This is a genomic window from Vibrio sp. 1249-1 (genome assembly GCF_033340495.1).
Genome location: NZ_JAWOWJ010000003.1, coordinates 169,742 through 400,427, shown reverse-complemented (window position 1 = coordinate 400,427; position 230,686 = coordinate 169,742). Strand labels below are relative to the sequence as shown.

The 230,686-nt window shown below is 45.7% G+C and carries 199 protein-coding genes, 1 pseudogene and 1 riboswitch (1 of these 201 only partly in view); of the genes and pseudogenes, 101 read left to right on the top strand and 99 right to left on the bottom strand.

What is annotated here, in order from left to right; all coding sequences use genetic code 11:
- Positions 1-264 carry the beginning of a ferredoxin-type protein NapG gene (gene napG / locus R7Z50_RS08550; protein ID WP_318149012.1) on the bottom strand. 507 nt of this gene lie to the left of the window's left edge, so 264 of the gene's 771 nt are visible here — the first part of the coding sequence; its start codon is at positions 262-264; its stop codon lies beyond the left edge, outside the window.
- Between the two features lie 395 nt (positions 265-659).
- Between napG and R7Z50_RS08545 the strand changes: the two genes are divergently transcribed.
- On the top strand, positions 660-1,160 hold the full coding sequence (locus R7Z50_RS08545; protein ID WP_017820512.1) for a GNAT family N-acetyltransferase: 501 nt from the start codon (positions 660-662) through the stop codon (positions 1,158-1,160).
- A gap of 46 nt (positions 1,161-1,206) precedes the next feature.
- On the opposite strand, the gene R7Z50_RS08540 is transcribed toward R7Z50_RS08545, so the two are convergent.
- Positions 1,207-2,184: a phosphotransferase gene (locus R7Z50_RS08540; RefSeq protein ID WP_141135686.1), complete on the bottom strand. Its 978-nt coding sequence runs from the start codon at positions 2,182-2,184 to the stop codon at positions 1,207-1,209.
- Positions 2,181-2,456: a GNAT family N-acetyltransferase gene (locus R7Z50_RS08535; protein WP_115386799.1), complete on the bottom strand. Its 276-nt coding sequence runs from the start codon at positions 2,454-2,456 to the stop codon at positions 2,181-2,183. Before R7Z50_RS08535 ends, R7Z50_RS08540 begins: the two co-directional genes overlap by 4 nt.
- 127 nt (positions 2,457-2,583) lie before the next feature.
- Here R7Z50_RS08535 and R7Z50_RS08530 point away from each other — a divergent pair, with 127 nt between their 5' ends.
- The gene (locus tag R7Z50_RS08530) at positions 2,584-3,330 is read left to right on the top strand and encodes a flagellar brake protein (RefSeq protein WP_042521645.1); all 747 of its coding nucleotides are present in this window, start codon (positions 2,584-2,586) and stop codon (positions 3,328-3,330) included.
- Positions 3,331-3,454: 124 nt separating this feature from the next.
- On the opposite strand, the gene R7Z50_RS08525 is transcribed toward R7Z50_RS08530, so the two are convergent.
- The 3 genes from R7Z50_RS08525 to R7Z50_RS08515 form a co-directional block, all read right to left on the bottom strand.
- On the bottom strand, positions 3,455-4,414 hold the full coding sequence (locus R7Z50_RS08525; RefSeq protein WP_171344177.1) for a porin: 960 nt from the start codon (positions 4,412-4,414) through the stop codon (positions 3,455-3,457).
- A gap of 397 nt (positions 4,415-4,811) precedes the next feature.
- A complete protein-coding gene (locus R7Z50_RS08520; protein ID WP_206949142.1) occupies positions 4,812-6,440 on the bottom strand; it encodes a methyl-accepting chemotaxis protein in 1,629 nt (542 codons plus the stop codon).
- A 293-nt stretch (positions 6,441-6,733) separates the two neighbouring features.
- Positions 6,734-9,094 (bottom strand): Lon protease family protein, encoded by a 2,361-nt coding sequence (locus tag R7Z50_RS08515; protein ID WP_005375118.1) that lies wholly within the window; start codon positions 9,092-9,094, stop codon positions 6,734-6,736.
- Between the two features lie 187 nt (positions 9,095-9,281).
- On the opposite strand from R7Z50_RS08515, the gene R7Z50_RS08510 reads away from it, so the two are divergent.
- Together R7Z50_RS08510 and R7Z50_RS08505 are read left to right on the top strand one after the other, a co-directional pair.
- On the top strand, positions 9,282-9,779 hold the full coding sequence (locus tag R7Z50_RS08510) for a hypothetical protein (protein WP_005375116.1): 498 nt from the start codon (positions 9,282-9,284) through the stop codon (positions 9,777-9,779).
- 85 nt (positions 9,780-9,864) lie between these two features.
- Positions 9,865-11,496 carry an ABC transporter ATP-binding protein gene (locus tag R7Z50_RS08505; protein ID WP_206949143.1) on the top strand — a complete coding sequence of 544 codons (1,632 nt, stop codon included), beginning with the start codon at positions 9,865-9,867 and terminating at the stop codon, positions 11,494-11,496.
- A 242-nt stretch (positions 11,497-11,738) separates the two neighbouring features.
- Here the strand turns inward: R7Z50_RS08505 and R7Z50_RS08500 are convergent, their stop codons facing one another.
- Positions 11,739-13,772: a prolyl oligopeptidase family serine peptidase gene (locus R7Z50_RS08500; protein ID WP_213905469.1), complete on the bottom strand. Its 2,034-nt coding sequence runs from the start codon at positions 13,770-13,772 to the stop codon at positions 11,739-11,741.
- Between the two features lie 120 nt (positions 13,773-13,892).
- Positions 13,893-14,792: a LysR family transcriptional regulator gene (locus R7Z50_RS08495; RefSeq protein ID WP_005375112.1), complete on the bottom strand. Its 900-nt coding sequence runs from the start codon at positions 14,790-14,792 to the stop codon at positions 13,893-13,895.
- 162 nt (positions 14,793-14,954) lie between these two features.
- Between R7Z50_RS08495 and R7Z50_RS08490 the strand changes: the two genes are divergently transcribed.
- Together R7Z50_RS08490 and lldD are read left to right on the top strand one after the other, a co-directional pair.
- The gene (locus R7Z50_RS08490) at positions 14,955-16,646 is read left to right on the top strand and encodes an L-lactate permease (RefSeq protein ID WP_005375111.1); all 1,692 of its coding nucleotides are present in this window, start codon (positions 14,955-14,957) and stop codon (positions 16,644-16,646) included.
- A gap of 315 nt (positions 16,647-16,961) precedes the next feature.
- The gene (lldD, locus tag R7Z50_RS08485; RefSeq protein WP_005383962.1) at positions 16,962-18,101 is read left to right on the top strand and encodes an FMN-dependent L-lactate dehydrogenase LldD; all 1,140 of its coding nucleotides are present in this window, start codon (positions 16,962-16,964) and stop codon (positions 18,099-18,101) included.
- A 90-nt stretch (positions 18,102-18,191) separates the two neighbouring features.
- Here lldD and R7Z50_RS08480 read toward each other — a convergent pair whose 3' ends face one another.
- Positions 18,192-18,539 carry a helix-turn-helix domain-containing protein gene (locus R7Z50_RS08480; RefSeq protein WP_005375109.1) on the bottom strand — a complete coding sequence of 116 codons (348 nt, stop codon included), beginning with the start codon at positions 18,537-18,539 and terminating at the stop codon, positions 18,192-18,194.
- A 301-nt stretch (positions 18,540-18,840) separates the two neighbouring features.
- On the opposite strand from R7Z50_RS08480, the gene R7Z50_RS08475 reads away from it, so the two are divergent.
- Positions 18,841-19,944: a mechanosensitive ion channel family protein gene (locus tag R7Z50_RS08475; protein ID WP_005375107.1), complete on the top strand. Its 1,104-nt coding sequence runs from the start codon at positions 18,841-18,843 to the stop codon at positions 19,942-19,944.
- Between the two features lie 72 nt (positions 19,945-20,016).
- On the opposite strand, the gene R7Z50_RS08470 is transcribed toward R7Z50_RS08475, so the two are convergent.
- The 11 genes from R7Z50_RS08470 to R7Z50_RS08420 all read right to left on the bottom strand — a co-directional run bounded on the left by R7Z50_RS08470 (position 20,017) and on the right by R7Z50_RS08420 (position 33,730).
- Positions 20,017-20,736, bottom strand: coding sequence for a carbonic anhydrase (locus R7Z50_RS08470; RefSeq protein ID WP_017820518.1), 720 nt, complete (start codon positions 20,734-20,736; stop codon positions 20,017-20,019).
- 141 nt (positions 20,737-20,877) lie between these two features.
- Positions 20,878-21,846, bottom strand: coding sequence for a spore coat protein U domain-containing protein (locus R7Z50_RS08465; protein WP_318149011.1), 969 nt, complete (start codon positions 21,844-21,846; stop codon positions 20,878-20,880).
- Positions 21,843-24,269 carry a fimbria/pilus outer membrane usher protein gene (locus R7Z50_RS08460; protein WP_394628226.1) on the bottom strand — a complete coding sequence of 809 codons (2,427 nt, stop codon included), beginning with the start codon at positions 24,267-24,269 and terminating at the stop codon, positions 21,843-21,845. Before R7Z50_RS08460 ends, R7Z50_RS08465 begins: the two co-directional genes overlap by 4 nt.
- Positions 24,269-25,024 carry a molecular chaperone gene (locus R7Z50_RS08455; RefSeq protein WP_170889972.1) on the bottom strand — a complete coding sequence of 252 codons (756 nt, stop codon included), beginning with the start codon at positions 25,022-25,024 and terminating at the stop codon, positions 24,269-24,271. The genes R7Z50_RS08460 and R7Z50_RS08455 overlap by 1 nt, the downstream gene beginning before the upstream one ends.
- A 20-nt stretch (positions 25,025-25,044) precedes the next feature.
- On the bottom strand, positions 25,045-25,542 hold the full coding sequence (locus tag R7Z50_RS08450; RefSeq protein ID WP_318149028.1) for a spore coat U domain-containing protein: 498 nt from the start codon (positions 25,540-25,542) through the stop codon (positions 25,045-25,047).
- A gap of 39 nt (positions 25,543-25,581) precedes the next feature.
- Positions 25,582-26,127 carry a spore coat U domain-containing protein gene (locus R7Z50_RS08445; RefSeq protein ID WP_005375099.1) on the bottom strand — a complete coding sequence of 182 codons (546 nt, stop codon included), beginning with the start codon at positions 26,125-26,127 and terminating at the stop codon, positions 25,582-25,584.
- A 389-nt stretch (positions 26,128-26,516) separates the two neighbouring features.
- The gene (gene tdh / locus R7Z50_RS08440) at positions 26,517-27,548 is read right to left on the bottom strand and encodes an L-threonine 3-dehydrogenase (protein ID WP_005383983.1); all 1,032 of its coding nucleotides are present in this window, start codon (positions 27,546-27,548) and stop codon (positions 26,517-26,519) included.
- Between the two features lie 44 nt (positions 27,549-27,592).
- The gene (locus tag R7Z50_RS08435; RefSeq protein WP_171345512.1) at positions 27,593-28,786 is read right to left on the bottom strand and encodes a glycine C-acetyltransferase; all 1,194 of its coding nucleotides are present in this window, start codon (positions 28,784-28,786) and stop codon (positions 27,593-27,595) included.
- A 212-nt stretch (positions 28,787-28,998) separates the two neighbouring features.
- Entirely contained in the window at positions 28,999-31,329 is a 2,331-nt protein-coding gene (locus R7Z50_RS08430) for a putative bifunctional diguanylate cyclase/phosphodiesterase (protein ID WP_138939440.1), read from the bottom strand.
- Complete coding sequence (locus R7Z50_RS08425) at positions 31,326-32,258, bottom strand: transporter substrate-binding domain-containing protein (RefSeq protein ID WP_042521667.1); 933 nt, start codon at positions 32,256-32,258, stop codon at positions 31,326-31,328. Before R7Z50_RS08425 ends, R7Z50_RS08430 begins: the two co-directional genes overlap by 4 nt.
- Positions 32,259-32,320: 62 nt before the next feature.
- Entirely contained in the window at positions 32,321-33,730 is a 1,410-nt protein-coding gene (locus R7Z50_RS08420; protein ID WP_005375092.1) for an aminotransferase class V-fold PLP-dependent enzyme, read from the bottom strand.
- A gap of 541 nt (positions 33,731-34,271) precedes the next feature.
- Here R7Z50_RS08420 and R7Z50_RS08415 point away from each other — a divergent pair.
- Complete coding sequence (locus R7Z50_RS08415; protein WP_017635497.1) at positions 34,272-34,787, top strand: superoxide dismutase family protein; 516 nt, start codon at positions 34,272-34,274, stop codon at positions 34,785-34,787.
- Between the two features lie 27 nt (positions 34,788-34,814).
- Here the strand turns inward: R7Z50_RS08415 and R7Z50_RS08410 are convergent, their stop codons facing one another.
- The 4 genes from R7Z50_RS08410 to R7Z50_RS08395 all read right to left on the bottom strand — a co-directional run bounded on the left by R7Z50_RS08410 (position 34,815) and on the right by R7Z50_RS08395 (position 38,571).
- Entirely contained in the window at positions 34,815-36,188 is a 1,374-nt protein-coding gene (locus tag R7Z50_RS08410) for a HAMP domain-containing sensor histidine kinase (RefSeq protein WP_318149010.1), read from the bottom strand.
- Between the two features lie 116 nt (positions 36,189-36,304).
- On the bottom strand, positions 36,305-37,036 hold the full coding sequence (locus R7Z50_RS08405; RefSeq protein WP_206959466.1) for a response regulator transcription factor: 732 nt from the start codon (positions 37,034-37,036) through the stop codon (positions 36,305-36,307).
- A 146-nt stretch (positions 37,037-37,182) separates the two neighbouring features.
- Complete coding sequence (locus tag R7Z50_RS08400; protein ID WP_053350032.1) at positions 37,183-37,878, bottom strand: spondin domain-containing protein; 696 nt, start codon at positions 37,876-37,878, stop codon at positions 37,183-37,185.
- 9 nt (positions 37,879-37,887) lie between these two features.
- A complete protein-coding gene (locus R7Z50_RS08395; RefSeq protein ID WP_005384002.1) occupies positions 37,888-38,571 on the bottom strand; it encodes a spondin domain-containing protein in 684 nt (227 codons plus the stop codon).
- A gap of 288 nt (positions 38,572-38,859) precedes the next feature.
- Between R7Z50_RS08395 and R7Z50_RS08390 the strand changes: the two genes are divergently transcribed.
- The 3 genes from R7Z50_RS08390 (at position 38,860) to R7Z50_RS08380 (ending at position 40,754) form a co-directional block, all read left to right on the top strand.
- Positions 38,860-39,333 carry a hypothetical protein gene (locus R7Z50_RS08390; protein WP_318149009.1) on the top strand — a complete coding sequence of 158 codons (474 nt, stop codon included), beginning with the start codon at positions 38,860-38,862 and terminating at the stop codon, positions 39,331-39,333.
- A gap of 77 nt (positions 39,334-39,410) precedes the next feature.
- Positions 39,411-40,340 carry a LysR family transcriptional regulator gene (locus tag R7Z50_RS08385; protein WP_169629143.1) on the top strand — a complete coding sequence of 310 codons (930 nt, stop codon included), beginning with the start codon at positions 39,411-39,413 and terminating at the stop codon, positions 40,338-40,340.
- A gap of 30 nt (positions 40,341-40,370) precedes the next feature.
- The gene (locus R7Z50_RS08380; protein WP_009704980.1) at positions 40,371-40,754 is read left to right on the top strand and encodes a VOC family protein; all 384 of its coding nucleotides are present in this window, start codon (positions 40,371-40,373) and stop codon (positions 40,752-40,754) included.
- Positions 40,755-40,804: 50 nt separating this feature from the next.
- Here the strand turns inward: R7Z50_RS08380 and R7Z50_RS08375 are convergent, their stop codons facing one another.
- The 6 genes from R7Z50_RS08375 to R7Z50_RS08350 all read right to left on the bottom strand — a co-directional run bounded on the left by R7Z50_RS08375 (position 40,805) and on the right by R7Z50_RS08350 (position 46,089).
- Positions 40,805-42,244 carry a PepSY-associated TM helix domain-containing protein gene (locus tag R7Z50_RS08375; protein WP_169629142.1) on the bottom strand — a complete coding sequence of 480 codons (1,440 nt, stop codon included), beginning with the start codon at positions 42,242-42,244 and terminating at the stop codon, positions 40,805-40,807.
- A 415-nt stretch (positions 42,245-42,659) separates the two neighbouring features.
- Positions 42,660-43,019, bottom strand: coding sequence for a hypothetical protein (locus R7Z50_RS08370; RefSeq protein ID WP_080276971.1), 360 nt, complete (start codon positions 43,017-43,019; stop codon positions 42,660-42,662).
- 218 nt (positions 43,020-43,237) lie between these two features.
- Positions 43,238-43,627 (bottom strand): cytochrome b562, encoded by a 390-nt coding sequence (locus R7Z50_RS08365; protein ID WP_318149008.1) that lies wholly within the window; start codon positions 43,625-43,627, stop codon positions 43,238-43,240.
- A 156-nt stretch (positions 43,628-43,783) separates the two neighbouring features.
- Complete coding sequence (locus tag R7Z50_RS08360; RefSeq protein WP_005375066.1) at positions 43,784-44,536, bottom strand: phosphatase; 753 nt, start codon at positions 44,534-44,536, stop codon at positions 43,784-43,786.
- A gap of 83 nt (positions 44,537-44,619) precedes the next feature.
- Complete coding sequence (locus R7Z50_RS08355) at positions 44,620-45,066, bottom strand: SRPBCC family protein (protein WP_054729972.1); 447 nt, start codon at positions 45,064-45,066, stop codon at positions 44,620-44,622.
- 99 nt (positions 45,067-45,165) lie between these two features.
- The gene (locus R7Z50_RS08350; protein WP_017634718.1) at positions 45,166-46,089 is read right to left on the bottom strand and encodes a DMT family transporter; all 924 of its coding nucleotides are present in this window, start codon (positions 46,087-46,089) and stop codon (positions 45,166-45,168) included.
- Positions 46,090-46,217: 128 nt separating this feature from the next.
- Here R7Z50_RS08350 and R7Z50_RS08345 point away from each other — a divergent pair, with 128 nt between their 5' ends.
- Positions 46,218-47,111 carry a LysR substrate-binding domain-containing protein gene (locus R7Z50_RS08345; RefSeq protein WP_033906699.1) on the top strand — a complete coding sequence of 298 codons (894 nt, stop codon included), beginning with the start codon at positions 46,218-46,220 and terminating at the stop codon, positions 47,109-47,111.
- A gap of 73 nt (positions 47,112-47,184) precedes the next feature.
- A complete protein-coding gene (locus R7Z50_RS08340) occupies positions 47,185-48,243 on the top strand; it encodes a S1 family peptidase (RefSeq protein WP_025768593.1) in 1,059 nt (352 codons plus the stop codon).
- A gap of 16 nt (positions 48,244-48,259) precedes the next feature.
- Here the strand turns inward: R7Z50_RS08340 and fliJ are convergent, their stop codons facing one another.
- The 8 genes from fliJ to R7Z50_RS08300 are packed head-to-tail and all read right to left on the bottom strand — an operon-like array spanning position 48,260 to position 56,283.
- Positions 48,260-48,700 (bottom strand): flagellar export protein FliJ, encoded by a 441-nt coding sequence (gene fliJ / locus R7Z50_RS08335; RefSeq protein ID WP_017820533.1) that lies wholly within the window; start codon positions 48,698-48,700, stop codon positions 48,260-48,262.
- A 24-nt stretch (positions 48,701-48,724) separates the two neighbouring features.
- On the bottom strand, positions 48,725-50,071 hold the full coding sequence (fliI, locus tag R7Z50_RS08330; RefSeq protein ID WP_053350026.1) for a flagellar protein export ATPase FliI: 1,347 nt from the start codon (positions 50,069-50,071) through the stop codon (positions 48,725-48,727).
- Complete coding sequence (gene fliH / locus R7Z50_RS08325; protein WP_064354936.1) at positions 50,064-50,819, bottom strand: flagellar assembly protein FliH; 756 nt, start codon at positions 50,817-50,819, stop codon at positions 50,064-50,066. The genes fliI and fliH overlap by 8 nt, the downstream gene beginning before the upstream one ends.
- A gap of 4 nt (positions 50,820-50,823) precedes the next feature.
- Positions 50,824-51,837, bottom strand: coding sequence for a flagellar motor switch protein FliG (locus R7Z50_RS08320; protein ID WP_005375048.1), 1,014 nt, complete (start codon positions 51,835-51,837; stop codon positions 50,824-50,826).
- Positions 51,806-53,557 carry a flagellar basal-body MS-ring/collar protein FliF gene (gene fliF / locus R7Z50_RS08315; RefSeq protein WP_005384024.1) on the bottom strand — a complete coding sequence of 584 codons (1,752 nt, stop codon included), beginning with the start codon at positions 53,555-53,557 and terminating at the stop codon, positions 51,806-51,808. Before fliF ends, R7Z50_RS08320 begins: the two co-directional genes overlap by 32 nt.
- Before the next feature lie 3 nt (positions 53,558-53,560).
- Positions 53,561-53,917, bottom strand: coding sequence for a flagellar hook-basal body complex protein FliE (gene fliE, locus R7Z50_RS08310; RefSeq protein WP_005375045.1), 357 nt, complete (start codon positions 53,915-53,917; stop codon positions 53,561-53,563).
- A gap of 15 nt (positions 53,918-53,932) precedes the next feature.
- Positions 53,933-55,264, bottom strand: a complete 1,332-nt coding sequence (locus tag R7Z50_RS08305) for a sigma-54 interaction domain-containing protein (RefSeq protein ID WP_031778880.1) — start codon at positions 55,262-55,264, stop codon at positions 53,933-53,935.
- Positions 55,264-56,283, bottom strand: a complete 1,020-nt coding sequence (locus R7Z50_RS08300; RefSeq protein WP_262667861.1) for an OmpA family protein — start codon at positions 56,281-56,283, stop codon at positions 55,264-55,266. Before R7Z50_RS08300 ends, R7Z50_RS08305 begins: the two co-directional genes overlap by 1 nt.
- 379 nt (positions 56,284-56,662) lie before the next feature.
- Between R7Z50_RS08300 and R7Z50_RS08295 the strand changes: the two genes are divergently transcribed.
- The 9 genes from R7Z50_RS08295 (at position 56,663) to lafA (ending at position 64,873) form a co-directional block, all read left to right on the top strand.
- Positions 56,663-57,481 carry a FliM/FliN family flagellar motor switch protein gene (locus R7Z50_RS08295; protein WP_318149007.1) on the top strand — a complete coding sequence of 273 codons (819 nt, stop codon included), beginning with the start codon at positions 56,663-56,665 and terminating at the stop codon, positions 57,479-57,481.
- Positions 57,478-57,849, top strand: a complete 372-nt coding sequence (gene fliN, locus R7Z50_RS08290) for a flagellar motor switch protein FliN (protein ID WP_005375038.1) — start codon at positions 57,478-57,480, stop codon at positions 57,847-57,849. Before R7Z50_RS08295 ends, fliN begins: the two co-directional genes overlap by 4 nt.
- A gap of 18 nt (positions 57,850-57,867) precedes the next feature.
- On the top strand, positions 57,868-58,626 hold the full coding sequence (gene fliP, locus R7Z50_RS08285) for a flagellar type III secretion system pore protein FliP (protein WP_318149006.1): 759 nt from the start codon (positions 57,868-57,870) through the stop codon (positions 58,624-58,626).
- A 12-nt stretch (positions 58,627-58,638) separates the two neighbouring features.
- Positions 58,639-58,908, top strand: a complete 270-nt coding sequence (fliQ, locus tag R7Z50_RS08280; protein WP_005375036.1) for a flagellar biosynthesis protein FliQ — start codon at positions 58,639-58,641, stop codon at positions 58,906-58,908.
- Entirely contained in the window at positions 58,908-59,684 is a 777-nt protein-coding gene (gene fliR / locus R7Z50_RS08275; RefSeq protein WP_318149005.1) for a flagellar biosynthetic protein FliR, read from the top strand. Before fliQ ends, fliR begins: the two co-directional genes overlap by 1 nt.
- Positions 59,681-60,808 (top strand): flagellar biosynthesis protein FlhB, encoded by a 1,128-nt coding sequence (gene flhB / locus R7Z50_RS08270; RefSeq protein ID WP_005375025.1) that lies wholly within the window; start codon positions 59,681-59,683, stop codon positions 60,806-60,808. Before fliR ends, flhB begins: the two co-directional genes overlap by 4 nt.
- Positions 60,809-60,839: 31 nt before the next feature.
- Positions 60,840-62,930, top strand: a complete 2,091-nt coding sequence (flhA, locus tag R7Z50_RS08265; protein WP_318149004.1) for a flagellar biosynthesis protein FlhA — start codon at positions 60,840-60,842, stop codon at positions 62,928-62,930.
- 19 nt (positions 62,931-62,949) lie between these two features.
- The gene (locus tag R7Z50_RS08260; protein ID WP_005375023.1) at positions 62,950-63,720 is read left to right on the top strand and encodes an EAL domain-containing protein; all 771 of its coding nucleotides are present in this window, start codon (positions 62,950-62,952) and stop codon (positions 63,718-63,720) included.
- A gap of 301 nt (positions 63,721-64,021) precedes the next feature.
- A complete protein-coding gene (lafA, locus tag R7Z50_RS08255; protein WP_005375019.1) occupies positions 64,022-64,873 on the top strand; it encodes a lateral flagellin LafA in 852 nt (283 codons plus the stop codon).
- 70 nt (positions 64,874-64,943) lie between these two features.
- Here lafA and R7Z50_RS08250 read toward each other — a convergent pair whose 3' ends face one another.
- On the bottom strand, positions 64,944-65,231 hold the full coding sequence (locus R7Z50_RS08250) for a hypothetical protein (protein WP_005375016.1): 288 nt from the start codon (positions 65,229-65,231) through the stop codon (positions 64,944-64,946).
- A gap of 416 nt (positions 65,232-65,647) precedes the next feature.
- On the opposite strand from R7Z50_RS08250, the gene fliD reads away from it, so the two are divergent.
- From fliD to R7Z50_RS08205, 9 genes are all read left to right on the top strand, one after another.
- Positions 65,648-66,994, top strand: coding sequence for a flagellar filament capping protein FliD (fliD, locus tag R7Z50_RS08245; protein ID WP_017634433.1), 1,347 nt, complete (start codon positions 65,648-65,650; stop codon positions 66,992-66,994).
- 32 nt (positions 66,995-67,026) lie between these two features.
- Entirely contained in the window at positions 67,027-67,413 is a 387-nt protein-coding gene (gene fliS, locus R7Z50_RS08240) for a flagellar export chaperone FliS (protein WP_005375014.1), read from the top strand.
- A complete protein-coding gene (locus R7Z50_RS08235; protein ID WP_005375013.1) occupies positions 67,397-67,717 on the top strand; it encodes a hypothetical protein in 321 nt (106 codons plus the stop codon). Before fliS ends, R7Z50_RS08235 begins: the two co-directional genes overlap by 17 nt.
- The gene (locus R7Z50_RS08230) at positions 67,714-68,787 is read left to right on the top strand and encodes a flagellar hook-length control protein FliK (RefSeq protein ID WP_206970606.1); all 1,074 of its coding nucleotides are present in this window, start codon (positions 67,714-67,716) and stop codon (positions 68,785-68,787) included. Before R7Z50_RS08235 ends, R7Z50_RS08230 begins: the two co-directional genes overlap by 4 nt.
- Before the next feature lie 22 nt (positions 68,788-68,809).
- The gene (gene fliL / locus R7Z50_RS08225) at positions 68,810-69,310 is read left to right on the top strand and encodes a flagellar basal body-associated protein FliL (RefSeq protein ID WP_005375011.1); all 501 of its coding nucleotides are present in this window, start codon (positions 68,810-68,812) and stop codon (positions 69,308-69,310) included.
- Positions 69,311-69,322: 12 nt separating this feature from the next.
- Positions 69,323-70,051: a FliA/WhiG family RNA polymerase sigma factor gene (locus R7Z50_RS08220; protein WP_005375008.1), complete on the top strand. Its 729-nt coding sequence runs from the start codon at positions 69,323-69,325 to the stop codon at positions 70,049-70,051.
- Between the two features lie 10 nt (positions 70,052-70,061).
- Positions 70,062-70,919, top strand: a complete 858-nt coding sequence (motA, locus tag R7Z50_RS08215; protein WP_005375006.1) for a flagellar motor stator protein MotA — start codon at positions 70,062-70,064, stop codon at positions 70,917-70,919.
- Positions 70,919-71,914 carry a flagellar motor protein MotB gene (locus tag R7Z50_RS08210; RefSeq protein ID WP_005375003.1) on the top strand — a complete coding sequence of 332 codons (996 nt, stop codon included), beginning with the start codon at positions 70,919-70,921 and terminating at the stop codon, positions 71,912-71,914. Before motA ends, R7Z50_RS08210 begins: the two co-directional genes overlap by 1 nt.
- A 77-nt stretch (positions 71,915-71,991) precedes the next feature.
- On the top strand, positions 71,992-72,279 hold the full coding sequence (locus R7Z50_RS08205; protein ID WP_005375002.1) for a hypothetical protein: 288 nt from the start codon (positions 71,992-71,994) through the stop codon (positions 72,277-72,279).
- Here the strand turns inward: R7Z50_RS08205 and R7Z50_RS08200 are convergent.
- The 4 genes from R7Z50_RS08200 to R7Z50_RS08185 form a co-directional block, all read right to left on the bottom strand.
- On the bottom strand, positions 72,276-72,494 hold the full coding sequence (locus R7Z50_RS08200) for a DUF6500 family protein (protein WP_017634431.1): 219 nt from the start codon (positions 72,492-72,494) through the stop codon (positions 72,276-72,278). The genes R7Z50_RS08205 and R7Z50_RS08200 overlap by 4 nt on opposite strands.
- 10 nt (positions 72,495-72,504) lie before the next feature.
- Positions 72,505-72,882, bottom strand: a complete 378-nt coding sequence (locus R7Z50_RS08195; protein WP_318149003.1) for a PH domain-containing protein — start codon at positions 72,880-72,882, stop codon at positions 72,505-72,507.
- 112 nt (positions 72,883-72,994) lie between these two features.
- Positions 72,995-73,210 (bottom strand): TIGR02450 family Trp-rich protein, encoded by a 216-nt coding sequence (locus tag R7Z50_RS08190; protein ID WP_054576599.1) that lies wholly within the window; start codon positions 73,208-73,210, stop codon positions 72,995-72,997.
- A gap of 138 nt (positions 73,211-73,348) precedes the next feature.
- Complete coding sequence (locus tag R7Z50_RS08185) at positions 73,349-73,822, bottom strand: HPP family protein (protein ID WP_064369614.1); 474 nt, start codon at positions 73,820-73,822, stop codon at positions 73,349-73,351.
- A gap of 99 nt (positions 73,823-73,921) precedes the next feature.
- On the opposite strand from R7Z50_RS08185, the gene R7Z50_RS08180 reads away from it, so the two are divergent.
- Positions 73,922-74,467 carry a TetR/AcrR family transcriptional regulator gene (locus tag R7Z50_RS08180; protein WP_064369613.1) on the top strand — a complete coding sequence of 182 codons (546 nt, stop codon included), beginning with the start codon at positions 73,922-73,924 and terminating at the stop codon, positions 74,465-74,467.
- Positions 74,468-74,551: 84 nt separating this feature from the next.
- Here the strand turns inward: R7Z50_RS08180 and R7Z50_RS08175 are convergent, their stop codons facing one another.
- Together R7Z50_RS08175 and R7Z50_RS08170 are read right to left on the bottom strand one after the other, a co-directional pair.
- The gene (locus R7Z50_RS08175; protein WP_318149002.1) at positions 74,552-76,990 is read right to left on the bottom strand and encodes a formate C-acetyltransferase/glycerol dehydratase family glycyl radical enzyme; all 2,439 of its coding nucleotides are present in this window, start codon (positions 76,988-76,990) and stop codon (positions 74,552-74,554) included.
- 2 nt (positions 76,991-76,992) lie between these two features.
- Positions 76,993-77,934, bottom strand: a complete 942-nt coding sequence (locus tag R7Z50_RS08170) for a glycyl-radical enzyme activating protein (RefSeq protein ID WP_064369611.1) — start codon at positions 77,932-77,934, stop codon at positions 76,993-76,995.
- A gap of 254 nt (positions 77,935-78,188) precedes the next feature.
- Here R7Z50_RS08170 and R7Z50_RS08165 point away from each other — a divergent pair, with 254 nt between their 5' ends.
- Complete coding sequence (locus R7Z50_RS08165; RefSeq protein ID WP_137283015.1) at positions 78,189-78,863, top strand: fructose-6-phosphate aldolase; 675 nt, start codon at positions 78,189-78,191, stop codon at positions 78,861-78,863.
- Between the two features lie 239 nt (positions 78,864-79,102).
- On the opposite strand, the gene R7Z50_RS08160 is transcribed toward R7Z50_RS08165, so the two are convergent.
- From R7Z50_RS08160 to R7Z50_RS08145, 4 genes are all read right to left on the bottom strand, one after another.
- Entirely contained in the window at positions 79,103-79,531 is a 429-nt protein-coding gene (locus tag R7Z50_RS08160; RefSeq protein WP_206970604.1) for a DUF2809 domain-containing protein, read from the bottom strand.
- Positions 79,518-80,858 carry a cell envelope integrity protein CreD gene (gene creD, locus R7Z50_RS08155; RefSeq protein ID WP_206970603.1) on the bottom strand — a complete coding sequence of 447 codons (1,341 nt, stop codon included), beginning with the start codon at positions 80,856-80,858 and terminating at the stop codon, positions 79,518-79,520. The genes R7Z50_RS08160 and creD overlap by 14 nt, the downstream gene beginning before the upstream one ends.
- Positions 80,859-80,933: 75 nt before the next feature.
- Positions 80,934-82,376, bottom strand: a complete 1,443-nt coding sequence (gene creC, locus R7Z50_RS08150) for a two-component system sensor histidine kinase CreC (RefSeq protein WP_104980176.1) — start codon at positions 82,374-82,376, stop codon at positions 80,934-80,936.
- Positions 82,376-83,086 (bottom strand): response regulator, encoded by a 711-nt coding sequence (locus R7Z50_RS08145; RefSeq protein ID WP_053307945.1) that lies wholly within the window; start codon positions 83,084-83,086, stop codon positions 82,376-82,378. Before R7Z50_RS08145 ends, creC begins: the two co-directional genes overlap by 1 nt.
- A 259-nt stretch (positions 83,087-83,345) precedes the next feature.
- Here R7Z50_RS08145 and R7Z50_RS08140 point away from each other — a divergent pair, with 259 nt between their 5' ends.
- Positions 83,346-83,858, top strand: a complete 513-nt coding sequence (locus tag R7Z50_RS08140) for a DUF2799 domain-containing protein (protein WP_005374970.1) — start codon at positions 83,346-83,348, stop codon at positions 83,856-83,858.
- Positions 83,859-83,892: 34 nt separating this feature from the next.
- Here the strand turns inward: R7Z50_RS08140 and R7Z50_RS08135 are convergent, their stop codons facing one another.
- Together R7Z50_RS08135 and R7Z50_RS08130 are read right to left on the bottom strand one after the other, a co-directional pair.
- The gene (locus R7Z50_RS08135; RefSeq protein ID WP_206957654.1) at positions 83,893-84,351 is read right to left on the bottom strand and encodes a GNAT family N-acetyltransferase; all 459 of its coding nucleotides are present in this window, start codon (positions 84,349-84,351) and stop codon (positions 83,893-83,895) included.
- Between the two features lie 24 nt (positions 84,352-84,375).
- Complete coding sequence (locus R7Z50_RS08130) at positions 84,376-84,846, bottom strand: GNAT family N-acetyltransferase (RefSeq protein ID WP_005386917.1); 471 nt, start codon at positions 84,844-84,846, stop codon at positions 84,376-84,378.
- Between the two features lie 132 nt (positions 84,847-84,978).
- Here R7Z50_RS08130 and R7Z50_RS08125 point away from each other — a divergent pair, with 132 nt between their 5' ends.
- From R7Z50_RS08125 to R7Z50_RS08080, 10 genes and pseudogenes are all read left to right on the top strand, one after another.
- Complete coding sequence (locus R7Z50_RS08125; protein WP_206970602.1) at positions 84,979-86,169, top strand: MFS transporter; 1,191 nt, start codon at positions 84,979-84,981, stop codon at positions 86,167-86,169.
- Positions 86,144-87,108, top strand: a pseudogene (yidZ, locus tag R7Z50_RS08120) (HTH-type transcriptional regulator YidZ). Before R7Z50_RS08125 ends, yidZ begins: the two are co-directional and overlap by 26 nt.
- Before the next feature lie 141 nt (positions 87,109-87,249).
- Positions 87,250-88,119 carry a DMT family transporter gene (locus R7Z50_RS08115; RefSeq protein ID WP_206970601.1) on the top strand — a complete coding sequence of 290 codons (870 nt, stop codon included), beginning with the start codon at positions 87,250-87,252 and terminating at the stop codon, positions 88,117-88,119.
- A 388-nt stretch (positions 88,120-88,507) separates the two neighbouring features.
- The gene (locus tag R7Z50_RS08110; protein WP_206970600.1) at positions 88,508-90,682 is read left to right on the top strand and encodes an FUSC family protein; all 2,175 of its coding nucleotides are present in this window, start codon (positions 88,508-88,510) and stop codon (positions 90,680-90,682) included.
- 10 nt (positions 90,683-90,692) lie between these two features.
- Positions 90,693-92,339 (top strand): TolC family protein, encoded by a 1,647-nt coding sequence (locus tag R7Z50_RS08105; protein ID WP_053350009.1) that lies wholly within the window; start codon positions 90,693-90,695, stop codon positions 92,337-92,339.
- Positions 92,339-92,542 carry a DUF1656 domain-containing protein gene (locus R7Z50_RS08100; RefSeq protein WP_005374946.1) on the top strand — a complete coding sequence of 68 codons (204 nt, stop codon included), beginning with the start codon at positions 92,339-92,341 and terminating at the stop codon, positions 92,540-92,542. Before R7Z50_RS08105 ends, R7Z50_RS08100 begins: the two co-directional genes overlap by 1 nt.
- A gap of 12 nt (positions 92,543-92,554) precedes the next feature.
- Positions 92,555-93,445: an HlyD family secretion protein gene (locus tag R7Z50_RS08095; RefSeq protein WP_053350008.1), complete on the top strand. Its 891-nt coding sequence runs from the start codon at positions 92,555-92,557 to the stop codon at positions 93,443-93,445.
- 16 nt (positions 93,446-93,461) lie between these two features.
- Positions 93,462-94,148: a potassium channel family protein gene (locus R7Z50_RS08090; RefSeq protein ID WP_017634413.1), complete on the top strand. Its 687-nt coding sequence runs from the start codon at positions 93,462-93,464 to the stop codon at positions 94,146-94,148.
- Positions 94,141-95,289, top strand: coding sequence for an AI-2E family transporter (locus tag R7Z50_RS08085; RefSeq protein ID WP_005386936.1), 1,149 nt, complete (start codon positions 94,141-94,143; stop codon positions 95,287-95,289). Before R7Z50_RS08090 ends, R7Z50_RS08085 begins: the two co-directional genes overlap by 8 nt.
- A gap of 216 nt (positions 95,290-95,505) precedes the next feature.
- Complete coding sequence (locus tag R7Z50_RS08080) at positions 95,506-96,177, top strand: DUF2057 domain-containing protein (RefSeq protein WP_206970599.1); 672 nt, start codon at positions 95,506-95,508, stop codon at positions 96,175-96,177.
- Between the two features lie 59 nt (positions 96,178-96,236).
- Here the strand turns inward: R7Z50_RS08080 and R7Z50_RS08075 are convergent, their stop codons facing one another.
- Both R7Z50_RS08075 and R7Z50_RS08070 read right to left on the bottom strand, forming a co-directional pair.
- Positions 96,237-96,683: an RDD family protein gene (locus tag R7Z50_RS08075; RefSeq protein WP_025768614.1), complete on the bottom strand. Its 447-nt coding sequence runs from the start codon at positions 96,681-96,683 to the stop codon at positions 96,237-96,239.
- Between the two features lie 180 nt (positions 96,684-96,863).
- On the bottom strand, positions 96,864-97,628 hold the full coding sequence (locus R7Z50_RS08070; RefSeq protein ID WP_053303891.1) for a ferredoxin--NADP reductase: 765 nt from the start codon (positions 97,626-97,628) through the stop codon (positions 96,864-96,866).
- 210 nt (positions 97,629-97,838) lie between these two features.
- Between R7Z50_RS08070 and R7Z50_RS08065 the strand changes: the two genes are divergently transcribed.
- Positions 97,839-98,291 carry a thioesterase family protein gene (locus R7Z50_RS08065; RefSeq protein ID WP_318149001.1) on the top strand — a complete coding sequence of 151 codons (453 nt, stop codon included), beginning with the start codon at positions 97,839-97,841 and terminating at the stop codon, positions 98,289-98,291.
- 421 nt (positions 98,292-98,712) lie between these two features.
- Here R7Z50_RS08065 and R7Z50_RS08060 read toward each other — a convergent pair whose 3' ends face one another.
- Positions 98,713-98,931 carry a VF530 family DNA-binding protein gene (locus R7Z50_RS08060; RefSeq protein WP_025768615.1) on the bottom strand — a complete coding sequence of 73 codons (219 nt, stop codon included), beginning with the start codon at positions 98,929-98,931 and terminating at the stop codon, positions 98,713-98,715.
- 132 nt (positions 98,932-99,063) lie between these two features.
- Between R7Z50_RS08060 and R7Z50_RS08055 the strand changes: the two genes are divergently transcribed.
- On the top strand, positions 99,064-99,987 hold the full coding sequence (locus R7Z50_RS08055; RefSeq protein WP_017447210.1) for a LysR family transcriptional regulator: 924 nt from the start codon (positions 99,064-99,066) through the stop codon (positions 99,985-99,987).
- On the opposite strand, the gene R7Z50_RS08050 is transcribed toward R7Z50_RS08055, so the two are convergent.
- Complete coding sequence (locus R7Z50_RS08050) at positions 99,984-100,274, bottom strand: putative quinol monooxygenase (protein WP_021822050.1); 291 nt, start codon at positions 100,272-100,274, stop codon at positions 99,984-99,986. The genes R7Z50_RS08055 and R7Z50_RS08050 overlap by 4 nt on opposite strands.
- 69 nt (positions 100,275-100,343) lie before the next feature.
- The gene (locus tag R7Z50_RS08045; RefSeq protein ID WP_005480118.1) at positions 100,344-100,997 is read right to left on the bottom strand and encodes an oxygen-insensitive NAD(P)H-dependent nitroreductase NfsB; all 654 of its coding nucleotides are present in this window, start codon (positions 100,995-100,997) and stop codon (positions 100,344-100,346) included.
- Between the two features lie 167 nt (positions 100,998-101,164).
- Here R7Z50_RS08045 and R7Z50_RS08040 point away from each other — a divergent pair, with 167 nt between their 5' ends.
- Entirely contained in the window at positions 101,165-102,622 is a 1,458-nt protein-coding gene (locus R7Z50_RS08040; RefSeq protein ID WP_318149000.1) for a helix-turn-helix transcriptional regulator, read from the top strand.
- A gap of 129 nt (positions 102,623-102,751) precedes the next feature.
- On the top strand, positions 102,752-105,409 hold the full coding sequence (locus R7Z50_RS08035; protein ID WP_318148999.1) for an alpha-amylase family glycosyl hydrolase: 2,658 nt from the start codon (positions 102,752-102,754) through the stop codon (positions 105,407-105,409).
- Positions 105,410-105,493: 84 nt separating this feature from the next.
- Here the strand turns inward: R7Z50_RS08035 and R7Z50_RS08030 are convergent, their stop codons facing one another.
- Positions 105,494-106,651 carry a D-alanyl-D-alanine carboxypeptidase family protein gene (locus tag R7Z50_RS08030; protein ID WP_318148998.1) on the bottom strand — a complete coding sequence of 386 codons (1,158 nt, stop codon included), beginning with the start codon at positions 106,649-106,651 and terminating at the stop codon, positions 105,494-105,496.
- Positions 106,652-106,861: 210 nt separating this feature from the next.
- On the opposite strand from R7Z50_RS08030, the gene R7Z50_RS08025 reads away from it, so the two are divergent.
- Positions 106,862-108,157 (top strand): alpha/beta fold hydrolase, encoded by a 1,296-nt coding sequence (locus R7Z50_RS08025; RefSeq protein ID WP_318148997.1) that lies wholly within the window; start codon positions 106,862-106,864, stop codon positions 108,155-108,157.
- A gap of 455 nt (positions 108,158-108,612) precedes the next feature.
- Positions 108,613-109,593: a rhodanese-related sulfurtransferase gene (locus tag R7Z50_RS08020; protein ID WP_005374899.1), complete on the top strand. Its 981-nt coding sequence runs from the start codon at positions 108,613-108,615 to the stop codon at positions 109,591-109,593.
- Positions 109,594-109,661: 68 nt separating this feature from the next.
- On the opposite strand, the gene R7Z50_RS08015 is transcribed toward R7Z50_RS08020, so the two are convergent.
- The gene (locus R7Z50_RS08015; RefSeq protein ID WP_005374898.1) at positions 109,662-109,967 is read right to left on the bottom strand and encodes a DUF6482 family protein; all 306 of its coding nucleotides are present in this window, start codon (positions 109,965-109,967) and stop codon (positions 109,662-109,664) included.
- 108 nt (positions 109,968-110,075) lie between these two features.
- On the opposite strand from R7Z50_RS08015, the gene R7Z50_RS08010 reads away from it, so the two are divergent.
- From R7Z50_RS08010 to gbpA, 3 genes are all read left to right on the top strand, one after another.
- On the top strand, positions 110,076-111,557 hold the full coding sequence (locus R7Z50_RS08010) for a cryptochrome/deoxyribodipyrimidine photo-lyase family protein (protein WP_005374897.1): 1,482 nt from the start codon (positions 110,076-110,078) through the stop codon (positions 111,555-111,557).
- 80 nt (positions 111,558-111,637) lie between these two features.
- A complete protein-coding gene (locus tag R7Z50_RS08005) occupies positions 111,638-112,138 on the top strand; it encodes a fasciclin domain-containing protein (RefSeq protein WP_005374896.1) in 501 nt (166 codons plus the stop codon).
- Between the two features lie 267 nt (positions 112,139-112,405).
- Positions 112,406-112,506, top strand: a riboswitch (cyclic di-GMP riboswitch).
- Positions 112,507-112,604: 98 nt separating this feature from the next.
- Positions 112,605-114,068, top strand: a complete 1,464-nt coding sequence (gbpA, locus tag R7Z50_RS08000) for an N-acetylglucosamine-binding protein GbpA (RefSeq protein ID WP_170889950.1) — start codon at positions 112,605-112,607, stop codon at positions 114,066-114,068.
- 53 nt (positions 114,069-114,121) lie between these two features.
- Here gbpA and R7Z50_RS07995 read toward each other — a convergent pair whose 3' ends face one another.
- Positions 114,122-114,994, bottom strand: a complete 873-nt coding sequence (locus tag R7Z50_RS07995; protein ID WP_258479937.1) for a patatin family protein — start codon at positions 114,992-114,994, stop codon at positions 114,122-114,124.
- A gap of 190 nt (positions 114,995-115,184) precedes the next feature.
- Positions 115,185-115,826, bottom strand: coding sequence for a MarC family protein (locus R7Z50_RS07990; protein WP_213871287.1), 642 nt, complete (start codon positions 115,824-115,826; stop codon positions 115,185-115,187).
- A 194-nt stretch (positions 115,827-116,020) separates the two neighbouring features.
- Here R7Z50_RS07990 and nfsA point away from each other — a divergent pair, with 194 nt between their 5' ends.
- Entirely contained in the window at positions 116,021-116,743 is a 723-nt protein-coding gene (nfsA, locus tag R7Z50_RS07985) for an oxygen-insensitive NADPH nitroreductase (RefSeq protein ID WP_005384597.1), read from the top strand.
- Between the two features lie 69 nt (positions 116,744-116,812).
- Here nfsA and R7Z50_RS07980 read toward each other — a convergent pair whose 3' ends face one another.
- On the bottom strand, positions 116,813-117,706 hold the full coding sequence (locus tag R7Z50_RS07980; RefSeq protein ID WP_031780904.1) for a hypothetical protein: 894 nt from the start codon (positions 117,704-117,706) through the stop codon (positions 116,813-116,815).
- A 458-nt stretch (positions 117,707-118,164) separates the two neighbouring features.
- On the opposite strand from R7Z50_RS07980, the gene R7Z50_RS07975 reads away from it, so the two are divergent.
- The 3 genes from R7Z50_RS07975 to R7Z50_RS07965 all read left to right on the top strand — a co-directional run bounded on the left by R7Z50_RS07975 (position 118,165) and on the right by R7Z50_RS07965 (position 122,073).
- Positions 118,165-119,283, top strand: a complete 1,119-nt coding sequence (locus R7Z50_RS07975) for a polysaccharide export protein (protein WP_031778875.1) — start codon at positions 118,165-118,167, stop codon at positions 119,281-119,283.
- 129 nt (positions 119,284-119,412) lie between these two features.
- Positions 119,413-119,853 carry a phosphotyrosine protein phosphatase gene (locus R7Z50_RS07970; RefSeq protein WP_017820138.1) on the top strand — a complete coding sequence of 147 codons (441 nt, stop codon included), beginning with the start codon at positions 119,413-119,415 and terminating at the stop codon, positions 119,851-119,853.
- Between the two features lie 51 nt (positions 119,854-119,904).
- Positions 119,905-122,073 (top strand): polysaccharide biosynthesis tyrosine autokinase, encoded by a 2,169-nt coding sequence (locus R7Z50_RS07965; protein WP_005374875.1) that lies wholly within the window; start codon positions 119,905-119,907, stop codon positions 122,071-122,073.
- Between the two features lie 65 nt (positions 122,074-122,138).
- Here the strand turns inward: R7Z50_RS07965 and R7Z50_RS07960 are convergent, their stop codons facing one another.
- Both R7Z50_RS07960 and R7Z50_RS07955 read right to left on the bottom strand, forming a co-directional pair.
- A complete protein-coding gene (locus tag R7Z50_RS07960; protein WP_258614468.1) occupies positions 122,139-122,510 on the bottom strand; it encodes a hypothetical protein in 372 nt (123 codons plus the stop codon).
- Between the two features lie 7 nt (positions 122,511-122,517).
- The gene (locus R7Z50_RS07955; protein ID WP_005374871.1) at positions 122,518-122,826 is read right to left on the bottom strand and encodes a monooxygenase; all 309 of its coding nucleotides are present in this window, start codon (positions 122,824-122,826) and stop codon (positions 122,518-122,520) included.
- A gap of 109 nt (positions 122,827-122,935) precedes the next feature.
- Here R7Z50_RS07955 and R7Z50_RS07950 point away from each other — a divergent pair, with 109 nt between their 5' ends.
- The 3 genes from R7Z50_RS07950 (at position 122,936) to R7Z50_RS07940 (ending at position 127,066) form a co-directional block, all read left to right on the top strand.
- Positions 122,936-123,826 carry a LysR family transcriptional regulator gene (locus R7Z50_RS07950; protein WP_033906667.1) on the top strand — a complete coding sequence of 297 codons (891 nt, stop codon included), beginning with the start codon at positions 122,936-122,938 and terminating at the stop codon, positions 123,824-123,826.
- A gap of 280 nt (positions 123,827-124,106) precedes the next feature.
- Entirely contained in the window at positions 124,107-125,372 is a 1,266-nt protein-coding gene (locus R7Z50_RS07945) for a DUF1835 domain-containing protein (RefSeq protein ID WP_005374868.1), read from the top strand.
- Between the two features lie 389 nt (positions 125,373-125,761).
- The gene (locus R7Z50_RS07940) at positions 125,762-127,066 is read left to right on the top strand and encodes a dicarboxylate/amino acid:cation symporter (protein WP_017634452.1); all 1,305 of its coding nucleotides are present in this window, start codon (positions 125,762-125,764) and stop codon (positions 127,064-127,066) included.
- 104 nt (positions 127,067-127,170) lie between these two features.
- Here the strand turns inward: R7Z50_RS07940 and R7Z50_RS07935 are convergent, their stop codons facing one another.
- The 4 genes from R7Z50_RS07935 to R7Z50_RS07920 all read right to left on the bottom strand — a co-directional run bounded on the left by R7Z50_RS07935 (position 127,171) and on the right by R7Z50_RS07920 (position 130,091).
- Complete coding sequence (locus R7Z50_RS07935) at positions 127,171-127,545, bottom strand: YkvA family protein (protein WP_047102406.1); 375 nt, start codon at positions 127,543-127,545, stop codon at positions 127,171-127,173.
- Positions 127,546-127,752: 207 nt separating this feature from the next.
- Positions 127,753-128,877: a M20 family metallopeptidase gene (locus tag R7Z50_RS07930; protein ID WP_132936255.1), complete on the bottom strand. Its 1,125-nt coding sequence runs from the start codon at positions 128,875-128,877 to the stop codon at positions 127,753-127,755.
- Between the two features lie 9 nt (positions 128,878-128,886).
- Positions 128,887-129,354, bottom strand: a complete 468-nt coding sequence (locus R7Z50_RS07925; RefSeq protein ID WP_158173260.1) for a YjiG family protein — start codon at positions 129,352-129,354, stop codon at positions 128,887-128,889.
- The gene (locus R7Z50_RS07920; protein WP_005374846.1) at positions 129,354-130,091 is read right to left on the bottom strand and encodes a nucleoside recognition domain-containing protein; all 738 of its coding nucleotides are present in this window, start codon (positions 130,089-130,091) and stop codon (positions 129,354-129,356) included. Before R7Z50_RS07920 ends, R7Z50_RS07925 begins: the two co-directional genes overlap by 1 nt.
- A gap of 448 nt (positions 130,092-130,539) precedes the next feature.
- Here R7Z50_RS07920 and R7Z50_RS07915 point away from each other — a divergent pair, with 448 nt between their 5' ends.
- Positions 130,540-130,827 (top strand): hypothetical protein, encoded by a 288-nt coding sequence (locus R7Z50_RS07915; RefSeq protein ID WP_049872671.1) that lies wholly within the window; start codon positions 130,540-130,542, stop codon positions 130,825-130,827.
- Between the two features lie 96 nt (positions 130,828-130,923).
- A complete protein-coding gene (locus R7Z50_RS07910; RefSeq protein WP_053349997.1) occupies positions 130,924-131,640 on the top strand; it encodes a DsbA family protein in 717 nt (238 codons plus the stop codon).
- A 69-nt stretch (positions 131,641-131,709) separates the two neighbouring features.
- Here R7Z50_RS07910 and R7Z50_RS07905 read toward each other — a convergent pair whose 3' ends face one another.
- The 5 genes from R7Z50_RS07905 to R7Z50_RS07885 form a co-directional block, all read right to left on the bottom strand.
- Entirely contained in the window at positions 131,710-133,770 is a 2,061-nt protein-coding gene (locus R7Z50_RS07905; protein ID WP_258614438.1) for an alpha-amylase, read from the bottom strand.
- 180 nt (positions 133,771-133,950) lie between these two features.
- Complete coding sequence (mtgA, locus tag R7Z50_RS07900; RefSeq protein ID WP_258614441.1) at positions 133,951-134,625, bottom strand: monofunctional biosynthetic peptidoglycan transglycosylase; 675 nt, start codon at positions 134,623-134,625, stop codon at positions 133,951-133,953.
- Positions 134,626-134,762: 137 nt separating this feature from the next.
- On the bottom strand, positions 134,763-136,955 hold the full coding sequence (gene glgB / locus R7Z50_RS07895) for a 1,4-alpha-glucan branching protein GlgB (RefSeq protein WP_224721283.1): 2,193 nt from the start codon (positions 136,953-136,955) through the stop codon (positions 134,763-134,765).
- A gap of 283 nt (positions 136,956-137,238) precedes the next feature.
- A complete protein-coding gene (gene malQ, locus R7Z50_RS07890) occupies positions 137,239-139,419 on the bottom strand; it encodes a 4-alpha-glucanotransferase (protein WP_225455605.1) in 2,181 nt (726 codons plus the stop codon).
- Positions 139,420-139,536: 117 nt separating this feature from the next.
- Positions 139,537-141,990 (bottom strand): glycogen/starch/alpha-glucan phosphorylase, encoded by a 2,454-nt coding sequence (locus R7Z50_RS07885; protein ID WP_053307964.1) that lies wholly within the window; start codon positions 141,988-141,990, stop codon positions 139,537-139,539.
- A 734-nt stretch (positions 141,991-142,724) separates the two neighbouring features.
- On the opposite strand from R7Z50_RS07885, the gene malT reads away from it, so the two are divergent.
- The 7 genes from malT to sstT all read left to right on the top strand — a co-directional run bounded on the left by malT (position 142,725) and on the right by sstT (position 151,446).
- Positions 142,725-145,433: an HTH-type transcriptional regulator MalT gene (gene malT, locus R7Z50_RS07880; RefSeq protein ID WP_005374834.1), complete on the top strand. Its 2,709-nt coding sequence runs from the start codon at positions 142,725-142,727 to the stop codon at positions 145,431-145,433.
- Between the two features lie 578 nt (positions 145,434-146,011).
- Entirely contained in the window at positions 146,012-146,929 is a 918-nt protein-coding gene (locus R7Z50_RS07875) for a DUF368 domain-containing protein (RefSeq protein WP_031778872.1), read from the top strand.
- Between the two features lie 243 nt (positions 146,930-147,172).
- Positions 147,173-147,598, top strand: a complete 426-nt coding sequence (locus R7Z50_RS07870) for a hypothetical protein (RefSeq protein ID WP_025768641.1) — start codon at positions 147,173-147,175, stop codon at positions 147,596-147,598.
- Between the two features lie 9 nt (positions 147,599-147,607).
- Complete coding sequence (locus R7Z50_RS07865; protein WP_005384635.1) at positions 147,608-148,222, top strand: SCO family protein; 615 nt, start codon at positions 147,608-147,610, stop codon at positions 148,220-148,222.
- Entirely contained in the window at positions 148,212-148,520 is a 309-nt protein-coding gene (locus tag R7Z50_RS07860) for a PTS transporter subunit EIIB (protein WP_005384641.1), read from the top strand. The genes R7Z50_RS07865 and R7Z50_RS07860 overlap by 11 nt, the downstream gene beginning before the upstream one ends.
- A gap of 275 nt (positions 148,521-148,795) precedes the next feature.
- On the top strand, positions 148,796-149,872 hold the full coding sequence (gene rsgA / locus R7Z50_RS07855; RefSeq protein ID WP_005384642.1) for a ribosome small subunit-dependent GTPase A: 1,077 nt from the start codon (positions 148,796-148,798) through the stop codon (positions 149,870-149,872).
- Positions 149,873-150,228: 356 nt separating this feature from the next.
- On the top strand, positions 150,229-151,446 hold the full coding sequence (gene sstT, locus R7Z50_RS07850; RefSeq protein ID WP_005374821.1) for a serine/threonine transporter SstT: 1,218 nt from the start codon (positions 150,229-150,231) through the stop codon (positions 151,444-151,446).
- A 65-nt stretch (positions 151,447-151,511) separates the two neighbouring features.
- Here sstT and pdxY read toward each other — a convergent pair whose 3' ends face one another.
- From pdxY to R7Z50_RS07835, 3 genes are all read right to left on the bottom strand, one after another.
- The gene (gene pdxY / locus R7Z50_RS07845) at positions 151,512-152,381 is read right to left on the bottom strand and encodes a pyridoxal kinase PdxY (protein WP_054574874.1); all 870 of its coding nucleotides are present in this window, start codon (positions 152,379-152,381) and stop codon (positions 151,512-151,514) included.
- Positions 152,382-152,482: 101 nt separating this feature from the next.
- Entirely contained in the window at positions 152,483-152,671 is a 189-nt protein-coding gene (locus R7Z50_RS07840) for an AbrB/MazE/SpoVT family DNA-binding domain-containing protein (protein WP_005374817.1), read from the bottom strand.
- Positions 152,672-152,811: 140 nt separating this feature from the next.
- Positions 152,812-154,008: a tetratricopeptide repeat protein gene (locus tag R7Z50_RS07835; RefSeq protein ID WP_206970586.1), complete on the bottom strand. Its 1,197-nt coding sequence runs from the start codon at positions 154,006-154,008 to the stop codon at positions 152,812-152,814.
- Between the two features lie 546 nt (positions 154,009-154,554).
- On the opposite strand from R7Z50_RS07835, the gene pulA reads away from it, so the two are divergent.
- A complete protein-coding gene (gene pulA / locus R7Z50_RS07830) occupies positions 154,555-158,544 on the top strand; it encodes a pullulanase-type alpha-1,6-glucosidase (protein ID WP_318148996.1) in 3,990 nt (1,329 codons plus the stop codon).
- Positions 158,545-158,643: 99 nt separating this feature from the next.
- On the opposite strand, the gene R7Z50_RS07825 is transcribed toward pulA, so the two are convergent.
- The 5 genes from R7Z50_RS07825 to R7Z50_RS07805 all read right to left on the bottom strand — a co-directional run bounded on the left by R7Z50_RS07825 (position 158,644) and on the right by R7Z50_RS07805 (position 165,331).
- Positions 158,644-160,260: an endonuclease gene (locus R7Z50_RS07825; RefSeq protein ID WP_104976395.1), complete on the bottom strand. Its 1,617-nt coding sequence runs from the start codon at positions 160,258-160,260 to the stop codon at positions 158,644-158,646.
- 331 nt (positions 160,261-160,591) lie between these two features.
- Positions 160,592-162,205, bottom strand: a complete 1,614-nt coding sequence (locus tag R7Z50_RS07820; protein WP_318148995.1) for an alpha-amylase family glycosyl hydrolase — start codon at positions 162,203-162,205, stop codon at positions 160,592-160,594.
- A 120-nt stretch (positions 162,206-162,325) separates the two neighbouring features.
- Positions 162,326-162,832 (bottom strand): hypothetical protein, encoded by a 507-nt coding sequence (locus R7Z50_RS07815; protein WP_005374788.1) that lies wholly within the window; start codon positions 162,830-162,832, stop codon positions 162,326-162,328.
- A 317-nt stretch (positions 162,833-163,149) separates the two neighbouring features.
- Positions 163,150-163,959, bottom strand: a complete 810-nt coding sequence (locus R7Z50_RS07810; RefSeq protein ID WP_005374786.1) for a MalM family protein — start codon at positions 163,957-163,959, stop codon at positions 163,150-163,152.
- A 100-nt stretch (positions 163,960-164,059) separates the two neighbouring features.
- The gene (locus R7Z50_RS07805) at positions 164,060-165,331 is read right to left on the bottom strand and encodes a maltoporin (protein ID WP_005374784.1); all 1,272 of its coding nucleotides are present in this window, start codon (positions 165,329-165,331) and stop codon (positions 164,060-164,062) included.
- A gap of 446 nt (positions 165,332-165,777) precedes the next feature.
- Here R7Z50_RS07805 and glgX point away from each other — a divergent pair, with 446 nt between their 5' ends.
- Positions 165,778-167,769, top strand: coding sequence for a glycogen debranching protein GlgX (glgX, locus tag R7Z50_RS07800; RefSeq protein ID WP_170897375.1), 1,992 nt, complete (start codon positions 165,778-165,780; stop codon positions 167,767-167,769).
- Positions 167,770-167,847: 78 nt separating this feature from the next.
- Here the strand turns inward: glgX and R7Z50_RS07795 are convergent, their stop codons facing one another.
- Together R7Z50_RS07795 and R7Z50_RS07790 are read right to left on the bottom strand one after the other, a co-directional pair.
- Positions 167,848-169,218 carry an L-serine ammonia-lyase gene (locus tag R7Z50_RS07795; RefSeq protein WP_213880204.1) on the bottom strand — a complete coding sequence of 457 codons (1,371 nt, stop codon included), beginning with the start codon at positions 169,216-169,218 and terminating at the stop codon, positions 167,848-167,850.
- Positions 169,219-169,229: 11 nt separating this feature from the next.
- Entirely contained in the window at positions 169,230-170,771 is a 1,542-nt protein-coding gene (locus R7Z50_RS07790; RefSeq protein ID WP_318148994.1) for a sodium:solute symporter, read from the bottom strand.
- A gap of 339 nt (positions 170,772-171,110) precedes the next feature.
- Between R7Z50_RS07790 and R7Z50_RS07785 the strand changes: the two genes are divergently transcribed.
- The 3 genes from R7Z50_RS07785 (at position 171,111) to R7Z50_RS07775 (ending at position 174,787) form a co-directional block, all read left to right on the top strand.
- On the top strand, positions 171,111-172,406 hold the full coding sequence (locus tag R7Z50_RS07785) for an MFS transporter (RefSeq protein ID WP_017634479.1): 1,296 nt from the start codon (positions 171,111-171,113) through the stop codon (positions 172,404-172,406).
- Positions 172,407-172,507: 101 nt separating this feature from the next.
- Positions 172,508-173,524, top strand: a complete 1,017-nt coding sequence (locus tag R7Z50_RS07780; protein ID WP_005374772.1) for a nuclear transport factor 2 family protein — start codon at positions 172,508-172,510, stop codon at positions 173,522-173,524.
- Positions 173,525-173,701: 177 nt separating this feature from the next.
- Entirely contained in the window at positions 173,702-174,787 is a 1,086-nt protein-coding gene (locus tag R7Z50_RS07775) for a porin (RefSeq protein WP_213889332.1), read from the top strand.
- A gap of 69 nt (positions 174,788-174,856) precedes the next feature.
- Here R7Z50_RS07775 and R7Z50_RS07770 read toward each other — a convergent pair whose 3' ends face one another.
- The 4 genes from R7Z50_RS07770 to hisD form a co-directional block, all read right to left on the bottom strand.
- A complete protein-coding gene (locus R7Z50_RS07770) occupies positions 174,857-175,570 on the bottom strand; it encodes an alpha/beta fold hydrolase (RefSeq protein ID WP_064376316.1) in 714 nt (237 codons plus the stop codon).
- Position 175,571: 1 nt separating this feature from the next.
- The gene (locus R7Z50_RS07765; protein WP_025768658.1) at positions 175,572-176,576 is read right to left on the bottom strand and encodes a cupin; all 1,005 of its coding nucleotides are present in this window, start codon (positions 176,574-176,576) and stop codon (positions 175,572-175,574) included.
- Positions 176,577-176,641: 65 nt separating this feature from the next.
- Positions 176,642-177,376, bottom strand: a complete 735-nt coding sequence (locus tag R7Z50_RS07760) for an SDR family NAD(P)-dependent oxidoreductase (RefSeq protein ID WP_025768659.1) — start codon at positions 177,374-177,376, stop codon at positions 176,642-176,644.
- Position 177,377: 1 nt separating this feature from the next.
- Positions 177,378-178,670 carry a histidinol dehydrogenase gene (gene hisD, locus R7Z50_RS07755; RefSeq protein ID WP_005374756.1) on the bottom strand — a complete coding sequence of 431 codons (1,293 nt, stop codon included), beginning with the start codon at positions 178,668-178,670 and terminating at the stop codon, positions 177,378-177,380.
- 289 nt (positions 178,671-178,959) lie between these two features.
- On the opposite strand from hisD, the gene R7Z50_RS07750 reads away from it, so the two are divergent.
- The 12 genes from R7Z50_RS07750 (at position 178,960) to R7Z50_RS07695 (ending at position 192,155) form a co-directional block, all read left to right on the top strand.
- Entirely contained in the window at positions 178,960-179,709 is a 750-nt protein-coding gene (locus tag R7Z50_RS07750) for an HpcH/HpaI aldolase family protein (RefSeq protein ID WP_318148993.1), read from the top strand.
- 150 nt (positions 179,710-179,859) lie between these two features.
- Complete coding sequence (locus R7Z50_RS07745) at positions 179,860-180,816, top strand: LacI family DNA-binding transcriptional regulator (RefSeq protein WP_025768661.1); 957 nt, start codon at positions 179,860-179,862, stop codon at positions 180,814-180,816.
- A 268-nt stretch (positions 180,817-181,084) separates the two neighbouring features.
- Positions 181,085-182,080: a TRAP transporter substrate-binding protein gene (locus R7Z50_RS07740; protein WP_025768662.1), complete on the top strand. Its 996-nt coding sequence runs from the start codon at positions 181,085-181,087 to the stop codon at positions 182,078-182,080.
- A gap of 58 nt (positions 182,081-182,138) precedes the next feature.
- Entirely contained in the window at positions 182,139-182,702 is a 564-nt protein-coding gene (locus R7Z50_RS07735; protein WP_258480139.1) for a TRAP transporter small permease, read from the top strand.
- Positions 182,699-183,979, top strand: a complete 1,281-nt coding sequence (locus tag R7Z50_RS07730; RefSeq protein ID WP_258480138.1) for a TRAP transporter large permease — start codon at positions 182,699-182,701, stop codon at positions 183,977-183,979. Before R7Z50_RS07735 ends, R7Z50_RS07730 begins: the two co-directional genes overlap by 4 nt.
- A 513-nt stretch (positions 183,980-184,492) precedes the next feature.
- Positions 184,493-185,467: an ester cyclase gene (locus R7Z50_RS07725; protein ID WP_318148992.1), complete on the top strand. Its 975-nt coding sequence runs from the start codon at positions 184,493-184,495 to the stop codon at positions 185,465-185,467.
- Positions 185,468-185,516: 49 nt separating this feature from the next.
- The gene (locus R7Z50_RS07720) at positions 185,517-186,512 is read left to right on the top strand and encodes an ester cyclase (protein ID WP_206970576.1); all 996 of its coding nucleotides are present in this window, start codon (positions 185,517-185,519) and stop codon (positions 186,510-186,512) included.
- On the top strand, positions 186,505-188,238 hold the full coding sequence (locus tag R7Z50_RS07715) for a sodium:solute symporter family transporter (protein WP_206970575.1): 1,734 nt from the start codon (positions 186,505-186,507) through the stop codon (positions 188,236-188,238). The genes R7Z50_RS07720 and R7Z50_RS07715 overlap by 8 nt, the downstream gene beginning before the upstream one ends.
- Before the next feature lie 217 nt (positions 188,239-188,455).
- Entirely contained in the window at positions 188,456-189,463 is a 1,008-nt protein-coding gene (locus R7Z50_RS07710; protein WP_005374731.1) for a LacI family DNA-binding transcriptional regulator, read from the top strand.
- 144 nt (positions 189,464-189,607) lie between these two features.
- The gene (locus tag R7Z50_RS07705) at positions 189,608-190,252 is read left to right on the top strand and encodes a recombinase family protein (RefSeq protein ID WP_138939488.1); all 645 of its coding nucleotides are present in this window, start codon (positions 189,608-189,610) and stop codon (positions 190,250-190,252) included.
- Entirely contained in the window at positions 190,249-191,433 is a 1,185-nt protein-coding gene (locus tag R7Z50_RS07700) for a multidrug effflux MFS transporter (protein ID WP_318148991.1), read from the top strand. Before R7Z50_RS07705 ends, R7Z50_RS07700 begins: the two co-directional genes overlap by 4 nt.
- 77 nt (positions 191,434-191,510) lie before the next feature.
- The gene (locus tag R7Z50_RS07695; RefSeq protein ID WP_213869922.1) at positions 191,511-192,155 is read left to right on the top strand and encodes an START domain-containing protein; all 645 of its coding nucleotides are present in this window, start codon (positions 191,511-191,513) and stop codon (positions 192,153-192,155) included.
- Between the two features lie 80 nt (positions 192,156-192,235).
- On the opposite strand, the gene R7Z50_RS07690 is transcribed toward R7Z50_RS07695, so the two are convergent.
- Positions 192,236-193,990 carry a hypothetical protein gene (locus R7Z50_RS07690; protein ID WP_206970572.1) on the bottom strand — a complete coding sequence of 585 codons (1,755 nt, stop codon included), beginning with the start codon at positions 193,988-193,990 and terminating at the stop codon, positions 192,236-192,238.
- Between the two features lie 427 nt (positions 193,991-194,417).
- On the opposite strand from R7Z50_RS07690, the gene R7Z50_RS07685 reads away from it, so the two are divergent.
- Together R7Z50_RS07685 and R7Z50_RS07680 are read left to right on the top strand one after the other, a co-directional pair.
- Complete coding sequence (locus R7Z50_RS07685) at positions 194,418-195,371, top strand: M23 family metallopeptidase (protein WP_005374721.1); 954 nt, start codon at positions 194,418-194,420, stop codon at positions 195,369-195,371.
- Positions 195,275-195,727, top strand: a complete 453-nt coding sequence (locus tag R7Z50_RS07680) for a bactofilin family protein (protein WP_080773744.1) — start codon at positions 195,275-195,277, stop codon at positions 195,725-195,727. Before R7Z50_RS07685 ends, R7Z50_RS07680 begins: the two co-directional genes overlap by 97 nt.
- 88 nt (positions 195,728-195,815) lie before the next feature.
- Here R7Z50_RS07680 and R7Z50_RS07675 read toward each other — a convergent pair whose 3' ends face one another.
- The gene (locus tag R7Z50_RS07675; protein ID WP_318148990.1) at positions 195,816-198,566 is read right to left on the bottom strand and encodes a M16 family metallopeptidase; all 2,751 of its coding nucleotides are present in this window, start codon (positions 198,564-198,566) and stop codon (positions 195,816-195,818) included.
- 364 nt (positions 198,567-198,930) lie between these two features.
- On the opposite strand from R7Z50_RS07675, the gene R7Z50_RS07670 reads away from it, so the two are divergent.
- Entirely contained in the window at positions 198,931-200,817 is a 1,887-nt protein-coding gene (locus R7Z50_RS07670; RefSeq protein ID WP_085569429.1) for a methyl-accepting chemotaxis protein, read from the top strand.
- A gap of 117 nt (positions 200,818-200,934) precedes the next feature.
- On the opposite strand, the gene fecE is transcribed toward R7Z50_RS07670, so the two are convergent.
- The 6 genes from fecE to R7Z50_RS07640 form a co-directional block, all read right to left on the bottom strand.
- A complete protein-coding gene (gene fecE / locus R7Z50_RS07665) occupies positions 200,935-201,699 on the bottom strand; it encodes a Fe(3+) dicitrate ABC transporter ATP-binding protein FecE (protein WP_005374717.1) in 765 nt (254 codons plus the stop codon).
- Positions 201,700-201,701: 2 nt separating this feature from the next.
- Positions 201,702-202,673, bottom strand: a complete 972-nt coding sequence (locus R7Z50_RS07660) for a FecCD family ABC transporter permease (RefSeq protein WP_318148989.1) — start codon at positions 202,671-202,673, stop codon at positions 201,702-201,704.
- Complete coding sequence (locus tag R7Z50_RS07655) at positions 202,670-203,629, bottom strand: FecCD family ABC transporter permease (RefSeq protein ID WP_375792656.1); 960 nt, start codon at positions 203,627-203,629, stop codon at positions 202,670-202,672. Before R7Z50_RS07655 ends, R7Z50_RS07660 begins: the two co-directional genes overlap by 4 nt.
- 74 nt (positions 203,630-203,703) lie before the next feature.
- On the bottom strand, positions 203,704-204,627 hold the full coding sequence (locus R7Z50_RS07650; protein ID WP_033906853.1) for a Fe(3+) dicitrate ABC transporter substrate-binding protein FecB: 924 nt from the start codon (positions 204,625-204,627) through the stop codon (positions 203,704-203,706).
- 101 nt (positions 204,628-204,728) lie between these two features.
- On the bottom strand, positions 204,729-206,867 hold the full coding sequence (gene pvuA / locus R7Z50_RS07645) for a TonB-dependent siderophore vibrioferrin receptor PvuA (RefSeq protein WP_074190320.1): 2,139 nt from the start codon (positions 206,865-206,867) through the stop codon (positions 204,729-204,731).
- Between the two features lie 120 nt (positions 206,868-206,987).
- Positions 206,988-209,024: a TonB-dependent siderophore receptor gene (locus R7Z50_RS07640; protein WP_318148988.1), complete on the bottom strand. Its 2,037-nt coding sequence runs from the start codon at positions 209,022-209,024 to the stop codon at positions 206,988-206,990.
- A gap of 250 nt (positions 209,025-209,274) precedes the next feature.
- On the opposite strand from R7Z50_RS07640, the gene R7Z50_RS07635 reads away from it, so the two are divergent.
- From R7Z50_RS07635 to R7Z50_RS07615, 5 genes are read left to right on the top strand one after another with little or no spacing between them, the layout of a single operon-like run.
- Positions 209,275-210,486, top strand: a complete 1,212-nt coding sequence (locus tag R7Z50_RS07635) for a hypothetical protein (RefSeq protein WP_318148987.1) — start codon at positions 209,275-209,277, stop codon at positions 210,484-210,486.
- A complete protein-coding gene (locus tag R7Z50_RS07630; protein WP_206970568.1) occupies positions 210,483-212,315 on the top strand; it encodes an IucA/IucC family protein in 1,833 nt (610 codons plus the stop codon). The genes R7Z50_RS07635 and R7Z50_RS07630 overlap by 4 nt, the downstream gene beginning before the upstream one ends.
- 6 nt (positions 212,316-212,321) lie before the next feature.
- Positions 212,322-213,527 (top strand): MFS transporter, encoded by a 1,206-nt coding sequence (locus tag R7Z50_RS07625; protein WP_005374702.1) that lies wholly within the window; start codon positions 212,322-212,324, stop codon positions 213,525-213,527.
- Positions 213,499-215,328: an IucA/IucC family protein gene (locus R7Z50_RS07620; RefSeq protein WP_318148986.1), complete on the top strand. Its 1,830-nt coding sequence runs from the start codon at positions 213,499-213,501 to the stop codon at positions 215,326-215,328. Before R7Z50_RS07625 ends, R7Z50_RS07620 begins: the two co-directional genes overlap by 29 nt.
- Positions 215,321-216,523 (top strand): type III PLP-dependent enzyme, encoded by a 1,203-nt coding sequence (locus tag R7Z50_RS07615; protein ID WP_256900205.1) that lies wholly within the window; start codon positions 215,321-215,323, stop codon positions 216,521-216,523. The genes R7Z50_RS07620 and R7Z50_RS07615 overlap by 8 nt, the downstream gene beginning before the upstream one ends.
- Before the next feature lie 73 nt (positions 216,524-216,596).
- On the opposite strand, the gene R7Z50_RS07610 is transcribed toward R7Z50_RS07615, so the two are convergent.
- From R7Z50_RS07610 to R7Z50_RS07600, 3 genes are read right to left on the bottom strand one after another with little or no spacing between them, the layout of a single operon-like run.
- Positions 216,597-217,841, bottom strand: a complete 1,245-nt coding sequence (locus R7Z50_RS07610; protein WP_176311369.1) for an ABC transporter substrate-binding protein — start codon at positions 217,839-217,841, stop codon at positions 216,597-216,599.
- A 2-nt stretch (positions 217,842-217,843) separates the two neighbouring features.
- Positions 217,844-219,274, bottom strand: coding sequence for an ATP-binding protein (locus tag R7Z50_RS07605; protein WP_176311370.1), 1,431 nt, complete (start codon positions 219,272-219,274; stop codon positions 217,844-217,846).
- Positions 219,264-219,971 (bottom strand): response regulator, encoded by a 708-nt coding sequence (locus tag R7Z50_RS07600; protein WP_170893918.1) that lies wholly within the window; start codon positions 219,969-219,971, stop codon positions 219,264-219,266. The genes R7Z50_RS07605 and R7Z50_RS07600 overlap by 11 nt, the downstream gene beginning before the upstream one ends.
- 265 nt (positions 219,972-220,236) lie before the next feature.
- Between R7Z50_RS07600 and ptsG the strand changes: the two genes are divergently transcribed.
- Positions 220,237-221,679, top strand: coding sequence for a glucose-specific PTS transporter subunit IIBC (ptsG, locus tag R7Z50_RS07595; protein WP_081886422.1), 1,443 nt, complete (start codon positions 220,237-220,239; stop codon positions 221,677-221,679).
- 95 nt (positions 221,680-221,774) lie between these two features.
- Here the strand turns inward: ptsG and R7Z50_RS07590 are convergent, their stop codons facing one another.
- Positions 221,775-222,221 carry a DUF302 domain-containing protein gene (locus R7Z50_RS07590; protein ID WP_033906624.1) on the bottom strand — a complete coding sequence of 149 codons (447 nt, stop codon included), beginning with the start codon at positions 222,219-222,221 and terminating at the stop codon, positions 221,775-221,777.
- Between the two features lie 227 nt (positions 222,222-222,448).
- On the opposite strand from R7Z50_RS07590, the gene R7Z50_RS07585 reads away from it, so the two are divergent.
- From R7Z50_RS07585 to R7Z50_RS07560, 6 genes are all read left to right on the top strand, one after another.
- Complete coding sequence (locus tag R7Z50_RS07585) at positions 222,449-224,440, top strand: U32 family peptidase (protein WP_318148985.1); 1,992 nt, start codon at positions 222,449-222,451, stop codon at positions 224,438-224,440.
- 105 nt (positions 224,441-224,545) lie between these two features.
- On the top strand, positions 224,546-224,791 hold the full coding sequence (locus R7Z50_RS07580; protein WP_025768686.1) for a DUF3297 family protein: 246 nt from the start codon (positions 224,546-224,548) through the stop codon (positions 224,789-224,791).
- 487 nt (positions 224,792-225,278) lie between these two features.
- Complete coding sequence (locus R7Z50_RS07575) at positions 225,279-225,989, top strand: ABC transporter ATP-binding protein (protein WP_250654535.1); 711 nt, start codon at positions 225,279-225,281, stop codon at positions 225,987-225,989.
- On the top strand, positions 225,976-228,507 hold the full coding sequence (locus R7Z50_RS07570) for an ABC transporter permease (protein WP_062730887.1): 2,532 nt from the start codon (positions 225,976-225,978) through the stop codon (positions 228,505-228,507). The genes R7Z50_RS07575 and R7Z50_RS07570 overlap by 14 nt, the downstream gene beginning before the upstream one ends.
- The gene (locus tag R7Z50_RS07565; RefSeq protein WP_047102443.1) at positions 228,507-229,616 is read left to right on the top strand and encodes a lipocalin-like domain-containing protein; all 1,110 of its coding nucleotides are present in this window, start codon (positions 228,507-228,509) and stop codon (positions 229,614-229,616) included. Before R7Z50_RS07570 ends, R7Z50_RS07565 begins: the two co-directional genes overlap by 1 nt.
- A 79-nt stretch (positions 229,617-229,695) precedes the next feature.
- Positions 229,696-229,962 (top strand): DUF2999 family protein, encoded by a 267-nt coding sequence (locus R7Z50_RS07560; protein ID WP_004746427.1) that lies wholly within the window; start codon positions 229,696-229,698, stop codon positions 229,960-229,962.
- A 111-nt stretch (positions 229,963-230,073) separates the two neighbouring features.
- Here the strand turns inward: R7Z50_RS07560 and R7Z50_RS07555 are convergent, their stop codons facing one another.
- The gene (locus R7Z50_RS07555) at positions 230,074-230,661 is read right to left on the bottom strand and encodes a GNAT family N-acetyltransferase (protein WP_017820080.1); all 588 of its coding nucleotides are present in this window, start codon (positions 230,659-230,661) and stop codon (positions 230,074-230,076) included.
- Positions 230,662-230,686: the final 25 nt, after the last annotated feature.

The following is a 230,686-nucleotide window of genomic DNA, read 5'->3' as shown; positions in this document are numbered from 1 at the left end:
GGGTGAAAGTAATGTCGCAAGTTTCAAGGTATCGTAAGGACATGCCTGAACACACAAGCCACATCGAATACAAGCTGATTCGAAATCGCCTTCCGGCAGTGCACCAGGCGGACGAATAGGCACACCTTTGGTTTCTCGAGCTTGGCTTTGTAGCGATTGTAAGCCCAATACACACGCAGCTGCGCCAACACCAGCCGCAGTTCGAGCTGTATCACGCAAAAATCGGCGCCGACTTTGCGATATTTTAGACTGAGAGGATTTCATGCTATTTCCTCAACAAAACTCCCTTATCAAGTTAAGCATAAATAGCCCTAAACGTGTCGTTTCCCTATACCTCATAGGAGGTAACCCCATCCTCTATTGATTCAAGTCAACTGACGCACAGTGCCGTCGTCACAGTTTGACTAAATGCGTTTATTTACTGCGACATGAAATTCACCACGATACTCTGCAGTACGCGCCATTCTCAGTACAATAATTCAACACCTTTGCAATCTACTCGCTCAATTCGATGATAAATCACTACTAAAAATTCAAAAAATGACATCATAACAAGCTAATTTAAAAGGCATTTATCCATTAAACATAAAAAAACACTATCCAAATAAGAAAACTGTGGTTAGATTAAAAATTAAAACTAAAAAGCGAAGGAGAGAGGCATGGAAATTATCGTACGTCCAACGACCGTCGAAGACGCAGCGGCACTCGTAGAAATCTATTCACAACCAAAAGCACAACGTGAAACCCTGCAACTCCCAAAGCCTTCGCTCGCGATGTGGGTGGAAAGGTTGTCAAACATACCTGATGGTGTTTATAGCTATGTCGCTGAAATTGATGGTAAAGTCGTCGGAAATATTGGCTTTCACCACTCTCTACGTCCAAGAACGATGCACACGGCATCGTTTGGCATCGGAGTACATGATAGTTTCCATGGACTCGGTATTGGTAGCAAATTGATAGAAACAGTCACTGAACTAGCAGATAACTGGTTAAATGTGAGAAGAATTCAGATAGAGGTCAATGCCGATAACGACGCCGCCATTGGGCTTTATAAAAAGCATGGATTTCAAATTGAAGGTGAAGCGATTGACGGTTCCTTCCGTGATGGTGAATTCATCAATACCTATTACATGGCGCGCATCAGACCAGGCCAAAGATAAAACAAAGCCTCCTACTAATTGGAGGCTTTTCTTTTTAAACTTCGACTCACTTTCGTAAGTAAGCCAACGCTCTGCGAGTCAATGCTTCTGTGTAGGGATTGATCTTCCAGTGGTCGGAACTCCAACCTTTCACAAAGCGCTGAAAGTCTGCCCAAGCCACAGCAAACAAAGGACGCCATTCACGCTCGACTTCATTAGGGTCAAGATTCGGTTGATAGACCATTAGCGCGTGTTGCAACTGAGCAAAATACGTATCCAAAACCCAAACTTCCATCTCTGCACAACGTTCTGGCTTAACGGCGCTACTCATAAACAATGCCACATCTTTCATTGCACCCCCACATCCAACGTATTGAAAGTCAACCGCAGCAACGCTTGATTCTTCTTCATCAAAACAGAAGTTCGCCAATTTGGCATCACCATGTACTAGTGTTTTAAACTTAGCTTGCGAAAGCGTTTGATCAATCAATTGAGCCGCATTTTGTAGCTCAGTGTCTTGCAATGCTTCAAGCTCGTCGGGTCTGGTTGCTAAGTGCCAGTATGTTCCGGTATGCCACAACTTATCCGAACGAACATCGATGTATCGCGCATGAAAGTTCGCCAACCAAGTGAGGCAGGCTTGTAGATGCTCTAGCTGTGCATCTGTGATGACTTTTGGAAAGCCCACCTCGGCGAGATCTTCCATCACAATGAGCCATTCATTCTCCGATTGGAACGTTTTTAGACCTTGTGGTACTCGGCAGCGAGTATCCACCCCTCCGGAAAAATGCTCATACCAATTCACTTCCACCTGATAAGAATGCAACTTTCTTTGATGAGAACGGTCCGTATTCCAGCCTCTAGGATGCTCTGAAGGCTTAGGGAGTTTTACATGCTTAATGATCACCGAACGAGTAGAATAAGTAACTCGGACTAACTCTCCATAGCCTCCCCATAGCGATTGTATGACTTCTACAGAGCGGTAATTACCTAGATTGAGTTCCTGGCCAATATTTTGGTAGCGTTGGTGGTTGTTACTCATCATGTGAGCAGATGTGACCACGTTTGGTTCTTCTCCATGTAGTGAATAACATATGGGCAAACTGGTTTGATTTGATAACCGAGTGACTCAATTTCTGGCAACACCGCTTCCATCATCACTTTTCCGTACCCCTTACCTCGCAGTGCTTCAGGAACAACCGTTGATGTAATGTGCATGACATTACCCTTAAGCTGATAAATTAACTTGGCTTTATAGCCCTGCTCTAAATCAACCCAGAATGTACTATTCGTGGCTTCATGAGTTACTTTATGCATATCTTGCTCTCTAATTTTTGTTACAGATTGATTGAATCAAACTATATCACTGAATAAAATCGATACCATGCGAGAGTGCTGCTTCGCCTCACGCGATTACGTTCTTACATCAGGTACGACAATTATAATGAGAAATATGAGCCCAATTGCCAGAGACGGCAAGCTACCTCTGCAAAGCAAGAAGGCACCAGAACGTCAGGCAAGTACATTAAATAGCACCGATGCAATGGCAATGGTCGAACATGGCAGTGAAGTGAGCTTAAACGTCACCACCCCCGTTGGTACAAAGTTTATTACAACCAGCACATTTGTTGGCTGTCACTCAAATAATACTGCATTGATAGAGGTTCCGAACATCTCCGATGAAGACTTGAAGTTCTATTTTCAAGAAGGCTTTTGGATCAATGTAAAAGCCTACTCTCATCGAGGTGAAGGGGCCGTTATCCCATTTCGGGCCCAATTACAGCATCGACTAGGCGATCCGTACCCAATTTTGGTGCTAGACCTACCCAACACTATGCAGGTCTTTCAGCTTCGCAAAGAAGTGCGTTACGAAGTAAATTTGAGAGCGCGTGTTTGTTTAGAAGCCTATCGAACTGAATGCGAAATAAGAGATTTATCTCGTAGTGGCTGTCGTTTTGTAACATCACCAATGAGCCGGCCACTTCAGGTTGGTGACCACGTTTCATTGGATCTAACGATGCCCGGAGAGAGTCGTATGCTAGCGCCATTGCGAGGTCGTATTTGTAATTTACAAAAATCAACGCACTATGCTCGCTACGGAATGGAGTTTGATGAGGTTGGTAAAAACAACGCTAAAAACCTCCTCAGTCACCTCAAATTTGATGGTACTAAGCTCACACTAAAAAGATAGATTTGATAACCCCTATCGCTTATCAAGAAGCTTTGAAGTGCTAGAAAACAAGAAACCCCTTACTTTTCAGTAAGGGGTTTTTATTTACTAAGAATAAGGCAGTATCTTAGATAAGAGTCATGACTTAGAAGTCGTAACGTAGACCTAGCGCTAGCTCATCTTTTTCATCAGCGCCTTCGTTATCCATTAGATCGAAGTTGTATGATGCGTAGCCACGGAAGTTAGGCTTGAAGTAGTAAGTTACATCAACAGCTAGGTTTTCTACAGTATCTGCGTCTTCTAGTTCACCTTTGTTGAACGTAGAAGTGAATACAGTTTGACCCATAGTGTAAGCAGCGGCTAGTTCGTAGCCTTTGTAATCAAAAGTCTTACCTGCAACATCCATATCCGCGCCAGTGTAGTTACCAGCGAAGTAGAAGTCACCTACAGAGTATGCAGCTACCAGCATGAACTCATCGCTGTCGTTTTGATCTGCGTAACCAGCACCTAGTTCAAAACCAGTGTTAGCAAACGCGTAAACACCAGATAGAGAGAAGCCATCTTCCTCGTTGTCTGTAAAGCCTTGTGCATCTGTTGTGCGATCAGCAAAACGGTAGCTAGCGCGTACAGCTAGTTGCTCGAATTGGCCTTTGTAAGACAGCATGTTATCTGTACGGTCAGAAACAGGCAGTTTAAGTGCTGCTGTGTTACCGTGGTAAGCCATAATGTCAGTAAAGTCAGTAAGAACCACTAGTGCACCGTCGTTTTTACCGTAAGTTACTTCACCGTATTTGCCACCCAGACCCGCATAAGCGTAACGAGTTTCAAGATCACTATTGTTATCTACGGCACCTTCTTCTTTTGTTTTGAACTCACCTTCCCAAAAACCAACGCCGTATAAGTTTTCATTGATTTCCTGTTTGCCTAGGAAGTTAAGACGGATGCGAGTACGGTCTTCTGCCTTACCATCCATCATAGAAAGACGCGCTTCAGCGCGGCCGCCCATCTCAAGAGAAGTGCCATCTTGGTTGTATAGTTCTGAAGCGACAACTTGAGATCCTGATGCCATTAGCGCCACTGCTACAGCTAAAGTTTTTAATTTCATTTTTATTTTCCATATCATTGTTTTATATGTATTTTCTCACCAGAAAAACAGGACTTTTCTGTACCAACGAGAAAACTGGCGGCATAGTAGCAGCTGTTATTTTTCACGCAACGTGTTGAATAAACAGCGCTTATAGAAGAAAACACCACTTAAAATGACGATATGAATACCTCTCAACCATCAAGTTATCGGTTGAGTTAAAAAAAATGTTCGCGTCAAAAAAAAATTGACGAAAAAAATGTAAAAACAATATCACAAAACGTGATATTGTCCGCAAAAAAATCTTGTTAACTGACTGTTTTAGATAGACTTATTGATAATAAATCCGATTGTTACAAACAAAAAAATCCCTGAGCATTCACTCAAGGATTTAGAGATTTGATAAGTAGATGATGAATTAAAGCTTAAAGAAACTTAATTGCTCTTTCTGCTTCTCTGCAAGTAATGAAAGCTCAGTACTCGCACTTGCACTCTGGCTGATGCCCGCTACGTTTTGGTTTACAAGCTCCGACATGTTAACCACGTTGCGATTGATATCTTGAGTAACTTGAGACTGTTCTTCGGCTGCGGTTGCTACTTGCGTGTTTGAATCGTTGATGTTGGCGACTGACTCGGTAATTCCAACCAACGCTTCATTCGCTTGTTGCGTCAGCTCGTTGTTGCGGCTAAGCATATCAAGGCTGACTTGCATACTGTCATTCGCAAGCCCAGACTGCGCTTGAAGCTCTTCAATGATCGTTTGGATCTCTTGTGTCGAGTCTTGAGTACGCGCTGCTAGCATCCGTACTTCATCAGCTACTACCGCAAAACCACGACCAGACTCACCAGCTCGCGCCGCTTCAATCGCAGCATTCAATGCTAGCAAGTTGGTCTGCTCAGATACGCCGCGAATCACTTCAATAACATCGTTGATCTGTACAGATTGCTCTTTTAGACGCAAAACAACTTGCGCTGCATCGTTCAATGCTTGAGACATTTGCGCACTTGCTTCCGCACTTTCTTGGAAGATAGCCAAACCTGATTGAGCAAGTCCATCAGCTTCACGCGCAGTTGCGTCAGCAGAGGTCGCGTTATCACTCACATTATTCGCAGTGCTTGCAAGCTCGTTAACCGCAGATGCAACTTGCTCGATCTCCGCCAACTCTTGTTGAGCGTTCGCTTCCGCTTGCGTCATTACCGCAGCCAATTCGGTCGATGCAGATGCAACTTCCTCACTAATACGGGTTAACTGGTCCACAGTGTTGTATAACTGCTCTGCGGTTTGGTTTACATCTTTGCTCAGCTTAGAGATCTCATTGTCCCCATCGACATCTGCACGTACTGATAGATTACCCATTGCTAACTGACGCATCACTTCTTGCAGCTTTTGGATTGGTGTAACAATCATGCCAGATAGGAACCAAGCGCCTATCAATGAGAAAGCAAATACCGCTAAAACTGTCAACATAGCGTTATTTTGCACACGTTCATTTTGCTGATGACTTCTGATAGTAGATTGTTCAGCTTGCTCGTTTACATGCTTTGATAGCGTGTTAATTTGTTGGACCATTTCTCGGCCAACATTGCGATACTCTTTGACAAATGCACGGTACTCTCTATCCGATTTTAAACCTTGATCGTATTGGTTGAAGAAAGCAACTGAGCGCTCTGAATATCGCACATAGGATTCAATTGCTTGGCGAACTTTAACGGCATCGTCACGGAATAGGTTTCGGGCTTCAATTGCGCTTAAATCGGCATCAACTTGCTTTAAGCCTTCTTTCAATTCGGTTAGAAAATTCTCACGACGAGAAGCATCGTAAATAGCGTAAACCGCGCTTATGCGCAGAGGGTAAATTTGGTCGTCAATACTCGCCAATGTGTCTTTGTGAAAAACCAAAGATTCTTGGTTGGAAGCAATAACATCTTGCTCTGCTTGAAGATTGTTTTTAGTAATCCAAAGAGCAATAAACAAAACAATCGCGGTAAATAATACCGGAACCAAAATTTGCGTTCGTACTGACAAATTTTTCAGTGATAACTGCATGACAGGGCCTCAGTTGTATGCGTGATGTCTATATCCAAACAAACTCGAGCTGTGCTTATAACAACGTTACTTTTCGGCAGTTTGAATATCTATGCTTCCTTGCGACGGGATAAATCCCAGACGAATAAACAAGTGGCGAATATTAGAGGTCGATCACACTTTTGTCTAGTACAAAAACTCTCCATTTTCAATCTGTTATTGACAATATCCCGACAGTGGTGTCGGGATATTGTCGTTATGATAAATTATGATCACTTATGATGAGATACATTCACATTTAGGACGGTTTCAGCCTATTTTCTCAACGAATTGAGCTTAGCTTGAGCAAGGCCAAAAATGGTATCGATTGGATAAGAGCCTTCATCGGTTGGCTCACCAGCAACTTTCCCCGTAAACAATTCGATAGCTTCAGTAACATGGTCAATCGCCCAAATATTAAACTCGCCTTTTTCGACTGCTTTCACGATGTCGGAACGAAGCATTAGATTGTGAACATTAGAGCGCGGAATAATGACCCCCTGCCCGTCATGACGACCTTTAATTACACACACATCATAAAAGCCTTCGATCTTTTCGTTTACGCCACCAATAGGCTGAGCTTGACCAAATTGATTCATCGACCCTGTTATCGCAATGTCTTGTCGGTTTGGTTGCTTTGAAAAAGCAGACACAACCGCACATAACTCAGCCATGCTGGCACTATCACCATCAACACCACCATAAGATTGCTCAAAGGTAATGGTGGTCGTTAATGGCACTCGTGCCGTTTTACCAAATACGGAAGATAAGTAGGCAGACAAAATCATCACGCCCTTAGAGTGAATACTGCCACCCAAATCCACGCTGCGCTCGATATCGATAACATCCCCATCACCGTAACACGTCGTCGCTGTGATGCGATTCGGTGCACCAAACATGTAGTCACTAGTGCTCAATACCGAAAGTGCGTTGACTTGGCCTACGGCTTCTCCTTCGGTGCGAATCAGCGTTGTGCCGTTAATAAAGGTTTCCATTACGTTATCGCGTAATCGGCTTACTCGCATTTCTTGGTTATTGAGCGCCTCTTCAACATGCCCAATACGAATCATGTTGGAGTTGGCTTGACGAGCTACGTAGTTCGACTCTCGAAGCAAGTTGGCGATATTAGCCGAATGTAGAGATAGCTTGGATTGGTCGCCAGACAAACGTGAGCTGTATTCGATGATTCGAGCAATGGCTTTGCGATCGCAATGCAGCATATTGTTGTCATGCACCACGCTAGAGATAAAGCGCGCGTAATGCAGCTCAGACTCCGGCGTACGTTTCATTTCGTCTTCGAAATCTGCCGTCACGCGGAACAACTCGCTGAACTCTGGATCGTAATGTTGGAGTAATTGGTAAGTTCGGTAATCACCAAATAAGATGATTTTGATATCAAGCGGAATCGGTTCAGGATCGAGTGATACCGCCCCCGTCAATGTGACTTCTTTTTCTAGAGACGTAAAACTCAATTGACGAGCACGCAATGCGCGCTTCAAACCATCCCAAACGTAAGGCTGTTCAAGTACTTTCTGAGCATCCATTAATAGAACGCCGCCATTCGCCTTATGCAAGCTCCCTGCGCGAATCAGCGAGAAGTCGGTAAACACCGTTCCCTTGAAAGTGGCAGTCTCAATCGACCCGAAGAGTGAATGATAGTTGGGGTTTTCTTCAACAACGATAGGAAATTCGCTGCTTTTACGGCTTACCAAGACGTTCACTTTATAACGACGTGGCAATTTTTTATCCAAGGATGCCGTCGCAATTTCGCCTTGCTCGCCACTTTGGTCAAGGAAGATATCTGCGTTTTCAACAATATCTTTTTGCAGCTCAGTTAAGTAGGTTTTGATTTCGGAATATTGCGCGTAATCCACTTTGAGTTTTTTGATGAAGTGAGTAATCACATCAAGTGTCACTTCATCATTGAGCTTTTTGATTTTATCGCTGTATGTCTCTTCCCACTCCGTAAGCTCACGAACCATCGAGCGCAATCTCACTTCGAGTTCATCAATAGCATCGCTGAATTGCTCTTGTTCTTTTTTGCTTAGTACATCAAAAGACTCTTCCGTATGAAGCTCATCACCGTTCATGGCGACAAACTGATAATCCCCCTGTGTAGTCAGTGTTAGGCTGATGCCTTTTTCTTTTGCCTCTCGACTAATACGATCCAGCTCGTTTTGTTGCTTAGCTGCCAATTGATTTTTTAATCGCTCAGCGCGGCTAAAGTACATTTCATTGTCGAATGCTAGGGGTAAAGCATTCAATAATTTGCCCATTAAAGCTTCAATATCAACACGTAGCTTATTTCCGATACCACAAGGCAGCTTTAATACCTTTGGTGTACGGGTATCCTCAAAGTTCGCAACGTAACACCAATCAAACAGGGCTGCTGCATCGTGTTGGTGACGATTCAGATAGCGCAAGATCATGGTGCGTTTACCTAGCCCATTCTGACCAATGGCGTAGATGTTATACCCTTTCTCTTTGATGGACATCGCAAACTCGACCGCTTTTTGCGCGCGCTCTTGGCCCACGATTTCATCAATTGGAGGTAACTCCTTGGTCGACTTACATGGCATATTCTCTAGATCTGCTACAGAATATAGCTGCTTAGCTTCCAATCTTAGTATTGCCATATCCACTTCCTTTTTTCTTATTTTCGTTATTTGAGTGTAGAGATTATTTGCTTAATTTTAAGTGATTTACCTTCCACCCTAGATTGATTGGACATTTTATGAACACACAAGTGATATTAACGCGCACTTGCAATTGATAATCAATTTCATTTAATATCTAAACAAATCAAATGTTGTGGAGATGGATATGAATATTGAGCAATGCTGGATGCGCTACTTAAAAGCGGAGCAACTGATGGAACAAGGCCATTGGCCAGAAGCTCATCGTTTATATGACGACGTGCTCAACAATCTACCCAACCACATTCATTTAGCGCTAGAAAATGCACAAACTAAACCTTGCCAATTTGTATGTCTCATTACGGGGCTTAGAGATGCCAGCGTGACGCAATCAGAGATTCTCAACAAACTCGGCTTACAGCATGATGCGTTCTCAATACTCAATCAAACTTACGCGCTATTTCAATTTTTGCAGCTAGAGAGCCATGAACTGATTGAGCGCGTAGGTCACCTACTTGGTCAACAGAGCGAAGACTTGTTAGCTCACATGGCGGCATTTTGCTCTGCCCAACGTAATGCTCAATGGATGATAGAACTCGAGCACGTAACGCGCGCGCATGAGCAGTTCTTACATTTGCAAGCAATGAGTTCGGCAAAATCTTCGCCTTCTCACCTGTATAATTAATCTAAAGCTCAAGCATTGAGGCCAGCTAGGTTTGTGCTATCCATTACTTGAGTATCATTTGCTTTATCAACCACAAGGATCTGTGATGTCTTCTAAAACCATTCTTTCGGTGAACAACCTATCAGTCAGCTTTACGACAAACGATGGGATCGTCGATGCAGTAAAGAATGTTAGCTTCGATTTAAAAGCAGGCGAGACGCTGTCCATCGTTGGCGAATCTGGCTCTGGCAAGTCAGTATCAACCAATGCACTGATGAAACTACTGCCAGACAACGCTATTTTGCATGAAAGCTCATCCATCATGTTTGAGGGTAGCTCCATCTTGGATAAAACAGAGCGTGAAATGCAAAATATTCGCGGTGATCGCATTGGCATGATTTTTCAAGAGCCGATGACCTCACTAAACCCGTACATGCGGGTGGGTATCCAAGTCGCTGAGGCCATAATGTGTCACCGCCCGGTCGACAGACGAACAGCAAAAGAAAAGGTGTTAGAGCTGTTTGAATTGGTTCATATGCCAAACCCAGAAAAAGCGTACAACAAGTACCCACACGAATTTTCTGGTGGTCAATTGCAACGCATCATGATTGCGATGGCACTGATTAACGAGCCCGATATTTTGATCGCCGACGAACCAACAACGGCGTTGGATGTCACGGTTCAAGCAGAAGTGTTGCACCTGATTAAAGAAATTCAGGCTCAGATGGGCATGGCAATCCTATTTATTACTCATGACTTAGGCGTCGTAAAACACTTTGCAGACCGTGTCATTGTGATGTGTAAAGGAGAAGTCGTCGAAGAAGGCGAAACGCAAATACTCTTCGAGGACCCAAAGCACGAATACACACGTATGCTAATCAACTCGATTCCTAAAGGCAGTAAGGAGCCTATTAGCGAAAGTGCTACACAGCTTTTAAAGGCCGACGATATACGAGTCAAATTCTTGGTAAAGTCGCATTTTATTGCGAGCAAGAATGAGTACTTCGAAGCGGTAAAAGGCATTTCTCTTGAGCTTAAACAAGGAGAGACCCTCGGGATCGTTGGGGAGTCCGGTTCAGGTAAGTCTACACTCGGCCGAGCTTTGATAGGTCTACTGCCCTCAACTGGCAAAATAGAATACAAAGGCCAAGATATGGCCTTGCTGACAAACAAAGAACGTTTTGAGCTGAAAAAAGACGTTCAGATGGTATTCCAAGACCCTTATGGTTCGCTTTCTCCTCGTATGACTATCGGCGAGATCATCACAGAAGGATTAACTGTCCACCAACCAATGTTGAGTAAAAAAGAACGTATGCAGAAAGCGCGCGACGTGCTCCGTGAGGTCCGCTTAGATCCCGCGTCCATCAACCGTTATCCGCACGAGTTTTCAGGAGGCCAGCGTCAGCGTATTGCTATCGCGCGAGCACTGATCCTTGAACCTTCGTTTATTCTGCTTGATGAGCCAACCTCTGCATTAGACCGCTCGGTGCAACTGACAGTGATTGACCTTCTGAAAGATTTGCAGAAAAAACACAATATTGGCTACTTGTTTATTAGCCACGATCTATCAGTAGTTAAAGCACTCTCTGATCGTGTTCTAGTCATGCAAAAGGGCGAGGTCATGGAACAAGGTACGGCCGAAAAGATTTTCCAAAACCCTAAAAATGACTACACGAAAAAACTGATAGATGCCTCATTTGATCTTGAAAACAGTGAAAATCAGCACAATGCGGCTTAGGTTCATCACAGTTTCATATTCATAAACTAGGATTAAGAAAAGGTGATAAATTCATCTTGTCTTAAGAATGGCGTAGCTGCCTTTCGGTTTGGCCGCCGAGACTGGTTGGTTCAAGAGTCAGACTTAGTCAACCTGGCTCAAATACTGGCAAACAGTATGAATTGAGTTCCCCCAACCATGAAAAATGCCGCGACACTGTCGCGGCATTTTTTTATTCTCAGAAGCTTCGAACAACTAGGGCATTAAATCGACTCAATACCCATATTATGTAACGTAAATGCATACACGTCTGTGGTGAGGTCAATTTGCTTACTCAGCGGCATTCCTGCACCATGACCGGCATTAACATCAATGCGTATCAATACTGGATTAGCGCCTTGCTGCTTGTCTTGCAGCTCCGCAATAAACTTGTACGAATGTGCTGGAACCACACGATCGTCGTGATCGGCGGTTGTCACCAATGTCGCAGGATATTGCACGTTTTCTTTTACATTGTGAACAGGAGAGTAGCCAAGCAAGTATTGGAACATCGCTTCGCTTTGCGAAGACGTGCCATAGTCATACTTCCAGCCTTCTCCAGACGTAAACGTGTGGTAACGCAGCATATCAAGCACGCCAACCGCAGGCAGCGCGACTTTGAATAGTTCAGGGCGTTGCGTCATACACGCTCCAACTAACAAACCACCATTAGAACCACCGCGAATCGCTAGGCGATCCGAGCTCGTGTAGTCGTTTTCAATCAGGTATTCCGCCGCCGCAATAAAGTCATCAAACACGTTTTGCTTTTGCTGCTGAGTGCCTGCGTTGTGCCAAGCTTTACCGTATTCACCGCCGCCTCGCATGTTGGCGACAGCGTAAATACCACCCAGTTCTAGCCAGTTGGACACATTGCCAGAAAACATTGGAGTGAGGCTGATGTTAAAACCGCCGTAACCATACAACATGGTTGGTGCTCTACCATCAAGTGCAATTCCCTTCTTGTATGAAATGATCATCGGAACTTGCGTGCCGTCTTTTGAGGTATAAAACACCTGTTTTGATTCATACTCATTACGATCGAACGGTGCCTTTGATTCCTGAAACAGTGTCGATTCACCAGATTCGACATCAAATGAGAAAATCGTCGGAGGCGTCACGTAGTTAGTGAATGTGTAATAAAGTGTGGTTTCTTCTTTTTTACCCGCCAGACCATAAGCCGTGCCTTCTCCCGGCAATTGTACATCTCGAATCCACTCACCTTGGTAGTTAAACTGCTGCACTTTAGAAAGCACATCTACCATATAAGTCGTAAACAGATAACCGCCACCTTTGCTGATTTCTAACGGCTGTTCTTGTTCAGCAATCACGTCAGCCCATTGTTCTGTCTGAGTGTTGTAGCTGACAACTTTGCCATTCGGCGCGTCTAGGTTGGTGTAAAGCAGCAAGGTTGCGTCTTGGCTATCAATTAAGTAGGTGTCTCCTTGCGTTGTCTCGCGCAGCGTCACAATTGCCTGTAACTCAGACTGTAAATCAATATAAAACAGACGATTACCCGATGTAGATTCTGCGCCAGAGATAATGAGGAAGCGATCATCTGTCGTCGTCGTACCAGACACATAACGATGAACTTGCGTATCCAACTCACCGAAAATCACTTTATCTTCAGATTGAGGTGTACCAAGTTCATGATAATAAAGCTTGTGATGCTCAGTTCGAGCAGACAACTCGCTGCCTTGCGGCTTATCGTAGCTTGAGTAATAGAAGCCTTTGCTGCCCAGCCAAGAAATCGACGTAAACTTCGCATCAACAATCTCAGGCTCTAGCTGTTCTTTGGTTTCCGTATCAATGACAAAGATCTTACGCCAATCACTGCCCCCTTCCGAGATGGAATACGCGACCAAACGGTAGTCTTTAGAGAAGCTGACTTCGCCAAGAGAGGTCGTGCCCTCTTCGGAGAAAGTATTTGGATCAAGGAAAACCTCGGCTTCTCCCTCGCCTTTACGTCGATACAATACGCTTTGGTTTTGCAAACCGTCGTTTTTGTAGAAGTAGGTGTAGTCACCACGAACAAATGGCTGGGAATATTTTTCGTAGTTTTGACTCTTCGCCACTAAGTCACGGATTTGTTGGCGGTACGGTATCTGACCAAGGAAATCGAAGGTGACCGAATTTTGACCCGAAACCCATTGAGCGGTTTCTTCACTGCGATCATCTTCTAACCAGCGATAAGGGTCGGCAATGTCGTGACCAAAATAAGTGTCCACGACAGAATCTTTACGTGTTTTTGGGTAATGCATAACGTCCGTGTTACTCCGTTGTTTTTATTAAGTTGTTTATCTTCAATCGTTTTATTGCGGTGATTACCTTAGAGCACCCTATTTTGATTTCAACGACATTGTTTTAAATCTATGAAGAACCTAGAAATAATGAGATATCGTTAAGTATCGGTCACGAATGTGCTCAATAAGCAGCTTCACTTTGTTCGGTGGTTGACGAGTAAACGGATACACCGCGTAGATACCCAACTTTTTACCTACTAATTCAGGAAAAATATCCACCAGTTGACCATTACGAATATCGTGATACACCAAACAGCGCGGGACGTAAGCAATACCATGGCCGCCCAGAGCGGCTTTACGTAATGCGGTCGCGTTATCAGTAGAAAAGCAGCCCGATACTTTGACGATGTAATTGCCATCTTCTCCTTTAAACTCCCAATCCGTTGCACCTGTGGTTTGGTAAGCGTATTGCAGACAATTGTGCGTGGTGAGATCAATCGGCTCGATCGGTTTCCCATTTTTCGCAATATAAGAAGGTGACGCGCATACCACCCATTGGGAATCGAGAATATGTCGTGCGATCAAACTAGAGTCGGCTAAGTAGCCAGTTCGAATGACTAAATCGTAACCATCAGCCACTAAATCGACAAAGCGATTATCCAATGACATGTCCACGGTCAGACCCGGATGAAGGTTACAAAATTCGGCAACAGCATCAGCAAGTATCAAATCTCCAGAGATACACGGCACGGACATTTTTATATGACCGCTCACATTCTCTCCAAAGCCTGCAACAGCATCCATAGCCTCCTGAGTGGCCTGCTTCACATTTTTAGCACTGTGGAGTAACACCTTACCTGCCTCGGTCAAGGTTAATTTGCGCGTTGTTCGATATAATAGCTGAGCCCCTATTTCTTCCTCCAACCTCGCCATTCTTTTGCTAACTACCGAATTTGTAAGGTTATTTGCCTCTGCAACCTTACTAAAGCTGCCAAGTTCGATTACTTGAGAAAATAGGATTAAGTCGTCTGCTCTCATACCATTATGTCACTTTTGGAATTAATTATTTTCATTATTTCCCTATATCAACAAAAAATAAAGGAGTAAATTCACGCCAAATTAACAAAACCATTACAACAAAAAGTCACCTCTACAGCGGATTGACACCGTTCGAGAAGTCAGCGTACGAAGGATGTACAAATGAGTGAAACCCTACTTGCCCTAGTGGCATTTTCGCCAATTGTTGTTGCCGCCATCTTATTGGTTGGTCTCAACTGGCCTGCTAAAAAAGCCATGCCTGTTGCGTTCGGTCTAACCGTCGCTATCGCACTTATGTTTTGGGATATGTCAGCCAATCGCGTACTGGCTTCCGTATTCCAAGGACTCGGCATTACTGTCTCTGTTCTATGGATCGTGTTTGGTGCCATCTTCTTGCTCAACACTTTAAAACACACTGGAGCGATCACCACAATCCGTAATGGATTTACCGATATTTCGGCTGACCGCCGTGTACAAGCCATCATCATTGCTTGGTGCTTTGGCTCGTTCATTGAAGGCGCATCTGGGTTCGGTACCCCGGCAGCAATCGCTGCACCACTGCTGGTTGCAATCGGCTTCCCTGCGCTAGCCGCTGTCCTAATGGGCATGATGATTCAGTCTACGCCTGTTTCATTCGGCGCGGTAGGCACGCCTATCATCGTAGGTGTAAACAAAGGTTTAGACACCCATAACATCAGTGAGTCGTTGGCCGCACAAGGTGCAACGTGGGAAATGTACCTGCAAGATATCACAGCGCACGTTGCTGTCATTCACGCAGTCGTAGGTACGATGATCCCGGTATTAATGGCGATGATGTTAACACGTTTCTTCGGCAAGAACAGAAGCTGGAGTGAAGGCCTGGATATTCTACCATTTGCGTTATTCGCTGGTGTCTCTTTCACCGTTCCATACGCGTTAACCGGCGTATTCTTGGGCGCAGAGTTCCCTTCACTTATCGGTGGTTTGGTTGGTCTGTCTATCGTTGTTACCGCAGCGAAAAAAGGCTTCTTAGTACCAAAGACTAAGTGGGATTTCGAAAGCGAAGACAAATGGCCTGCAGAGTGGTTAGGTTCGCTAAAAGTCGATCTAAACGACAATCCGGGCAAGCCAATGAGCATCGTAAAAGCTTGGGTTCCATATGTAATGCTGGCAGTTATTCTCGTCGCAAGCCGCGTAAGCCCAGAACTGAAAGGCTTTGTACAAAGCGTAAGTTTGTCGTTCAGCAACATTCTTGGTGAGACTGGCGTTAGCGCTGCGATTCAGCCGTTATACCTTCCTGGTGGCATTCTGGTGTTTGTCGCACTACTTGCTGCAATGTTACAAAGCGGCAGCGTAAAGCCATTGCGTGAAGCATTTGGCGAGTCAAGCAAAACACTGATTGGGGCGGGTTTTGTCTTGGTATTTACCATTCCGATGGTTCGTATCTTTATCAACTCAGGCATCAACGGTGCTGACCTAGCAAGTATGCCCGTCACAACCGCAAACTTCGCCTCTGACCTTGTTGGTTCTGCGTTCCCAGCGCTGAGTGCCACCGTTGGTGCACTGGGTGCGTTCATCGCTGGCTCAAACACGGTATCAAATATGATGTTCAGCCAGTTCCAATTCGAAGTGGCACAAACGTTGTCTATTTCGAGCGTGATTGTTGTATCACTCCAAGCCGTCGGTGCTGCCGCAGGTAACATGATTGCGATTCACAACGTTGTTGCCGCATCAGCCACGGTAGGTTTGCTTGGTCGAGAAGGCGCAACATTGCGTAAGACGATTATCCCTACGTTCTACTACATTGTAATGACAGGCATTATTGGATTGGTGCTGATTTATGGCTTCCAAATGACAGATGTCTTAATGAAGTAACGCGAAATGCAGGGTTTACAGCCCTGCCTAATTTGACACAGCTGTCTGCACTACTACCCCGACATGTTGATTTAGCTTGCTACATCAATTCCCCCGACAGCTGTGTCACCCTTTCCAGTTTGCATAACTGATTGAGTGATTTAATAAAATTTTTCAACCAATTATGTAAATGGGTTACCAACATCACCGATTCAAACGTAAGTGAACCATAGGTAACTATACTCATTTTGATGTCTTCACTGCTTTGCGATGAAGACTCAACGAAAGAGCAAATTGCTCCACAACTTTGCTTAGAATAACCGCTAGGACACCATTATGATTATCTCAGCTTCTACTGACTACCGCGCTGCCGCGAAAGCCAAGCTTCCCCCGTTTCTATTCCATTATATTGATGGCGGCTCATACGACGAACGCACGCTGAAGCGTAATACTGACGATTTAGGTGATGTCGCTCTTCGCCAACGCGTCCTACGCGATATGACAGATTTGAGCCTCGAAACCGAGATCTTCGGTGAGAAACTGGCAATGCCAATCGCGCTAGCTCCTGTTGGTCTAACTGGTATGTACGCGCGCCGAGGCGAGGTGCAAGCAGCAAAAGCAGCCGAGAAAAAAGGCATCCCATTTACTATGTCGACTGTTTCAGTTTGTCCGATTGAAGAAGTCGCACCTGCAATTGAACGTCCAATGTGGTTCCAGCTTTACGTGCTTAAAGACCGTGGCTTTATGAAAAACGTACTTGAGCGTGCAAAAGCAGCAGGCGTAACAACGCTGGTGTTTACCGTTGATATGCCAGTTCCTGGCGCACGTTACCGTGACATGCACTCAGGTATGAGTGGTCCTAACGCGGCCATGCGTCGTGTATTCCAGGCGATGCGCCACCCAAGCTGGGCGCTGGATGTGGGTCTACTTGGTAAACCGCACGACTTAGGTAACATCTCAACTTATCGTGGCGAACCAACAAAGCTAGAAGATTACATCGGCTGGTTAGGCGCAAACTTCGACCCTTCTATCTCCTGGAAAGATCTTGAGTGGATTCGTGATTTTTGGGATGGCCCAATGGTTATCAAAGGCATTCTAGATGAAGAAGACGCGAAAGATGCGGTACGTTTCGGCGCAGATGGCATTGTGGTATCTAACCATGGTGGCCGTCAGTTAGATGGCGTACTTTCAAGTGCTAAAGCACTACCAAGCATTGCGGATGCGGTAAAAGGTGATCTTAAGATCTTCGTAGACTCTGGTATTCGTACTGGTCTTGATGTCGTTCGTATGCTCGCACTTGGTGCAGACTGTACGCTTCTTGGCCGTTCATTTGTATACGCATTGGCAGCACAAGGCGGAGCAGGCGTTGAAAATCTACTGGATCTGTACGATAAAGAAATGCGTGTAGCAATGACGCTGACTGGCGCTAAGTCTATCGCGGATCTTTCACGCGATTCGCTAGTGAAAATCCCATAATCTTTGCAAGCGAGCAAAACAGAAACGAAAAAACGAGCCAACAGTGGCTCGTTTTTTATTGCTCTTCAACCCGATAATTTGACGAGCAAGCTAGCTAACTTGGTGAACGTACTCGATCACGACTTGGTTTCCGTCGATGAACACGTTACTGATATCGCCATCCACCGTCACACGATTTTGTAAATAAACGGTACCAGATGCAGATAGATCACGCTCCGTCAAAGACGGAATCACCTGACCAGGACGTACATGTAGCTGCTCGCATAGCTGTTTTACAAAACCTAGCGTCAGTGGAGAATTACCACGTAACAAGCCAGAAAACTCGTGTAGACTCAAACCAAGGCGCTTCGCCATTTCCATTTGAGTGATGTGCATTTTGGCTTTTTGTGACATCCAGATGTCGTAGAGCGCGTTTCGATCCAGCTCTGTAAATTCCATATCTGCCTCCGCTAATTCAAGAGCCAATACACTCTCACACTTACTTAAGATAAATGTTAGCGATAAGTCAGAGAAGTTATAATTGATCGTCCAAATATCAACCCTCAATCATTGGTAGCGTACCTCTGAACATGCATGAAGCGGTCGCTCAACAGAACATTGAGGTGACTCTCTTGTCATCGGAAGGAAAAGTCCATCTCGGACGGTTTAGACATAAGTAAATGATTTAAAGGAAATCACTGGGGTGAAGGAGTAATATCTGCTACCTTTCCTTCCATGGTTCACTAGAAATAAGTTACATATGCCACAGTGGTTTACCGAATTACAAAGCTACATTGAAACGTCTCATCAAAATTGGAGTGGGAGCGTCCTTTTCATTACGCTCGCTAGCTTTATAGCTTGGATAGCTTGGCGGCTGATCCGCTCTCGCCTCGCTGCGCTCGTAGAGAAAACACCCTTCCACTGGGATGACATGTTGCTTGATGCGCTAAAAGCGCCAGTCAGTACACTCATTTGGTGTTGGCCAGCAACCGTCTCTATCGGCATCATATTAGAGAGCGAGCTCAACGATAAAATAAACTGGTTAAGTACGCTGAAACTGATTTTAATCATCAGCATCTTCGTATGGACCGTTATGCGGCTCATTACCAATGTTGAAGAGCATGTTCTCGAACAAAAGAACCGAGATGAAACAACAGTACAAGCGATAGCTAAGGTCGCGCGCCTGTTCTTTATTACCGTCGGAATTCTAACCGTAATGCAGGCATTTGGTCTGTCACTATCGGGCCTACTTACCTTCGGTGGTGTTGGTGGTTTGATCGTCGGTTTAGCGGCGAAGGATTTGCTGTCTAACTTTTTTGGAGGTCTTATGATCTACTTCGATCGTCCATTTAAAGTTGGCGATTGGATCCGTTCTCCAGACCGACAAATAGAGGGGACGGTAGAACGCATTGGCTGGCGTATGACCATTATCCGAACTTTCGATAAGCGTCCACTGTATGTGCCAAACTCAGTGTTTAGCAGCATTGTCGTAGAAAACCCATCTCGCATGCTGAACCGACGCATCTACGAAAAAATTGGACTTCGTTACGACGATGCAGAAAAAATGCCGCAAATTATCACCGCGGTAAAAGAAATGCTGAAAAATCACAAAGACATTGATGCACGCCAAACACTTATCGTCAACTTCGATACATTCGGTCCATCATCGTTGCACTTCTTTATCTATACCTTTACTAAAACCGTGAATTGGGTGAGATACCATGAGGTTAAGCAGGACATACTGCTTAAGGTAATCAACATCATTAAAGAACACGATGCAGATATCGCGTTCCCTACTCAGACGCTTAAGCTTGATCCTATACAAATGGTAAAAGCGGAAGAGCAAGAAGATCACGGCTTCTAGTTCTCACCAATACCCAAATAATCAAGCCCGCTGTGTTTAAGCGGGCTTTTTATTTTTCTTCGCATGAAGTGGTTATTGTTGCGTTAACACCATACGTGCATTCAGCGGTTGGATTGGGCGATTGTTTTTCCCCATGACTTCCGAAAAAGATTTTATCTGCTCAGGAGAAATAGTTTGTGCTTCTTTCATCACCAACCAACGCACACCTTCAGAGCATGGTGGTGTCGTTAGTGAGCCGTTAAAGCGGTAGTAGTCTTTATCACTTGGGATAAGGGCATCCGCATCAAATGGAACCTTGATGGTAACATCTTGATCTTTAGTTGGAATGTTAGCTAGCATCTTAGCTAGATCTGGGTTCGCGCCACCCAGTTTAAAGAACACCGCGACAACAGCTAGATGACCTACTTTGTCGGCATGCACAAAGTGTACTTCTAGTGGGTATTCTTTACCATCCACATGGTTTTCAGATGGCGTATGGAAGTGGAACTGTTTCAACGTAAACTCTTTACCATCAATGGTGAGTGTGTTTTTGCCTTCTAAACCAATCTGTAAAGTGTGACCGTTGTTCAGCAGTGAAATTGCCTTACCTTCGTAGTCGAAATTCAATTTTTCTAGCTTCGCTTCGGTCGCCGATTCAATGTTGATTGGGCTCTGGTTTTGACCTTTCGCGCACTCAGATGCAAACTCACCCCAATGAGCTGGCCCATGGTTTCCCTCGTAGCCCCAGCTTGCTGCATAAGCTGTTCCTGTAAATACCAGTGCCAAACCTAATGTTGTTAGTGACTTCTTCATCATTTTCCTTATTTCTGAAAGTTAAATTCCGTGAGAATAAAGCCATACTAATCTCACAAAATTAAGCAGTGACAGAGTGAAAACTATGATTACAAAAGATTTTTGGAATAGAAGCCTCTAATGATGTAATTGACATGATGCTCAAAATTGAACGTCAACGATTATTGAGTCGGTGTAAGTACCAGCAGGAGGGGTCGTTTGGCTGGTTAGTATCTGCGCGCGATAATTATAATTCTGTGGCGTGATACCATCCGGAATGGAGCCGCCAGTATCGACGTCACTGTGTTCACGACGTTCAGAACTGGTGCCTCCCCAGCGCTCCATCGTTGATGACTTATAGATTTCATACTCCAAATAGTGACCACTAAAAATCATTCGCCGCTGACCGCCGGACGCATTTAGGCCGTCATTCAAGCCAATGGAGAAGGAACTATTCTTGGTACAAGTTAACGATATAACCTGACTGACTGGCTCAAAACCGGCCACTAATGGGGACGAACCAAAATCAATATCTGGCGCCGTGATCATACAATCAGGGGTCACTTCCAACTCAACCGTAATCACGCTTTGAGCGCTGCCATTGGTGCGGCCAATGCATACCCCTAGAACCCCGATCCCCTTACAGTAATCCCAAATCCAGGATACGGTGATTTGGTCTTTATAAGTCCCAGCGGAAAGATTACTACCCACTCCCGTCCGAGCATAAAGCGGAAACTCAGCTTGAGTGCCAAACAACCCGAGTAAATCGAGTAACCCGATTTCAAAAAAATTGTAAGTTTGGCCGAATACATACTCTTGTGAAAGACCTGGATCGCCAAAAATCTGATAGCTGAGCTCCGAACTCGGATCATCCTCATTTAATAGCAAACCATTATTTATGCTGTTAAACGTTGCTGATACGTAGTCGCCACTTAACAAAGACACAAGTGTAGAAAAGTCACACGTAATCCCCGCATGAGGCTGAGCTGAGCTTTGCTGCTGAGAGCTTGAAACAGTACACGAAGAAACATTGCCAAACAAGATTAAAGGTGTTGCCGCCGTGAGCTGACAAGCCATTGTCGAGAACGAGAAAAAGAGAAGTAGGCTAGCAAGCCAGCGGCGCAAAATCATAGTGCGCCCTCTTCTTCGGCTTTGATACAAACCTGCTCAGGCAATGTTTGTATTTTTTGACTCTCACGCTGATACAACCCCTCAATAAACACTTTACATGGCGGCTGTCCTTGAGGATAAAACTGAATGTAGCGGCCTGGGTCAACGCCTTCAAAGTAGGTAAAACCATCCCAACCAATTTGGCTTGTTAAGCCCGTTTCTGAGCGGCCATATGTACCAATCGGAAGGAACAAATGATTTTCGTCTACCACCGTCATGCTCAGTGCAATTTGTAGCTCTATTGGGAACTCTAACAGGTAGCCGTAGCCCGAATGTATCGAAGCAAACTGCTCTGTCGCAGAAAACGCAGCATTGGCTGGTAAATTAAGTGGATCGATTTCATATTTGGCGGTGTAATACGCCGTAGCCCAAGGAACAAGTAGGTAACCTTCATCGTCTGTCACTCCGACAATTTGATTCTCATATTTAACCGGAATACCTTCAAAACCACTGGTGCTCACTACCGCAAAGCTGTCATACACTTCATTCGCTGGGAATATTTCTCCATCCAACGTAGAGACTGAACCTGCCATTTCCGCAAAATAATCATAGTCGCCACTGGTGCCATTTAACCCCGCTCTGAACTGCGCCCATGACGCACGGTAGGTCAAATCGGCCTGTTTACGGTTTTCTGGGTGTTCGTTAATATCATGCGCTAAATTGACGCCCCATCCACCTCGTATTGGCGCAAGGCGGCTGTAACCCACTCGCCCTCGCACATCGCCATCGTCCTCTCTTTTCAGCGTTAGCCCCGAACTTCCCCCCAAAGAACTGAAAGGTAGAGAGAATTGCGCCAACGTAACACTCTGACCACCAATACTATGGTTGTAAGAAAGGGACATATTGATATTAAAAGGCAGAGCGTAGCTATAAGTAAGGTTTAGGGTACGTGAATCTGAGTCGGATTGTTGAATATCAAAGTACCCACCAGAAAGTGAGCCCCAATCTCCCAAACGGACTCCCATATTGATTTGTGATAGATGGCGCGACGCGAGTGAAGCGTCCTTGCCTTCATCGAGCATTTCATAATTTGGTAAATGAGATAAGGTATAAAAGTCGGCTTGTTCTACTTGAGTTCGAGCAGCGAAGCTAAACAGCCGAGACTGATAACTATAACCTAGCGCATATGAGGTAGATTGATCCTGAAAATTACTCACACGAAACGAGGCATCCACCGTACCCAAGTTGAAAGCATTGGTGACAAAGCCCAGCCCCGCAACGATCAGGTCATCTTTTGCTTCAGCTTGAGCTTCTAATGTTAACCAATCAGTCATGCCATGACGCAGAGCGGTAACCACGCCACCGTCTCCATAGTCGTTAGATGCATTACCGAAATTTTCTCTGATCGCACCAATACTCGCACTGTAAGATGTAAATCCGGTCTTGAGTAGATCGGAAGAGAGAAAAAATGGGCTGGTCATGACCGTTTGCTTACCCTGAGCATCCGTTGCAATTACCGTTGCTTCCCCAGCACCAGAGAGCATTGGAATATCGTTAATAATGAAAGGACCGGGACCAACATTCATTGAGTCAGTTTTAAAGCCATTGATAAACAAATCTAACGTAGTGGGCGCTGTGACTTCACCGTAAAATGCAGGTAACGGCGTCGTCACGACATCCGGACGCATAGAGAAATCATGCGACAACTGAATACCCGCCAGTCTTACTGGTTGGCTCCAAGATAAAGGGCGAACAATATAGTCCCCTACCTCCATACGAATTCGCTTCTCTTGATTGACGTACTCGTAACTCGTATCAAAACGAGTGTACTGGCTGCTTTGCTGGGACTGAACATCGCGATGAAAGTTAGATTTAAATATCCCGGTAGTAGAAAAAACGCCAAACTCAGAAAAGGCTCTGACTTCATGATTTATAGAAACCTCCTTTTGTCGGCTTTCGTTCTCGTACACACCAAATACGTTGTAGTTAAGCAGGCCACCACGCCCAAACTGAGCCGGGGAAAATCGCCCCATATCCTGCGCTGATAAGTTCTGCATCGGTAACCAATTAGGCGGTACGTCAATTGCAAGTTGCAATGACGATTGCAAGTAACGCACGTTAACACCTGGGATAGACGTAACCTCAAGTCTCTCTTCGGTTCCAGGCAACGACTTGGCGGTAACCCCAACTGAAATGAGGTCCTCCCGGAGCAAAAAGAACTGATCGCCAACTCGCTCAACTTTCGCAACAAGCCCTGTTGCTCTTTGATTGATCACCAACTCCAGATTGAGGCTGATATTCTCAAACTTTTCTAAAGAGAAATTTTCAGGACTCGGTAGCTCAGAGAAGTGGTTTGCTGAATTTGCACAAAGACCAATACTGCTCCACGTTACGCTAAGTAATATCAACCAAAAGAAAGCATTCATTGTATTAAATCTATTCATTATTGCTTCAATGGTATTTGGTAACGTTTACCTCCAATATTCGCGCTCAAACTCATAGGTCTAACATTACTATGGGGAATAGACCAAACCTTATACTGTTCAGGAAGAATATAGCCAGCTAGTCCATCGGAAATAACGACAGGATCTTTATTTGGTAGGTTCAATTGTAAATTCACTAAGCGAACATGGTGTTTTCCTGAATTTTTAATGTGAACAAAACGCTGATTATTTTTCTTAATAAACTGTGCCTGTAAATCATCCCATAATTCACTGTCACGGTTTGGTTTTTGAGTATCAGTCAGCCCTTTCCCGTAAATAAACAAAGGTATCGAGTAACGCATTCGGACTTTTACAGCGAGTTCATTTTCCGTCAATTCTGTTTGAGGGTTTTGAGTTGGCGGTAATTCATCTATGATCACTCGGTATGCATACTCCTTGCCCGCAGAGGCTTCATCTTGGTTGATGATGCGGATTAACTGCTTTTCACCTGGTTCAATTTTGACAAACGGAGGGGTTGCAATTAACTGGCTTTGACTTGAATAGCTATCTTCTCCTTCGTTTTGTTCCCACTTAAAAATTCTCACCTGTAAATAAGAATCAACACTGCCTTTATTTACCATCCAAAGTGATGTTGCATTACTCTCCTCTGATATTTTGGGGTAAATCGGCCAAATTAATAATGAGTTAGCGTTGGCATTTGAGAAAAAAACAAAAAGGAAGGTTATTAATAATAGTTTTTTGAGTATGAATTCCATTTCACCCCTCCAAAGTTCACTTACCACTCTAATGTCAGCGTAAGCGTATCCATATAAATTCCAGCCATTTCATTCCCATTTATTGTCGCCTTTGCCCAGATAGGAAACTGAATATTATCTGGGTCTTGGTCAGTATCGACGGAATATTGCGTGTCAATATCAAGCACCTGCGTGTAATTTAGATCCTGGAACAAAAAGTAACCTACCGTTGTCGCTTCTTCACTGTGCTTTAGCTTACGTACACCATCCGATGCATTCATCCCGCCATTTACGGAAACATTCATCGTAATACCCGGAGTACAGCTTAATGTGAGTGATGAACTGTAAGTGATGCTGCCTTGTACTTCCGTCGCGTAAACTGAAGAATGCTCACCAAAATCTAACGTGCCTATTTGCCCGGCTTGGGTTGCGCTTTCTTCTTGTACTGCGCCGTTAATCAAACAACCTGTATCTACGGTGGCAGACACCTGAAAAGTTTGTGTCGCATCAGCCAGCACAGTTAAAGAGCACAAACTCATCGCGACAAGTGAAAAGCCCCTAACAACCAGCGTCACGTTTTACCAGCTTAGCGTCACACTGATGGTATCGGAGTATGTACCGGCAATGCTGCTCGTACCGTAAGCTTTCGCAAAAAGCTCAATAGTTTGCGATGTTGCACTAGTAAATTCAGACAGAGCTACCGTCCCACCTTGTATAATTTGTGTGCTTCGGTCTGAGTCGGTAAACAACGTATAATCAATAAATTGCGCGCCATTTGACATCGCGTAGGTACCAACGGTCGCACTTGCATCATACAATCCGGTGCCCAATGTAAACGTCGGTGTCACACCATTACTACAAAGCACTTCAATACCCGTCGCACTACCACCATTTACCACACCATCTTGTTCACTGAAGATTGCAGGCACGTCTCCAAAGGCGAGTGAGCCAAAGCCAACGCCAGAAGCGGCATCTACCGCATTATTTCCATTAATCACACAACCTTGTACAAGGTTAATTGAAACATCAATCGTACCGCTCACTGACGCTCCACTCGCTTGCCAACTAAATGAGGTTAAGAGCAGAGGCATCATCAGATAAAATCTTTTCATATAAAGCTCCATTTTTACATTCCACTGTATATCGGTAACCTTTTTATTAGTTATAGCTCAATTATGAAAAACCAAATGCATATAAAATGTAAAACAATAAAAAGAAGCAGGATAAGGATAAAGACGAACAGCAAATAAAAACATTAAACTTAAAAATGACGATTTTTAAGCATGTAATTCTAAATAATAACCACTAAAAACAAATGGTTATTATCTTATTCCAAATACAGAATCGACAATGAGTTAGAAGGTAGGGCGAAGTTGAGTGGAAAGAATCTTAAAAAAGTAGCAGAACGATACGAGAAGTTTAGAAAAGATTGGCGACCATTTCTTCCCGAAACAAAAATCTTCATTAAACAAAAATGCGCCCCAAAAAGGAGCGCATTTCTTACTTGAATAAGTTATTCCCAATCAAGAATAACTTTGCCTGACATACCGCTGCGCATTACATCGAAGCCTTCTTGGAAGTCATCAATCTTGTAGTGGTGCGTGATGATTGGCGATAGATCCAGACCAGATTGGATCAGTGAAGCCATCTTGTACCAAGTTTCGAACATTTCGCGACCGTAGATACCTTTGATCACCAAGCCTTTGAAGATAACTTGGTTCCAGTCGATACCCATGTCTGACGGTGGAATACCGAGTAGTGCAATGCGACCACCGTGGTTCATTGTGGTTAGCATTGAGTTGAATGCTGCTGGGTTACCAGACATTTCTAGACCAACGTCGAAGCCTTCTGTCATGCCTAGCTCAGCCATTACATCTTCAAGCTTCTCTTCAGCAACGTTTACTGCGCGTGTTACACCCATCTTACGAGCAAGTTCTAGACGGTATTCGTTCACGTCTGTGATCACTACGTGACGAGCACCAACGTGCTTTGCTACTGCCGCTGCCATGATACCGATTGGGCCAGCACCTGTGATAAGCACGTCTTCGCCTACTAGGTCGAAAGAAAGTGCTGTGTGTACTGCGTTACCAAACGGATCAAAGATAGACGCTAGATCGTCAGAGATGCCTTCAGGGATCTTGAACGCATTGAACGCTGGGATCACTAGGTATTCAGCGAATGCACCTTCACGGTTAACACCCACACCAATTGTGTTACGACATAGGTGAGTACGGCCACCACGACAGTTACGACAATGACCACACGTGATGTGACCTTCGCCAGATACGCGGTCACCGATTTCAAAGCCACGAACTTCCTGACCAATCGCAACCACTTCACCCACGTATTCGTGACCGACAACCATAGGCACTGGAATGGTTTTTTGTGACCATTCGTCCCAGTTATAGATGTGTACGTCTGTACCACAGATAGCGGTTTTCTTAATTTTGATCAGAATGTCGTTATGGCCGACTTCAGGTTTATCAACCTCAGTCATCCAGATGCCTTCTTCAGGCTTTAGCTTTGATAATGCTTTAATTTTCATAATGTAACCTTAATTAAAGGCCCTATTGTCTAAGGCCTAGAATCTTAAATAAGACCCATGTCCTTACCAACTTGGATGAACGCGTCGATTGCACGGTCTAGTTGCTCGCGAGAGTGCGCCGCAGACATTTGAGTACGGATACGTGCTTGACCTTTTGGTACTACAGGGAATGAGAAGCCGATTACGTAGATGCCTTTCTCCAGCGCACGCTCTGCAAATTCTGCTGCTACTTTTGCGTCGCCAAGCATGATTGGGATGATTGCGTGGTCAGCACCACCCATTGTGAAACCAGCGTCTTCCATACGAGTACGGAAGTGTGCTGCGTTTTCCCATAGACGATCACGTAGGTCACCGCTCTCTTCTAGTAGATCTAGAACGCGGATAGAAGCGCTTACGATTGCTGGTGCAACAGAGTTAGAGAATAGGTATGGACGAGAACGCTGACGTAGCCAGTCAATCACTTCCGCTTTACCAGATGTGTAACCGCCTGAAGCGCCGCCCATTGCTTTGCCTAGCGTACCAGTGATGATGTCGATACGGTCAACTACGTTGTGGTGCTCGTGCGTACCTGCACCTGTTTTGCCCATGAAGCCAACAGCGTGAGAGTCATCAACCATAGTCAACGCGCCGTACTTCTCTGCTAGGTCACAGATAGCCGGAAGGTTTGCTACTACGCCGTCCATTGAGAACACACCGTCCGTTACGATAAGAATGTGGCGAGCACCTGCTTCTTTCGCAGCGATCAGTTGTTGCTCTAGCTCTTCCATGTTGTTGTTTGAGTAGCGGAAACGCATTGCTTTACATAGACGAACACCGTCGATGATTGACGCGTGGTTTAAAGCGTCAGAGATGATTGCGTCTTCTTTGCCTAGAATAGTTTCAAATAGGCCCGCGTTTGCGTCGAAACATGATGTGTAAAGAATCGTATCTTCTTTACCTAGGAACTTAGAAAGCTTCTGCTCAAGCTCTTTGTGGATGTCTTGCGTACCACAGATAAAACGTACTGAAGCCATACCAAAGCCGTGCTCGTCCATGCCTGCTTTACCCGCTTCGATAAGTGCCGGGTGGTTAGCAAGACCAAGGTAGTTGTTCGCACAGAAGTTTAGTACTTCTTCACCAGTAGAGATTTTAACAGCCGCTTGCTGTTGAGACATGATGACACGCTCTGATTTGTAAAGGCCTTCCGCCTTTACTTCTTCGATTTGCTGCTGAATCTGTTGGTAGAATGCAGAAGACATTTGAAATTCCTTCCTAGTTATTTTGGCGAGTATTTACTCGTTTAGAATTAGGCTTAGCCTTTATGTGACGGGCGTCACGGGCTATCACTCATCAATTAATTGTAGTGTAATTCAAGGAAGGAGGAAGGATTATACCTTAAGGTGGAAAAGCATTAATGAATCCTAGGCATAAATTCAATTAATGCTTTTCTATGAGGTTGTTATAAAAGGAATTATAGCCAGGTAGGCTTAGCCAAAAGTGCTTCAAAGTCCTTAGCAGGTAATGGTCGGCTATAGTGGAAACCTTGTCCGAACTCACAGTTTAGGTTTTTCAGGTAATCCACATGACGCTGTTCTTCGATGCCTTCTGCGACGATCTTAAGATCCAGCGCTTTCGCCATTGCTATGATTACGTTCACAAGCTCGCGGTCTGAGTCGTTCTCGAACATATTTTGCATAAAGCTACGATCAATCTTTAAGCGGTCGAACGGAAACTTCTGCAAGTAACTCAGCGCAGAATAACCAGTACCAAAATCATCAATAGTAAGTTTGGTGCCTAACGCTCGTAAGTTATTAAGCATGTCTAATAGCTCAGAATCGTGATTGAAGAGGAGACTTTCTGTCACTTCAATATCGAACTTATCTGACGGAAGACCAGACTCCTCAAGGCTGTGTTTAATAAACGTAAGTAAGCGCTCGCAATACCTAAATTGAACACTAGAAAAGTTTACAGAAACAAACAACGGAGTCAGACTTTGCCATTGTGCCGCTTGTCGACACGCTTGTTGAATAGCAAACTCACCAATTTGATGAATTAAACCATTTTTCTCTGCAATAGAGATAAACTCTTCAGGGTTTACGAATCCGTACTTGTCATCATTCCAACGCATTAGCGCTTCTGCCCCTACGATTTTACCACTACTCAGCTCAATAATTGGCTGATAATACAGTTCTAACAACTGATTGGAGATCGCACTTCTCAGACGATTTTCCAGATCCAAATAGCGTTGCAAATCTTGGTTCATATTATGGTTATAAAAACAAAAGCCATCACGCCCATCTTGTTTCGCCCGATACATTGCCATATCTGCACATGCAAGAAGCTGCTCAGCGTTGTCTCCGTCATCCGGGAACACAGACATTCCGACGCTACTACTCAAGAAGAATTCATGGTTGTTCCAAACAAACGGATCGTTAAACGCCGAAAGTACACTTGAAGCAACTCGCTTTGCAGTATCATTATCAGGCAAATCAGGGATGACGAGTAAAAACTCATCCCCACCAATTCTCGCCAATAAGTCTGTTTTTCTCGCGACTTGATACAGTCGCTGAGCACTTAGTTTAAGGATTTCATCCCCAACAAAGTGTCCCATTGAATCGTTAATCTGCTTGAAGTGGTCTAAGTCGATGAACATCACCAAAACTTTAGACCCACTACGCGATGCCCTAATTAACTCCAAAGCCAATCGCTCGGAACCATAACTACGATTAGGCAAATTAGTTAATGTGTCATATTTAGCTTGGAAGGCGAGTTCTTTTTCAGACGCTTTTCGACGTTCAATTTCGTTCGTTAATTTTTTATTCTGTTGAGAAAGAATATCTTTACGCTTTTTTTCTTCTTCAAGCTTAATTTTCAATTCAATCCTATTATTGTTCGTGATGAATGCATAACATAAAGCAATGACGATCATAACGGCCAGAATACTCAAACCAATAATAAAGAGCCGTGATGTAAATATATCTCGTTCACTCAAAGGCTCGAACCACGCCATCAATTTAAAGTGATGTTTATCCACAGGCACTTCAAAGTAAATTTTTCCGTCTACAGCCTCAGAAACGAAATAGTTCTCATCCTTATTGTGAGAAGGTATTTTATTTATGGTATCCCATACAACCATTTCCACGTCTTTTATTTTTAGCACCATTCGGCTATAACTATCTTCGTGTTCTTGGTTAGTAAGTTGGTCAATAACAATATTCTTATTAAGATCGGCAATTAAAAAAGCAACAGGCTTTCCGGAGAACTTAACTTGCTTAATGACTTGAATGCGAACGTCATCATTGTATCGCGTCGCACAAACCTCTTCGGGATGCCCGTGTTGAGTCATTAAGGTTTGTATGTCCATTTTGTGCTCGGCAAGGTTTTCAGATCCAGTGGTGACAATGGTGACTCCATCACTGCCTACCAGCGTGAGCTTTTTATAGATTTGGCTGCTATTAATTAGCTTACTGTCTATCTTCTCATCGAAGCGACGCTTTAAATTAATTAAACTGGCACCTAACCCATACTCCATTGACATTCCAGAAGCTAAATTACCAAAGAATGTTTGTATTGTTTTATCTGTAGCTAGATTATCAACATCTTCACTCGCTATGGTAAATAAATTATCGAGTGTGCTTGCATAACTTTTAACTTTTAAATCTAGTTCTCTGTATTGAGATTCTTTTAATTTATTTTGACCTACGCTAGTCACAGTAATAAGCATAGCTAGGTAAATTGAAACTAATATTGCGCTTATTGTAATAAATCTTTTACTGGAAAATTTTTTAACGGCCTTATTCATCGGACTTTCTTTTTATCTTCTATAAAGTAATCGTTATAAAAGTAGTAAATAGATGGATAGTATTTTTTTACTAATTTTTCGTATGAACCGTCTTTTTTTATCGAGTTTAAATAACGATCAAATGCTTTGCGTAATTCAGGGGAATTTTTACGGAATGCAACAGCCATTTTTTGATTTTCAGATATAGGGCCAATGACTTTTATTTCGCCCGGCCATTTTTCGAGGGCAATTAGCGTATCCGCAACATCTAATAATGTGCTTTCCGCATCATTTTTCATTATCGCTGGAACCATCTCATTAAGGAGACGCGCCCCATCAGGTAATATAACTTTTGCACCTGTGTCATATAAGTCATAAAGGTTAGGATCCAAGCAAGAATGTTCTAAAGCTAACACTTCGCGACCATCGATCAGCTGCTTGACGTTTTTAACATCTTCATTGACCGACCCACTTGGTTTAATCGGGCTCAGACTAGAGTCGGATCTGGAAACCAACCATACACCTGAAGGAAAATAATCTTGTGAAAAATCGACAACCTCAGAGCGCCAATCAAGAATAGTAACGCCATTTGCGATCAAGTCGCCTTCAATTGGAACACTTTCTCCGACAACAGCCTGCTTGTTGTGATATTGCACATTTTGCCCTGTCAACTTACCAACCACGTCGCTCCACTGTGCTGGAACATACTGGTACTGAACACCTAACGACTTGGCAAAACCTTTTATTATCTCTACATCCAAGCCAGTCAAAGTTTCCACTTCACCTTGTTCAATATAGGAGACAAAGTTAGCGTACGGGACACCAATGTGACGCAGTACACCGCGTTCACGGATTTGTTGTAAATCGTCTGACCAAGCGGCAGATGACGCAACAGAGGTAACCATGAGCGCCACCGTCGCTAAAGTTCTTTTGAATGTTATGACTGACATAATAATATCCTTACCTTTCACAAAGCGCCCAATAATGGGCGCTTGAGTGATAAACAACGATGTTAGAACGACGAGTAATACAAATTCGTCATCGCCACTACGAGCCCTTCCACATCTTGTTCGTCATGGAACAAATGCGTAGAGATACGCAGCGCGTAAGTATCAAAGTCATCATCCTTATGCAGCTTAAAGCTAGTCGTACGGATGATGTAACCATACTCTTCACGTAAACGATCTCGGAATTCCGTCAGTATCTCTTCATTAGTTACATCGGAGAACGGATTAACCGTCGTTAAGCCACTGGTTAAGCCCTCCACGTTTGGTGAATACATTTTGGCTTGTGGTAAGTACTCTTGAAGCAAGGTTTTACATAAACTACCAAGGCTTACAACTCGCTCTTCGATACGGTCTCGACCAATCTCATCCCACATTTTGCAACTATCAACTAGTGCTTGTTTCGCAGGATAGTTATCGTTACCAATGTATTGCATTTGCAGCTGTTTACCCAGGTAATCAGCATGAGAAAGTGAGGAGTTGATCAACCATAACGGGTTCTCTCGGTCACTCCAATACTCATTCAAACGGTTACCATTATCACGAACATACAGAATACCTGTCGCGCCCGGACCACACTGCCACTTATGACCAGATCCTGCATAGAAATCACAATCCATATCGTGGAAATCAAGGTCAAACATACCGACCGTATGCGCGCCATCAACAAGAGTAGGCACACCATACTCTTTTGCTAAAGCACAAATGGCTTTTGCTGGTAGCGCGGTTCCTGTTTTGTATGTGATATGAGAGAAAACAATTAGGCGAACGTTTTGATTCGCATCAAGCGCGTCTCGGAACGCTTGAATGTAATCTTGCTCAGAAACGTTTTCGGTACCAGTAAATACTGGTAGTTGAATTTCTACCACATCCACACCAAAACGATGTTTCGCTACGTTCATCGGTGATGTTGCAGCAATATGTTCATGGTGTGTCGTTAGAATCACATCACCTGGTTCAAAGTGTAAGCCATTAATGATCGAGCATAAGCCATCAGTAGTGTTGCGGCTGAGAATGATCTCTTCTGGGTTAGCACCAAAACCTGGTGCGACGTCTTTAACCATCTCAGAAACATACGGCCAAGAGCCAAATTTGCCTTTCATATCCCAAGGATATTTAGCCACCAGCTTGTTGTTATGCTCGTAATCTTCAAGAACATGTTTTGGCATTGAACCTGTTGTACCAATGTTCATGTAAGTGGTTCGTTTGTCCAAAACGAACTGTCTTCGCACTTTACGCCAGAAGCGCTTATCGTGTTTTCTACCTAGCCCGCGGCTGCTCCAATCAATTTTCTGTTCTCGTGCTTGAGCTACGCCTGAGAAAGCGGAAGCACTCACACCAGCAACAACAGCTCCTGTTGCGCCTTTCAGAAAATTACGGCGGCTGCTATTAGTCTGAATAGATTCCTTGTCTTTCATCTTTTTCAATCCTTGTCGGAAATTAGCCATATTATTAATTTTAAGTGCGTAACTATCTGTTACTAAAACATTATTACCCATTACAATCAGAGTTTAATTTTTTCCTCTGCCATTAAGTGACTTTAGTTCCAATTTTTTATCTTATTTGATGATATAAGCAACAGTTTGACCACAAATCTATAAACAACAATGTTCACATTAATATATTCGTTAATTTGACTATTCTTTATTGCGGACAATTCCACCAAATTCTTTATAAAACAATTATGAGCTTTGTTATAAAGTCATTAAAAATTTAACTTTGCGTTAATTTAAAAATATTCAGGCTATTTTAAGATTGGCGTCTATTCTTTTTATATCTTAACGATCTCAATATGTTAAGACTAAATAAAAGAAAGCTGATTTCGGATCGAGATATCAGTTTAAGACCATAAAGTGATACACATCACTCTATGACATAAACTCACCGCTCAACATACATAAGTAAAACAGGTTTTCACTAATATGTGCTTGAGCGTACACCCTAAAAGAAGGAGGTCCCATGTTAAAAGGATTGCTATGCATTTCAGTTGCATCCGCTCTTGTCGCCGCCCCTAACGCGCTAGCAAAAACGGTAGAAATGACTGCTCTCAACACCAATGAGAGTGCGGGTACCATTGAGATTTCACAAAGTGATTATGGCGTTGTTTTTACGCCTCAATTATCAGGTTTGTCAGCAGGTGTGCACGGTTTCCATGTTCACACTAATCCATCTTGCGATAGCATAGAAAAGGATGACAAAACCGTATTAGGCGGCGCAGCAGGTGGCCATTATGATCCTAACAACACAGGGAAGCATGGCTATCCTTGGACCGATGACAATCATTTAGGCGACTTGCCTCCACTCTATGTGGACATGGACGGCAATGCCAATCAGCCCGTTGTCGCGCCTCGCCTAAAATTATCGGATTTAAAAGGTCGAGCGTTAATGATCCATGCAGGTGGTGACAATCACTCCGATCACCCAAATAAGCTAGGTGGTGGTGGCGCTCGCGTCGTATGTGGTGTTATTGAATAAACATTAACTTATGTCGCACACTTCTCTTTAGATTGCGAGAAGTGTGAACTTCTGTTGATACTGAGAGGATGTTGCATTGGTCTCAAGGTAGCTGTGGTGAAGCATTAAAATCGATTGGACAATCTTCGTCCCGATCCCCAAAGAACCGCCCTCTGCTTCTTCCTCAATGTGATTGACGAACGTAAAGTGGATACGCGACTTATCTTCACTCAAATGCACTTGGCAATGCACTTCTGAGCCGATTGGGCTGTGGCGCAATGCATTTTCAAGCAGGTTCAATACCAACCGATCCAATAGCCCCTTGTCACCCACAGTTTGGATTTCGCTATCGATATCCACTTTCAACACCACTTCTTTACGAGAAAACTGGCTCTGCATCGTTTCGGCACATTCTGCCATCAACACGCCAAGATCTACGGGGCGGTACTCGTAATTTGGCATTGGAGCTTCTTTGCGCGCAGCGTCTAACAAAGAATGTAATTGAGTTGAGAGCTTCTCACAATTTCGGAAAGCGACATCAATCAAAGGATCAGATTCCGGATGTTGCAAACGCCACGTTTCCAAATAGCCAAGCACACTCGATAACGGCGTTTTTAAATCATGACTAAGCTGCAACAAGCTTTGACGACGATGAGACGATTGATACTCCAACTGTAAAAACTGCTGCTGAATGTGCTTCGCCATCATCTGATAAGAGTGCGCAATCGGCACAAGCTCTGGCACTTGGTGAGTAAAATCAGGTTGCAGGCGGAAATCATGTTCAGCTTGCTGTTGAAGTTGCTTGGTCACGCGCTCAATCGGATTCAATAGGCTACGTTTGACCAGCACATAAGCTCCAAGAGCAAAGCCTAAAATGGACACTAAGACCAATCCTGCCAGCGCGATGTAAGGGGTATCGACTTGAGCATTGGCAATGGCGTCATGTCGGGTACTGCCAATCACCACGTAGAGATAACCGATCGTAGAGCCTAATTCTTCTATCGCGGCGACAGAAAAGACTTTGTGCTCACCACGATTACGTGGGTCTTCACCCAAAATAGGAAAAGGTTGGTCATTTAAGAATTGCTTAATGGGATTGAGATCCACCTTCCCCATGATCTCCGCCCCTTCCGGTGCTGCATGGGTGGTGATGTTACCTTGGCTATCGAGGAAGTAGATTTCAAAATCAGGGCCGATCAGCATGAGCGTGTGAAAAATCGACTTGAGCGCTTTCGGATTGTAATCCGTCCCGATCATCAGCGGGTTATCATCACGCATGTGGCTAGCTAGCTCTTTATGCAGGCTTTGTTTAGTGCGTAACTCGATGGTTTCTTTTTGCCAATTGTAAGTCAGTGCAATCACCACCGCCGCGAGGCAGAACCACAAGCTAGTAAATACTACCAAGCGAGATTTGAAGCTCATCCTATCGCCTCCTTAAACAGCGGTGTTTCCGAAACACCCGTGATGATTGAAAAATGACGGTGAAAACAACTGCAGACTTACTGTCTTGGCTTGATGTTTTGACTTACTTTCTTGCATTAGTGTCTTGGTTGAAACTTATACCCAACACCCCAAACAGTTTGAATGAAGTGATGATCAGAGTCGGACAACGACAACTTGCTGCGTAAACGGTTAATGGTGCTACACACAGTGTGGTGATAACCAGAATGACTGGTGTTCCAAACGTGATCGAGCAATTCATCTTTACTGTAGACTCTGCCCGGACGAGTCGCGAGAAACTGCAGCAAAGTAAACTCTGTCGCGGTGAGAGTGACATCTTTATCGTTTAGGGATACTTGGTGCAACTCCGGAATGATTCTCAGCGGACCAAAATCCATCGCATCGTCGAGGACTTCATTTGCTACTTTGACTTCTACGGTTTGGCTGACTCTGCGTAGCACATTTCGCACTCGTGCTTGAAATTCTAATACGCTAAATGGTTTAGTGATGTAGTCATCAACGCCTGCTTCTAAACCGTCAACCTTATCCATTTCACCGTCTCTGGCTGTCAGCATGAGCACTGGGCTCCAATCTTGTTGCTGACGCAAATAATGGCAGATGTCTAGACCATCACCATCTGGCAAACCTCGGTCAAGGATCAATAAATCAAAGGGTTGTTGCTGATATTGCGCTTTAGCATCGGCGACATTTGTGGCTCGCGACACTTGGTGTCCTTGAAACTTGAGATGCATCTGAACCAGTTCTGCCAAATCATCGTCATCTTCCACCAACAAGATGTTCGCGACTAAATTGATTGCCTGTTGTTCCATGGTCCTTTCCTTGCCTTCGAGTATCCTCACTTTGCACATGACCGGAACAAATTAGAAATTCTTTCAAAAAAGGTTCCGATGACGCCATGAGGGATAAAGCGCTCGGCTACAAGCGCTTTGGAAAGGAGACGTCATCGGAGCCTGTGTTACTCGACTCGAGTGATGGTGACTTTCGCACCTGGGTTCAAGAAACGATGGTTCGCAGAAAGTGCTGAGTTTGCTAATCCGTCATCTTGGCTAACAACACCTGCATGGAAAGCAACAACGTCATTGCTATCATTACGGGCGGCATTGAAGCCCTCACCGCCGCCTGCTGGGCCCGGAATGGTTGCGGCAAGCTCATCGTTTAGCTCTGTACCGGAATCCCAAACGTTCATGCTCATTTCATAGCTTTCACCCACTGCGAGCGATTTGAGCGATAGCCCCGTTTCGCCAACAAAGGCATCGTTGGTATTCACGAACATAGACGCCACTGACAAGTAACCGTAACGATTAGGGTCAACCGTGATGGTGACTTCGTCCGATGCCCCCGGCAACACCAATCCATTACCCGAAATACCTTGGTAAACACTGTCATTGCTGTTCATCAACTCAATCAGCTCAGCGTTACTACCGCCTTCGGCAAGATGCTCAAGTTCAACAGATGCCGCTTGTCCAATTTCAAACAGTTGGTAGTCACCATTGTGAGTGAGTACCGCGAGCGGAGACATAGGTTGATTCGCAGTCAAGTTCGCCACGTTGACGGTGTAGCGGTACGATTTCACTACGTCATTATCATCATCGCTTGGACAACCGGCGAGCAAGCCGATTGAAGCTGCTACTAGTAAGATTCTGTATTTCATACATCCCCCTTACTTCACAACGATTGTGATGGTTGCAACTGGGTTTAACCAACGATGGCTGCTGCTGTCTAGGTCACTGATGCCGCCGGTTGGGTCGCTATCACCAAGGTTACCCGGATGCACGTGAACCTTGTCGTTAGTTACCGTTGCTTCAACGCCTGTGCCGCCAGTACCAAAGGTAATGAAAGGTGGGTTTGGCATGCTAGACGCAAGTTCATCGTTCGCTTCTGTACCGGCATCGTAACTTCTTAGCGTTGCTCGGTATGTACCCGCTTCCGTTGGAATCTTCCAACTATCTAGACCGACGAAACCATCATTGGTTGGCAGCAACATCGCGCTCAGAGAAAGATAACCGTGGTCGCCACTGTCCAAGGTGAAGGTGGTTGCAACACCCGGATTCAAAATGCCACCAGCAGGATTCTCAACCACCGCACCACCAGCGTTACCAATCACACTAGCAAGACCAGAGATATCACCGCCTTCTGCCATTGCTTCTAGTTCTGGCGTTGCTGCTTGACCCGTTCTGAACATCTGAAGATCAGAGCCATGTGCAGCAACAATAAGTGGCGTAAAGTAGATGCCTTTGGTTGCGTTTGTCACGGTGATTTCCAATTCCGCCGCATTCACTGATGCAGAGCCTAGTGCCATAGCGACTGAAGTCATGACGAGTCCGAGTTGGGTACGTTTTTTCATTGTGATTCCATCCTTTAATGAGGGTTGAACTACCCAAGCCCATGTGTACGGCTTTACTTCTTTGTTCGTGACCTGAGTAGGTTAAGCATTACGTTTCGAACGTTTTGCGTTCTTGTCTCTAAGAATGACGAGCAAATCTATCAGCAACTTCATCGAATTCTCATAAAATTCTCACAAGTTCTGTTCGAATTCTGTCAGCAGCACTTTTTTACTCTTAATCAGGTATTTACACGTCGCGCTTTCCCCTCCTACAATGCGGTATTCTCTGTTTAAATCACGATTCTCACCATGATTGATAACGTTCTGTCTGCCTACTATGGCGAAATCTACGGCATCGCTTTTTTCAACCACTACTTGAGCCATTACACCCAAAGTGAACAACAAACGCTGTGGCAAACCTTGATTGAAGTGGAAGAACTCACCGCAGAAAAGCTCAAACCTGTACTGCTGACAAATGGTATGGATATCGAAAGTCGACACCAAGAGATGTTGGATAAAGGCTTGGAAGATGCAACCAAATGGATTGGTTTACCATGGCAAGAGTTGGTGGCGACTCTTCTGAAATGGGTAGAACCTTATGAGGTCAAGTATCGAGAGTGGCATGAAGAAGTGAAAGCTTCACAGCAGTATTCAATCGCTGAACGAGAAGCTATCGAGTTGATTGCAGACCACGAAACGGCCATTTATCACTGTTGGCAACAATACCATACTGGTGAATCTGGCTTGCCTGCACTCAATGCATTTTTGGCAAAATATCGTTAAAGCGAGACGGTGACACTTGAACCTCGTGAAACCGTACCAGACAATATCGTTATTCCGCTGCGCAGAACTGAACAATTATGGTTAATCCAAAACTCATTGCCCTACTTCCTGATCTTGCTTCGTTTATCTTAGTGGTAAACGAAGGCAGTTTTACCGCAGCAGCCAAACAACTCGGCGTGACGCCATCGGCTTTAAGTAAGTTGATCACACGATTAGAGCAAGCGCTTTCGGTCAAATTGTTTGAGCGCACGACTCGTAAGTTGATCATCACTCAAGCAGGACAAAAGATTTACGACCAAAGCATCGCAATGGTGAATGCCGCGCAGCAAGCCGTTGAGCTATCTGCGGAAGATCATGCTGAGCCAACAGGCGCACTCACAGTAGCAGCCCCTGAAGCATTTCTTAATTCGGTGCTTCAACCGTTTGTGTTGCCATTCCTAGAACGTTATCCAAATATTCAGCTTAAGCTGCGTGCAGCAGATGGTGAGATCGATCTTTTCCGCCAAGGAATTGATGTCGCATTTAAGCTCACCGACAAACCCGATGAGAATCTGGTCCTCAAAGAGATCAGCAAGACCAATCTCGTTTTGTGCGCCTCTCCAGATTACCTAGCCAAACACGGTATGCCTGAGCACCCAACCGAGCTTGAGCAGCACGACTGTATTTACCTTGCCGAGAACGACAAAGACAACATCTGGTCGTTCTTTAAAGAGGAAGCCTTTCATTCGATTGCAGTAAGTGGACGCTACGCCGTCAACCACTCTCAAATGCGCTTGAACGGGGTTAAGTCTGGCTTGGGAATTGGGATCTTCCATGACTTCGTGATCAAAGACGCGTTAGAGCAAGGAGAAGTGGTGGAGGTATTACCGGATTGGATGATCAAGAGTAACTACCACGGCGCTATCGCGATGCAGTATGCACAAACCAAATACATGCCTGCTCGTCTGCGCGTGTTTATCGACTTCGTTAAGGAGCATTTAGTCTCCGAGGACACTAACCATGCTTGAGGATACGAGCCATGTTTGAAGAGGCTAACCATGTTTAATGCCATTCATCACGTCGCGATCATTTGCAGCGACTACCCAAGGTCAAAACGCTTTTACACTGAAGTGTTGGGATTAAAAGTCATTGCTGAAAACTATCGTGAAGCCAGAGACTCCTACAAGCTTGACCTCGCTTTACCTGACGGCAGCCAAGTGGAACTGTTTAGCTTTCCGGGCGCACCAGAGAGACCGAGCTTTCCTGAAGCACAAGGGCTACGACATCTCGCGTTTTTGGTAGATGATGTTGAACAGGTGAAAGCCTACCTAGAATCGAATGACGTTGAAGTTGAGCCAATTCGTATTGACGAATTCACAGGCAAAGCCTTTACCTTCTTCCAAGATCCAGATGGCTTGCCACTGGAGATTTACCAGAAATAAAAAGAGCCAGCACGTCGCTGGCTCTTTTACTATTCCATTCTTTGTCTTTACTAATTCAACGCCGTTTTCAGCTTCTCGACGCGGTTAAACAACAGCCAATCCAGTGCGAGAACCGTAACAATTGCCAAACCACCCATCGGGAACGCCAAGCACAATATCACCAACGTTACTAAGCCAAGCTTCCAAATACCGTCTTGCTGAAACTTAGGTGGCGCGCCCAATGCAGCACTGCGACTTGGTCTACGAATCCACCACATCACCACACCTGTAATTGAGATTAAGATGAACGCCAAACAGAACACCACGTTGAGCACTTTGTTAAGCACACTGACATCACCTTGATGCAATGACACACCTGCCGCCATGAACTTGGCAAATAGGCTGTAATCTTGCCACGTTACATCCACCAACAAGCGACCGGAATATTGGTCAAAGTGGCTGGTGCGATCTTGTCTTGGGTCGGAAATGTCACCGCCCATAGAGTTAGCTGCAACGGTGTAAACGCCCGTCTCAGAGCGCGGCAAAAACAACTTATAACCAGTGAAGCCCAACATTTCAGCCTTGAGGATGATATCATCAATGGAGAGCGCATCATGGCTGCCTGCGTATGCCATCTCTTCCTTCATGTTGGCATGATCATGAGCGGGCTTATCTTTCGATTCAGGCACAGCAGCAAGCTCTAAGTTCCATGGCATCTCTTCTGAAGCACCATGGTTAAGATCTTTGTGTGTCAGTGTGGATTCCGGTTTCTCACCCCATGTGTAATAGGTTGGGAAGGTATTCCAAGCTTGTACCATTTTCGCACCCCAGATCCCTGCCCACGACAATCCTGAAATCAAAAAGAACAACAGCACAATCGACAGCACACCACCTAAATTCGCATGCAGGTCACGAATCAAAATTCGAGGGCCATTGTTAAAGCGGATTTTCAAAAAGCCGGCGCGGCTGGCGTTGTCTCTAGGTAACCAAAGGTACAAACCAGACACCAACAGCAAAATCCCCAAACTTGCGGCGATTTCAATTAAGCGGTCACCTAGGTCGCCGATGAGCAAGGTGCCGTGAATGCTGTTCATCAGTTCATAGATGCTATCACCACGGTTAATGGTGCCTTGTACGTCTCCTGTGTAAGGATTTACTGCAACAATCAGAGAGCTGCCTTCTTGGTTTTGAATCGAGAATCGGTTGGCAATATCGGCCGTTTTGGCAGGTACAAATTGGGTGACATTAAAATCGGGATACGCCTGCTTTACGGTTTCTAATTGTGCAGAGACAGGAACCATTTGCTCTTGTGGTGAAACCTGTAATGTCGCTTCGTATCGAGCCAGTTCGATTTCATCATCAAACAACATCACCAACCCCGTTAGGGAAAGCATCAGCATAAATGGAATGACGAACAAACCTGCGTAAAAGTGCCATCGCCACGTCATAAAGTAGATGGATTTTGCGCGTGAGGCTTCCTTGAGTTGAGGCTTTGCCGAGTTTCTCAACATGTGTATTTTCCTTTTTTCATTGTTGAACACCCAAATGCAGCCAAACGCATCCTGCACATACACATTCGTATGCGGCGTTATTTGACTTAGATTTGGGAGTACCACTGCTCGAAGTGGCAGTGTTGCTGACTATATACCCAAGTGACTTCAAGATGCTGGATTCAGAGCGTTGTCATTGATTCGAGTGCAAAGAAAACAACGCTGTGTAATAGACCACTCTTTCCAAGTTGTTTGAAGCAGCAATCGGAGCAATGACACGCTCCCGAAGGGCGAGTTGCCTTGGCTTGTATACTTTGTTGTCGATATCTTGATCTAGACCCACTAGACCTTTAAATCGCCGCCGCGTCTACAAACCAAGTCATTCTCGCTGAACCAAGCATCTCGAGGTTACTTGGGTATCGTGTAATTGTTTTCGTTATGAGAAAAGGGAAACCGGCGGCGCTCTAGGAACTGGTGTTTCAAATCGCACACTTAGAGCCAAATAAGCGTAGCTGTCAGAAGTCACCAAGCTCTGTCTTGAAAGTATCGGTGTCGTTGGAAGTGTATCGTGATGAAAAGTCGAGAAGTGGCTAAACGGACAAGGCTTACCTTTGTGGCTAACCGAATTGTCGCCCTCTTCTATTTGAACCAATTCAAAACCGTTAAGCGTACATAGCGTCGCCCACACGCCCATGCTGTTACCATGAGCATTGATAACAGGCATCAGCGTCACTAGCACCCAACTGAGAGCACTAGCAAATAACATTGAGCGGTAAAAAGGAATTAATCTACGCATAACGGTGACTTAACAAATTTCACACAGCGTAACCAATTCTGAGTGGTAGCTCAAAAACAGGATCAATAAGTGCTTGCTACCTCACAGGTTTTCTTGAATGCATCGATTGACAGGCGCAAAAAAGCCCGCCGAAATGGCAGGCTGATAATGTGTTCATTCATTACTTAGAAATAACGCGTAACCCACTGCCACGAGCAAATGCTCCGCTCAGTAGATAATTAGCCGAACAACTTGCTCCAAATGCTTGGATTGCGTTTGTCGTGGTACTCTTCACGAAGGCTATCGATTTCACGCAGTTGGTCTTTCGCTTCTTGTAGCTTGCCCGCATCAAGATCCGCTTCAATCTTATCTAGCGTTACCGTCAGCTTGTTAAAGCCTTCTAAGTAAGTATCAAACTTCTCTGGTGGGTAATTACCACGCTTAGATTGTTCAACAATCGCTTGCAAGCTATCAATCGCAGATTTCATGGTTTCGACATCAGATGCTTCTGCCGCCTGTTTGAATTCCATCTTCATCTGTTTCATGTTTTGTTTTAAATCAACCGCTTCTGCCAATGCGTATGTTGAGCCAAACGCAATCGCACACCCTAGGACTAAAGGACGTAACATTTTTCACTTCTCCATTTATAGTGCCGAATTCTGTGTCGGCTTTATTCACCCAAATAACCTACGCCATAAGAGGCGAAAAACTAGCTTAGTTGAGTATTTCCGGGTCGCAGTGTAAAGCAATCTGGCGTCGGGTGCATACCTTAAATGTAATCAAGTTTATGCGTTGAGAATGCTGTCATATTCTGCAATTGGTTTACGGCCTCTCAAAGCTAAGAAAGACAAAAACTGCTGAGCGGTGTGAGTAATCACTTTCTTGCTATCAATACCCACTTTGTCCATTAACTCTCCAACCAAATCCAGATTACCAACATCGTGACAGAAATGCGCGTCACTGCCCGTGGTGAAGAAAACACCGAGATCTTTCCCGATTTGTGCAATCTCGTGGCAACGGTCTACGCTGCCTACTCGGCTGTTGCCTTTCAGCGTGGTGTTATTAATTTCAATCGCGACATTGTGCTCTTTCGCGCACGCTAAAACGGTCTGAAAATCAAAGTCGAAATTTGGATTACCAAGATGACCGAGCGCATCAATACGACCACTCTGAATGACATTAACAAGTGCTTCCGTGTGAGTTTGCTTGTTTGCAGGACGAAAAACGGGTTCATGAAAACTCGCGATCACCCAATCTAAGTTGCGGTCCACACTCAGTGGAATATCAATGTCGCCTTCGGTATTCATAATGTTAGATTCAACGCCACGAATAATCGCAACGCCTTCAAGAAAGCGAGGCAGAATTTTCTGGTTCGAGAAGAACCAGTAATGAGGCGCACCCGGCATTGATTCTGCGTGATCGGTCGTGCAGAACATATCCAGCCCGTTCTCTTTTGCCAACTTTGCATTTTCAATCAAGGTACTGTACGCGTGACCACTGGCGTACGTATGTGTATGGGTATCAACTTTAAATTCCATCATCCACTCTCTTAGGTGCGCTATCTTGCGTGCTATTGTATACCTTCAGGCAACGCATCGTCAGCCCAAGATAAGCAAGAACCCTAAGCTTGCTCTTCACAAATGGCTTTTATCAAGGGTAAGGCTTTTTCCCATCCGTGATTAAACATAGAAACAAAGTCGTTGTGAGTATGGATGGTAACATTGAGTAGTAAACGATTGTTGTTGGTATCGATCTGGTAGATCTCTCGCGATCCGATCCACCTAGATGCTAGGTCAGCATCGAGTTGTTGACGATTATCCGGATTAAAAATGGCAACATGATGAAATTCAAGTTTTTGAAGCGGTAGCACCGTATCTATGATCGCCCTTGTCCCGCCCATATCTGGATCAAAAAAAGTGATGCCACCTCCTTCTTCCCAAGCTCCTTCAAATTGAGACTGCGGTGAAAAGGCTTGCGCCCAACGTTTATACAACTCAACATCGGTTAGCACTTCCCACACTCGTTGCGGTGTCGCCGAAATTTCAACGTAATAATTTAGCGTAAGCATGATTTCTCTCCTTGAACCTTTCTTGACGCTAGCCCATACTCAGGAAAAATCAAACCACACGACCAATTTATCTACCTGCCCCCTTCATTTTCCGACAGACTAAGAAGTTCTCGCTTGTAAACCGCCACTGCGATGCGCCGTAAAGCGAACCCAACATGTGTTCAGTATGATTGCGAGCACTATTAAACTCATCCCAACAATTTGACTTTGACTCATTCGGTCTTCAAAAAACAGGCTCTGCCAAACCGCAGTGAACAATAAGTTAGTAAAAATGAGTGGTGCAAGTTGAGAGCCACTGCTTGCCAGTTTATATGCTTTGGAGCGAAAAACTTGGGTGTTAATGATCATCAGAGACATCATACCGATCCACAGCATATTTGAAGAAATCTCAGGCGCCATAACACTCATATTAAGTAACACGTCGAAGTCGTTAAACAAAGTTAGCGGCAACAGAAATACGGCAGCAAAACCAAACGCCCAAAAGTTGATTTCTAGCGGCGACATATTTGTTTTACTCACTTTATATAACGTAAGCTGAGAACCAGAATTGAAGAGTCCACCAGCCAAGCCGAGCAATAAATCCGCTCGCCATGTGATCTCACTTCCACCGCCCGCCAACATAACCACACCAGTGAACGCCATTGCTAAAGCCGCCAATGTTGAAACACGAATGCGCCCCCTCATGAACAGCTTTTCAACCAAGGGAATAAATAATGGGCCAGTAGCAAACAAAACGACCCCCTCAACGAGCGTTAACGTTTGTAATGACGCGATAAAGCAAAGTTGTGACAAACCGATACAAAGAGCACGCAATAAAATAGGCTTTAGCGTGCCCGCTTTAGGAAAGGTAAGGTTTTTCACACGAAGTAAGATAAGCAAGATAAGCGCAGGCACCAAAAAACGTAAGAAGCTAAATAGTGTGACGGAAAGTTCGCCTGACAACTGCTTTGCTAACAGTCCAGTAACAGATAAGCTTAACGTAGACATCAACATGAAAAGGATAGATTTATTTACAGCATTCATTCAATACTCCTTAATATATGGAGCATTTTAAAAGACATCACTTATCGTAAATAGCGAGTAATATTAACCATTGATGTAAGAAAAACTTACAGTTTAACTTATCTATCACCAGCTACGGTTTTTAAATTATGCGGAAACTAGTCCCCTTAAAGTCCATCTACGCATTTGTTGCAGTAGCTGAGTCTGGCAGCATGACAGAAGCAGCACAGATATTAAGTGTGAGCCACTCAGCCGTAAGTCAGGCAATTAAATCGCTGGAGAGTCAAGTCAACAAGCCTCTATTTGATCGCATAGGCAGACAAGTTCAACTCAACGCGGACGGTAAAAAGTATTACAGGAAGGTGGCACCGGCTTTAGAGCAAATTGTCGATGCAACGGAAGCACTCATCCAAGATCAGAACTTGCAGCGTGTTACGCTCAATATGGTGAATTCATTGGCTCTTCACTGGTGGATTCCTCGAATGTCAGATTTACAAGGATTTGCTCCTCAATTAGACGTTCGTTTATCAAACCTGTCTGGCAGATTCAATTTAGAACAAGAAGGTATCGACGCGGCCTTGGTGCATGGAAATCCCGAAGAATGGCAGGATTACTACTGCGAAAAGCTCAGTGAAGATGAACTGGTTTTGGTGTGCAGTCCTGAATTGATAGCGAAGACCAAGGACTCAAACATCACTCAACTCTTAAAGCAGTATCCCATCATTGAAGTTACTAACGAACGAAGAAAAAATGACTGGAACGTGTGGCTGGACGCGACGGGTATCCAGCGACCTAAAAATAAAAAACCAATCACTTTTAACATGTCGATACAAGCCGTCCAGGCCACAACTCGTCGTTTGGGGTTATTGGTCACTCATCGCTTGTTTGTGAAGGATGACATCAAATATGGTCAGCTAATCGAGCTGGGTGAACCCGTCATTAATCCTCATCAACAGCTTTACTTTGTATGCCCGCCACACAAGCTAAAGCTTGAATCGTTTCATCTGTTGCGATCTTGGCTACAACAATCATTCAACTATTAGAAACTTTTGTTAAGCACATTCACTGAAAAACTAGTATAAAGTTAGAAGAGCACTTTTCATCCAAGGATGGTTTATGAAGCAGTATCAAATATGGCTAAGCGCACTCTGTTTTGCAGTATCTTTGAGTACGACCGCTGAAGTAGAAAATGATAACCGCCTTTCAGAACAAGGGATCTCCACGGCAATTATTGGGGGTCAGCAGGCTACCCAAAACCAACTTCCTTTTTTTGCACGTCTTATTCTACATAAAACTGGCGCTAATCAGTTTGCCAATATTTGTGGGGGAACCATTGTAAACGACCGCTTCATTTTAACTGCGGCTCACTGCGTAGAACCAAGCGTTTTTACTGACGGCTGGACAATCAACGACCTACGAGTGTTAGTCAAAAACCCTACGATGAATGACGTGTTTGTTGAAGAATTCAAAGATGTTCGCTCTATCACGATTCATCCTGATTATGTGCCTAGCGATTTATGGATTAATGACATCGCTGTCCTTGAATTGACTAGACCTATCACCGATAACGTCCAATCCATCACTTTACCGCAAGACTTTGGAGACTACAGCAGCAAGTCAGTTTATCAGATATTCGGTTTAGGTCAGACCTCAACCAATGATGAAAGCCCCCCTAACTATTTACGCTGGGCAGAAGTAAAACCCCTTACCGACACCCAATGCGCTTCGTTGGTAACAGGGTTTAACGCTCAGGAAAGTTTATGTGCGAATGGATTTCCTGAACGAAGCTACACTGGTATCTGTCGTGGTGACTCAGGCGGTCCTCTCACCTATCAAGACAATAATGGCATGTATCAGCAAATTGGCATTGTGAGCTACGGTTCTTCAGTTTGCGAATCCGCTGCGATTCCAAGTGTGTTTACCGAGATTTTGAACTATGCAACATGGATTGAGACCCAAACCAGCTCAGGTGTAAAAACCAGTTATAACGCCCTCTTAGCAAGTTCGGAAGATTATCATAGCGAAGGGGACTCTGGCTTTGAGCCTGTCGATACCAACACATCTGGCTTTGGTAACAACGGCAGCAGTGGCGGCGGTGCTCTCGGATCAGGGTTGATCATGCTTGGAGGCTGGTTTGGTTGGCTGAGACACCGCAGAAATTATTCGCGCTCCTAGTAGCGTCAACAAGACATCATAATATCTTGCGCTTAACGCGAGAGTTAATGATGTCTTCAATCATCTTTTGCTCTTTTTTCGCTTTTTCATAGTTCTGCTTAGTACGCCAACGATCAAGCACTTTTTCTAACCCTTGAACGCGTGCGTGCTTGTGTTCTAGCGTTTTCTGTACAGATGCACATTCCGCTTGCATAACGGCTTGCTCTTGCTCGTGGTGACGAAGCATTCTTTGTAGCATTTGGTCAACACGATTAAAGTTCATCAAAGCCGCGCTCGTCAGCGTCGGGCCGGTTCGGGTTGATTGTCCAGCGTGGCCTTTCAACGCCGACAACTGTTCCAATTGCATTGAAAGATGGGAGTGACGCTGACGCATGGCATCAAGTTGTTGACCCACACGGTCACGCTGTTTTTCTTCCATTTGCTGTAACTTGCCTACGGCTTTTAACTTGGATTTCATTTCAGCCTTGTCACTCCCATTTGATTAAGCACTTTGAAAAAGCTGCGCGAGCTCGGTCAAACTGGTTGGGTAATCTACAGACTCGTTGGCAGCTTGTTGTAGATATGCACGCAAATTTGGATACATAGCAACAGATTGATCTAACTCAGGATCTTGTCCTGGTTGATAACCCCCTAATGGCAGTAACTCTTTAACCTGAAGGTAGTTGGAGTACATTTGACGGAAGTTATTCGCAATCGTGCTGTGTGCGTCCTGCGTACAAGTATTCATACAACGGCTAATAGACGCGTTGATATCTATCGCGGGATAATGCCCTTGCTCAGCCAGTTGACGCGATAAAACGACATGCCCATCTAAGATGGCGCGCGCGGAATCCACGACAGGATCTTGTTGGTCGTCCCCTTCTGCCAATACGGTATAAATTGCCGTTAAGCTACCATGTTGATTTTCACTGTTACCCGCTCGCTCTAGGAGTTGAGGTAACACGCTGAAGACTGAGGGCGGATAACCACGAGAAGCTGGAGGCTCTCCGAGCGAAAGAGCGATTTCGCGCTGTGCCATGGCGTATCGGGTTAGAGAGTCCATCAGAAGTAGAACGTCTTTGCCTTGGTCTCGGAAATACTCTGAAACGCGATGACAAAGTAGTGTCGCTCTTAACCTCATTAGCGGGGATTCATCAGCAGGAGCCGCGATAATGATCGCTTTCTTGCGTGCTTCTGGGGTTAAGTTTCTCTCGATAAACTCACGTACTTCTCTGCCTCGCTCACCGATAAGCCCGACCACAATTACATCGGCCTCCGTGTTTTTGGTGATCATCCCCATTAACACACTTTTACCGACGCCACTGCCAGCCATCAAACCAATACGTTGGCCTTTGCCTACCGTTAATAGTCCATTAATCGCACGCACGCCTACGTTGAGTGGTGTATCAACTGGGCGTCGCTTCAGTGGGTTAATCGGTTTTGGTTCAAGTGAAACTCGCTCTCCCCCCTTAAGCGGTGCCCCGTCATCTAACGGCTCACCTAAACCATTCAGTACGCGTCCTAACCACTGAGAGCTTAGCTGCACGGTACTGTCACCATCAAGAGGGATGACTTTTGCACCTGCAAACAGACCGCCTAAACGGCGGATAGGCATGAGGTAAGCAATAGTGTGTTCAAAGCCCACAACTTGCGCTTCGATCATATCGCCTTCCGCGGTTTCTACGAGACAACGCTGCTCAAGCTTAAACCGACACCCTACGGCTTGTAACATTAAACCGTTTACTTTTATCAATCGCCCTGTTACGCGAGCAACAGGGATTGAATCAAGCGAAGCCAAGGCTTCGCTCAAACGCTCACTTAATAGTTCATGGCTTAGGGTATTACTCATGCTCAGACTCTACCTGTGGAATACTGACTTCATCCAAAAGGTGTTGCTTTACATTGTCCATACAGGCTTCCAAACGAGAGTCGCAGCTCGCATCCGCTTCTGCGTCATCAGTCACTAACTGACAGCCACCAATAGGAAGCTCCGTATTAGGGACCAGTTTCCAAGATTGCGGCAAATCAGCATTGATGTGAGTAATACGCTCTAAATCTTGCGGATTTAAATGCACAGTTACTGTTTCCGCTTTACCAGGCATTGCAGACAATGTCTCGTCCACCAAAGCTAGGATCTGCTGAGGCATTAAAGTGAGCTCGGCACGAATCACTTGCTGAGCTACCTTTTGTACCAGTTCACAAATCATATGACGTTGTTGCTGCTCTTTTTCATCCTGCCAACGAGAAAGGGCGTGAAAAAGTTCATTGACAGGCTTCGCCGCCTCCAAAAAGCCTTGCTTTCCAGACTGCTCACCGGAAACAAAGCCTTTTTGGAAACCTTCTTTTTGGCCTTCCAACAGACCTTGTTGCTTGCCCTGTTCGATACCTTGGCGTAAGCCTTCCTCATGTCCTTGTTGCAAACCTTGTTGAAAACCTTCTTCAAGTTGCTGTTGGATATCAATTTGAGGTTCTTGCCAGCCTTGGTTATCTAGCCCGAATTCGTCTTCGATAGTCTTAGGTTGCGCTAAAGGCGGAAAACGGTGTAAACGATACCCGCTCGGAGGCAATCGCATAGTACTTGATTTTATCTCTAGCATGACCTTACTCCACCGTTGGCTCTTCATAGAGAAGCAGCTGAACTTCACCAGATTCATCCAGCTCACGTACCATTTGCATGATGTCTTGACGTGCTTTTTGAACTCGACTTAACGCAACAGCGCCGCGTGCGTCCATGTCATCTTCTAGCGCTTTCACCATACGTTGCGGCATTGAACGCTTAATAGCTTGTTGTAAGGTAATATCGGAACCTTTTAGCGCAACAGCCCACAACTCTAGCGGGATTTGCTGCACCAACATGTCCATAGTTTCTTCGCGTTGTCGGCCAAGAACCATAAAGTCGAACATGTTTTCTTCAATTGCATTAACAACATCTTCATCATGCAACTTCAGCATTTCCATCAATGAACCACGGTCACCTTCAAAGCGGTTAATGATATCTGCTGCTTGCTTAACACCTGATAACGGCGTGCTTTGACTTGCGGATACTTTTTCGATGCAACGCTCAACGAGTTCATGCAAATCAACGGCAACTTGATGATCGATATCTTGCAATTGAGCAATACGGAACAAGATTTCGTCATGGTAATCTTGTGGCAAGTGCTTCAATACCGCTGAAGAGCTGTCTGCTGGCAAATACGCTAGAAAAATTGCTTGCATTTGTGGGTGCTCGTTCACAATGAAACGAGCGAGAGTTTCTGCTTCCACCCACTGTAAGCGCTGCATATTGTTGCGAATTTCATCGCCATATAAGGTATTTAATAACCCTTTTGCCAAATCGTTACCCAATGCTTTACGCAATGTATTAGATAGGTATTCCTTAGAGGCTCCTCGAATACCGCTGTGCTCACGGAAATCTTCAAAGAAAGTTTGAATAACACCACGAGCAGAATCGCTCTTAATGCCATTTAACTTCGCCATTGCACGAGTCACACGCTGGGTTTCATCACGGCTAAAGTGTTGCAAAACCTTCGCTGCGGCATCCTCGCCCATGCCTAATAGCACGAGCGCGGTTTGTTCAACATAACTAAGCGTCTGCTTTGATAGAACTGTGTTCATTGATGTTTACCCATTGTTTCAGTATTTCGGCTACGCGCTCTGGCTCTTCATTAGCAATAAGCTGTAGGTGTTTCAATTGAATTTCTAATGGCGAACCTGCTGGTGGTAGCATGTCGCTGTTTACATCTAAACCTGAAGAGGCTGAGATGCCTTTTTCAGATAGGCGGCGATCAAGTACTTCTTCATGCTCGCGCTCTTCACGCGTTTGCAAGTTTTCGTAGTCAGGTTCTTCCTGAGGCTCAGCAAAATTTAGCTCAGGCACAGGTTTATCAACGCCAGTTAGGTGCATGATTAATGGACGCAGTACGAAGAAGATCATCGCCAAGCCTAACAAGCCACCAATAACGTAGCGTATTGGCTGCTGTACTGTAGGGTCTTGCCACCACGGCAGTGCAGGAGGAGCATCAATTTCGATTGGGGTGAAGTTGAAACTCATTAAACTTAAGCTGTCACCACGTGTGGCAGAGATACCAACAGCATCCATGATCATGTTTGAGATTTGCTCTTTATCGGCTTCACTCCACGCCACACCATCTGGCGAAGCTTTGGAGTTCAACAGAACCGATACACTAAGCTTTTCTATTTGGCCTTGTTGGTATTGAGTACGACGAACACTGCTCCCTACAGCATATTGACGATTCACTTCAGATCGCGCATTCGTGTTTTGGCTATCGTTCGTTTCCACTTCACCAGATCCTGTCACTGGCGGTTGGTTACTTAGAGAACCAGGAACACCCAACGCAATTTGATCAACCGAGTTGTTATGAATGGTGTGCTCATTACGCACAACCGGTGCGTTATCCAAAATTTCTTGTGTTTCTTCAACTTGGCTAAAGTCCAGATCGGCAGCGACTTGTACTCGGAAGTTACTCGGCCCCACAATCGGCGTAAGCATATCTGCTGCGCGTTGGATGATCTGTTTTTCAACACTCTTCTGGTATTCAAGATATTTCGCATTTACTTTACCAGCTTCCGCAGAAGCGACATCCGCACTAAGAAGACGGCCATACTGGTCAATGACAGAAACAAATTCTGGCTTCATTGCCGTGACACTGCCGACCACTAGGTTAATGATCGCTTCAACTTGTTCAGGCTTTAAGTCTTCACCAGGTTTGAGCTCAAGCATGACAGATGCTGAAGGATTCTCACTGTTTTGGCGGACGAATAGAGTTTGACGAGGTATTGCTAAATGAACACGCGCGTTCGCTACTGAGTTCAAAGACATGATAGTACGTACTAACTCACCTTCTAAACCATGACGATAACGCGCCGTTTCCATAAATTGGCTCGTACCAAGAGAGCTATCTTCCTTGAGCGAATCCAAACCTGTCGGCAGCTTAGCTTTGACACCTTTTGATGCAAGCAACATGCGTACCTTCGCAACCTCACCTTCTGGTACAAGAACTTGTCCATTTTGCTCTTGCATGCGGTAGCTTACGCCTTCGCTTTCTAATACCGACACAATTTCGCCGATATCAAAACGCTCTTGCTGGCTATATAGCGGACGAAAGCTCTGCGAGGAACTCCATAGTGCAACCACAATAATCGCTGCAACAATCGCAGCTAACACCGCAGATAGCACTAAGTTTCTCTGACTGCTAGACCAGATTTGCTTCAGCTTCGTTGTCACATCGTCCATGCCGTTGGCAGTAGAAAATGTCTGTGCTGTGCCGGTAGCCATAGCTGTGTTTCCGGCGACTTGGGGGGTTAGTTCTGACATGAATTACACCGGCATCTTCATAATATCTTCAAATGAGGTCACGACTTTGTTGCGCACTTGCATCAAAGCATTAAAGGACAAGCTGGCTTTTTGGCTCGCGACCATTGCACCAACTAGGTCATCACTTTTTCCTGTTTCTACGGCCGTCATTTTTTGACTAGCCACTGATTGATGTTGATTCACTGTATCCAACACATTTGTCATCGCTTGTGAGAACGATAAAGGTGCGTTTAGTGATTGTTGATCTAAAGGATTTGCACTCACGATAAACTCTGGCGGCTGCACTTGTGCCTGCATCGCCTGCATTTTTGACAACATAAGTTGCTCTGCCGAGACCGCATGAGTAGGTTGACTTGCCATCTATTTTTTCTCCTATTAGGCAGCCGAGCCTAGTGCCGACTGTAAATCAATACCATGTTCTCGCATTGCTGCGAGCTTGTAGCGTAGCGCTCGAGTAGAGACTCCAAGCGCGTTTGCGGTTTTCGTTCGGTTTCCACCAAACTGACGTAACTTTTCCAAAATAAACTGATATTCAGCTTGCTTCTTCGCTTCTACATGACCAAAACTTGAAGTTGGCTCTGCTGTAGGAACTGACGCGACAAGCTCAATAGGCAGCATCAGGTCATGGGCTGTAATGTAATCACCATGACGCATGACCAAAGCGCGTTGAATGACATTTTCCAACTCACGAATATTGCCCGGCCAGTGATACTGACTCAGCGCACTAATCGCATCTTGGGATAAGTGACAGCGGCTGCTATCTTGATACTTTTCAATAAAGAATTGGCTAATCGGTAGAATGTCCTCTTTTCTTTCACGCAAAGGCGGCCAGTGCAGAGGCAGCACATCTAATCGATAATAAAGATCTTCACGGAACGTGCCTTTTTGAACTTCCTCACGTAAGTCTTTGTTGGTTGCCGCAATAACACGAATATCGAGCTGAACGGCTTTATGGCTACCAACACGTTCTACTTCACGCTCTTGAAGGACGCGTAACAATTTAGCTTGAACCGCAGGTGACATTTCACCAATCTCGTCAAGCAGAATCGTCCCGCCATTTGCTTCTTCAAACTTACCGCTTTGAGAATTTGTCGCTCCGGTGAACGCGCCTTTTACATGACCGAATAGCACAGCCTCTAACATTGACTCTGGAATGGCGGCACAGTTAACCGCCACAAATGGACCATTGATACGCGGAGAGTGCTCATGCACATATCGCGCCAGCACTTCTTTACCCGTTCCCGATTCACCTGTAATAAGCACACTCGCGTTAGTACATGCTGCACGATGCGCCAATTGCAGAACTTGTTTGCTTCTCCAAGACTCCGCAACAATGTTGGCCATTGGCTTACCTAACGCTTCAACACGTTTAAGCAGATTAACCAACTGATTAGATTCAAATGGGCGTAATAGATAATCAGTAGCGCCCGCTTTCATCGTCTCAGCAGCCAAGATGCCTTGTTCTTGGTCGACAATCGCAATAACAACACCCGAATTTCGCTGCTTTTGGTGACACGCGACAAACTCACGAACACACATATCCGGCAGCGTAGAGCTCACTAAAGTGATTTCTGCTCGCTCTTCAAGCAAAGCGCCTCGACCAGTACGAGTGTGTTTCGCGGTGTAACCTGCATTTTGCAACACATCCAATACTGGTTGAGCAAGAGCTTCATTTGGCTCAACCAACAAAATTTTCGTTTTCGTCATCATTGAACCTTAACTTTCGTTTGTTGATTTTGTGATTGTAGATCTGGGTAGTGTTTCGCAGCCGTATACTCGTTGTCCCTCACTAAACGCAGGGTGACACGTCGGTTTTTTGCTTGGCCATTAACCGAGTTATTGCTGGCAATTGGGTAACGTGAACCATGAGCTCGTGTTTCGATCATCGACTCGTCGACCCCAAGCTCAATCAAAGCGTTGGTGACTTGCTCTGCTCGAGTACGTGACACAGAAAGGTTCGTTAAACTTGAACCAACGTTATCGGTGTGACCGTCGATGAGGATTTTGGTCACTCGATCATCCACAGATACATAGCTATACAGCGCTTCTAGTGTTGCTTTCTGTCCACGACTTAACGTCTTCTGACCAAACTCAAATGAGAGCGCCATATCCCTTGCCTCTGAAAAAGACAATTTAGGCAATCGCGCGCGACACGCATTAAATGATTTCAATGCGTTTTGAATTTGAAGAGTAGGAATCACAATCTCTGAAACAGAGGAAGCATTACTTCCTTTAAGTGACAGCGTCACCCAACTACCCGAAGCAATTGAATCCATGAATTCTTCAGCGCCTTTATTAAAGATGAAACGCTGAGACGGCTTAGTAAATTCAAGGGAGCCAAATTCTTTTCTATAAAGCTCATTACTCCAAGGAGCATTTTGAGTTGTTAAAGCAATCGTTTTCCATTTATTGTTTTCATATTCTATATCGGAAATAAAATAGAATTTATTATTAGGTTCCGCTAGGAAATAAAACTTCCCATAGTCATTATTTGATTGCAACAAGTTGCATTTGAATTTATTTCCCTCATATGTCCATTTAGAGAGGTCCATAGGGATTGTTAAGACTTCTTCTGAATATGACACTTTTGAAAAAATAAAACTGATAACAATAATTGTGTTACAAATTATCAAACGGACATGATTCATGTATATCTTACATTCCCATGACTTAAACCGTTTAATTAAATATGCCACCAAGCCGAGAGAACTGGCATAGCTAATCATTTTAATTACCTATTCTGAATATTAAAATTGGTTACAAAACGCTCAAGAGAGCACGCTTAGCCTCCAATGGAAGCTTTAAGCATAAAAAACAGTATCTTATAATTTATTTGTTTGAAGTTGTTGTTACGCCATAAAGGCAATTTAAAAAATCTATAACAACTAAAACGCTCAACATTGTTATTTTATTTATTAAGCGATTTATAAAGAAAACTAACTCTTTTTAAATTTCATTAAAAGATTATGACTATATGAACAAAGCAACATGTGAACTAAAGTCACAATCTTAGAGTTTGGAGCTAAAAGATCATTAAAATTTCTGTGTAGACTACACGCCATTAAGTTAAAACACTTTCGATTGTTAACGCACGGTAAAATATAAATGGAAAATAGAGTTAGCGAGCCTATTTCTGATAGTCAACTACTTGATGTAGAATTATTAGGCAAACCTATTCATATCATTCGTGAGAAGCTCGATAATTTAATTTCAGAATCTTGCTCAAACCTTACGACTGAATTACAAAATTGGCTCAGCACAGGAAAAGTGGAAGCTAGCTTAACCTCAGTAGACTTGCACCGCTTTACATCGGTTGAGATGGACAAAGAGCAAACGTCGACCTATCAACATCAGGAAGGCGGCATGGTATTCATCCATGGTAACCCTCACACGCTAATAAAGTTGGCTGATAGATTTTATGGTGCAAGTGCAGAGCGTTCAGCCGCTACTCTGACGGCCAGTGACTTACGTTTACAAGAGCGCATCAGTCGAATCATCATCGGTTGGCTTGCTCCTGGTGAAATGTGGGACACGGGTGAGTATGAGACCCCTAGAGGAATTGGCATTAACGTTCAATTAAACATTGCGTTTGACGATCATCAAGGCTCAATTCATCTCAAGCTAGATGGTCATCTTATTCAAACGCTAATCGAGCAGCTTGAACTGCAGCCTGATACCGATTTGTTTCAACCTTTCTGTCGTTCTTTAGAGACGATCCCCGTTCGACTGAACGTTGTTCTAAGTAAAAAGAAGATGCCTTTAAGTGATGTGGTTGGCTTACAACCCAACGATATTTTACCTATTGAGCTTCTTAACACGGTTCCAGTAAGCATTGGCAACCAATCTCTATTTACAGGTCGTATTGCCGAGCAAGACGGCCAACTTGTTTTGATCTTTAACCCTGATAAGGAACCGCAGCGATGAGCGAAGCGCTAGAAACTAATGCATTCGACGCAGAAGAACTGAACTTTGATGATTTTCAATTAGAAGACTTTGAAGCCGAAGATACGCTCCAACAAGAACCAGCCACTGCGGAACGTGACCTTAGCTTTTTCAAAAGCATTCCTGTCACAGTCACGCTGGAAGTTGCGAGTAAGGAGATCCCACTTGGGGACTTAATGAAAGCGGGTGAAGGCACGGTTATCGAGTTGGAAAAGCTCAATGGCGAGCCTTTAGACGTGAAAGTAAACGGTTCTCTTATGGGCCACGCTGAAGTTGTCGTTGTCAATGATAAGTATGGACTTCGTCTGATCGATGTACATGACTCTGCATTGAGTGGCGTTGGTCAATAATCTTAGGTAGGCATCACAATGAAAAATCTGAGCGCTTGGCACCGTTGGTTACCTCTTTTGGTATTGGTGTCACTTTTGTTTGCTTTCCCAACAATGGCGGCTGACAACGGCTTAACTATCTTGTCCGTTTCTGATGGCGACACACAACAAGAATACAGCGTTAAACTGCAAATTCTGTTGTTGATGACGGCGCTCAGTTTTCTTCCAGCATTTATTTTGATGGCGACGAGCTTTACTCGAATTGTCGTTGTCCTTGCGATTTTGCGCCAAGCTCTTGGTCTTCAACAAAGCCCACCTAACAGAGTGTTGGTCGGGATCGCTCTCGCATTGACGTTACTGATTATGCGCCCTGTCTGGAGCGATATTTATGAAAATGCGTTTCAGCCATACGACAACGGCGAAATCACGCTAATACAGGCTTTTTCTGTTGCAGAGAAACCAGTGAGAGAGTTCATGTTGGCACAGACGCACCAAAGCTCTCTTGAACAAATGTTACGTATTGCCAATGAGCCTATCGACCAAAACGTTGAAGATATTTCATTTGCCGTTGTCTTGCCTGCATTTGTCATTAGTGAACTAAAAACCGCCTTCCAAATTGGTTTTATGCTTTTCATCCCGTTTTTGGTCATCGACTTGGTTGTCGCCAGTGTCCTGATGGCAATGGGTATGATGATGCTATCACCTTTAATTGTCTCACTTCCCTTTAAGTTGGTGGTATTTGTACTCGTGGATGGTTGGGCAATGACAGTTGGCACCTTATCTGCCAGCTTCGGTTAACTAGGAGCAGTTATGACCCCAGAACTAACCGTAACGTTATTTTCCGATGCAGTATGGCTGATCATTTTGATGGTTGCCGTATTGGTTGTTCCAGGCTTAATTGTCGGTTTGTGTATCGCCGTATTTCAGGCTGCCACACAAATCAACGAGCAAACACTCAGCTTTTTGCCACGTTTGCTCGTTACCTTATTAATGGTGATTTTTGCAGGTCACTGGATGCTCCGTAAGATCATGGAACTGTTTGATTTCTTGTTCCACAACATACCAGGGATGATTGGCTAATGGCCATCACATTTGCAGAGCTCTCGGCGATACTCGGTCAACTCTGGTGGCCGTTTTTTCGTGTGGGAGCCGTATTTATTTCAATGCCTTTCTTTGGTGATGCGATTATTCCTGTTTGGGTTCGTACTTTACTGGCCCTCTCGATCGTTGTCATTACTGGACCGTTAATGCCACCCATGCCACAAGTCGAGTTATTCTCTATGACTTCCCTGTTCCTTGCTTTTGAGCAAGCTATTTGGGGGGTAATGTTTGGGTTAATTTTGCACATGCTCTTTAACGTTTTCACCATGCTTGGTCAGGTGATTTCTCTGCAAATGGGCTTAGGTATGGCGATGATGAATGATCCTATTAACGGGCTTTCTGTCGCCATTTTGGGACGCATATTTCTGATTTTCTCAACCTTGTTGTTTCTTGCGCTAGAAGGACACTTACTCGTCATAGATATCGTGATTCAAAGCTTTGTTGTTTGGCCAGTCGGATCTGGTATCACATCGCTTTCTCTGCAAGGTGTTGTCAATATTTTCGGTTGGATGTTTGCCTCTTCACTAGCTTTGGCTTTGCCCGCTATTGTTTCCATGCTTCTAGCCAACATCAGTTTTGGTGTAATGAACCGAGCCGCACCATCACTTAATGTCTATGCGTTAGGTTTTCCTATGACGATGCTGCTGGGTCTATTCAGCGTATTAATCTCAGTTTCTGGTGTTCCTGGTCGCTACACGGCGCTCGCTCACGACACCATTAGACACTTGAGTAACTTTATGTTGGGGGGAGCATGAGCGATCAATCTTCTCAAGACAAAACTGAAAAAGCCTCACCGCAGAAGGTAAAGAAAGCCCGCCAGGAAGGACAAATTCCTCGCGCGAAAGAGTTTACTACTGCGGTTATATTTCTAGCGGTGGCGCTCTACTTTTACTCTCAGCTTAATAGTATTTGGGAAAGCATGTCGGGTATCTTTCGCTACAACATGATGCTGACGCGAGCCGACCTAGAAAATCCTAAACAACTTGTCGAGCAATTGGGACAAAGTTTAGCGGTCATCATCGACATGCTATTACCATTGTTTACCGTCATTATTATCGTGACCTGTGGTAGTAGCCTTGTGCTAGGCGGTTGGATGTTCCGTCCAGCGAACGTGATGCCAAAGCTGAGCAAAATTAATCCTTTGAGCGGGATAAAGCGCATTTTTTCGACCCGCTCAGTGGTTGAGCTCTTAAAGTCGACGTTCAAAGTAGCCGTCATCTTCGGCATCTTATATGGCTATTTAGACAACCACTTACAGCCATTACTTGGCATGCAAAATCTCCCGCTCAGCCAAGGTTTTTCTCTAGTAATGTCAATTCTGTTTGAAGGCTTACTCTTGATGGGCTTCGCCTTGTTGTTATTTGGGGTTATCGACATTCCTTATCAGCGTTGGGAACACCTAAAAGAACTCCGCATGACGAAACAAGAATTGAAAGAGGAATTTAAAAATAATGAAGGTCGTCCGGAAGTAAAACAACGTATTCGTCAAATACAGCAACAGTTTGCGCGCCGTAAGATCGATAAAATGGTGCCGACGGCTGACGTGATCATCACAAACCCAACGCACTACGCAGTCGCACTGAAATACGAGCCTTCGCTTTCTGACGCGCCCTTTGTCGTCGCAAAAGGCGTAGACGAAACCGCTATGCACATTCAACGTATCGCCCGAGAAAACAAAGTGGAAATCATTAACTCCCCGCCACTTACCCGTTCGATTTATCACACGACGGCGATTGAACAAGCAATCCCAAGCCAACTGTACATCGCAGTGGCACATATTCTTACTTACGTTTTGCAATTGAAAGCCTTTCGTAAAGGTGAGGGAAAAGAGCCAATTCCTTTACCTCATTTTTCGATTCCAAAACATTTGCAGCACTGATTAACCCGCGTTTATCCAAGGACACGAAAGTATGCTTAACCGGTTAAAACAACTTCAAACATCAACCAAAGGCTACGTTGGCATTCCAATCGTCTTGCTAATGATATTAGCAATGGTGATTCTTCCTTTGCCTCCTCTGCTACTGGATGCGCTGTTTACCTTTAATATCGTCTTAGCAATCCTAGTATTGCTGGTCAGCACAACCGCAAAGCGACCATTAGATTTCTCTGTTTTTCCAACTATTTTGCTGGTCTCAACATTATTACGTCTCACATTGAACGTGGCTTCTACGCGAATTGTACTCCTAGAAGGACATAATGGTGGTGACGCAGCGGGTAAGGTCATTCAAGCATTCGGTGAAGTCGTCATTGGCGGTAACTACGTCGTTGGTATGGTGGTTTTTGTCATCTTGATGATCATCAACTTCGTCGTAATCACCAAAGGTGGTGAACGTATTTCTGAGGTTTCAGCCCGCTTTACGTTGGATGCTTTACCAGGCAAACAAATGGCAATTGATGCCGACTTAAACGCTGGCCTTATCGATCAGGAAACGGCTCGCTTACGCCGTAAAGAAGTCGCCAACGAAGCCGATTTTCATGGTTCGATGGATGGTGCATCAAAGTTTGTGCGTGGCGATGCCATCGCAGGTTTGTTGATTCTGTTTATCAATATCATTGGTGGTATCAGTATTGGTGTCTTCGAGCATGGACTCGCTGCGTCTGACGCCTTTAAAACTTATGCCCTACTCACAATCGGTGATGGTCTAGTTGCTCAAATTCCTTCACTACTGTTGGCAACGGCTGCCGCGATTATCGTTACGCGAATTAATGATAGCGATAATGGCATGTCGGAAACCATGCAAAAGCAATTACTGGCAACTCCTGCAACGCTATTTACTGTCGCAGGTATTATGGCGGTAATCGGTATGGTACCGGGTATGCCACACCTAGCCTTTTTTGCTTTTGCTGGCGCATTAGCGTTCGCAGGGTGGCGTCAAACCAAGAAGCCAGTGCAAGACTCCCAGATTGAAGAGGTCGAAGCACTTTCACAAGCAATGCAAGACGATGATACACCGCTGACATGGGATGATATTCCTCACGTCCAAACATTATCACTTGCGCTTGGTTATCGACTCGTCCATCTAGTCAACAAAGAACAAGGGGCTCCTTTATCACAACGTATCCGCGGTGTGCGTCGAAACCTTTCTGAACAAGTTGGCTTTTTATTACCTGAAGTTCGTATTCGTGACAACCTGAGCCTTAAGCCAAACCAATACACAATTTCTCTAAATGGCGAAGTCATTGAGCAAGGCTTTATTGAACCAGAGCGTTTAATGGCGATAGCGGTTGGCGAAACTTACGGTGAGGTAGATGGCATTTTGGGTAGCGATCCTGCTTATCAGTTGCCAGCTGTGTGGATTGAGCATCAAGATAAAGCAAAAGCACTTAATATGGGTTACCAAGTTGTCGATGATGGCACTGTTATTGCCACTCATATTAGTAAAATCATGAAGACAAACCTTGCAGAATTGTTTACGCACGACGATGTGGAAGCAATAACCCAGCGTTTGACACAACAAGCCCCGAAACTAGCAGAAGCATTAGCAGCAGCACTTAATCCAGCGCAGCAGCTGAAAGTATATCGTCAGCTTTTATTAGACCAAGTGCCACTAAAAGATATTCGCACGATTGCCAACACAATGTTGGAATCCGCGGAAAATACAAAGGACCCGATCCTACTTGCATCTGATGTGCGCTGTGCACTAAAGCGTACGCTTGTTAACTTAATTGCAGGGCAAAAGAACGAGTTAAATGTCTACGCACTGTCTGATGAGTTAGAACAAATGCTACTAACTTCACTGCAACAAGCACAATCTTCTGGTACGGTAACACTAGATAGCTTCCCAATTGAGCCAAACATTCTTGGTCAGTTCCAACAAAACTTGCCATTGATCAGACAACAGCTTAAGCAACAGGGGCTACCTCCGATCCTTCTCGTTATGCCACAGCTGCGCCCTCTTCTAGCGCGTTACGCTCGTACATTTACACAAGGGCTGGCAGTATTGTCTTACAACGAAATCCCAGAAAACAAACAAATCAATGTGGTAGGAAACCTTGGTTAATCTTATTTCAACACATGCGATGTACGAACATTTGGTTGGTCTCGCAGTACAACACATCGTCACGGATGACGATCAATTAGTCTTTGATGCTTTAAAACACAATGATGTCCAACACGCATGCCAAGCAATTAGGGAAGCTCAATCAGGAGAAGTAGAATTCCAACACCTGACGTTGAGATTTGGTATGCGTGGAGAACAAAGTGTCTATCAATTCAAACTCTCTGAACAAATGCAGTACTGCCTGGATTTGTTCAGTCTTTACCTTGCACTAAGACAAACACAATTTCAGTTAGAAGCCTTTCATCACGACTTGATTAGTAATGTTGTCGTGCCGATTCGCGTGGATGCATTACTGTGGGAGCCTGGGGTTTATTTTCTCGAACAGACGATTCAATTCCACTCTTCTGCTTTTCAACATGTGATTCCTTCTCTTCAAGCTGATGAAACGTTATGTGATCGTGATAAAGTCGCCACACTCACCAAAAAGTTAAAAGAGAATGCATATTCACTTTGGTTTGAAGTCGCGACATCGCAAGTGAACTTCGAGCGCGTCGCAGACTTTAGTCCCGATATGATCAAATTGTCAGTCACACTAGAAGATAAAGAAGAAAGACACGCTTTCCTACCTATTGCTAAGTTCTTAAGAAAGCATAAATATACTTGGGTTGCCGGACGTGTAGCGAGTCAAACGGAACTTAACCGCTATCGTTTATTGGGTGCCAGTTATTATTTTGGTTATTTCAGCGATATCCCAACCTCTCTCTCCTTTCAGTCTTTTGATGAGGAATAGTTGAAACTCAACCATTTATATTTAAAACAGCACGATTTATTCGTGCTGTTTTTTTATTTATAACGGATAACCATAAGATCATTGGGCAATAGTTTCTTTAACTTAACTAAAAAATTTAGGCTTATATGATGATTTTCCCGGTTTTCATGGAATACAAATCACTAAAAATCATCAATTTTTATCTTTTTTAGAAATTTTTTAATTTTCAAATTAATCATTAAAGCCGACCGACCGCCTCTAGTTAGTGACAAGGGAATATCCCGAGGCCTGAAAGATATAGTGACTAACTAAGGAGACTAAGATGGCTTTATCAATGCACACTAACTACGCTTCGCTTGTAACTCAAAACACAATGAACACAACAAGCGGACTTCTAAACACAGCAATGGAACGTCTAAGCACAGGCTACCGTGTGAACTCAGCTGCTGATGACGCTGCTGGTCTTCAAATTGCTAACCGTCTAGAAGCGCAAACACGCGGCATGTCAGTAGCAATGCGTAACGCACAAGACGGCATCTCTATGATGCAAACTGCTGAAGGTGCGATGGATGAAATGACAAACATCGTTTACCGTATGAACGACCTTGCTACACAATCGTTGAACGGTTCAAACAGTGCAACAGACCGTGCGTCTCTTAACAAAGAGTTCACACAGCTTACTGCAGAACTAAACAACATCGTAGACAACACTAAGTTCGGTGGTCAAAACCTTCTTAAAGGCGGCGGCTTCGGTGCAGGTGACGTAACATTCCAAATCGGTGCATCTTCTGCTGAAACATTGACTGTAAGCGCAAGCGCAGGTATCGGTGAAATCACTACTATTCTTGCTGATGCAGCAATTACAGATGGTATCGATGACGCGACTAAAGCAAAAGCAGCACTAGACAAAATCAGCGGCGCTGACGGTCTAGTAGAAAAAATTGGTAGCTCTCGTGCAGACTTCGGTGCGAACATCAACCGTCTTGAGCACACTATGGCTAACCTTGGTAACATGGTAGAAAACGTTACAGCATCTAAAGGTCGTATCATGGATACAGACTTTGCAGTAGAGTCTTCAAACATGACTAAGAACCAAATGTTGATGCAAGCAGGTACAACTGTTCTGTCTCAAACTAACCAGCTTCCAAGCATGGCAATGTCACTACTACGCTAATTACTTAGTTAATAGTGCGCTTAATTTAAATCGTCTTAATTATAAAGCCTTCCTATGGAAGGCTTTATTTTTATCTACGAATATAAATAGAGCTCGTATTATCTTTGTGAGATTCAGGCACTCTGAATCCGAACTTCAACATAATATTAAATAAAACCTTATTAAACAGTTCTAATTCTATCGTCTCTAATTTGCTTCCTATTTTACTATCTCTAAGTTCAGGAAAATTGAACTTAGCTTCCTTTAAGATACTAGCTATCTCATCAGAATTGATGCTCTGTTTACTTAATAGTTTTTTGTTAATGAACTCTTCATATGCACGAGCACACTTCATCAATCGTAACGCAAATTCATTCATAACTGACATTCTTTGAAACGTAAAAAATTTAATTTTTAGTGAGAACACTTGCACGTCACACTATCAAAAATAATATCAAAACGTAATTAATGTACTCTGTAAGAATTATCTGAATCAAGCTGAAGTAAAGGCTGAATATAACGTCTAATTAAAACATCTCTCCTAATTAGAACCGTCAATACAATTAAATATTTTCTTTGTTTAGGTCGCCTTTTCTTATAAGGAAATTACTTTTTCCATGGAGGAAGGCGGAACAAACAAGGTGGAAACACCACTTCCTCCCAAGAAAACAAAATAGCTTTAAACCTTTGTTTTAATTGAATTTAATATACGGCACGTATCTTGCCACTGATAATTAAACTAAGGCGTAGCATTCAAAGTATTCAAGCCAATAAGAGATGAGAGGAGCACACCTCATGAGTTCTTTAGACCCAGTAAAAATGGCAACCCAATTCGCACAATTGGACACAAACCCATTCAAAAACCGTTACCAAGCGCAAGCTAATGTGTACCAGTCACAACTGTCAGCTTTTAATAAAGTTGAAAGCGCACTACGTGATTTTCGTACTGCAATGAAAGAGATGAATAACAGCACAAACAGCATCATCAAAAACAGTGCGACACTCTCTCAAGAAGGTAACTTTACTGCAAACGCGGATGCTAAAGCGCTAACGGGTAACTATCAGATTTTTGTAGAAAAAGTGGCAACGGCGCATCAAGTATCTACAGGTATGCCTGCAGACCTTGAGGCAACGACAGAAGTACCAACAACTGGATCTTTAGAATTCACCATCAACGGTGAAACAATGACTCTAGACTTGTCCTCTGTTGATGTTAATGGTGACGGCACTGCAACGATCAGCGATTTAGCCAGTGCGATTAACAATCACACGGATAACCCTGGCGTTAACGCCACTCTAGTTCGCTCGAATGGTCAAACACACTTTATGCTATCGAGCACTGAGACTGGTGTCGAAAATAAGATCAACGTATCTGCATCGGGTACTGGCCAAGCGTGGTTTGAAGACGCCTTCACCAGCCTCAAGCAAATCAACGCTCCGCAAGATGCGGTTATGTGGCTAGGTGCAAAAGACTCAGGCCTGAAACTAACCAACGCAAGTAATACTTTTGAAGGTGTCATCGACGGTGTTGACATTACCGTATCTAAACCGCAAGCCGCGGGAGATTCGCCAATCGGTTTAAAAATTGGAGCTGATAGCGAAGGCACTAAAGAACAACTAGATAAGTTTGTGGAAACCTACAATGCCCTTGTTTCGACTATCGATCAGTACACCCAAATTGGCGGTGAAGATCAGAAACGCGGCGTGCTCGCTAGCGACTCGACATTGCGTTCTATTGAGAGTCAGTTAACGGGGTTAATCCGAGGTGAACACAATGGTATGCGCCTAAGCGAAATCGGCGTGAGCCTAGACCGCAACGGTAAAATGAAAGTTGATCAAGAAAAGTTCAAAGAAGCTCAACAAACAAACAGCGCAGGCTTAGAGGCGTTGTTTAATGGGGATGACGCTTTGCTAGATTCTCTTGACGCGATGGTAGAGCCTTTCTTGAAGTTCTCATCAGGTACCTTCAGCACGCGTAAAGACGCAATACAGTCAAGCTTAGACCGAATCAAAGATAAACAAACCAATTTAGAGCGTAAGTACGAAATGTCGTACAACCGCTATCTCAAACAATTCACTCAAATGAATTCAATTATGACCCAAATGAACCAAACCATGTCCATGTTTAATGCTCAAAAATAAGACATTTGGTTCCAAATTTAGGAGAAATATTCATGCTTATGGATTCTGGTTACGATTCGTACCAACAAGTCGATCTCGACGCTCAAGCGGCAGCAGCAAATCCACACCAATTAGTCATCATGTTAATCGATGGCCTACTCGATGAAGTTGAACGTATTCGCGGCCACCTAGCCGCAAATCGTTTGGCCGAGAAAGGGAATGGAATCAACAAATGCATGAACATCTTGATTGGACTAACAAGTGCTCTAGATGATGAAAACGGCGGTGAAATTGCGGAAAACCTACGCCAGCTTTATGACTTCTGCCAAGTCGAACTTTATTACGCTAGCGTGCAAAACGATGCAAATCGCTTGGTTAACGTTGAGCGTGTAATGGGTAACATTCGTGAAGGTTGGATGAATTTTGGACAACAAGCATAAAGTATCGCCAGAGCGATTCCGTCATTTATCTCAGCTCATCCAGTTCGCCGCAAAAACGGCCGATTGGCATGCGCTCAAGCGGTACGACTTGCAGTTGCGAGAGCTTTTGATCAGTCACAAGCCTTTTTTGAAAGATCCTAAGCTTGCACCTGAAATCCAGCGAGCGAAAACAGTGCACGCTAATGCCTTCGCAGTATTAGAGAAGTCGACCAACGAGTTGAAAAAAGAGATGAACATGGTCAATGACCATCAAGAACGCGCTATGGCCTATCAATTAGCAATGACCATGGAGCTAACTCAATGATCATACCTTCTTCAACTCAGCACTCGGGTAATTCGCCAGCTAACAATGAGGGTCACATCAAGCAAGCGAACTCGGTACACGGCTTTTCTCATGGTTTTAAATCAGGGAACAAGCAGAATGGTGAGCAAGACTTTAACTCTGCGTCAGCGGTACCGAGTTTTCACCTTACGGCCTCTACTTTGAACAGCGCAAACAAAGTACAAAGTCATGGTTTTGATACTGATGACCGCTCAGCTTCAGATCCGGATGCCAACTTGACCAGTACACTAGGGTTAACAGAATCGACTGATCTTGCAGCGCAAGCTCAAGCTTTAACCCAGGGTATGATTACCATGGCAGAGAAGCAGGCTGAGAAACTAGGAAAAGCGTCATCTTTAATGACTGCGAGCGAAGTTAAGTCTGTTACTCAAGATTCGTCTAACGCTATGTTAAACACATCATCAAAACAAGATGTGAAGCAAAGTCTGCCGACTTCATCGAGTTCGCGTTTGCCTATCTCCGGTGCTGAGTTTCAAACTCTTTTGAATCAACCTGTTCAAGGGCAACCAACCGCATCTCTACTTCAAGCACAAGCTCCTACAACACAATCTGCACATTCACCGGTTGCGACGAGTCATGTTCAAGCTCAAGGCTCTGAGTGGGCAGCGGTGCGTGTTGATACCACTGCCGGAAAGTGGGGGGAGCAAATGATGCAAGTTTTACATGATCGCGTGACGCTCCAAGCTCAACAAAATGTACAAGAAGCAAAAATCCGCCTAGACCCACCAGACTTAGGGAAATTGGATTTACTTGTACGTGTTGAAGGTGACCGATTGAGTGTCCACATCAACGCCAATGCCGCAGCAACACGAGAAGCTTTAATGCAAGTTTCGGAACGATTGCGTACTGAGTTACAAGAGCAAAACTTCGTTCATGTCGATGTCAATGTTGGCTCTGATCAAAACCAAGGTCGAAATGACCCACACGCAAACGAAGAAGACACCAATATTTTCGCCGCACGAGAATCTGGTGCATTCCAAACCACGACAACAACTAACTATTCAGAACACTGGCTAAGCACTCAAGCTTAGTGAATCTTCGAGGAAAAAGGTTATGACCAAACAACAAATGATCGCCCTGTTTATCGCCATGATCATCACCAGTGCCCTCGTTTCGGCCGTCACAATTATGGGCGGAATCTGGTACTTAAACAAACACGCTCAAGAGTCACCTGACTCTGGTTCACTGATCGAAGACTCTCCACTGTCTTTTTTGGTCACAGAACAACCGACAAGTAAAGGTCCTAGCTTCCATCCTTTGGACAAAGTCGTTTTGACCGTTAAAGGCAAGAAACAGACTCACTTTGTGATGCTAGAACTGGCAATTGAGACACGCCGCCCAGAGCGTATCAAAGAGATCGATGAATACATGCCTATGGTACAAAACTCTCTATTAAAACTGTTTAGCGACAAAACGTTTGATCAGTTACAGCAAGCGGGTGCCATCGATATTCTGCAAGACGAAGTGAAGCAAACGCTTCTACTCGCTTTTGCTAAAACAGACATCGTCCGAGAAATCGACGATGTTTTGTTGACTAAATATGTTGTGCAATAACGGAGCACAACCATGTTAGACATGAATGTACAAGACACTTACACCACAGAAGAGGAAGTGACAACACCGTCACGACCAATTGATGAAAACGCATTGCTACAACGTCATCAGGTCATGGTAAAACGCGTAGTTAACCAGCTGCGCGTTCATGCCACTTCTCACTGTAGTATTGAAGATATGCAGCAGATAGGCCTTATCGCTCTAGTCGAGGCTGGACGCCGATATGGCGATGTTGACGATCCTCACTTTCCTGCTTTCGCCGTTTGTCGAGTTCGGGGAGCTATTTTAGACGAATTACGCCGACTAGATTGGCGTTCACGTAAGACTCGTCAACAAGCCCACGAGCTCAACGACGTGACTCGAGATCTCACTCGAACGTTAGGTCGAATGCCAACGGATGCCGAAATCATCCAGGCTTTAGGGACGAATGAGCAAGATTATTACAACCGCCAAAATGCCGCTCTCGCAGGCGAGATGCAAAGCCTTGACCAACTGATGGAGAGCAGCGGTGATAGCTACATTGGCGGGCAATACGATGGCATGGAACATGAACATATTCGTCGTAGTTTAGACAGTGCTTTGGGTAAATTACCTAAGCGCGATCAACTGCTCCTGACTCTGTTCTATCAACATGAACTCAACTTACACGAAATAGCTCTGGTATTGGATCTGACACCACCTCGTATATGTCAGCTTCACAAACAAGCGCTGAAACAACTCAACCAATTAATGTCCTCTTAGGAGTCACAAGATGCAAAAGTTTTTTGGAGTGCTCACTATCCTGGTGTGCGTCTTCGGTGGATATATGTGGGCCGGTGGTAGCTTAGGTGCTATCTGGCAGCCAGCCGAATTCCTTATCATTATTGGCGCCGCTGCTGGTTCTTTGATCATCGGTAATCCGCCTCATGTACTGAAAGAAATGCGTCGCCAAGTGCCAGCGACCATTAAAGGTCCAACAGAAGAGCATGAGTACTACATGGAATTAATGGCACTACTCAACAACTTGCTAGAGACAGCGAGAAACCGCGGATACAAGTTTCTGGATTCTCATATTGAGGCTCCGGAGCAAAGCTCTATGTTCCTCGCTTACCCGACGATCGCAGAAGATCATCGCCTAATTTCTTTCATTACTGACAATTTACGTTTAATGGCAATGGGACAGATGTCGCCTCATGAATTAGAGGGACTGCTAGAGCAAGAAATCGAAGCAATACAGAACGAAATGCTTTTACCTTCACGCTCACTACAGCGTACAGCTGAAGCACTACCTGGCTTCGGTATTCTTGCAGCAGTTGGTGGCATCATTATCACCATGCAAGCTATTGATGGCTCAATCGCTATGATTGGTTATCACGTTGCGGCAGCTCTCGTTGGTACATTCATTGGTATTTTCGGTTGTTACTGTGGCTTAGATCCACTAAGTAACGCCATGGCTCAGCGAGTAAAACGTAATATGACTGCTTTTGAGTGCGTTCGTGCAACCTTGGTTGCCTACGTAGCGAAAAAGCCGACATTGCTCGCCATTGACGCTGGTCGTAAACATATTCAGCTAGACATCAAACCAACATTCAACCAAATGGAGAAGTGGTTAGCTGAACAGGAGGGATAATGCAAAAACAAGAGCATGTAGTGTTCAAACGTGCCAAAGTATACAGCCATGATGAGTCGTCTCATGGCGGCGCGTGGAAAGTCGCGTTTGCTGACTTCATGATCGCCCTAATGGCGCTGTTTCTTGTACTTTGGGTTATGCAGGTGGTAGACAAAGAAGAGCGTAAAGCGATTGTTGCCCACTTGCATAGTTCAAGCGTATTCGACAAGAGTTACGGCAACCCATTTGATACGTCACAAAGTATTTCTCCTATCGACTTGGCACAGGACTCTTCTGTGCCAAGTAAACACAACTCCAACCATGTAGTAAGCTCTTACTTTAAAGGTGATGGGGATGGACCAGAAATTGATTCTTTGATTCCTGGTAACTTCGATACTCAAGAGCAACTTGCCGCACTAGCAAAAGTAATTGAGCAAATGACTGCCCAAATTAATGCGCAGGGAAATGTAAACGTCACGGTGACACCACAAGGTTTGCGTATCGTCCTTCAAGATGATTACAAACAGCATATGTTCAGCCGTGGTGGTGCAGAACTTACTCCTTTTTTTGAAGATTTACTGCTCGCACTAGCACCTGTATTTCATCGTGTTAACAACCCTCTGATCATCAGCGGACACACAGATGCAATTCCATTTAAAAAGCGTTTTGGTCGTCAATCTAACTGGGCGTTATCAGCCTCTCGAGCAGACGTAGCAAGAAATACGTTAGTTGAAGGCGGTATGCCGGACGATAGAGTAATGCAGGTAACGGGTATGTCAGATAGAGCGCTGCTTAATCCTGATGAGCCAGATTCTAGCGAAAACCGTCGTATTGAGCTGTTTGTTTTAACGACTCCTGCCGCTAAAGTGCTTGAAACCCTTTTTGGCAACCACCAAGAAAGTGAACTGCAAAAAGCGAAAGATAAGGCTGAATTTAACCAACCAGTCATTCGTCAAGAAGTCATCAATTACTCCGGCGATACCGCCACCAGCGAAGTAAAAATTCAAGAATTATAATCTTAAAAGGTCACCACTCTGATGGTGACCTCTCTAACCAAAGCCTCTGTTACTGTGACTTTTTAGTTGAGTTCTATATGCACATAACATCATCCGAAAAAAGAAAAAGCGACTTACTGAAGAAAGCCTTTTTATGGCTCATTGTCTTCGATTACCTTTTATTGGCGTTTTTCTTAACTCAGCTATCAAGTATGACACTAAACAGCGGAACCATGATCAGCTTGTTACTTGTTGTTTATAACGTCTTACTTGTTTCGCTATGTTTTCAACGAACCAACAAGCAGGACTCTTACATTATCTACCCTGTTTTGTCCGCAACGTTATTAGCATTTGTCTGCTTTCTTTACTTCTTTTTTTTAATTTAGCTCCCCGACTCGACCATTGATTTTATTTTTACTGCTTTTTCGAAGTGGTCGAGCTGATGAGTCTGAATCCACCACGTAGCCGCTTCCATCAACAGCTCTGGGTCGTCATTTTTATTAGCGAAAAACGCATAAAATGAGAGACCAACCAATTCACCTTTACTCGCGATCTTTTTGTCACAGACCTCTATAATTTTGTCTCTCAGCGAAGCTCTCATTTCTAACCCCTTAACCTAGTACATACTCACTAACTATACGGTTGAAAGAAATCAAATCAAACGAGCCTTTAATTTCAAAACGCACTCTTCCCACCTCACTCATGAAGAACTCGATTTCACAATCCAAATCAAAAGTACCAGAGGTCTCGATAGAAAATGCATTGATCTTACTGTAAGGCAAAGAAGTGTAATCCACTTTTGAGCCGGTAATCCCTTGCACATTTGCCGCTATCACTCGCTTGTTCGTAAACACCACTTGGTCACGAACTGTTTTAAAAGCAGCGAAAATAGTCTCACCATCAATCAAGAACTTAAGGAAGTCTTCTCTGGCATTAGAAACGTCAATCGGCTTAAGCTTAAATACAGAGGAATTGTCGAAATCAATCATAATTAATCCTTTGAGTGGGCGTTAGAACGAATTATCAACGTATCAGATAGCACCACTTTTGCCTACTCGCAACGCACGTTTCTGCTTGATTCGCCCAACAACGAAGCGTCACTCACTTCCACCCTTGCATCCATTGCTCAGAGTCTTTTAGGTCTTGCCAGTTCATCTCTTGGTCGCGTTTACTCATGACTGCCTCGATGACACATCTCACAACGTTACCATCTTCATCTAGTTCCATTTCCGTCACGACAAAATGCTTCTCTTTGTTTTTAGGTGAAATTGCCGTCCATTTACTGTGCAATAGTTTCTTAGGGTGGATTCTGTTCATCGCATTGTACCAATTTAACTACCATGTTGATGTATACGACTGAATACCAAGAGAGAATCAGATTTTGTTTTTGCAAACCGACAAAAGATAAAACCGCAAAAGAGATCACTCCCTTTCGCGGCTCTAACTACAATCCGACTAGGTCTTCTGACCATTCAATCGAGGATTTAAGTACTGACTTTGTAGCAACTGTAACCCTTTACCGACCAGAACAATCACTATCGCGCCAATCAGGACAGGCGTGAAGAGAAAACTCCATCCCTGCCCAGACGCCATGATCAAAATTGGATTTGCACCCGCAGGTGGATGAGTGGTCTTCGTAATCAGCATCGCAGACACACCCAGCCCCGTCGCAATCGCGAGCGTGACCGGCGTGACGTCAACATACTGGCTAAACGCAATACCGATAGAGGCCGTGATGAAGTGACCAATGATCACGTTTTTGGGTTGAGCAAGAGGGCTGCCTGGCACCCCAAACACCAGTACTGCGGTAGCACCAAATGGTGCCATCAGGAGTACTACCTCAGTAAGAGATACCTCGGCGTAAGACAACACACCAATAGCCAGCGTAGCGCCAAGTCCGGCAACCAACGATAAAATTAAATTATTCATAAACACCTCAAAAGTAGACCAAATTGTCTACAAAATAAAATAGACAAACCTGTCTACCTTTGTCAATATGTGTTTATGGAACTTTTTGAGGACGTAGTTATGAACAAAAAGAAACAGTTATTGATCGACACAGCTTTGTCACTGTTTTACAAACAAGGCATCAACTCTATTGGCATCAATGAAGTTCTCAATGTTTCCGGCGTGGCTAAACGCACGCTATATAACCATTTTGAGAGCAAAGAAGCGCTTATCATCGCCGCATTAGAACAACGCCACCAAATATTTATGGAATGGTTGGAGGAAAAGCTTTCTTCAGCACAAACGTGCGCGGAGGTGATCGATCAGTTATTTACTGCACTCAACGGCTGGTTTCATGGCTCTGAAGAAAAATTGGGCGAGTTTCGCGGTTGCTTTTTCATCAATACGTCCGCGGAATTCAGTGACGACAGTGGCGAGATCGCAACGTATTGCCGCTACCATAAGCAGCAAGTCAGAGAGCTAATTCAACGCTATCTCAAATCAGACAACGCTGCATTACTCGATGCCATTTGCATCATGAAAGAGGGCGCGATCACTACCGCTTACATGACGAAAGAGTACGACAACGTCACGAAAAAATGCGTGACCATTTTGCACAAGCTGTAATGCGGTCAGGTATAGTCATTTGCGGATTAAGTATTCAAACGAAAGGCACCAATCGGTGCCTTTTGTTTTACTTAGTGAGTGTACTTACAGTTCGTGCTCAGTACGTGCGATGATGTCGTCTTGCGCATCTGGTGATAGTGCAGTGAAGAAGGCTGAGTAGCCTGCGACTCGCACAACAAGATCACGATATTGTTCAGGGTTCTTCTTCGCAGCTAGCAAGGTCTCACGAGAGACGATGTTGTACTGCACGTGCCAACCTTTGTGGTGGTTGAAGAAGGTGCGAATCAACATAGAAAGCTTGAGCTTATCCCCTTCAGACTCAACCGCTGCCGGGCTTAACTTCTGGTTAAGCAGCACGCCACCAAGGATCTTATTCGCTTGAATCTTACCAACCGAGTTGTACACAGCCGTTGGACCTAAACGGTCTGAGCCAGATGACGGGCTTGCACCTTCAGCTAACGGCGTTTTCGCTTTACGACCATCTGGCGTTGCCATGGTTGAAGCACCGAATGGGACGTTTGCCGAAATACTTGATGTACCTGCGTAGTAACCGCCGCCAATTGGACCACGCCCATGACGCGTATTAACGAACTGCTCTAGCTCATCAATGTACACTTGGTAAGCGTCTGCCAGTAGTTGGTCTACTGCGTCATCATCATTACCGTATTTTGGTGCAAAGTTGATAAGACGTTGGCGAAGCTGCTCGTTCTCCATGCCGTCGAAATCTTCTGCCAATGCTTTTGCTAGCTGTTGTTGTGAGATAAAGGGCTGAGTGATTTGCGCGTCATCGAAAACAAGGTGCTTGATGGCAGCTAGGCTGTTACCCAAGTTTGCGATACCGACTTGCAAACCAGATACCCAGTCGTATTTAGCGCCGCCTTCTTTCACGGTTTTACCGCGAGCCAAACAGTCATCCACCAGCGTTGAACAGAAGATGTCTTGTGCCTGCTGTTCAAGCACACAGTCAACTACCGTATCAACCTCAATCGATTTACGGGTGTAGTAGCGGATTTGCTCAGCCCAAGAAGCCGTCACTTGCTCAAAGTTCTCAAAGTTACCTTTTGCTAATGACTTATCGTGCGGCAAGAAGGCTTTACCCGTTGTTGCATCCACACCTTCGTTCAATGAAGCGAGCAGGATACGAGCGAAGTTAATGAAGCTCATGCCCGTACAACGGTAACCCCATTTGCCCGGAACCGCCGTCTCGATACAGCCGATAGAGGCGTAGTTGTAAGCATCTTCTTTCTCTACACCAAGCTTGATGAATTCAGGAATAACAATTTCATCGTTGTTGAACGCAGGCATACCGAAGCCGCATTTAATCACTTCGATACAACCCATTAAGAACTCTTGGTTCAAACCTTCGTGGTAGCGCACACTCAAGTTAGGTTGCGTCGAACGTAACTGGCCACAAGATTCCAGAATCGCCCAAGAAAGGGGATTCACTGCGTCTTCAGGCTCACCCTTTTCATTCAACTTCTGACCGCCGATACACACATTTTGGTACAGCGGAGAACCTGCGGAGGCTTTTGAGTGCGCGCCAGAGCGAATCTTGTTTACTTCAAGCAGCTTCAACCAGCAGCTTTGTAATAGCTCTAGTGCAAAGTCTTTTTCAATCGCGCCGTTTTCGATATCGCGAACATAAAATTCGTTTAGGAATTGGTCCATACGACCGAAAGAAACCGAGTGACCATTCGATTCGATTTGTAGCATCAACTGAACGAAATAGCTCAACTGCAGTGCTTGCCAGAAGTTTTCTGGTGCGTGGCTCGCGACATGACGACAGTTTGCCGCAATGCTTTCTAACTCAGCTTTGCGCAGCGGGCGTGTCTCTTCTAGCGCCATTTTTGACGCCAATTCAGCGTAGCTCACTATGTGATCTTGAATCGCAAGCAGTACGATTTCGACCGATTTGTAGAACTGCTCTTTCTTCAAGCCTTCAAAGGTCGAAACATCATTGTTAGCACGGTGCTGACGAACATCCTCTAACAAACCGTTCATGCCTAGCTTCAAGATTTTCTCGTTGTCCACCGCAAGGTGCGCGTCACCCGAAGTCATGTTGCCTTCGGCTTTAATGATGGTGCTGGCTAAGATTTCTTGCTGCTCATCAGTAAACAAGCCATAACAACGGTCTTGAACGGTTTTGCCACGCCAGTACGGTGTGATGCTGTGGATGCTTTGTTTATCTTCTTCAGTGACCGCAAAGCCTGCACCAGGACGGTCGGCTAGCTCATCAATTTCCGCTTCAATCCAACGTACAGTGTATTCCGGGAAAATAGGCGCAGCGCGTACTTTGCTCGCTTGGTTACCGACGATTAACTCATCATGCTTAATCCAAATCGTACGAGTGCGTAAGTGCTCTTGCAGTGCTAGCGCACGTTGGACAATTACAGGTTTGTCTTCGTTCGCTTGATAAGCACGAGTGTATGCCTCTGCACGCTCGGTACAGACAGGTGGCGTTACGATATTTACCAGTGCCGATTTGTGCGCTTTGATACGCTCAGGAAGGTAATTCAGGTCCATAGTTAACCTCTTACAATCACGTTAAGTTGGGTGTTTTCGCTTGCGTATTGCATGGCGCTTTCTAGCAGTTCTGGTTTGTTTAATGGCTTGTCAGAACACTCGTAAGGCATATCGAGCAAACGGTATTTATTGATGCCGAGCGTGTGGTACGGCAGCAAGTGAAGTTCTTGGCAGCTCTCTAGTGAAGCCGCAAAATCGATGATGTCTTTCAACTCTTCGATGGTGTCATTGAACCCCGGCACAACGGGAACGCGAATCACAATGCGTTTCGCGATAGGTGCCAGTTTTCGGAAATTGTCTTTGATGCGTTTTAGTGAACCTTTCGCCCAGCTAAGAAACTTTTCTTCGTCGGTATGTTTTAAATCCGCCAACCAGCAATCAATATGCGGCGCGGCTTTTTCGACGTACTTCCACGGCACATGCATGCACGATTCAATAGCGGTAGAGACTTGGTTGTCATGCAGACGCTGCGCGAGTTCTGCCACCAAATCCGCTTGCATGAGAGGCTCACCACCGGAGAAGGTCACGCCACCTTGGCTTTGGTCGTAGAAAGGTTTGTCCTTCATCAAGGTGTCGAACAGCATGTCTGATTTTGCTTCTTCACCGCAGACGGTCAGTGCTTGCGTAGGACAGACGTTTCGCAGCGCGATCAGTTGGTCTTCTTTGATGGCTTTGCGATTGATGATGATCTGGTTGTCGATGCGTTGAATACCATCGTTCACCGTTTCACTACCCGCAGTAGATTGAGTTGTAGCTTGATAAGCAGAAACGCACAGCTGGCAATCTTCCATGCAGCTTCGCTGATCAAACAACAGTGAATGCTTTTCGCTGCGGCTTTCTGGGTTTTGACACCAAGGGCAAGACAAGCTGCATCCTTTAAGAAAAAGAATGGAACGAATGCCATCGCCATCATGGGTAGAGAATCGTTGGATATTGAAATACATCTCTGCTTGCCTCTTGGTCTGTGCTACCGCTGTGTACTTAATCCGTTTCTTGCTGGTTAAGTTTTATCAGCGGCTTTTCTTTGTTCGAACTGAAAGCTTCATTTGAGCGTTTACAAGTTTCACTTAACTTTCATTTAATGAAATTATTATAGTTTCAAATGAAATTTCAATTGATCAAAATCAAGATCTCGTTCGATTGTCAGATCTATAGTGATCCCATCATCAAAACGAAGATTTTGTTTAAGGTAGAAACCATGATCGAACTTTATTTAGATACTGCTGATGTGGCAGAAGTAAAACGCTTTAACCAGTGCCTACCGCTAAAAGGCGTGACGACAAACCCAAGCATTTTGGCGAAGTCAAAGCAGGGACTGAATGAAACCCTAGCAGGTATGCAAGAAGCACTTGGCGGGACACCTCGCTTTCATGCTCAAGTCGTGAGTTCAACCGTCGAAGGCATGCTGGCAGAAGCGCGCCAACTGAATGAATTGCCTTACGATATGGTGGTAAAAGTGCCAGCAACAGAAACGGGCTTAGCAGCAATTAAGCTAATGAAAGAAGAGGGAATTCAGGTTCTTGCTACCGCTATCTATTCAGCTCAACAAGGCTTCCTTGCAGCACTGTGCGGTGCAGACTACCTAGCACCTTACGTAAACCGCATTGATGCGATGAACGGCAACGGTGTTGAAGTGGTCGCGGATCTTCAATTGTTGCTCGATCAAAACCAACTACCAGCGAAGATTTTGGCAGCCAGCTTCAAGAACACTCAACAAGCGATGGAGGTGATGAAACTGGGCATCGAAGCCATTACATTGCCAACCGATGTGGCGGCACAAATGTTCGCACATCCAGCAGTAAAACCGGCGGTTGAGCAGTTCGATAAAGACTGGAGAGAGACGTTCGGCGAGAAACTTTCATTTGAAAGTTAATTAAAAGTAAGAACTCAATATCTTAGTCAATAATAAGGGAATCTTAACTCACCCTGTGCGCCGGTGAGTTAAGATTCCCTTTTTGTATTTCATATAAAGAGGCGAGGTTTACAGCCGTTCTCTATTGGTCAGTGACCAAAGGTACACGCGTTTGAGTAAACTGATTTTGAGCCTCTTACGAATACCTCGTTTGGAATGGCGGAGTCGGTTTGGTAGCACAATGGCTCTCATCTCGGTTTTCATTTCTTTTCCATCCCCCAACACAGTAGACCTCCGATACAGTAAGCCAGCAGATCTTTCCAATCAAATGTGGCGCCCAAAATCACAGCCAGAGGCGATGAAGATTCGATACCAAGCCAAACCGCGACCTGTAACAATTGCCCTAACTCAACAGCGAACGCAATCAACACCACCAATGAAACCAGCCAGTTAACGGGCATAGAGAACATACTTGCAAGAAAGTAGTAGAGCCAAACCACAACGAGAACATCACCAAATGTCGGACGAATAAAGCTGTCTCGAACATAGAGTGCAATAACGACCAATGCGATAAAACACACCAAGCTTTTCAGTCCATTTTTTGCAGAAAATCGCAGGTGGATAGCGGATGTCTCTTCCACCATATCACTTGGCTGACCAGTGAGAATTGCTCGTTTAAACATCTTCATGATTCGCCTTTGCGCTTTCTTCTGCTTTCTTATTTCGTGCGTACCAGTCGATGTTGCGTGTAATAACCATAGTGAAGCTCAAAATCGCGAAACACAGCAATGCCCCCATAACCAATGCGTAGCTTTCTGCTTGTAGCAAGCCAAACAGTAATCCGTAGAGAGTGAGCAAACACGCTCCGAATATCGCGCCGTGCTTGGTGTTGCTCAACATACCGCTCACGTACACACTTAAAAGCCCCGTCGATGCGACTGCCGACACCACATACGCCCAGTTAAAGCCTAGGTGTTCACTCATCGAAATCAGCAACAGATAGAAAAGCGCTAAAGCCAGACCAATAAAGCCGTATTGCACTGGGTGAACCGGACGCGCTTGGAACAGCTCCAGTAAGAAGAAACTCGCAAATACTAATGTGATAACCAACAGTGAATAGTTCACAGCTCGGTGAGACTTCAAATAGTGGTCAACGGGGTCAATCAAATCTACGCCCATTTGTCGCTGTTCAAGCTCGTGACACGCATGATTCGATGACAAACAGCTTTGGAACAGCTGCGCGATATTGGTAGAGAAGTTATTGCTCGCCCACTGTGCATTAAATCCATCTTCAGATACCTCTGACGACACCGGTAAGTAATCACCGATAAAGCTTGGATGCGCCCATTTTGAAGAGAGCTCAACCGTTGTTTGACTGCCGATTGGTGTGACTTGAAGCTGCCCCATCCCTTGCAACAAGAAGTTAAGATCGAATGCCAAAGGTTGTTCTGCGTTTAGGTCTGCAAGTGTCAGAGTACTGTGGAAGCCTTGTGGTAACTGATTTAACCCCGTTCCCGGTGCGACTTCGATATCAGAGCTCGCCATGGTCATGTCATCCAAACGAATTAATCCGCGGCTGTCTTCAATGCCAACCACTAGGCTCATGTTGTCAATATCAAGCCCATGCAACGCCGCGAGATCGTCTGCATCGAAAGTGCCTTTCAGTGCCACTTGTGCTTTGTATAAACGCGCACGGTAAATGCCTCGGTACTTTTCAAAACTGTCCAGATTCGCGCTCATATCAAAAGTGCTAGGTAAAAGAAATTTACGACGCTCTTTAATCTGTACTTTGTCATCTCGGTAACTGGTTTCGGTGTAGTTAACCATGATGAATGGACCAATGATGCGCTGCTCGCCGCTGCTACTGCGTGCGATGTCGTTTCTGACTTCATCTTGGCGATATGAGCGTTCTGAGATCAGCCCTGTGACCATTGAAAGCGGGATTTGCAGTAAGACAAACAAAAACAGCACGAAGGCGAACTTCGTGCCGAGTTGGTTATTGAGGATCTTTTTCATGTTTCATTCTCCATTTGCTGATGGAAGTAATCTAAATCAGCAATTTGGAGAACGAATGGAGCTAATGTGGAGTTTCTATGGAGTTGGTAAAATCAGGGTCACTTTCACGCCAGAATCGACGTTTTCGACTTGTAACTGACCTTTGTGCAGCTTGATCACTTGCTCAACAAAATTCAGCCCGAGCCCAGTGCTCTTAACGCCATTTTCCCGAGCGAGGGAGTAGAAGCGTTCCGTCAAACGCGACATCGCGTAGTCGGGAATGTGAGGACCTGAATTGAAAATCGACAGGCACATTTTCTCTTTCGCGACCTCAGCTTTCCATTCAATGCATCCCTCCGAATCAACAAAATCCAGCGCATTGTCCATCAAGTTAAAAACGGCTTGTTTCAGTAAGAAGGCATCACCAAGCACGGCGAGATGGTCATCAATTTGGATGTTGGCAATCACCGACTTTGCACTCAAGCGCGCATCCGCCGATTCAACCACTTCATTGACCATTTGTTTTAGCGAGATAGCTTCGACTTGCTCTAGCTCGGGGCGCTTTTCAAGACGAGCCAGTTCGAGCAACTTATCAATCAATGACTGCATGCGGTCGCTTTCTCGCTCAATGTTGCCAGCAAAGCGCGTGACCTTTTCTGCAGGCAACGGCATTTGCAATATTTCACTCGCGCCTTTAATCGCTGATAACGGGCTTTTCAGCTCATGAGTCAGCGTCTGTACGTACTCTTCCACATATTGTTTACCATCGAGTTGATTGCGCATCTTCTCTAATGCGTCGCTTAGCGTGCCGTACTCATAAAAGATACGAAATGTCGGCTTAGAGACCTTTTCACCTTCACCCATTTTGGTCGCGTAGTCTTCTAGCTTGTTCAGTGCTGAGTGAATTCGCCAAGCAAACAATGCCCCTGCCAATAGCACTAAACCACTCATCCACACCATCCAAAACAGCACATTGCGTTTAGAAAGATCGATGAAGGGTTGTACTGAGCGATTGGATTTTGCCACCGTCACGCTGCCAATGATTTCACCTTTGTGGTAAATGGGCGCAGCCACGTGCATAACGGTTGAGAGCGGATCTTTAGGGTCTTCGATGGTACTGCGCGCGCCGTATTGACCACGCAACGTGAGATATACATCGTTCCATTGCGAGTAGTCTTTGCCTACGTCTTGCTGCCAAGAATCCGCAATCACAATGCCTTGTTTATCGGTAATGTAAATTCGATGGTTAATCGCTTTTTTGCCAATTTCCCAAATGCGCGCTTGAGGCTCTCGCTGCCCATAAGCCGCTAGTAGTTTGGAGAAGCGACTTTCAGACAACTTTCCGTTCGCAACATCTTCTTCTGCCAATACTGCAAGCAAGTTCGCCATATCCACCAGCGTCTCTTCGGTGGTTTGACGCACGGTTGGCTTAAGTTCTTGGACGACCGTTTTGCTCACCATGTAAGCCGTCATTCCGACTAAGATGAAGTAGAGAAAAAACAGTCTGAGTCCAAGAGGGATCTTCGGCCAGCGATTCATCATTCACCTTTAATGCAGTAAAAGTAACCAAAGCCACGCTTGGTACAGATGCGTTCAGACATCTCAAACGGCTTCAACTTATGGCGAATGGCTTTGATGTGGGTATCAATATTGCGCTCGTACGCAGCTTCCGGCGCCATGTCAGCAGCGACCATAAGTTGCTCTCGGCTCAATACATTGGAAGAGACAGAAATCAGTTTATCGAGAATCTTAAATTCGACCGCAGTTAACCCAAGCATTTGCCCGCCAACACCGTAGTCGAAGTTCTGCGCAACTAAATCATGGTTCAAATGAGGTTGTTCTGGAACAGCTACAGGCTCTGGTTTGTCCTCCATCATTGGCGCTTTAGCTTTGATTCGAAGTTTAATGCGAGCCAACATTTCGCGCGGGCTAAATGGCTTAGTCACGTAATCATCCGCGCCAATTTCCAAACCGACTACGCGATCAATTTCATCGCTTCTTGCGGTGAGAAAGATTATGGGAATATCAGAAAACTCACGGATGGTTTTGCATAATTCAAAACCATTGCCATCCGGTAAGCCTACGTCTAAGACAAGTAACGCTGCGGAGTTGTGCTGCAAAAAAGCTAAGCCCTCTCCTGCTGTTGTAAACCACTCTGCGTGGTAGCCATCCATCTCTAATACATGAATCAGGTTCTCTGCGATAGCAGATTCATCCTCGATAATAAGGACGGTGGGTTGTTCGCTCAATGTCTTAGCCTCATTGACGGTGTTTATCTTTATGTTGGTATTATCACTTAATTTGGAGCCAAGGCTAGTGGATTGATGCAGCAAAGGCGCAGTTCGTGGATAATACTAATCAAACACACTTCTATTCAGCATAATAAATTTATCACTTAGATTAATGGGTCACCACAATTGTGAATACAATGATTTCAACCATTGATATGAACAGTGTTCATTTTAAACTCAAGTTATCAATTCGATTTTATTTAAAGGACAGTCACTGATGAAAAGAGCGCTAATCCCCCTGGCTTTACTGACTTTGCTCTCAGGTTGCGCCAGCATGTCTCCGGATGAGTGCAAAACGGCAAACTGGTACAACGTAGGTTATCAAGATGGCCGAGATGGCAACGATCCAAACATTATCAATAGCTATACCGAAGACTGTGGTGAAGCGGGTGTGACACCCGACCGAGCGAAATGGAAAGAAGGCTTTGATAAAGGCACTATCCAATATTGCTCACCAGACAATGGGTACACTGTCGGTATCGAAGGCAAAGAATATTACGGTGTATGCAGCAGCAAAGAGTTTATTGAGAACTACCAGTTAGGTCATCAAGAATATCAACGCCAGCAACGCATCCAACAAATCGATACTGAAATCTCGGTCATCGATAATCAGCTTGATGGCAATCCAGACAAAGATAATGCCAAGAGACTGAAAGAGAAGAGAAAGCGATTGGCTGACGAGCGTTCAAGCCTCTTGTCGCCAACCATCAACTTGAATCTGAATTTCTAAATCGATTGGATTTAGCTTCTAAAAATTCATGGCCCTAACTCAGTTCTAGGGTCATGAATTGACTGTTCGGATCGAGTTCGTAATCCCCGAACGGCTCGCAGTACACAAAGCCATGCTTTTCATACAACAGGCGCGCTGGTTTAAAAAACTCCATCGAGCCCGTTTCTAAACTCAAGCGCTGCAAACCTTTTTGCTTCGCTTGCTCAATCACATGAATCAATAATTGAGATGCCACACCTTGGTTTCTTGCCGTAAGCGTGGTGCGCATGGATTTCAGCTCCGCGTGTTGGTCATCCAACTCTTTAATCGCTGCACACCCAAGCAGTTGCTCACCTTTCCATCCGGTCCAAAATGTCACTTCTGGCGCTTTGAGCTTATCTAAATCTAACGCATGCACGCTTTCTGGTGGTGACGTGGCGTACATGTCCTGTAAATGTCCTTCCAACAGCGCTATCACTTGCAGCCGTTCTAAATTGTCGATTTCAATCCTCATCTTTCCATCCTTGGTTTTTCCTAGCTAAAGCGGCTGTCTCATAATGTGTTGCGGTCCAACGGGGCCGCCGTGGTAAAGCTCATTGGTATCTTCAAACCCTGATTTTAAATAGCACTGATAAGCGGGTATGTTGCGGCAATTCACAGTGAGATAAAGCGCATCAAACTCGGGATAATGGCGTTTGGCGAAATCGGCAAACTGTTGAATGGCTTGCTTGGCGATGCCTTTGCCTTGATGACGGTGATCCACCAGCAAAGCACGTACGCCTAAACTGTTTTTCGGGCAAAAATCGTATTTCTCGCTGTAAGCAGCATCAAATAGAAAAAAGCCAACCACATCATCGTCTGTCAAAATCAGATGCGGAAGTTCTGTAGGTTCAAGACGCGTAAGCATTTCACCCACATCCGCGACCGTAAACTGCGATTGCTCTTCTAGCACACTAAGTTCGCAAGTTTGTTCATGTCGCTCAGGCGAATACTTTTCAATGGTAATCATAATCTTCCTTGTTGTTTTTATGCTCAATTCATACAGGGTATGTCGTAAATAGAAATACCTGGTGTCGTATTTCCCACTCGCAGGCAAACGTTTAGCACTCTATTATCCTCGCCATTCGATAGAGAGGTTTCCATGTCCCGTTTTTTACTTTGCAGTTTTGCACTCGTCTTACTCTACCCTACTGCCATTGATTTGTATCTTGTTGGTTTGCCTCAAATTGCGTCAGATCTCAACGCCAGTGAATCTCAGTTGCATATTGCGTTTTCGATCTATTTAGCTGGCATGGCTACCACGATGTTATTCGCGGGAAAAATTGCAGACTCTGTGGGACGAAAGCCTGTTGCCGTCGTCGGCGCGATGATCTTCGTGCTCGCATCTTTTCTCGGCGGGATGGCTGAACAACCAAACACTTTCTTGATTGCTCGCTTTTGCCAAGGCGTCGGTGCTGGATCTTGCTATGTCGTCGCGTTCGCGATTTTACGCGACACGTTAGACGATGAACGCCGCGCGAAAGTATTGTCGATGCTCAATGGCATCACCTGTATCATTCCAGTGATCGCACCCGTGATTGGTCACTTGATTATGCTGAAATTTCCTTGGCCGAGTTTGTTTACCACAATGGCAGGAATGGGCATTCTCGTCAGTGTATTGGCCATTTTTGTTCTCAAGGAATCACTACCCAGCCAACAAGGTGAAGAACAGACAGCGCCAGAGAGCCATCAAGAGACTTTCTTCGAGCGATTTTTTATCAGTAGGCTGATCATTACTGCACTTGGAGTGACCACCATTCTGACCTTTGTTACCGCTTCACCAATTGTCGTGATGAGCATGCTTGGTTTTGATCGCGGCGGCTATTCTTCCATCATGGCAGGGACTGCGACGATCAGTATGTTGATTTCGTTCTCGGCGCCATTGGCATTGGGGATTTTTAAGCAGCGAACCTTAATGATCACCTCTCAAGTATTGCTCGCTTGTGCAGGCATCGTGCTCAGTGCTGCCCATTTCCATGATGGACAATCTCTTTACTATGTATTCGGACTTGGGCTGATTTGCGCTGGTTTCGCTTGTGGCTTTGGCGTGGCCATGAGCCAAGCGCTCAGCCCATTCTCTCAACAAGCTGGCGTGGCTAGCTCGTTACTGGGCATTGCTCAAGTTTGTAGTTCAGCGTTCTATATTTGGTTTATGGGTTTCATCGGCGTTAGTGCACTGAATATGTTGGTGTTTATCTTATTGTTAGGTAGCGTAATCAGCCTTGCTCTAATACTATTGATTCCAAAGCCTGTTCACGATACCCATTATGAAGAAATCCCTAGCGCGACTTGATTTAAACTTACTGTTCACTCTGCAATTATTGCTGCAAGAGCAAAGCGTCTCGAAAGCCTCGAAAAAGCTGAACGTTACGCCCTCTACCGTAAGTAAGTCGCTCAACAAACTTCGTCATTGGTTCGATGATCCTTTGTTTGTCAAAACACCTAAAGGTCTTGCGCCAACGCCCTTGGCGCAAAGCATGGAGCAAGATCTTGCAGAATGGCTGCAAATTGGCTGCCAGATTGCAGAAAAACGCAGCGATATTACGCCTAAAGGAGTGCGGATATCACGATTGAGTCGCCATTAGTGCTCACAATGCTGGACAGACTCATCGTCGCTATCCACCAGCGATACCCTGAAGCGAAAGTAAAAACCAGTAACTGGGATTACGACTCACTCGACGCCATCATTCGAGGCGAGGCGGATATCGGTTTTACCGGCCGAGAGAGTCACCCGAGATCGAAAGAGTCGTTGGATCTTCTGCCTTATTTCTTGGATTTTGAGATTCTATTTTATGACCTGCCGATGGTGTATTTACATAAAGATCATCCGGCATTACAGCAAGAGTGGAATCTCGAGACCTTTCTGAGCTACCAACACATCAATATTGTTTGGGAAAAAAGTGAAACTTGGGCGTTGGATGAAGTATTAACGGAACTAGGGCTACAGCGCTCTATCGGGCTGACGATGTCCAACTTTGAGCAATCCCTTTTTATGGCAGCGCAGCCGACGCATGACATGATCACCACCGCGCCGCACTATTGCAAAAGTTATACAGAAAAGCTGCATCTCGATTTGGTGTGCTTGCCAATTCCATTAGACCAAGCTCAACAAGACAAGTTACTGATTCCATTTACCATGATTTGGCATAAACGCAATGCGTACAATCCCAAATTGCTATGGTTGAAAAACACCATTAAGTCATTGTACAAACAACCTTCCCAACCACAGTAAGACTCAGGCTAAGGTCAGGTTTTATCTGGTTATTTTTAATGACTTTCTTGCTCTGATAGCTATAACTAATCACTTTATCAACTAATAAAAATGTTCTTTTGGATCTACACTAGCTGTTCATTTACACGCTAAGGATCAAGGATGTCGACCTTTTTACTCACTGCTATTGCAATGCTGGCGTTCGCTGCCAATTCATTATTGTGTCGAATTGCCTTGGCAGAAGGGTTAATTGATGCAGGAAGCTTCACGCTCGTTCGATTGATATCTGGCGCGATTACCTTAATCGCAATGCTTGTCGTGAGAGGCCAGTGGAAAACCGATCGGCCAACTTCTCGCTTTCGCTTTTTTGCTGGCGTGGCGTTATTTGGTTACGCTGCCCTTTTCTCTTTCGCGTACTTACAACTGGCGACAGGAACTGGTGCTTTGCTTCTGTTTGGTGCCGTGCAACTGACGTTACTGGCAATCTATTGGTGGCAAGGTGAGCGCTTTCAGTTTCTCGAAATCATCGGTATCGGCCTTTCGATTGTTGGCTTTGTTTGGTTAATGTTGCCATCTGCCACTCGCCCCGATATCAGTTCTGCACTTCTCATGTTGATTTCTGGCGTTTGCTGGGCTGCGTTTACTGCGCTCGGCAAACAAGCGCCTTCTCCAAGTAGTGGCATCACGTGGGGATTCATCGCTGCATCTATAATTGGCATACTCCTATCACCATTGATGCTGTCCTCAATCCACCTTTCTTTGAGCGGAGTGTTGCTCGCTATCGCATCTGGTGCCATTGCCTCTGGCCTTGGTTATACACTTTGGTACCAAGTCGTACGTAAGCTCTCTTTGCTTCAAGCCGCCGTCAGCCAACTTTCCGTGCCAGCCATTGCTTTGCTACTCGGCAGCATCGTACTCCACGAGCCTCTTTCACTGCATACTCTTTTAACCAGCGGCATCATTCTTGGTGGGATCGCTTTGGTTTTTTTATCTCGATCCAAAAAAACAAACGAACAATCGGCAAGCCGATAAAAAGTAATAACTTTCCCTCTCAAATACCCATTCATCATCTATGCTTTTTAAAGCAGTAAAGCTCATTGCAGATGGTACAAGTGGTCTGCTTTGGTACCAGGCGAAGAATATAAGGTGAGAATTGGCTCACACAATGCAGCGATTTTGTTTCAAAAGTGAGAATCATCACAGATCGCGAATTTGCTCGTTTTAGGCGTTTCACCAATAACGCCAAGGGCTAGCGCGAGATCAAGCCAAATACGCACTTTTTGTTTTGACAAAGGGTTTACAAAGCACACTTTTTCACCCGCTATATTCCGCCCCCCGAATTTATTCAGAACAAGATTCTGATTATTCATATAAGAAATTCATCAACTTATAACGATAAGCCTGAGCAAACTTTGACACTATGAACGACAAAATAAAATTCGCTATTAAAGTATCGCTTAGCCTAACTCTGGCTTATCTGATCCCGTTTGCCATGGGTTGGCCGCAAGCATCGACGGCCGCAACCACAGTGATGCTGATTGCATCCACAAGCAGTCGTCGTGAATCCCTCGCCAAAGGTACCTTACGCGTGTTAGGTACATTGGTTGGTGCCGTGGTTGGCTTGTTACTGGTGGGGTTGTTTGCTCAAGATCGCTTGCTGTACATGCTGAGCGTGTCGGTTGTGGTCTCTTTCATTTTTTACTTCCGTAATGCCTATCAAAAAGATCCTACGCTACTCATGCTGACCGGTGTGATGACGTTGATGATGTCCAATGGCGGTGACGCAGAAGGTGCGTTCCTTTATGGCGTTGACCGCGCCTATATGACGGTGTTTGGGGTGGTGGTTTACACACTCGTGGGAACTTTCTTATTCCCGACCAAAACAGAACAAAACCTAAGACAGCTCATCGAACAACTCAACCAAGCACAACGCGCGTTGTTCACCGCTATCTTGCAAAATTTCGAGCAAAAATCGGCAGGGCAAATCTCTCCTCAAGAAGGCGGAGAAGAAAATCCAGAAGCTGAAGAGCCACAACCTAGCGTGGACACTCTCATCGAACAGATGTTTGCCGCCCAAAATGCGCTCGAACAGCGCTTTGCTACGGTCAGTGTGGAATGCAGTGAAGTGTCGGCCTACATGAAAGAGTGGCGCTTGGCGGTTCATTTGAACAAGCAGGTAACGCAACAATTGACCGTTGCGGCGCACAGCCACTTTAGCCACCAGCAAGACCGTGAAAGCATCAGCAACTTTGATCAAGCCGTTGCGGAAATTGACGCGCTATTTGATACCTGCCAACAAGTCTGGGACGAAAAAGAACCCGCTTTTCGTGTTCAGGAATTCAAAGTCAAATACAACCAAGCGTTGCTAGAAGACGCAACTCACCTAGAGAAAGGCTCTGCGCTTACGCTTGGTCACCTATTGGAACTGATGCATCAAAACTTGTCACGTTTAGCTGAGAGCATTAGCTGTATTGACTCTGTGACGAATAATGTCTCCTTTGACGTGCCACTGCCGAAACCGAAAGGCAAGTTTCTATGGTGGGACGCAGAAAACTTTAAAACTGCGGTCAAAACCTTTGTTACCTATTGGGTTGCAGGACTGATTTGGATTTACTTCAATCCACCAGGCGGCTACTCATTCGTGGTCTTCTCGACCATGTTTATGTCTTTGCTGTCGTTCGTGCCTGTGCACCCAATTTTGTTGCTTGTGCTGTTCACTTTCGGCTTCTTGTTCGCGGTACCTTCTTACGTCTTCATCCTTCCGCAATTGGATCTCGGATTAGAACTTGGCCTGTTTATCTTTATCTACACCTTTATCGGTTTTTATCTGTTTAACGGGCCAGTGACGATTTTCTATATGATTGGCTTGTTTGTTCTCGGTTTAGATAACAACATGTTTTATCACTTCGGGATCCTCATGACGATCATGCTGTTGTTTTACATGGTGGTGTTCATGATTATTTTCGCGCACTACTTCCCGTTTAGCTCACGACCAGAACACCTCTTTTTGACCATAAAAGAACGCTACTTCCGACATACCCGAGAGCTCTTCACTACCTATCAACAGCAGTCCAGCTCGGTTGTTACGCCGCTCAAACGGGCCTTGCACTTGGTGACGCTCAATGTCTCATCGAAAAAGCTCAAAGTGTGGGGTTCGAAAATCAACCACAAACACTTTGATAAAACCACGCCAGAAGCGATCGGCGCGTTTAGCAAAGCGTGTGATGTACTCAGTAATCACATCAACATCTTAATGGCCGCCGAGAAAAAGTTGATGACCAATCCACTAATTACTCAGCTTCGCCAACAGCACCGCGATTCCATCATTCCTTTGATGGCGGGCGCTTTAGCCAGCCATCAAGCAACACAAGAACTCGACTCCGTATTCGACCAATACAGTCAAGATTACCAAACATTCGAAGATAAACTGGAAGATTTTTTTAGTGAGTTGGATTTATCTGACTACGCTTATTCAGAGATAGCCGGTTTTTATATCTTGCTGAATTTAAAACGGAACGTGTTCGAAGCAATCAAGCATTGCAAGCAAACCTACGAGGATATCGATTGGGTGAACTTACAACAGAAGCGTTTTTAAAGGTGGGGATATGATGCTTCCAAAACTAACCAAACCAAGCCTCGCCATACTTTCTTTGCTCGGACTCAGTGCGTGTACCACGGTAGGACCAGATTATGTTCATCCAAAGCAGGCGCCACTGCCAAGTGACTGGTCGGTGCAAAAAGCAGCAGCCAAAGATACGCAGCAATCAGAGCAACAGCTACAACAATGGTGGCAGCAATTTAATGACTCGACTCTCAATCAGCTGGTTGAGTTGGCGAGCAAACAAAACCTCGATTTAGAAGCCGCAGGGCTACGAATTGTACAAGCACGTTCATTGCTTGGTATTTCGACGGGCTTGCAATACCCACAAGTTCAAACCGTGTCAGGAAACCTAGCGCGTGCCTACGTAAATGATCAGGGCGTGAATAACGCCACTTTGTCGTTTGATGCTGCTTGGGAAATGGATGTTTGGGGCAAGTATGCTCGCGGTATTGAGTCGGCAGAAGCGGGTTACTACGCATCCATCGCATCGTATCACGACATCATGGTCACTATAACCGCCGAAGTGGCGCGCAATTACATCAACTATCGCACATTCCAAGAACGTATTTTGCTGTCTCGCCGCAATATCGAGATTCAAGAGCGTGTCGTACGTATTACTCAGGTGCAGTTCGACTCTGGCAACGTTACAGAATTGGACGTTCAACAAGCTAAAAACCAACTCTACACCACCAAAGCAGCGTTACCGAGCCTCGAAGTGGCAATGAAGCAGTCACGTACTGTGTTGGCTTTGCTACTGGGTCTGTTACCAGAAGAAGTAGATCGACTGCTACAGTCGGATGGGATGCACAAGCAAATCGCTGAGTACGAAGCCCAGTTCAAATCGACGGGCAGAAAATCGGCGCTATCAGGCACCGACGAGCGCTCCATTGTGCCGCGTCCACCTCTGTTGGATACCCAAGTGGACGCAAACTTAGTGATGCGACGTCCGGATTTGCAAGTCTCTGAGATGCAAGCTCGCGCGCAGAGTGCGCAAATTGGCGTGGCGGCAACCGCTCTGTATCCAAGCTTTTCGCTGTTCGGTTCCATCGGTATCGACAGTACGGTTCCCGATGGCAGCAGTTTCAGTTTTAGCGATTCGCTCACCATGGTGGTTGGCCCAACGTTCAGTTGGAACATTTTCCAATACGGACGCGTGAAAAATAACATTCGTTTCGAAGATGCTCGCTTCCAAGAAACGCTGACGAACTACAACAAAAAGGTACTGCAAGCCGTTAATGAAGTCACCAATGCAATCGAAGCGTATGACCTGTATTTGCAGCAAAAAGATTTACGCTTGCAATCGGTCAACTCTTCCATTCGTGCGTTCAACATATCCATGACACAGTACGAAAACGGACAAATTTCATTCGAACGTCTGCTTAACTCGGTAGAAAAAATGACCCGCGCAGAAGACAGCTACGCAACGATCAAAGGTAATGTTGCGAACCAAGTTGTCGCGCTCTACAAAGCCCTCGGTGGAGGCTGGCAAACCCAAACAGGCAAACCTTTCATCAGTGAATCGATTGCCACGCAGATGACAGAGCGCACTGACTGGGGAAGTTATTTAAATGAAGAAAACCGCGTATTGCCGCCTTTGCGACTCGAAACTCCGGCTGAGACCAGTGATGAAAACAAAACGGAGGATCGGTAATGCCTCATGAACTCTCTTGGGGAGACGTTTACTTTTCTCCTACGCTACTCGTGCTCTTTCTCGCCGTCACGGCCACGTGGATAACGGTGATGATATTGAACAAGACACGTTTGTCTCGCTTCATCGCTTTTCCGTCTCTGACGTTTATTGCCATCATGGTCGGTTATGTGGTGGCCATCGACAGCTTTTATATTCAATTTTAGGTGCCAAACAAGATGAAAAAACTATTCGTAATCGCACTCAATCTTGTCATTCTTGGTGGCGCAGCTTGGCTCGGCTATCAAAAGTTTGAGGAATACTTTAATAACCCATGGACACGAGATGGGCAAGTGCGTGCTAACGTCATCAAAGTGGCTCCTCGCGTATCAGGCCCAATTGTAAATGTCGCGGTGCAAGACAACCAAGAAGTAAAAATGGGGGATTTACTGTTTGAAATCGACCCTGCGACTTACCAGGTTGCGTTATCTCAAGCCGAAGTAGCACTGGAGCGCTCCATTGTTAGCTCTCGCGGTAAAAAAATCGAATATGACCGCTTAAAAGACATTCGTGCCAAAGACCGTGGCGCAGTTTCTCATAAGGATCTGATTCGTCGTGAAATCGCTTACGAAGAATCGCTACTGCAAATCAAATCTGCAGAAGAACAACTAAAATCAGCACGCCTTAACCTCAGCTTTACCAAAGTTTATGCGACCGTCGATGGTTTTGTATCTAACCTCGATATTAGAAACGGTACGCAAGCGGTCGCAAACCAACCACTGCTCGCACTGATCGACAAAAACAGCTTTTGGGTATTTGGTTTCTTCCGTGAAAACCAACTTGCGCAAATCGAACCTGGCAGCCAAGCGCGTGTCACTTTGATGTCTCACCCAGACACGCCAATTGACGCGACGGTTGACTCGATTGGTTGGGGTATTGCGCCCAAAGACGGCACGGTCGGCTACAACCTTCTTCCAAACGTAAACCCTGTTTTTCAGTGGATTCGCCTAGCACAACGTATTCCGGTGCGAATCTCCCTACAAGAACTTCCTGAAGATGTTGATCTTCGATTCGGGCTTTCTGCGTCCATCATGGTGATGAAAGAGTCATCCGCAGAAAGTGAACAATAACTAAGTGAGAAGAGCCATGGTCATTGGTAAAAACCTCAAAAATATTAATGAAGAAAACAACTTCTTCTATCTAACCTTAGCACTAGTGATTTTGTTGCTAGGGAGTGCGATGGCACAAGTCGTAGGTGAAGGGACGATTGAACACATACTTCAGGCTTTCACGGTTCTGACGTTTATCGTCTGTTTTGCGAGCCTTCGCTTTGACAAAACCTGGTCTCGTTTCCTCTACAGCCTGTTTGGTGTTTGGGTTCTTGTGATTGTGATCAAGACCGTTTTCGACATCAGAGAGATGAATGTGGTGATGCTTGCCCTCACCTTTGCGTTCTTTTTCGGCACTTTTAAATCCATCGCAAGACAGATTCTTTTCACCGGCCATGTCAACAGCAACAAAGTCATTGGCTCGGTAGCGCTTTTCTTGCTACTTGGTCTGATGTGGGCGATTGCCTACCTCATTCTGCTTGAGTTTTCGCCTGAAGCCTTTACCGGTATGGAAGCGATTTCTTGGGGGCAGAACTTCTCCAATGCAGCGTATTTCAGTTTCGTTACCTTAACCACGCTCGGTTATGGCGACATTAGTCCTCTAACACCACTGGCTCAAGTCGTGGTGTATTTAGAGGCCATCACAGGTGTTTTTTATATGGCGATTGTTGTTTCAAGTCTCGTCAGTTCTAACATTGATCATCAGGTAAACAAAAATGGATAAACAATCGGTAAAAATCGACAGTAAGCTTTTCATCAGTAATATGGTGGAATCAGCAATACGCATTGGCTTGATCTTTGTCTTGCTGATGTTTACGTACGACATCATCAAACCCTTCATACTTCCGGTTATTTGGGGCGCTATTATAGCCGTCGCTTTAATGCCGCTTACCCAAAAATTGCAGCGTGTATATGGTGGTCGCAGAGGTCTGGCAGCCACAACCATTGCTTTACTTGGTATTGCCCTCCTTGTCACGCCACTTGTTATGGTATCAGGCTCCATTGTGGATGGTGCAACGCACGCGCTTGAAGTACTACAAAATGGTCAAGTGAAAATACCAGGGCCAAAACCTTCCGTAGCGGATTGGCCTATCGTGGGTGATAAGCTCTACGAAGTGTGGACCCTATTCGCTACTAATCTTGAGCAAGCGATTCAAACCTTTATGCCACAAATAAAGGCAGGACTCACATCTTTACTGGGTACACTGGGGGGCGTATTGGGAAGTTTACTGCTTTCAATCTTGTCACTTGCTATTGCAGCAGGTTTCATGACGTACTCTGAATCTGCGGCATCAGGCCTAAGAACCATCGCGATTCGTACCGCTGGTGAAAACGCAAAAAGCTGGACCACGCTTATCGCAGCGACAATTAAAAGCGTACTGCTTGGCGTAGTCGGTGTAGCGGCGATTCAAGCACTGTTGATCGGTGCTGGTTTCTTCGTATTTGGCGTTCCGGCAGCAGGTTTACTCACACTGCTTCTAATGATCTTATGTATCGCTCAGCTCCCGGCGTTGCTCGCAGTGCTACCTGTGATTGGCTTCATGTACATGACCCAAGACACCTCAACAGCAACCATGTTTACTGTTTGGGTCGTAGTTGCGGCTCTTTCTGAAAACCTGTTCAAACCAATGTTAATGGGACGTGGCGTCGACGTGCCAATGCCTGTGATTCTGCTCGGTGCCATCGGTGGTATGCTTTTCTACGGCATCGTTGGTCTGTTCTTAGGTGCCGTTATCCTAGCAATTTGGTATGAGTTATTTGTTTGGTGGTTGAGCATTGAGAAAGCACAACAGCAAGAAGAAATGGCAGAACAACAAGACGCTTCTGATGACCAATCAGAACCTGGACACGGTGCTGGCATTTAATAAATCAATAAGTTAGAAAGAAATTTAATCTATAACTTATGATATCAAACCGCTGCATTTCAGCGGTTTGATTCTATTTGGATCACAGTTTCGTCGTAATAAATGCGATAAAAATGACGTTCTTGTTAAATTTTCATACTTATTACACTTGGGAGTTGCAATCGGGCAATGAACGATGCACTCTCGATGACCACTAATTTGCTTAGGATAAAAACAATGAAATTGATCAAGCCTTTAACTTGTGCGCTTGCTCTCGCAATGAGTGGCATGGCATTCGCAGATGTAACCGTGAGTGTTCCTGACAACGTTTCAGTATTGGCGGCTAACGGTGAAAAAGCAGATCTTTCGGGTGGTTTTTTCGCCTCTGAAAGAACACTGACGTTACCTGATGGCCTTAACCAAGTCGTATTTCGTTTCGCCCCTTACTTCAACCAAGGTAATGACCGTTTAAGTGTTGAAAGCGATGTTATCGTTGCACGATTTGACGCGACCAATGCCGAACTCACTCTACAAATGCCAGAATACCGCAACCTACGTGATGCGGAAGAGAAGATCAAAGACTTAGATTGGAAACTGGTTGATGATTCAGGCAACGCAATCGCGGTTGACCAGGACAAGTTGCTCAAACCGGGTATGCAAATCGGTCGTGATTACGTACGTGAAATCGAAGATTATAACCAAGCTGGCGGTGCAGCAGCCGTGGCTTTTGCTGGCGCAGCGACCATGCAGCCAGTCACGCTTCCTGCAAAGGTTCCTGCGGATATGAAGCAAGTGAGAGCAACTGCGGTTAAAGCGGATTCGACAGCTGAAGAGATGCTGCACTTCTGGTACCAAAAAGCAGACGCAGAAACCAAAGCTCGCTTTAAGAAATATGTTAATCAACAGTAAATCTGGTTAACTTTATCGATATTAAAAAAGCCACTTCACGTGGCTTTTTTGATCAAAAATTAGGAAACTTGGACAACTTTAGTATTGGCGATCAAGTCATGCAACAAACGTCGCTCCGGATGAAAGAACAACAATGCCAAATTTACCAACGGGATCCCCGGAATGAGCATCTCCAGCAAGTAGCTAATAACAAGCCTTAACCCTGCTGTAACTTTCGTTGCCTTACTATCATTTTTCATTACAACTTTAATACCAATCATGCGCATACCAATGGTTTGCCCATGACTCAATGCATTCCAGTTGATCATTAAAACCGTTGGTAAAGAAAGCAAGTAAAACGCCTGAGTTTCACGAACAAGCGTGAGGTTATCTGCTAAAGAGAGCTGAAAGTCGTTAAGAAAAGAGTTAATACTCAATGCAATTATTAACACTACCACCATCGTAAAGAGCAGGTCGATAAAACCAGCAATGATTCTCTGTTGCTTGCTCGCGATAAAAGCATACATGGACTTCAGTCACCTCAATGTAATTGGTTAAGCGAGAATGACTGAGTGTACAGACGCGCAATGGTGAGCGCAGTTTAGGTATTGCCAACATAATATTCAACTAAGAACATACTAAATCGCGGTCGTATCTCAAAAGTAATCATTACATCTTGAGCATAACCGTATCAATTTAACAAAACGCTACCAGTAACGTTCGTAAATGATATTTCCCCCAGTTTGATGGCGATACTTTTCCAAGCCTAGCTCTTGTAAAACGGGCACGGTATCTTTGATCATTTGTGGATTCCCACACATCATGACAAAGCTACGCTGAGCTGAGAATGGCGCATCAGCGGCGTTGGACAGTAAACCCGATTCGATGAGTTCAGGAATTCGGCCTTGTAATTTACCATCAACCTCTTCCCTGCTGACTATCGGTATATACTTTAATCTGCCTTCATATCGTTGCTGAAGCTGTTCAATTAGGTATTTATAAACCAGATCTTTTTCGAAACGAACGGCATGAACCAGCACAATGCGCTCATTGTGAGGCGGTAAGTTTATATCATCCAGCAGCGATAAAAACGGTCCAATCCCCGTACCTGTAGATAGCAGCCACAGGTCATGAGCCTGTTTAGGAATAGAATCATGGATTAAATCGCCATGTGCGGTGGCACCGACATAAATGCTATCACCAGATTTAAGCTTTTGGAGCCGTGGAGAAAGTTGTCCTTGAGGGTCGGCTACTATTAGAAACTCCAACCAATCGAATTGCTCGCTTGGCGCATTAACCACAGAGTAAGCACGGCTGATCGGCTTACCTTCATCATCAAGCAAAGCAAGCTTGGTGAATTGGCCAGCTTTAAAGGAAAGAGGCGCGCCAGATATTCTCAAACTGAACAGCTCACCTGTCCAATCAATGCGTTTCTCAACTCTTGCGAGGTTGAAACCTTTGAGTTCAATCATGAGACACCTCCTATCTGGTTACTCTTAGTTAAACTTACGCCTTCAACTCGATTATGTAAAGTTTCTGGTTTACATAATCAAACCACTATTTCATTTCACATTTTAAAAACAATTTTATTACATATTAAATGATTACATCTAGAATAAATGCTCAAAGTGATAAGTCGCGTCGCAATTTGTGGCAAAGCAGATGAAAAAGGAGCAATAAAAATGGACACACTGTTAAAGGACTTTCCCGTTATCACAGAGATAAAAGTCGCATGGGGTGAAATGGATGCTCTGCAACACGTTAATAACGTGGTCTATTTTCGCTACTTCGAGACCGCACGTTTAGATTACTTCAACAAAATTAACCTGCTGGTCGACCTGCAGACCTCGCAAATTGGACCAGTACTGAGCGAGACTCAATGCCGCTACAGATTGCCTGTTACTTACCCAGACACGCTATTAGTCGGTTCTCGCGTAATCGACATGCAAGAAGATCGCATCACGATGGAGTACCAAGTGCTGAGTAAGAAGTGGGGTAAAATTGCGACCATCGCGACCGCCACTGGTGTGATGTTTGATTTTAAGAACAACGTTAAAGCTGCGATTCCAGATCACGTTCGCCAGTCGATTTTAGACTTGGAAGGAACCGTGGGTAGTACGCATCATTTGGAGTAGCAAGAAACGAGAGATTAAAGGCGAGGTTCCCGACAGCGCTCCTTCATCGCTATCGGGAATGATGCTGAGATACCATTCCAACTTACGCAATAAGAAAACTAGAGTCATTCTAATGAGCCTAAGTGAATCATTCGAAACCTCGCTAAACGTAACAGCAGAGCGACTCTTTCAGCCTACGCGATAAGAAAAGCTACGTCATTCTAGCGAGCCATAGCGAGACTAAGAATCTACTTACCGCTGCTGTAGGCCCATAGAGCTATGAATAGACTCAATACAAGCCTGAGGGTAGATTCTGAATCACGCTTTAAACGTAACAGCAGAGCGACTCTTCTAGCCTACGCGATAAGAAAAGCTACGTCATTCTAGCGAGCCATAGCGAGACTAAGAATCTACTTGCCGCTTGCTGCAGACTATAGAGCGGTTAGCAGAATGTCTCGATGTACAGCGCTTCGACTTTGTCTCTTGCCCATTGCGTTTTACGCAAAAACTTCAGAGAAGATTTGATCGACGGATCTTTCTTAAAACAGTTCACTCGAATGCGCTCATACAGGCCATTCCAACCAAAGTGCTCAACTAGTCGGGTGACGATTTTTTCTAAACTCAACCCGTGAAGTGGGTTATTCGGCTGCTGTTGGCTCATGCTATTGATCCGGTAAAGTGAAGTTGCGCGCTAATCTAACTCAAACTCGCCGTGCAACCTAATGTTTTAACCTTGAATTGCCCTACGACTCTCCCCTATAGTAGCCCAAACTTCATAAAAGCCCTTTTCACGATGAAAGCCCTCAACGACCTCAATATTTTTGTAGAAACAGCGCGCCAAGGCAGCTTTTCAAAAGCCGCTAACAGCATGGACATGACACCTGCCGCCATTAGCGCATCGATTAAGCGTCTTGAAGGGCAAATCGGTTTCCCGCTGTTTGTGCGTTCCACGCGAAGCCTGCGTTTAACCTCAGATGGCGAACTGTTTTTAGACAAAACCACGCAAGCATTGGCTACATTGCAAGAGGGGTTGGATCAGATCTCAAGTGCGCGTGGTGAGTTATCTGGTCAACTGCACATTACTGCGCCCTCCGATTTTGGTCGCAATATGTTGCTCGATTGGGTGGATGAGTTCATCGATCTCTACCCAAATGTTTCCATCAAACTAGAGCTGTCCGATAGCTTGACGGATATGTACACCAAGCCTGTCGATATTGCGATTCGCTACGGCGAGCCGGCCGACTCTAATCTGGTCGTGTTGGCATTGTGTGGGGCAAACGAGCGGATCTTATGTGCATCGCCAGAGTACGTAGCCACACATCCAGAACTCACCTCTCCTGCCGATTTAACGCAACACAACTGCTTGTGCTACATGGTCGCGGATTCGGTCTACAACAAATGGACGCTCACGCGTGACGGCGAGAAAGAACAAGTCGTGGTCAGCGGTAACTTGATGAGCAACGATAGTGACTTGCCACATCGGTTAGCGATCAAAGGCAAAGGCATTGCGAATAAATCGTTGATGGACATCAGCCGAGACTTAATCGAGGGAAGATTGGTGCGAGTGTTACCAGAGTGGGATTGCGGCCCAGTGCCGCTCTACATGGTGTGCGCCGATCGTCGGTTACTAACGCCAACGATTCGGACTTTCCGCGACTTTATCCAACAAAAATGCTGCCAGCAACGCGCCAACGTGCTGGCAACATTCTGTCATTAGGCGATAAATCGTAGAGGACGAATCTGGGTATACTCAACCCAATCGTTCTCTTCCAATGTTTCAAGAAACGTCGCCATGTGCGGGCTTTGCAAATGCTTATCCAAGGCCTCTTGCGATGCCCAAATTTCTTGGAACATAAATAGGCCTTCAACTTTTTCGTCGAGATACAACTCGTATTGGCAACAGCCTTCTTCTTTGCGAGTTGGCTCTAGTAAACCAGCAAGCAAATTCACCACCTGATCCTTACTGTCTGGATAGGCTTTCACTTCTGCGACTAAGTGGATCATCGTTTTATCACTCTTTTGCGATTTATATATTGATTACAAGGTTCTACGTCACCTGCAAGTAAGCTCGAATTAGATCTCGGTGAATACGGTTTCTGCGTCCCAGCGAGACTTTGGCGTTTTCGCGTTGAAGTCATCTTCCGCGTGGTAGCCAAGCGGCACGATTACAACGCTGGTGTAACCTTTTTCACGCAAGCCAAATTCTTCATCCAGCACTTTTGGATCAAACCCTTCAATTGGCACTGCATCGATTTCTAACGTCGAAGCACCCAACAGCAACGTACCCACGTTAAGGTAAACTTGTTTCTCCATCCAATGGTTCGCATCTTTCAGATCAAAACGGTGCATGTTCACAAAGTAGCTACGACCACCGCGCACAGCCGCTTTCGCTTCTTCGGTTGGGAATCGGCCATCTTTTTCTTCTTGCGCCATTAGCGCTTCAATGTAGTCGTTATCAATGCCTGTTTTCGCACAAAACACCAATACGTGAGAAGCGTTGAGAATCTTCGCCGCGTTAAACGCGTAGTTCTCTTGCGCCGCTTTAGCGATGCGCTGTTTGCCTTCTTCTGTGCTTGCCAGAATGAAATGCCAAGGTTGAGAATTCACACTCGATGGACTAAAACGAATCAGCTCTTTAACTGCGTCGATTTTTTCTTGAGGTAGCTTGCGCGTTGGGTCAAACACTTTCGTTGAGTAACGAGATTTTGCAGCTTGTACGATATCCATGAGGTTCTCCAATTAATGAACTCAAGCTGTGTAACAGCATAACCTCATGAGATAAAGGGAAAAACCGATTTCGATTAAAAACATTTTCAAAATAAATTTGAAAATAAAACGATAAGAAAGGCTTTGAGCGTTCTCACTGAACTTCTTCATCTTTTCGGCAATAATGCATGTTTGCTCGCAACCAAACTCAACTCATGCTGCCTCAAGATAACGTTATTACATCCTTTCTGTGCAAAAAGCTCGGTCACAATCATCTGAGAATTGCCGGCGAATATTGGCACATTGAGAAGTTGGTTGCCTTGCAATGCATGATGTTGAAAGAAGCGCCTAACCTCCAGGAAGGGCTGCTTTGGTGGAGTAAAAGTGTCTCATTATTCGACCGCCGTTTGTACGTCACATTTCAACATGGTGATGCCCAAATCCATCTGCAAGTAGAATGCAGAACAGCCGATATGCCAAATTGGGCGGAGTCGGTGTTTGGCTTGCTCAAAATGCAGTTGGAGACGCTTGAGCTAAGTGAATCAATACAAGTTCAAGCCAGCAATCCACTCGCGGCCGATATTTTTCTAGGGGAAACGCGAGATTCTAAAACCAGTTCAAGCGTGTTTGAACTGGTGAAACATGTTTATTTGCTGCTTTCTCACCAACCAATTGAACAGCCAGAATTGCTGAGTGTTTTGAACGCCTTGTTCATCAAAAACAGTAATTACGCGCTCAAGTTAGAGCAAGCGGCAAGGCAACTGGGCGTCTCCAAACGCACCTTGCAACGTCGACTGCAAGAAAAACAAATGAGCTATTCGCAATGCGTCGACTTCGCCAAGAAAAAGCACGCATTAGCCCTACTTGCAGATACTCAATTCACAACGCAGCAAATCGCTTATCAGTTGGGTTATGAAGAACCTTCCAACTTCCACCGAACCTTTCGCCGTTGGTATCCGTTTTCGCCAATGCAATATCGCCAGCAATGCTTGGATAACCGCACTCATCTCAATACTCAACCAATCCGCCTATACTACGCCAAAGCCAATACTTTAGCCGATAACGATATTGACCAACCCGTCGGTAAAATCTGGATGGAAGTGGATAATATTGCGTTTGAAAAAGTGGTCTCAGTTGAGTGTCGAGACCGTGATGGTGCATGGCGTCGCTACCCCGCCTTCTTCGAGCGTTTCTTGAATAATGGCACCGAACTATGGGCGACGACAGAGCTTCCTGTCGCTCATCCACTGACGTTTAGACTGTGTTATGAAGTCGATGGTGAACGCTACATTGATAACAACCACCAGCGCGATTACGTGGTTTCTAAAGGGCTTTTAATTGGCGCAACGGAATACATTGTCCCGACAAGACAACTTATCCAACTCGGCACTCAGTACACCTTGTTTGTGGAACTCGCGTGTAGATTAAAAGACGTAGCGAAGATCGATTGCTACGTGAGTGACGCGCCAGCTCCGCACACAATGAGCCAAACTCAGAATGCAGAAGATTACACATGCTGGGCGCTACAACTTCCCCTCACCCAAGCGGCTAAACAGTGTCGATTCCGACTCTATGATCATTCTGGTAATGAGTTAGCCAAAGACCATTACCCGATACAATATCCTATTGTGAAACCTCTCAATTAAAACTGTCGGTCAGATCAAAATCGTCTCTTCGTGACATCATATCACGTCTTTTTTGGCGTGAAATGACACTCTCAATTTCAAACCTTTGCTTTATCGTTTCTGCATTGCTGCATAACGGAGGCAAAGACCGTGTTTGAAACTCTACCTAACTCAATGAATAAAATAAAAATACTTCCTTTATCGATCGCTCTAGCTCTTTCTGGCTGTGGAAGCGACGAAACCGCACCAGTCGATACAGGCAGCCACGTGGCATCTCCTGATTGGCAAGATCAAATCATTTACTTCCTGATGATCGACCGTTTTAACGACGGCGACAGCGCTCTTAATGATCAAGGGCAAAACGAATTCGATCCGACTTCGGATAAAAAGTTCAGCGGCGGCGACCTCGTTGGCGTGAGTGATAAGTTAAGCTACATCGAAACTCTCGGTGCCACATCGATCTGGATTACTCCGCCAGTGGCAAACCAATGGTGGGATGCAGAACAAAACTATGGTGGCTACCACGGTTACTGGGCGCGTGACTTCCAAAAAGTGGATGAGCACTTTGGTGACATGGAAAGCTACCAAGCGTTAGCGCGAGAAGTGCACGCTCGTAACATGTTCTTGATTCAAGACATCGTGACCAACCACGTAGGTAACTTCTTCACTTACGATGACCCATACAATTACGATCCTAGCCTACCTTGCCAAGGTTTCCGTTTGATTGAAAATGCGCTACCAGCAGGACAAGAACTGCCTTACCCGCTCAACAAGAATGAGTGTAAAGAAGATGGCACAGGCAGCTACCACTGGACGCCAAGCATCACCGACCACAACGATCCGGTACAAGAAAAAACCTGGCAGCTCTCTGATTTGGATGACCTTAATACATCCGATCCTGAAGTACGCGCTTATCTAAAAGAGAGCTACCGTAAATGGATTCGCGAAGTGGGCGTTGACGGTTTCCGTATCGATACTGTGAAGTTTGTTGAGCACGATTTCTGGAACGACTTCCTGCATGCCGACGATGGTGTGATGACTCAAGCGGTTGATACTGGTCGCGATAACTTCCTGACCTTTGGTGAAGTCTTCGAAACATCTACGCCTTACAACACAGAAGGCGAAGAGAAGATGCTGACTTACATCGGCGAAAGCGGCTCACCGGAACAGTTAACCTCGGTGCTGAACTTCCCATTGCAAGCTACCATGACGCGCGTGTTTGCAGCAGGACAACCGACCGATTACTTACGCTTCCGTCTTGAGAAAATGATGGAGATGTTCCCGAACCCATACATCATGCCGAACTTCATTGATAACCACGATATGCCGCGTTTTCTATCACAAGGCAGTGTCAACGATATGAAGCAAGCGCTGATTACCATGATGGCGGTACCGGGCATCCCTGTGATTTACCAAGGTACTGAACAGGCGATGTCAGCAGCGCGCGATGCGATGTTTGCTGGGGGCTACCGTGAAGACGGCGACTACGTAGACTCATTCGACCAAAACAGCGAGATGTACTTGTTCATCCAAGAGCTTGCTAAGTTGCGTACCGAGAACAAAGTCATGACACGCGGCGAAATGAAAGTGATTGGCAGCGATAAAGCTGGCGCCGGTGTGTTCGCCTTTACCCGGACGTTGGATAACGACGAAGTCTTGGTGGTAATGAACACATCGAATTCCCCGATGTTGATGAACCAACTCGATGTAGAGCAAGCGGGCGGCACCGTCTTCCAACAACAAATCATGTCGAATTGGGCAGACGCTCCAGAGCAATTAATCGCCGATGAAAACGGTCACGTCACCCTTGAGCTACCAGCCAAATCTGCTGTGATTTACTCGAAAACTAACGACACCCAATCGGTAGATACCCCAGACCTCAACATCCAACTGGCACAGGATTGGGAAGGGCAAACCATCACTGATGACATCGTGATTACTGGTACTGCTAACGCAAACGAGAAATTAAACCTTGTCGTCGACGGTAATCTAGAAACAGCACAAGCCGTTAGCGTAGGTGCTGACGGTCAATTTAGCGTGACTTTATCTACCCGTCACTTTGCGATTGGCGAACAGCAACACCGCTTCGCGATTTACTCCAATGAGAAAAAAGCAGGCATTGAAGATGTGAACTTTGTGTCGGACTTAAGCTGGTCGAACACGCCAGACGACACTATTGATGACGCAGGCGATGCACAAGATGGCATGGGCGGTCCTAATGGCAACTACTCGCTACCAACGGATCCAACATTCGACAAAGACAACAGCCAACTCGCAATCAACAAAGCTGAGGTATTTACCGTCGGCAGTAACGTGCGCTTGACCTTCACCATGGACAAGATCACCGATACTTGGTTGCCGCCAAACGGCTTTGACCACGTTGGTTTCACCATCTTCATTGATTTACCGGAAGAAGCAGCAACCAACCTAACGGAACTACCAAAGATCAACGCTTCTATGCCAAGCGGAACATGGAGTCGCAATGCTGTAGTCTTCGGCTGGCAAAGCTCGATTTACAACACCCAAGGCGCAAACGCGACAACATGGGGAGAAGCGGTCACGCCAGCACCAACAGTGACAGTAGACAAAGCCAATAACACTATTTCGATGGACTTTGCGAGTGACGCGCTGGGCCGCCCAGATTCGCTCGATGGTATCCGCTTCTATGTCACGACTTGGGACTTAGACGGCCTTTCGGCAACTTACCGTCCGCTAGAACAAGACAAAGGCCCTTGGAACTTCTCCGGTGGCGCATCGGATGAAAGTAAGATTTGGGACGATTTACCAATCATCACCTTGTCGGAATAAACCGTTAAATAAAACACCGCCCAGCGTTTAGCTGGGCGGCCATCAACAAAAAAATGCAGAAAGACACTTCTGCTCGTTTTTATTCTAGTTAAAGAACGATTTCACCCACAGCACCAGACTGTCCCAAAGCTGAGCGAACCACGAGCCCTCTTCTAACGCTTGGCTGCTGACCAAGGGATAACTCGCCACGGTACTGTCATCGCTTTTCCAAACGACCTTACCAATCTCATCTCCTTGCGCGATCGGCGCAATCAACGGTTCATTTAACACCACACTCTTATCAAGCCCAGCCGTCATTGAACGAGGCAGAGTGAGATAGGCATCTTTAGCAAAGATCGCCTCAACTTGATTAGCATTTCCCTTCCAAACGCGAACTTTAGACTCAACTTCCCCCTGTTTAGCAACTTGCTTGGTGTCATAAAAGCGAAAACCATAGCTGAGTAGATTCTTCGATTGGCTGATCCGAGCCTGTTTACTTGGCGTACCCATCACCACCGAGATAAGGCGCATTCTTCCTTCTTTGGCCGAGCTCACCAAGCTGTATCCGGCATTGCTGGTGTAGCCGGTTTTTCCCCCGTCGACATCAATGGAATTGTCCCACAACAACTTATTGCGGTTGTACTGCGTAATGTCGTTCCACTTGAAGACTTTCTCACTGTATAGCGCGTACACATCAGGAACATCGCTGATGATCGACTGCATGAGTCTTGCCATATCGGTTGGTGAGGTTTGGATGCCATCACTATCAAGACCATGGGAGTTCACAAAATAGGTGTCTTGCAGTCCTAATTTCTCCGCCCAACCATTCATCAAGGCAACAAAGCCGCGTTCACTGCCTGCAACATGCTCAGCCAGTGCAACGCACGCGTCATTTCCTGATTGGATGATCACGCCGCGCATTAAGTTCGCAACACTAATTTCATCTTTCGGTTTGATGAACATTTTAGAAGAACCGGGAAACTTGGCCGACCACGCGTTTTCGCTCACGGTGACAACATCATCCCATTTCAAACGCCCCGCTTTGATTTCTTGTCCAACTACATAAGCGGTCATCAACTTGGTTAAACTCGCCGGAGCAAGGCCTGCTCGCCCGTTATACTCGGCAATAATGGCACCGGATTGAAAGTCCATTAATACGTAGCCTTTTGCCTGTAACTGAGGTGGGTTGGGCGTAACAACGGCAAAAGTAGGTACGCTTATTAAACAAGTCACAATTGTCCATCGAGCCAGTGACACTTTCATCCGACTTCCTCCATGCTCTTACTTTGTCGCAACTCTATTGAGCATAGCTCACTCAACCAGTTGCACCAGTCGCTAATCGTTTCATTTTCTTGAACTTACATTGATTTGACCAAGGTATAGAACTGAAGAGGCAATTGGGAAATAGCGTTGGTTCTTCGCGCCATTCGCAGTAAAGTAGCGCTACCCCTCAATAAGGAAATAAAGATAACAATGAACGCTCAATCATTTATCGACGCAGGATTGCATTACACTCCCCACAGTTTTACCGTTCCTCTGGATTACCAAAACGCGAGCAAAGGCACCATTGAAGTCTTCGCCCGTGCGGTTTGCCTAGTTGGCGAGGAAGAATCGACCAAACCTTGGTTGGTTTACTTTCAGGGCGGACCTGGCTTTCCCTCTCCGCGTCAAAACGGCAATAACGGCTGGGTAAAACGCGCGCTGCAAGAGTACCGAGTTTTGCTTCTCGACCAGCGCGGTACGGGCAACAGCAGCGTAATTAATCACCAGACGCTTGCTCACCTCACGCCAGAGCAACAAGCAGACTACTTGAGCCACTTCCGAGCGGATAACATCGTGCGCGACGCGGAATACATTCGTGAGCAATTTGGCGTCGAAAAATGGGCGATCTTAGGTCAAAGCTTTGGTGGGTTTTGCTCCCTCACCTATTTGTCTTTGTTCCCAGACAGCTTGCTACAAAGCTACATCACAGGTGGCGTGCCATCAGTCTCACGTCATGCCGACGATCTGTATGAAGCCACTTTCAAACGCACCATGGAGAAAAACCAAGCGTTCTTCCAACAATTTCCCAATGCGCAACAACTTTGCCAAAACATTGCGAATCACTTGCTGGAAAATGAAGAGTACCTACCAAATGGTCAACGCTTCACAGTGGAGCAATTTCAACAAATCGGCATCAACTTTGGTGTGAGTGATACTTTCTTACCAACTTACTATTGGCTAGAAAGCGCGTTGATTGAAGTGAACGGCAAACCACAACTTCGTTATGAGTTCTTAAACGATATGTTGGCGCAGCAAAACTTCCAAACCAACCCGATCTACGCCATTTTGCATGAATCGATTTACTGCCAAAGCTTCGCGTCGAATTGGAGTGCGCACCGCGTTCGCCAAACCCGATCAGAGTTTAATTATGAATCTGGCAAGCCATTTTACTTTACGGGGGAAATGGTCTTCCCATGGATGTTCGACCAATACGTTAACCTCAAACCACTAAAAGACGCCGCAGAAATATTGGCAGCGAAAAAAGATTGGACTGCGCTGTACGATCAAACACAACTGGCTCAGAACAAAGTGCCTGTCAGTTGCGCCGTTTACGCCGATGATATGTTTGTTGAAATGGATATCAGCCGAGAGACGCTCGCGTTAATACCAAACTCAAAAGCGTGGATCACCAATGAGTACGAGCACAACGGCTTACGTGCCGACGGTGAACGCATTCTCGACAGGCTCATTGCCATGGGTAAACAGACCGCAGCTGCGTTGAAATAAGCAGGACAGACGTTAGAAATACGCCTTTTTAGTATTTGATGAAAAGGCGTTTATAGCGGTTTATGAACAATGGCGATCAGTCATTCACTCTTTGTCCCTAAACCTTTATCCCTCACCACCTCATGTATAAAACTGCGACATGTCCTTTCCTTGTCAATGACTCCGGTGATTACTTGGTGCTTCTTGCGCCTAACTTTTTTGAAGGGCCCAAAACAGCATAAATTTAAACCAAAAGTATCGGCTCCAACCTACCTAACCCACTATAATTAATGCTTATAATTTGAACACATAGCGGCTTCACCTGCGGACATGCTCCCCCTATCAAAGACCGCCAGGCCCCGCCTACTCATAATATCCGTATAATTTGTCCGTATTTCCGACTAGTTTAGTCAGGTATACTTCGTGCCGCTAAAATTTTAAGGTCGTTGACCACCTGTATTTTTAAAGGAAACCTCATGAGTCAGTATGTAGTTTGTGCGCTGTACAAGTTTGTTGAGCTGAATAACTATCAAGAGCTACGCGAGCCATTACTTGCGTTGATGGAAAAACACCATATTCGCGGAACATTACTACTGGCAAGTGAAGGTATCAACGGTACTGTTGCATCTGATCGTGCAGGTATTGATACGCTACTGGAGTGGCTAAACAACGAACCTCGTTTGACTGGCACCGTATACAAAGAGTCGTATTCTGAGACCCAGCCATTCAATCGCACCAAAGTGAAACTGAAAAAAGAGATCGTAACATTAGGTGTTGAAGGTATAGACCCTCGCCACGTAGTGGGTACTTACGTGAAACCTCAAGAGTGGAACGATCTTATTGCTGATCCTGAAGTGTTTGTTGTCGATACACGTAATGATTACGAAATCGAGATCGGGACATTCAAAGGCGCTGTAAACCCAAATACTGAAACCTTTCGTGAATTCCCAGACTATGTAAAAGAAAACATGGACCCGGCAAAACACAAGAAAGTTGCGATGTTCTGTACCGGTGGTATCCGCTGCGAAAAATCAACGGCTTACATGAAAGAACAGGGCTTTGATGAGGTCTACCACCTAGAAGGCGGCATTCTTAAATATCTTGAAGAAGTTCCTCAAGAAGAGAGCATGTGGGAAGGCGATTGTTACGTATTTGACGGTCGTGTTGCAGTGAACCACCAGCTAGAAAAAGCAGATTACGATTTATGTAACGCTTGTCGTCTACCGATCACTGAAGAAGACAAACAGTCAGAATTGTTCGAGCAAGGCGTGAGCTGTCCAAAATGTCACGGCACACACTCAGAAGAACAAATTGCTCGATTCCGCGAGCGTGAAAAACAAGTTGTTCTTGCAGAGCAGCGAGGCGAGCAGCATGTTGGTGGTGAAAGTGCCAAGCAAAGAGAAGCCCGACGTGCCGCTAAGTACGCGCAAAAAGAAGCGCAGCGTAAACAAGACTAAGCCCAACTCTCCTTATATTTAGCGAGCTGCCGTAAGGTGGCTCGCTTTTACTACGCACCAATACTCTTTCAATACAATTTTGTATCCCTCACCAATACCTCTAGTTGATTGTCTCTTTTGCCTTCGGGTAGCCCCACCATTTCATCATAAGCACTTTGATGCACTAGAACCTGCTTATTTGCTTTGATATTCCTGCACTTCTTTTGCATCTCGATCAGGGAATGAGCCCTCAAAAAGATACCGTTGTCATCAGTGATAAATTGCGCTTCTCCATCAATCACGACAGATGCCTGGTACAATGCGAGATCAAGCGAATGAATGACCAATTTGTCTACATAGAAGTATTTTTGTAACTTACTCAATGGTATTGCCATGTGTCACCTCCCTGAAAGTTACCTCTACGTTTTGTAGAATAAAACCGATCATTGGATGAGATTTCTTCGGTTTACTTGCGTACAACATCGGAAACAAAGAGGATTCCGATGCAAACAATCAATGTCGTGTGGTTAAAGCGAGATTTAAGGCTGACTGACCATCAACCACTAACTCAAGCATTATCAACAAAGCACCCAACTGTGCTTTTGTATATTGTTGAACCATTGCTATTGAACAACCCACACTATTCTGAGCGCCACTGGCGATTTGTTTGGCAATCACTGCAAGACATGGATGAAACGCTCAAAGCGTATGGGCATCGAATCACGGTGCTGTTTGACGATGCCTTAGCATGTTTCCAATCAATTCAAGCGCAATATCAAATCAACGCTGTTTTTTCTCACCGAGAAATAGGACTCAACTGCACCTTTGAACGAGACCGACAAGTTGCCGCTTGGCTGTATGAGCAGAACATCGACTGGTTTGAATTCGAACACGGTGCTGTAATCAGAGGTGCAATAAACCGGCAAGGTTGGGACAAACATTGGGACTCTGTCATGAGAGCCTCAATAAGCCCTATTGAGCTCCAAACCGACTTATTGCATTCATTGGATGCAGAAGCTCTCGGCTGTTCGTTTTCGCCACCATCATCCTGGCTATCAAAATGCAAAGGAATGCAAACGGGAGGAAGCCGGCTCGCTTGGAAAACACTAGAGGACTTTTTCCATCGTCGAGGTCGTGATTACTATCGAAGCATTTCTAGTCCCACAGCCTCACGCACAGCCTGTACTCGACTTTCTCCATATCTCGCTTGGGGTAACATATCCTTGCGTGAAGTTTATCAATACCTTTTGAAACACTGGCAAGTCGCTGGGTTTCGTCGCAGCTTAATTGCATTGTCTTCACGGCTTCATTGGCACTGTCACTTCATCCAAAAATTCGAATCGGAATACGACATGGAGTTTTACTGCGTTAATCGGGCTTACGAACCATTGATTAAACAAAGTAGTACTTTCGATGAAGAAAAGTTAGCAGCATGGAAATCCGGGCATACTGGCGTACCTTTGATTGATGCCTGCATGCGCTGTTTGCACCACACTGGTTACATTAACTTTCGCATGCGTGCCATGCTGGTTAGCTTTCTTACTCACCACATGAACATGGATTGGCGAGTAGGTGTAACGCATTTAGCGCAACTGTTTCTCGACTTTGAGCCTGGAATTCATTACCCACAATTCCAAATGCAAGCAGGAGTAACCGGGACTAACACAATCCGTATTTATAATCCGATCAAGCAGGCCCAAGAACATGATCCTAACGGTACGTTCATCTACAAGTGGGTACCTGAGTTACAAATGGTTCCTCCCCCTCTTTTATTCGAGCCCTGGACAATGACCCAGATGGAAGCTGTCATGTATCAATTGCAGCCAGATAGCCGTTACCTTGCACCTATTATCGCACCAGACAAAGCAGCTAAGGCAGCAAGAGAGCGCTTATGGACGTGGCGGAAACGAGCTGATGTGAAACAAGAAGGCAGACGAATTCTTGCGCGACATGTTAGACCCTCAAAAGAAAGTAGGACGCGATGATCATCTTTCAATCACGATGCGTACAAATGCAAACACACTCCAGGGAACCCGTTGTACCCTCAACTAGTAAGGAACACATTATGTTCAAACGTATCTTAGTTATCGCGGCGACACTGATGGCGACATTATCTTTTATGCTTCCCGTTCAGGCTCATGAGCATGGCATGATGAAAGCCGATATTGTCGACGTTGCCGCTGAAAATGGCTCTTTCAATACGCTTGTTGCTGCGGTGAAAGCAGCGGGCCTGGTTGACACTCTCAAAGGGGAAGGCCCATTTACTGTTTTTGCACCAACGGATGACGCTTTTGCAAAACTGCCAGACGGCACAGTCGACATGCTCTTAATGCCGGAAAACAAAGACAAGTTAGTATCTGTTTTGACTTATCACGTCGTCCCAGGGAAAGTGATGGCTGCCGATGTTGTTAAGCTAGACAAAGCGACTACGGTTCAGGGGCAAGATGTGATGATTAAAACCATGGGCGATAAAGTCATGGTTAACGATGCAAATGTCATCGCAACCGATGTGAAAGCTAAAAACGGTGTCATTCACGTGATTGATACTGTCATTATGCCGAAATAACACCATCCAGAGGGCGGTACACTCCGCCCTTTAGACAGAACTTCTTCCACCCTTAGCACGATTCCTCTCCACTTATCCCCACCCCCACTCATTCACCATGACTATAAAAAGGATAAAAACAAAATTAAAATCAATACCTTGCAATACGACACTGCACAATATTGACGAGGTTAAGATATCGTTATCTTTCAATTTGAGAACAGGATTCCATGTCAGTGACGTTTACTTTTCCACATGTAAATTCTTAAGCTAAATTTTGGCTGCTCAATCACATTTCGGCAAACCATTCGAAAGGGTGGGACGCAAAGCTTCCGGTCTGTCAGCATTTAAAAATCTAAAAGAATGCTCATGATAGCGGGGTTACCATGACGCAGTGTTACAGAAGTCCAATTTCTGTAGCGTTGCTTTATGCTCAGCATGCGCCGGGGTGTGACACTAGTTTGTCAGCCATAACAGAGGACATGTGATGAAATCATTTCCAACCAAATCCGTACTCGCGTTAGCACTTGCAAGCATTAGCTCAGGTGCTGCGGCTCACGGTTATGTATCAGAAACCAATGGTGGTGTCGCTGCAAGTCGCTCGGCACTATGTAAGTATCCAACGCCAGATACTAACGAAAAAAATAATAACTGCGGTGCGATTCAATATGAACCGCAAAGCGTTGAAGGCCCTGATGGCTTTCCCGAAACAGGGCCTCGCGATGGTAAAATAGCGAGTGCCGAAACCGCTTTAGCAGCTGCCCTTGATGAGCAAACTGCCGACCGTTGGGTAAAACGCACTATTCAAGCAGGTACACAAACTTTTGAATGGACATTTACCGCTAACCACGTGACGCGCGACTGGAAATATTACATCACCAAGCCTGATTGGAACCCAAACGCTTCACTATCACGAGACTCTTTTGATCTAACTCCTTTCTGTGTCGTCGACGGCAATATGGTTCAACCCCCGAAACAGGTAAGCCATCAATGTAATGTGCCTACTCGCGAGGGATACCATGTCATCCTGGCAGTATGGGATGTTGGCGACACTGCAGCCTCATTTTATAACGTGATCGATGTGAAATTTGATGGTGACAGTCCCGTTATTCCAGATTGGAAGCAAGGCGGTCAAATTATTCCTACAATGGATTTAAATATTGGGGATTCGGTTTATACGCGCGTATTTGATCAAGCAGGTGAAAACATAGCGTATAGAACTGAACTAGAAATTACCGATGCAGCAATGGGCCAAGCGAAAAACTGGTCTTACGCACTCGCGACTAAGCTAAACCAAGAACAAGCAAAACTGCAAGCCGGGCAGTATGCAGAGGATAAATTCACTCCTGTTTATGGTACTAATCCGGTGTATCTGCAAGCAAATAGCGGCCTTGAGCGAGTAGAGATCGGCTATAACATTGAAACTCCTGTTCCAGAATACTCACTCACAGTAGATGGCTTAGCAGACGAATATATCATTGAGTCAACACCGACAACGTTGGATCTGACACTAACTGCTGAAGGCGATTTAAATGCAGAACTCACCGTTTACAATCACCATCGCGAACCACTTGCAAGTTGGGCAAACGAAATGAAAGACGGCTCGGTAGAGGCGATATCGCTCGCTTTAAGTAAATCGGAGCCGGGTCACCATATGCTCGTAACACGTATTAAGGATAAAGATGGCAACTTGGTGGATCAGCAAACGCTCGACTTTCACTTAAAAGAAGAGTCAGTTACTCCACCACCATCTGGTGAGTACGATTTTGTCTTCCCTGAAGGACTATCTAGCTACACTGCGGGCACAAAAGTGCTTGCCAGCGACGGGGGCATTTATCAATGTAAACCTTTCCCATACTCTGGTTACTGTATGCAGTGGAAAGAAAGCGCAAACCATTACGAGCCTGGAATAGGTTCACACTGGGAGATGGCTTGGGATAAAGTCAACTAAATCACCCTTTGAACGTTAAGTAAAAAGAGCCTCACTATGAGGCTCTTTTATAATCAAACGCAAAAATGACAATTTTCCCGGTTTAAACCATAAACACCAGATAAACTAGAGAGATGCGCTCGCCCCTCAATCACCCCCATTTCATACCCTTCTAGTAAAACGGATTGTCGCATTGATAAGCGCTGAACATGAAAATTATCTGGTGGGGCAATTACCCTAACATGTGTTCCTGGTGGAGGGTTACGAATAAACTCCAATGATTGATTATAGTTATCTGCACGCCTTAACATCGCATCCGCCATTTTGGGGTGCTCCGCAAAAAGTTTCTTCATCAGCCATGTGGTCTTAACTGGCTTTTTGGCATAATTCAGTGGGTGAGAGAGTACTACGGTTATGTCGCGAGCCCCTCGACGATAAGCCTCACGCACTGGGATAGAATCAGCGACCCCACCATCGGTATAACAACCGCCAGAAAAACAAGGGGTATGCTTGTAGGCAATCGGTAATGCTGTTGTCGCTTCAATCGCATGGTGAAAATTATCACGTGTCACGCGATAGTAATCTGCCTGCCCTGTATCTACATTTGTTGTCGCTGCGAGAAAAGGAACGCCATTAAACAGTTTATTTTCATCGACGGGATACAAGCGATTAGATTCTTCAAACAACCACTTCACATCGATGAGGTCCCCACCTTTAACGAAGCGAGTCGGGTCAAAAAAGCGTTTGCTTGTGGCCAGCTTAGTAATGACGTTAATACTGCGATGCGGGTAGTCGGTCAAATACCCAATCAAATTTGATGCACCAGCAGATACACCGATTGCAAAATCAAACGGTTTATAACTCTGCTCTAAAAACGCATCTAACACTCCGCTTGCGAAGACGCCTCGCATCGCGCCACCTTCTACTACAATTGCTTTTGTTGCCATATTTCCCCCATTCTCCTTGCCAAAAGAGTAATGAAATTCGTGCAATCACAACAATTGAATATTCTTATTATTGAAATAGGTGAAGTCTATTTATTTCTCTCTTAGAAAATGAAAACTAAAGTTCAAAAAATCCGTACCCGTTAGAAATGTAATTGCGGGCTTAACCAAGGTGGCAAGGTCTAAGAGAAATCTAGGAGAAAACCGTTTTATAGGCTTCGCCCGCGCCATCAATGAACATTTGAGTACCAATAACCGCTAGAATTAAGCCCATCATTTTAGTCACAACATTTAGAGCACTTGGTCCAACCGCTTTGACCAATTTGTCTCCAAACAAAAACAGTACATAGGTGATCACACAAAGGACAGCGAAAGAAACGATAGTAATAATGGTTTGATCGAAACCACCCGCTGTCGCAAAGTTCATCGCGGTAGCAATCGTTCCAGGCCCAGCTAATATTGGCATCGCCAGTGGAGACACTGCAATACTCAATGCCGCCCGTTGCTGAGCTGGTGAATACGCCTTCTCTTTGGTTTTCTGATGCGTCGAATCACCTTGAAGCATGTTAAAACCTATCAAAAACACCAAAATGCCGCCTGTTATTCGCAATGCATAAAGCGTGATACCAAACAAATCAAAAATTAACTTACCGGCAATAGAAAATATCGCGATGATAATAAATGCAATAAAAACCGAGCGGAACGCAATGGAACGGATGGTTTCTTTATCTTCATCAGCAGTTAAACTCAAAAAGATGGGAATATTGGCGATAGGGTTCATGATGGCAAAGAAGCCCATAAACACCGTAACTGTATGAACAATGAGTTCTTTCATATTTTCCACTGCATTTAAATTATTGATTCTAAAAACAGTATATACGCTCTCAAACAGAACGAGTGGTGTATTCTCGATTCGTCTTCACACTTATGCACCAAGCATTGTTTTTCTTTTGAGATAGTTTACCGACTCATCAAATGTCGCTAAGGTGAGTCTTCAGCCTTTAACGTAACAGGGGATGTTAAGTCACCATGAACAGCACGATTCAAACAATTCTCAATCACCGCTCAATTCGAAAATTCACCTCACAACCGATTGAGAGTGAACAATTAGATGCCATTCTTCAAGCCGGCCTTGCGGCATCCTCATCAAGCATGTTGCAAGTCGTTTCAATTATCCGCGTGACCGACAAAGAAAAACGCACGCTATTAGCTCAATATGCCGGAAATCAAGGGTACGTTGAAAGCGCGGCTGAGTTTTTGGTGTTTTGTATTGATTACCAGCGCCATGCCAGTATCAACCCAGATGTTCAAGCTGACTTTACCGAGTTAACGCTAATAGGCGCTGTAGACTCGGGCATCATGGCACAAAATTGCTTGCTTGCGGCGGAGTCGATGGGACTAGGAGGTGTGTATATTGGTGGTTTACGAAACAATGCCCAAAAAGTAGACGAATTATTAGGTTTACCTAAAAATACCGCCATTTTATTTGGTATGTGTCTTGGTCATCCAGATCAAGCCCCTGAAGTAAAACCTCGCCTACCTAAGCATGTCGTGGTGCATGAAAATCAGTATCAAGACCTAAACTTGGATGATATTCAGACGTATGACCAAACTATGCAAAACTACTATGCAAACCGTTCGAGCAATCAAAAACAGAGTACTTGGTCACAAGAAGTCACCAGTAAACTGGCTGGCGAATCACGTCCGCACATCCTGCCTTACTTAAACAGAAAAGGGCTCACTAAAAGGTGATGACCACAATACGATAGGATCAAAAAAGGCCTCTGAAGAGGCCTTTAGAATCTGTCAGCAAAAGCTTGCTTAGTTACCGCCTGTCGCGCCAGTGCCTGGACCCGGTGGATCTTCAGGTTCAATTGGCTCACCGACTTCCGCATCTGGAATTTGTGGTACGTCAGGTTCGATATCTTCTAATGGAATGTCGTTATCGATAGCCTCTTGTACATCAGCAACAACTTTCTGAGTATCTTCAGCTGGAATCGTTACGTAGATAACGTCACCTGAATCATTCTCAGGATAATTTGGGTTCGCCGCGATTACATCTTCTGTGATTGCTTTTGCAGCAACAGCTACAGCTTCAGGCGAAGCTGTTGGGTTCGCTTTGATGATATCTGATACAACGTTTGCTGTTGCAACTAGCTGAGTAGCAAGTGCGCTGTTACCACCCTCACTGCCAAGTCCTGCTACTACAGATTCTGTATCACGAAGGATTTCGTCAACTGTTTTACCACTTGCATTGATATCGATACCCAAATTCTCGAATACTTTTTCAGCGATATCAGAAGAGTATACTTCACCATCTTTTAAAGAGTTAGCAACCAAAGTCGTAAATGGAGAGCCTGTTACCAATGAATCCGCCTGGGCTAGGCCTTGAGGGATTTTGTAGTCAGATGTAATAGGTTTGCCATTTGACGCGTCTTTACTATCTTCTGTGTGCGTTAATACGAAAGCACAATCACCTGGCGCATTTACAACGTTGATATTTTCAAAACGCGCTTTACCAACCATACCTTCATAGTTTGTTGTATTTTCAATCGCGTCGTATGTCTCACCACCACATACTGCTTGAACTTTCATGCCGATAACAGCTGGGTCATAAGCCTGAACTGAGTATCTTTTTACCTCAGGGTCGCTGTCACTACCACAACCTGCTAGTAGGACTGCTGCCACACTTGCCGTTAAAAGTTTGATTTTCAAAATTAGCTCCAATATTTGTTGTTATATCCGACCGCAACAGGAAGCATAACGGCAGTTGCATATAGTGTAAATAGGATGCATACAACTTTGGCATGAGTTTTTTCACATTCTTGCCTGTTTGCTTGTGCAAAATCATGCATTCATCTCAATAACGTTAAATAGACACAATTTTGTCATGTATTCGTCAGTATTTTTTCAAGTAACTTGTTGCCTTTATTGCAACCAGATGGATAATAGTTGACTATTTTTTGTGGGTCGGATTTTCACACCTTCATTAATGAAACTAAGAGCTCTAAGTCGCTAGCAGCCATTTGGAGTGTTTATTACACAAATAATTCTGAATGGACTCGCTTTCTAAAGGCTTAAAACTGCAGTAAATCATCAATATTGATGAAATGCAGTTCAATTAGAATGAATCAATTTCAGTCGGCAAACTTTCTTTCGGTAGTTATAAACCAATGAACACATTTAATAAATTTTTGGGGATATCAGTACTTCCTATCCTTCTTACAGGGTGTACTTTGCCTGGTAGCCACCTTTCGGTCAGTGACAAAACAGTCATGAGCACTGAATCGAGTGATATAGAGTCTCAGGTTACCGTTTATCCCTTAACTTTGGAGCGCGTAACGTCTTTAAATTCAGTGGGCCCTTTTTCAAAACCAAACCCAGAGTTAGATATTGAAATCGCAAAATATGAATACGAAGTAGGACCTGGCGATATCCTAAATATCACTATTTGGGATCACCCAGAGCTAACGATCCCAGCGGGCTCATACCGAAGCTCAGCCGAAGCGGGTAACTGGGTGCATTCGGATGGCACGATCTTCTACCCTTACATAGGTGTCGTACATGTTGAAGGCAAAAACGTACGTCAGATTCGTGCAGACATTGCAAGCCGCCTTGCAAAATACATTGAGAGCCCACAGGTCGATGTAAGCGTTGCGGCATTTCGCTCTAAAAAGACTTATGTAACTGGCGAAGTTAACAAGCCAGGACAACAACCAATTACAAACATCCCCCTTACACTTCTAGATGCTGTGAATAGAGCTGGCGGACTGGCTGCCGAGGCTGATTGGCGTAATGCGACACTGACACGCAATGGCGTTGTTGAAAACGTCTCTTTGTATGCTCTGATGCAACAAGGCGATTTAACTCAAAACCGCCTTCTAAAGCCTGGCGATATTGTTCATATTCCTCGAAACGATGCGCAAAAAGTATTTGTTATGGGCGAGGTTAACGATCCGAAATTACTCAAAATTGATCGTAGCGGCATGAGCCTTACTGAGGCTCTTAGCAGCGTTGGTGGTATCAGTGAAATCTCCGCAGATGCTACCGGTGTGTTTGTCATCAGACGTTCAAAAGAAGAAGCTAAAATGGCGGACATTTATCAGCTAGATGTTTCTGACGCTTCTGCTTTGGTGATTGGTACTGAGTTTGATCTCAACCCTTACGACATAGTCTATGTGACGGCTGCACCTGTTAGTCGTTGGAATCGTGTGATTGCTCAGCTCGTTCCAACCATTTCCGGCTTTAATGAACTAACCGAAGGTGTACTACGAGTACGCACTTGGCCGTAAAACAACGTGCCGCAAGAAAATTATCTCTTGCGGCACGTAATCGATAGCTACTCAGCTCAATTGCGCAATATAAAGAAGCCAGCAATTCAGTTGAGATCATAAGCATACAACTTAAAGTAGGGTAAGCATTTGTTTTCTAATATTCTTGTCGTCTGTGTCGGTAATATTTGCCGCTCTCCAACAGGAGAGCGGCTTTTGCAGTCTTTACTACCAAACAAACATGTCGCATCAGCAGGAATCGCAGTAGATAAGAGCCATCTAACGGGAAAAGCTGCTGACGAGATGGCAACCACTATCGCGAACGAACATGGCGTAAGCTTAGATGGACACGAAGCACGACAATTAACACCTGAGCTTTGCGCTCAATACGATCTGATATTGGTTATGGAAAAAGGTCATTTAGAAGCCTTAACCAAAATCGCTCCTGAGGCACGAGGTAAAACGATGCTGTTTGGACAGTGGATAAATGAACAAAACATCCCTGATCCATACAGACAAAGTAGAGAAGCTTTCGAACATGCATATACGCTTATAGAAAAAGCAGCAAAAGCGTGGTCTCAAAAACTATAAGCCGCAAGGCTAAATAAACGCCAATGGCAAGGTATTTAAGAAGTTAAAGTAATGACAACACAAACTATTAAGCAATCACGTCAAGCCGACGATGAGATCGATTTGGGAAAGTTATTTGGGATCATTCTCGATGCCAAATGGCTCATTCTATGTACCGTAGTCCTATTTTCGATTATAGGCGTCGGCGTTGCCATTCTATCAACACCTATCTATAAAGCTGACGCTCTTATCCAAATCGAAAGTAAGAGTTCAGGTGGTATTTCAGCGATGGTTGGTGATATGGGAGAGCTGTTTTCAGCAGAATCATCAGCGACAACAGAAATAGAGATCATCAAATCTCGTATGATCTTGGGCGGTACTGTTGATAAGTTCAACTTAACGACTGTCGTTTCTCCAAACTACATGCCAATTATTGGTAAAGGCCTAGCTCGACTACAAGGTGAGCAAATCAGTCTGAGCGTTTCACGATTTAATGCTCCTTCTTACGCAGTTGGCGTTCCTTTAACTCTTGAAGTTATTGATTCTGAAAAACAGACGTTCAGGCTCTTAGAAGATGACAATAACGTCATTCTAGAAGGTAAAGTTGGTGAACTGCTTGAGAAGAATGGATACCAGTTTTTGGCGACTGAACTTGTGGCTCAAACTGGTGACTCATTCACGGTCAGCAAAATCAGTAAATTAGATGCAATTAATAAACTTCAAGAAAACTTATCGATTAGCGAACGTGGTAAGCAAACCGGGATTATATCTTTAAGCTTCTCTGGTGAAGACCGCGCTAAGATTCAAGATATCTTGAACGACATTAGCCAAAACTACTTCTTACAAAACGTTCAAAGAAATTCTGCAGAGGCAGAGCAAAGCCTCGAGTTCTTGAAAGGTCACCTCCCAGACATCAAAACAAAACTGACCGCTTCTGAAGACGTTTTAAATCGGTTCCGTCAAGAAAATGAATCTATCGACTTAGGCCTTGAAGCTCAGTCAACGCTGAAAGTAATGGTTGAGTTAGAAGCACAGCTAAATGAGCTTACATTCAAAGAAAGTGAGATCAGCCAACGCTTCACACAGGATCACCCAGCTTATAAGTCGCTACTTGATAAACGTGAAACACTACTAAAAGAGAAAGAACGTCTTAATAAACAAGTTCAAAAGTTACCGAAAACACAGCGTGAAGTTCTACGTATGACACGCGATGTAGAAGTAAACCAACAAATCTACATCCAACTATTGAACAAGGTTCAAGAGCTCAACATTATTAAAGCCGGAACAGTTGGCAACGTTCGAATCTTAGATAACGCTCAATCTTTCTCTAAGCCAATCAAGCCGAAAAAAGCGCTTATCGTTGTGCTAGCAACACTGCTTGGCGGTATGGCAGGCGTGGCTTTCGTATTAATTCGTGCAGCATTCCACCGTGGTGTGGAAACACCAGATCAAATTGAACAGATTGGCATGCCAGTTTACGCAAGCGTTCCAAAATCGATTCAACAACTGGAATTTGCAAACAAGCTTAAGCGCAACAAAGGCAGCAACAATGAGCTAGTCCTTCTAGCGGAAGCTAACCCAGCCGATCTTTCCATTGAGGCTCTACGTAGTCTTCGCACTAGCTTGCACTTTGCAATGATGGAAGCGAAGAATAACGTTCTTATGATTTCAGGTCCTGCACCATCTATCGGCAAAACATTTGTATCGACCAACTTTGCGGCCGTCGCTGCGAAAACCGGTCAGAAAGTGCTGCTTATTGATGCGGATATGCGTAAAGGTTATTTGCAGCAATGCTTCGGTCTACGCTGGGACAACGGTCTTTCTGATTACTTGAGCGGTAAGACATCCCTTAGCAACATCATTAAATCTACATCCATTGATAATTTAGATGTTGTGACTCGCGGCCAAGTACCACCAAATCCGTCAGAACTTCTTATGCACCCTCGCTTCAAGAGCTTTGTTGACGAGATGTCTGCACAATACGATCTAGTCATCATCGATACGCCGCCTGTACTCGCAGTTACCGACCCAAGCATTGTTGGCGCGCTTGCAGGAACAACTCTGATGGTCGCTCGTTTTGATCAAACGACTTTGAAGGAGATTGAAGTCGCGCAAGGTCGCTTCGAGCAATCAGGCGTTGAAGTTAAAGGTGTGATTCTCAATGCAGTTGAGAAAAAAGCATCTAACTCATACGGCTATGGATACGGCTACTATAACTACGCGTACAAAAGCGAATCATAACTTGAATTTAGATCGCTAATTAAACCAAATATGACAAAGCCCTGCTAGAAACAGCAGGGCTTTTTCTATTGCACTCTTAGTTGCTTGTACGTAATCAAACTAAGCAAGACAAAGAATATTGGGTCACTCCAACCAAAACCGACAAATACTCCGACAATGCCGGCATAGGTAGTAATCACTGCCCCTAAGCCATTAGTAATCAATAATGCTTTAAACAGCTGTTTCGCAGTATGCCCTGATTCCACATTACGTAACATCAAACTCACCGCTGCGATTCCACCTAAAAAGATCGAAGTATGCTGCGATAAAAACAGCGCGTACTGGTCGTTAATTTGTACTCCATACATCGGCCACATTATGGTTGGTACAAAAAACAACGCAAAAGCGAATACCGTATATACGACACCATGAACGGTTAGAAAAGTGCGGTTGGTCATCATCTCCTTATCCTCTAATAGGCCCTTGATTGAGCGTCGTTAACGGCACATTGATATCGAAAATTTGACCTCGTACTTCGACTACGCCCATTTTTCGTAAGCGTGCGGCATGCATTTCGAGATAAGCTTGCGCCGTGGCTTCATCTTCAAAAAGATAGATACCACCACCGAGTTTGTCTTTTTCGCTTTCCGTCCAGATTTTCCAAATCATGCCCGGCTCTTGGTTAATCGACTTAGCTAAGTCGACCAGAGCATTCGACATCTCGTCACCAAACGGACCATGAAATTCAAAATCAACTTGCAATAATTTCGCCATCTTGAGTCTCCTCTTCTTATTGACTCGTTTTCGATGACAAGATTATTACCTTTATAAAACTGACAGAAAAGTTCATAATTTCGCCATTAACTGTCTAAAAAATTGACTCATGAGACTAAAAACGACCTTAGAACAATGGCAAACGCTACAAGCGATTAATCAAGAAGGCAGCATTCAATCCGCAGCTTTACTGCTCAACAAGAGCCATACTACATTGATCTACTCGGTGAGGAAGTTAGAAGACCAACTTGGTATTCAACTTATCGAAGTACGAGGGCGCAAAGCGGGTTTGACAGAGCACGGCAAAACCATACTGCGTCGTGCACAATCCATGCTTGAACAAGCGCGGGAACTAGAAGTCATCAGCGAGCAGTTAAAAAGTGGGGTGGAATCTCAAATCACGGTCGCAGTAGATCATCTTTGTGACCCTTGTTGGCTTTATGCACCACTCAGTCAATTTTTGGAGGACAACAACACGACCTCCGTTCAAGTGGTTGAAACGTCACTGAGCAAAACAACCGAAATGGTCGTAAATGAGCTCGCTGACATCGCAATCATCAACTTACCGATAACCAACTACCCTGCCGAAGCATTTGGCGTAACAACCATGCTGCCTGTAATCGCAGCACACCATCCACTCGCTAAAAAGCCGCATGTTTCCATCGACGATTTTGCAACCACCAGCCAAATTGTCATCCGTGACTTAGGTGATTCAGACAAAACGAAAAGAGATGTGGGTTGGTTACGCGCACGTCAGCGTATTACCGTCGATAACTTCGACCACGCTTTTCACGCCGTAGAGCAAGGCGTTGGGTTTTGTCGGCTACCAGCGCACTTAGTCTCAGCCCGAAAGAGCGATAAAATTAAAGTATTGGAGCTCGAACACTCCCATCAATATCAAGTTGCGCTGCACCTCACTTTGCCCAAAGGAGCCAAAAGTGGTCCTGCGACTCAAGCGCTTTATCGTATTTTACTCAAAAGTGTAGAAACTCGAGTCTAGCAACAGTGGTATTGAGTTGAATCGCTAGTGTTATCGCCTATTGATTCTCCCTAAACATAGAGAAACGGCCATTTTGTGACGCTACACTCTCACAAAAGGTTGCACGAAGGATAGCGACCACCTACTATCACTCTGCTCATGCCTAAAGCACCCAACACTCGCGGAAAGAACTCGGTTCACGGCAATATCCTCACCTGCTTGGTTTAGCAGGCACAATCTGTTTTTACCTTCTTTTTAGCTTCTATTTAGGCGAGTGTGGAAGAAATAAGAAAGGTGAAATATGAACTCTACAAATAGCTTCTCGATCAATATCAATCAGCAAAAATCCATTGCTAAAAAAAGGCTCAAAGCTATCCGCCTATACGATGACGCCACGTTGGAGTTAGTTAAGCGATTTCACTCCAAACCAGAATCTTTGGCTCCCAATACAATTCAATTGGCTGACGTTCAACATGCACTCGCAAGAGAACTGGGCTTATCCAGTTGGAGTAAACTAAAAGCTCATGTCGAAGAGCTAGAAGCGCACAAACTAGCCATCAAAGAACAAAAACCGCCCCTAGATGCAAAAGTAAAAACGCTACACGTTCGTTGTGGCCACGACATTCAACAACAACTTAAAGCCAGCGGATTTGAAGGGACATTTTTAGCCCTGATCGATCCGCTTTGTATTGGCCCCATACCAGCAACACCGCAGAACTTCCTTGCCATTCGTGCCCAATATGTCGTAGAGACTCTGCTGCCCGTGATGAAGCGTGAAGACTCGGTTCAAGATATAGTCACATTGGAACAATCAAACCTCGATCTGTTGCAAAGTGATGTATTTGAACGAATCGTCTTTTGGGTCGAACATGACAGTTATGATCAATTGATGCTAATTCGTGCTCTAACACAGTTAGAGAATGTAGAGAATAAAGTGATAGAGATCATTGAGTTGAACCAGTTCCCGGGCACTGAACGATTCATCGGCTTTGGGCAGTTGCCTGAAGAAGCTATTCGTTCTTGTTGGCGATACCGTAAACCTGTGACAGCAAAATTATTCAGTCAGGCTAAACGGTGTTGGCACGCTATTACATCACCGACACCTATTTCCATAGTTAATTTGATTCAGCAGCATAACCTGGATTGCTTGCCCAATATATTCAACGTGCTTAAACGCCATTTGCAAGAGTTACCTAATTCACAAACTGGATTGAGCTTGACACAACACCTCGCACTAAAGGTTTTGAGCTCGCAAAATCGTTCAATTCCCATCAAAGATTGGTTTGAGCAATATCAACAACTAGAACCTCTTCCTTACCTAGGAGACGTGATGTTTTACGCGTTACTCCTCCCTCTAGCACAGTGTCAAACACCTTTGATCACGATTGAGTCACGTGAAAGGCACTGGTGGGAACAAAGCGTCCGTATCACTGAGGCTGGCAAGCAGTGTTTGGAAGGCTTAATACGAGCGAAACAATGCTATTGGGTTGGAGGGATTAAAAATACCAGTCAAAGTTATTGGAGCTGGGATCACCTCCAACTAACTACACTTGCCAACCATCATTGAGTTGACAAATATGAAAGCATAAAGGGTTCGTTGGCTCTGATGAACACTCAATACTAAATTATCCCTAAAGAAGCGACCGCTAGTCTGAATACAACTTAAATAGTTATGCAGAAATGCATCCACTCAAAGAGAGTATGCACTCTATCTCTTATTAGAATTTATTGTAAATCCTCTTTGTTATCAGTTGTATATTCGATAAAAGTGTTAAAATACAAACTTTTTATCCAGCCAATTCGTTAATATTTGGTTAAAATTCCATTTTTATTAGTGATAAAGTTCACATCTATTAACCATTTAGAGGATTATTCTTTCGTATTTTCTCACTCCGCTGCTAATCTGCTCGCCGCTTTGAAGTGAACTCAAGGTGCATAACTATAAGGAGTGTTCTCATGAATACCAAGAAACCGATGTCGCTTACCAGCCGCGTAATTTTAGGTATGGTTGCGGGTATCTTGACAGGATTTGCAATTCGCACACTTTTTGCCGACAACGGATTTGTCGACGCATACATTGTTAATGGATTATTCGAAGTTGGTGGACAGATCTTCGTTGCCAGCTTAAAAATGCTTGTTGTACCGCTAGTATTTGTTTCGTTAGTTTGTGGTACTAGCTCTCTCAAAGACCTTTCTACACTGGGTCGCATGGGTGGTAAAACCCTCGCTTTCTACGTTACAACAACGGCTATCGCGATTACGCTTGCTCTAACTATGGGTACTCTGTTCCAGCCAGGTGCTGGCGCTGACCTAACCGCAGCAAGTTCATTCAAATCAGCAGAAGCACCATCTTTGGGTCAGGTGATCATCGATATGTTCCCAACCAACCCTATCAGTGCGATGGCTGAAGGTAAAACCCTGCAAGTTATTGTGTTCGCGGTACTATTTGGTATCGCGATCAGCGCAGCAGGCAAACCTGGTGAACGTATTGCAGCGTTCTTCGCTGATCTGAATGAAGTGATCATGAAACTGGTTGCGATTTTGATGAACTTGGCGCCTTATGGTGTGTTCTTCTTAATGGCGAAGCTATTTACTGGTCTTGGTCTGGGCGCAATCGTCAATCTGGCAGAGTACTTCTTAGTACTGGCGGGGACGCTTGTCCTGCACGGCCTAGTCACTTACAGCTTAATGTTAAAAGGTTTCACAGGTCTAAACCCAATTACATTCCTACGTAAGATGGAAGACGCGATCATGTTTGCTTTTTCTACAGCATCATCGAACGCGACGATTCCAGTGACAATGGAAACAGCAAAGCACCGCATGGGTGTTGAGAACCGTGTATCATCGTTCACAGTACCACTTGGTGCAACCGTGAACATGGACGGTACGGCGATCATGCAGGGCGTAGCAACTGCGTTTATTGCTCAAGCTTTCAATATTGATTTAACTATGGGCGATTACCTAATGGTTATCATGACGGCAACTCTGGCGTCTATCGGTACCGCAGGTGTTCCTGGTGTGGGTCTTGTCATGCTTGCTATGGTATTGAACCAAGTTGGTCTGCCGCTTGAAGGTATCGCGCTCATCATGGGTGTTGACCGTCTTCTTGATATGATTCGTACCGCGGTAAATATCACTGGTGACAGTGCTGTAACCGTCATCGTTGCGAAATCAGAAGGTGCATTGGATGAAGCTCGCTTCAACGACCCAATGGCAGGCGTAGCCGAAGAAGAAGTGCACCTGAAACGCGCTGACGCCTAAATCGTTCTACGATTACCATCCTGAAATTATATAGTCCTGTCTAAAAGAAAACCCCGATGGAAACATCGGGGCTTTTGTTTTCTCCGCGTCTAGAAATGCTCTTTCTAATCCACCATCGAATTCAGCTTTTCTCTCGCTTGTTCTTCATGCTCGTCGGTGATGGCATTGCCGACCGAGTTCGCCGCCAGAGTCAGTGCCGCCATATCATCGGTAAAACCGACGCCAGCTAGTACGTCTGGCACCATATCTGTTGGTAGGACGAAGTAAGCCAGCGCGCCACCTAAAATAGCCTTGTGGCGAACAGAGGTGTTGGAATCTGCCATCGCGAGCCATGATTTTATGCCCATTACGGCAATTTCTTCACCCGCTTTCTTAACCGACCCTTTCATTTTACGCCAAAAGGTTTTCTCATCTGGCGCTTGCATCGTTTGATCTTTGGCGTCTTTCGGCGCCGATTTTACAGACATTGTTGTGGTCATCGTTGCCTCCGAAATTTATGACTATGTCCAACATATTAATTAATCGAACCTGAACGCAAGATTAATAACAAGAAATGATAGTAAAGTGAAACACAGATAGAAAAATCCCAAACTGAAGTCCGGGGATTATTGCATTGAAAAAAAGTCTTGGAAACCAAAAGGTTGAAGCCAAAAGCTTTGGGAACCAAGCTTTAGAAGCAGAATGCCTTATTGAACAATCTTCTCCAGTACACGTATCAACATTTTGATACTTGGTTCAATAGACTCAAGCAACAAGTACTCTTGATCGCTGTGGAAGCCCGCACCGATAGGTCCTAGACCATCCAAAGTTGGAACACCAAGAATCGCCGTGTTGTTTGCATCAGAGCCACCACCTACTTCTTTCCAGTTGATGTCGATCGCCAGTTCACTTGCGGCTTCTTCAACTAGCATCATCAGGCTTTCTGTTTGTGGGCTTGGCACCATAGAAGGCTTATAAGCTTCACGAACCAACTCAATTCTCACGCCATCAACGAATGGTGTTTCCAGCATGCCATTTAGCTTGCTATCGACATCATCGTATTCTTCGTTGCTCCAGAAACGCACATCCACGATCGCTTCCGCGTGCTCAGGGACGATGTTCGCACCGTTGCTGCCAGAAACAATGCCGACGTTCAGCGTAGTACCAGATTCAAAGTTGGTCATTGCATTGACAGCCAGAATCCAATTCGCCATCTCAGTGATTGCGCTGCGGCCGTTTTCTGGCTCGTTACCTGCGTGAGCAGCAACGCCATTAAAGGTCATTTTGTAGCGAGCCATGCCTTTGCGCGCTTTCACTAAACCACCGTCTGCACGTGCTGCTTCTGCAACCAGCACATTCTTAGCGTTTTTCGCAACTGATTGAATCCAATCCACAGAGTCCAGAGAGCCCGTCTCTTCATCTGGGTTCATGCAGATAGCGATAGACAACTTATCCAACACCGCTTGGTCTAGATTGCGCATCGCGTATACGATGTTCAGCAAGCCAGATTTCATGTCCGAGACGCCCGGACCGTAGGCTTTCTCTGCATCTTGAGACATTGGACGAAGCTCAGCAGTACCCACAGGGAACACGGTATCCATGTGACCAATCAGCATTACGTCGATTTGCTCAGCTTCCGGCTTGTTTCGAACTTCAAGACCGATGCCCGCTCTGCCACAGTCGATGCGTTTTACGCTCCAACCTGACATCGCTTGGTACTTCTCTTCAAATTGAGAAGCGATAAACTCGATACCATCAGTCGTGTAAGTGCCACAATCCACATTAATCAGCGGACGTAGCTCTTCTAGATATTCATTTAGAGAGAATTGCATGACTCACTCCTAGACAAACAGATTCATCACCAGCATTGCGCCAAATGCGTTCAATACTGAGATTGCAATCATAACTGGGATGTAACGACCTTCAGTACCGATTGGCCCCATGATACGACCCATGTACTGAACTTGAGAGCCCATTAGGTAGATAGCAGGTGCAAGAATCGCAATGTGCGTGCCGTTAAGGAGACCTTGGTCAAACAGCGTGATAACCACACCCACTGCGCCACCCATCGACATCCAAGCACCGATCAATACCGCTGCAGCTTCACCCGGAAGACCAAACACCGCCATGATTGGAGAGAACACCGTGCCCATCAGATCCAGCGCGCCAGTGATTTGTAGCGCCTTGATGATAACAAATGCCATCAATACGTTAGGCACCGTAGAGGTAGTCGCAATCACCCAACCTTTCTTAGCACCTTCGACGAAGATATCCGTCACCATTGGTTTTTTCGCTTTAACGTCACCCATTATGCCGTCTCCTCTTTTAAGTTCTCTGATTTGTTTTGGTCTTGCTTGTCTTCTTTACCTTCCGTCATGTTCAGGTAGATACGGAACAGGTTCGCGCCGATGATCTTAAATGCGAACATCACCACAACTGCTAAACCAATAGAAGACGTTACTGCTAGAGAGCCGTCAGCCATCGTCAGTGTGAACAGCACAGCACCCGATGAGAAGAAGTTCACGATGGTTGCACCTGCAGTGAACTGGAACATGGTAAATACGTCCGTTTCACGCTTAGTTAGGTGACCTTCATCTTTTAGCTGACGCGTCATTGCCGCACCTGCATCGGTACTTTGTAGAGAAGCAATTAAAGCCAGACCAGAGTTACCAGGGATGCCCATTAGAGGACGTAGAAGAGGAGTAAGAAGCTTACGAGCTGCTTCAAGTGCACCGTAGTGCTCAAGTACGTTGATCATACCTAAGGCGAACATAACAGTTGGAATCAAAGTAAGTGCGAAAATGAAACCGTCGCGAGCACCGCTACCACCAGTACCGCGAAGCGACGTTGTTGCAACTTGCACACCGTCAGCCGTTTCGGTGACACCATACGCCACCTTGCCGAAAGAGCCATTGAGCGTTGTAAAATCGAATACACCGTACCATTCGCTAGATTGCATCAGGCCAGAAAAGAACACAACCGCAAACGCCAGAGCAACGTAGCACCCCAGTGTAACTTTACGCTCAGTTTGAACAGGAATTTTCATAACATTACCTACACATGTGGAACTTAACACATATGTTCACCTGAATAATGTGCTAGAGAGATGATCAAAATCAATCCGCCTGCCGAACATTATCGCGACTCAGTTATGAAGTTTTGTTTTATGATTCCAATCACAATTGAAAGATAATAAAAATTTGTGCCAACAATTAGGTATTTTAATCTATATCGATAGCTCACGACTTCTTCATCAACTCAACAAATGATTCTGACGAATATTGCTTTCTACAACATTCATGACGTACTTCATACTTTGGCATTGAGGCAATATCGATTAACTCGAAAGTAACATTCAGCCACGAAATTTAGGTTAGGATGGCCCGGTCATATGTAAACGGCATAAACCAGAATTAACAGGACTATACGACCCATTGTTACGCTCACAATATAAAATAGCCAAATGGACACTCGCCCTCGTGCTTTGGGTGGTGATGATATGCTTAAGCCAAAATTCTGGTTTCTCGAAAAGCTGCCCGAAGGCTCACCAAATACAGAGTCAGCAAGATGAGAGTGTGAATTTATCGCCATCTTGCGACCTTTCAGAAAAGCTGGTTCAAGCGTACCAACATCAGTTTGATCATATTCTTATTCCATTTTTTCTGTTTGCTTTGATTGTGGCGCTGCCGATGACAACCACAGCAATTCGTTATCTGGAATACACAGAACCGATACCGGAAAAGTATCGGGTTCACCTAAAACTTTGCGTGTTTAGAGAATAAAGCCAGCAAGGCGAGAGACCTTTCTGCCTGACTTTTGTACATATTTTATTCACTTCACATAACAAACAACGAAATTTAAAAGTTTTAGGAAATATTATGACATTCACTCGTACACTTTTGGCGTTAACGATGGCTATCGTATCTGCCGTATCTTTCGCATCAGAAAAGACCGCAGAACAAAAGCTAGAGGAAGTTAATCAGATACTAAAAGATAACCCTCAAATTCTTGATTCATTGCACCAAAACCTTCAAGAGTACATTGCGTATCAACAGTCATTTGGCGACACCTTGAAGGAGGTTCGTCAATATCTAAGTGATGGCAAACATTCCTCTTTTGGTGCTGAAAACCCTGAGTTAACCATTATTAACGTAACAGACTACAGCTGCCCTTTTTGTAAACGTTTAGAAGGAGAGCTGGTCAAAGTTGGTAAGGAATATCCGCAGGTAAAAGTGCTTAACCTCAATGTCTCTTTTAAAGAACAATACGAGAAAAACGGCTACAACTCGGCAAGTTACGCATTAAATGTTTGGCAAAACCAGCGAGATAAGTACGAACAAGTGCATGAGTTATTGGTGAAAAAACCGGGCGCACATGACGCACGTTCCTTAAATCAAATCGCGAAAAAAACGGGGACAGAAGCGCAGCTTGTCGACGACAAAGAGACCAAGGCGTTGCTTGATAAAAACTATCAGTATTTCACGCAACTTGGTTTACGCGGCACGCCTGCGTTAATCATTAATGATCAAGTCATTCCTGGCTATGTGCCGTTTGACGAGCTAGAACAAGTCATCGACCAAGAACTGGCGAACTAAAACAACAAAGCCCTTCCCTGATAACTCAAGGAAGGGCTTTTTCTATCTAGGCTTAAAACGAAGTTCTAACTACTTTTCGCGACCCACAAACGCCACAACGACTTTGTCATTGCCAAGCGAGCGAGAGAACACATACGCACCTTCTTGTTCAATCACTTGATGTTGACCTGCACCAATCGCTGGGTGCGCTTTACGGAACTGACCAAGGGTTTGCCAGTGTTTGAGTAGCGCTTGCTTCTCATCCGATAGCTTCCACACCATGTCAGAACGTGTGCCTTGGTGGAAATCATCCGCGTAAGGACCAATGTTACGACCAATTTCATCACCATAATAAACCTGAACAGCACCAGGACTCAGAAGCAGTGCATTCGCGGCGTTACGCTGCATACCGTAATCTTTGAAGCGAGAGAAGAACAGCTCGGTATCGTGAGAAGACATGTAGCTCACAGGGTTAAAGTCTTTCTCATTGGCGATAGTATCTGCGTAACTTTGGTAAGTGTCTGCCATTTGGCTGAAACACGCCGCGCCTTTGTCTAACTTCTTCTGCATGTCGAAGTTAATCAACGCGTCAAAGCCATCGTCAAAGTAAGGGCTGCGATAAGCGGTATGTCCCCATACTTCACCCATCATCCAGAATGGCTGACCTGACTTACCGTTCTCTTTACGCCATTGCTCAAGGCTGCTTGATGCCTCTTCTTTCAAGCGTTTCCACACATCGCCTTCAACGTGCTTCACCGTGTCGACACGGTAACCATCAATACCAAAGCGTTTCACCCAATCAGTTTGCCACTCAATTAGGTAGTCCGAGACGGTGTAATTATCACGCGCCTCAACGCGAGTGCCAGGGTTATCCAATAGCCATTGAGCTGGCTTCACGGCTTTGTCTGATTCAGTGATAAAGTCAGGCAAACCCGCCAATGACATGGTGATATCACTGCTGCCCGGAGCTGGGTATCCCGGTAGACCTGTTCTTATCCAGTCACCGCCCCACCATTTCGCCCAGTTTGGACTCTGGTAATCAATATTCTGGTGGTAGCTATGCCAATTTTCACCCGCTTTTGGTTGCCAATCCCCCCACTTCTTAGGTAGTTCAGCGTTTGGTTTTAACACCTCAATACCATCAAATTGCAAATCGGCTAACGTTGAGTAACCGGTGTGGTTGATTACTGCGTCCATCAATACTTTAAGGCCACGTTTGTGTGCCTCTTCCACCAGCTTTTTCAGGTCATCTTCGTTACCGAAGTTCTCATCAATCTTGGTGAAATCACGCGTCCAGTAACCGTGGTAAGCGTAAAATGGGAATGAGCCGCTATCGCCGCCGCCCACAAAACCATGCACTTGCTCAACGATTGGCGACAGCCAAATTGCATCTGTACCTAGGCTCTTGATGTAATCTAGCTTTTCGATCACGCCTTTTAGGTCACCACCGTGGAAGGTACCAATCTCTTCTTTGCCGTCTTTCTTGCGCCCATAGCTGTTATCATTGCTGGTATCGGCATTGTTAAAACGGTCGACCATCACGAAGTAAATGTTGGCATTACGGTAATCAAACGGTACTGCTTCTTTGGTTTTCTTCACTGGCTCTAGTAGCACCAAACCGCCGGAATCTTTGCTTGGTGTCAGCGATACTTGCTGATCTTTTACTTCGACCATTTGACCAGAATAGGCATCACGCAACTTGGTGCCATCGGGGAAACTGTCACCCAGCGCGATGGTGACTTCGCCGCCTTGGTAAACCTCACATTGCACTTGTGGGATTGGGCGTTTGAATTCTGTCTTGGCAGCTTTCTTAGGTTCACGCTTGAAGCGTAGAGTTTTGGCTTCCGCATCAAAAGCAAAAGAGTAATCGCCAGTAAAACGGATTTTTAACGGCAGTTCTGTTGGTTTTCCGCAGTTCAGCGCGATAGGTTTGTTGAATTTGACCTTCTGACCATCAGGCGCGACACAGTCGCCTTCAACACCCGTGATTTTGAGCGTGTATCCGTCTTTGGTTAAGGGCACAACCAAAGGTTGCTCTGCACTTAAAGGAAAGTCACGGCTGTTGGTCGTGGTAGAAATGGTGATGTTTGGCTCGGCGATGGCACTTGCCGATGCAAGCAATAAGGTCGTCGTAATCAGATTCAGTTTCATCGTTCAGTCCATTGGTTGCGCATAGGCGCAGTATTCGTGTTGTAGTTTTATTCACACTAATAGTAAATGGATGAAAAACTGAGCACATCATTCTGAAAAGCTACGCCCTAAAGCTTGTGACGCTTCACATTTTGCTTTTATGGGGGCGTAGTTCTACTTATGAGCAGGGTAAAAAGGAGTTTAAAGCTGAACGCTACCAAGGTTACGCATTTGTCTCATCGCCCAATTGACGCGGCTGATGGTGTAAGAAGTCTGAGGGTAAACTTTGATGCGATACGGATTTGGCAGCACCACCGCAAGCCTTGCTGCTTGGCGTGTTGAAAGTTGTTTAGCAGGAATACCAAAGTAGTTTTGCGCAGCGGCTTCCGCGCCATAAATACCTGGACCAAACTCCACCACATTCAAATACACTTCAAGAATGCGTTTTTTACTCCACATTGCTTCCATCAGCAGAGCAAAATAAAGCTCATACGCTTTGCGCACATAAGAGTGTGAAGGAAACAGAAACACGTTCTTTGCAGTTTGCTGAGTAATCGTGCTCGCACCGCGAGAGGGACCGTTCTCGCCAGACTCTGAGATCACTTTAAACAAGGAATCAAAATCCACTCCGTAATGGGTCGGGAACTTTTGATCTTCTGTCGCAATCACGGCCAGTTGAATGTGTTTAGAAATATAACTCAAAGGCACCCATTCATTTTGACTCTCTTCAGGAAATCCTTCAGGAGGAGAAATTATGCGGCTGATCTTCCATCCCCAAATTGGTGGATCGATGTATTTCACTATGCCAACGAGCATCACTGGTAAAAGCAAAAGCACCAATAAGATATTGAACAGAAGGGATTTAATCTTTCTCAAAGTCCGACCTAGCCTGATTTCATAAAACAATATGATGCAAGTATAGAGTATGCAGTCTGTTTATCGTTAGTGAAAACTTGGTTAAAAAAAAGCCCGATTTACAATGTAAAACGGGCTTAGAATTTGATTAGACTAAATTATTTGTGCAGCTTGTAGAACACGGTTGAAAGTGGAGGCAAACGAAGCTCAAGTGATTGAGGCAGTGATTCACTTTCGACTTGTTCCGTTTTCACACTGGTCAGCACTTTAAAATCGCTTCCGCCGTATTTGCTGTCGTCCGTGTTCAGCAGCAGTTCGTATTGACCTGCATTTGGAACACCTAAACGGAAACGCTCGTGTGGTACGGGCGTAAAGTTGGTGATGATGAGAATACGCTCACCCTCTTTACTGATACGCTCGTGCGCTAGGATGCTTGCATCTGCCTCGTCTTGTAGACGCCACTCAAAACCAGCAGGAACACAATCTTGATCGTGCATCGCCGCTTCATTTCGGTACAAGTGGTTCAAATCGCGCATCAGCTTTTGAACGCCTTGATGACGTTCGTATTCCAGCAAGAACCATTGCAACTGATCATCGTGGTTCCACTCCGCCGTTTGGCCGATTTCCGCGCCCATGAAGTTCAGCTTTTTGCCCGGTTGACCATACATATAACCGTAGTATGCACGTAGGTTTGCGGTTTGCTGCCATTCATCGCCCGGCATCTTGTTATGGATAGAGCCTTTTCCGTACACCACCTCGTCGTGAGAGAGAGACAAGACGTAGTTTTCGCTGTGCGCATAAACCAGCGGGAAGGTGATGGTATTGTGGTGGTATTTGCGGTGAACAGGATCTTCTTTGATGTATGAAAGACTGTCGTGCATCCACCCCATATTCCACTTGAAGCCAAAGCCTAAACCACCCATAAAGGTTGGCGCAGACACACCCGGAAACGCCGTTGACTCTTCCGCAATCGTCATCGCATTCGGGAAGTGCTTGTACACTTCTTCGTTCATCCATTTTAAGGTTGCGATTGCGTCGTAGTTTTCGTTGCCACCATCAACGTTCGGGACCCACTGATCGTGGCTACGTGAATAATCGAGATAGAGCATCGACGCAACAGCATCGACACGAATGCCATCAATATGGAATTGTTCAAACCAGTACAGCGCATTCGAGACAAGGAAGCGACGTACATGTTCACGGCCTAAATCGTAAATGTAGGAGTTCCAATCTTGGTGCCAACCGCGACGAGGATCTGGATCATGGAACAGAGGCGTACCATCAAAGTTCGCTAAACCATGATCATCCGATGGGAAGTGCGCAGGAACCCAATCCAGCACTACACCGATACCAGCTTGGTGACACGCATCCACGAAGAATTTGAAATCATCAGGTGAGCCAAAACGGCTAGTTGGTGCAAACAAGCCAACAGGTTGATAGCCCCATGAACCATAGAATGGATGCTCAGACACAGGCATCAGCTCAACGTGGGTGTAGCCCATATCCACAAGGTATGGCACCAACTGCTCCGCGAGTTCGCGGTAGTTCAGGAAATCACCGTTCTCGTCGCGCTTCCATGATCCAGCATGTAGCTCGTAAAACGATAACGCTTCATCACGCTTTTGTGTCACTGCACGGTTTTGCCATTTCGCATCTTGCCATTGGTAACGCTTGTGATCGTAGGTAATGGATGCGAACGATGGGTATTGCTCAGAGTAGAAACCCCAAGGGTCTTGTTTGTGTGGCAACCCTTCCCCATTTGGCCCTTTGAGCTCAAATTTGTATTGTACCCCCTCTTCCAAACCAGGAATGAATAGGCCCCAGATACCGTAGTCTAAGCGTTGCATTGGATGACGACGGCCATCCCATTGGTTGAAGCAACCCACAAGGCTAACAGCAGATGCATGTGGTGCATAAACAAGGAAACGCACACCAGAGATGTTTTCACCGCCACGCTCTAGCGTGACAAAGTGCGCGCCCATGTAGTGATACATGTCTTTTGGCGTATGCAGATGCTCGTACTCTTGGTAGATATTGTGGTACTGGTACGGGTCATCAATAATTTGTTCAACACCATTCCAATCGACCGCTAAACGGTAGTGGGTCAGGTGTAAATCGCGTTGTTCTTTTAAGATGAAACCGCTGTCGCCATCACGCTCAAGCGCCACGCGAGGTTCACCATTAACAAGCAGTTCAACCTTGTTTGCGCCCGGCATCCAAACTCTCAGCGAAGCTTCGTCGTCAATGAATGGACCCAGCGCCGCAAATGGATCTGAGTAAGCCGCCTCAGCAAGCAGTTCGTATGCGCGTTCGTGTTGTTTCTTTATTTTCTTGGTTTTGGTGGTTTTCAAATCTTTCTCCCTAGAGCCAACATCCTTTTCAAGACCAGAGATCTGAATCAAACATCGGTTTCTCCACAGCCAACGTTGTGAACTCACAAAAAGACTCCGCTTCTCACGTTCGTTGCGTAAACGGCGTCAAAATACAAAAATGCCCGCTATTGTCGCGGGCATAATAACGGTACTTCATCCTAACGGATTGTGTTTTAGGAATGAGTGACCTAGACGGAACTTTCGTACCTCTGAGCTAACAAAATTGGTAATCAGCTCGTCCATCTACGTCACTCTAGGCATCTTACTTACTCGCCTGTGCGCGAACTTCAGTAAGGCGTTTAGAAATACGATTCACATCTTCACGGCTGAAGATTTCATCTAGGTTCATCGACAATTTACGACGCCAGTTTGGATACTCATCCACCGTACCAGGAATGTTGACCGGTTGATCCATTTCTAGCCAGTCTTCAAGCTGAACGCTAAGCAGTGCAGAGTCACCCGCGGCTACGTGCAGTTGCAGCGCTTCGCTTAGGTATGAATCCATTGGCACGTACTGAGCATCATGACCAATGCCTTCTGGCAGATAGCCATGCCAGCGAACGCTGTCTAGAATACCTTGTTTGCACTTCAAGCGGTCAGCGAATAGGCCTTCCAACTGCTGTTCATCAGGGTACAGACCAATCTCACGCCCCATCTTCAAGTCATCACAGTGCCAGAAACCGCGTAGTGTTGGCATATCGTGCGTACACAGCGCAGCCATAGACTGCTCAGCGTAGTGCTTCGGAGAAATAAAACCGCCGTCCTCTTTTGAGGTTTCGAAGAAGAAGACTTTGTAAGAGTGCACACCTGCATCACGTAGGATATCAACGATTTCATCTGGCACAGTACCTAAGTCTTCACCAATCACAGAACACTGATGACGGTGAGATTCCAAGGCTAGGATTGCTAGCATGTCTTCAACTGGGTAGTACAGGTATGCGCCTTCTGTCGCTTTCTCGCCTTTTGGAATCCACCAAAGGCGAAGCAGGCCAAGTACGTGGTCGATACGCAATGCACCACAATGCTTCATGTTAGCACGTAGCAATTTGATGTAAGCGTCGTAGCCAGTCGCTTCTAAAACCTGAGGGTTAAGCGGAGGCAGACCCCAGTTTTGGCCTAGTGGACCAAGTACATCTGGTGGCGCACCGATGCTTGCATCCAATACTAGCGCGCCTTCGTCAGCCCATGTTTCGCTGCCTGAATCTGCAACACCAACCGCAAGGTCACGGTACAAACCCACAGCCATGCCTTTTTCTTCGGCTAGCGCTTGCGCTTCTTTGATTTGATCGTCTGCGATCCATTGCAGGTACATGTACAAGTGAACACGATCTTGGTTGTCCTTAATGTACTTCTGAGTACCAGCTGCGTCGAATGTGCGGTATTTCTCAGGGAATACTGGCCAGCCCCACATGTTTGCATCTTCTGCATGTAAATCAGCATGAAGTGCATCGAATGCAGCTTGATGTAGCAAGCTGTCGCCGCCTTTTTCAACAAAGTCCAAGAAGGCACGAGCGCGATCGGTGTTCTTGTCTAAATGGCGAGCTTTAAACTCACTGAATAGCAGCGGAAGAACGCTCATTTTTAGTTGCGAAACTTCGGTGTAACTCACCCAATGAGAGTCTCGCGCTTTTTGTAGACGTTGTTGGAACTCTGCGCTACCCACTCGCTGTTGTGCTTCTGCACTAAGCGCGAACTCAGGTACAGAGCTTACGTCGATGTACATGATGTTCAGCCAGCGACGAGAAGACGGGCTGTATGGGCTTGCCCCTTCTGGATTCGCAGGGAACAGCGAGTGAATCGGGTTCAAGCCAATGAAGTCACCGCCACGAGAGGCAATATCACTCACCAGTTGTTTTAGGTCACCAAAATCACCGATGCCCCAGTTATGCTGAGTACGCAGTGTGTAAAGCTGGATACTAGGACCCCATAGCTTTTTGTGTTGGTTTAGATCGTCTTGTTTGAAACACGCTTTCGGCGTAATGATCAATGACATCTCGTAAGGTGTTTTACGACGCTTACGACTGATGATCAGTTTGTGATAACCCCAAGCCAAGTTCTTTGGCAATGCAAACACTAGAGGGCCACCCTCAGCACGCTCATCACGAACAATTTGGGACTGAAGATAGCCTTCAAGTACCTCTCCTTGTTCTGTTTCTAAACGCCAGCTGAATTCACTCTCACGAGCACTCGTACCTAGGTTTAGTTCCACTTCGACTGGTTCGCCGTCGCGTAAAACAAGAACAGGGGCTAGTACGTCTTTTTTATGTTTCTTTTCAGCAGAAGCCAGTAGTCTTTCATCACTGCTAGTATCGTAGCCAAGCGAAGCGAGCAAGCGGCGTAGCGTCTCCTCAGACACTTTAGCCTCATCTCCCCAAGCACTGACATAGCTATCAGCCAATCTCGCCATTTCCGCGACTTTCTTTAATGCTGTTTGTTCTTTCATCGCTTTCTCCGAAGGTAATACCAACACCTTCCATGTAGGGTTTTATTGTTATCAATAACTTCTTTTGGAAAATGACCAAAGGTAGCGCTTGGCTACCTTGGTCTTAACTAGGTTCTATTAGCGTTTCACCGCTTCAAGTTTCCAGATATTGTTCACGTAGTCTCGGATTGAGCGGTCTGACGTGAACTTGCCAACAAGGGCGGTATTAAGAATGGCCTTCTTCGCCCAGCCAGCTTGATCTTTATATTGTTCGCTCATGTCTTCGTGCGCTTTCACGTAAGATGCAAAGTCCGCAAGACATAAGTACGGGTCACCGCCGTCTAGTAGGCTGTCGTATGTGGCACGCAGTAAGCCCGGTTGACCTGGAGTGAATTCTTCACCCAGTAGTAGGTCCATGGACGCTTTGAGTAAGTGATCCGCATTGTAGTAATCAAATGGGTTATAACCTTGAGCTTTCAGCGCTTTCACACCTTCAACATCTAGACCGAAGATATAGATGTTCTCATCGCCTACTTCCTCACGAATCTCAACGTTTGCACCATCCATTGTACCGATAGTTAGCGCACCGTTTAGCGCCATCTTCATGTTACCTGTACCTGATGCTTCTTTACCCGCTAGCGAGATTTGTTGAGAAACGTCAGCCGCAGGGATAATGATTTCAGCCATGCTCACGCGGTAGTCAGGGATGAATACCACTTTCAGCTTGTTACCGATGCGAGGATCGTTGTTCACCTTGTCTGCAATCTTGTTGATTGCGAAGATGATTTCTTTCGCTAGGTGGTAACCCGGTGCTGCTTTTGCTGCGAAGAACACAACGCGTGGCGTACACTCAAAACCTGGTTCATTAAGAATACGGTGGTACAGAGACAGTACGTGTAGCAAGTCTAGATGCTGACGTTTGTACTCGTGCAGACGCTTGATTTGAACATCGAAGATTGCATTAGTATCGAGCTCGATACCCATGTTCTCTTTCACCCAAGTTGCTAGGCGTTCTTTGTTCTCTTTCTTCACTGCCATGAATTCTTTTTGGAATGTCGCGTCAGTAGCGTACTTCGCAATACCTTCAAGTTGCTCTAGTTTCGCTGGCCATTCTGGGCCGACTTTCTCAGTGATAAGCTGAGACAGACCTGGGTTACAGAACTTCAACCAGCGACGTGGCGTAATACCGTTCGTTACGTTGTGTAGACGTGTCGGGTACATTTCGTGGAACTCTGGGAATAGGTCTTTCTTAACCAATTCAGAGTGAAGTGCTGCTACACCGTTTACTGCGTAAGAGCCGATTACACATAGGTTTGCCATGCGAACCATGCGGTGGAAACCTTCTTCGATGATAGAAAGCTTCTGTTGCTTCGCGACATCACCCGGCCACATTGCACGTACGTCTTGTAGGAAGCGGTGGTTGATCTCGTAAATGATCTCCATGTGACGTGGTAGCAGGTGCTGGATTAGCGACTCTGGCCATGTCTCTAGTGCTTCTGGAAGTAGCGTGTGGTTGGTGTACGCAAATGTCTTAGAGCTGATTTCCCAAGCCGCTTCCCAAGTTAAACCTTTTTCATCCATCAGGATGCGCATTAGTTCAGGAATCGCAATCGTTGGGTGTGTATCGTTAAGCTGGATAGTCTCTTGCTTAGGTAGATCCGCTAGCGAGTAGCCCGCAGCTTCGTGGCGACGTAGGATGTCACGTACAGACGCTGCTGAGTGGAAGTACTGCTGCATTAGACGCAGTGTTTTACCTTTCTCGTGGTTGTCGTTCGGGTAAAGCACTTTAGTGATGTTACCTGCGTCGATCAGTGCGTGCTGAGCTTCGAAGTAATCACCATTGTTAAAGCTTGCTAGTGAGAATGGTGCAATCGCCTGACATTCCCAAAGACGTAGCGGGTAAACCGTGTCTGATTCGTAACCCACAATTGGAAGATCCCAAGGCATTGCTCTTACTGTCATGCCTGGTACCCATTTGCGAACTTCTTTACCGTTCTCGTTAATCACTTCAACGTGACCGTAGAAACCGATCTCTTGCGCAAGTTCTGGACGCGCAATTTCCCAAGGGTAGCCTTCTACACCGCGCCAAGCGTCAGGTGCTTCTTGCTGGCGACCATCTTTGAATGACTGTTTAAATAGACCGTATTCGTAATGTAAACCATAGCCGACAGTTGGGAATTCTTGTGCCGCACATGAATCCATGAAACACGCAGCCAGACGACCAAGGCCACCGTTACCCAATGATGGGTCGCGCTCTTCTTCTAGCAGATCAGTTAGGTTGTAACCCAGTTCAGCCATTGCTTCTGTTACTTGTTCATACAGACCCATGCTGATTAGGTTGTTACCCGTCAAACGACCGATAAGGAATTCTAGCGAAAGGTAGTTAACGCTCTTCGCACTTTTAATGCGTGGATCTTCTTCTGTCGCAAGCAAATCTAGAGTAGTAAATTCAGCCAGAGCATGCCCCATTGCTAGGTACCATGCGCGGCTGTCTGCGTTTTCAATCGTATGAGCGTAAGTTACAGATAGGTGTTTCTTTACGCTTTCTTGGAACGACTTCTTGTCAAATTGTTTTTGTTGAGTAGGTTTCATTACGAAATTCTCACGTCTTTTGGTAATTCATCTGCCATACATCGTGCATTTACCTCTGTGAATAAACATCCTCCTAATTCTCATCCTTTGAAGGAGGAGAGCTGAGGGCGTAGAGGGGGTACCATTGCTAGGTTAGTGATCCAAATCTCAACAAAGTGAACTTTGCGCCAGTTCTTAGTGATTTTGATCACAATGGAATGTGAGAAAGGTTAAAACCCGTTCATGACGCTTTTTATAGTCCACTCATCTGATGATGTGAAAATTGTAATATCGGTCACATTAACTCGGTCAGCGTAGAAGAACTTTTCGTAATCTATGTGCAACGCGATCTTAACGCTAACGAAACAAACGATATTTAAGTGACGACAATCACAAATAAAGGGCGTAGTTGATGGTAAATCCATCAACCCTTGAGAATTAGGAAGTGGATCAAAGTAACGAACATTTCTGATGTCGTAACATCCCACTCAGCTCACAGGATTGTACGCTTTTTATACAAACTAGAATTAGGCGATGTGAGTTATTTCTAGTTTTCGCTAGCTTTTATATCTAAGTGACCGTATGGAATGGTTTTTCAGACGGACGCAAGCCCCAACAGTAGCGACATTATCCGGCATTCAAACAGTGTTTTTGATGCTGATGACATCATTCAGTAAGACGGCTTTCAAGGGGGCTTTACTAGAATGATCACGTTGCTGTCATTTGGGTATACATAAATAAGGACATAACTACTAATGTGGATTCCATCTAAGCTTACTCGACCAGGACGCCTGCACAATGCCATCGTGCGCCCACGAGTGTTGGACTTACTACAGCAAGCGCCTTACTACAAATTGGTTTTATTCCGATCCCCAGCAGGTTACGGAAAAACAACAATGGCAGCGCAGTGGCTATCCGATAAGCCAAACGTCGGTTGGTACAGCATTGATGACAGCGATAACGACGGCTTTCGCTTTGTAAACTATCTGCTTCAAGCATTAAACAAAGCCACCAACTTCAGTTGCGCTAACGCACAAAAACTGGCGGAAAAACGTCAGATCTCGTCTTTACGCTCCCTATTTAGCGAAGTATTCGCAGAAATGGCTGACTTTCATCAAGAATGCTACGTGGTGCTTGATGACTACCATTTAATCACGAATGATGAAATCCATGAATCCATGCGTTTCTTTTTAAAGCACATGCCAGACAACCTCACCGTTGTGGTAACCAGTCGTGCAGCGCCGCCTCTAGGCACTGCAAACTTACGTGTTCGTGATTTAATGATCGAAATTGGCAACGAGATGTTGGCGTTTGATACCGAAGAAACCACTCGCTTCTTTAACCAGCGTATCGCCGATGGTATTGATGAAGACATGGCGAACAGCCTAAGAACCTATGTTGAAGGTTGGCCATCGGCGATGCAGTTGATCGCATTACAAGCCCAACATCAAAACCGCACATTGGCGCAAACTGTAGAGTCGGTATCGCAGTTCAATCACGCGCATTTGTGGGATTACTTGGTCGAAGAAGTGTTTGACTTACTCGATCACGAAACTCGTCACTTTTTAATGCAAGTATCCGTGCTTGACCACTTCAATGATGAGCTAGTGTTTGCCCTTACCCAACGCGAAGATGCACTGGGAATGATTGAATCGCTTAACCGTTACGGCTTATTCATTTATCCGCTCGAAGGGGAACAGAACTGGTTCCGGTTCCATAACTTATTTGGCGAGTTTTTATCGCATGAGCGCCAAGCTCGTATTCCTCAGCAAGAAAAAGATCTCCACCGCAATGCTGCTATCGCTTGGTTACAACAAAAAGCACCACACCAAGCGATTCATCATGCACAAAAATCGAATGATAAGGACTTAGTGGTAGAGATCCTAAACGAATTCGGCTGGAAGATGTTTAACCAAGGCGAACTCAGCACACTGGAAAGCTCAATTAACAAGTTGGACGATGATCTGTTGTTCAGCCACCCAAAACTTACGATGCTCCGAGCATGGTTGGCTCAAAGTCAGCATCGTTATAACCAAGTGGGCCACCTGCTTGAAGAAGCGGAAGAGGAACACAAAAAGCGTAACATTGCGTTAGATATTCATTATCAAGGTCAAGCAAACGCGTTGCTTGCTCAAGTGGCTATCAACAGTAACCAACCAGAAAAAGCTCTCGAATTAGCGGAGCTAGCGCTTAGCCAACTTGATAACACAATTTACCGTAGCCGAATTGTGGCGACTTCGGTTGTTGGTGAAGTTAACCACGTGCTAGGTAAACTAGACCGTGCTTTGCCGATGATGCAACAAACTGAAAAGCTAGCTCGTCAGTATCAGGTATATCACCAAGCGTTATGGGCAATATTGCAGCAAAGCGAGATTTTAATTGCACAAGGTTACGTGCAAGCTGCCTTTGAACTACAAGATTCCGCATTTCGTCTGATTGAAGATCAGCAGCTTCAGCATGTTCCTCTTCATGAATTTTTGCTGCGTATTCGCGCGCAAGTACTTTGGTGCTGGAACCGACTTGATGAAGCGGAAGAATGCGCGTACAAAGGTCTGCAAATTCTCGAAAACCATTCACCAAGCAAGCACTTACATAGCTATTCGATGTTGGCGCGTATTGCGATTGGACGCGGTGAATTAGACAAAGCAGGTAAATTCATTGAGCATATACAGCACTTGATGAAACAGTCGACTTATCACGTAGATTGGACTGCAAACGCTTCACTATCGTTGATTCTATTTTGGCAAGCGCGCGGGAATACCGATGCAATGCAAGAATGGCTCAACACTGCGGTTCGTCCTGAATCGGCATGCAACCACTTTTCTCAATTGCAATGGCGTAACATTGCTCGCGCCCACATTAATTTAGGCCAATATACCGACGCTCGTGCTGCGTTAGATTTTCTCCAAGGTGAAGCTCGTCGCACTAACCTAATCACAGATACTAATCGCAACTTAGTGGTTGAAGCGGTCCTTTCTGCTCGCCAAAAAGATGAGGAGCAAGCCAAGGCTCTGTTAAAAGAAGCATTAGTAATGACGAACCAAACTGGCATGGTCGGAAACTTCCTGATTGATGGTGCAACCATTGGCGGTCTGCTGGAGAAGTTGAGCCTCCGCCATGAACTGGGCGATCTTGAGCGTCACCGTGCTCAACAGTTAATGAAGGACATTTCATCGAATCAACGTAGCCGGTCGATTCACTTTGATGAAGACTTTATTGAAAAGTTGGTGAATCACCCTAATGTGCCAGAGCTAGTACGTACCAGCCCATTAACACAACGCGAATGGCAGGTTCTGGGACTGATTTATTCAGGCTTTAGTAACGAGCAAATCGCACAAGAGCTGGATGTGGCAGGTACGACAATTAAAACCCACATTCGCAACCTGTACCAAAAGCTTAATATTGCTAATCGTAAAGAAGCCATTGTGACAGCTGAAAATTTGCTACAGTTAATGGGATACTGAACTGCTAGATAAACGGGTTAAAACGTAAAGTAAAACACAAGGGTTGGCGTAACACGTCAGCCCTTTTTTATGACTGACAGTAAGAGAGGTGCAATTTGCAAAGCACGTAAGTAACGTTGTTCATATAAAAAAATAGCCAACCGCAATAATCGCGATTGGCTTATATTTAGTGTGAACAAATTGTATTCACTAACAACGTCAGTTGGCTAGGTGACCCTCGGCTTAAGAAGGGTCGAGCAGTATTATGCATTAATCATGCCAAAATGCAAAGACTTATTTTTGGGCACAAGATCTCATATAAGCTGGATTTATTCACGCGCAAATTATCAAAATGCAACTTTGCAATGCAAATTGCAATTGCATAATGCAACCAAGACTGATAATTGATAGTAGAGTTAATCATCTCAAAAATGTAAACCAAGCATTAAAAGCTCGTTACGGCGACATTGTCTCTTGGCGGGTAATAAAGATAGGCAATAGATTGGATATAAAACCAAGTAGTTACAGCACTATTTCATACTTTTTTCATCGCAATGTTTGTATACTCTCTGCCATCGAAACGACTTAGCATTAGAGCAATGAACTACTTAATTACTTTCTTCAAGGGAATCGCCATGGGTGCAGCAGATGTTGTACCTGGTGTATCTGGCGGCACCATCGCGTTTATCACTGGTATTTACGATACGCTGCTTGAAAGCATTCGACGCATTAACCCCTCACTTTTCTCTATCTGGCGAAAAGAAGGGGTTAAAGCCGCGTTTAATCACATCAACGGATTCTTCCTTATCGCTCTGTTTGCCGGCATTTTCACCAGTATTGCAACGCTAGCAAAGTTGATTACTTGGCTTCTTGACACACACCCGATCCCACTTTGGTCATTTTTCTTTGGTCTGATTTTGGTCTCTGTGTATCACATTATTCGTCAGGTTGAGCAACGCGATCTTGTCCGCTTTGTCATTCTGCTCGTTGGTGTCGGGTTTGCTTATAGTATTACTGTGCTCAAACCTTTACACATGGAACCAACGGCCATTAATACCTTATTCGCTGGAGCTATCGCGATTTGTGCGATGATCTTGCCGGGTATCTCTGGCAGTTTTATTTTGCTGCTGATTGGCATGTATGCTCCTGTATTAGCCGCAGTGAAAGGTTTTCAAGTCGATACATTAGCGCTATTTTTGTCTGGCTGCGTGATCGGTTTACTGTCCTTCTCTCACTTATTGTCGTGGTTACTACGCAAGTTCCGTGATTTCACCCTGATGTTTTTGACTGGATTAATGATTGGTACGTTGCCAAAGATTTGGCCATGGAAAGAAACCATCACTTGGCGCACCAATTCGAAGGGCGAACAAGTGCCATTGCTACAGCACAACCTATCACCATTTGAATTTGAACACGTGACATCACAACCTTCTCAGTTAGTACTTGCTGTCGTGATGATGCTTGCAGCCATTGCTCTGGTTTTAGGTCTAGAGAAATTCGCAGACTCAGATAAATGACTTTGGTATCAAACACATACTGAACCAAATAAAAACGGAGCCAATTGGCTCCGTTTTTATTTATTGGCTAAGGGCAAAACATCTCAATTGAAAACTCTGCTGTATTTGATGCAATAAAGTCCGTCGCGTTATAAGGAAGCTGGTCACCGAGGTATAACGCACAATTTACCGAGGTCACGAGTTGGCGAGCGGCGCATCTGTGCTACGATGCTCGTAATGTTAAGTGATAAATGCTGAACCTTAATGAAACTGTTACAAATCGCCGCTGTTTCAGCCGCATTAGTTGCGGGATTTTATGCCCCGACTCTAATAAAAAGCTTTTCTTCTTCCACTCAAAGCAAGTCAATAGATGAATACTGCTTTCTCTCTACAACCTCTTGCGTCCAAGAAAATGTTACGATGACGCTAAACTCAGAAACTGCTCAACCCTTGGTTCCTACCACTCTAAATGTTGAGTGGCATACAAGCGATGCTAAGCAACTCATCCTAAGTCTTTCAGGAAGAGAAATGGAGATGGGTGAGCCTAAGTTTTTGCTGAAGCAAATCGCTCCTGGCCAATATCAAGGTGACATCATTCTCCCGGTTTGCACGGAGGATGCAATGACTTGGGTTGGTGAACTCAGTGATGGAGAGAATACCGTTTACCCTGCTATAAAAATGCAAAGATAAGGAATCGTTATGAGCCACAATTGGTCCCTATTTCTCGTAGCTGCTTTCGCACTCGGGTTTGGCGTAAAGAGCTATTTAGATAATCAGAAAACGAAGCCAGAGCAAGTGGACAGTTCCACCTCTCAACAAACGGTATTGTTTGGGGAAAATAACCAAGCCGTCAATATCTTCGATGTGAATGACCCTCGCATCCGAGTCGTCTATTTTGGCTTTACTCGCTGCCCAGACGTTTGCCCAACTTCTCTTGCAATGCTGGCAGGAGCACTGAATCAAATTGACGACGCGCAAAAAGCACAACTACGCCCGATGTTCATTTCTTTAGACCCAGAGCGTGATGAGGCCGATGCATCAGCAAAATATGCCCATTACTTCCATCCAATGATTGAAGGCCTATCGGCACCACTTGATGTAACGACACCTTTGGCACACAACTATGGTGTCATTTTCCGCAAGACAGAATTGGAAGGCTCGGAACTAAAATACACGCTGGATCATAGCTCTTACTTTTACTTCTTGAAGCCGGATGGCACGTTAATCACTAAAGTACCGCATACGCTCTCACCGGCACCGATTGTTGAAGCCATTTCAAAACTAACGACCGAAGACTCTTCAAATGACGGTTAAGTCAGTGCTGAAGCAATTTTTCAATTTCCTAACTCATACCAACCCCAATGTCGAACAAGACGTCGATACGATCATTGACGCCATTGGGGGCATAGAGAACCTGCTAGAAACTGGTGCATGTGCGACTCGGCTGCGTCTTACCCTCAGAGCGACGTCCGTCATCGATAAGAACGCACTCAAAAATCATGGCGCGCATGGCGTCGTGATATTGGATGATCGTCATGTCCAAATCATATACGGCTTAAAAGCCAACACGTATTCGCAGATTATGGAAGAGCGCATCACAAAACAAAGTTAATATTTTTGCAGTATAGCTACCCTCTTTAAAAAAGGGCGGCTATACTCCTTTGGCTTAATTAACTCACTTATTTATTAACCAACGAAGAGGACACAAGATGATTGTATTGAATAACACTAACTGGGCATCGCAAGGGTAACCCTAACAGCACCAACTCTGTGGCATAGCCACAACTCCCCTTCTCTGCCCGGTCTTCACCGGGGTCAACTCTATCCGAATTAGACCCTAATGCGATTTGTATTAAGGCGCTTTGTTGCGTCTGGGATAATTCAATAATGAATCAAACACATACTTTTTGTGACACATTAGTTTCAACTTCAAACCCTCTAAAACAATTGGGTTGGAAACCATTTTTTCAGCAACAACTGACATTAGACGATTACGACAACACTATCTTTGCTCGTGTAATTGCGCATCACCGAAGTGGTTATTTATTGGCAACAGAAACTGGGCAAGTTCATCTTAATGCCCACCATTCTTTACCCAATATGACCGTCGGAGACTGGGTAATCTTAAATGAAGATCAGCAATTTGTTCGCTTACTGGATCGCTTGAGCCTCTTTAGCCGCAAAGCCGCTGGCAGCAAAGTGGTAGAGCAACTTATCGCAGCCAATGTGGATACAGTGTTTATCGTCTGTTCCCTTAACGACGACTTCAATTTAAGTCGTATTGAACGCTATCTTGCCTTGGCTCATGAAGCCGAAGTCGAACCCGTCATCGTGCTTTCCAAAGCCGATTTGTGTGACAATACTGATGAACTAAAAAGCCAAGTACAGAAGCTCGACCCTCTATTAGCTATAGAGACAGTCAACGGCTTAGAAATAGAGAGTGCTTCTAAACTCATGACCTGGTGCAAAGAAGGACAAACCCTCGCTTTTATCGGTTCTTCAGGCGTTGGCAAATCAACTCTTGTTAATGCATTACTCGGGCAACAAGAACAGGCAACTGGGCATATTCGTGAAGACGATAGCAAAGGGCGACATACAACTACATCGCGCTCTATCCATCTATTACCTGATGGCGGCATCTTGATTGATACTCCGGGAATGCGCGAGCTTCAACTAGCAGATTGTGAATCGGGGGTCAGTGAGGCATTTTCTGACATTGAGGCGCTCGCTCAGCGTTGTCGCTTTGGCAATTGTAAGCACCAAACTGAGCCAGGCTGCGCAGTTCAAACTGCGATTGCAAATGGCAAACTGGAGGTTCGTCGTTTCAATAACTATCAAAAACTATTGCGAGAACAAGCCTTTAACGGCGCGACTTTGGCAGAGCAACGAGCACAAAGTCGACGATTCGGTAAACTTGCTCGCAATGCCATGAGTGATAAGCGCAGGCGCCAACAAAGTTATTAATTTGTTGCGTTTGAGTTGTCAATAAAATCAAAGGAGACGAAAGTCTCCTTTTTAACAACTTTATTAAAAACCATTACTCATAACTAATGATAATTTTCAACATAAAAATCTTATTTAAATAACATTGAGCAAACATTTAATCCAAAAACAAACTAAAACTAGACACAAAATATTACCAAGCTAAGATATGTGATATTCAGCAAGAAAATGGCTGAATTTATAAAAACAGGATAATTGATAATCATGTGTCTTAGTGACCAGAAGCAATGCTCACCCCTTGTAATATAAGGGCATTATCGCCGTGTAATGATGGACTATTGCCCTGCCACTCTGGCATAAAATTGCAGGAATGATGTATGCAACACAACAGCCTCGTTGCCCGATATGCTCGTGGTAACCTCGTCGTCCAGATCCTTGTCGGTATCGTCTTTGGTATTTTGCTCGCGACAATTTCTCCAAGCCATGCCGAAAGCGCGGGATTAATTGGTAGCCTTTTTGTCGGCGCGCTTAAAGCGATCGCGCCAATTCTTGTGTTTATTTTGGTTGCCGCTTCAATTGCAAACCAAAAGAAAAACCAACACACTTACATGCGCCCAATCGTTGTACTGTACCTGATGGGTACATTCTTCGCGGCGCTATCAGCAGTGGTTCTAAGCTTCCTTTTCCCGACCAATTTAACGCTTGTCACCGGTGCTGAAGGTGCAACGCCTCCTCAAGGTATTGCTGAAATTCTACGCACATTGTTGTTTAAACTGGTCGACAACCCAGTAAATGCACTAGTAGAAGCAAACTACATCGGCATTCTTGCTTGGGGTGTGGGTCTGGGTCTTGCACTACACCACGCATCGGCAACAACGAAGGCCGTATTTGAAGATCTAAGCCACAGCGTGTCTCACATTGTGCGCTTTATCATTCGTCTTGCACCATTTGGTATCTTTGGCTTGGTTGCTTCAACGTTTGCGACAACGGGCTTTAGCGCGCTAGCAAGCTACGCACACCTTCTGGCGGTTCTTCTTGGCGCAATGATGATCATCGCACTCGTTGTAAACCCGGCGATCGTGTTCGTTAAAACCAAACAAAACCCTTACCCACTTGTATTCCGTTGTCTACGTGAAAGTGGTGTAACAGCGTTCTTCACTCGTTCAAGTGCAGCGAATATTCCAGTAAACATGGCACTATGTGAGAAGCTAAAACTGGACGAGGATACATACTCAGTATCTATTCCTCTAGGTGCGACCATCAACATGGCTGGTGCTGCAATCACTATCACAACACTAACGCTTGCAGCTGTGCACACTATGGGTATCGAAGTTGATCTACTGACTGCGCTACTTCTAAGTATTGTAGCTGCGGTTTCTGCATGCGGCGCATCAGGTGTTGCAGGTGGCTCTCTACTACTTATCCCTCTAGCGTGTGGCCTGTTTGGTATCTCAAACGACGTAGCCATGCAGGTTGTAGCGGTTGGCTTCATTATCGGTGTGATTCAAGACTCTGCAGAAACTGCGCTAAACAGCTCAACAGACGTTGTCTTTACGGCAGCAGTTTGTAAATCAGAGCAGCAAAAAGCTCAGTAAGACCGACAGAACAAAGAGAAAGGGGAGCCGATGATGGCTCCCCTTTTTTGTTTAATTGCGCTCAATTACGCGGTGACCAAAGCCACCTCTTCAATTGAGAAATGCTTACTTGGCTCAACAAACTCTTGCTGCGCAGCAATAGTTTGCAGCTCCCATTCGCCTGCATGGTACGTTGCACTTAACACCCCGTAGCATGCGTCATGACAATGTTGGAAAGCTTGCTTGGGAGACCAGCCTTTTAAGAGTCCCGCGGTAAAGATAGCTGAAATAAGATCGCCCACGCCAACAGGTTGTTTAGCAAACTCAAATTGAGGACGCTTCGCAAGGTAAATGCCTTCTTGCGTAGCCAATAGCATGTTGAAGCTGCCATTTTCTAGGCAGTAAAGGTGCTTAACTAGCACCACTTTTGGACCTTTTTCTAGCGCACGTTGGCATGCGGTGATCGCATCGTCTAGTGAGTGGATTTCCATCTCAGAAAATTGACTTAGCTCGAATTGGTTCGGAACGATCACGTCCGCCATTGGCATCAAACGCGTTAGAAGATTTTCAGCAATGCCCGGAGCCACAATGCAGCCTTTGTCTGGCGCGCCCATCACAGGGTCGCAAACATAAAGTGCGTTCGGGTTCGCTTGCTTCACTTTCGTCACGGTATCTTCAACAGCAAGGCACTGCTCTGCGCTACCTTGGTAGCCCGTCAATACCGCTTGGCACTTTTCCAGCGCGCCGATGTTACCAAGTCCACGAACTAACTCGCTGATGTCTTCAGCCGCAAACGCTCGCCCAGTCCAGCCTTCTTGATACTGCGTGTGGTTAGAAAATTGAACGGTATGAATCGGCCATACTTCGAAGCCCATGCGTTGCATTGGGAAAACGGCACTGCTGTTACCAGCATGACCAAAAGAAACATGAGATTGTATAGAGAGGATACCTTGCATAGTACCTTACCTCTTATTGTAGTTATCGATAGTTCAAAGACAGCGGCAAGCGCCAGTTTTGCGAAACCAGTAGTGTATCCGACAAACCAAGATTCTCTAACTCAATTCTCCTCAATATCTTCAGAGTAAGTTGGAGCGTTGGTTTTCAACACCATCTTCTTAATTTCCATTTTGTCTTTATTCAGTGCGATTTCTAGGGTATCTCCTTCCCTTATCCCGAGCTGAGCCAGGATTACGCTTGGAATGACTACGGCGGTGTCGTCACCGATTTTAACAGGTTGACTTATCATCTTTCGTCCTCCAAATGTCGAAAATGAGTTTTCACGTCATTGGATGTCTAGCCTCAAATACATTAAGCTGACTTGGATTTGGCGTAACATTTTAAAGACAAAAGAAAAGCCTCAATCTTGAGGCTTCTGGATAAGATAGGTTATGGCTGAAGGAAGTTTTGAGTGAAATCGAACGCATCTTTAGAGAGTTTTTTTTCGTTGGGCGATGTGCTTGCCTGGTCTTCTGCTGTTACCGTTGTCATCTTAGGCTGAAAATCTAGTGTTGATGCCTCCTCCCAAGCTTCGGAGGCGTCTTTATTCTCATCATTCAACACCGCATTGAGCTCCTCTTCCGCAGGAAAATACGCTTCGCGTTTGTACACTTTGTTAAGGGCTCGAATAATAGAGTGCTTTCTCACCATTCCTGAGGCCAGTTTTCTTTGCAACGGCTTCGCTATGGACTGCAATCCAACGACAACATCAACACCAATATTGGTTGCCACTTCATCACGTAACGTACGCGCAGGTTGGTAGCCCATATTGGCAGCAAGAAACAGCCAAACGTAAGCAATTGCATTACCCGTTTTACCTTTATCCTTCCACGCTTCGCCAGCATGATACATCGCTTTAGCACTGCCACCTTCCGCGGCCCGTTCCAGCCAGTAGCAACCTTTAACCATGCTTTTTTCTGTACCAATGCCATTTAGGTAACATAAGCCGACTTGGATCTTGCCATCCGCACTGTCTTTTTCCGCCGCTTTCATAAACCAGTAAAGCGCATCTGCACTGCGTCCTGCACTATTGTCTGGTGAAAGCTGCCATTCCCCCATATAAATCATGGCATCAATGCAGCCTTCTTCGGCGGCAGTTTCAATCAGTTGGTTACCTTTTGGGATATTTTTTTCAGTTCCTCGACCAAAGACCAAGGCCTTGCCCGTCGAAAATTTCGCTTCGGTATCCCCTTCCATTCCCGCAATTGCGGTACGCCAGAAGTTTGCCTGCTCTTTTAAAATCACATCTTCGCGCATGCGTTCACTTAAGCGAACAATGCCATACATCCCCGTCACATTGTCCAGTTTAGCGGCTTTATCATACCAATACAGCGCTTGACGAATGTTGTCCTTTTCGGCTTCTTTCGCTAGAAATAAAATGGTGGGGATATGCCCGGTTTCTGCTTTGAACTCTCGCTCTTTACGCTCTTGCTCTCGCGCTTTATGCATCGCCTTTCGATAAGCGGCTTCGCGAGCTTTCCTCTCTGCCTCGAGTCTCTGTTTCCGCATCGACAACGAGATCATCCACACAAATATCAGGACGAGTGAAAGGCCAGTTGCCGCAATGGCAATGCCCATACTACTCATAAATAGCCTCTTTTGGTTTCAGGGCCCAATTCAACTCCCTTTCAGGGAAATCTTATGATTACGCGCCGACGTAATGCCGACTACCTTCATTATATAACGACCACTTAGCGAAAATCTGAAGCTTGCGAATACTTAATGGCGGTATTTTACTCAACATCACTGCAACTTATTTTTAAAAGAAAAATATGGCCCTCATTTTTATAGAACTTAATCACGGTTTTGGGGCTGAGATATTCTCATCCCCTATCATCCCCCCTTACTCCTCCCATAAAAATTCACATTTTAATGATGTGCAGAATCTCTCACTATGCGCCTGTTTTATTATTTAATTTGTGAACAAAATCGACTGTGACAGAAAATTTGCACCTGTAAAAAACTTAACAGCCTGCTCTCACATTTTGCTGATGATTCAGTGTATTAGCATCTAATTGAACATTTCCTTTTTTGGCATCTGCCTTTCTAGCGTGTGCAAAACCTTCTTGATGATTGAGTCAGCGAAGGCAGCGCGCAGCTCAATATCAATTCAATAACAATGGATTTGTAAACGTGGACAATAAGACATTTAAATTATCAACAATTGCCAAAACCGTACTGCCTTTGATTTCCGTCGCGGTAATCAGCGGTTGTGGTAGTGATAGCACGAACGAAGATACGACGAACCCTGGCTCAGGCTTGTACCCTGCGGGAGAGAACGAAGTCGTCATTTATTACAAACGTGACGTAGCATCAGCTTCAACAGCAAGCGACTACGAAGGTTGGGGCTTGCACCTATGGAACGGTGAGGGCTGTACCAGCACAGATTTAGACGCAATGGGCATTCCGGGAACAGGAACGGATTGGTCTGCGCCACACCCATTCGATGGCATCAACGACACCTACGGTGCTTACTACGTACTGAAAATAAACCCTGACGCCTCTGACCCACACGAATGCATGAACTTCATTCTGCACAAAGGTGATGAGAAAGCGTTCGGCAGCGCAAACTCAAAAGTAGAGTTGACGAAAATCGGCGAATCGAAAGGTTTGTTTGGCTTCCACGGCAGCAGTGAACTTTACTACGAGCCAATAGAAGAGCGCCCTGTTGATATTGATGGTCAAAAAGCCCATTGGTTAGACGCCAACACCATTGCATGGGAAGCGGCGACCAGTGCGGATTCCATGAAGCTGTTCTACAGCCTTAGCAATGACATCAAAATGGATGAAGATAAGCAAATCTCTGGCGGTACAGCGGTTGAGCTGACAAAAGCTGGTGAGTTGTCTGATGGTCTGAAATCACGCTTCCGTCACCTTGCTAGCCTTCAAGCTGCGGGTATCGATGTCGATGACGCGACCTTGCGTACGATCCTGAAGTCACAAATCGTTATGGTGGCTTACAACGCAAATGGTGACGTCATTTCTGCAACTGAAGTGCAAAAACCGGGTGTTTTGGATGCGGTGTTTGCCGATTCCAAGGCAGGTAACGCGATCGGTCAAGAACTCGGTGCGATTGTGGAAGGCGGTGCCGCAACCTTCAAACTATGGGCACCAACTGCCCAAGATGTTGATCTGATAATCTACGATGAAAACTTAGCAGAAGAAGCGACCGTTGCCATGACGGAAGACCCAGCAACAGGTATCTGGGTTTCTGAGGCACAAAGCAACGTTGTCAACAAATACTATCGCTACCAAGTTAAGGTGTACCACCCTACAACAGGGGTCGTTGAAACGCGTTTGGTAACAGACCCATATTCAATGAGCTTGTCTAAAAACTCGCGATACTCGCAAGTGGTTGATTTAGATGATCCAAGCTTAATGCCTCAAGATTGGAAAAACTACGCACGCCCAACGGTTAAAAAAGACGAAGACCACGTCCTTTACGAGTCACACATTCGTGATTTCAGTTTTAACGACAGTAAAGGCACACCAAGTCTTGATGGCAAATATCTGGCGCTTACAGAACCTGAGCGTGAGTCTGTTTCTCACTTAAAAGCCCTGAAAGATGCTGGCCTAACAACGCTACATATCCTGCCAGCATTTGATATTGCAACCGTGGATGAAGACGCTGACAAGCGAGTCGATATCACCGACACCGTGGGTAAACTTTGTGGCATCAAGCCAGAAGCCTCCATTTGTGAGACCGAAGATGACGGCAAAGTGATTGAAGAGGTATTAAATAGCTACGACCCAACAACGGGCAAAGCACAAGCGTTGATGAACGATCTTCGCATGCTAGACAGCTTCAACTGGGGTTATGACCCTTACCACTACACCGTGCCAGAAGGCAGTTATGCGACCGATCCTAACGGATCTAAGCGTATTCTTGAGTTCCGCGAAATGGTTCAAGCGACGCATAAAATGGATCTGAAACTGGTCATGGACGTCGTGTACAACCACACAAATGCATCTGGTGTGAACGAAAAATCAGTACTGGATAAGATTGTCCCTGGGTACTACCACCGCCTAAACGTCAACACTGGCGGCGTCGAAAACTCAACCTGTTGTGATAACACCGCAACCGAGAACTTGATGATGGGTAAACTAATGGTTGACTCATTGATGGTATGGGCGGATGACTATAAAGTCGATGGTTTCCGTTTTGACCTTATGGGCCACCAGCCGAAAGATGTGATGGTTTACGCACTTGAAAAAGTCCGTGAAATTGACCCGAATACCTTGTTCTACGGCGAAGGTTGGGACTTTGGTGAAGTCGCGCAAAACGCTCGCTTCGATCAGGCGACACAAGTCAACATGGCGGGGACAGAAATCGGTACTTTCTCTGATCGTCTGCGTGACGCAGTTCGTGGCGGAAGCCCGTTTGATGGCGGTGTAGATTCTGAAGGTAAGCACCCACTTCGCTTTAACCAAGGCTTTGGTAACGCCGCTTATCCTAACGAAGAAACCAAAACTGACGCCGAATCGGTGAATGGTCGTTTACACAACCAAGATCTGGTTCGTCTAGGTATGGCTGGTAACTTGGCTGACTACATCCTTCTTGATTACAAAGGCGAAACCAAGCTGGGTAAGAACGTTGATTACAATGGTGCGCCTGCAGGCTACACAAAAGTGCCATCAGAGAACATCTCTTACGTGTCTAAGCACGACAACCAAACATTGTGGGATAACAACGCCTACAAGATTGCGACAGGCACTTCATCTGCCGAGCGTGCACGTATGCAGTCTGTGTCCCTATCAACGGTGATGCTTGGTCAAGGCATTCCATTCATCCACATGGGTTCTGAGCTATTGCGCTCTAAATCCATGCAGCGCGACTCGTACGATTCTGGTGACTGGTTCAACCGTGTATTCTTCGACGGAAGCGACAATAACTGGAACGTTGGTCTACCACGTGAAGACAAAGACGGTGCAAACTGGGAGCTGATCAAAACCATCGTTGGTGACAGCACGGCGAAACCAGATTCAACCGACATCGAGCTGACTAAGCAACAATTCCTAGAGCTACTAAAAATCCGTAGCACAAGCGAACTGTTCCGCCTAGATACCGCGCAAGAAGTGATGAACCGTGTGGACTTCCGCAACGTAGGGAAAGACCAAGTGGAAGGCTTGATTGTGATGTCTATCGACGATGGTACATCAGCAGGTGCCGATTTAGATTCGAACTACGATGCTGTTGTGGCCGTTGTGAACTCAACATCAACTGAGAAGTCTTTCAAAGTTGCTGGCGCAACTGGTTTCGAGTTACATGAAGTTCAACAAAACTCTGCGGATGACATCGTGAAAGGTGCAAGCTTCACCAATGAAACGTTCACAGTACCAGCACTGACAACAGCGGTATTCGTGCAGCCACAAGACGGCGCACAAGGTGCTGGCCTACCAGTAAACACGGATAACAAAGACGTATCGAGCATTCCTCCTTACGGCGAAACCGTTGTTTACGTGAAAGGCACGATGAACGAGTGGTCTGATAGCAGTGATTGGGCGATGACCTTTATTGGCAACGGCATGTACTCTGTAACTGGCGTTCTTGAAGCAGGTGAGCACGAGTTCAAATTCGCGGACTCTGGTTGGGCAAATCCAAACATCGGTTGTGATGCTGCGAATATAGCTTCTGGTTCACTAGACTTAGGTTCAGAAGGTAACTGTAAGCTGTCTGTTGCTGAAACAGGTAAGTACAACTTCACTCTGAACGCGCTGCATGTTCAAGATGAAAGCGTAGAAAAACCGGTCGTGTCAGTGACCAAGTCAGCAGATGCACCAACATTCGGTGAAACAGCACTTTACTTACGTGGCACTATCACTACATGGGATGCTCCAGCACAAGACTCAACAGCGAAGTTCAGCTATGTTGCAAATGACGTTTATTCGCTAGACATTACCCTAGCGGCGGGCAACTACGAGATGAAAGTTGCGAGCGCAGACTGGGCAGCAGACACCAACTTCGGTGGTGAAGGCAGTGTTGAGCTTGGTAAAGCGCTGACGATGGAAGCCGGTGGCGGTAGCGCAAACCTAAAAATTGCGATTGCAGAAGCAGGAAACTACAACTTCCACTTCAATGCGGCTGACAAGTCGGCGCCAATCGTGACGGTAACGAAAAACTAGTTTCATTTAAAAACATCCGTAATGAAAAAGGGGAAGCATCACGCTTCCCCTTTGTTTTGTTGGCGTCACTAAATGGTGGATACCAAAATCAAAAAGGTGTTAGTTTCCCCAAATCTGTTCAACAAACTCAGGATGATCAATGAATGGATTACGATTGCCCTGAAAATCAAACACTTGTTGATTGCGGTTTCGTTCTTTTTCACTAACGGGATCATTTTTGTGCCAACGCTTAAGCATGTTTAACATCCAAGGTTCAAAAACCTTTGAACTTGAACCATCAAGGACAGCATCCGCATTGCTTGAATTGCCTTCCCAGTTACCTACAATATTTTCATAGCGGGTTGCCATGTAGAAATAGGCACGAGCAAAATCGCCTTTAAACTCATCGATCGGCTCAAACACCGTACCGGAGTAGCCCAGACTAGTGCTTGCTTGGCCAAGTTTAGAGCCATTACTAGACACGTAGGTCGCGGTGCCCACTTCACCAAATGGCCAATTACTGCGCTTCGCGTTTACATAACCATCGGTTGCAAACAAGTGATGACCGTCTGAGTTCATCGGCTCAACCTTACCGCCAAACCAGCTTTTCGGAAAAGAGTGCTCACGGTTGTAGCAATCCCCTTCCGTTTTGTATTGGCCACATTGGTCTGTGACTTTGGTAAAGCTTACTGTATCGCTAGCAGATGGCTTTTCAGAATACATATCGAGAATAGAGCCATCATTTTCGTAATAACGATCAATATCGGCATCTTTTACCAAGGTCCAGACCGCAGAATAGCCTCGGCTGGAGTGATTATTGATAATGTTAAACAACGCTGTTTTTAGAGCGTATCCCGTCTTACCAGATGCCGCTTGATAGTAACCATCAACCACTGGTGGGGTCGTGGTTGAGTCACCTAACGTAAAATCGGTGGTTTCACTTTTCGAGAATTCAGCGCCAGAAGCAAGAGTCTTATCTCCCTCAGTCAGCGTGTACGACCCCGCGCCACTGCCACAACAAATGCCGTCACCATACTCGTCTTGAATCGTGAATTGGTAGTTACCGTCAGCTAAGCACATGCTCTTTTCAATGGTGATTGCTGACTCATATCCCTGACCAGAAAACAGTACTTCAGCTTGGTTGTTTTTTAACGTCCAGCTAGTTTCTGAACCATAATTATCGGTTGTGAGAGTCAAGACCACTTGGTGATCACTACAACTTTCTACAGGAGGTTGTGTACTTGTCTCGGTCGGTTGAAAATTATCGACGTAGACAACTTCTGAGCCATCAAAACTGGCTTCATCGTAAAAACGCAAACCGACGTTGATGGTCTTGTTCGAGCTCGCTGTGTAATTGTGCACGAGCTCTTGCCACTGGTTTATCTGTTGTGGGTTCGAGTAATTGTGATAACCATCAACCACCAGACGTGCTTTTACATTTCCTTCGGTATGATAAACCGAGACAGAAAACGGATAGGTTTTCCCTTGCTCCACATTAATGGTTTGCAAAAAGTCGGTGTTGCTTTGGGTACCTGTATTCACGACGACTTGAGCAGCCAGGCCGCCCGATTTGATTTGTTCGCTGCTTGGCGACACCGCGATGCCCGCGTCAATCTCTGACCACTGCGTAGGTACATTGCCATTCCACTGCTCAAAGTCACCGTTGATAATTTGGCTATATGCAAACGGAGAGCTAACAGCAGCAAGGAGACAGAGGGAGTTCGTTATGGATTTCATTATACTTTTCCATTAGTTATATAAATCCCAAACACGATAAACATATTAGTGGGGCATAAGTAATCCTTCAGTCACATTTTTACGTTGCACAAGTGTTAATTTACTTTTTAATGTGCAGCTTATCTCACAAATATCCATCTGCTGAAAACAAATGCCAATACAAAAAGCGAAGCAACTTGTTGGCTACATCGTCGTAAAACCATTAAGGGAAAAGTAAAACAGACAGAAAAAAGCCAAGTGTGAGCCTATGGGGGTCAGCAACAACACTTGGCTTGTTTATAAGAAAGCTTGTGGTCAGCTCAACTGGTGAGCATCAATTCTGGATAATTCCTTAAGGTTTTACCGCAAAGAATCGTCCTTGTAGTGGCGACATCAGAATCTGATATTGACCATTACTCGGAGTAATTTTTTCATTCGTGAGCAAATCCACCAACTCACCAGTACCAACACTCTCCTGAGTAAGAGTGACGCTTCTAGCGCTCTGTAAGGCATTTAGCGCAAACAAGACTTTGTCCGAACCAGATTGTTTCAAGTCCACATAACTGCCGTTACTCGCAACTAAATTCGTGCGTGACCCTTGATAAAGTGCAGGATGCGCATCGCGCATTGTCATCAGCGATGTCACATAAGATTTGAGATCGGCTTGGTTTGCATCAAGCGTCGCCGTCACGCCTTCAATTTTCGCACTACTGCGCGCAACGTGATCATCGCACAAACCTTGAATGGCGCAGGTGCTGTTGTCTTCTTTTGCGGCAAAACCATCCACTTGATCCCCGATTTCATCACCGTAGTACAACGTGATTGGCCCGGTGTACGCCGCTTGGAAAGCAAACGCGGCTTTATGGCGTAACCAATATTCTGCATCATTCACATCCGCCAAGTTTCCGCGCTGTAACAAGTCACCAAAGCGCACTAAATCATGGTTGCCGATCATCAAATTCGGCTGCGCATGTGTTGGATATTGGTTGTGTGTGCTGTAGCCGTTGTCTAACCAATCCGCACCGCGACCACCCACGCCGCTCTCATTCACGGCCAAAGTTTCAACGAGGCGATATCGCATAGGGAAGTCAAACGCAGAGCACAATGCTGGATCGCTGTTCGATCCATACGCCTCATTCGCGATTTCAGACTCCCCTTTCCAAATCTCTGCCACCATGTAACCCAACGGATTCACTTGTTCGCCTTTGCTATTGGTGTACGTCACACTTTGTGAGGCTTCATCGACGGCTTTACGAATTTGTGTCCAAGCGTCTGTCGGAACTTGATAGGCTTGATCTAAACGCCAGCCGTCAATCTTCAGTTCTTTGATCCAATACGTTGCCACTTCTTTGTAGAAATCGAGACTGGCCGGGTAATCAACGGGATTGCTCGATCCCGATGGCAACAAACCGGAAGGAGATGGTTTGATCAAACCATCTTTGTGATGACCAAATACACCATCAAAAAACACGTATAAGCCGCGTTTGTGTGCTTCCTCGACCAAGGTTCTCGCCGTTTCTAAATCACCAAAACGTGGATCAATGGTGAAGTAATCCGTTGCAAAGTAGCCCGTGGCATCCAGACGATCGGCCCAGTGTTCTTGGCCCGCTATCGCTTCCGATTCAAAAACTGGCGTCAACCAAATCGCGTTCATCCCTAAATCTTGGATGTAATCGAGTGAATCAATCACTCCTTGCAAATCGCCGTTATGATGGCTGGTGCCATAACCTGTACCGTGACCAATGCTCGCATCACCATCCACAAAACTCTCTACCATGATTTGATAAGTACGAAGTTGGTTACTTTGCGCCATGACATTGGCTTGGCAAGCATAACTGGTATCCGGTAGCGGAGTGCTGCTATTAGTGTCGCCACCACCAGAAGAATTACACGCAGATAAAGCACCAATCACACTTAACGCAAGCAACGATCGAGACAGGCGATGGTTACGTAGGATATTACGCATTTTATTCTCCCTAACTTACTCAAATAAACTACGGAAATTTGAGTAATAAAATTAACCCCGACATGTGTTTCATGCAGGGGTTAATAAATAAAAATAGATTTTAAATAACTGAATGGAATATTATTGGCACTTATTTACCATGACATGAACAGGTTTGCCTTTTCCTTCAAACTGAAGACTCCATACATATTTACCATCTTCTTTAATATCAACCGAAGTATCCGTACCGTAACCACCAAATGTTAATGGTGTTAATTCACCAACGTTCATTCTATTACCTTTTGCGGTAAATTGTGGGAACCATAATTCGGTCGCATACTGCATTTTGTAGGAGCCTACTTTTTCTTGAACCACGGCTTGGTAGAAATTATTCCCTTTGTAGGTGTATTGACGCTGAGGCACGTGTTTCCAATCGGAATCCGCAAAAGTACCCACCACAAATAGTGGTTTAGAAATAGGTCCTTTCGCTGTGCTATCTGGGTTGTCACACGCTTTCATGAAAGCAACCACTTCGTCTTGAGACATATTAACAACAGGCTCTGCGGCCGCTTCTGGTTCTGCAGTCGATTGACAACCCACTAAGGCAACAAGTAGAGCAGCAGCAAGAGAGGTCTTCATCATGTTCATTTCACGTAATTCCTTTTTAGTATATCCAAAGTAAAATAAACTCAACGGTTAAAAGAAATATTAATCGTTATTAAAATGGAAATATCAAACGACAAATAAATATCGTCAGATTGTGAATTTAAATCACTTCGAGAAGTTTGTTTATTTCCTAAGTACAAAAAATAAATTAGGAACTGCCATTAATTATTGATCCAACCTATATAAAAAACAAAGTAATAAAAATAATTATGTGAATAAGGTAACTCTATGTAGGGGTATTTTTATTAGTTTATTTTCTATGAAAAAGGTCAGCATTTCGCTGACCTTTTTTTATCTGATTATTTTCTATTTACGGCTTTCACAAACACTTGTTGTGCACCTTCAATACCTAGCTCTTTTGCTTCATCAAGCAAAGTGAGCGCTTTCGGAATATCATTCGCTGCGACTGCCGCTTCAATTGAGCTGTAGTAGTAGCTAGTAAGGTCCGTACCTTGGGGAATGTTGTCGTTTTTCGCAACAATCTTAGTATTCACAATATCATTCGCGGATACCGAAAAGCGGAACTGACCGAGTGGGCTATGTTTCGCTAGAGGGTCTGCAATATCTGGCGGCTGAGTGTGACGCGCCATGGCGAAGGCTTTTGCAGGGTGTAAAACTTGTGTACTTCCTTTTAGATCGGCGGAAGTCGTGTAAACCAACACATGCAGATCGTTACCTGTCATGTCTGGAATCACATTGAGATCAAGTACGAATTTATCGTTGTCCAACAGTTTTGCTGGTTCGTACTTAAACTTTGAAAAATCTGCTTGGTAAATGGTTTCTCCTGCCGAGTTCATCACTGCGACATTAGGAGCATAAAATTGAAGTTCTTTACTTACGAATGTCTCTAATTTGATATCGAGACTGCCACGGTTACCTGGAAGAGCAAACGCTGCAATAGCGCCAGCACTGTTACCATCCAACAACATTTGGCTTTTATCAGTCAAAGCGAATTCAGTAACCACAGGCACGTTAAGCGGTACCCATTGAATATCACCCGATTGCGTGATCACTTGTTGCTGACCTTTTGGACTCATCTCTACTTGTTCTACAGACGCACAACCAGTAGCCAACATGCCCAGCAGTACGGGAGCAAGCCATTTTTTCATTACTGTCTACCTCGACTCTTTATTGTTTTTTAAATAAATACAGCCAGATAAGTTCTGGCTGTATCATTCTAGGACAATTTAGGACTTAGTGGTTAGATGATTACCACCAAGCTTCAGCTTGTACACCGAACTGGAACGTATCGTCTGAACGACCGTTGTCAAATGTGTTTGAGTTGTCTTCTTTGTCAGCCGTTAGGTAAGAAGCGTAAACACGGATTTCAGGACGAGCCCAGAAGCTAGAGCCAGCAGACCATGCTTGAGCAACAGTTAGCTTACCGTATTTGTTTTCTTCTCCGTCGTTATCGTCGATAGCGTAACCAGCTTCGAAAATAGTTTTGTGGTTGTCATCCCATTTGTACATTGGACGAACAACAACAGACATTGTTTCCCACTTGTCTTGGCCAGCCCACATGTCTTCACCAACACCGTACACTAACTGGTGACCCATTTCCCAGCTGTCGCCCATGCCGATTACACCCCAGTTGATTAGGCGGTAACCAGATGCACCGTTGTCAGCTTCTGCGCCGTACCAGCTACCGTCGCCGTAGAATGCCATTGTTTTAGAGTAACCTTCAGTACCGTACTGAAGCACTGTTTTGTTGAAACCAGCGTCTAGACCTTGAGTCAATTCTGCTGTGAACATTACGCCGTTTTTCGCATCTTTAGTGCCGTTTGGCGCAGCGTCAGTTTCGTTAAGAATTGCGTAGTTCAAGCCCATTTCTAGAGAGCCGTTGTCCCATAGAGGAAGACCTGCGTAACGTACGTCTAGAGTGTTTACGTTTGTTGCGCCACCATCGTTGCCTGGGTCTGCGATATCGCCGCGGTCGTTACGAACCCAAGCGAAAGAAACTTTACCAGGACCAGCTTCGATACCTTCAACACCAGCGCCCGCGCCAGAGATGTTCCAGTAGTAGAAGTCAGAGATATGAATGTCGTGACGTTGGTAGTAGCGTTTACCTGCCCAAAGCGTTGCTTCAGGAGCAAAGTTTAGTAGGCCTTTAGCTTGAACGTTGAACTGACGTAGTGCGAATTGTGCATCGTCTACACATTTCACTTCGCCGTTATCCAAACCACAGTTAGCAGAAGTGCTTTCCCAGTCGTTTGAACCGTTAGAAGTCATTGCAACCATAGAGTCTACGTAGAACGTTTTGCCGTTGTTGTTGTAAACTTCTTTACCTAGTTGAATCTCGCCGTAGATATCGCTTTCATTACCTAGACGACCGATCTTGTTCTTTTCGAATGTTAATTGTTGACCACCGTCAGCGTTCACGCCAACGCCAGCACGCATGTAACCGTGGAAATCCACTGCGAATGCAGAACCAGCAGCTAAAGTTGCAGCTACAGCAGCAGCAATTGCACTTACTTTTTTCATTCTTAACTCCATTAAGGGTATTTATAATTCTGTCTTCCCTGCTCACTCTTTTAGGTGAATATAGGCAGTAAAAACACACCTAAAGAAAGAGAGGTAAGATGGGAACGAATCCCCGTTTGTTTCAACAGTTGTGAGATTACCCGAGGCGTACAAGGATGACTTCCTCCGCCCTAAACTAATTTAAGGGGGATGAGAAGGGAGTAGAAAATTTACCGAATGGTGTTTTTTCGAGTCAGATCACCAATCTAGGGAGGAATTAGTAAGTTTGTTCGGTTTTGAGCCGCTACAAAGTGATAGCCATTTCATATTTTTGACTCTAAGCCGTCACATAAAGTAATTAAATTACACGAATATTTTTATATTTAGGGTGGTTGACCTTAGTAAGACAAAGTTTTTAACTTATAGTTTCCTAAAGGTAGCAATAAATATTAAATAAAGTATCTCCGATGACACGACTTCTCTCTCGCCCCTACCCGCTGGGCGCAACATTGAATAAAGAAGGCTGTAACTTCTCTATTCATGCTCCGGGCGTAAAAGACATTCAACTGGCATTGTTTGCAGACGATGGCAGCTACGAGCTTCACGGTTTACCGAATGAATACGCTGGCATACTTCATACTTTTATTCCAGATATTAAGCCGGGGCAAAAATACGGTTATCTTGTCTCCCACAAGGACGAGCCACTGTTAATTTCTGATCCGTACGCAAAATCAATAGATAAAGCCCTCCACTATCACCCTCCCTACTCTCCAGCCAAAAGTTTCGATATGCCGAAGTGCGTCGTTATCGAAGATGATTTTGACTGGCAAAACACGGATCACCCGCGTATACCCAGAGAAGAGATGGTGTTGTTTGAGACGCACGTCAAAGGGCTTACCCAACGCCACCCAGAGGTTGAAGACAAGCTGAAGGGGCGCTACTTAGGTCTTGCATCACCTGAAATGCTGGCCTTTTACAAACAGCAAAACATCAACACGCTGCAATTGCTACCTGTCGCAGCATGCATGCATGAGCCTCACCTACTAGAGATGGAAAAGGTCAATTATTGGGGATACAACCCTTATCTCTTTATGGTGCCCGATCCGCGCTACGCAGAACAAGACGCCGTTACGGAATTAAAAACAACAATTCGCGAATTGCATAAAAACGGTATCGAAGTGATTCTCGACGTGGTTTACAACCACACTGCTGAAGGTGGTGAAGGGCCTACAATCTTCAACCTGAAGGCCCTCGATTCCTGTTTTTACATCAAACATGGCAACCACTTCGCCAATTACACTGGCTGCGGAAATACAGTCGATCTCACCTACCAACCAGCGTTAAACCTTGTGATGGATACATTGCGCTACTGGGTTAGCGAATTTAAAGTCGATGGCTTCCGTTTTGACTTGGCTGCAACGTTAGGTCGACAGGGCGATGATTACAACCCAGAAGCAGCTTTCTTTAAAGCCGTTGCGCAAGACCCAATTTTGCGTGAAACCAAATTGATTGCCGAGCCTTGGGATATTGGTCCAAATGGCTACCAAGTGGGTAACTTTCCATTTGGTTGGAACGAATGTAATGACAAACTGCGTGATATTTCCCGCAGTTTTTGGCGCGGTGATCAAGGCTATTTAAAAGAGTTTGCCACTCGATTAATGGGCTCTCGTGACATTTATAGTGCAGCGAACTGGCCATACAAACTCACCGTAAATTACATCACGTATCACGATGGCTTCACACTGCAAGATTTAGTGTCTTACAAGCACAAACATAACGAAGCCAATGGCGAAGAAAATCGCGACGGTCACGGTGACAATCGTTCAGAAAACTACGGTGTTGAGGGCGAGACAGAAAATCTGATGATCATCGCCACGCGTGAGAAGCAAAAACGCAACCTTATTGCTAGCTTGCTGTTTGCCTTCGGTATCCCACACATTCTCACTGCTGACGTGTTGTCTCACACCCAAGGTGGTAACAATAATGCCTATTGCCAAGACAACGAAACCAGTTGGCTGAACTGGGAAGAGACAGAACGTAAGCAACATTTCAAAGCATGGATGTCACAAATGGTCGCCAACCGAAATCAATACATGGTGCCATTTATCCGAGCTTTCAGTGGCGAAAACCGCAATAACAACCGTATTTTCTGGCGCCGTACAGACGGTCGCTTAATGGAGCACGATGATTGGAACCGTTTAAGCTCTGTCGCACTTCACCTTGGTATCGGTAAAGAAGGGCAAGAGCTGGTCTACCTCATCAACCAAACTAACGCCACAGCGCGCTTTAAGCTCCCCAATGAGCGAAAGCAAGAATGGGTGACGATCTGTGATACAAACGTACGTAATCTCAACCCAGGACATGCTGAAGGCGAAGTCTTGCTGTCACCCACCTCGATGGTGATTTTGCACTATCAACCAAACCAAAGCACACCAAAAGGTGAGCAAACGCATAGCTAAGTTATAAACGCTCCAAAAAAGGAAAGCCGATGCATCTCAGTGCTTCGGCTTTTTTGTTGGTTAGATTTGCCTAACTCATTATTCGCAAGGCGGCGCTAGGTGGATCAAAGCCAATCCACCCAGTGACGTCTCGCGGTATTTCTTGTTCATGTCTTTGCCCGTTTGATACATGGTTTCAATCACCTTATCCAACGAGATCAAACATTTACTATTACGTTTTAATGCCATGCGAGAAGCATTGATCGCTTTCATTGCACCCATTGCATTACGCTCAATACACGGTACTTGCACTAAGCCACCAATCGGGTCACACGTCATGCCTAGTGAGTGCTCCATGGCGATCTCGGCCGCAATACAAATTTGCTCATTGCTGCCACCACGCAGCGCGGTCAAGCCAGCTGCCGCCATGGAAGAAGACACGCCAACTTCGCCCTGACAACCCACTTCGGCACCCGAGATAGACGCATTGGTTTTGTACAAGATGCCAATCGCACCGGAAACAGCAAGAAAGTCTTTAAGCTGTTTAGTATCAAGCTCTTTGATGAAGCGATGGTAGTACATCAATACTGCCGGAATCACACCCGCCGCACCATTAGTTGGTGATGTTACCACTTGTCCACCAGCCGCGTTTTCTTCACTCACAGCAAAAGCAAACAGGTTAATCCAATCCATGATTTCCATTGGATCGTTTTCAATCGCTGCATTTGCTTCAAGCTTCTTCAGCAAGTTAGGCGCACGGCGGGTCACGTTCAAGCCGCCATCCAAGATGCCTTCTGTTTCGAAACCACGCTCCATGCAACGCGTCATCACACGCCAGATCTGTTCTGCACGTTGATTGATGGCTTCCATATCCTGAAACGCTTGTTCGTTTTTCAGAATCATGCCGCCAAGGCTCATGCCATTCTTCTCTGCCTGTGCCAACATTTCGTCTGCACTGGAGAATGGAAGCTCAACTTCTACGGGAGCAGTCGCACTGCCATTTTGCAGTTCATCCGCCGTTGCGATGAAACCACCACCGATAGAGTAGTAAGTTTCAAACCCAACCTGATTGCCGTGCGCATCTAACGCAGTAATCGTCATTCCATTCTCATGCAGAGGAAGGTTCTCTTCATGGAACAACATGTCCGTTTTGTAGTTGAATTCGATTTCATGACGGCCATCGACAGACATCATGCCCTCTTCAATCGCCTTGCGCATCGCTTTGTTCGCAGAAGCGATTTTGATGGTATCTGGTTTGTTACCCAACAGACCCAAAATGGTTGCACGGTCAGTATGGTGACCAATCCCCGTTAACGAGAGTGAGCCGTATAAATCGACTTGAATACGAACCACTTTTGCCAAGTTCGATTCAATCAAACGAGTGAAGTGGTAACCCGCGATCATTGGACCATTGGTGTGAGAGCTAGAAGGGCCCACACCAATCTTGTAAATATCAAAGATGGACAGCATAAACTCACCTATTACGACAATGCAGCATAAAGCCAATCAGGGAGAACCATACAAGCAGCGATGGTCGCCACGGCGAACACCAACAGCCCATAATGGCTTGCGGTTGGCTTTGCAAAAAGATGTTTTTGATTATTGATAAAAATTTGTTGCTCGGCAGTCACAGCGCCCCAACGACGGCTCACTAACACACCAAACAAAAGGAAGACGAACGTACCAATTGGCGCGAACCACGGCCAAGCCACGTCGAGATATATTGCAGTAAACACCGCAATCACACTCATGATACTGCCAACGATCACGCCTTTCTCATTGGCTTTCGCCCAGAATAAACCAAGCACGAATGAACCCAGACGGATACCAACAAAGATAGAAGTCAGACTAGCGATGGTTTTGAGTACCGATTCATTCGATACAGCCAGAAGAGCTGGCACTACCACCATAGCCGCAGCGAGCAAACTCATCTTTCTTGCGACTTTTTCGTAGTGCTCATCATCGGCACTTTTGCGAACGAAACGCTTGTAGATATCGAACGTTGCGACGGTCGCCATTGAGTTGTAGGTCGAGTCCAGCGTCGACATTGCGGCCGCCGCCAATGCGGAAATGATCAAACCAACCACAATAGGGTTAGTGTGGTTGAATACAAAATCCAAAATCACTTCATTGCTGTTTTCAAACGATTGCTCTTGATAGAAAACACTCAAAAGAACACCGAGTACCGCGAAGAACAAGTACACGAAAAACGCACCGTAACCACACAACAGCATCGACTTCTGCGCCGTCTTTTCACATCTCGTCGCTAACGTGCGTTGGATGATCAATTGGTTGGTGCCGTACACACTCAAATGCAAAAAGCTCACGGCAACCACGCCAGCCCAGAGTGTGGTATCCACGCCCAAATCAAAGTCTAAGTTGATGATATTCAGGTGATCACGAGAAAGGTAATCTGCCGCATTAATCTCTGTCATTAGAATGGCAAAGATAGCGATGCTGCCTGCTACCAATACTGCAGATTGCAACATATCGGTCCAGATAACCGTGGAAATTCCGCCCGCATAGGTATAGCAAGCGGTGAAAATACTGATGTAGATAATGGCTTCAAAAATACTGATAGGCAGAACTTGCACTAAGATCAGCGCCACGGCATACAGAATCACACCCGCAGATATACATTGAACCACAATGAACACAATCGAGTTGATGGTTCTTGCATACACCCCAAAGCGGTGCTCAAGATATTCATAAATCGAAGTCAGACCCAGCTTATAAAAGACAGGCACAAAGAAAATAACAGTGAAAAAGATAACGATGGGATAGTTAAGGTGAATACTCATCGCTTCCATGCCAGAGCTATAAACCCAACCAGGCATCCCTACAAACGTCATCGCACTAATGTAAGTCGCAAGTATCGAAACACCTGCCGTAAACCAGCCAAATTGCTTTCCACCCGTGGAAAAGTCGCCACCATTGCTGTAGCGCTTATTCACTAAATAGCTGATTAATATGGTGATTAACACGTATAACGCAATCACCACAAAACTTGAGTACGTAACCATTTCAGGGTTTCCATAATTCTGGGTGCTAATTATTTGTGCTTGGATATTACTTTAAAAAAGCATATCTAAACGATAATCCCGCCATAACTGTGACTATAATCACCAATATAGACGGTTATATATTCAAAAATGCCAAAAAGACCGATTTAATGAGACTCCCATCACTAAAAACCACTAATTGGGTACGCATTCATTTTAAAATTGATATTGATCACGGATCTAATGACCTTAAAAAAACTATGATTCACCACGACACGAAATCGAAGATGATCCCAATAAGATCGTGTTCTTTAAGTTTGAATAGCAACAAATCCTAAGTGAAATAGAGGTTTATCGGTCATGAATGCCAAAAGACACATGAGCGAAGTTCCTATGATTCAAAGGGTAGCTGCCTATCTAGCGATACTGGTTGGTTACTTTTTCTATTGTTATAACTTTGTAATTATTGACTACGTACGCCCATACATCGTTGAAGCGTATGATGGTATTAGCCTGTCAGACACTGCCCAGTTCTATACATGGCAGTCGGTTGGTGCACTTATCGGTGCATTGAGCTGTGCTTGGTTCGCAACAAAATTTGGTAAGAAATCCACTCTTATTACCATCACAGCCCTAAACGGTGGCGCAACGATCATCAATATGATGTTCACCGACTACACAACATGGGCAGCAATGCGTTTCATCATTGGTTTGTCACTGGGTGGTTACTTCACCGTGGCAGTAAGCTTGATGATCGGCCTATTTACGCCAACGGTACGTGGTAAGTTGACGGCATTCGCGTCTTCTATGTTCTCTGTAGCACTGATGGTAATGGGTGCGTATGCAGCATTTATTGCAAGCATCGATGCACCATGGGAAAGCCTAATGCTTGTTGGTGGTATCCCACCATTGGCAGCCGCTGTGGTCATGATCTTTGTACTACCTAGCGACAGCAAAGTAATTGCTTACGGTGAAGAAGAGCAAGCAAAGGCAGAAGAATCAAATGCACCAGCGAAAAAAGGCTCTTGGGGCGAAATGTTAAGTAAGCCTTACCGTAAGATCACTCTAACGTGTCTATTGCTGGCTGGCCTTAACTTCTACGGTTTCCAATTCTTTGGTGGCTTCGTAACCACTTACCTACGTGATGTGCGTATGTTCGACGGTGCAACCATCGGTCTCATCTTCTCTATCTCAGCGTTTGGTTCACTGTTTGGTGCGTGGTTCTGGGGTTGGGTAGCTGACAAATTCGGTCGTAAGGTGAACGCATTTGGCTTCATCCTAGCGGGCATCATGGTTTCAATCTTCTTTGTTGCACCTGGCGACATGGTGATTGGCGGCCTAAACATGCTGGCTCTACTTGGTCTGATTTACAACTTCGGTCTGTCTTCTTCTGCGGTATGGGGTGGTTACTTCTCAGAACTGTTCCCAGCACACCTACGTAGCTACGGCGCGGCGCTATTCCACGGCGGTCGTATCCTCGGTATGTGGGCACCAATGGTACTTATCTTCATCCAAGAACGTACCGACCTACAAACCGCAATGTGGGGTTCACCAATCGTATGGATCCTTGCTGGTCTTCTATGGCTATCACTGCCAGAGACACTAAAAGGCGGCGTGTTCGATAAGAGCAAAAAAGCCGAAGCAGCAAAAGCGTAACTGAATTTCAAAAACTCCGGCTGGCTCCCTGGCCGGATGAAAAAACTTAATTTCGAGTCCTGTTCCCAAAGCCGACTCGACAGCAAATAAGAGAGTTTATTATGTCTAAATATCAAGAAGCGAAACGCGTTGTACGTGAATACTTCAGCGCAATGGAAAACGCAACTCACGAGAACGTGGCAGAAGTACTAAAAGCACACACTTCAGAAGATTACCTATGGCGTGGTGTTTACCCATTCCGTGAGCAACAAGGCGCTCAAGCAGCGGCTGACGTTTTCTGGGCTCCTTTGATGAAATCAATGACTCGCATGCAGCGTCGTCAAGACATCTTCATCGGTGGTGAGAACGAAGTAACATCAGGTGAAATCTGGGTAATGAGCATGGGTCACTTCATGGGTCTATTCGACGCTGAATACCTAGGCATGCGCCCAACTGGCAAGATCATGAACATCCGTTACGCAGAATTTAACTGTGTTGAAAACGGCAAGATCACTAAGACTGGCCTATTCCTAGACCTTCTAGGTGCAATGGACCAAGCGGGTTGTTACCCACTACCACCATCAACAGGTAAGCACTTCGTATACCCTGGTCCTCGTAACCACGACGGCCTACTGTTCGAAGACGCAGCACCAGAAGAAGGCGTAGCAACACTAGCACTAGTGAACAAGATGGTTGATGACCTATCTGCACTAAACGACAGCGGCGCTATGGGTTGCCCACCAGAAGTTCTTGAAAAGAGCTGGTCTAAAGACATGATCTGGTACGGTCCATGTGGTATCGGTGCGTCTTACACAATCCCTCGTTACCAACAGCAGCACCAATTGCCGTTCCGTAACAACCTGAAAGACAAGAAGTTTAATGGCCACGTATGTCGTTTCGCAGAAGGTAACTTCTCTTGTTTCTTCGGCTGGCCAAACCTATCTAACACGCCAATCGGTGGTTTCCTAGGTATGACAGGTGGTGAAGTACGTGCAGACATGCAAGTGGTTGACGTTTACTACCGTGACGGCGACAAGCTATCTGAGAACTGGGTACTGATCGACCTACCTTACTGGCTAAAACAGCAAGGTCTAGACGTATTCGAGCGTACTCAACAGATCCTAAACCCTTCTCTATAAGAAGTCCTAGGGGCGGATTGTCAACCCGCCTTTATGTTGCCTGAATCCCCTCTCGGTTCAGGCGACATGCTCCCAACTCGTGCCTCAAGGATGGGGCACAACCTCAAGATAGAACCCTTATTCAAAACGGGCATGAACGCACGGTGGCTTTCTGCGCCCTGAATAATGAGATTGATCATGAAAAAGTCGACCCTTTCTGCAGTGATTTTAGCAGCGCTTACTTCTAGCTCAGCCTTTGCTGCACACACTTTTGTTAATGACGCTGGCGACAGCCTAACCATCGATGGCCGTTTCGATCTTCGCTACCAAGACCGTGGCGGTGATGACAACGGCGAATGGAACAGCGGCAGCTCACGTTTCGGTTTGAAAGGCCAAATGGGTCTGGATAACGGCTGGACTGGTTTCGGTCACGCGGAATGGGGCTACAACTCTGGCGCGAACGGCGACAACATTTACGACCGCTTGCTATACGCAGGTGTTGATCACGAAAAATATGGCAAGATTGCTGCGGGTACTAAGCAGTGGTCTACCTTCTACGACGTAGCATGGTACACCGATTTAGGTCGTGTATTCGGTACTCGTGGTTCAGGTGTTTACAACCTAGCTGACTGGGGTATCGCATCCGGTGCTGGTCGTGCAGAAAACTCAATCACGTACCGTAATTCAATCAATGAAAAAGTGAGCTACGGCTTTACTTACCAAACCACGCGTGAAGATGTTGCTCTAGCAAGCAATGCGACAGCCTCATTGAAAAACGGCATGGGTGCGTCTATCACTTACAAACCGGTTGATGGCGTAACACTTGGTGCGGCTTACCATCAAAATGAAGTTGCTGATTTAGACGCAAGCGTGGTTGGCGTAGAAAACGGCGACAACATGCGCATCATGCTATTGGGCGCAAACTACAGCAACGGTGGCTTCTACGCAGGTGCGACTTTCCACGTTGGCGAAAACTGGGAAGCAGTGAGCCAAGGCGGTACGGACGTAATGTTCGATACCCTAGGTGGCGAAATCTACACTTACTACCACTTCGATAACGGCCTACGCCCAACGTTGAACTACAACTACATGAAAGATCGCGGTGACGAGACACAAGGTTACGAGCGTAACTTGCTGATCCCTGGTCTTGAATACCACTTCCAGAAGAACAAATTCCTAGTTTGGACTGAATACCAGTTCGACCTAGGTAAAGATCAGTACGATGGCAGCAAATTCGAAAACCGGGATGATCAATTCGCGGCAGGTATTCGCTACTACTTCTGATAATACTCATCGCTCACCACCTATACCCAAGTAACCTTAAGGTGGTGAGTGATGAAGTTCTTATCAACACTAAGCAAAGTTATCTTGAAGCCAAGTAGTCATCACTTCACTAATAATTAAAGGCTGCTCAAGCGTAGATAGATGCCCACACTCCGGAACAACATGAAGAGTCGCGTTCGGTATGCATCTCTCCATGAGCAGGTGATTATCTAGCGGGCAAAGCTTATCTTCTTTACCTGTTATCACCAACGTAGGAACTTGAATATCCACCAACAAAGGACGAGCATCAGGGCGAGTTGCTAACGCTTTAGCATGCGCTTCAAATGCCTCCAAACCAACATTGATCGCCATGCCTTCGATGCGATCAGTTAACGCTTTGTCTTGCAAACGACTTGGATGAATCAGCACAGACATCAGAGCGTCAGGCGTAATGCGTTCAAACTCACCATTTAACGCACGGTTAACCAGCGCATCACGCTTTTGTGTCACTTCTGGTTTTTCATCTGCTGCATTGGTATCCATAAGGATCAAGCCTTTAACTCTATTCGGCGCTTGACGGTACACCTCAAAGGCAAGAATCCCACCCATTGATAAGCCACCCAAGACAAACTCCTGCGGTGCGTCTTGCAACACTTTCTGCGCCAGCTGTTCCATTGACGGCAATGAGGCCAGCGTCGGGCATGAAGGCTCAACCCAACTTGGCAACGCTCGGTTGACTTCCTCAAACAATGTGCCATCACAAAGTAGTCCGGGTAGCCAAACTAACGAGGTGGGTTGTGTCATTTTATTCTCCTGCCAGCGGCTTTGGTTGATCAGACCCAAGAATGCAATACGTCAAACTATTACCACGCAAGTTCGTCAGTGAATAAGACGCACCTTCTGGAACATTCAGCACATCACCGCGTGTTAAAACAACATTAGCTTGTTCGCCTTGATGCGTGAGGACCACCTCTGTATCGCCATCAAAGTTGATAAGTACTTGTTTTTCTTCTCGGCAGTGTTGAGGAATCGAGCCACCTTCAGAAAGCTCATAAGCCATGATGCTCACTTCATCTTCACTCTTTACTTGGAAGTCATAACTCGCCAAAGGATGACCCGTTAAGGCGTATTGTTTCACGTTGCTTCCGCCGAAATCGCCTTTGATTTCACGATAATCTTTTTGCAGAGCGACAAATGGCATCATCTCTTCTGCGGTGTATGTATCGAAGGTCGCGAGCTCTTCTTCGGTAAGCAGCGGCATCAATTCTGATTCTTGTGGCACCGGGTCGCCATTAATAGTGTCCACGAGTGTGCCATCGGCTTTGAGGTATAAACCATAACCTTGACTGTCTTTAATAACGTTTGGATGCCAAATAACGCCGCCACCTGAATCGTCGCCGCCAAGTACCGAGAACATAAAGCCGTAATCGCGGCCAACCACTTCAAATCCACGGAAGAGATTGGTTGGAATCGAGATGACGTCACCGTGAGACAACACCGCCTCATGCTCTCCATCGTTCCCCCAATAAAAACGGAACTGACCTTTGAACACCAAGAAAAGCTCGGCGGTACGATGAGAGTGCAACGAATTTTTGATGCCCGGCGGTTGGCCTGCGGCACCAATGTTAAAGCCCGCCGTATCGCGAATATGAACATGTTGACGACTGCTTTCTGCCACCCCAGCACCGATAATGCAGAAGTTATCTTTCAGATCACTGCCTGGCGTGCGCGCATCAATAAACGCACTCGTACCCGGAATCAGTTCCATGTAGCGGACCAGATTATTATTCATTTTAGATTGTAGAGTCATTGTAAATCCTTGTTGTCCTTGTTTGGACCTAGCCTTTGAATTGTTAGTTACAAACCGAAAGTGTGTTACAGACCTAAAGGTCGCCCACCATCAACCGCGATGGTATTGCCTGTCGAGAAGGTCAGAAGATCTGCCGCGGCGTACACGGCTTGAGCGACTTCTTCATCATTGGCTAAACGCTTAAGCGGTGTGGATTGTTCTTGTTGATTACGCCATGCGTCATCCAAGCCTTTGACAAACTCAGTGTCGACAAGCCCTGGAGCAACAGCCAGAACTCGAACCTCGGGAGACAGAGCGCGAGCTAAAGAACGGGTCATGTTCTCCGCGGCAGATTTACTTGCACAGTAAGCAATGTTGCTCCCCATCGCAGTCTGTGCCGCGATAGAAGTAATGTTCACCACACAACCATTGGCTTGCTTAAGCCAAGGCTCAAACGCTCGAACCATGGCAAAAGGCGCACGGACGTTCACTTGGAAAATTTGGTCAAACAGCTGGTCATCTAAACTTTGCAAATCAGAGTGCGCGACGAATTTCGTCATCCCCGCACAGTTGACCAACAAATCCAGCTTGTCGCTTATTTCACTGACTTGATGTTTAAGCTGTTCAATCGCACTAGAATCTGCCACGTTCAATTTGAATGCTAGATGCTCGTTACGTGGCAGCGAGGAAAGCACATCCTCGGCCGCTTTCTGATTACTGTTGTAAGTCAGAATTACGCGATATCCCGATTCAGCTAGCTTGCGACAAATGGCGGCACCCAGTCCGCCACTGCCGCCTGTGACTAAGGCAAGTTTCGACATATTACGCCTCTTCCACTTTGCCTTTGTAACGGCGCACACGAATATCCGCTTGCTCTTTGTGGCCAGCAAAACCTTCGAGTGCACACAAGCGAGAGCAGTACTCACCGACTTTGAGCGACGCAGCTTCCGTTACACGCTGGTAAGTACAGGTCTTGATAAATTTACCTACCCAAAGACCACCGGTGTATCGCGCCGCTTTCTTCGTTGGCAGTGTATGGTTGGTACCAATACATTTATCGCCGTAAGAAACGTTGGTTTCACGACCTAGGAACAAGGCACCGTAGTTGGTCATGTTATCTAGGAAGTATTTAGGATCTTCCGTCATCACTTGCACGTGTTCAGAAGCGATATCGTCTGCCACTTCCACCATTTCTTCGTAGCTATCACACACAATCACTTGTCCGTAATCTGCCCACGCTTTACCCGCAACTTCAGCCGTTGGGAGAATGGTTAACTGACGTTCGATCTCTTTGATGGTTTCTTGCGCAAATGTTTCGCTATTGGTCAACAATACAGCGGGAGAGTTGTAACCATGCTCAGCCTGACCAAGCAAGTCTGCCGCTGCCAATTCCGGGTCACAGCCTTTCTCATCGGCAATGACTAGGGTTTCCGTTGGGCCTGCAAACAAATCGATACCGACGCGACCAAACAACTGACGTTTTGCCTCTGCTACAAATGCGTTACCCGGCCCTACAATCATATCGACCGGTGCAATAGTCTCCGTCCCCAGAGCCATTGCACCTACCGCCTGAACACCACCGAAGCAATAGATTTCATCCGCACCCGCCATTGCCATCGCAGCGACAATCGCCACATTCGGCTGGCCATTAAACGGTGGCGCACAAGCAATAACACGTTTTACGCCCGCGACTTTCGCCGTCAGTACACTCATGTGAGCGGATGCAACCAATGGGTATTTACCGCCAGGGATGTAACAACCCACGCTGTTGACTGGAATATTTTTATGCCCCAGTACCACACCAGGCATGGTTTCTACTTCGACGTCTTTCATTGAGTCACGTTGAATTTGAGCAAAGTTTCGAACTTGTTGCTGAGCGAACTCGATATCATGACGAGTCGATTCATCAAGCGCATCCACACAGGCTTGGATTTGCTCTTCTGACAGGCGGAATTGCTCCGGCGACCAGTTATCAAACTTTTCAGACAACTCACGTACAGCGCTATCACCTTTCGATTCAATATCAGCAAGAATGTTTTCGACAATCTGACGCACTTTTGCGTCATTTGATGCTGATGCTTCTTCAGTGATTCCGTTTTTTAAAATGCGTGCCATTGGGTTTCTCCTTGAACATTGAGGCTGACGAACGGTTATTTTTATGCGTTTGGATACGAATGCAAAATCAGATTAAACACTTAATTAACATTTGACAAGTTAAGTCAACAAACCACAAAAATAATCCTTAAGCCTTTGTATTGATTAATTTAAACAAATAAAATCAAGTAATAAGCACCTTGATTGAGTTTAATTTTTAATCAAAAATGAGTTTTAGATCACATCATTTTTACTCATCATTTACATTTCTACATGTTAGTTTTTGCATACCTTTGCAAAGGAGAGAATCATGAGCAATTTTAAACAACGTCTGAATCAAGAAACGATATTAGGTACATTTGTTAAAACCCCTCACCCTCACATTATCGAAGTATTGGCACTGGCAGAGTTGCCTTTTGTGGTACTGGATGCAGAGCACGCACCTTTCGATCGCTCCTCGCTTGATCTGTGCATCATGGCGGCCAGAGCGAATGACCTCGCGTGCGTGGTACGAGTACAAGACAGCGCCCCTTCAACCATTTTGAACGCGCTTGACTGTGGCGCGGCGGGTGTACAAATTCCCCATGTTTGTACTGCTGAGCAAGCGACGCAGCTGGCGAAAATCTGCCATTACGGAGAAGGTGGCCGAGGGTATGCTGGTTCCAGTCGAGCAGCGCAATACGCCACTAAGCCCATGGTTGAACACTTAAAAGACAGCCGTGCGAATACGATTGTCATTGCACAAATTGAAGACCCTCAAGGGGTCGAAAATGTTGAAGCGATTGCCAATGTTGAAGGTATTGATGCGCTCTTCATTGGCCAAGTTGATCTCACTGTCGCTTATGGTGCTGATAGCGTTCATGATGAGAAAGTCGCACAAGCAAGTATGCGAGTAATCGAAGCGGCCAGAGCCGCCAATAAACCTGTTGGCATGTTTGTCGCGACGGCTCAACAAGCTCGGGAATGGCGTGAACTCGACGTTAGCTTCTTTTGTGTTGGGTCTGAACACAAAATGATCATTGATGGCTTCAAACAAGAGAGAAATGTGATGAATTCTTGAGTTTTCTCTGATATTTACGCCTTATCAATGTAATGCTCTAGACACAGAAATCCCCTAGCCCATACACTCAGCACGTATGAGAAGGTTCAATGGCCTTAAATAAGGAGTATCACCATTAAAGCGAAAGTAACTTCGATCGACGTCGCGAAGATGCTCGGCGTCTCTCAATCGACGGTATCTAGAGCATTCAGCCCGACTGCGAGTATTAGCGAGAAGAAACGCAAAATGGTGATGGATGCCGCAGCTAAGCTCGGATACACACCGAATGCCATCGCCCGAGGTCTGATTTCGAATCGTTCAGGCTTAGTGGCGATTGCGTTAGATAGCGAATCAAACCCAATGTACGACATGCAATCTCGTGCTTTGGCTGTCGAAATTCAAAAGCGAGGCGGACAAGTTGTGCTTTGCCCTATCGACAAGGACGACCTCGATCTCGCCATTTCACGCGCCATTGAATACCAAGTGGACGGACTCGTTATCGCCACCAGCCGTTTAACCTCACGTGCGTTTGCCCAATGCGAAAAGTTTGGCGTTCATTTAAGCTTGATCAACCGCTACGCCGAGGGTATTAATGCCAATAGCTCTGGTATTGATAACCGATTGGCGGGCCAACAAGCAGCCGAGTATTTAACGCAGAAAGGCGCAAAACAGTGTGCTTATATCAGTGGCGATGCTGGCTCCATGACCAGTGAAGAGCGTTGGCTGGGTTTCTCTTCAAAATTGCAAGAACTCGGCTCCCCGTCACCAACCTTTATCCAAGCCAAGTACAGCTTTGAAGCAGGCTTAGAAGCGGCGAAAGCGATCTTGTCGCACACTAGCAAACCCGATGCAATTTTTTGTGCAAACGACATCCTCGCCATGGGTGTGATGGATGGCTTGCGACAAGCCGGAGCAAAGATCCCCCAAGACTTCTCTGTGATGGGTGTAGATAACATTCCGATGTCTGCATGGCCGAGCTATGATTTGACCACCATTGCTCAACCAGTCGACAAAATTGTTAAACGAGCGGTTGAAGACTTGATGAATCGAATCAACGGCAACCTGGATGCAACTGGCGAATACCTTTTCGAGCAAGGCACCTTGATCGAACGTAGTAGCACCATTTAATAAATCCATTTTTATTCATTCTTCATAAAACAAAATGCCTTGCTTTCGAGTAAGGCATTTTCTGTGATCACGATTAAATTTTCACCAATCGTTATTTAATACCTCATCAATTCATCAATCTTGTTATTGACTTGTTACTTTAATGTTTTATTTTGGATTCGTATGCAAAATGGATATGAATTGCTCAACTAATTTATAAAAACATAAAAAATTGTGTGACTTGCCAACGAATGCCCATGGCAGGTCATACCAGAAACAAGGAAGAACGATGAAGAAAGCAATCCTTACTTCACTTACCGCACTGGGGCTTGCATTTAGCAGTATGAATACGTTTGCAACCAGTGTTATTCGTCTTGCTCATGACAGTCAAGAAACCTCTCCCGTACACAAAGCAATGCTCTATTTCGAACAAGAAGTGGAAGCTCGCTCAAACGGTGAGATAGAAGTTGAAATCTATCCGGCAAGACAACTAGGCGATGTGCGTGAGACGACTGAACTCGTGCAGCAAGGCAACTTACAAATGACGTTTGGTGCGTCAGTTTTACTCTCTCCCTACGTCCCAGAGTTTAACGTGCTCGACGTGTTCTACCTTTTTGATAGCGAAGAGCAAGCACACAAAGCGCTCGACAGTGAGAAGATCGGACAACCATTGTTGAATGCTATGGAATCAAAAGGCTTTCATGGACTTGGCTTTATGGAGGTCGGCTTTCGTAGCGTGACCAACAACAAACAGCCAATTGATAGTATTGAGGACCTGAAAGGGCTAAAGATTCGCTCGGCATCTAACCCCACTCAAATAAGCGCGTGGAAATCTATTGGTACTGCGCCAACACCTCTGTCTTGGGGAGAAATTTTCACCTCGTTACAACAAGGCCTGATTAACGCTCAAGAAAGTGCTATCTACTCTATTTATGCCGAACGTTTTTACGAGGCACAAAAGTACCTCTCTTTAACTAACCATATATACACCAACTACGTGTTGTTCATGAACAAATCGTTTTGGGATTCACTGCCGGCCGCACAACAAGCGCTGATCAGTGAAGTAAGCAAAGAAACCATCGCAAAACAGCGTGAGCTCGCCGCTAAGCAAAACCAAGAAGTAATCAAAGAGCTCGAAGCAAAAGGCATGACGGTTAACATCGTCCCAGACGAGGTACGCAGCATCATGAAAGAAAAAATGAACGCAGCCGTGTACCAAGATCTGCGTAGCAAGACAGGTGAAGACTTGTTTGACAACGTGATTGCCGAGATAGAACGCCTATAACTCCCACTCTTTTGCACGATCTGGCAACAGGTCGTGCTTTCTCGTTTTGGAGGTGAACATGAAGTGGTTTCGCTTACTAGACAAATACCTAGAACCTACCCTTATCGTTATCGCGATCTCGACGATGACAACTTTACTGTGCTTGCAAATCGCACTACGCCTATTTGACGCAACGATCGCGTGGGCTGAAGAGCTGGCACGTTATTTATTCGTATGGGCGATGTACCTGAGCATCAGCTATTGTATCCGAGATGATCGACACATCCGCATTCGTGTGTTCATCGATAAACTTCCGGGCAATTGGACGCAATTCAGTTTGATTGTTTCTGATCTTATCTACCTTGCCTTTAGTGCCACTGTCGCCTGGTTTGGATTTAAGGTGATCAATCGCAGCCTGCAACTCGGTCAGATTGCACCCGCAATGGAAATTCCTATTGCGTGTTTGTATGCCTCTGTTTTAGTTTGCGCACTATTAAGCTGCGCGCGCCTAGTGACAAGCATTTATCAACGTGTGAACGCGTGCTCCACCAGCAATGAACGAGTTCGCTTTTCTCGCAAACGCTATCGCCATATCAAAGCAAAGTACCGTACTTCTAACCGACTATTGGAGTTTAACGCATGACGTCTGCACTTTTGTTTGGCAGCTTTGGTCTGCTTCTGCTCATTGGCGTTCCGGTCGGTATTGCTCTGGCGGCAGCCAGTATGGTCGCGATACTCAGTCTGCCGTTTCTTAACATTGAGTTTTTAGTCCAAGGAATGGTAACAGGGCTCGACTCTTTCCCTCTCCTCGCCGTCGTTCTATTTACCTTGGCAGGTAACCTTATGAGCCAAGGAGGGATCTCAAAACGATTATTACACGTGGCGGAGGTCTTCTTTGGCCACTTTACTGGTGGGCTTGGCATCGTCGCCATTGTGGCGTGTATGTTCTTCGCTTCCATCTCTGGTACAGGGTCTGCCACTGTTGCCGCTATCGGCCTGACGATGATTCCCTCGATGGTGAAGAAAGGTTACGACCGCAGCTTTGCAGGTGCTTTAATCGCTTCCTCCGGCGGAATTGGCGTCATTATTCCACCCTCTGTGGTGATGATCGTCTACGCGATCACTGCTGAAGTCTCCGTCACTAAGATGTTCATGGCGGGCATCATTCCTGGCTTGGTCGTCGGTATGGTTTTGATCGGCTATTGTCTGATTGTCTCAAAAATGCGGGGCTACACAGGTAACGAACGCAAAGCCACTTGGTCAGAGCGTCTTGCTGCGCTAAAAGAAGCCAGCTGGGCAATGCTACTCCCCGTGATCATTCTCGGTGGTATCTATTCTGGTATCTTCACGCCTACCGAATCAGCCGCCATCGGAGTTCTCTATGGCTTATTCTTTGGCATGTTTGTTTATAAAGAACTCAAACCAGCGCAAGTGGTGAAAATCATTCTAGAGTCGTCACTGTTAGTTGGCGCTGTGCTCGTCATTGTGGGTGCGTCCGTGACGTTTGGCCGCATATTGACCCTAGAACGTCTGCCGACCGAGATCGCTCAGTTCATTCTATCGATTACCGAAAACAAACTTCTGATACTGCTTTGCATCAATGTCCTGTTGTTGCTCGTCGGTACCTTTATGGAAACGCTGGCAGCGATTGTTATTCTCACACCAATTCTGTTACCCATTACGTCAGCACTCGGCATGGATCCCGTTCATTTTGGTATCGTGATGATCGTGAACTTGGCCATTGGCTTTGTTACGCCTCCTCTGGGAGCCAACCTGTTTATGGCAAGTCAGGTAGGCAAAGTACCGATAGAGTCGCTCTCTAAAGCCATCATGGGTTGGATTGGTGCAATGATAGTGGCGTTGATGTTGATTACCTTCATCCCTGCCATCTCGCTATCGTTACCTGCGCTTTTATCCTGATCGTTGCACTCATAGAGCGCTTATGACTGTTATAGCCACTAGATAAACACCTTTCTAGTGGCTTATTCGTTATCTACTTCCGATTTAATAAAAAAGACTTAAAGCATTCGTATGCAAAAGGAAAATTTGAAAGATATAAGGATAATTGACACCAAAATAGCTGAATATTAGCGATAAAGTCTATTTGGGTGCCTTGATCTGCATGATTATCAGTTTTGGCTTAATCATTTGTTTCCATTCAAACAGATCAAAATAAATTAAGCGATTAAAAAACAATAAGATATTAGGAAATTCATACAAAAAAACTTTGACCTCCTTTCTTATTAACACGTCTCGATAAGAGATAGCTTCCATCTCTCCTGTACTTTTTTAGTTTATTTTCCGCTCAATTGTTAAAAATCTGATCACCAGCACGCTATTTAAACAATCGAAAAACAATCCGTTGACAAAATGGCAACATGATATATTTTGAATACGTAATCAAATATAATTATTCAATTACGGAGGTGATTTATGGCCATGGTTGGCTTCGATGAAAAGTGGCGTGACTTTCCCGACTACATTCTTGGTATCACAAAAGAGATTTGGGAAGACCGAGGTTTAAACACCTTAGAACACTACTACTCTCCCGACATTGTTGTGCGTACTCCACTCTCTATCGTTCAAGGAAACGAAGGGGTGATCAGTGCAACAATGGCGACACTGGCCGAGTTTCCCGATCGCACGCTATATGGCGAAGACGTCATTTGGTCAGGCACCCCGGAACAAGGCATGCTTTCTTCTCATCGAATCATCTCTACTGCAACACACAGTGGCAACGGCTTCTACGGGCAAGCCTCGAACCGCAAACTTCGTTTCCGTATTATCGCAGATTGCCACGCTATCAATAACCAAATCAATGACGAATGGTTGGTTCGCGATCAAGCCGATATCGCGAAACAACTGGGTATGACGTCAGAAGAGTTTGCACGCCAACAAATCGAATTTGAAGGTGGCGTGGGATCAAGCCCATTTCCGTTCACACCTGAAGTCGACATTCCTGGACCTTATTTGGGCGTAGGCAACGACAACGAATATGGTCAGCGCTACGAAGCAATTCTCAGAAGCCTTATGAATGCCGAGTTCTCTATAGTACCGAAAGAGTACGACCGCGCTTGCATCGGCGAATACACTGGAGGTCAAACTGCCCTATCACACTCGGAAGTCGATCATTTTTGGATGGCACTTCGTGCGTCTTTCCCAAATGCTCAATTTACCGTTCACCATCGTATTGGCCGAGATGACGACATGATGTCACCACGCGCTGCAATTCGATGGTCTTTGCACGGTAAGCATGAAGGGTATGGGATGTTCGGTAAGCCTTCTGGGAAAGAGGTTTACATCATGGGGATCAGCCACGCTGAGTTTGGTCCTTGGGGTCTTCGTCGCGAATTCACTTTGTTTGACGAGACCGCAATCTGGAAGCAAATCCTGCTACAACAAGGCTAACGGCTGACTAAACACTATTTATTAAAATCACAGACAGTAAGGAAGCAACATGTCACTCAACATCATCGAACAGTTCTACCAGAACTACTTCAAAGCCGCAGACATCGAGCAAAAACAGGCCGCTCTGCAAACTTTGAACCCTGACGTAAAATGGTGCGTGGCGCACCCTGTGAACGATCTTAATGGCCCAGATGCAACCCACGAATCTTTCCTCTCACCACTTGTGAATGCTTTGCCTGACGCCGAGCGCCGACCAATAATTGTGATGCACGGCGAATACGAAGGCCGCACTTGGTACAACTCTACCGGCTACTTTATCGGTACATTTGAACAACCACTGTTTGGCATCCCAGCAACAGGGAAAACACTCTACTTGCGTTACACCGAAATGGTGTGTGTGGAGAACGACCAAATCACCGAATCTTACATGATCCCAGACTTCATCGACGCGATGAATCAAGCAGGCTGCAACCCTCTTCGTAAAAGCTTAGGTCACGATGGCTTGGTTCCTTCTCCTGCGACTTCTGACGGTATTCAACAATCTGTTGTGTCTTTGGGAGAAAGTGAAAAGAGCGCCCAGCTGGTTGAAGATATGCTGTCTTGCTTGGGTCGTTTTGATGGTCAAGATCTTTTCTCGATGGATTTAGAAAACTACTGGCACAATGACTTCATGTGGTACGGCCCTGCAGGTATTGGTACTACGCGCGGTATCAAAGGTTTCCGTAACCACCACCAAGCACCATTCGTGTTCGCCTTCCCTGATCGAAGTGTCGATATTGAGGTCAATTTTTTGGCCAAAAATGACTACGTATCCACAGGTGGTTGGCCACATATGCATGGTACTCACACTGGTCACAGTGGCTGGCTCGGTCTCGCCCCGACAGGAAAACACATCGAACTTCGCGTTATGGACATTTGGCGACGCGAAGGCGATTTACTGAAGGAAAACTGGGTGGCGATCGACATCGTTCATATCCTGCTGCAGCTTGGCTATGACGTGTTTGCACAAATGAAAGAACAGTTAGAAGGACCTAATTATGCATGAGTTTGGCGCACTTAACTGGAGCATCCTTGGGGGATACATCGCCCTCACGCTAGTACTGGGGGCGGTAATTGGAAAGCGAGTCACTTCAGCTAGCCAATTCGCCTTGGGTGATAAGAGCATCCCTTGGTGGGCGATCGGTATTTCTGTCGTTTGTACTTACGTGAGTGCCATGTCGTTCCTTGGTGGGCCAGCTTGGTCTTACAAAGAAGGCCTGTCGGTTATCGCGATTCACCTCAATTATCCGCTGGTGATCTTCTTCATCGTGGCTGTGTTTATGCCGTTTTTCTACAACAACGGTTTAACCTCTATCTACGAGTATCAAGAACGACGCTTCGGCAAGGCTTCACGACTGACTTTGTCGTTTATCTTCCTTATCAAACAAGCATTGAGCTCGGCAGCCGTACTCTATGCGACAGCAATGATTTTGGAGTTCATTACTGGTATCGACGTGATGTACTGTATCATGATCGTCACTGCAATTGCCCTTATCTACACCGTAATGGGCGGTATCGCGGCCGTCATTTGGACCGATGTGATTCAAGCAGTGATCTTGTTTATTGGCGCGTTCATCATCATTGAAGCCGTTTGGAATGGTATGCCTGCTCCAATGACGGAGGTCATGGCAGAACTCAAAGCGAAAGGAATGACCGATGCCCTACAAACAAGTTTTGACCTAAGCCAAGTAACGACGGTATGGGCCGGCGTTATCGCAATGACGATGTTCCACACCACCGTGTATGGCGGTAACCAGATGATGGTACAACGTTGTATGGCCGCGAAAAACATGGGCGATGCGAAAAAGGCAATGTTGATGATGGGCTATGTGGCCTTCTTTATTTACTTTGTCTTTATCCTACTTGGCGTCCTGTTCAACGCTTATTACGACGGTAAAGAGTTTGAAAACGGCAACACCATCATTCTTCATTATGCGAGTGAATATGGAATGCCGGGCTTGATGGGCATCATTGCCGCTGCGATTCTGGCGGCAAGTATGTCGAGTCTCGATTCCGCATTTAACTCAATGGCGACCGTTTCTGTGGCTGACTTTTACAAACGCTTCTACAAGCAAAACGAGTCGGAAGAGCATTACTTAAAGGTATCGCGTTTCTTCACGGTGGCGTGGGCGATTTTGGTCATCATTCCAGCGATCATGTTTGCCACCAGCACAGGCTCGGTACTGGAAGTGCTGAGTAAGGCAGGCTCTTACTTTGTCGGTGCGAGCTTCTGCATGTTTGTCCTTGGGTTCTACTCAAAACACATTACGGAAAAAGGCTTGTTGATTGGCGTTGCTGCTAGCTTCTTGGTGATTTGGTATGTAGCCGTCGCGACCGATATTGCGTGGCCTTGGTATTGCGTGATTGGCGTCCTTGTGAATGCCGTTGTCGCCTACGCCGCAAGCCTTCTCCTAACAGGCAAACAGGAAGAAATGCACCTTTACACAATTAAAGGCCAGCAAGCGGAGTACGCTCGTTTAAACAAGCCGATTAAGGAAGATGGATGGTACGTCATTCCTGGTAAAATCGATGCACCGTGTTATGGCTTGCTAGTAATGTTTGTATTCTCACTCGTGATGCTATGGGGAATCAACGCGTTTACCGACAACGCTCCTATGCTGATTAACTTTATGCGTGGCTGCTCTATTCTTGTCGCAACCGCTTGCATCGGATACATGGGGTATTCACTCCTCTCCCCGAAACGTAAAGTTGCAGTCAAACAAGCAAATTAATGTTCTTTACGTAGATACTGTACGTCCAACAAACGGACAGTATCTACGCACTAGATCTAGTGCTAGCTCAAAGCAAACTAAATGGGTTAACCCACATTTTGCTTTTTAACACTCCAAAGCCATTATTCTACTTAGGATACCCCGTCAGAACATTTATGAATACGTACCTATTTATGCTAGTCTTATGACCTCAATTACTGGCAACTAAGTTTTATTCATGAAATCAATTAAACACGTAGTCACATCAAAAGATGTGGCAAAGATGGCAGGCGTCTCTCAATCTACTGTATCGCGCGTGTTTGTTCCGGGTAGCTCAGTATCCGAAAAGACCAAGCAAAAAGTCTTTGAAGCGGCTAAAGCCCTTAACTACCGCCCTAACGCCTTTGCACGTAGCCTGACCACAAACGAATCGAAATTGATAGGTTTAGTGTTTCCTGATGCGGATTACCCTATCCATATGAAAACACTGCAATTAATTTCCAGTGAGTTACAGAAAAAAGGTTATTCTGCCGTATTGATTCCATGGCAAGTGGATGAAGAAGAGGGCCACTCAATCCCAAATATCTTCCAGTATCGCGTCGATGGTGTCATTGCCGCTTCCGCAACCTTCAATAAGTCCCTTTATGAAGAATGTGAAGAGTTTAATATCCCAATTGTTCAATACGCACGAGTTGTTGAAGGTACTAGGAGTAGCTACGTTATCAGTGACAACTACGAAGCAGGCCAACAAGCCGCGCAACTTCTGCACAAAAGTGGCGTGAAGAACGCGGTTTATTTGACGGGAGAAGTGCCAACCTTTACGAATGACGAACGCCAAAGCGGCTTCTGCTCTGAATTTGAAGACCTAACCGGCAAGACGCCACGCATCATTGAAGCCAGTTATGACTACGCGAGCTCACTTGATAAAGTCCGTGCCATACTGGCAGACAAAAATCGGCCTGAAGCGGTGTTCTGTGCAACCGATAACCTTGCTATGGCGGTCATGGATATCGCCCGTATAGAATGCGGGTTGAGCATTCCTCAGGACTTACAAGTCATTGGCTTTGATAATATTCCTCAGACAGAATGGTTGAGCTATCAACTAACCACATTCCGCCAGGATTTCCGTCGCCTCGCTCGCGAGTGCGTGAAGATCATTGTTGATCAAATTAATACGAAAAACGGCAGCCTAGTAAAAATGATGGTGCCAGTGAAGTTAATCGAGCGCCAGACAACAAAAGCTTAAATAGCTATAGCCAGCCATTCGGTTGGCTTTTTTATTTGCCTCTGACACCCAAACGGCTCATTTAGTGTTGTAAGCATTAATGAACCCATGTATATTTATGAGCCATCACACTATATGAACCAAAAAAAGAGGCTCATAATCCTTATGACCACGTATCTTTACACTCGTTATTCGCCAAAAAATCGAGCTTACCAAGAGCACCTTAATACTCTAAAAGCTTTTGCGCCCGAAGCTCAGCATTTTGAGGATAAGGTTCGTGGTTGCATGCCTCCAACCGAGAGAGAGGCATTCTTACGACTGCTCGATTCCGTCAGAGCTGGGGATACGATTGTGCTCTGGTGGCTGACCGCATTTGGTCGCGACTTTAGTCAAGCATTGAACACGATAAAAATGCTACTCGATAAAGGGGTAACATTGAAAACCGTATGTGAATCAATAACTTTTGAGCCAGGTTCTGTTCAAACTCAAACACTACTCACAGTGTTATCTGGATATGGGAAAGTGCAGACTGAACATCGCCTGTTTGCCGCAGAGCAAGGGCGACAGGCCATTAAAGAGCAGCCAGAATTATGGAAACAGAAGTTTCGCGGCCGCCCCGCAAACAAAACCAAACACCAACAGATCGCAACGTTACTGCTAGAAGGCTACACATTGCAAAACGTAGCAGAGCAATGCGAAGTCAGTCTATCGACTGTGAAGCGGGTCAAAGCAAAGCTAAATGAAGTGGATGACGAAGGCGGCTTAAGATCACGACGCCAAAAAGGTTGTTTGAATGGAGACCAGTCATGAGTCGCCCAATCAACTTTCATACTATACTACTCGCCTGTCTTATTATTAGCGTTGGCCAGTTGAGCATGGGGCTAGTCATGCCCTCTTTGCCATGGATAGCAAAAGACTTTTCCATCTCCCTCGACCAAGCTCAACTACTTATGAGTATTTATTTGCTCGGCTTTGGCCCCTCTCAATTTATCTACGGGCCAGTGTCAGATGCTTTAGGACGAAAAAGAGTATTACTTACCGGTTTACTCATCGCGATGTCTGGTCTGCTGATGATTATTTTCTTCAGTGACACATTTACAGGGATGGTGATGGGGCGCTTTTTACAAGGGTTAGGTACAGGATGCTGCGCGGTACTCGCGAGGGCGTCGACTCGAGATAGATTTAGCGGGGATGAACTCCCAGTGGCAATGTCTTACATCGCCATGGCGGCTTCAATCACGCCACTTATTGCACCTGTGATTGGCGGCTTTATCAACTTCCACTTCGGTTGGAGTATGGTGTTTATTTCTCTGTTGGGCTATGTCTCGCTGGCCTGGGTAATCATCGCCTTTAAGTTCACAGAAACCATCGCAAAACGTTCTGTCATTCCGTCACCCCGAAAAATGTTGCTCCAATACAAGAGCTTACTTACGTCTCGTTACTTTATGAGTTTCGCCAGTATCAGTTGGTTAAACTTCAGCTTAATGATTACGACAGTCTCTGTGATGCCATTTATCATGCAAGATCAAATTGGCATGACCTCCGCTCAATATGCGATGTGGGCACTCATTCCCGCTTTGGGTATGTTATGTGGTACCACGATTTGTAACCGAGTAAGGCCAATTATTGGCAATAAGAAAATGCTGCTCTGCACCCCATTTCTTCACCTCGCTGCAGCAATATGGTTATTTTTCTGCCCTGTTGAGCCTCTATTTCTGATGCTAGGACAGCTATTAATGATCTTGGGTAATGGTATTGCCCTACCTTGTGCACAAGCGATGGTAATGCAACCTTATAAAAAGCAAGCAGGTGCCGCAGCGGCAATGTCTGGTGGTGGACAAATGGTCGTCTCCTCATTGGTCAGCTTAGCTCTGGTGCAGCTTGGATTGAGTCAAGCATGGCATCTAGCGATCGTTATCGTAATATTTGCATCGCTTACCTTCACCAACATTCAACATGGCTTCAGTGCAGAGCAACCTTCAGAACGATAACAAAAAACATACTATTGTCCTTATAGTTACGACAAATCGTATAAACTTAAATTTAGGAAAAGTTGGCGGATACTAACATGATGTTGCATTTAAGAATTGGCGCCTTAACACTCGCCACATTGATATCCGCTGGTACTGACGCGAGCGCCAACGAGAACTGGCAGTTCGAGCGTGACAAGAATGGAATCACAATTTACTCCCGAGAACATAGTAACGGTTTAGTTGAGATCCGTGCTCGGATGTTCACACCCACCAGCTATGGTGCATTTTTAACGCTACTGGAAGACAGTGACAATATCCCGAACTGGATTGACAATGCCAGTCATAGCCGGGTTTTAAATCAAATATCGGCCACCGAGAACATCGTTTACACCCAGTTTAAAGCGCCATGGCCTGCCAAAAATCGGGATATGGTCACCTACTCAAAGTACTGGGTCGATGAGCTGGGATTCACGATAGAAATCAAAAGCGCACCTGACTCATATCTTGCTGAACAAAATGGTTATGTTCGAATTCGCTCGGTTGATGCGACTTGGGAGTTACAAAAACTCACAAACGATACAACACTCGTGGAATACAAGGCGTTTGCTGATCCCGGAGGTCTATTGCCAAACTGGCTGATCAACAAACTTTCAAAAGAAAGTGCATGGGCGACATTTAGTAACTTAAGAAAAGAGTTACCTGAATATCAGCAATACTCTCATCCTCAAATAGATGAGTAAGCGTCGCTCTTCCCACTCGCTTTTTAATGCGGTACATAATAACAAAAGGCGGCATATGCCGCCTTTTTCTACTCAATGTGTTACTGTTGTGCAACCGTTACAGGTTTAGTTGCACCACGGTAATCAAACTCAAAACCAATACCTTGGTCTGTCACGTCCATCGTCATACCACCAACAAGCTCGCCTTGTAAGCTTTTGACAACATCATCCGGAACCGGCTCCCCAGTGATTGACGACGCACTCTCTAACACTTCCAAAATACGCTCTGAATCAAAATCAAAGCTGAACAAGCCATTTGGAGAAAGTGATTGCGCCATCACTTCTTTGCTTGCTTCCGCAGCACTATCACCACTGTAAAGGGTGAAATGGTTTTCGTTTAGACGAGCAAACACGTCCACCTTCATGCCAGTATGCATTTCTAATAGGTCACTGACATTAACAGGTTGGTTATCCGGTTGAATTTGCAATTGAGCAAGTTCAGGAACGAACATTTGCGCAGTTTGAATAAGCATCATTGGATCATTGGCAGAAAGAGACAACATACCATCTAGCTGGCTAAATACTTCACCATGCTGAGCATTAGTATCTACTTTGATATCAAACATTTGCAGGCTTAACCCTTTGAGGCCGTTAACCATGCCTGACCCCATGCTTACAGCGGCTGCTGGATTCTGGCCACCCATCTCTTGCTGCATTTGCGTCAATAAAGAGCATTGGTATTGAGGCTGAGTCAAGTCAGCCCAAATCTGACCAATCGATGGCGCTAGCGTATTAATGTCTAAACCAAGCGCCATACTAAAGAAACTCTTATCACTTTTAGACTCTGCCAATACACCACGAATCGACTTGAGCGCATCTAGAATCACTTTATTGTTGGACTCAACAACAAAAGAACCTTTAATGAACGCCTGATCGCCTTTCATCTTGTATTCTGCAAACGCGACGGACTGAGGCCAGTTTTCTGCAACTTGAGTAAGCTCAGTATGGCAGGCTGGTGAACGCATTTCCTCAATAGTTGGTTCAGGATCTATTGCATCCAACGTGCTGATTTGACGAGCAAACATATTGCCATCTTTCGTCGTCAAACCTTTAATCACTTCGCGATGATCAAAGTAACCAAAAGAGTTGTTGTTTTCACCGTATTTGGCTTGCAACGCCTCAAGGCGTCCACTGTCAGCAATATTTTGACTTGGTGCTTCAAGCCCTAGTGCCATTTTAATCGGGTTTTGAACGCCCAGTTGCGGAACATCAATCGTTAACGTAAGCACGTTATCAACCACGGCTACAACCAAGCCAATACCGTCCTGCGGGTCAATTGAATCAGTCATCTCGTAACGACGATACTCGACTTCACCAAGCTTAACCAACTCATGCTTAGCGCCGCTCATCTGCTCTTCATGATCCAGTGTTTTCCATAACGCGGCAGGGTCTTCAATATCCACTTTGTACACCGGTACCATACCAATTGTGTACAACACAGGATTAATGTTTTCCCCGGTGCCCAAATAAGCTTTTAATGTTTCTGGCGACGCAGCACTCTCTAGGTACCCATCGAATAAGTTAACTGCAAACTGCTGTTGTGGAGACAGTGGTTCATCGGCAAAAAGTTCTGCAATCGAGCCTTGGTTCGCCGTACCGAATGCGTTCATATATTTATAATGGTTAAAAGGTTCAGTCTGATACGTCACCATAAGTGAATCTGCAGGAACTTGCGTTAACAGTGAGCCTGCATCACTTGCGGTAGTATTGTTTTGGTACAGGTAGCCAGCGCCCCCTGCAGCTGCGACCACTGCTGTAGCCAATAGTAGTTTTTTCACGACCAACTCCGTTGTCATAGTTATGTGTTCCTAAACGAAATGTAACGCTTAGGTTTAAAGCCAATGAATAGTGCTTTATATCAACCGCTATCATAAACAAGTTATCGATGTAATGAATGTCGGTTTGATAAATTATCCAACATTTATAAGGCAAACCGTGAAGTAAGTTGAATTGCGTGCGGATGCTATTGGCAATATTCACAATCCAATTTCTCGGATAACCGCCTTAAAAATCATAATATTCAGTTAAATGAAGCGATTTGGAGTAATTACGACCAAAATCAGCAGAATATTAAATCTTTATTGAGTCTTTTATCTAATATCTGAAAACGCCTCACGACCTGACACTTCTTTCCAATTTGCCTCTGGCGGTCCCTACTCGTTTTCCTTACATTCCTACTAACTCAGTGACGAGACGTATACCAAATACGAGCAATAGAAGACGATGAAAGACCAGTTGACGATCTCTATATCAACTATCAATGGCTCAAGACATTGGTACTTCAGTAAAAGGATGCAACGCAACATAAAAACGTTTTTCGTTTTTTTTGTTGTTGCTCTGGCCGCGACCGTAATCTTAATTCATCACTTGTACACTCGCGTTGATAATGCAGCGTTAAAACAAGCTGAATTGACAGAGCATTCACGCACCATGGGTGAAGAACTCAGCACACTGAAAACACTTAAATCAGAGCTAGAAAATGACCTTTCAGAACGTGAAGAACGGGTACAACTTGTTTCGGAACGTTTGGGTGAATTAGAGAAAGTGCTTGGGGTTGGAGAACATACCTCGACAAATAACTTGGATGCTAGGCTCGATGCAGCGGCGATAACCTCAAACGTTCGCATGGTGTTATTAAACCAAATACCAAGTGGCTCTCCAGTCGGCAACGTACGGCTATCTTCCGGATTCGGTAAGCGTATCCATCCGGTGACAAAAGTTGCCAAGATGCATCGTGGGCTCGATTTTGCCGTAAATATCGGCACCAAAATTTATGCCCCTGCCGATGGGGTAGTGGAAGTCACCCGCCGCAGTAATAAAGGCTCTGGTAACTTCCTCAGGCTGCAACATTCTTTCGGTTTTTCGAGTTCTTATTCGCACTTGAAAGCGTTCAAAGTAAAAAGTGGTCAGTTCGTCAAAAAAGGGCAGCTGATTGCAATTTCCGGCAACAGTGGGCTCTCTTCTGGCCCTCACCTGCATTACGAGGTGCGATTTGTTGGGCGAGCACTGAATCCGAAACCATTTGTCGATTGGAGCCTTAATGATTTCGAAGACATTTTTACTAAGGAGCGAAGAATACGATGGGAATCTTTAATCAAAACAGTGGAACAACGAGTAGCTCAGCAGCTTCAACTCTCATCGCCAAAGGCTGTTCTCTTAGCGGAGAACTCAAAGTAGAAAACGATGTCCAGATTGATGGCATCGTCGATGGTCAAATTAACGTGGAAGGCACTCTCGTTGTCGCAGAAAGCGGGCGAGTAAACGGTGAAATCTACGCTAAACAGCTGATCATTAACGGCATGATGGACGGAAACTGTCACGCAGAACACATTCAAGTGCTTGCCAAGGGACGCGTAAGCGGTAGGATCTGGAGCAATAACCTCAGCATTGAACCTGGTGGCAAATTCTTTGGTGAAGCAGCCGAATTACCTGAAAAGGAAGTGGTAACGTTAAAGGGTAAGGCTCAAGACAGTGCGATCACAAAAGAAAACAACACCAACAATGAAAAGCGACTTGCGCGTAAATCAGCATAAAACGCTTTGATTAAAGTGCTTAAAAAAGACGGCTTTCACGCCGTCTTTTTTATTACTATTGCCACGATTTTCGTCAGAAACTACGTGATTATTCGGCCGGATTTAAAACCATCACCGAGCGTTTTGCTTGTGGACCAAAAGCTGATTTTGCATGCGCTTTCACTTCATCTAACGTCACACTTTTAGCCACTTTCTCAACGTCAAGTAACACATCGACGCCGTAATCATGCACCAAATAACGAGTATATGCCCATGATCTCTGTGCTGGGTTGTCATCCAATCCTTGCATCGCGACTGCCAATTGTTTCGCGGCCGTATCCACTTCTTTTTGGGTAATATTTGATGCTAAATCATCAAACACTTTGCCCAGTTTACTCTCTAAAAGTGCCACGTCTTCGGGCTCGACTTGAGACTCCAAGAGCCAATCAGAGATGGGTTCGCGATCTTGTGTCATGGTGTAAATGCTCGGGCTGTAATCAAGGCTAGACTCTTCTCGCACAATATCCAAAACACGTGCATTACTAATACGTTGCAAAATATCTTCGATAACCGTGTCTCTTGCCGTACGTTGGTAATCGCTCGTATTAGTCAAACGCATTACATACAACGATGAAGGTTCATGCCCATCCGCAACCACAGTTCGCTCCGGCACTTCCGGGTTAAACGCAACGTGATAATCAATCGAACGACTCGGTTTCATTTCGATAGAGGCCACATACTTACGCAAAAGTGGTGTAATTTCTTCCGGCTCTACGTTTGCAACAATAACCATCTTAAAACCATCATTGGTTTTGAAAAGTTGCTCATGCACCGCTAGTATCTGCTCGGAAGTCACTTGTTCAACATCATCACTGGACACTATACGATGACGACTACCCGGCAAATAAGAATTGCCGTTTGCTTTTTGAATCAGTTTTCCCATCGGTGATTCAAAAAAAGCGCCGCTCTGCTGTTTAAACTCTTGCTTCGCTGCCGCCATCTGGCGCTCGTCGACTTTAATCTCCGTCGCTAGGTTGTATAGTCCATTCAAAGCATCAGTTAGGTGCGTATTTGGCGCCGTAATTTGTGCTCCGTGACTGGTCGCATCAAGCATCGCGCCAAGCGCAATGTTGTTTTTGCGTAAGTAGCTATCTAGCTCTGAACCAGAAAATGCCCCTAACCCACTGCGTATTGCCGTTGTTGCTGCGATTTCATAAGCGGCATACAACGTCGGATCAATAGCGGCTTTACCACCTTGGCTCGCATAGTAAATATACGCTCGACCACCCGCTTTAGTATCTTTTTGGAACCACACTTCGATACCGTTTGATAGCGTATAGACTTGAAAACCACCCGCTTCCTGACGCATGCTCGTGATGCTGCCTTCCTGGGTAGGCTTTAAGAATCCATCCACTTTGTCATACATCTCTAACGGTTTTTCGCCAGTTTGAAGATAGGCACTGTTTAGAGCGGCAAATACACCATTGAACTGTTCTGACGTTTCGCTTTTCCCCAAACCAATAAAAAAGCTTGGCTGCTGACATAACAAAGCCGCCAATTGTGTGTTAATGCTCTCTAAATTCTCGTTGTTGATGAATTCTGCCAAACTCTGGGCATAATTCTCTTTTGATTGGCTGACACTGTCTTGTCCAATTTGAAAAACACGTGCTTCTGCGTAACTGTTTGGCTTACGCTGACTCCAATCTGAATCAATATTTGCAAGTTCACCTTGCCAATTTGACATAACGCTATCTAACTCGGATTGAGTCGCACCATAATCTCTCAACGACGCCAAGGTACGAATGAAAGTCTGGTGCATTTGTTCGCGGCGATCTGGTGCAAACGAAATCCCTGCCGACATCATACGCTGATAGTTAGAGTAATAGGGCTCTGCATAAGCGTATTGAAAAGGTTCAGCGGCATCACTGAGTACACGGATCAAACGCTGTTGAATGAGTTGTGTTGCGACTTCATCACGCCACACTTCATGTTGTTGCTCAATCGTCGTGCCGCCACTTAGACCACGCTCAATCACTAAATGAAGACTTGGTGATTCCATCGTGTTACTTGGCAAGATTCTGTTTTCGTTGTTCACTCGAATATCACGGCGCTTCTCTATTACCGTATCCGAGGTACTTTCCCAGTTCGAGAACTTGCTTTTGATAATCTTGGACAGTGAATCTACGTCGATATTACCAGTCACAATCAACTCGGCATTTTGTGGCTGGTACCATTTGTCGTAAAACGCCTTTAACTTACTTGAGGAAGCATTTTGAATCGCTTCGCGAGTACCAATTGGGTCATGCTCACCATACATAGTGCCTTCAATCGAGGCTTGGTAAGCATGCATAGAAAAGGACTTATCATCCGGATTGGCACGTCGCCATTCCCCGAGAATCACCCCTTTTTCTTTCTCTACTTGCTCAGGAGCAAACTCAAGTCCGTTACCGATATCTCTCATCCACTTCAGGGCATCTTCTAGCTTCGTATTATTCGCAAGGTCAAGTTGGTAAGACGTTTGCTGATAACTGGTAAAAGCGTTGATATCAGCGCCAAAGCTACCACCAGATTGCTCAAAAAGTTTGACAACGTCGTTACCGGTAAAATGCTCACTACCATTAAACGCCATATGCTCAACAAAGTGAGCGTAACCCTTTTGAGAAGATGTTTCTTGGAATGAGCCGATATTCATCACCAAACGGACCGAGACTTCTTGGTCTTCTGTTGGATAGAGATGGTATTTCATACCGTTCGATAACTGGTCCACGTGCCAGTTGGCGTCAGGTTGAATCGGCGTCGACTGTTGTATCAGAGCACACCCTGACACTAATAACGCGGGGACTAACAATATACTGCGCATAACGATTGCCCATAACAATGATTAAGCTAATCAATATATATCCGGTGCTATAACCTTCACATTTTTAATGGATTATCAGATACGAAAACGTGACAAGGATCACCATTCATTGAAATTGATTCTCATTTACAAAAATAGACAAATCCTTACTTTACAAATACATAAATAATATCGTTCCAAATCCTTTTGCTTATTTGGTGTAAAACTCAAATTCGCGACATGGAGTCAGTATTTATTTTGAGCAATAAAATATAATTATTGAACAGATTCGAATCTGACTTTTTGCTGCATACTCAACAGCGCAGAGAGCCCTGATGAGAATAAAAACACAACAACTATTATTCAAAGATCTATTATTCGCTTTATGTTCAAAAATCTATCATTAAAAAACAAACTGGCAATCTCTGCCAGTGCCGCCATCATTCTAGGGGGAGTGCTGGTAGAGGGGCTGTCTTTTCGAGATTCATTAAACAGGCTCGATGTCGAAGTCGCACAGCGACTAGAAAGCACTAGCGCATCTTACAATCAATACGTAAAGGACTGGCTACTCTCTAAAGAGCGCGCACTAACTTCACTCTCTTCTGATTCAGAGAAACGTTCTCTGGTTACGCATTTGAAACAAGTCCGAGACTCTGGCGCGTTCGATAACGTTTTCCTCGCTTACCCGGACGGGTCACAAGACAACGCTAATGGGGTGGTTTTGCCACCAGGTAATAACGATCCTCGTAAGTGGGGTTGGTATACCAATGCAATCGCCAACCCATCGAAAGTCTTTATGGATAACCCGACCGTTGCTGCTGCAACTGGTGCGAATGTGGTGTCGCTCGGTAAAGCCCTGCAATTGCATGGTCAAACCGTCGTTCTGGGTGCTGACGTAGAGATCGGTGATATCCTGAACAGTCTGAACCAAGTGATCCTACCGGGTGAAGGTTATATGTTTATTGCCAATGAACAGGGCAATATTTTCACTCATAACAACGGTAAACTGCTGAATCAACCGGTTAGCAAGCTAGGCCTCAACAACAACGACATTACGTCAGCCGCACGTTCAGGTACAGAACGTCGCGTCTCTATTAACGGCATCGAATATGTGATTTACGCGCGCCACATAGAGGGTACCAAACTCACAACGGTCACAGTGTTAGATCAAAACTCGTTGGTTGCCCCACTCTACGATGCTGTTTGGGATCAGATCATCGCAACCACCATCGTCGTCGTTATCTGTGTAGCTTTGTTTAATCTGCTATGTAGCATCTTGTTCCGTCCGCTCTACAACGTTTCGAATGCGCTCGCACAAATCGCAAACGGCAGCGGCGACCTAACTCAACGCATCAAAGTAGAAAACCGTGACGAAGTTGGTGAGCTGGCTGAAAACTTCAACCAGTTCGTTGAAAGTTTGCAGCAACTTATTGGTCACATTCGTCACCAAGCGGAAGAACTGAGCCAACAATCGGAGCTGAGCACGAATCGCGCGAATCAATCGGTTTCCGATCTGAACCATCAGCAACAAGAAATCACTATGGTGGCGACCGCTGTGACTGAAATGGCATCGGCAACGCAAGAGATTGCAGCACATGCAGAGCAGACGGCTAAAGCCGCTCAAGACTCTTCAGCAAGCACACAAAACGGTCATGAGTTGGTGATCAACTCCAAATCGTCCATCAATAATTTGTCTTCTGAAGTCAACCAAGCGAGCGTTGTCATCGGTGAGCTCAACCAGCACGCGCAAGACATCTCAACCGTGCTATCAACGATTCGAGACATCGCAGAGCAAACCAACTTACTGGCTCTGAATGCGGCGATTGAAGCGGCGCGTGCAGGTGAACAAGGTCGCGGTTTTGCCGTTGTTGCAGACGAGGTTCGCGTGCTATCACAACGCACACACACCTCAACCGAAGAGATTCGCTCGACGATCGAGACCTTGCAGCAAACCACACAACGCGCAGTGGCCATCATGGATACAAGCTCTCAGCTCGCGCAAGGTTCGGTGGAAGATGCTGATCGCGCAGCACTGGCTCTGGATGAAATCAACGCGGCCGTTGCGCTGATCAGCGATATGGCAACGCAAATCGCGACCGCCGCCGAAGAGCAAACGCACGTAACCAATGAAATCACGCAAAACGTCACGTCCATTAAAGATGTGACCGATCACTTGGTAGTTGGTGCCGAAGAATCGATGAATCAATCTGCTGAGCTGAAATCGCAAGCTGAGGATCTCAACTCGAAAGTAGCAACATTTAAACTGGCTTAAACGCCACATTAAGGACGCTCTTAAAAACAACAAACCCCGCTAGCGACTTTGTTACTAGCGGGGTTTGTTTTTATGGATCGACGTTTTTATTGCAGATAGCTTTCGAAAGACGTAAACCTACACCGCCACACACATCGGCGTGCCTGAGATTGGGTCGTTAAATACTCTCGCTTGTAAATCAAACACCGATGCCAACATACCTTCTGTCAGTACCTCTTGCGGTGTTCCCTGCGTGACTAACTGACCTTTTTCCAACACCACCAAATGATCGCAGTAACGGCACGCTTGGTTTAGATCGTGCAGCACTACGACCACTGTTTTGCCTTTGTCGTTCATCTGCCTCATGAGTTTCATCAGCTCAACTTGGTGAGAGAGATCCAAGTAAGTGGTTGGCTCATCAAGCATCACTACGTCGGTATCTTGCGCCATCACCATCGCAATCCACGCCCTTTGTCTTTGACCACCAGACAACGATTCAACCGGCTTATCAGCAAACTCAATCACGCCAGTATCTTGCATTGCTTGCTCGACCAAGGCTTTGTCTTGTTGACTTAACCGGCCCCAATGAGAGAGGTAAGGCGAGCGGCCATATTCGACCAGTTTTCTGACTGTAATACCTTCAGGACTGACAAGAATCTGCGGCAGCAAAGACAACGAACGCGCCAAGCGTTTATCACCGTAGCTGCTTAGTGGTTTGTCGTCATACAACACTTGGCCAGAAGCGGGTTTATTGATGCGTACCAAGGTTTTTAATAGTGTCGATTTACCGCAACCATTTGGACCAACTAGTGCGGTAATTTTACCTTGAGGAATCGACAAAGAGAGATCTGGAATGATGGTCTGTTTGCCGTACGCGACGGATAAGTTCTGCGTTCGTAACATGCTTACCAACCTCTATAACGATACAAAAGAAAAATGAAATATGGTGCGCCAATAACAGATGTCAGCACTCCCGCTGGTAGCTCAATTGGTGGCTGTAAGCCTCTCGCTAAACCATCGGCGCAAATCACCAACAAAGCGCCAAGGGTTGCAGCGGCTGGAATCAACAACTTGTGGTTGTGGCCAAACAGCAAACGCGCAAGATGCGGCGCAAGCAGGCCAACAAAGCTGATCGTGCCTGCCACAGACACACTGATACTCGCCAATAGCACGGCAGCAATCAACGCAATAATTTGGATCTGTCTTGGTTTCGTGCCAAGTGTAGTGGCGCTTTCTTCTCCCAGTCCCATAACATCTAGCCGCCAAGCCAGCCAAAACGCCAATGGTAGTAGCAGCAATATAGCACTCCAAATAAACGGCACTTGTTGCCAGTTTCGCCCCCACAAACTGCCGGTTAGCCATACCATCGCCGTGTTGATTTCAATAGGGTGCACAATCAGAAGAAAATCGATACCGCTAGCTAAAAATGCGCTGACAGCAACACCAATCAGCGCCAAACGTGCTGGTGTTGGTTTCGACCAGTAAGCCAGCACAGCAATAAAGCCAGCAGCAAGCAAGCCTCCCGCCATGGCGACCATCGGCAACATTGCCACTGGCGCATTCGGATACAGCACCAAACAAGCGGTAGCCGCCAGTCCTGCTCCGGCGCTTATCCCCATTAAATCTGGTGAGGCAAGTGGATTACGGATGACGCCTTGAACTAAAACGCCTGACAGCCCCAACCCAGCGCCCACGCCAATGGCGAGCAACATTCTCGGTAATCGATATTGGTGAATCACAAAGTCCGAGTCAGAGAAAGAAAACAGTAATGCAAAAACCTGTTGAGCCGACATGTTCGCCTCGCCAACAAACAGCGTGAGAGAAGACGCAATCAGCAACAATCCAACTAATGCAAACAGTTTGGTTTGATTCATCATGATGATTTCCTCATTGCAATCGCGATAAAGCAAGGTGTGCCCAACAGCGCGGTAATCACGCCCACTGGCGTTTCAGCCGGAAAGGCAATCGATCGTGATAAAGCATCTGACCACGTCACCAATGCCGCGCCACACAAAGCGGAAACCGGAATGAGAATGTGATAGTTGTGACCAACAATCGGGCGTACCAAGTGCGGCACTAACAACCCGACAAAGCCAATTGGCCCAGCAATCGCCACGCTAGTACCCGCCAACAGCACAACCGCTAAACCACTGATTAATCGCGTAAGACGAATGTTACCACCTAGCCCAACAGCAACTTCGTCCCCCAACGCGAGTAAATTTAAGTTTCGCGCTAAGCCCATGGCGAGCACCAAACCTAAGGTCACAAAAGGCCACAGTTGCTGCCACTGCTCAGAATCTACGGCAGAGAGTGAACCCGTTAACCAATGCAACACGCTGTAAGCCATGTCATCCGCCAAAATTACCGACGCACGAGTTAACCCTATCAGCAGTGCACTGATGGCAATGCCCGCTAGCACTAAACGCAATGGGTGAGAACGCGCGGAGAAAAAACCACCCAACAACATGACCGCACCACCACTTAGTAGCGCGCCGAGTACTGCGTTGATGATTGGGTTCAATTGACTAAAGAATGGTACGCCGATGGACGCCAAGGCCATAAAACAAGCCGCACCAGCATTAATGCCGAGAATGGATGGCGACGCCAAAGGGTTACGAGTCAATCCTTGCATCAGCACTCCAGATACCGCAAGCGAAGCGCCAATTAGTAACCCAGCATAGGTACGAGGCGCACGCAGCGTCTCGAGGATTTGATGCAGCATATTGCCCTCATCAAACGCAAACCAATAGCTTGTCAGATCATTAACGCTCAAAGAAAAGTTGGACCAGCCAATCATTGAGGCTGCATAGCCTGAGAGCGTACACAACGCCATAGCACAGACAAACAAGCTCGCTTTCCAATGCGATTTGCTAACCGAAGACGCGCTTTCCGAGCTTATCGCCGCACTCATGAGCGCTCCAATAACGCTTCAAGATTGCGGGCAATTTCTTCCGCAGCCAACATGCCGCGATTTAACGACCACAGTTCAGGAGAAACCTCAACAAGTTGCTGTTTTTTTGCAGCAGTTAGCAACTTAAACAATGGATTTTTGCGCCACTCATCCACAATATTTGGTTGAGAGTAAAGTCCAACTAACAACCAATCAGGGTTGGTTTTTAGTAAAAGTTCGAAACTGGTTGGGATATACGCTTTTTGCTCAGATGGAGCCAGCGGGCTTTGGATGCCTAGCGTACTCAAAACGCCACCAGCGTAAGAAACCGGGCTATGCAGCCACATCCCTTTGTCAGAAACCACACCAAACTGAATGGTTTCTTGTGTTGCAAAATGCTGTTTGAACTCCGCCATGGTCTGTTTGTGCTGCTCAATTCGTTGTGTCATTTTCGCTTGTTTGCCAATTGCCACGCCGATTTTGTGTGCGGATTCGAGATTTTCTTGATATGTCTCACCACGGCTTTTTAACAGCAAAGTTGGCGCAATTCGCTGCAAATCTTGATAAATCGCGCGATGACGTTCTGCATCAGCAATGATCAAATCCGGCTTGAGCACCGCAATCGCCTCTAAACTCGGTTGCGAGCGCATGCCGACCGATTGCCAAGGCTCAACCTTGGCACGAACAGCAGGAATGACTCGTGTGGCATCGTTGTCATCGGCGACGCCTACCGGTGAGACATCGACTGCCGCTAATGCATCGACAAACGAAAATTCTAAAACCACAATACGTTGAGGTATCGCTTCTAGCTCAAAAGTGCCTTGCTCATCTTGCACGCTGCGCGCCTGAGAAAATGCGCTAAATGACATCAAAGCTGAGCTCAGTAGCATCAGCAAAACGGTTGAAAAGTGTTTGATCGTAAATTGTTTTTTATTTTTCATCTTGCTTTTTTCCAGTGCTAAGAGTTTTCCAGTATCTAAGATCGGCAAAGTCGCCAAGGTAAATTGGCGACTTTTCTTTTCAAACTCGGTGAACGAAACGCTTAAAACTGATAGTTCAGATCCAGTGTGTAAGAGCGTCCCGGAGCTGGGTACCGACCAACTGGGCTTGTATCAATCCCGCGGAAGTAATACTCCTCGTCAAACAAGTTGTTCACCGCAACATTCATGCGTAACTTGCCTTTGTCGTCTTTGTATAAATCCGTCCCCAAGTTGAAGTTCCACACCATGTAAGATGGTACTTTACCCGTTGCGCCAGTTGCATCTTCGGCACTGGTGTTGGCGTTATCGGTATACGAATCACTAAAGTAGAAGCCCGATAGCGTGGTGTCCATGCCGTAAAATGCGTAGGTTGCATCCCAACCAAGCTGATGCTTAGAGGTGTAAGGCAGTTGATTACCTTTATTCGCGCCTTCTTCTTCAAGCGTAGCGTCTAGATAGTTGTAGCTTGCGCCTAAACTCAGTGCAGGTAGTGCTTCAGGCACGTAACGAGCAGAAAGCTCTATGCCTTGGTGAAGTGTTTTTCCGATGTTATCGAAGGTCTGCGTTGAGCTTTGCCATTGCAATTGATCTTCAAAGTCGATGCGATAAAGTGCAGCGTTAAAGCTGGTCGCATCTTGGGTGTAACGCGCGCCGACTTCGTAGTTCCAAGCCAGTTCGCTACCTTCTTCACCCAAACCTCGGATGTAGGCAATTTGTGGCGCACGAAGTGATTTTTGCGCGTTCGCATACGTCACCCACTGGTCAGTTAAGTTGTATGCCACCGTCAAACCTGGCAACCATTCCGTCACGGTGTTGTCTGCCGTTTGTTTTTTACCACGATCGGTAAACGTCATTCGAACCGACTCAACACGCAACCCAGGCGTTACCTTCAATGTATCATTGAACAAACCAATTTCGTTGCTAACGTATCCAGCAAACGCGTCCGTATCTAGATGCCAATCACGCGGAACGCTGGTTGCACCACCGGCGATTGGAGTCTGAGTGAGTTTGTAGTCAATGTCTTCATTAACATAACGGGTACCCACGATCCAGTTTTGAGTAACGGATTTACCTTCGCCAAAGTACATCGCCATTTTTGGCTCTATACCATACACGGTAAATTCACGTGGAGAGGTACGAACGTCCGTCGCTGGCAGAGCCGGATCCGCCCAATGGCCACCCGCGCTGTTAAAGCCCCACTTGAAAAGACGCTCTGACTTATGGCCAAACGTTAGCACTTCTAGCTCGGCACTGTCGGCAAATGGCAAATCGTGGATGTACTTAACACTCCAGCGCGTCGACTTACCTTCATAATCATCGTAAGGACGTTTCGATTGGTGACGATCTTGCTCGTAATCTTGTGGCGAAAGTGCGCCCGGCATTTGCGTTTCAGCATCGTAACGTTGCAGGAATGCTTGAATCTCTTGAGTGTCACTCAGTAGCCACTGTGCTTTGGCTTGGAAGTTCTTCACGTCCGTATCGGAATGTTCACGGAAGCTTTCACCTTTTAGGAAGTTACCTTCCAACTGTAGTGCAAATGTGTCGCTTAACCAGCCGCCCGTGCGTAGGTAAAAATCATTCAGCGGCGCATCACCGCCATCAAACACGGTAAGGCGGTTACTGATTTCAGTTTGCCACGTGTGTGGAATCGGTTTGGTCACTAAGTTGATCACACCACCGACGTTGTTTGGGCCGTACTGTACTGCGGCACCACCGCGTACAATGTCAATACGATCAAGCATCGACAGTGTTGCTGGGAAGATAGACTGACCAGTGTGACCATATGGCGCAAGTGTTAGCGGTACACCATCCATCAAGAACTGAGCATGACCACTACGGCTTGCTTTCAAACCACGTACGGAAATGTTAGGCAATACGCCCGTTCCGCTTTCATCCTGAACTTTAATACCCGGCACGCGCTGCAGCGCGTTATCAATCGAACCTGCGGCGGTTTTCTCAATTTGATCACGGGTAATGACGGTACGAGCACCAGGGTACTCTTTGACGTCTTCAATTTCAGAGTTACCAATCACACTACCAGTGACAACGACAGTTTCCATCGCGGTAGTTTGTTCTTTTTTAGCAGGAGCGGCAACCGCGCTCATGGATGTGGCAGAAGCTATTGCAATCGCAAGCACACTGTAAGTGGTAGACAAACCAGCACGTACACGCACTTTACCATCCAAATTCTGGTAAGACATTAAGATCTCCTTTGCGAGAAATTGAGCCTCGGGCAGAATACATCCCGTAGGCTCTCGGGGCTAAACATCCTCAATATGAGGAAAAAATCGGCTAACAGGCGCTAACTACGCACAAAAAACCTAGAACTGATATCCGTAGCTGAGCATGAACTCGGCTGGTGCGCCGTAGCCAATCTGGTTTAAGCCAGACGTGCCGTTTGTTGCGCCAAGAATGTATTTCTCATCCAAAATGTTGTAAGCGTTCGCTTGGATTTTGTGACGACCAGTGGTGTACGCCGCCATCAAATCCACCGTTGTGTAATCGCCAAGTGCGACGGCTTCGTCGTTACCTGCGTAACGGTCGCCCACGTACTTCACCCCACCGCCTAAACGCCAGTTGTCATCCAATTGGTAAGTGCTCCAAAGAGAGAACAAGTGGTCTGATACATCGTTAGGCTTTTTGCCTGTGGCTTTGTCTTCCGCATCTAAGTAGCTGTAACCAACAGAGATGTCCCACTGTTTGGTGATTTGGCCGCGAGCCTCTAATTCAATGCCTTGGTGACGCACTTCAATTTTATCGATCACATCGCCGTCCACGTTAGTTTGTGGTTGCTCTTGATCAATCTGGAACAGTGCCGCATTCAACATTAATGCGTTATCCAAAAGGTACGCTTTCGCACCCACCTCTTTTAAGTCGGTGTGGAAGAATTCCGCCAATTTTGGATTGATGTAGATACCAGCGTACGGTAACTGCCAAGAGCGCGCTAAACTGGCGTATACGGATGTGTCGGAATTGATGCGGTATACCAAACCAGCACGGTAGCTGACTTTGTCATCATCCAATTTTTCCTTATCTGAGCCCGCTTTTTGTTGTTCTAGCTCCATCGAGTCGTAACGCACGTTACCGATCAAAGAAAGGTCACCCCACGTATAGACGTCTTGCACATACAAACCTGTCGTGGTGGTGGTATTGTCACGAAATGGCTTAAAGCCCGGATCAGGCGTTGGACCAACGACTGGGTCGTAGATATTTTGCGGAGGAAGCGTTTTGTCACTTGCCAACGTTAGGTCGATATCGATCTGGTTGAAATCTGCACCCACCATCAATTGATTGTCCCTGTTTTCCCAAACCAACTCAGATTGTAAAGTGGTCGTAGTACGTGGATCGTAACCAAAGTTGTTAACGGTTTGAGACACTTCATTACCCGTCACTTTGCCCTGACGCGTGCCTTTTTGCTCAAGTTCGATATGGTTGAATGCCGCTCGGTTGTTCCATACCCATTGATCATTCAGACGCCATTCGTAATCCACCGCAATACGGAGACTGTCTGACTCCTGATAGTCGTTTGTGCCGCCAAAGTAAGTGCTTACTGGCAAATCAACTGGCTTGCCATTTTTTGATGGCACACCACGATACGGCACTAGTTCTTGATGGGCGTATTCCACGTCAATATCAATGGTGTGACCTTCCGCTGGTAACACACGAATGGTCGGTGCAATGAAGAAATCGTTTGAATCAACATGATCAACGTACGAGTCGGCTTGACGGTATTCCAAGTTAATACGCCCGTTGACCTTATCTGTAAACGCCATTGAGCTGTCGACCTGACCAACATATTGGTTGTTGCTGCCTACACTACCGTTTACGTGAGTAAAATTCTCACCGTTAGCGCGTTTCGTCACCAAGTTGATGATGCCCCCAGCCGAGCCACGGCCATACAATGCGCCCGCAGGGCCTTTCACAATTTCAACGCGTTCAACGTTCGCTAAGCTGCGGTAAGACTGCAACGTACCGTCATCTCGCAAGCCATCACGATACATATCGTTGAGTGAATCAAAACCGCGAATCATGAACTGGTCACGGCTGCCTTCGCCCAAGGTGTTATTGACCCCGGCTACCCCATCTAGCGCATCCACTAAACGCACCGCGCCTCGGTCTTGCATTTCTGTTTTCGTTACTACAGATACCGCTTGTGGCACATCAAGCCATTCCACATCGGTTTTGGTGCCTGATTGAGGCATGTGTTCAGCATAACCTTCGTACTGATGACCGAAGACTTGAATCGTTTCAGTTGCTGATGGGGTTGAGTTCGTCTCTTCTGAAGCCACTGCGCTTGGTGCTACTAATGAAGAACCAATCGCGACCGCCAAGGGGGTCAGGGTCAATAATTTATTCATTCCATAATTCCGTTTAGTTGTTATAAAGCCAACGGATGGAAATAAGAACAAATATTATTTCTATTTGCAATATTAATTTTATGCTCTATATTTATTTACCCTAAAAACACAACTAACAACAAAAAAAACCAAATATCATAACAATAAACACTAAAACTTCTGCCCTCCGTCTCGAGAGAGGCACATTGGAAGACGACCGTGAGCGACTTTATCAACGTTAGAAGAAAATGTTAGAAAATTAGGAAAGCTCATGAAATCTACGATGATTATCGTAAGTCATGTCGTTAACGATGCAGTCACTCACGGCTTTGTGCCTGCAGCTAAAGCGATGGACCTTCACGTCGTTCTTATCACCGACCACAAGCTAAGCCATTTAGAGCTGGCGAGTCGTGATAGTCACTTTAATCCGGATACCATTCTAGAATGTGATGTCTTCAACCCATTAGAACTCATCGAAACCATCACGGAGCATGAATTAAAGCCAGACGCTATTTTCAGCAATAGTGATCACTTACAAACTTCCACCGCCATCTGCGCGCAATTTTTTGGCCTTCCATCCAAAGATTGGTCTGTCACGTTAAAGGCCAAAAACAAACACTTAACTCGACAAGTGTTAAATGAAAAATCCTTACCCAACACACAAAGCTGTTTGCTGCATCGCCATTCGAATGTGGCATTAGGCATGGCCTTCCCTGTCGTAGCAAAACCCAAAGAAGGCGTGGCAAGTATAGATGTACAGCGCTGTGACTCCCAAAGCGAGCTCGATGCATACTGCGATACGTTTTGGCAAAAGCACCCAAACGCCACCATTCTGGTGGAGCAGTTTCTTCAAGGACCGTTGGTTACGCTCGAAACTTTAGGAGATGGTAACCAACTTATCGCCGTGGGCGGTTTTGATGTGTCGCTCTCTGAGCCGCCTTACTTCATCGAAACCGCCGCAGACTGGAACGGACCAAACGGCATTGCTCACCGAGAAGCTTGCTTGGCTCAACTGAAAGCGTTCGGCGTTGGTTTTGGAGTTTGCCACAGCGAATTTATCATTACGGAAAATGGCCCGGTTCTGGTGGAAATTAACTACCGCAGTATTGGAGATGGCCGCGAATTCTTGCTCAACAATCTCGCTCACTTCGGCTGGTTTAGCACGATTTTGGGTCTGCATCTGGGTCGAAGATTGGACGGCGATTACCAAATTCATGGGTCAGCGCACGTGCACTACGTAGTTGCGGGACACAGTGGTGTGATTGACGGAGGTTCGACGTCGTTCATCCAACACGATGACGATATCATCACCCAGCAACAGGTACTAAAAACCGCTGGAGAACACTTCCAACAGAGTTATTCCAATAAGGATTATCTCGCCCGAATTTCGATTGTCTCACCATCAGGGCGAAACCTCGACCAAGCGCTGCAGAACGCGCTTAGCAATTTCGATCTCGCTCCGACTCGTGAGGTGGCAGCATGAATGACAACGCTTTGTATCTAACGCAACGATTGATCGACACTTGCTTGCGCGAAGACATGTTTGGCATTTTGTCGAAGGCCAAGTTCAGTAGAGACGCGCCAAAAGGGGTAATTGTTCCTCAAGACGAGCAAGTCTGGCTGATATTTGCCAACTCTGATTTCACGTTGTATTTACCTGTTGCGCCAACGTATTACATGCAGCACTGGCGCTACGGTCACGCCAATGACGAAACACCACCAGGTTGGTGGGTGGAGAAAAATGGCCAAGTCGAGCATCAACAGCATTACAAAGAGTGGATTGCGCTACTAACGACACTGGCGCACGAGAGCTCTCACGAGTTGCTGGCGGGATACCTTCAAGAACTGGAATGTGCAGAGAAACACAAAGCGCTGTGTGACCAAGCGTTTCATCATCACGCAGACCACATTTCTCAACCAATATCCGAGCTTGGTTCTTGGCATCAAAAACTGCTGCTAGCCGATCAGATCGCTTCTTACCTTGACCACCCGTACTATCCAACTGCGCGGGCGAAGTTTGGCCTGAGCGATGAAGACCTTGCTAAGTACGCGCCCGAGTTCGCACAAAGCTTTGCTCTGCATTGGATTGCGATCGAAAAATCACTGGTGACATTAACCAGCGAACAACCTGATTGCTGGCCAACAATGGAGCAAGTGGGGCTTCCTGCTGATTTTGCACTGAGCCACGTACTGTTCCCTGCACATCCGCTCACCCTGCGATCTTTAGAAGCCTTACCCGAAGGTGTGATAGAAGCGCCTTTAACGTATCTAGACGTGACGCCGACGCTTTCCGTTCGTACTGTGGTCGTCAACGAGGCACCGCACATTCACATCAAGGTTCCGCTGATCATGCGATCGCTAGGCACGAGAAATATTCGCTTAATCAAGCCTTCAACACTGTATGACGGCCACTGGTTTGAACGCCTACTCAGCCACCTTGAACAAACGGACGCCGATTTAAACAGTCGCTTGTTCCATTGCAACGAAAAACACGGTGGACACATCGGCGAGGATAAAACCTTCGCGTACATCGTACGTGAGTACCCACTTACTCATTGCGAAGACAAAGCGTTAGTTCCGGTTGCAGCACTAGCAAGCCCAATGCCTGACGACCGCTTGTTCTTAGAACATTTGGCAGAACATTACTATCAACAAGATACGCTGGCGTGGTTCCAAGATTACGTCGATCTATTATGCCAAGTGCACCTCACCTTGTGGCTTCGTTATGGCATCGCATTGGAGTCCAACCAGCAAAACGCCATCATTGCATTTGATCAACAGGGCAAAATGACGCTCGCGATGAAAGACAACGACGCGGCGCGAATTTGGCCAGAGCGCTTCCACTTTGCAACAGAGCATGCAGCCCAAAAACACGGCGCAGGAACAATTCCAGTGGATTGCGATGAACTGCTCGACCAACGCATCAAAGTCGACAATGAATTGGCGCTCGGTCAGATGTTTACCACCATCACACTGCAACTGGATATCGCAGCGATTGTAGAATCTATGGCAGCGAAGGGCATTGCCTCTTCAGCATCGCTTTACGCCATCGTGGCCAAAAGCATTGCAGAGCAACTCAACCGATTAGAAGGCGAAGGGTTAGAGACAAAACTGGCACGCGAGTTACTGCAAGAGGCGCCTGATTTGTACGCCAAGTACTTGTTGAGCTCTGGCAGTTTGCTCTCGAAAGAAGCCTCCGGCGCGAGTGACATCAATAAGTTCTATGGTTTGTCGGCTCCGAACTTCTTGCTGCTTTCTAACGAAGAAGCGCAACGCGCCTACTTAGAAGCCATCAAAAAAAGCGTACGTTAAACGATTATGACCAAACTCATCTACAGTGTGTTGTTGTGCCACTTTATCGCTGCGTTTGCCGCGTTAGGTATGCCGCTATTTCTACCCGTCGTGTTGCCAACGTTAGGCGCAAGCATTGATGCGGACTGGGCAGGGGTATTGTTTATCCTACCTACGTTTTGTACTGCGTTGGCGGCGCGATTTTGGGGCAACTTTGCCGATCGCTACGGTCGCCGCCTCTCACTCTTGCGTGCGCAACTTGGCCTTGCAGCAGGGTTTGCGCTGTGCGGCTTGGCAGACAACCTCGCCATGTTTGTGTTTGGTCTTATTGTTCAAGGAACCTTTGGCGGCACCATGGCCGCCTCGAACAGCTACTTATCTAGTCAAATTAAAGAAGCCAAAACACTCGGCAAGTCACTCAATAAAACCCAACTATCTGCTCGCTTGGCGCTGATCGTTGCGCCCATTGGGCTCGGCTGGAGCTTGTCAGAGACCAACCCGCTCAACGCGTACCTGTGGTTATGCGTTTTGCCTTTAATTGCTATGGGCATCACGCTAACACTGCCAGCGGATAAACCCGCCGACCAAAACCTCGAAAAGCCAAACTCAGAACCTCAGCAAGAAAAACCGGTTGCACAGAAAAACGCAATGCATGCCATTCGTTGGATCTTCTTTGCTCAATTCGGGTTTGCGTTTTCTATGGTGGTGACCTTTCCTTACTTCTCGCCGTTTGTGCAGCAATATGGCATCACTAACCACGCATGGATCGGTTTTTTGTACGCACTGCCGCATGGCGTCTATCTGTTGCTGGCAGGAAAAATTCACGTGTTGTCAGATGGGTTGAATCGCCATCAACCGCTGCGCACGTTGTGGCTTGGGTTTGCATTGCTTGCCGTGAGCTCTGCCTTGCATTTGATTGCGTCCGAAACCGCACTCATTGCTGCGAGAATTATCTTCGGCATCGCGATGGTGTGTTGTTATCACGGATTGCATCAGCATCTTGCGAGCAATCTGGATCGCAAACTCAGTGGCAAAGTATTTTCTCGCTTTGATGCCATGTCCAAATGGGGTGGCGTGGCAGCGGGATTTTGCGCTTCTTTCATTTCTAGCTTGGGGCTACTTGAGGTTCCTTTCCTACTTTCTGCGATAGTCAGCGTAATCACCTTGATCGCGCTGGTTCTCCACTCAAAATTTGGAAATCAACATGTTACAAACTCAATCCTCTCAGACTAGCGAGTTGCGCGCACATGAGGTGCAGCTCAACCGTGAGAAAGCCCAACTCAACACGATAATGGGTGTTCTTAATTGTTACTTACGTGAATTTGCGCTACCGAATCAACAAGTGGAATGGCACTACCAATCGACATCGCTACCCCAAACGTTAAAACGCAACTATTCCGCCAAGCAGCGGGTAGCCGTTCATCTTTCTCAACAAAATGGCGTGCTGGTTTTGCCGATTCACTACGCGAGCAAACTGGGCAAAATCAAATTGGCAGAACTGCCGTGGGCGAAAATGCCGGGATCTGGTTGGGCGAAATTGGATGCCACGCAAACTCTTACGCTTTTGCTTAACTATCTCAAGCAGGTGTTGGCGATCCCGTTCAACCATGAGCTGATCGAACAACTGGAAAATAGCGTGCTGGTTACCGAGCAGTTTCTCAACGTCGCGCCCAAATCGCATCACAACGAGTTTATCGCTTCGGAACAGTCTCTGATTTGGGGGCATACTTTCCATCCGACCCCGAAAAGTCGTTCGGGCGTCACCATGGATGATCTCTTGGCGTTTTCTCCAGAAGTCGGCGCGCAAGTCCCGTTGTACTGGTTTGAAGTGGATACATCGTTACTTGATGTGCTGAGTTCCGACGGAGAAGCTAACCCTGCGCAACGCATGCTACAACAGCTCGCGCCACAACACACCACCAGCAATGGGAAGACCCTCTACCCTTGCCATCCTTGGGAAAGCTACACCATTTTGAGCAACCCAAGCGTGAAGCGTGCCATTGAACAAGGCAAGATCACGCCACTGGGTTTAGGTGGTGAAAAGATGCAGCCGACCTCTTCAGTTCGTACCCTCTACCACCCAGATATGGATTGGTTTGCGAAATTCTCCATCAACGTACGATTAACCAATTGCGTGCGAAAAAACGCGTGGTACGAACTCGACAGCGCCGTGCAGCTCACGTCGATTCTCAAACCAATTCGAGAAAACGAACAGCTGCACAACCCCGTATTTAAAGTGATGACAGAGCCTTACGCCACCACATTGAATCTAGAAAGTGTCGCTGAGCGTAATTGGGACGCCAACACCAAAGCGCGCGAATCGTTTGGGATTTTGTATCGCGAAAATTTCTCGCTGAGCGAAGTCGATATCTTAAAACCAACCCTCGCTGGCGCTCTGTTTGCTTACGACAAAAACGGCAACAGTTGCATTGCTCAACGCCTTAAAAACAAAGCGCGTACTACGCAAAATCGCTATTCCGACATCGCGACACTGTGGTTTGAGCGCTATTTGCATTGCCTAATTCCGGGCGTGTTTAATTACTACTTCAAACACGGGGTGGCGTTTGAGCCGCATTTGCAAAACACCTTGATTGGCTTTGAGCAAGAGATGCCGTGTTGTGTTTGGATTCGTGATTTGGAAGGCACTAAATTACTGCCAGAGTTCTGGCCAGCAGAAACATTAACTGATTTGTCTGAACGCGCGCGACAATCGGTTTACTACAGTCGCGAACAAGGCTGGAATCGCATCGGATACTGCACCTTTATCAACAACATCAGCGAAGCGATTTTCTTCATCGCAGAAGGTGATGAGCCACTAGAGCAAACGCTATGGAATGCGGTGCAAAGTGCCATTGTGCGTTGGCAATCAGTGAATGGAAAACAGCCGGAACTAGAAGCGTTGCTGAATGGCGGTCACTTCCCGAGCAAAAATAATTTCACCACGCGTTTGATGCAAAAAGCCGATAAGGAGTCGGGCTATACCCAAGTCGCCACGCCTTGGCAGCAACACGAAAAAGGAGCGCAACATGTCTAATTCCCTCTCTCTACCGACACTCGTTTGCCAACAAGTTCACACACTCGCACAGCAGCAAAGTCAACCCTTGTGCGCATACGTGTATGACCTAAGCGCCTTAGAAGAACACATCAAACAACTGCGTCACGTTTTGCCGAGAAATGTCGAGCTATTTTACGCAGCCAAAGCCAATCCATCGGGCCCGATTCTTAAAACGCTCGCGCCGTATGTCGATGGTTTTGAAGCGGCATCTGGCGGGGAGTTGACGCACCTCCACCAGCAACAACTCGATAAGCCATTGATCTTCGGTGGCCCCGGAAAAATGCTAAGTGAATTGCAACAAGCGATTGAGCTTGATGTTGATGCAATTCATGTCGAAAGCCTCACCGAGCTACAACGCATTGGAGCACTAACCGAGCGCCTCAACCGCCCTGCTTCGATCTTTTTGCGTATGAACATCGATATTGGCGACATCACGCTCAGCAAGTTGGCAATGGGCGGCAAGCCGACTCCGTTTGGCTTGGACGAGTCCGAACTGAGCAATGCTTTGATGTTGCTGCGCGATTTCCCGCAAGTGTCACTCAAAGGCTTCCATTTTCACTTGATGTCGCATCAGCTTGATGTTGAACGCCACTTAGCGTTAATGCAGCGCTATTTCCAAGTCGTGAAGGCGTGGCAGCAGGAGTTCGAACTCGGTGAGCTGATGATCAACTTGGGCGGCGGCATGGGCATCAACTACCAAAACCCTGAGCAACACTTTCCGTGGATGGAGTTTTGCGACAAGTTGGAATTCCTCATCGCTAAAGAGCAAGTGCAAGACTGGACACTGCGTTTTGAATGCGGACGTTTCATCACGGCGGCATGCGGTTATTACGTAATGGAAGTGCTGGATATTAAGCAAAATCTTGGCGAAAACTTTGTCATCGCGCGCGGAGGAACCCACCATTTCCGCACGCCAGCAGCGCAGAGCCATGATCATCCATTCGTCATCCTGAAAAGCGAGCAACACCACGAGATTTCTCACCCAATTCAGCATGCACAAGCAACTTTTGTCGGCCAGCTTTGTACGCCCAAAGATGTGCTGGCACGCAATCAACACGTCGCCCACGTCGATATTGGTGATTATGTTGTGTTTACCTTAGCGGGCGCCTATGCGTGGAACATCTCCCATCAAAACTTCTTGATGCATGAACCGCCGATCTTCCACTATTTCTAAACGGCATACTTCGCTTTACTCAAGCCCCAATCATTGGGGCTTTTTTATTCCACTCGGCACAAATTCATTGCCATTAACCGCTTTGCGAAATAGCAATAATGCGTTTTATCAGCTCGTCAGGTTCCATTTTGGGATTGCGGTAAAAACGGAAGATTTCCGAGTTTATCGCCTGCTGAGCAACCGGATTGACCGCCATCGAATCAATCATACTCGGCACAGCGAGGTTGTGCTTAACGCCGTAGTGAAAGTCTTGATATGACTGGACCTGACACGGATTAAAATCGCTGATGTCGATATCGGTGCGTACCGGAATCGAGCCTTTTATCTTATTGAACTTAGCTTGAAACTCGACGTCTGCTAGCGCGCTTGCGGTTTGCTGAGCCGCCTCGGCAGAAAACGACTTGCTCGACATAAACACCAAACTGTCCATGTTGTAGAGGAATACACCATCGCTGTCAGGCGTTGGGTAACAGCCGACCTCTTGCGGAACCGAGACTTGATTGGCGAGCAGCTCACCCAAAATCCAATCACCGCCGATTTGAAACAGCGCTTGACCGTCGGCTAACGCTTGGGTAGCGGTATCCCACTTACTGTCGGGTAATTGGTTGTCGATCAACAAACTGAGGCGACGAAATTGCGTCAACGCTTGGCGCAGGGTGTCGCTGTCGATGCTGTCGCGTTCTAGTTTGACCATCGCATTGGTGTAGAACTCAACGCCGCCAGTGGAGATCACTAAGTTCTCGAAAAGTTGGGCGACTTGCCACGGCTGCTCACCGACCGCGATCGGTACAATGCCATTTTGCTTCGCAAGCTCCATGGCGGCGAACATCTCTTGCCAGTTTTTCGGCGCGGATAGATTCAGTTGTTTAAGCAGCTTGTGGTTGACCCACAGCCAGTTCAAACGGTGCAGCGTAAGTGGCAGGGCGATGTAGCCGTTTTGTGTTTTGTTGATTTCAATAGATAGCGGGTAGAGCACCTCGTCCCAGCGCTGCTCATCGGCAACTGCGTTGACGTTGTGCAAAATACCGATGGCATCCCATGCTTTAATACTTGGCCCTTCGATTTGCGCGAAGCTTGGTGGATTGCCCGCCAGCGCGCGAGCTTGCAGTACCGTCATCGCACTGTCTCCACCACCGCCTAACACCGGGCTTTGCAGCAGCTCTATATCGTGCTGTTTTAGCTGAGCTTTAAGTGTTTGCAGCGCTTGCTGCTCGCCGTCAGAAGTCCACCAATGTAAAAACTCTACCCCTTGTGGCGACTCAGCGTGAGCGACGCAAGGGGCGAGCAACAGTGGGAACAAGAATGCCAGTTTGTTCATAGTCAGTCTCTCGGGAAAGTCAGCGTGGCGCAGAGGCCGCCAAACTGAGAATGGCTCAGCAACAAGTTGCCGCCATGAGCCTTTGCAATACTCTGTGAAATGGTTAATCCTAGCCCACTGCCTTCTTTATCGTTGCTAGCGCGGAAGTATGGCTGGCAGAGCTTTTCAAGTAATGAATCGTCAACACCGCCACCGTGATCTTCAATTTCAATCTGGATCGACTCTGGGCTTTCAATCAGCGTAATGTCCGCTTGATGGCCGTATTTGAGCGCGTTATCGACCAGATTCTGAATGCAGCGCTTAATCGCTAACGGTTTACCAGCAAAGTGGGTGCGGATTTCGCCGTGGATGCGAATCGTGTCCGGCGCATCGGCGACATTGGCGGAAATGTGCTGAATCAGTTGGGTGAAATTGATCGGCTCGATTTCCTCGTGGATATCGGTCTCTTTAATGCATTGCAATGCGCCTTTGACCATCAAGTCTAGGTCGTTACTCAGGCGGATAAAGCGTTCTCGGTCGGCGTCGTCATCCAGCATTTCCGCTCGTAGTTTTAGGCAGGCAATTGGTGTTTTCAGATCGTGGGAGATGGCGCTGAACAGCATCTCGCGGTCTTTAATGTGGCTGTCGATGCGTCGGTTCATTTTGTTAAACGCACGGACCGCCGCTTTCAGTTCGTTGCTGCCGCGCTCAGAGACTTCGGGCACGTCTAATCGGCTCGACATCAGGGTTGCGGCTTTTGCCAGCTCTCGAATGGGTTGAATTTCTTTGCGAACGATAAACCAGGTACACAGCAACAGCATTAGCGCGGACACCAATAGCGTCAGCCATTGGCGCAGCTCAAAATAGTTAGTCTCTAGGTTGATGTAAGGCGCGGGTAGCACCGCCGCGAGATAAAACCATTCGTTCTGTGCGACTTCGACCTGCATCACCAGAATCGGTGGATTGAGGTCACCAAACGAAAGCGAATAATGCGCCCACAATAGTGGCAGTTCATCGATAGGTAGCTCGTTGTTGAACACTTTGAGTTTGTCGCGCTGGGTGAACTCCACCTCGATATTAGGAATGCCGCTCAGCTCGCTTTCTAATACCTCGCGAACTTGGTTGATGACCAACGTTTTGCGTTCGCTCTCTGGCAGTGGGTCGACCTCAATCTGGTGATTATTGAGTGAGACGAAAAAGCGCGTGCCGCCCATATTGCGTAGTTGATTGAGCACCAAGTGGCGGTATTCCGAAGGGAGGGTTTGAAAGAAAGCGATGGTGGAAGAAGCGCTCAGTGCTAAGCTTTTGACCGTGGTGGTCAGGCCTTCTTTATCGCGTTCGCTGGCGTGTTGATACCAGATAATCCCGGATAATACCTGCGCCAGAATGATCACCAGTAACAAGAACACACTGGTGCGAACGACCAGTGATCCCGTCCAGCGTTTAATTCTCATAATGCACGTCCGTGGTCAGCATGTAGCCTTTGTTGCGCACCGTTAGGATCAGCGAGCGGTCTTTATCTTCAAGGTGATGACGCAAGCGGCTGATCTGCACGTCAATGCCGCGTTCAAACGGGTCGGCATCACGTCCCCAGATCTCGCGCGCAATGTCATCGCGAGACAATATTGATTGCGCGTGGTTGACGAACAAACCGAGCAGCGACAAATCCGCGCCACTCAGTTGCTTAACTTCGCGGCTAGCGACGTGGGTCAGTTGCCGGGTTACGGTATCTAACAACCAATCGTCAAAACGCACTTTACGCGTCAGTTTGCTATTGGCGGTCGATTGGCTGCGTCTCAGAATCGTTTTGATGCGCGCGAGCAGTTCTCGCGGGCTGAATGATTTGGTGATGTAGTCGTCAGCGCCCATTTCTAGTCCTGCGACTCGGTCGGCTTCTTCTGTGACGGCGGTCAGCATGATGATCGGGATATCGGAATTTTTGCGCAGTTTCTGGCACAAGGTAAAGCCGTCTTCACCGGGAATCATAATATCGAGGATGATTAAATCAGGATGGTGATCGTTGAGCAGTTGCCACATCACGCCGCCGTTTTCCGCGCAAAGCATTTCAAACCCTGCGCGGCCAAGGTAATCCGACAACGCTTCGCGAAGGTCGAGGTTGTCATCGACGACCAGTATCTGCTTGTTTTCCATCCTACTTTCCCTGTGTCCGTCCCTGTGCCTGCCCCTGAGTTTGGCGCTGGCCAATATGATGCATTCTTAAACGCCCATGCACAATCGAGCCGATTGCAATTTTCACTTCTCGGTGTAAGAGATTTGTAAGCGGCCACTTACAAACTGATTGCCTTTTGTAACCTTAGGCGCCGCCTTGCTCGCTATGATCATGCTGACCTTACGTGAAACAACATGACCTGAAGGAATCAGGTCCTACAACACTGGCATTCGTCAGGAGGAAACCATGTTTGCAAGTATATTTGGACAACTACAAAAAATAGGGCGGTCGTTGATGCTGCCTGTGGCGGTGTTACCGGTGGCTGGCTTGATGCTGGGTATTGGTAACGCGGGTTTTGCGTTTATTCCAGACGCGGTCAACAAAGTGATGCTCGCCGCCGGTGAAGGCGTGTTCGGCAACATGCAGTTGATGTTTGCGGTCGGTGTGGCGCTCGGGTTATCAAAAGGCAATGACGGTGCGGCTGCGCTCGCAGGCTTAGTTGGCCTAATTATTATGAACGCATCGCTCGGTATCGTGACTGGCCTGCGCGGCCTAGAAACTGACGCCACGATCATGGGCGTTGAGACGCTGCAAACCGGGGTGTTTGGCGGCATCTTTATCGGTGCGGTGGCGGCAATCATGTACAACCGCTTCTACAACATCAAACTGCCGGAATATTTGGGCTTCTTCGCGGGTAAGCGATTTGTGCCCATTGTCACCGGTCTATCGGCGATCGTCGTTGGTGCGATTCTCGCGTTTGCATGGCCACCTGTCGGACAACTTCTTGATGCATTCTCTCATTGGGCAGCGTACCAAAACCCTGTACTCGCGTGGGCGGTTTACGGCGCGGGCGAACGTTCACTACTCCCGGTTGGTTTGCACCACATCTGGAATGCGCCGTTCTTCTTTGAAGTCGGCAGCTATGTAGACCCAGAAACCGGCAAAGAGTTTACCGGTGAGCTCACTCGCTTCTTCGCGGGCGATAAAACCGCAGGTTATCTGTCTGGTGGCTTTATGTACTCCATGTGGGCGCTACCAGCAGCGGCATTGGCGATTTACCACTGCGCGTCTCCTGAGCGTAAGAAAATCGTCGGCGGTTTGATGATGTCTGCGGCGTTGACCTCTTGGTTAACTGGTATCACAGAGCCAATCGAATTTACCTTCCTATTCGTCGCGCCAGTGCTGTACGTGATCCATATTTTCCTAACTGGTATTGCGTTTGCGATCACCGCATTTTTGGAAATCAAACACAGTACTGACTTTGCGCACGGCGCGATCCAGTTCTTCCTTTACTACCCAATGTCGAGCAACGCGTGGATGTTCATCATCATCGGTCCAATCTGGGCGACGCTCTACTACGGCTTGTTCCGCTTCCTAATTGTGAAGTTGGATCTGAAAACGCCGGGTCGTGAAACCGACATTGCAGAAGTGAAGATTACCGGAGAGCCTGATGAAATTGCGGTGGATGTAGTAGCTGCATTGGGCGGCAAAGCCAATATTAAGTCAGTCGATGCGTGTATCACTCGTCTGCGTGTCTCGGTGAAAGACATCGCTAACGTTGATGTTGCTAAGCTAAAAGCACTTGGCGCGCGAGATGTGTTAGTGATTGGCGACAGTTTACAAGCGATTTTCGGCACGCAGTCTGACTCAATTAAGTCAAAAGTGCACAGCGTACTCGCCACCTCCTGATCTTACCTCCCCCAATCTAGGTAAGATTTGCCAACCTCCTTGTGAGGTTGGCTTTTTCGTTTTCGGAGTAAAAAAAGCGAAGCCAATAACCAGCCCTACTTCGCCGCCGCGTTGGTTAAATTGCCCAGCACGCCGCTGATTTTGTTCAATGCCTCGTCACAGCCTTCAATATGATGGCGCTGCTTTAAATAAATAGGATCGTTATAAGCTAACCACGTTTTGCCTTCATCATCTTCATACACCAACACTTTTTGGGGTAAATCGAGCGCCACTTCCTGCGCACAGATCATCAGTGGCGTGCCTACTTTAGGGTTTCCAAACACGATAACTTCGGTTGGTCGCAACGTCATATCGACTTTCGTGGCATTCTCTTGATGGTTAATGCGCGCAAAGACGTTCAACCCTTTTTCTTGCGCGATAGCGACAAATTTATCCGCCGTATTTTTTGCTGAATGCGTGCTCGCAACGGTTACCACACCCTCCCCAGCCAATGCACTCAATGACGTCAACGCCACGACCAACCCAATGATTACTTTTTTCATTTGTCGTCCCTTCCTCTCTCTGAGTCGAAAACTAGATATAGAAAAACCAAGTGTAGGAAAACTATAGAAGTCAAATTCCGCTATCGCGAATTGCACTCTACCCACTCAAGAGTCGACCGTGTAACACGGATTAATTGATTCAGATTAATAAAGCGTTAACTAGCTGAGCATCAAAAGCGTGAAATACGTAACATTTGCAGCCTATTTTAGTAAGAAAGAGAAAAGTAGTGACACGCGATCAATTTGAGTTATTAGCACCCGGTGGTGATTTAGATTCCATCAAAGCCGCCATTGCCGCTGGCGCCGATGCAATTTACTGTGGGCTCGACCGCTTCAATGCTCGTAACCGAGCGACCAACCTCACTTTAGATAACTTAAATGGCGTGTTAACGTTGGCCCATCAGCACAGCTGTAAGATTTTCCTAACGTTGAATGTGCTGATTTTAGAAAGTGAAATTCCAGCGATTGTTCGCTTGCTCAGCCAACTGAACACCACCAAAATCGATGGCGTGATCGTACAAGATCTCGGTCTGGCCTACATTCTCAAACATCACTTTCCCGATTTGGATGTGCACGCTTCAACGCAACTGAACACGCATAACGAAGGCCAAATCCTCTTTCTCAACCAGCTCACCGCAAGCCGAGTAAACTTATCTCGCGAACTTAACATCAGTGAGATAAAACATCTGGCGCAATTTGGTCGCGAGTACAACGTAATGATGGAAGTGTTTGTCCACGGCTCATACTGCATCGGATTCTCCGGAATTTGCTACATCAGTTCCGCTCGCAATGGCGCATCAGGTAACCGTGGACGCTGTAGCCAACCTTGTCGCGAACAGTACGAAACGACCAAAACAGGCAACAACTACCCACTCAATATGAAAGACAACTCCGCCTTTGGGGACTTGGAAGCGCTTGCTGATGCGGGTGTGTATTCGTTGAAAGTGGAAGGCCGCATTAAGAAATCCCACTACGTGTACACCGTGGTCGATAACTGGCGTAAACAGATTGATCGCTTGTGCGAGGGTTTGGAACTCTCTGAAGACACCACAGAGTTATACACAGTGTTCAACCGTGATTTCTCCAACGCATTTTTGCAAGGTGATTTCGGCAAGGCGATGTACATCGACAACCCGCGCGACCATGCTGTAAAGCATTTTTCGAAGGTTTACCAATGCCAGTCTGCTGATGATGTACAAGCGGTGAAAAAGAAACTCTACGATGACAAAACCGCGATCATTGAGAAAGTGGCAGAGCAAACTAAGTCGTTCGATGTCACTTCAACACAAGTATCCGGCAGCAGCTTGAAAGGGTCGATTGATGTGCCAACTCTGCCAACGTTACCTCAACCAGAACCTCGCCAAGGTGCGCCAAAATTATCGGTTCTGATCTCGTCAGCACAAGAAGCCATGCTGTGCGAATACCACGACGTTGATGTTTACTATCAATTGCCAATGGGATTGTCTGGTGAACTGAGCGCGATGATTGAATTGTTCCAAGCCAACCCAATGCTCAAACCTTGGTTCCCAGCCATTTTGATTGGCGAAGACTACCACGCCGCGCGCGTATTTTTGGAAACCATCCAACCTGAGTTGTTGATCACCAACAACTCAGGTGTCGGCATGATCGCAAAAGAGCTCGGCTTAGGCTGGGTGGCAGGCCCACAACTGAACACGGTGAACTCATACGCGTTTAAATGCCTTCAAGACGAGTTCGCGGCAAGTGGCGCGTTTGTTTCTAACGAGCTGAATATGAAGCAGGTGCGTCACATAAAGCGTCCGAAAAACATGCGCAGCTTCTACAGCATTTATCACCCGAACACTCTACTCACGAGCCGCCAATGTTTGTTTCAACAAACCGAAGGATGCCGTAAGGTGAAGGTCAACAAAAGTTGTTTGAAACGCTGTGATAAACGCACGTCTATCATCAACTTAAAAGACAATCCTTACTTGGTGCAAAAACAAAAAGGCAGCCACAATTCAATCTACAGCGAGCACAACATCTTAAACCTGCAAGTGCTGCACGATCTGCCGCAATTGTTTACCGATGTGTTGATCGATCTGTGTGATATCCAGACCGAAACAAAAGTCTCAGCAAGCAAACCTGAGTTGATTGACGCGTTCTTAGCTCTACTTGAAGATCACAGTGAACAAGCCGTCCAAACGCTGAATGCCATGATTCAACCAACAGCCAACGCGCAGTATTTAAAGGGGTTATAGGCGGTACTTGAAAGTTAAACAACGCATCCACTCTCAACATATCTTGAACACATACAGTGCACTGACTACAATAGCGCACTTTTTACGGAATTTAGGTCACACAAAATGACAGACACAGCTAAACCAGCTCTACCAGATCGCCTAGCGGGTAACCCACGTAGCCCATTCTTCATCAAAGAATGCTTCGAGCACCAAATCGGTATTCGTATCAACGGCCAAGAGCGCACAGACGTAGAAGAATACTGCGTGAGCGAAGGTTGGGTGAAAATTGCTTCTCCTAAAGCAAAAGACCGTTTCGGTAACCCAATGCTAATCAAACTTAAAGGCGAAGTTGAAGCGTACTACGTGTAAGCTGACCACGCTGAATATCTTTGAAAGCTCGAGTTTGACTCGGGCTTTTTTAATGCCTGTCATATCCCTTCCTCATTTAATCTCTTCCCTCTTATTTTCAGTACAAAGTAGGGTCTGTTTATCTTTCGAGATTAAGTTTTGTTCGAGATAAAATCGTTTTAGGCGAGGCAAGGAGTGTGTAGCCTAGCATTCTAAGTAAATACTCCTTAACAAAGCATAGAACGATTTTAGCCGAACCCTTTGGGCAGCGTTTGTTGGTCATTTCTCCTGCGTTATCAGCTTTTTCATGTAGGCTAACTACACATCAAAGCTTCTGCCTTGCACAAACACCCAACAATTCGCTGCAAAAATCAGCTCGAAAGGTCAACAGACCCTAAACTCGATGTAAATCGCTGTTTTTATCTGATTGTTGTCTAAAGTTTCTAGAGACATAACTGCAATAGTGATTGCCAAAAGAAACGACACCTTTTGAATACAGGGAGAGGAAATGGAAAGCCCACTTGTCACACTCAAACACGCCAGCAAAAGCTTTGTTGATGGCAAAGAGACACATCGCGTGTTGGAAGGCGTCGACTTCACGTTGAACACAGGAGCGAGTGTTGCGCTGACGGGCGCAAGTGGCAGCGGCAAAAGTACTTTGCTCAATGTCATCGCTGGCTTTGAGCCGCTTTCCGATGGTGAGTTGTGGTTAGATGGCGATAACACGGCGGCTTGGAAAGACCCACAATGGAGCCGATTTCGACACCAAAAACTCGGTGTTATCTTCCAGCAATTCAATCTATTAACGCCGCTCAACGTGCAGCAAAACATCGCCTTCCCTCTGCATTTGAATCAAAAGAAATGGAACGACTGGTGCGATTATTTGGTCGAGACTCTAGGCATCAGCCAACTTCTCGACAGACATGTTTCTGCCCTTTCCGGCGGTCAACAGCAACGAGTCGCTATCGCACGTGCTTTAGCACACAAACCTAAACTGCTACTTGCTGATGAACCCACAGGTAACCTCGACCAAAAAGCAGGCTTGGAAGTGATGAAACTGCTCAGTGAAATCACCACCCAGGGCAATACGGCGGTGCTATTGGTAACACACAGCCATGAATGCGCTGAATTTATGAAAGCACGGCTGCGATTGGATAACAGTCAGCTACAGAACAGTCATCAAGTAAACAAACATGAGCTTCGCCATGAAGCAAGCTAAGCTATCAACCACCAGATTCACGCATACTCGACTCGCCCTGGATCTGTTTGCGGCACATTATCGACAAGCACCACTGCAAGCCGCCGCGATTCTGATCGGTATCGTGTTGGCTGTGACCTTATTTGTTGCGGTGCAAGCCATCAACCTCAATGCCAAACGAAGTTATGCGGAATCTACCGAGCAGCTTAGCGCACAAGCTCAGAACTTAATTATTCCACCAGCAGGGCAAAACTATCTGCCCGAGTCTCTTTATTTCACCCTTAGACAAAACGGGCTCAGTGCAGCACTACCTGTAATCGAAGGGCGAGTGAGAGACGAACAAGGTCGTCGTTGGTCAGTACAAGGTAGCGAGTTAATTGCTGCCATCTCTTCACGTTCGCGCTACTCAACGGATAACAAGCAAAAGTCATCAGATAACCAACAGAACGTGTCTTTGTTCGACAGTGCTTTGCCTCTACCTGAGCTTTTAGCTGGCAAGCCAATCGTGATGATGAGCCAATCTCAACATCAAAACTTAGGAGAGGTAGAAACCCTAACTCTGGACGACATTCCAACCCAAGTGGTGGTGTTGCCTGACGAATGGCAGTTAGGTAGCCGAATGTTGATGGACATTGGCTTTGCCCAGCAACTGCTCAATAAAAAAGGGCAGCTCAGTTACATTGCGGTTTTCCATTCGGGTGATAAAGGGAATAAAGACACGCAAGCAAATTGGCAAAGCATCATTGGCGAGCAAGGACAATGGATTTCCAATAATCAAAGCACAGACCTTGGCTCACTGACCGACAGCTTTCACCTCAATCTCACCGCAATGAGCTTACTCGCGTTTTTAGTCGGGCTGTTCATTGCTTACAACGGCGTTAAGTACAGCTTGCTTAAACGCAATCGGCTGTTAGTGCAGATTCAACAGGCGGGCGTTGCGCCGAGCATTGTGCTCTCTGCGCTGTTAGTTGAACTCACTGTTCTCGTTACCATCGGCGCTTCCCTCGGTTTTGTATTGGGCATGCAGCTTAGCCATTGGCTACATCCGACCGTGGCACTGACTCTAGAACAACTTTATGGCGCGACACTTCTGCCCGGAACTTGGCAGTGGCAATGGTGGGCGCAAGCGCTGCTGCTCACGTTAACCGCAACCCTGTTGGCGTGTTGGCAGCACTTTAAACAGCGAGTGCGCCAACCGCTTTCCTCTCATGGCGGGTTTTATCAAGCGCCTGAAGCCTCTAACGAAAACCAATTGTTCGTGATAGGTGCTGCGTTGACGACTCTCGCACTCGCAGGGTTATGGCTGAGTGAGCATCACCGCTTCACCATGGCGTGGCTCGGCGTGCTTGTAGTGTCGATTCCTTTGTACCTACCCAAAACACTCAGCGTCTTAGCCAATTGGTGTGAGAAGCGCACCAATTCCGGTTTGATGCAGTATCTGTTTGCTGAGCTGCGTGAGCTGATTTCTCCGCTTTCTCTCGCCATGATGGCACTGCTACTCGCCGTTACTGCCAATATGGGGATGAACAAGCTAGTTGGTAGCTTTGAATCCACCCTAAAGCAGTGGTTAGAACAAAGGTTACACGCCGATATTTACGTCAGCCCTGCGCAAGGGGAAATCGCAGATGTAGAGCGCGCATTAGGACAGTTTGACAATGTTGAGACCGTCTACAAGCAATACTACGTCGACGATAACCTGCAAGGCTTACCGATTTTGCTTGGCACCAAAGACAAAGACACCTTAGAGCAAACAATGGTGTTCAAATCGCGTTTGGAGAACTTCTGGTCACGCTTTTACCAAGGTGAGTTGGTCGCTATCAGTGAACCAACCGCGGTCAAACTGGGTTTATCTCTGGGTAGCGAGCTCACGCTTGATGCCGTTCCAAATAAGAACCTCCTTGTGGGTGCGGTATTCCATGATTACGGCTCACCTAACGGTGAAGTCTTATTAGCACCAAAGTTATGGCAAGAGAGTGGCTTTACCGACCTGCCAACAAGCCTTGGCATTAAAGTCTCAGGGGACCCACAAATCGTCTACGAGCAACTGCGCGAGCAATTGAATCTGCATCCGAGTCAACTCTACGACCAGGCGCAAATCAAATCCATCGCGTTGGATATTTTCTCGCAGACCTTCGCCATTACACGCGCACTCAACGGCGTGACGTTGATGGTCGCGGTGATTGGTTTGTTCAGTGCTTGTTTTATGTTGCTCGACGCGCGCAAAGCCGCCATTGCAAGGCTGTATGCACTTGGCGTCAGCCGTCGTAAATTAATGACCATGGTGGTCGGGCAGATCGTCGCTTTAGTCAGTTTTACTCTGGTTGTCGCCCTGCCCCTCGGAGCCATGGTGGGTTATGTGCTGACAGACATCGTCACCTTACGCGCTTTTGGTTGGAGCTTAAATTATCTGTGGAATTGGAGTGACGCCCTCAGTATTGCGGCGATCACCATCTTGGTGGCGGTGATTGCAACCTTGATTCCGCTGTGGCGATTGGTCAGCAAGCCTGTCGTATCCAGTTTGCAAAGCGAGGTGTTGTGATGGTTCGATTAGCAAGCACACTTACTCTATTCATGAGCAGTCTGTTCCTGTTCGGTTGTGAAGATCCCCAACAACAAAATATGGGCACTTTGCTGGGCAGTGGAGATATGCAAAGCGAGAGCAACCTATTCACACCCGTAGAAAAAGGGGTTGAACTCACCTTTCCTACCGATCATCAAGCACACCCGGATTTTCGTCATGAATGGTGGTACTTAACCGCTAACTTAATCGATGCAAACGGCAACCCACTTGGCGTCCAGTGGACACAATTTCGCTTTGCTGCTGCGCCGCCAAAGGACGAAGATGACGTGAAGAAAACCGAGTGGCAAGCTCAACAAATCTACATGGCGCACAGCGCAGTCACGACCGCGGACAAACACTACGCCGATGAAAAATGGTCGCGCGATCAAACATCCCTCGCTGGCGTCGACACTTCACCATTTCGAGTTTATCTCGATGATTGGCAGTGGACCTCTTCAACCAACGACCTCTTCCCTGCAACATTGAAGGCGAACTCCGAACAGTTTGGCTATGCGCTGACCCTTACCAGCAGCGCACCTTATCAAAAGCAAGGCGAGCAAGGGTACAGCACCAAAAGCGCCGATGGTCAGGTGGCTTCGTATTACTACAGCCAACCGTTTATTGATGTCTCCGGTGAAGTCACGATCGACGGCAAAACCCATCAAGTATCCGGCAAAGGCTGGATAGACCGAGAGTGGAGCTCGCAATTCTTACTCGACTCACAACAAGGCTGGGACTGGTTTGCCTTAAGATTGAGTGGCGAAACCAGCTTGGTGGTGTTCCAATTGCGTGATTCCAAAACTGGAGCAGCCAGCTACTCCAGCGCAAGGCTGATGCAGCAAGATGGTTCCGGCCTTGCTATCCCACAAAAAGACATTCAGTTAGAGGCAACCAAGCAAACCGAAATCCAAGGGCGAAAGTATCCAACCGAGTGGCAAGTGTCGATTCCTAACCAGCAAATCGAACTTATGGTTTCTGCACTCAACCCGAATGCGAAAATGCCACTTTCTGTGCCTTATTGGGAAGGTCCAGTGCGTATTGATGGCTCTCATTCCGGGACTGGTTACATGGAGCTAACGGGGTATTGAAATGTTGAGCGGGAGCCCCAATTATTCTACTAGAACAAATACTGGCAACCAAGTCATACACTGATTGAAAGGAAATATGATGAACCCAATTATCGCCTTGCTGAAAGAGAACAACATCAGCGATGAGCAAATCAACGAGATTTTTCAGACTCTGACGCAAAACCCTCTAGCGGCAATGGCAACAATCAGCCAACTAGGTTTGCCACAAGACAAGCTACAAATGCTGATGGCGCAAGTGATGCAAAACCCTGCGCTAATCAAAGAAGCCGTAGACGAGTTGGGATTGGATTTCTCAAAGGTTGAAGAAGCAAAAGAGAAGCTTCAAAGCCAAAACCAAGGCAACTAAGTCTTAGCCATTTAGCGCTGAATATAGAAAAGGCCGTTAACCCGAGCATGTGGGTTAACGGCCTTTTTTGTTCGCTACGTTGTTGTTAGCTACTTTTTTGTCGGCTAATTATTAGCGATTTAAAGACGCGAATTGCTCTGCGGTCATACCGTAGTAGAGCTTGTCGTCAAAGCCTTGCTCTAGTTTATAGTAGTCTTTCTGACGGCCTTCTTGAGTAAAACCATTTTTCTCTAACGTCTTGTAAGAACCAGCATTAGAAGCGTAGCAATCGGCACTGACTTTATGGGCGTTTAACTCAGTAAATCCAATCTCGGTCATCATTTGGCAAGCGCGAGTCGCGACGCCTTTGCCCCATGCGCAAGTAGGTAACTGATAACCCACTTCGTAGTTGCCAGTTAAGAACATCACTGCGGTCACCGCACACATTCCCATGTACTGACCTTGCTGGTCACGAATCACGAACGTTGGGCTATCTGACCAAACACCGTCTTTAATCGCTTGTGCCGTATTTTCAATAATAGGGCCAAAGAAGCCTTCATACAGGTTGTTATCAGCAGGTGCGAAGAACAGATACTGATTGACCTTATCGTCGTTCAGCATCTCGATAATATCTTGTAGATCAGAGCCTTGAATCAGTTGGATAGTCAACGATTCATTAAATGGAATGGCTTCGCCTTGTTTTAGTTTTTGATATGACATGTGTTACCTCGTTATCTGCTGAAAA

What these genes read in the sequence shown, in the direction of transcription:
- R7Z50_RS07705 (WP_138939488.1), top strand. Translation starts at nt 189,608, where the DNA reads ATGACCACGTATCTTTACACTCGTTATTCGCCAAAAAATCGAGCTTAC.
- R7Z50_RS08420 (WP_005375092.1), bottom strand. Translation starts at nt 33,730, where the DNA reads ATGAAAGACAAGGAATCTATTCAGACTAATAGCAGCCGCCGTAATTTT.
- R7Z50_RS08545 (WP_017820512.1), top strand. Translation starts at nt 660, where the DNA reads ATGGAAATTATCGTACGTCCAACGACCGTCGAAGACGCAGCGGCACTC.
- R7Z50_RS08355 (WP_054729972.1), bottom strand. Translation starts at nt 45,066, where the DNA reads ATGCTTACGCTAAATTATTACGTTGAAATTTCGGCGACACCGCAACGA.
- R7Z50_RS08195 (WP_318149003.1), bottom strand. Translation starts at nt 72,882, where the DNA reads ATGATTGATTTCGACAATTCCTCTGTATTTAAGCTTAAGCCGATTGAC.
- R7Z50_RS07955 (WP_005374871.1), bottom strand. Translation starts at nt 122,826, where the DNA reads ATGGCGAAATTATTGCAAGTTGATTTTGAATTTCATGGTCCGTTTGGT.
- nfsA (WP_005384597.1), top strand. Translation starts at nt 116,021, where the DNA reads ATGAACAGCACGATTCAAACAATTCTCAATCACCGCTCAATTCGAAAA.
- R7Z50_RS08505 (WP_206949143.1), top strand. Translation starts at nt 9,865, where the DNA reads ATGTCTTCTAAAACCATTCTTTCGGTGAACAACCTATCAGTCAGCTTT.
- fecE (WP_005374717.1), bottom strand. Translation starts at nt 201,699, where the DNA reads ATGTTACGAACGCAGAACTTATCCGTCGCGTACGGCAAACAGACCATC.
- R7Z50_RS07975 (WP_031778875.1), top strand. Translation starts at nt 118,165, where the DNA reads ATGAACACATTTAATAAATTTTTGGGGATATCAGTACTTCCTATCCTT.
- R7Z50_RS08110 (WP_206970600.1), top strand. Translation starts at nt 88,508, where the DNA reads ATGAACGACAAAATAAAATTCGCTATTAAAGTATCGCTTAGCCTAACT.
- R7Z50_RS08085 (WP_005386936.1), top strand. Translation starts at nt 94,141, where the DNA reads ATGGATAAACAATCGGTAAAAATCGACAGTAAGCTTTTCATCAGTAAT.
- R7Z50_RS08410 (WP_318149010.1), bottom strand. Translation starts at nt 36,188, where the DNA reads ATGAGCTTCAAATCTCGCTTGGTAGTATTTACTAGCTTGTGGTTCTGC.
- creD (WP_206970603.1), bottom strand. Translation starts at nt 80,858, where the DNA reads ATGAAAAAGATCCTCAATAACCAACTCGGCACGAAGTTCGCCTTCGTG.
- R7Z50_RS08480 (WP_005375109.1), bottom strand. Translation starts at nt 18,539, where the DNA reads ATGGAATTTACAGAGCTGGATCGAAACGCGCTCTACGACATCTGGATG.
- R7Z50_RS08165 (WP_137283015.1), top strand. Translation starts at nt 78,189, where the DNA reads ATGATCGAACTTTATTTAGATACTGCTGATGTGGCAGAAGTAAAACGC.
- R7Z50_RS07825 (WP_104976395.1), bottom strand. Translation starts at nt 160,260, where the DNA reads ATGAAATCCATAACGAACTCCCTCTGTCTCCTTGCTGCTGTTAGCTCT.
- R7Z50_RS08430 (WP_138939440.1), bottom strand. Translation starts at nt 31,329, where the DNA reads ATGAATAAGGCCGTTAAAAAATTTTCCAGTAAAAGATTTATTACAATA.
- R7Z50_RS08250 (WP_005375016.1), bottom strand. Translation starts at nt 65,231, where the DNA reads ATGAATGAATTTGCGTTACGATTGATGAAGTGTGCTCGTGCATATGAA.
- R7Z50_RS08375 (WP_169629142.1), bottom strand. Translation starts at nt 42,244, where the DNA reads ATGTTGAGAAACTCGGCAAAGCCTCAACTCAAGGAAGCCTCACGCGCA.
- R7Z50_RS07730 (WP_258480138.1), top strand. Translation starts at nt 182,699, where the DNA reads ATGACGTCTGCACTTTTGTTTGGCAGCTTTGGTCTGCTTCTGCTCATT.
- R7Z50_RS08175 (WP_318149002.1), bottom strand. Translation starts at nt 76,990, where the DNA reads ATGGACCTGAATTACCTTCCTGAGCGTATCAAAGCGCACAAATCGGCA.
- lldD (WP_005383962.1), top strand. Translation starts at nt 16,962, where the DNA reads ATGATTATCTCAGCTTCTACTGACTACCGCGCTGCCGCGAAAGCCAAG.
- R7Z50_RS08070 (WP_053303891.1), bottom strand. Translation starts at nt 97,628, where the DNA reads ATGATTGAACTCAAAGGTTTCAACCTCGCAAGAGTTGAGAAACGCATT.
- R7Z50_RS08160 (WP_206970604.1), bottom strand. Translation starts at nt 79,531, where the DNA reads ATGAAGATGTTTAAACGAGCAATTCTCACTGGTCAGCCAAGTGATATG.
- R7Z50_RS08515 (WP_005375118.1), bottom strand. Translation starts at nt 9,094, where the DNA reads ATGGCAATACTAAGATTGGAAGCTAAGCAGCTATATTCTGTAGCAGAT.
- R7Z50_RS08345 (WP_033906699.1), top strand. Translation starts at nt 46,218, where the DNA reads ATGCGGAAACTAGTCCCCTTAAAGTCCATCTACGCATTTGTTGCAGTA.
- R7Z50_RS08115 (WP_206970601.1), top strand. Translation starts at nt 87,250, where the DNA reads ATGTCGACCTTTTTACTCACTGCTATTGCAATGCTGGCGTTCGCTGCC.
- R7Z50_RS08490 (WP_005375111.1), top strand. Translation starts at nt 14,955, where the DNA reads ATGAGTGAAACCCTACTTGCCCTAGTGGCATTTTCGCCAATTGTTGTT.
- R7Z50_RS07990 (WP_213871287.1), bottom strand. Translation starts at nt 115,826, where the DNA reads ATGAAAGAACTCATTGTTCATACAGTTACGGTGTTTATGGGCTTCTTT.
- R7Z50_RS08530 (WP_042521645.1), top strand. Translation starts at nt 2,584, where the DNA reads ATGAGAAATATGAGCCCAATTGCCAGAGACGGCAAGCTACCTCTGCAA.
- R7Z50_RS07630 (WP_206970568.1), top strand. Translation starts at nt 210,483, where the DNA reads ATGAATGACAACGCTTTGTATCTAACGCAACGATTGATCGACACTTGC.
- R7Z50_RS07680 (WP_080773744.1), top strand. Translation starts at nt 195,275, where the DNA reads ATGGGAATCTTTAATCAAAACAGTGGAACAACGAGTAGCTCAGCAGCT.
- R7Z50_RS07640 (WP_318148988.1), bottom strand. Translation starts at nt 209,024, where the DNA reads ATGAATAAATTATTGACCCTGACCCCCTTGGCGGTCGCGATTGGTTCT.
- R7Z50_RS07580 (WP_025768686.1), top strand. Translation starts at nt 224,546, where the DNA reads ATGACAGACACAGCTAAACCAGCTCTACCAGATCGCCTAGCGGGTAAC.
- R7Z50_RS08220 (WP_005375008.1), top strand. Translation starts at nt 69,323, where the DNA reads ATGTTAGACATGAATGTACAAGACACTTACACCACAGAAGAGGAAGTG.
- R7Z50_RS08205 (WP_005375002.1), top strand. Translation starts at nt 71,992, where the DNA reads ATGCACATAACATCATCCGAAAAAAGAAAAAGCGACTTACTGAAGAAA.
- fliI (WP_053350026.1), bottom strand. Translation starts at nt 50,071, where the DNA reads ATGAGTAATACCCTAAGCCATGAACTATTAAGTGAGCGTTTGAGCGAA.
- R7Z50_RS07690 (WP_206970572.1), bottom strand. Translation starts at nt 193,990, where the DNA reads ATGACAACGGAGTTGGTCGTGAAAAAACTACTATTGGCTACAGCAGTG.
- R7Z50_RS07685 (WP_005374721.1), top strand. Translation starts at nt 194,418, where the DNA reads ATGAAAGACCAGTTGACGATCTCTATATCAACTATCAATGGCTCAAGA.
- fliD (WP_017634433.1), top strand. Translation starts at nt 65,648, where the DNA reads ATGAGTTCTTTAGACCCAGTAAAAATGGCAACCCAATTCGCACAATTG.
- R7Z50_RS08370 (WP_080276971.1), bottom strand. Translation starts at nt 43,019, where the DNA reads ATGCGTAGATTAATTCCTTTTTACCGCTCAATGTTATTTGCTAGTGCT.
- R7Z50_RS07715 (WP_206970575.1), top strand. Translation starts at nt 186,505, where the DNA reads ATGCATGAGTTTGGCGCACTTAACTGGAGCATCCTTGGGGGATACATC.
- R7Z50_RS07625 (WP_005374702.1), top strand. Translation starts at nt 212,322, where the DNA reads ATGACCAAACTCATCTACAGTGTGTTGTTGTGCCACTTTATCGCTGCG.
- R7Z50_RS08475 (WP_005375107.1), top strand. Translation starts at nt 18,841, where the DNA reads ATGCCACAGTGGTTTACCGAATTACAAAGCTACATTGAAACGTCTCAT.
- R7Z50_RS08400 (WP_053350032.1), bottom strand. Translation starts at nt 37,878, where the DNA reads ATGAAATACAGAATCTTACTAGTAGCAGCTTCAATCGGCTTGCTCGCC.
- R7Z50_RS08090 (WP_017634413.1), top strand. Translation starts at nt 93,462, where the DNA reads ATGGTCATTGGTAAAAACCTCAAAAATATTAATGAAGAAAACAACTTC.
- R7Z50_RS07750 (WP_318148993.1), top strand. Translation starts at nt 178,960, where the DNA reads ATGAGCAATTTTAAACAACGTCTGAATCAAGAAACGATATTAGGTACA.
- R7Z50_RS07875 (WP_031778872.1), top strand. Translation starts at nt 146,012, where the DNA reads ATGAACTACTTAATTACTTTCTTCAAGGGAATCGCCATGGGTGCAGCA.
- glgX (WP_170897375.1), top strand. Translation starts at nt 165,778, where the DNA reads ATGACACGACTTCTCTCTCGCCCCTACCCGCTGGGCGCAACATTGAAT.
- R7Z50_RS07965 (WP_005374875.1), top strand. Translation starts at nt 119,905, where the DNA reads ATGACAACACAAACTATTAAGCAATCACGTCAAGCCGACGATGAGATC.
- R7Z50_RS08075 (WP_025768614.1), bottom strand. Translation starts at nt 96,683, where the DNA reads ATGTATGCTTTTATCGCGAGCAAGCAACAGAGAATCATTGCTGGTTTT.
- R7Z50_RS07885 (WP_053307964.1), bottom strand. Translation starts at nt 141,990, where the DNA reads ATGAAACCTACTCAACAAAAACAATTTGACAAGAAGTCGTTCCAAGAA.
- R7Z50_RS08390 (WP_318149009.1), top strand. Translation starts at nt 38,860, where the DNA reads ATGATTGATAACGTTCTGTCTGCCTACTATGGCGAAATCTACGGCATC.
- R7Z50_RS08540 (WP_141135686.1), bottom strand. Translation starts at nt 2,184, where the DNA reads ATGATGAGTAACAACCACCAACGCTACCAAAATATTGGCCAGGAACTC.
- rsgA (WP_005384642.1), top strand. Translation starts at nt 148,796, where the DNA reads ATGAATCAAACACATACTTTTTGTGACACATTAGTTTCAACTTCAAAC.
- R7Z50_RS08060 (WP_025768615.1), bottom strand. Translation starts at nt 98,931, where the DNA reads ATGAGCCAACAGCAGCCGAATAACCCACTTCACGGGTTGAGTTTAGAA.
- R7Z50_RS07675 (WP_318148990.1), bottom strand. Translation starts at nt 198,566, where the DNA reads ATGCGCAGTATATTGTTAGTCCCCGCGTTATTAGTGTCAGGGTGTGCT.
- R7Z50_RS07610 (WP_176311369.1), bottom strand. Translation starts at nt 217,841, where the DNA reads ATGAACAAACTGGCATTCTTGTTCCCACTGTTGCTCGCCCCTTGCGTC.
- R7Z50_RS07695 (WP_213869922.1), top strand. Translation starts at nt 191,511, where the DNA reads ATGATGTTGCATTTAAGAATTGGCGCCTTAACACTCGCCACATTGATA.
- R7Z50_RS08125 (WP_206970602.1), top strand. Translation starts at nt 84,979, where the DNA reads ATGTCCCGTTTTTTACTTTGCAGTTTTGCACTCGTCTTACTCTACCCT.
- sstT (WP_005374821.1), top strand. Translation starts at nt 150,229, where the DNA reads ATGCAACACAACAGCCTCGTTGCCCGATATGCTCGTGGTAACCTCGTC.
- R7Z50_RS07560 (WP_004746427.1), top strand. Translation starts at nt 229,696, where the DNA reads ATGAACCCAATTATCGCCTTGCTGAAAGAGAACAACATCAGCGATGAG.
- R7Z50_RS08340 (WP_025768593.1), top strand. Translation starts at nt 47,185, where the DNA reads ATGAAGCAGTATCAAATATGGCTAAGCGCACTCTGTTTTGCAGTATCT.
- ptsG (WP_081886422.1), top strand. Translation starts at nt 220,237, where the DNA reads ATGTTTGCAAGTATATTTGGACAACTACAAAAAATAGGGCGGTCGTTG.
- hisD (WP_005374756.1), bottom strand. Translation starts at nt 178,670, where the DNA reads ATGGCACGCATTTTAAAAAACGGAATCACTGAAGAAGCATCAGCATCA.
- R7Z50_RS07925 (WP_158173260.1), bottom strand. Translation starts at nt 129,354, where the DNA reads ATGGGTGACGTTAAAGCGAAAAAACCAATGGTGACGGATATCTTCGTC.
- R7Z50_RS07590 (WP_033906624.1), bottom strand. Translation starts at nt 222,221, where the DNA reads ATGAAAAAAGTAATCATTGGGTTGGTCGTGGCGTTGACGTCATTGAGT.
- R7Z50_RS08025 (WP_318148997.1), top strand. Translation starts at nt 106,862, where the DNA reads ATGAACGCTCAATCATTTATCGACGCAGGATTGCATTACACTCCCCAC.
- R7Z50_RS07835 (WP_206970586.1), bottom strand. Translation starts at nt 154,008, where the DNA reads ATGAGTAGTATGGGCATTGCCATTGCGGCAACTGGCCTTTCACTCGTC.
- tdh (WP_005383983.1), bottom strand. Translation starts at nt 27,548, where the DNA reads ATGAAAATTAAAGCATTATCAAAGCTAAAGCCTGAAGAAGGCATCTGG.
- R7Z50_RS08365 (WP_318149008.1), bottom strand. Translation starts at nt 43,627, where the DNA reads ATGTTACGTCCTTTAGTCCTAGGGTGTGCGATTGCGTTTGGCTCAACA.
- pvuA (WP_074190320.1), bottom strand. Translation starts at nt 206,867, where the DNA reads ATGTCTTACCAGAATTTGGATGGTAAAGTGCGTGTACGTGCTGGTTTG.
- R7Z50_RS08015 (WP_005374898.1), bottom strand. Translation starts at nt 109,967, where the DNA reads ATGGCAATACCATTGAGTAAGTTACAAAAATACTTCTATGTAGACAAA.
- fliQ (WP_005375036.1), top strand. Translation starts at nt 58,639, where the DNA reads ATGACCCCAGAACTAACCGTAACGTTATTTTCCGATGCAGTATGGCTG.
- malQ (WP_225455605.1), bottom strand. Translation starts at nt 139,419, where the DNA reads ATGAAAGAACAAACAGCATTAAAGAAAGTCGCGGAAATGGCGAGATTG.
- R7Z50_RS07795 (WP_213880204.1), bottom strand. Translation starts at nt 169,218, where the DNA reads ATGCTGTCCATCTTTGATATTTACAAGATTGGTGTGGGCCCTTCTAGC.
- R7Z50_RS08450 (WP_318149028.1), bottom strand. Translation starts at nt 25,542, where the DNA reads ATGAGTTTGTGCTCTTTAACTGTGCTGGCTGATGCGACACAAACTTTT.
- R7Z50_RS07570 (WP_062730887.1), top strand. Translation starts at nt 225,976, where the DNA reads ATGAAGCAAGCTAAGCTATCAACCACCAGATTCACGCATACTCGACTC.
- R7Z50_RS08230 (WP_206970606.1), top strand. Translation starts at nt 67,714, where the DNA reads ATGATCATACCTTCTTCAACTCAGCACTCGGGTAATTCGCCAGCTAAC.
- R7Z50_RS07605 (WP_176311370.1), bottom strand. Translation starts at nt 219,274, where the DNA reads ATGAGAATTAAACGCTGGACGGGATCACTGGTCGTTCGCACCAGTGTG.
- R7Z50_RS07920 (WP_005374846.1), bottom strand. Translation starts at nt 130,091, where the DNA reads ATGAAAATTCCTGTTCAAACTGAGCGTAAAGTTACACTGGGGTGCTAC.
- R7Z50_RS07780 (WP_005374772.1), top strand. Translation starts at nt 172,508, where the DNA reads ATGTCTAAATATCAAGAAGCGAAACGCGTTGTACGTGAATACTTCAGC.
- R7Z50_RS07805 (WP_005374784.1), bottom strand. Translation starts at nt 165,331, where the DNA reads ATGAAAAAAGTAAGTGCAATTGCTGCTGCTGTAGCTGCAACTTTAGCT.
- R7Z50_RS07930 (WP_132936255.1), bottom strand. Translation starts at nt 128,877, where the DNA reads ATGCAATTCTCTCTAAATGAATATCTAGAAGAGCTACGTCCGCTGATT.
- R7Z50_RS07870 (WP_025768641.1), top strand. Translation starts at nt 147,173, where the DNA reads ATGAAACTGTTACAAATCGCCGCTGTTTCAGCCGCATTAGTTGCGGGA.
- R7Z50_RS07725 (WP_318148992.1), top strand. Translation starts at nt 184,493, where the DNA reads ATGGCCATGGTTGGCTTCGATGAAAAGTGGCGTGACTTTCCCGACTAC.
- R7Z50_RS07575 (WP_250654535.1), top strand. Translation starts at nt 225,279, where the DNA reads ATGGAAAGCCCACTTGTCACACTCAAACACGCCAGCAAAAGCTTTGTT.
- R7Z50_RS08520 (WP_206949142.1), bottom strand. Translation starts at nt 6,440, where the DNA reads ATGCAGTTATCACTGAAAAATTTGTCAGTACGAACGCAAATTTTGGTT.
- R7Z50_RS07670 (WP_085569429.1), top strand. Translation starts at nt 198,931, where the DNA reads ATGTTCAAAAATCTATCATTAAAAAACAAACTGGCAATCTCTGCCAGT.
- R7Z50_RS08350 (WP_017634718.1), bottom strand. Translation starts at nt 46,089, where the DNA reads ATGAATGCTGTAAATAAATCTATCCTTTTCATGTTGATGTCTACGTTA.
- R7Z50_RS07565 (WP_047102443.1), top strand. Translation starts at nt 228,507, where the DNA reads ATGGTTCGATTAGCAAGCACACTTACTCTATTCATGAGCAGTCTGTTC.
- R7Z50_RS07775 (WP_213889332.1), top strand. Translation starts at nt 173,702, where the DNA reads ATGAAAAAGTCGACCCTTTCTGCAGTGATTTTAGCAGCGCTTACTTCT.
- R7Z50_RS07810 (WP_005374786.1), bottom strand. Translation starts at nt 163,959, where the DNA reads ATGAAAAAATGGCTTGCTCCCGTACTGCTGGGCATGTTGGCTACTGGT.
- R7Z50_RS08455 (WP_170889972.1), bottom strand. Translation starts at nt 25,024, where the DNA reads ATGGAATTCATACTCAAAAAACTATTATTAATAACCTTCCTTTTTGTT.
- R7Z50_RS08140 (WP_005374970.1), top strand. Translation starts at nt 83,346, where the DNA reads ATGAAAAGAGCGCTAATCCCCCTGGCTTTACTGACTTTGCTCTCAGGT.
- R7Z50_RS08135 (WP_206957654.1), bottom strand. Translation starts at nt 84,351, where the DNA reads ATGAGGATTGAAATCGACAATTTAGAACGGCTGCAAGTGATAGCGCTG.
- motA (WP_005375006.1), top strand. Translation starts at nt 70,062, where the DNA reads ATGCAAAAGTTTTTTGGAGTGCTCACTATCCTGGTGTGCGTCTTCGGT.
- R7Z50_RS08050 (WP_021822050.1), bottom strand. Translation starts at nt 100,274, where the DNA reads ATGATCCACTTAGTCGCAGAAGTGAAAGCCTATCCAGACAGTAAGGAT.
- R7Z50_RS07745 (WP_025768661.1), top strand. Translation starts at nt 179,860, where the DNA reads ATGCTCGGCGTCTCTCAATCGACGGTATCTAGAGCATTCAGCCCGACT.
- R7Z50_RS07905 (WP_258614438.1), bottom strand. Translation starts at nt 133,770, where the DNA reads ATGAAACTGAATCTGATTACGACGACCTTATTGCTTGCATCGGCAAGT.
- R7Z50_RS07790 (WP_318148994.1), bottom strand. Translation starts at nt 170,771, where the DNA reads ATGGTTACGTACTCAAGTTTTGTGGTGATTGCGTTATACGTGTTAATC.
- R7Z50_RS08105 (WP_053350009.1), top strand. Translation starts at nt 90,693, where the DNA reads ATGATGCTTCCAAAACTAACCAAACCAAGCCTCGCCATACTTTCTTTG.
- R7Z50_RS07720 (WP_206970576.1), top strand. Translation starts at nt 185,517, where the DNA reads ATGTCACTCAACATCATCGAACAGTTCTACCAGAACTACTTCAAAGCC.
- R7Z50_RS08260 (WP_005375023.1), top strand. Translation starts at nt 62,950, where the DNA reads ATGTACGAACATTTGGTTGGTCTCGCAGTACAACACATCGTCACGGAT.
- R7Z50_RS08425 (WP_042521667.1), bottom strand. Translation starts at nt 32,258, where the DNA reads ATGTCAGTCATAACATTCAAAAGAACTTTAGCGACGGTGGCGCTCATG.
- R7Z50_RS08040 (WP_318149000.1), top strand. Translation starts at nt 101,165, where the DNA reads ATGTTTGCTCGCAACCAAACTCAACTCATGCTGCCTCAAGATAACGTT.
- R7Z50_RS08200 (WP_017634431.1), bottom strand. Translation starts at nt 72,494, where the DNA reads ATGAGAGCTTCGCTGAGAGACAAAATTATAGAGGTCTGTGACAAAAAG.
- R7Z50_RS08185 (WP_064369614.1), bottom strand. Translation starts at nt 73,822, where the DNA reads ATGAATAATTTAATTTTATCGTTGGTTGCCGGACTTGGCGCTACGCTG.
- R7Z50_RS07860 (WP_005384641.1), top strand. Translation starts at nt 148,212, where the DNA reads ATGACGGTTAAGTCAGTGCTGAAGCAATTTTTCAATTTCCTAACTCAT.
- R7Z50_RS07615 (WP_256900205.1), top strand. Translation starts at nt 215,321, where the DNA reads ATGTCTAATTCCCTCTCTCTACCGACACTCGTTTGCCAACAAGTTCAC.
- R7Z50_RS07940 (WP_017634452.1), top strand. Translation starts at nt 125,762, where the DNA reads ATGAATACCAAGAAACCGATGTCGCTTACCAGCCGCGTAATTTTAGGT.
- R7Z50_RS07865 (WP_005384635.1), top strand. Translation starts at nt 147,608, where the DNA reads ATGAGCCACAATTGGTCCCTATTTCTCGTAGCTGCTTTCGCACTCGGG.
- pdxY (WP_054574874.1), bottom strand. Translation starts at nt 152,381, where the DNA reads ATGCAAGGTATCCTCTCTATACAATCTCATGTTTCTTTTGGTCATGCT.
- fliR (WP_318149005.1), top strand. Translation starts at nt 58,908, where the DNA reads ATGGCCATCACATTTGCAGAGCTCTCGGCGATACTCGGTCAACTCTGG.
- R7Z50_RS08320 (WP_005375048.1), bottom strand. Translation starts at nt 51,837, where the DNA reads ATGAACACAGTTCTATCAAAGCAGACGCTTAGTTATGTTGAACAAACC.
- R7Z50_RS08010 (WP_005374897.1), top strand. Translation starts at nt 110,076, where the DNA reads ATGCAAACAATCAATGTCGTGTGGTTAAAGCGAGATTTAAGGCTGACT.
- R7Z50_RS07635 (WP_318148987.1), top strand. Translation starts at nt 209,275, where the DNA reads ATGAAATCTACGATGATTATCGTAAGTCATGTCGTTAACGATGCAGTC.
- R7Z50_RS08295 (WP_318149007.1), top strand. Translation starts at nt 56,663, where the DNA reads ATGGAAAATAGAGTTAGCGAGCCTATTTCTGATAGTCAACTACTTGAT.
- fliN (WP_005375038.1), top strand. Translation starts at nt 57,478, where the DNA reads ATGAGCGAAGCGCTAGAAACTAATGCATTCGACGCAGAAGAACTGAAC.
- R7Z50_RS07655 (WP_375792656.1), bottom strand. Translation starts at nt 203,629, where the DNA reads ATGGCGTTGTGTACGCTCTCAGGCTATGCAGCCTCAATGATTGGCTGG.
- R7Z50_RS08095 (WP_053350008.1), top strand. Translation starts at nt 92,555, where the DNA reads ATGAAAAAACTATTCGTAATCGCACTCAATCTTGTCATTCTTGGTGGC.
- R7Z50_RS08415 (WP_017635497.1), top strand. Translation starts at nt 34,272, where the DNA reads ATGTTAAAAGGATTGCTATGCATTTCAGTTGCATCCGCTCTTGTCGCC.
- R7Z50_RS08525 (WP_171344177.1), bottom strand. Translation starts at nt 4,414, where the DNA reads ATGAAATTAAAAACTTTAGCTGTAGCAGTGGCGCTAATGGCATCAGGA.
- R7Z50_RS07600 (WP_170893918.1), bottom strand. Translation starts at nt 219,971, where the DNA reads ATGGAAAACAAGCAGATACTGGTCGTCGATGACAACCTCGACCTTCGC.
- R7Z50_RS07915 (WP_049872671.1), top strand. Translation starts at nt 130,540, where the DNA reads ATGATATGCTTAAGCCAAAATTCTGGTTTCTCGAAAAGCTGCCCGAAG.
- R7Z50_RS07555 (WP_017820080.1), bottom strand. Translation starts at nt 230,661, where the DNA reads ATGTCATATCAAAAACTAAAACAAGGCGAAGCCATTCCATTTAATGAA.
- R7Z50_RS08005 (WP_005374896.1), top strand. Translation starts at nt 111,638, where the DNA reads ATGTTCAAACGTATCTTAGTTATCGCGGCGACACTGATGGCGACATTA.
- R7Z50_RS07710 (WP_005374731.1), top strand. Translation starts at nt 188,456, where the DNA reads ATGAAATCAATTAAACACGTAGTCACATCAAAAGATGTGGCAAAGATG.
- R7Z50_RS08210 (WP_005375003.1), top strand. Translation starts at nt 70,919, where the DNA reads ATGCAAAAACAAGAGCATGTAGTGTTCAAACGTGCCAAAGTATACAGC.
- R7Z50_RS07770 (WP_064376316.1), bottom strand. Translation starts at nt 175,570, where the DNA reads ATGACACAACCCACCTCGTTAGTTTGGCTACCCGGACTACTTTGTGAT.
- R7Z50_RS08510 (WP_005375116.1), top strand. Translation starts at nt 9,282, where the DNA reads ATGAATATTGAGCAATGCTGGATGCGCTACTTAAAAGCGGAGCAACTG.
- R7Z50_RS08305 (WP_031778880.1), bottom strand. Translation starts at nt 55,264, where the DNA reads ATGACGAAAACGAAAATTTTGTTGGTTGAGCCAAATGAAGCTCTTGCT.
- fliE (WP_005375045.1), bottom strand. Translation starts at nt 53,917, where the DNA reads ATGGCAAGTCAACCTACTCATGCGGTCTCGGCAGAGCAACTTATGTTG.
- R7Z50_RS08055 (WP_017447210.1), top strand. Translation starts at nt 99,064, where the DNA reads ATGAAAGCCCTCAACGACCTCAATATTTTTGTAGAAACAGCGCGCCAA.
- R7Z50_RS07935 (WP_047102406.1), bottom strand. Translation starts at nt 127,545, where the DNA reads ATGACCACAACAATGTCTGTAAAATCGGCGCCGAAAGACGCCAAAGAT.
- R7Z50_RS07620 (WP_318148986.1), top strand. Translation starts at nt 213,499, where the DNA reads ATGTTACAAACTCAATCCTCTCAGACTAGCGAGTTGCGCGCACATGAG.
- fliL (WP_005375011.1), top strand. Translation starts at nt 68,810, where the DNA reads ATGACCAAACAACAAATGATCGCCCTGTTTATCGCCATGATCATCACC.
- R7Z50_RS07740 (WP_025768662.1), top strand. Translation starts at nt 181,085, where the DNA reads ATGAAGAAAGCAATCCTTACTTCACTTACCGCACTGGGGCTTGCATTT.
- R7Z50_RS08405 (WP_206959466.1), bottom strand. Translation starts at nt 37,036, where the DNA reads ATGGAACAACAGGCAATCAATTTAGTCGCGAACATCTTGTTGGTGGAA.
- R7Z50_RS08100 (WP_005374946.1), top strand. Translation starts at nt 92,339, where the DNA reads ATGCCTCATGAACTCTCTTGGGGAGACGTTTACTTTTCTCCTACGCTA.
- R7Z50_RS08500 (WP_213905469.1), bottom strand. Translation starts at nt 13,772, where the DNA reads ATGCATTACCCAAAAACACGTAAAGATTCTGTCGTGGACACTTATTTT.
- R7Z50_RS08170 (WP_064369611.1), bottom strand. Translation starts at nt 77,934, where the DNA reads ATGTATTTCAATATCCAACGATTCTCTACCCATGATGGCGATGGCATT.
- R7Z50_RS08535 (WP_115386799.1), bottom strand. Translation starts at nt 2,456, where the DNA reads ATGCATAAAGTAACTCATGAAGCCACGAATAGTACATTCTGGGTTGAT.
- R7Z50_RS08020 (WP_005374899.1), top strand. Translation starts at nt 108,613, where the DNA reads ATGAGTCAGTATGTAGTTTGTGCGCTGTACAAGTTTGTTGAGCTGAAT.
- lafA (WP_005375019.1), top strand. Translation starts at nt 64,022, where the DNA reads ATGGCTTTATCAATGCACACTAACTACGCTTCGCTTGTAACTCAAAAC.
- R7Z50_RS08445 (WP_005375099.1), bottom strand. Translation starts at nt 26,127, where the DNA reads ATGGAGCTTTATATGAAAAGATTTTATCTGATGATGCCTCTGCTCTTA.
- R7Z50_RS07735 (WP_258480139.1), top strand. Translation starts at nt 182,139, where the DNA reads ATGAAGTGGTTTCGCTTACTAGACAAATACCTAGAACCTACCCTTATC.
- R7Z50_RS07700 (WP_318148991.1), top strand. Translation starts at nt 190,249, where the DNA reads ATGAGTCGCCCAATCAACTTTCATACTATACTACTCGCCTGTCTTATT.
- R7Z50_RS07815 (WP_005374788.1), bottom strand. Translation starts at nt 162,832, where the DNA reads ATGAACATGATGAAGACCTCTCTTGCTGCTGCTCTACTTGTTGCCTTA.
- creC (WP_104980176.1), bottom strand. Translation starts at nt 82,376, where the DNA reads ATGAATCGCTGGCCGAAGATCCCTCTTGGACTCAGACTGTTTTTTCTC.
- flhA (WP_318149004.1), top strand. Translation starts at nt 60,840, where the DNA reads ATGCTTAACCGGTTAAAACAACTTCAAACATCAACCAAAGGCTACGTT.
- fliP (WP_318149006.1), top strand. Translation starts at nt 57,868, where the DNA reads ATGAAAAATCTGAGCGCTTGGCACCGTTGGTTACCTCTTTTGGTATTG.
- fliF (WP_005384024.1), bottom strand. Translation starts at nt 53,557, where the DNA reads ATGTCAGAACTAACCCCCCAAGTCGCCGGAAACACAGCTATGGCTACC.
- fliS (WP_005375014.1), top strand. Translation starts at nt 67,027, where the DNA reads ATGCTTATGGATTCTGGTTACGATTCGTACCAACAAGTCGATCTCGAC.
- R7Z50_RS08495 (WP_005375112.1), bottom strand. Translation starts at nt 14,792, where the DNA reads ATGAGAGCAGACGACTTAATCCTATTTTCTCAAGTAATCGAACTTGGC.
- R7Z50_RS08385 (WP_169629143.1), top strand. Translation starts at nt 39,411, where the DNA reads ATGGTTAATCCAAAACTCATTGCCCTACTTCCTGATCTTGCTTCGTTT.
- R7Z50_RS08130 (WP_005386917.1), bottom strand. Translation starts at nt 84,846, where the DNA reads ATGATTACCATTGAAAAGTATTCGCCTGAGCGACATGAACAAACTTGC.
- R7Z50_RS07650 (WP_033906853.1), bottom strand. Translation starts at nt 204,627, where the DNA reads ATGAAAAATAAAAAACAATTTACGATCAAACACTTTTCAACCGTTTTG.
- R7Z50_RS07785 (WP_017634479.1), top strand. Translation starts at nt 171,111, where the DNA reads ATGAATGCCAAAAGACACATGAGCGAAGTTCCTATGATTCAAAGGGTA.
- fliH (WP_064354936.1), bottom strand. Translation starts at nt 50,819, where the DNA reads ATGCTAGAGATAAAATCAAGTACTATGCGATTGCCTCCGAGCGGGTAT.
- R7Z50_RS08190 (WP_054576599.1), bottom strand. Translation starts at nt 73,210, where the DNA reads ATGAACAGAATCCACCCTAAGAAACTATTGCACAGTAAATGGACGGCA.
- R7Z50_RS07840 (WP_005374817.1), bottom strand. Translation starts at nt 152,671, where the DNA reads ATGATAAGTCAACCTGTTAAAATCGGTGACGACACCGCCGTAGTCATT.
- R7Z50_RS07765 (WP_025768658.1), bottom strand. Translation starts at nt 176,576, where the DNA reads ATGACTCTACAATCTAAAATGAATAATAATCTGGTCCGCTACATGGAA.
- flhB (WP_005375025.1), top strand. Translation starts at nt 59,681, where the DNA reads ATGAGCGATCAATCTTCTCAAGACAAAACTGAAAAAGCCTCACCGCAG.
- R7Z50_RS07660 (WP_318148989.1), bottom strand. Translation starts at nt 202,673, where the DNA reads ATGATGAATCAAACCAAACTGTTTGCATTAGTTGGATTGTTGCTGATT.
- R7Z50_RS08435 (WP_171345512.1), bottom strand. Translation starts at nt 28,786, where the DNA reads ATGTCTTCTGCATTCTACCAACAGATTCAGCAGCAAATCGAAGAAGTA.
- fliJ (WP_017820533.1), bottom strand. Translation starts at nt 48,700, where the DNA reads ATGAAATCCAAGTTAAAAGCCGTAGGCAAGTTACAGCAAATGGAAGAA.
- R7Z50_RS08065 (WP_318149001.1), top strand. Translation starts at nt 97,839, where the DNA reads ATGGACACACTGTTAAAGGACTTTCCCGTTATCACAGAGATAAAAGTC.
- R7Z50_RS07820 (WP_318148995.1), bottom strand. Translation starts at nt 162,205, where the DNA reads ATGCGTAATATCCTACGTAACCATCGCCTGTCTCGATCGTTGCTTGCG.
- R7Z50_RS08380 (WP_009704980.1), top strand. Translation starts at nt 40,371, where the DNA reads ATGTTTAATGCCATTCATCACGTCGCGATCATTTGCAGCGACTACCCA.
- gbpA (WP_170889950.1), top strand. Translation starts at nt 112,605, where the DNA reads ATGAAATCATTTCCAACCAAATCCGTACTCGCGTTAGCACTTGCAAGC.
- R7Z50_RS07945 (WP_005374868.1), top strand. Translation starts at nt 124,107, where the DNA reads ATGAACTCTACAAATAGCTTCTCGATCAATATCAATCAGCAAAAATCC.
- R7Z50_RS08180 (WP_064369613.1), top strand. Translation starts at nt 73,922, where the DNA reads ATGAACAAAAAGAAACAGTTATTGATCGACACAGCTTTGTCACTGTTT.
- R7Z50_RS08460 (WP_394628226.1), bottom strand. Translation starts at nt 24,269, where the DNA reads ATGAATAGATTTAATACAATGAATGCTTTCTTTTGGTTGATATTACTT.
- malT (WP_005374834.1), top strand. Translation starts at nt 142,725, where the DNA reads ATGTGGATTCCATCTAAGCTTACTCGACCAGGACGCCTGCACAATGCC.
- R7Z50_RS07960 (WP_258614468.1), bottom strand. Translation starts at nt 122,510, where the DNA reads ATGACCAACCGCACTTTTCTAACCGTTCATGGTGTCGTATATACGGTA.
- R7Z50_RS08080 (WP_206970599.1), top strand. Translation starts at nt 95,506, where the DNA reads ATGAAATTGATCAAGCCTTTAACTTGTGCGCTTGCTCTCGCAATGAGT.
- R7Z50_RS07910 (WP_053349997.1), top strand. Translation starts at nt 130,924, where the DNA reads ATGACATTCACTCGTACACTTTTGGCGTTAACGATGGCTATCGTATCT.
- R7Z50_RS08045 (WP_005480118.1), bottom strand. Translation starts at nt 100,997, where the DNA reads ATGGATATCGTACAAGCTGCAAAATCTCGTTACTCAACGAAAGTGTTT.
- R7Z50_RS07995 (WP_258479937.1), bottom strand. Translation starts at nt 114,994, where the DNA reads ATGGCAACAAAAGCAATTGTAGTAGAAGGTGGCGCGATGCGAGGCGTC.
- R7Z50_RS07760 (WP_025768659.1), bottom strand. Translation starts at nt 177,376, where the DNA reads ATGTCGAAACTTGCCTTAGTCACAGGCGGCAGTGGCGGACTGGGTGCC.
- R7Z50_RS08300 (WP_262667861.1), bottom strand. Translation starts at nt 56,283, where the DNA reads ATGATTAGCTATGCCAGTTCTCTCGGCTTGGTGGCATATTTAATTAAA.
- R7Z50_RS07950 (WP_033906667.1), top strand. Translation starts at nt 122,936, where the DNA reads ATGAGACTAAAAACGACCTTAGAACAATGGCAAACGCTACAAGCGATT.
- R7Z50_RS08470 (WP_017820518.1), bottom strand. Translation starts at nt 20,736, where the DNA reads ATGAAGAAGTCACTAACAACATTAGGTTTGGCACTGGTATTTACAGGA.
- R7Z50_RS08465 (WP_318149011.1), bottom strand. Translation starts at nt 21,846, where the DNA reads ATGATTTTGCGCCGCTGGCTTGCTAGCCTACTTCTCTTTTTCTCGTTC.
- R7Z50_RS08395 (WP_005384002.1), bottom strand. Translation starts at nt 38,571, where the DNA reads ATGAAAAAACGTACCCAACTCGGACTCGTCATGACTTCAGTCGCTATG.
- R7Z50_RS08030 (WP_318148998.1), bottom strand. Translation starts at nt 106,651, where the DNA reads ATGAAAGTGTCACTGGCTCGATGGACAATTGTGACTTGTTTAATAAGC.
- R7Z50_RS08360 (WP_005375066.1), bottom strand. Translation starts at nt 44,536, where the DNA reads ATGGAATTTAAAGTTGATACCCATACACATACGTACGCCAGTGGTCAC.